This window comes from Paenarthrobacter ilicis (assembly GCF_016907545.1).
Lineage (GTDB): Bacteria > Actinomycetota > Actinomycetes > Actinomycetales > Micrococcaceae > Arthrobacter > Arthrobacter ilicis.
The window spans coordinates 1,603,544-1,834,229 of sequence record NZ_JAFBCD010000001.1 but is presented as its reverse complement, the minus strand read 5'-3'; the positions used below and the strand labels follow the sequence as shown (position 1 = coordinate 1,834,229).

Annotated in this window: 197 protein-coding genes, 8 tRNA genes, 1 pseudogene and 2 riboswitches (2 of these 208 cut by a window edge); of the genes and pseudogenes, 79 read left to right on the top strand and 127 right to left on the bottom strand. The window is 62.4% G+C overall.

The genetic code is table 11. From position 1 onward, the window contains the following. Together JOE60_RS08380 and JOE60_RS08375 are read right to left on the bottom strand one after the other, a co-directional pair. Positions 1 to 183, bottom strand: the 5' portion of a protein-coding gene (locus tag JOE60_RS08380) for an NtaA/DmoA family FMN-dependent monooxygenase (protein ID WP_167266977.1). It extends 1,233 nt beyond the left edge of the window; 183 of the gene's 1,416 nt are visible here — the first part of the coding sequence; it begins with the start codon at positions 181 to 183; its stop codon lies off the left edge, out of view. Positions 184 to 231: 48 nt separating this feature from the next. Then, positions 232 to 1,329, bottom strand: a complete 1,098-nt coding sequence (locus JOE60_RS08375) for an LLM class flavin-dependent oxidoreductase (protein ID WP_167266981.1) — start codon at positions 1,327 to 1,329, stop codon at positions 232 to 234. A 36-nt stretch (positions 1,330 to 1,365) separates the two neighbouring features. Further along, positions 1,366 to 1,475: riboswitch (SAM riboswitch) on the bottom strand. A gap of 222 nt (positions 1,476 to 1,697) precedes the next feature. Here JOE60_RS08375 and JOE60_RS08370 point away from each other — a divergent pair. Both JOE60_RS08370 and JOE60_RS08365 read left to right on the top strand, forming a co-directional pair. Next, positions 1,698 to 2,837, top strand: a complete 1,140-nt coding sequence (locus JOE60_RS08370) for an LLM class flavin-dependent oxidoreductase (protein ID WP_167266983.1) — start codon at positions 1,698 to 1,700, stop codon at positions 2,835 to 2,837. Between the two features lie 41 nt (positions 2,838 to 2,878). Continuing rightward, on the top strand, positions 2,879 to 3,331 hold the full coding sequence (locus tag JOE60_RS08365) for a rhodanese-like domain-containing protein (protein WP_167266986.1): 453 nt from the start codon (positions 2,879 to 2,881) through the stop codon (positions 3,329 to 3,331). On the opposite strand, the gene JOE60_RS08360 is transcribed toward JOE60_RS08365, so the two are convergent. Further along, positions 3,295 to 4,830, bottom strand: a complete 1,536-nt coding sequence (locus tag JOE60_RS08360) for an MFS transporter (RefSeq protein ID WP_167266988.1) — start codon at positions 4,828 to 4,830, stop codon at positions 3,295 to 3,297. The two genes, JOE60_RS08365 and JOE60_RS08360, sit on opposite strands and share 37 nt — an antisense overlap. 193 nt (positions 4,831 to 5,023) lie before the next feature. Here JOE60_RS08360 and JOE60_RS08355 point away from each other — a divergent pair, with 193 nt between their 5' ends. After that, positions 5,024 to 6,397, top strand: a complete 1,374-nt coding sequence (locus JOE60_RS08355; protein ID WP_167266991.1) for a PLP-dependent cysteine synthase family protein — start codon at positions 5,024 to 5,026, stop codon at positions 6,395 to 6,397. 450 nt (positions 6,398 to 6,847) lie between these two features. Here JOE60_RS08355 and JOE60_RS08350 read toward each other — a convergent pair whose 3' ends face one another. The 3 genes from JOE60_RS08350 to JOE60_RS08340 are packed head-to-tail and all read right to left on the bottom strand — an operon-like array spanning position 6,848 to position 9,792. Next, entirely contained in the window at positions 6,848 to 8,008 is a 1,161-nt protein-coding gene (locus tag JOE60_RS08350; RefSeq protein ID WP_167266993.1) for an LLM class flavin-dependent oxidoreductase, read from the bottom strand. A gap of 18 nt (positions 8,009 to 8,026) precedes the next feature. Further along, the gene (locus JOE60_RS08345) at positions 8,027 to 8,686 is read right to left on the bottom strand and encodes a methionine ABC transporter permease (RefSeq protein WP_011776065.1); all 660 of its coding nucleotides are present in this window, start codon (positions 8,684 to 8,686) and stop codon (positions 8,027 to 8,029) included. Positions 8,687 to 8,688: 2 nt separating this feature from the next. Continuing rightward, entirely contained in the window at positions 8,689 to 9,792 is a 1,104-nt protein-coding gene (locus tag JOE60_RS08340; protein ID WP_167266995.1) for an ATP-binding cassette domain-containing protein, read from the bottom strand. 220 nt (positions 9,793 to 10,012) lie between these two features. Here JOE60_RS08340 and JOE60_RS08335 point away from each other — a divergent pair, with 220 nt between their 5' ends. The 3 genes from JOE60_RS08335 to JOE60_RS08325 are packed head-to-tail and all read left to right on the top strand — an operon-like array spanning position 10,013 to position 12,786. Then, positions 10,013 to 10,897 (top strand): MetQ/NlpA family ABC transporter substrate-binding protein, encoded by an 885-nt coding sequence (locus JOE60_RS08335; RefSeq protein ID WP_167266997.1) that lies wholly within the window; start codon positions 10,013 to 10,015, stop codon positions 10,895 to 10,897. 3 nt (positions 10,898 to 10,900) lie between these two features. Further along, entirely contained in the window at positions 10,901 to 12,250 is a 1,350-nt protein-coding gene (locus JOE60_RS08330; protein ID WP_204814885.1) for an NtaA/DmoA family FMN-dependent monooxygenase, read from the top strand. Then, complete coding sequence (locus tag JOE60_RS08325) at positions 12,247 to 12,786, top strand: GNAT family N-acetyltransferase (RefSeq protein ID WP_167267000.1); 540 nt, start codon at positions 12,247 to 12,249, stop codon at positions 12,784 to 12,786. Before JOE60_RS08330 ends, JOE60_RS08325 begins: the two co-directional genes overlap by 4 nt. Here JOE60_RS08325 and JOE60_RS08320 read toward each other — a convergent pair. Together JOE60_RS08320 and JOE60_RS08315 are read right to left on the bottom strand one after the other, a co-directional pair. Continuing rightward, complete coding sequence (locus JOE60_RS08320) at positions 12,773 to 13,753, bottom strand: intradiol ring-cleavage dioxygenase (RefSeq protein ID WP_167267002.1); 981 nt, start codon at positions 13,751 to 13,753, stop codon at positions 12,773 to 12,775. The genes JOE60_RS08325 and JOE60_RS08320 overlap by 14 nt on opposite strands. A 126-nt stretch (positions 13,754 to 13,879) precedes the next feature. After that, positions 13,880 to 14,821, bottom strand: a complete 942-nt coding sequence (locus JOE60_RS08315) for a LysR family transcriptional regulator (protein WP_167267004.1) — start codon at positions 14,819 to 14,821, stop codon at positions 13,880 to 13,882. Between the two features lie 120 nt (positions 14,822 to 14,941). Between JOE60_RS08315 and JOE60_RS08310 the strand changes: the two genes are divergently transcribed. From JOE60_RS08310 to JOE60_RS08300, 3 genes are read left to right on the top strand one after another with little or no spacing between them, the layout of a single operon-like run. Next, entirely contained in the window at positions 14,942 to 15,934 is a 993-nt protein-coding gene (locus JOE60_RS08310; protein WP_167267006.1) for a DUF1852 domain-containing protein, read from the top strand. A gap of 20 nt (positions 15,935 to 15,954) precedes the next feature. Then, positions 15,955 to 17,001: a methionine synthase gene (locus JOE60_RS08305; RefSeq protein ID WP_167267008.1), complete on the top strand. Its 1,047-nt coding sequence runs from the start codon at positions 15,955 to 15,957 to the stop codon at positions 16,999 to 17,001. Between the two features lie 2 nt (positions 17,002 to 17,003). Next, positions 17,004 to 17,576, top strand: coding sequence for a flavin reductase family protein (locus JOE60_RS08300; RefSeq protein ID WP_167267010.1), 573 nt, complete (start codon positions 17,004 to 17,006; stop codon positions 17,574 to 17,576). Between the two features lie 1,606 nt (positions 17,577 to 19,182). On the opposite strand, the gene JOE60_RS08290 is transcribed toward JOE60_RS08300, so the two are convergent. Then, the gene (locus JOE60_RS08290) at positions 19,183 to 19,683 is read right to left on the bottom strand and encodes a hypothetical protein (protein WP_167267012.1); all 501 of its coding nucleotides are present in this window, start codon (positions 19,681 to 19,683) and stop codon (positions 19,183 to 19,185) included. Next, positions 19,680 to 20,396, bottom strand: coding sequence for a TetR/AcrR family transcriptional regulator C-terminal domain-containing protein (locus JOE60_RS08285; protein WP_167267014.1), 717 nt, complete (start codon positions 20,394 to 20,396; stop codon positions 19,680 to 19,682). Before JOE60_RS08285 ends, JOE60_RS08290 begins: the two co-directional genes overlap by 4 nt. A 109-nt stretch (positions 20,397 to 20,505) precedes the next feature. Here JOE60_RS08285 and JOE60_RS08280 point away from each other — a divergent pair, with 109 nt between their 5' ends. From JOE60_RS08280 to JOE60_RS08255, 6 genes are all read left to right on the top strand, one after another. Next, positions 20,506 to 23,031: a glycoside hydrolase family 2 TIM barrel-domain containing protein gene (locus JOE60_RS08280; protein WP_167267016.1), complete on the top strand. Its 2,526-nt coding sequence runs from the start codon at positions 20,506 to 20,508 to the stop codon at positions 23,029 to 23,031. A 51-nt stretch (positions 23,032 to 23,082) separates the two neighbouring features. Then, positions 23,083 to 24,363 (top strand): MFS transporter, encoded by a 1,281-nt coding sequence (locus tag JOE60_RS08275; RefSeq protein ID WP_167267018.1) that lies wholly within the window; start codon positions 23,083 to 23,085, stop codon positions 24,361 to 24,363. A gap of 32 nt (positions 24,364 to 24,395) precedes the next feature. Beyond that, the gene (locus JOE60_RS08270; protein ID WP_167267021.1) at positions 24,396 to 25,337 is read left to right on the top strand and encodes an alpha/beta hydrolase; all 942 of its coding nucleotides are present in this window, start codon (positions 24,396 to 24,398) and stop codon (positions 25,335 to 25,337) included. A 46-nt stretch (positions 25,338 to 25,383) separates the two neighbouring features. Then, entirely contained in the window at positions 25,384 to 27,396 is a 2,013-nt protein-coding gene (locus JOE60_RS08265) for a glycoside hydrolase family 3 protein (RefSeq protein WP_167267023.1), read from the top strand. A gap of 74 nt (positions 27,397 to 27,470) precedes the next feature. Continuing rightward, on the top strand, positions 27,471 to 29,891 hold the full coding sequence (locus JOE60_RS08260; protein WP_167267025.1) for a glycoside hydrolase family 3 N-terminal domain-containing protein: 2,421 nt from the start codon (positions 27,471 to 27,473) through the stop codon (positions 29,889 to 29,891). 144 nt (positions 29,892 to 30,035) lie between these two features. Then, positions 30,036 to 30,935: an SDR family NAD(P)-dependent oxidoreductase gene (locus JOE60_RS08255; protein ID WP_167267027.1), complete on the top strand. Its 900-nt coding sequence runs from the start codon at positions 30,036 to 30,038 to the stop codon at positions 30,933 to 30,935. A 489-nt stretch (positions 30,936 to 31,424) separates the two neighbouring features. Here JOE60_RS08255 and JOE60_RS08250 read toward each other — a convergent pair. Next, positions 31,425 to 32,569 (bottom strand): IS3 family transposase gene (locus tag JOE60_RS08250; RefSeq protein ID WP_204814883.1). Its coding sequence is split into 2 segments (ribosomal slippage): positions 31,425 to 32,293 and positions 32,293 to 32,569, totalling 1,146 coding nucleotides; the frame shifts between segments, so codons are not numbered across the junction. A gap of 1,025 nt (positions 32,570 to 33,594) precedes the next feature. On the opposite strand from JOE60_RS08250, the gene JOE60_RS18530 reads away from it, so the two are divergent. Further along, complete coding sequence (locus JOE60_RS18530) at positions 33,595 to 34,854, top strand: NYN domain-containing protein (RefSeq protein WP_167269701.1); 1,260 nt, start codon at positions 33,595 to 33,597, stop codon at positions 34,852 to 34,854. A gap of 489 nt (positions 34,855 to 35,343) precedes the next feature. On the opposite strand, the gene JOE60_RS08240 is transcribed toward JOE60_RS18530, so the two are convergent. The 5 genes from JOE60_RS08240 to JOE60_RS18585 all read right to left on the bottom strand — a co-directional run bounded on the left by JOE60_RS08240 (position 35,344) and on the right by JOE60_RS18585 (position 42,912). Continuing rightward, positions 35,344 to 36,051 (bottom strand): hypothetical protein, encoded by a 708-nt coding sequence (locus JOE60_RS08240; RefSeq protein WP_167269703.1) that lies wholly within the window; start codon positions 36,049 to 36,051, stop codon positions 35,344 to 35,346. Between the two features lie 440 nt (positions 36,052 to 36,491). Next, on the bottom strand, positions 36,492 to 38,264 hold the full coding sequence (locus JOE60_RS08235; protein ID WP_204814882.1) for a hypothetical protein: 1,773 nt from the start codon (positions 38,262 to 38,264) through the stop codon (positions 36,492 to 36,494). A 34-nt stretch (positions 38,265 to 38,298) separates the two neighbouring features. Continuing rightward, a complete protein-coding gene (locus JOE60_RS08230; protein WP_167269707.1) occupies positions 38,299 to 40,956 on the bottom strand; it encodes an ATP-binding protein in 2,658 nt (885 codons plus the stop codon). Then, positions 40,953 to 42,146, bottom strand: coding sequence for a site-specific DNA-methyltransferase (locus JOE60_RS08225; RefSeq protein ID WP_167269709.1), 1,194 nt, complete (start codon positions 42,144 to 42,146; stop codon positions 40,953 to 40,955). Before JOE60_RS08225 ends, JOE60_RS08230 begins: the two co-directional genes overlap by 4 nt. A 313-nt stretch (positions 42,147 to 42,459) precedes the next feature. Continuing rightward, positions 42,460 to 42,912: a DUF1643 domain-containing protein gene (locus JOE60_RS18585; protein WP_420851412.1), complete on the bottom strand. Its 453-nt coding sequence runs from the start codon at positions 42,910 to 42,912 to the stop codon at positions 42,460 to 42,462. A gap of 262 nt (positions 42,913 to 43,174) precedes the next feature. On the opposite strand from JOE60_RS18585, the gene JOE60_RS08215 reads away from it, so the two are divergent. Beyond that, on the top strand, positions 43,175 to 44,122 hold the full coding sequence (locus JOE60_RS08215) for an ATP-dependent DNA helicase (RefSeq protein ID WP_167269714.1): 948 nt from the start codon (positions 43,175 to 43,177) through the stop codon (positions 44,120 to 44,122). Positions 44,123 to 44,267: 145 nt separating this feature from the next. Beyond that, positions 44,268 to 45,412, top strand: a protein-coding gene (locus JOE60_RS08210; protein ID WP_204814880.1) for an IS3 family transposase whose coding sequence is annotated in 2 segments (ribosomal slippage) — positions 44,268 to 44,544 and positions 44,544 to 45,412 — 1,146 coding nt in all. Because the reading frame shifts where the segments join, the coding sequence is not laid out codon by codon here. 572 nt (positions 45,413 to 45,984) lie between these two features. Here the strand turns inward: JOE60_RS08210 and JOE60_RS08205 are convergent. After that, positions 45,985 to 46,884 carry a sigma factor gene (locus JOE60_RS08205; protein ID WP_167268882.1) on the bottom strand — a complete coding sequence of 300 codons (900 nt, stop codon included), beginning with the start codon at positions 46,882 to 46,884 and terminating at the stop codon, positions 45,985 to 45,987. 182 nt (positions 46,885 to 47,066) lie between these two features. Here JOE60_RS08205 and JOE60_RS08200 point away from each other — a divergent pair, with 182 nt between their 5' ends. After that, a complete protein-coding gene (locus JOE60_RS08200; RefSeq protein ID WP_167268884.1) occupies positions 47,067 to 47,390 on the top strand; it encodes an ArsR/SmtB family transcription factor in 324 nt (107 codons plus the stop codon). Here the strand turns inward: JOE60_RS08200 and JOE60_RS08195 are convergent. Next, positions 47,344 to 47,850 carry a hypothetical protein gene (locus JOE60_RS08195; RefSeq protein ID WP_204814878.1) on the bottom strand — a complete coding sequence of 169 codons (507 nt, stop codon included), beginning with the start codon at positions 47,848 to 47,850 and terminating at the stop codon, positions 47,344 to 47,346. The genes JOE60_RS08200 and JOE60_RS08195 overlap by 47 nt on opposite strands. Positions 47,851 to 48,032: 182 nt before the next feature. On the opposite strand from JOE60_RS08195, the pseudogene JOE60_RS18580 reads away from it, so the two are divergent. Next, positions 48,033 to 48,182, top strand: a pseudogene (locus JOE60_RS18580) (helix-turn-helix domain-containing protein); the annotation flags it as partial. A 103-nt stretch (positions 48,183 to 48,285) separates the two neighbouring features. Here JOE60_RS18580 and JOE60_RS08190 read toward each other — a convergent pair. From JOE60_RS08190 to JOE60_RS08165, 6 genes are all read right to left on the bottom strand, one after another. Continuing rightward, positions 48,286 to 49,182, bottom strand: a complete 897-nt coding sequence (locus JOE60_RS08190) for an alpha/beta fold hydrolase (protein WP_204814876.1) — start codon at positions 49,180 to 49,182, stop codon at positions 48,286 to 48,288. A 298-nt stretch (positions 49,183 to 49,480) separates the two neighbouring features. Further along, positions 49,481 to 49,939 carry a hypothetical protein gene (locus tag JOE60_RS08185; RefSeq protein WP_167268888.1) on the bottom strand — a complete coding sequence of 153 codons (459 nt, stop codon included), beginning with the start codon at positions 49,937 to 49,939 and terminating at the stop codon, positions 49,481 to 49,483. Next, positions 49,936 to 50,952 (bottom strand): hypothetical protein, encoded by a 1,017-nt coding sequence (locus JOE60_RS08180; RefSeq protein ID WP_167268889.1) that lies wholly within the window; start codon positions 50,950 to 50,952, stop codon positions 49,936 to 49,938. The genes JOE60_RS08185 and JOE60_RS08180 overlap by 4 nt, the downstream gene beginning before the upstream one ends. Continuing rightward, positions 50,949 to 51,440, bottom strand: coding sequence for a hypothetical protein (locus tag JOE60_RS08175; RefSeq protein WP_167268891.1), 492 nt, complete (start codon positions 51,438 to 51,440; stop codon positions 50,949 to 50,951). Before JOE60_RS08175 ends, JOE60_RS08180 begins: the two co-directional genes overlap by 4 nt. A gap of 226 nt (positions 51,441 to 51,666) precedes the next feature. Next, positions 51,667 to 52,161: a hypothetical protein gene (locus JOE60_RS08170; RefSeq protein WP_167268893.1), complete on the bottom strand. Its 495-nt coding sequence runs from the start codon at positions 52,159 to 52,161 to the stop codon at positions 51,667 to 51,669. After that, a complete protein-coding gene (locus JOE60_RS08165) occupies positions 52,148 to 53,185 on the bottom strand; it encodes a hypothetical protein (RefSeq protein ID WP_167268895.1) in 1,038 nt (345 codons plus the stop codon). Before JOE60_RS08165 ends, JOE60_RS08170 begins: the two co-directional genes overlap by 14 nt. A gap of 1,109 nt (positions 53,186 to 54,294) precedes the next feature. Between JOE60_RS08165 and JOE60_RS08160 the strand changes: the two genes are divergently transcribed. Together JOE60_RS08160 and JOE60_RS08155 are read left to right on the top strand one after the other, a co-directional pair. Then, entirely contained in the window at positions 54,295 to 55,278 is a 984-nt protein-coding gene (locus JOE60_RS08160; protein ID WP_167268897.1) for an HNH endonuclease, read from the top strand. A gap of 392 nt (positions 55,279 to 55,670) precedes the next feature. Continuing rightward, on the top strand, positions 55,671 to 56,807 hold the full coding sequence (locus JOE60_RS08155; RefSeq protein WP_204814875.1) for a hypothetical protein: 1,137 nt from the start codon (positions 55,671 to 55,673) through the stop codon (positions 56,805 to 56,807). A 1,105-nt stretch (positions 56,808 to 57,912) separates the two neighbouring features. Here JOE60_RS08155 and JOE60_RS08150 read toward each other — a convergent pair. Together JOE60_RS08150 and JOE60_RS08145 are read right to left on the bottom strand one after the other, a co-directional pair. Beyond that, positions 57,913 to 59,043, bottom strand: coding sequence for a tyrosine-type recombinase/integrase (locus tag JOE60_RS08150; protein WP_167268903.1), 1,131 nt, complete (start codon positions 59,041 to 59,043; stop codon positions 57,913 to 57,915). A gap of 87 nt (positions 59,044 to 59,130) precedes the next feature. Next, a tRNA-Leu gene (locus JOE60_RS08145) sits at positions 59,131 to 59,212 on the bottom strand. A gap of 200 nt (positions 59,213 to 59,412) precedes the next feature. Here JOE60_RS08145 and JOE60_RS08140 point away from each other — a divergent pair. Then, positions 59,413 to 60,018, top strand: coding sequence for an ANTAR domain-containing response regulator (locus JOE60_RS08140; RefSeq protein WP_141282080.1), 606 nt, complete (start codon positions 59,413 to 59,415; stop codon positions 60,016 to 60,018). A gap of 127 nt (positions 60,019 to 60,145) precedes the next feature. Here the strand turns inward: JOE60_RS08140 and pyk are convergent, their stop codons facing one another. From pyk to hisI, 11 genes are all read right to left on the bottom strand, one after another. Next, positions 60,146 to 61,636: a pyruvate kinase gene (gene pyk / locus JOE60_RS08135; RefSeq protein WP_167268905.1), complete on the bottom strand. Its 1,491-nt coding sequence runs from the start codon at positions 61,634 to 61,636 to the stop codon at positions 60,146 to 60,148. A gap of 54 nt (positions 61,637 to 61,690) precedes the next feature. Next, positions 61,691 to 63,148: a glutamate synthase subunit beta gene (locus tag JOE60_RS08130; RefSeq protein ID WP_167268907.1), complete on the bottom strand. Its 1,458-nt coding sequence runs from the start codon at positions 63,146 to 63,148 to the stop codon at positions 61,691 to 61,693. Continuing rightward, entirely contained in the window at positions 63,141 to 67,754 is a 4,614-nt protein-coding gene (gene gltB, locus JOE60_RS08125; protein ID WP_167268909.1) for a glutamate synthase large subunit, read from the bottom strand. Before gltB ends, JOE60_RS08130 begins: the two co-directional genes overlap by 8 nt. A 260-nt stretch (positions 67,755 to 68,014) precedes the next feature. Next, positions 68,015 to 69,169, bottom strand: a complete 1,155-nt coding sequence (lgt, locus tag JOE60_RS08120) for a prolipoprotein diacylglyceryl transferase (protein WP_167268911.1) — start codon at positions 69,167 to 69,169, stop codon at positions 68,015 to 68,017. A 21-nt stretch (positions 69,170 to 69,190) separates the two neighbouring features. Further along, the gene (gene trpA / locus JOE60_RS08115) at positions 69,191 to 70,003 is read right to left on the bottom strand and encodes a tryptophan synthase subunit alpha (protein ID WP_167268913.1); all 813 of its coding nucleotides are present in this window, start codon (positions 70,001 to 70,003) and stop codon (positions 69,191 to 69,193) included. Beyond that, positions 70,003 to 71,370, bottom strand: coding sequence for a tryptophan synthase subunit beta (trpB, locus tag JOE60_RS08110; RefSeq protein ID WP_167268915.1), 1,368 nt, complete (start codon positions 71,368 to 71,370; stop codon positions 70,003 to 70,005). The genes trpA and trpB overlap by 1 nt, the downstream gene beginning before the upstream one ends. A 114-nt stretch (positions 71,371 to 71,484) precedes the next feature. Beyond that, positions 71,485 to 72,303: an indole-3-glycerol phosphate synthase TrpC gene (gene trpC / locus JOE60_RS08105; RefSeq protein ID WP_204814874.1), complete on the bottom strand. Its 819-nt coding sequence runs from the start codon at positions 72,301 to 72,303 to the stop codon at positions 71,485 to 71,487. 2 nt (positions 72,304 to 72,305) lie between these two features. Beyond that, the gene (locus tag JOE60_RS08100) at positions 72,306 to 72,578 is read right to left on the bottom strand and encodes an HGxxPAAW family protein (protein ID WP_167268917.1); all 273 of its coding nucleotides are present in this window, start codon (positions 72,576 to 72,578) and stop codon (positions 72,306 to 72,308) included. 134 nt (positions 72,579 to 72,712) lie between these two features. Then, positions 72,713 to 73,318, bottom strand: a complete 606-nt coding sequence (locus tag JOE60_RS08095) for a Trp biosynthesis-associated membrane protein (protein ID WP_314326494.1) — start codon at positions 73,316 to 73,318, stop codon at positions 72,713 to 72,715. After that, on the bottom strand, positions 73,315 to 74,898 hold the full coding sequence (locus JOE60_RS08090; protein ID WP_167268919.1) for an anthranilate synthase component I: 1,584 nt from the start codon (positions 74,896 to 74,898) through the stop codon (positions 73,315 to 73,317). Before JOE60_RS08090 ends, JOE60_RS08095 begins: the two co-directional genes overlap by 4 nt. 86 nt (positions 74,899 to 74,984) lie before the next feature. Next, positions 74,985 to 75,401 carry a phosphoribosyl-AMP cyclohydrolase gene (gene hisI / locus JOE60_RS08085; protein ID WP_167268921.1) on the bottom strand — a complete coding sequence of 139 codons (417 nt, stop codon included), beginning with the start codon at positions 75,399 to 75,401 and terminating at the stop codon, positions 74,985 to 74,987. Positions 75,402 to 75,490: 89 nt separating this feature from the next. Between hisI and JOE60_RS08080 the strand changes: the two genes are divergently transcribed. Further along, the gene (locus JOE60_RS08080; RefSeq protein ID WP_167269090.1) at positions 75,491 to 76,135 is read left to right on the top strand and encodes a TIGR03085 family metal-binding protein; all 645 of its coding nucleotides are present in this window, start codon (positions 75,491 to 75,493) and stop codon (positions 76,133 to 76,135) included. Between the two features lie 40 nt (positions 76,136 to 76,175). Here the strand turns inward: JOE60_RS08080 and hisF are convergent, their stop codons facing one another. The 15 genes from hisF to JOE60_RS08005 all read right to left on the bottom strand — a co-directional run bounded on the left by hisF (position 76,176) and on the right by JOE60_RS08005 (position 87,941). Further along, a complete protein-coding gene (gene hisF, locus JOE60_RS08075; RefSeq protein ID WP_167268923.1) occupies positions 76,176 to 76,952 on the bottom strand; it encodes an imidazole glycerol phosphate synthase subunit HisF in 777 nt (258 codons plus the stop codon). Positions 76,953 to 77,010: 58 nt separating this feature from the next. Beyond that, the gene (hisG, locus tag JOE60_RS08070) at positions 77,011 to 77,871 is read right to left on the bottom strand and encodes an ATP phosphoribosyltransferase (protein WP_167268925.1); all 861 of its coding nucleotides are present in this window, start codon (positions 77,869 to 77,871) and stop codon (positions 77,011 to 77,013) included. A 73-nt stretch (positions 77,872 to 77,944) separates the two neighbouring features. Continuing rightward, a complete protein-coding gene (locus JOE60_RS08065; RefSeq protein ID WP_167268927.1) occupies positions 77,945 to 78,208 on the bottom strand; it encodes a phosphoribosyl-ATP diphosphatase in 264 nt (87 codons plus the stop codon). 119 nt (positions 78,209 to 78,327) lie between these two features. Next, on the bottom strand, positions 78,328 to 78,813 hold the full coding sequence (gene ribH / locus JOE60_RS08060) for a 6,7-dimethyl-8-ribityllumazine synthase (RefSeq protein WP_167268930.1): 486 nt from the start codon (positions 78,811 to 78,813) through the stop codon (positions 78,328 to 78,330). 17 nt (positions 78,814 to 78,830) lie between these two features. Continuing rightward, positions 78,831 to 79,535, bottom strand: coding sequence for a GTP cyclohydrolase II (gene ribA, locus JOE60_RS08055; protein WP_167268932.1), 705 nt, complete (start codon positions 79,533 to 79,535; stop codon positions 78,831 to 78,833). After that, positions 79,532 to 80,218, bottom strand: coding sequence for a 3,4-dihydroxy-2-butanone-4-phosphate synthase (gene ribB, locus JOE60_RS08050; RefSeq protein WP_167268934.1), 687 nt, complete (start codon positions 80,216 to 80,218; stop codon positions 79,532 to 79,534). Before ribB ends, ribA begins: the two co-directional genes overlap by 4 nt. Beyond that, positions 80,215 to 80,844: a riboflavin synthase gene (locus JOE60_RS08045; protein ID WP_167268936.1), complete on the bottom strand. Its 630-nt coding sequence runs from the start codon at positions 80,842 to 80,844 to the stop codon at positions 80,215 to 80,217. The genes ribB and JOE60_RS08045 overlap by 4 nt, the downstream gene beginning before the upstream one ends. Beyond that, complete coding sequence (gene ribD, locus JOE60_RS08040; RefSeq protein ID WP_204814993.1) at positions 80,844 to 81,935, bottom strand: bifunctional diaminohydroxyphosphoribosylaminopyrimidine deaminase/5-amino-6-(5-phosphoribosylamino)uracil reductase RibD; 1,092 nt, start codon at positions 81,933 to 81,935, stop codon at positions 80,844 to 80,846. Before ribD ends, JOE60_RS08045 begins: the two co-directional genes overlap by 1 nt. A gap of 53 nt (positions 81,936 to 81,988) precedes the next feature. Then, complete coding sequence (gene pnuC, locus JOE60_RS08035) at positions 81,989 to 82,681, bottom strand: nicotinamide riboside transporter PnuC (protein WP_167268940.1); 693 nt, start codon at positions 82,679 to 82,681, stop codon at positions 81,989 to 81,991. A 90-nt stretch (positions 82,682 to 82,771) separates the two neighbouring features. Beyond that, positions 82,772 to 82,925, bottom strand: a riboswitch (FMN riboswitch). Positions 82,926 to 83,002: 77 nt separating this feature from the next. Then, positions 83,003 to 83,674 carry a ribulose-phosphate 3-epimerase gene (rpe, locus tag JOE60_RS08030; RefSeq protein WP_167268942.1) on the bottom strand — a complete coding sequence of 224 codons (672 nt, stop codon included), beginning with the start codon at positions 83,672 to 83,674 and terminating at the stop codon, positions 83,003 to 83,005. Between the two features lie 77 nt (positions 83,675 to 83,751). Then, a complete protein-coding gene (locus JOE60_RS08025) occupies positions 83,752 to 85,290 on the bottom strand; it encodes an RsmB/NOP family class I SAM-dependent RNA methyltransferase (protein WP_167268944.1) in 1,539 nt (512 codons plus the stop codon). After that, the gene (fmt, locus tag JOE60_RS08020; RefSeq protein WP_167268946.1) at positions 85,287 to 86,207 is read right to left on the bottom strand and encodes a methionyl-tRNA formyltransferase; all 921 of its coding nucleotides are present in this window, start codon (positions 86,205 to 86,207) and stop codon (positions 85,287 to 85,289) included. Before fmt ends, JOE60_RS08025 begins: the two co-directional genes overlap by 4 nt. Beyond that, positions 86,204 to 86,776 carry a peptide deformylase gene (gene def / locus JOE60_RS08015; protein WP_167268948.1) on the bottom strand — a complete coding sequence of 191 codons (573 nt, stop codon included), beginning with the start codon at positions 86,774 to 86,776 and terminating at the stop codon, positions 86,204 to 86,206. The genes fmt and def overlap by 4 nt, the downstream gene beginning before the upstream one ends. Positions 86,777 to 86,846: 70 nt before the next feature. Continuing rightward, positions 86,847 to 87,728 carry a cytochrome gene (locus tag JOE60_RS08010; RefSeq protein WP_167268950.1) on the bottom strand — a complete coding sequence of 294 codons (882 nt, stop codon included), beginning with the start codon at positions 87,726 to 87,728 and terminating at the stop codon, positions 86,847 to 86,849. Between the two features lie 138 nt (positions 87,729 to 87,866). Then, a tRNA-Val gene (locus JOE60_RS08005) sits at positions 87,867 to 87,941 on the bottom strand. Positions 87,942 to 88,224: 283 nt separating this feature from the next. Here JOE60_RS08005 and JOE60_RS08000 point away from each other — a divergent pair. The 9 genes from JOE60_RS08000 (at position 88,225) to JOE60_RS07960 (ending at position 92,177) form a co-directional block, all read left to right on the top strand. Continuing rightward, a tRNA-Gly gene (locus tag JOE60_RS08000) sits at positions 88,225 to 88,297 on the top strand. A 46-nt stretch (positions 88,298 to 88,343) separates the two neighbouring features. Then, positions 88,344 to 88,414 (top strand) — tRNA-Cys (locus JOE60_RS07995). A 39-nt stretch (positions 88,415 to 88,453) separates the two neighbouring features. Further along, positions 88,454 to 88,528, top strand: a tRNA-Val gene (locus JOE60_RS07990). 57 nt (positions 88,529 to 88,585) lie between these two features. After that, positions 88,586 to 88,658 (top strand) — tRNA-Gly (locus JOE60_RS07985). A gap of 23 nt (positions 88,659 to 88,681) precedes the next feature. After that, positions 88,682 to 88,756: transfer RNA gene (locus JOE60_RS07980), tRNA-Val, on the top strand. Positions 88,757 to 88,813: 57 nt separating this feature from the next. After that, positions 88,814 to 88,889, top strand: a tRNA-Gly gene (locus JOE60_RS07975). A 177-nt stretch (positions 88,890 to 89,066) separates the two neighbouring features. After that, the gene (locus tag JOE60_RS07970; protein WP_167268952.1) at positions 89,067 to 90,521 is read left to right on the top strand and encodes an amino acid permease; all 1,455 of its coding nucleotides are present in this window, start codon (positions 89,067 to 89,069) and stop codon (positions 90,519 to 90,521) included. Positions 90,522 to 90,616: 95 nt separating this feature from the next. After that, positions 90,617 to 90,850: an antitoxin gene (locus JOE60_RS07965; RefSeq protein WP_167268954.1), complete on the top strand. Its 234-nt coding sequence runs from the start codon at positions 90,617 to 90,619 to the stop codon at positions 90,848 to 90,850. Positions 90,851 to 90,959: 109 nt separating this feature from the next. Then, a complete protein-coding gene (locus JOE60_RS07960) occupies positions 90,960 to 92,177 on the top strand; it encodes a benzoate/H(+) symporter BenE family transporter (protein ID WP_167268956.1) in 1,218 nt (405 codons plus the stop codon). A 2-nt stretch (positions 92,178 to 92,179) separates the two neighbouring features. Here JOE60_RS07960 and zapE read toward each other — a convergent pair whose 3' ends face one another. Further along, entirely contained in the window at positions 92,180 to 93,220 is a 1,041-nt protein-coding gene (gene zapE, locus JOE60_RS07955; RefSeq protein ID WP_167268958.1) for a cell division protein ZapE, read from the bottom strand. 213 nt (positions 93,221 to 93,433) lie between these two features. On the opposite strand from zapE, the gene JOE60_RS07950 reads away from it, so the two are divergent. From JOE60_RS07950 to ybaK, 3 genes are read left to right on the top strand one after another with little or no spacing between them, the layout of a single operon-like run. Beyond that, entirely contained in the window at positions 93,434 to 94,360 is a 927-nt protein-coding gene (locus JOE60_RS07950) for a sulfurtransferase (RefSeq protein WP_167268960.1), read from the top strand. Between the two features lie 48 nt (positions 94,361 to 94,408). Beyond that, the gene (locus tag JOE60_RS07945) at positions 94,409 to 94,873 is read left to right on the top strand and encodes a SufE family protein (RefSeq protein ID WP_167268962.1); all 465 of its coding nucleotides are present in this window, start codon (positions 94,409 to 94,411) and stop codon (positions 94,871 to 94,873) included. A 2-nt stretch (positions 94,874 to 94,875) separates the two neighbouring features. Then, entirely contained in the window at positions 94,876 to 95,373 is a 498-nt protein-coding gene (gene ybaK, locus JOE60_RS07940) for a Cys-tRNA(Pro) deacylase (RefSeq protein WP_167268964.1), read from the top strand. On the opposite strand, the gene JOE60_RS07935 is transcribed toward ybaK, so the two are convergent. Further along, positions 95,370 to 96,638 carry an alpha/beta hydrolase family protein gene (locus JOE60_RS07935; RefSeq protein ID WP_167268966.1) on the bottom strand — a complete coding sequence of 423 codons (1,269 nt, stop codon included), beginning with the start codon at positions 96,636 to 96,638 and terminating at the stop codon, positions 95,370 to 95,372. The two genes, ybaK and JOE60_RS07935, sit on opposite strands and share 4 nt — an antisense overlap. 123 nt (positions 96,639 to 96,761) lie before the next feature. Here JOE60_RS07935 and JOE60_RS07930 point away from each other — a divergent pair, with 123 nt between their 5' ends. The 9 genes from JOE60_RS07930 to JOE60_RS07890 all read left to right on the top strand — a co-directional run bounded on the left by JOE60_RS07930 (position 96,762) and on the right by JOE60_RS07890 (position 106,905). Next, positions 96,762 to 97,253, top strand: a complete 492-nt coding sequence (locus JOE60_RS07930) for a hypothetical protein (RefSeq protein ID WP_167268968.1) — start codon at positions 96,762 to 96,764, stop codon at positions 97,251 to 97,253. Positions 97,254 to 97,267: 14 nt separating this feature from the next. Next, a complete protein-coding gene (gene msrB / locus JOE60_RS07925; RefSeq protein ID WP_167268970.1) occupies positions 97,268 to 97,708 on the top strand; it encodes a peptide-methionine (R)-S-oxide reductase MsrB in 441 nt (146 codons plus the stop codon). Between the two features lie 233 nt (positions 97,709 to 97,941). After that, positions 97,942 to 99,309 (top strand): DUF6421 family protein, encoded by a 1,368-nt coding sequence (locus JOE60_RS07920; RefSeq protein WP_167268972.1) that lies wholly within the window; start codon positions 97,942 to 97,944, stop codon positions 99,307 to 99,309. Next, complete coding sequence (locus tag JOE60_RS07915; RefSeq protein ID WP_167268974.1) at positions 99,309 to 100,055, top strand: SDR family NAD(P)-dependent oxidoreductase; 747 nt, start codon at positions 99,309 to 99,311, stop codon at positions 100,053 to 100,055. Before JOE60_RS07920 ends, JOE60_RS07915 begins: the two co-directional genes overlap by 1 nt. Before the next feature lie 10 nt (positions 100,056 to 100,065). Continuing rightward, positions 100,066 to 101,175 (top strand): threonine aldolase family protein, encoded by a 1,110-nt coding sequence (locus tag JOE60_RS07910; RefSeq protein WP_336109541.1) that lies wholly within the window; start codon positions 100,066 to 100,068, stop codon positions 101,173 to 101,175. A 63-nt stretch (positions 101,176 to 101,238) separates the two neighbouring features. After that, positions 101,239 to 101,892: a DUF3000 domain-containing protein gene (locus JOE60_RS07905; RefSeq protein WP_167268978.1), complete on the top strand. Its 654-nt coding sequence runs from the start codon at positions 101,239 to 101,241 to the stop codon at positions 101,890 to 101,892. A gap of 68 nt (positions 101,893 to 101,960) precedes the next feature. Next, positions 101,961 to 103,310, top strand: a complete 1,350-nt coding sequence (locus JOE60_RS07900) for an HRDC domain-containing protein (RefSeq protein ID WP_167268980.1) — start codon at positions 101,961 to 101,963, stop codon at positions 103,308 to 103,310. Between the two features lie 191 nt (positions 103,311 to 103,501). Continuing rightward, on the top strand, positions 103,502 to 104,764 hold the full coding sequence (locus JOE60_RS07895) for a thiolase family protein (protein ID WP_167268982.1): 1,263 nt from the start codon (positions 103,502 to 103,504) through the stop codon (positions 104,762 to 104,764). Next, positions 104,761 to 106,905: a 3-hydroxyacyl-CoA dehydrogenase NAD-binding domain-containing protein gene (locus JOE60_RS07890; protein ID WP_167268984.1), complete on the top strand. Its 2,145-nt coding sequence runs from the start codon at positions 104,761 to 104,763 to the stop codon at positions 106,903 to 106,905. Before JOE60_RS07895 ends, JOE60_RS07890 begins: the two co-directional genes overlap by 4 nt. Before the next feature lie 161 nt (positions 106,906 to 107,066). Here JOE60_RS07890 and JOE60_RS07885 read toward each other — a convergent pair whose 3' ends face one another. From JOE60_RS07885 to JOE60_RS07850, 8 genes are all read right to left on the bottom strand, one after another. Continuing rightward, positions 107,067 to 108,044: an aldo/keto reductase gene (locus JOE60_RS07885; protein WP_167268986.1), complete on the bottom strand. Its 978-nt coding sequence runs from the start codon at positions 108,042 to 108,044 to the stop codon at positions 107,067 to 107,069. A 58-nt stretch (positions 108,045 to 108,102) separates the two neighbouring features. Continuing rightward, positions 108,103 to 108,327, bottom strand: a complete 225-nt coding sequence (locus JOE60_RS07880) for a helix-hairpin-helix domain-containing protein (protein ID WP_167268988.1) — start codon at positions 108,325 to 108,327, stop codon at positions 108,103 to 108,105. A gap of 33 nt (positions 108,328 to 108,360) precedes the next feature. Beyond that, the gene (locus JOE60_RS07875; RefSeq protein ID WP_167268990.1) at positions 108,361 to 108,921 is read right to left on the bottom strand and encodes a hypothetical protein; all 561 of its coding nucleotides are present in this window, start codon (positions 108,919 to 108,921) and stop codon (positions 108,361 to 108,363) included. Further along, positions 108,918 to 109,487 (bottom strand): DUF402 domain-containing protein, encoded by a 570-nt coding sequence (locus tag JOE60_RS07870; protein ID WP_167268992.1) that lies wholly within the window; start codon positions 109,485 to 109,487, stop codon positions 108,918 to 108,920. Before JOE60_RS07870 ends, JOE60_RS07875 begins: the two co-directional genes overlap by 4 nt. After that, positions 109,484 to 111,457 carry a 1-deoxy-D-xylulose-5-phosphate synthase gene (gene dxs / locus JOE60_RS07865; protein WP_167268994.1) on the bottom strand — a complete coding sequence of 658 codons (1,974 nt, stop codon included), beginning with the start codon at positions 111,455 to 111,457 and terminating at the stop codon, positions 109,484 to 109,486. The genes JOE60_RS07870 and dxs overlap by 4 nt, the downstream gene beginning before the upstream one ends. Before the next feature lie 185 nt (positions 111,458 to 111,642). Further along, positions 111,643 to 114,450, bottom strand: coding sequence for an aconitate hydratase (locus tag JOE60_RS07860; protein ID WP_167268996.1), 2,808 nt, complete (start codon positions 114,448 to 114,450; stop codon positions 111,643 to 111,645). A gap of 243 nt (positions 114,451 to 114,693) precedes the next feature. Next, positions 114,694 to 116,058, bottom strand: a complete 1,365-nt coding sequence (locus JOE60_RS07855; RefSeq protein WP_167268998.1) for a class I SAM-dependent RNA methyltransferase — start codon at positions 116,056 to 116,058, stop codon at positions 114,694 to 114,696. Continuing rightward, complete coding sequence (locus JOE60_RS07850) at positions 116,059 to 118,032, bottom strand: APC family permease (protein ID WP_167269000.1); 1,974 nt, start codon at positions 118,030 to 118,032, stop codon at positions 116,059 to 116,061. Between the two features lie 114 nt (positions 118,033 to 118,146). Between JOE60_RS07850 and JOE60_RS07845 the strand changes: the two genes are divergently transcribed. Both JOE60_RS07845 and JOE60_RS07840 read left to right on the top strand, forming a co-directional pair. Further along, positions 118,147 to 118,818 (top strand): potassium channel family protein, encoded by a 672-nt coding sequence (locus tag JOE60_RS07845; RefSeq protein ID WP_167269002.1) that lies wholly within the window; start codon positions 118,147 to 118,149, stop codon positions 118,816 to 118,818. Further along, positions 118,818 to 119,546 carry a potassium channel family protein gene (locus JOE60_RS07840; protein ID WP_167269004.1) on the top strand — a complete coding sequence of 243 codons (729 nt, stop codon included), beginning with the start codon at positions 118,818 to 118,820 and terminating at the stop codon, positions 119,544 to 119,546. Before JOE60_RS07845 ends, JOE60_RS07840 begins: the two co-directional genes overlap by 1 nt. Here the strand turns inward: JOE60_RS07840 and JOE60_RS07835 are convergent. The 4 genes from JOE60_RS07835 to dut all read right to left on the bottom strand — a co-directional run bounded on the left by JOE60_RS07835 (position 119,513) and on the right by dut (position 122,036). Then, positions 119,513 to 120,253 (bottom strand): DUF3159 domain-containing protein, encoded by a 741-nt coding sequence (locus JOE60_RS07835; RefSeq protein ID WP_167269006.1) that lies wholly within the window; start codon positions 120,251 to 120,253, stop codon positions 119,513 to 119,515. The genes JOE60_RS07840 and JOE60_RS07835 overlap by 34 nt on opposite strands. After that, positions 120,250 to 120,570, bottom strand: coding sequence for a hypothetical protein (locus JOE60_RS07830; protein ID WP_167269008.1), 321 nt, complete (start codon positions 120,568 to 120,570; stop codon positions 120,250 to 120,252). Before JOE60_RS07830 ends, JOE60_RS07835 begins: the two co-directional genes overlap by 4 nt. Before the next feature lie 40 nt (positions 120,571 to 120,610). Then, positions 120,611 to 121,354: a DUF3710 domain-containing protein gene (locus tag JOE60_RS07825; RefSeq protein WP_167269011.1), complete on the bottom strand. Its 744-nt coding sequence runs from the start codon at positions 121,352 to 121,354 to the stop codon at positions 120,611 to 120,613. Between the two features lie 82 nt (positions 121,355 to 121,436). Beyond that, on the bottom strand, positions 121,437 to 122,036 hold the full coding sequence (gene dut / locus JOE60_RS07820; RefSeq protein WP_167269013.1) for a dUTP diphosphatase: 600 nt from the start codon (positions 122,034 to 122,036) through the stop codon (positions 121,437 to 121,439). Here dut and JOE60_RS07815 point away from each other — a divergent pair. Beyond that, on the top strand, positions 122,035 to 122,529 hold the full coding sequence (locus tag JOE60_RS07815) for a DUF3093 domain-containing protein (RefSeq protein WP_167269015.1): 495 nt from the start codon (positions 122,035 to 122,037) through the stop codon (positions 122,527 to 122,529). The two genes, dut and JOE60_RS07815, sit on opposite strands and share 2 nt — an antisense overlap. A gap of 6 nt (positions 122,530 to 122,535) precedes the next feature. Here JOE60_RS07815 and JOE60_RS07810 read toward each other — a convergent pair whose 3' ends face one another. Then, entirely contained in the window at positions 122,536 to 122,841 is a 306-nt protein-coding gene (locus tag JOE60_RS07810) for a DUF4193 domain-containing protein (RefSeq protein ID WP_167269018.1), read from the bottom strand. A gap of 218 nt (positions 122,842 to 123,059) precedes the next feature. Between JOE60_RS07810 and sepH the strand changes: the two genes are divergently transcribed. Then, positions 123,060 to 124,403, top strand: a complete 1,344-nt coding sequence (gene sepH, locus JOE60_RS07805) for a septation protein SepH (RefSeq protein ID WP_204814872.1) — start codon at positions 123,060 to 123,062, stop codon at positions 124,401 to 124,403. Here sepH and JOE60_RS07800 read toward each other — a convergent pair. From JOE60_RS07800 to JOE60_RS07785, 4 genes are read right to left on the bottom strand one after another with little or no spacing between them, the layout of a single operon-like run. Further along, complete coding sequence (locus JOE60_RS07800; protein WP_167269023.1) at positions 124,400 to 125,086, bottom strand: thymidine kinase; 687 nt, start codon at positions 125,084 to 125,086, stop codon at positions 124,400 to 124,402. The genes sepH and JOE60_RS07800 overlap by 4 nt on opposite strands. Further along, on the bottom strand, positions 125,079 to 126,302 hold the full coding sequence (locus JOE60_RS07795; RefSeq protein ID WP_167269025.1) for an alkaline phosphatase family protein: 1,224 nt from the start codon (positions 126,300 to 126,302) through the stop codon (positions 125,079 to 125,081). Before JOE60_RS07795 ends, JOE60_RS07800 begins: the two co-directional genes overlap by 8 nt. Beyond that, on the bottom strand, positions 126,299 to 127,012 hold the full coding sequence (locus JOE60_RS07790; protein ID WP_167269027.1) for a DUF5998 family protein: 714 nt from the start codon (positions 127,010 to 127,012) through the stop codon (positions 126,299 to 126,301). Before JOE60_RS07790 ends, JOE60_RS07795 begins: the two co-directional genes overlap by 4 nt. A gap of 57 nt (positions 127,013 to 127,069) precedes the next feature. After that, complete coding sequence (locus JOE60_RS07785) at positions 127,070 to 129,757, bottom strand: bifunctional acetate--CoA ligase family protein/GNAT family N-acetyltransferase (RefSeq protein WP_167269029.1); 2,688 nt, start codon at positions 129,755 to 129,757, stop codon at positions 127,070 to 127,072. Positions 129,758 to 129,812: 55 nt separating this feature from the next. On the opposite strand from JOE60_RS07785, the gene JOE60_RS07780 reads away from it, so the two are divergent. Next, positions 129,813 to 132,329, top strand: a complete 2,517-nt coding sequence (locus tag JOE60_RS07780; RefSeq protein ID WP_167269032.1) for a DNA gyrase/topoisomerase IV subunit A — start codon at positions 129,813 to 129,815, stop codon at positions 132,327 to 132,329. Between the two features lie 15 nt (positions 132,330 to 132,344). Here JOE60_RS07780 and JOE60_RS07775 read toward each other — a convergent pair whose 3' ends face one another. Then, entirely contained in the window at positions 132,345 to 132,728 is a 384-nt protein-coding gene (locus tag JOE60_RS07775) for a VOC family protein (RefSeq protein ID WP_167269034.1), read from the bottom strand. A gap of 130 nt (positions 132,729 to 132,858) precedes the next feature. Here JOE60_RS07775 and JOE60_RS07770 point away from each other — a divergent pair, with 130 nt between their 5' ends. Further along, positions 132,859 to 133,377: a DinB family protein gene (locus JOE60_RS07770; protein WP_167269036.1), complete on the top strand. Its 519-nt coding sequence runs from the start codon at positions 132,859 to 132,861 to the stop codon at positions 133,375 to 133,377. On the opposite strand, the gene JOE60_RS07765 is transcribed toward JOE60_RS07770, so the two are convergent. The 4 genes from JOE60_RS07765 to JOE60_RS07750 are packed head-to-tail and all read right to left on the bottom strand — an operon-like array spanning position 133,374 to position 140,623. After that, the gene (locus JOE60_RS07765) at positions 133,374 to 134,381 is read right to left on the bottom strand and encodes a GNAT family N-acetyltransferase (protein ID WP_167269038.1); all 1,008 of its coding nucleotides are present in this window, start codon (positions 134,379 to 134,381) and stop codon (positions 133,374 to 133,376) included. The two genes, JOE60_RS07770 and JOE60_RS07765, sit on opposite strands and share 4 nt — an antisense overlap. Positions 134,382 to 134,390: 9 nt before the next feature. After that, positions 134,391 to 137,855 carry a thiol reductant ABC exporter subunit CydD gene (gene cydD, locus JOE60_RS07760; RefSeq protein WP_167269041.1) on the bottom strand — a complete coding sequence of 1,155 codons (3,465 nt, stop codon included), beginning with the start codon at positions 137,853 to 137,855 and terminating at the stop codon, positions 134,391 to 134,393. A gap of 60 nt (positions 137,856 to 137,915) precedes the next feature. After that, positions 137,916 to 139,007: a cytochrome d ubiquinol oxidase subunit II gene (gene cydB, locus JOE60_RS07755; RefSeq protein ID WP_167269092.1), complete on the bottom strand. Its 1,092-nt coding sequence runs from the start codon at positions 139,005 to 139,007 to the stop codon at positions 137,916 to 137,918. Between the two features lie 17 nt (positions 139,008 to 139,024). After that, complete coding sequence (locus tag JOE60_RS07750; protein WP_167269044.1) at positions 139,025 to 140,623, bottom strand: cytochrome ubiquinol oxidase subunit I; 1,599 nt, start codon at positions 140,621 to 140,623, stop codon at positions 139,025 to 139,027. Positions 140,624 to 140,904: 281 nt separating this feature from the next. On the opposite strand from JOE60_RS07750, the gene JOE60_RS07745 reads away from it, so the two are divergent. Together JOE60_RS07745 and JOE60_RS07740 are read left to right on the top strand one after the other, a co-directional pair. Further along, positions 140,905 to 141,291 carry a BlaI/MecI/CopY family transcriptional regulator gene (locus tag JOE60_RS07745; RefSeq protein ID WP_167269046.1) on the top strand — a complete coding sequence of 129 codons (387 nt, stop codon included), beginning with the start codon at positions 140,905 to 140,907 and terminating at the stop codon, positions 141,289 to 141,291. Between the two features lie 5 nt (positions 141,292 to 141,296). Next, entirely contained in the window at positions 141,297 to 142,283 is a 987-nt protein-coding gene (locus JOE60_RS07740; RefSeq protein WP_167269049.1) for a M56 family metallopeptidase, read from the top strand. Between the two features lie 16 nt (positions 142,284 to 142,299). On the opposite strand, the gene JOE60_RS07735 is transcribed toward JOE60_RS07740, so the two are convergent. Further along, the gene (locus JOE60_RS07735; protein WP_167269051.1) at positions 142,300 to 144,408 is read right to left on the bottom strand and encodes a DNA gyrase subunit B; all 2,109 of its coding nucleotides are present in this window, start codon (positions 144,406 to 144,408) and stop codon (positions 142,300 to 142,302) included. Positions 144,409 to 144,661: 253 nt separating this feature from the next. Between JOE60_RS07735 and JOE60_RS07730 the strand changes: the two genes are divergently transcribed. Continuing rightward, a complete protein-coding gene (locus JOE60_RS07730) occupies positions 144,662 to 144,883 on the top strand; it encodes a DUF7455 domain-containing protein (RefSeq protein ID WP_167269053.1) in 222 nt (73 codons plus the stop codon). A 171-nt stretch (positions 144,884 to 145,054) separates the two neighbouring features. Here JOE60_RS07730 and JOE60_RS07725 read toward each other — a convergent pair whose 3' ends face one another. The 4 genes from JOE60_RS07725 to JOE60_RS07710 form a co-directional block, all read right to left on the bottom strand. Continuing rightward, complete coding sequence (locus tag JOE60_RS07725; protein WP_167269056.1) at positions 145,055 to 146,365, bottom strand: RNA polymerase sigma factor; 1,311 nt, start codon at positions 146,363 to 146,365, stop codon at positions 145,055 to 145,057. Between the two features lie 242 nt (positions 146,366 to 146,607). Further along, complete coding sequence (locus tag JOE60_RS07720; protein ID WP_167269058.1) at positions 146,608 to 147,897, bottom strand: DUF4192 family protein; 1,290 nt, start codon at positions 147,895 to 147,897, stop codon at positions 146,608 to 146,610. A gap of 94 nt (positions 147,898 to 147,991) precedes the next feature. Then, positions 147,992 to 149,359, bottom strand: a complete 1,368-nt coding sequence (locus JOE60_RS07715; protein ID WP_167269061.1) for an MFS transporter — start codon at positions 149,357 to 149,359, stop codon at positions 147,992 to 147,994. Positions 149,360 to 149,394: 35 nt separating this feature from the next. Next, positions 149,395 to 150,333, bottom strand: a complete 939-nt coding sequence (locus JOE60_RS07710) for a proteasome assembly chaperone family protein (protein ID WP_167269063.1) — start codon at positions 150,331 to 150,333, stop codon at positions 149,395 to 149,397. A gap of 325 nt (positions 150,334 to 150,658) precedes the next feature. Here JOE60_RS07710 and JOE60_RS07705 point away from each other — a divergent pair, with 325 nt between their 5' ends. The 5 genes from JOE60_RS07705 to JOE60_RS07685 all read left to right on the top strand — a co-directional run bounded on the left by JOE60_RS07705 (position 150,659) and on the right by JOE60_RS07685 (position 156,756). Beyond that, entirely contained in the window at positions 150,659 to 152,182 is a 1,524-nt protein-coding gene (locus JOE60_RS07705) for a leucyl aminopeptidase (RefSeq protein WP_167269066.1), read from the top strand. Between the two features lie 292 nt (positions 152,183 to 152,474). Then, positions 152,475 to 153,860 (top strand): dihydrolipoyl dehydrogenase, encoded by a 1,386-nt coding sequence (gene lpdA / locus JOE60_RS07700; protein WP_167269068.1) that lies wholly within the window; start codon positions 152,475 to 152,477, stop codon positions 153,858 to 153,860. A gap of 113 nt (positions 153,861 to 153,973) precedes the next feature. Continuing rightward, on the top strand, positions 153,974 to 155,713 hold the full coding sequence (sucB, locus tag JOE60_RS07695) for a 2-oxoglutarate dehydrogenase, E2 component, dihydrolipoamide succinyltransferase (RefSeq protein ID WP_167269071.1): 1,740 nt from the start codon (positions 153,974 to 153,976) through the stop codon (positions 155,711 to 155,713). Positions 155,714 to 155,847: 134 nt separating this feature from the next. Beyond that, positions 155,848 to 156,201 (top strand): hypothetical protein, encoded by a 354-nt coding sequence (locus JOE60_RS07690; RefSeq protein WP_167269073.1) that lies wholly within the window; start codon positions 155,848 to 155,850, stop codon positions 156,199 to 156,201. Positions 156,202 to 156,327: 126 nt separating this feature from the next. Beyond that, positions 156,328 to 156,756, top strand: a complete 429-nt coding sequence (locus JOE60_RS07685; RefSeq protein ID WP_167269076.1) for an OsmC family protein — start codon at positions 156,328 to 156,330, stop codon at positions 156,754 to 156,756. A gap of 65 nt (positions 156,757 to 156,821) precedes the next feature. Here the strand turns inward: JOE60_RS07685 and JOE60_RS07680 are convergent, their stop codons facing one another. After that, complete coding sequence (locus tag JOE60_RS07680) at positions 156,822 to 160,325, bottom strand: S41 family peptidase (RefSeq protein WP_167269078.1); 3,504 nt, start codon at positions 160,323 to 160,325, stop codon at positions 156,822 to 156,824. An 85-nt stretch (positions 160,326 to 160,410) separates the two neighbouring features. Between JOE60_RS07680 and JOE60_RS07675 the strand changes: the two genes are divergently transcribed. Further along, positions 160,411 to 161,310: a TIGR01777 family oxidoreductase gene (locus JOE60_RS07675; protein WP_167269080.1), complete on the top strand. Its 900-nt coding sequence runs from the start codon at positions 160,411 to 160,413 to the stop codon at positions 161,308 to 161,310. Position 161,311: 1 nt separating this feature from the next. Here JOE60_RS07675 and JOE60_RS07670 read toward each other — a convergent pair whose 3' ends face one another. Further along, positions 161,312 to 162,970, bottom strand: a complete 1,659-nt coding sequence (locus JOE60_RS07670; protein WP_167269082.1) for a serine/threonine protein kinase — start codon at positions 162,968 to 162,970, stop codon at positions 161,312 to 161,314. 139 nt (positions 162,971 to 163,109) lie between these two features. Between JOE60_RS07670 and lipB the strand changes: the two genes are divergently transcribed. The 3 genes from lipB to JOE60_RS07655 all read left to right on the top strand — a co-directional run bounded on the left by lipB (position 163,110) and on the right by JOE60_RS07655 (position 165,657). Further along, entirely contained in the window at positions 163,110 to 163,778 is a 669-nt protein-coding gene (lipB, locus tag JOE60_RS07665) for a lipoyl(octanoyl) transferase LipB (protein ID WP_167269084.1), read from the top strand. Beyond that, positions 163,775 to 164,785, top strand: coding sequence for a lipoyl synthase (lipA, locus tag JOE60_RS07660; protein ID WP_204814870.1), 1,011 nt, complete (start codon positions 163,775 to 163,777; stop codon positions 164,783 to 164,785). The genes lipB and lipA overlap by 4 nt, the downstream gene beginning before the upstream one ends. Positions 164,786 to 164,895: 110 nt before the next feature. After that, positions 164,896 to 165,657, top strand: coding sequence for a DUF4191 domain-containing protein (locus JOE60_RS07655; RefSeq protein WP_167269462.1), 762 nt, complete (start codon positions 164,896 to 164,898; stop codon positions 165,655 to 165,657). 82 nt (positions 165,658 to 165,739) lie between these two features. Here JOE60_RS07655 and JOE60_RS07650 read toward each other — a convergent pair whose 3' ends face one another. Next, on the bottom strand, positions 165,740 to 166,177 hold the full coding sequence (locus tag JOE60_RS07650; RefSeq protein ID WP_167269460.1) for an RDD family protein: 438 nt from the start codon (positions 166,175 to 166,177) through the stop codon (positions 165,740 to 165,742). Between the two features lie 264 nt (positions 166,178 to 166,441). On the opposite strand from JOE60_RS07650, the gene glnA (JOE60_RS07645) reads away from it, so the two are divergent. Further along, positions 166,442 to 167,866 carry a type I glutamate--ammonia ligase gene (glnA, locus tag JOE60_RS07645; protein WP_167269458.1) on the top strand — a complete coding sequence of 475 codons (1,425 nt, stop codon included), beginning with the start codon at positions 166,442 to 166,444 and terminating at the stop codon, positions 167,864 to 167,866. 80 nt (positions 167,867 to 167,946) lie between these two features. Here glnA (JOE60_RS07645) and JOE60_RS07640 read toward each other — a convergent pair whose 3' ends face one another. The 4 genes from JOE60_RS07640 to glnA (JOE60_RS07625) form a co-directional block, all read right to left on the bottom strand. Beyond that, positions 167,947 to 168,297, bottom strand: coding sequence for a hypothetical protein (locus JOE60_RS07640; protein WP_167269456.1), 351 nt, complete (start codon positions 168,295 to 168,297; stop codon positions 167,947 to 167,949). Positions 168,298 to 168,614: 317 nt separating this feature from the next. Further along, positions 168,615 to 169,193: a GNAT family N-acetyltransferase gene (locus tag JOE60_RS07635; RefSeq protein ID WP_167269454.1), complete on the bottom strand. Its 579-nt coding sequence runs from the start codon at positions 169,191 to 169,193 to the stop codon at positions 168,615 to 168,617. A 16-nt stretch (positions 169,194 to 169,209) separates the two neighbouring features. Next, positions 169,210 to 172,221 (bottom strand): bifunctional [glutamine synthetase] adenylyltransferase/[glutamine synthetase]-adenylyl-L-tyrosine phosphorylase, encoded by a 3,012-nt coding sequence (locus JOE60_RS07630; RefSeq protein ID WP_167269453.1) that lies wholly within the window; start codon positions 172,219 to 172,221, stop codon positions 169,210 to 169,212. Between the two features lie 8 nt (positions 172,222 to 172,229). Then, positions 172,230 to 173,570: a type I glutamate--ammonia ligase gene (glnA, locus tag JOE60_RS07625; RefSeq protein ID WP_167269451.1), complete on the bottom strand. Its 1,341-nt coding sequence runs from the start codon at positions 173,568 to 173,570 to the stop codon at positions 172,230 to 172,232. Positions 173,571 to 173,759: 189 nt separating this feature from the next. Here glnA (JOE60_RS07625) and panB point away from each other — a divergent pair, with 189 nt between their 5' ends. Continuing rightward, positions 173,760 to 174,665 (top strand): 3-methyl-2-oxobutanoate hydroxymethyltransferase, encoded by a 906-nt coding sequence (gene panB / locus JOE60_RS07620; RefSeq protein WP_167269449.1) that lies wholly within the window; start codon positions 173,760 to 173,762, stop codon positions 174,663 to 174,665. Positions 174,666 to 174,690: 25 nt separating this feature from the next. On the opposite strand, the gene JOE60_RS07615 is transcribed toward panB, so the two are convergent. Next, positions 174,691 to 174,855, bottom strand: a complete 165-nt coding sequence (locus tag JOE60_RS07615) for an SPOR domain-containing protein (RefSeq protein WP_167269447.1) — start codon at positions 174,853 to 174,855, stop codon at positions 174,691 to 174,693. A gap of 100 nt (positions 174,856 to 174,955) precedes the next feature. On the opposite strand from JOE60_RS07615, the gene map reads away from it, so the two are divergent. From map to JOE60_RS07600, 3 genes are all read left to right on the top strand, one after another. After that, positions 174,956 to 175,834, top strand: coding sequence for a type I methionyl aminopeptidase (gene map, locus JOE60_RS07610; RefSeq protein WP_167269445.1), 879 nt, complete (start codon positions 174,956 to 174,958; stop codon positions 175,832 to 175,834). Positions 175,835 to 175,904: 70 nt separating this feature from the next. Beyond that, the gene (gene ppgK, locus JOE60_RS07605) at positions 175,905 to 176,708 is read left to right on the top strand and encodes a polyphosphate--glucose phosphotransferase (RefSeq protein WP_167269485.1); all 804 of its coding nucleotides are present in this window, start codon (positions 175,905 to 175,907) and stop codon (positions 176,706 to 176,708) included. Between the two features lie 55 nt (positions 176,709 to 176,763). Further along, on the top strand, positions 176,764 to 177,513 hold the full coding sequence (locus JOE60_RS07600) for an SDR family oxidoreductase (protein ID WP_167269443.1): 750 nt from the start codon (positions 176,764 to 176,766) through the stop codon (positions 177,511 to 177,513). A 76-nt stretch (positions 177,514 to 177,589) separates the two neighbouring features. Here the strand turns inward: JOE60_RS07600 and nrdR are convergent, their stop codons facing one another. The 3 genes from nrdR to JOE60_RS07585 form a co-directional block, all read right to left on the bottom strand. Continuing rightward, on the bottom strand, positions 177,590 to 178,093 hold the full coding sequence (nrdR, locus tag JOE60_RS07595) for a transcriptional regulator NrdR (RefSeq protein WP_167269441.1): 504 nt from the start codon (positions 178,091 to 178,093) through the stop codon (positions 177,590 to 177,592). A 166-nt stretch (positions 178,094 to 178,259) separates the two neighbouring features. After that, positions 178,260 to 179,621 (bottom strand): histidinol dehydrogenase, encoded by a 1,362-nt coding sequence (gene hisD / locus JOE60_RS07590; protein ID WP_167269439.1) that lies wholly within the window; start codon positions 179,619 to 179,621, stop codon positions 178,260 to 178,262. Between the two features lie 4 nt (positions 179,622 to 179,625). Beyond that, the gene (locus tag JOE60_RS07585) at positions 179,626 to 180,159 is read right to left on the bottom strand and encodes a hypothetical protein (RefSeq protein WP_167269437.1); all 534 of its coding nucleotides are present in this window, start codon (positions 180,157 to 180,159) and stop codon (positions 179,626 to 179,628) included. 160 nt (positions 180,160 to 180,319) lie between these two features. On the opposite strand from JOE60_RS07585, the gene JOE60_RS07580 reads away from it, so the two are divergent. After that, a complete protein-coding gene (locus JOE60_RS07580) occupies positions 180,320 to 180,778 on the top strand; it encodes a flavin reductase family protein (protein ID WP_167269483.1) in 459 nt (152 codons plus the stop codon). 28 nt (positions 180,779 to 180,806) lie between these two features. Here the strand turns inward: JOE60_RS07580 and dnaE are convergent, their stop codons facing one another. From dnaE to JOE60_RS18330, 24 genes are all read right to left on the bottom strand, one after another. Continuing rightward, complete coding sequence (dnaE, locus tag JOE60_RS07575; protein WP_167269436.1) at positions 180,807 to 184,364, bottom strand: DNA polymerase III subunit alpha; 3,558 nt, start codon at positions 184,362 to 184,364, stop codon at positions 180,807 to 180,809. A gap of 70 nt (positions 184,365 to 184,434) precedes the next feature. Next, complete coding sequence (locus tag JOE60_RS07570; RefSeq protein ID WP_167269481.1) at positions 184,435 to 185,349, bottom strand: RluA family pseudouridine synthase; 915 nt, start codon at positions 185,347 to 185,349, stop codon at positions 184,435 to 184,437. 4 nt (positions 185,350 to 185,353) lie between these two features. Next, the gene (lspA, locus tag JOE60_RS07565) at positions 185,354 to 185,938 is read right to left on the bottom strand and encodes a signal peptidase II (RefSeq protein ID WP_167269434.1); all 585 of its coding nucleotides are present in this window, start codon (positions 185,936 to 185,938) and stop codon (positions 185,354 to 185,356) included. Between the two features lie 98 nt (positions 185,939 to 186,036). Next, positions 186,037 to 186,735 carry a DivIVA domain-containing protein gene (locus JOE60_RS07560; protein WP_167269432.1) on the bottom strand — a complete coding sequence of 233 codons (699 nt, stop codon included), beginning with the start codon at positions 186,733 to 186,735 and terminating at the stop codon, positions 186,037 to 186,039. Between the two features lie 155 nt (positions 186,736 to 186,890). Then, positions 186,891 to 187,178, bottom strand: coding sequence for a YggT family protein (locus JOE60_RS07555; RefSeq protein ID WP_167269430.1), 288 nt, complete (start codon positions 187,176 to 187,178; stop codon positions 186,891 to 186,893). 106 nt (positions 187,179 to 187,284) lie between these two features. After that, a complete protein-coding gene (locus JOE60_RS07550; RefSeq protein WP_167269428.1) occupies positions 187,285 to 187,821 on the bottom strand; it encodes a cell division protein SepF in 537 nt (178 codons plus the stop codon). 85 nt (positions 187,822 to 187,906) lie between these two features. Beyond that, positions 187,907 to 188,635 (bottom strand): YggS family pyridoxal phosphate-dependent enzyme, encoded by a 729-nt coding sequence (locus tag JOE60_RS07545; protein ID WP_167269426.1) that lies wholly within the window; start codon positions 188,633 to 188,635, stop codon positions 187,907 to 187,909. Continuing rightward, positions 188,628 to 189,341 (bottom strand): laccase domain-containing protein, encoded by a 714-nt coding sequence (locus JOE60_RS07540; protein ID WP_167269424.1) that lies wholly within the window; start codon positions 189,339 to 189,341, stop codon positions 188,628 to 188,630. The genes JOE60_RS07545 and JOE60_RS07540 overlap by 8 nt, the downstream gene beginning before the upstream one ends. A 22-nt stretch (positions 189,342 to 189,363) precedes the next feature. Next, positions 189,364 to 190,584, bottom strand: a complete 1,221-nt coding sequence (ftsZ, locus tag JOE60_RS07535) for a cell division protein FtsZ (RefSeq protein ID WP_167269422.1) — start codon at positions 190,582 to 190,584, stop codon at positions 189,364 to 189,366. A 216-nt stretch (positions 190,585 to 190,800) separates the two neighbouring features. After that, entirely contained in the window at positions 190,801 to 191,748 is a 948-nt protein-coding gene (locus JOE60_RS07530; RefSeq protein WP_167269420.1) for a cell division protein FtsQ/DivIB, read from the bottom strand. Next, the gene (gene murC / locus JOE60_RS07525; RefSeq protein WP_167269417.1) at positions 191,741 to 193,111 is read right to left on the bottom strand and encodes a UDP-N-acetylmuramate--L-alanine ligase; all 1,371 of its coding nucleotides are present in this window, start codon (positions 193,109 to 193,111) and stop codon (positions 191,741 to 191,743) included. The genes JOE60_RS07530 and murC overlap by 8 nt, the downstream gene beginning before the upstream one ends. Further along, entirely contained in the window at positions 193,108 to 194,226 is a 1,119-nt protein-coding gene (gene murG / locus JOE60_RS07520) for an undecaprenyldiphospho-muramoylpentapeptide beta-N-acetylglucosaminyltransferase (RefSeq protein WP_167269415.1), read from the bottom strand. Before murG ends, murC begins: the two co-directional genes overlap by 4 nt. Before the next feature lie 6 nt (positions 194,227 to 194,232). Then, a complete protein-coding gene (gene ftsW, locus JOE60_RS07515) occupies positions 194,233 to 195,534 on the bottom strand; it encodes a putative lipid II flippase FtsW (protein ID WP_167269413.1) in 1,302 nt (433 codons plus the stop codon). 2 nt (positions 195,535 to 195,536) lie between these two features. Continuing rightward, complete coding sequence (gene murD / locus JOE60_RS07510) at positions 195,537 to 197,126, bottom strand: UDP-N-acetylmuramoyl-L-alanine--D-glutamate ligase (protein ID WP_167269411.1); 1,590 nt, start codon at positions 197,124 to 197,126, stop codon at positions 195,537 to 195,539. Beyond that, entirely contained in the window at positions 197,108 to 198,217 is a 1,110-nt protein-coding gene (mraY, locus tag JOE60_RS07505; RefSeq protein WP_167269409.1) for a phospho-N-acetylmuramoyl-pentapeptide-transferase, read from the bottom strand. The genes murD and mraY overlap by 19 nt, the downstream gene beginning before the upstream one ends. Then, a complete protein-coding gene (locus tag JOE60_RS07500; protein ID WP_167269406.1) occupies positions 198,214 to 199,704 on the bottom strand; it encodes a UDP-N-acetylmuramoyl-tripeptide--D-alanyl-D-alanine ligase in 1,491 nt (496 codons plus the stop codon). Before JOE60_RS07500 ends, mraY begins: the two co-directional genes overlap by 4 nt. Before the next feature lie 6 nt (positions 199,705 to 199,710). After that, a complete protein-coding gene (locus JOE60_RS07495; protein WP_167269404.1) occupies positions 199,711 to 201,339 on the bottom strand; it encodes a UDP-N-acetylmuramoyl-L-alanyl-D-glutamate--2,6-diaminopimelate ligase in 1,629 nt (542 codons plus the stop codon). 104 nt (positions 201,340 to 201,443) lie between these two features. After that, on the bottom strand, positions 201,444 to 203,240 hold the full coding sequence (locus JOE60_RS07490) for a peptidoglycan D,D-transpeptidase FtsI family protein (RefSeq protein ID WP_167269403.1): 1,797 nt from the start codon (positions 203,238 to 203,240) through the stop codon (positions 201,444 to 201,446). Positions 203,241 to 203,283: 43 nt separating this feature from the next. Further along, positions 203,284 to 203,940, bottom strand: a complete 657-nt coding sequence (gene ftsL / locus JOE60_RS07485; RefSeq protein WP_167269401.1) for a cell division protein FtsL — start codon at positions 203,938 to 203,940, stop codon at positions 203,284 to 203,286. After that, positions 203,937 to 204,935: a 16S rRNA (cytosine(1402)-N(4))-methyltransferase RsmH gene (gene rsmH / locus JOE60_RS07480; RefSeq protein WP_204814866.1), complete on the bottom strand. Its 999-nt coding sequence runs from the start codon at positions 204,933 to 204,935 to the stop codon at positions 203,937 to 203,939. The genes ftsL and rsmH overlap by 4 nt, the downstream gene beginning before the upstream one ends. Positions 204,936 to 205,096: 161 nt before the next feature. Next, positions 205,097 to 205,528 carry a division/cell wall cluster transcriptional repressor MraZ gene (gene mraZ, locus JOE60_RS07475; RefSeq protein WP_167269396.1) on the bottom strand — a complete coding sequence of 144 codons (432 nt, stop codon included), beginning with the start codon at positions 205,526 to 205,528 and terminating at the stop codon, positions 205,097 to 205,099. Positions 205,529 to 205,884: 356 nt separating this feature from the next. Further along, a complete protein-coding gene (locus JOE60_RS07470) occupies positions 205,885 to 206,253 on the bottom strand; it encodes a DUF3040 domain-containing protein (RefSeq protein ID WP_167269394.1) in 369 nt (122 codons plus the stop codon). Positions 206,254 to 206,491: 238 nt separating this feature from the next. Further along, positions 206,492 to 207,676 carry a DNA polymerase IV gene (dinB, locus tag JOE60_RS07465; protein WP_167269479.1) on the bottom strand — a complete coding sequence of 395 codons (1,185 nt, stop codon included), beginning with the start codon at positions 207,674 to 207,676 and terminating at the stop codon, positions 206,492 to 206,494. A 128-nt stretch (positions 207,677 to 207,804) separates the two neighbouring features. Next, on the bottom strand, positions 207,805 to 208,116 hold the full coding sequence (locus JOE60_RS18330) for a hypothetical protein (protein WP_239528839.1): 312 nt from the start codon (positions 208,114 to 208,116) through the stop codon (positions 207,805 to 207,807). Here JOE60_RS18330 and JOE60_RS18325 point away from each other — a divergent pair. Together JOE60_RS18325 and JOE60_RS07455 are read left to right on the top strand one after the other, a co-directional pair. Further along, positions 208,115 to 208,405 (top strand): hypothetical protein, encoded by a 291-nt coding sequence (locus JOE60_RS18325; RefSeq protein ID WP_239528838.1) that lies wholly within the window; start codon positions 208,115 to 208,117, stop codon positions 208,403 to 208,405. The genes JOE60_RS18330 and JOE60_RS18325 overlap by 2 nt on opposite strands. Continuing rightward, positions 208,402 to 209,496 (top strand): polyprenyl synthetase family protein, encoded by a 1,095-nt coding sequence (locus JOE60_RS07455; protein WP_167269389.1) that lies wholly within the window; start codon positions 208,402 to 208,404, stop codon positions 209,494 to 209,496. Before JOE60_RS18325 ends, JOE60_RS07455 begins: the two co-directional genes overlap by 4 nt. 97 nt (positions 209,497 to 209,593) lie before the next feature. On the opposite strand, the gene JOE60_RS07450 is transcribed toward JOE60_RS07455, so the two are convergent. Beyond that, positions 209,594 to 209,947 carry an Rv2175c family DNA-binding protein gene (locus tag JOE60_RS07450; RefSeq protein WP_167269387.1) on the bottom strand — a complete coding sequence of 118 codons (354 nt, stop codon included), beginning with the start codon at positions 209,945 to 209,947 and terminating at the stop codon, positions 209,594 to 209,596. Positions 209,948 to 210,196: 249 nt separating this feature from the next. Here JOE60_RS07450 and JOE60_RS07445 point away from each other — a divergent pair, with 249 nt between their 5' ends. Next, complete coding sequence (locus JOE60_RS07445; protein WP_167269386.1) at positions 210,197 to 211,546, top strand: lytic transglycosylase domain-containing protein; 1,350 nt, start codon at positions 210,197 to 210,199, stop codon at positions 211,544 to 211,546. 98 nt (positions 211,547 to 211,644) lie between these two features. Then, positions 211,645 to 213,741: a Stk1 family PASTA domain-containing Ser/Thr kinase gene (pknB, locus tag JOE60_RS07440; RefSeq protein WP_167269385.1), complete on the top strand. Its 2,097-nt coding sequence runs from the start codon at positions 211,645 to 211,647 to the stop codon at positions 213,739 to 213,741. Positions 213,742 to 213,815: 74 nt separating this feature from the next. Here the strand turns inward: pknB and JOE60_RS07435 are convergent, their stop codons facing one another. After that, a complete protein-coding gene (locus tag JOE60_RS07435) occupies positions 213,816 to 215,219 on the bottom strand; it encodes a class II 3-deoxy-7-phosphoheptulonate synthase (RefSeq protein WP_167269384.1) in 1,404 nt (467 codons plus the stop codon). A 67-nt stretch (positions 215,220 to 215,286) separates the two neighbouring features. After that, positions 215,287 to 215,988, bottom strand: coding sequence for a lysophospholipid acyltransferase family protein (locus JOE60_RS07430; RefSeq protein ID WP_314326281.1), 702 nt, complete (start codon positions 215,986 to 215,988; stop codon positions 215,287 to 215,289). Positions 215,989 to 216,098: 110 nt separating this feature from the next. Between JOE60_RS07430 and JOE60_RS07425 the strand changes: the two genes are divergently transcribed. Genes JOE60_RS07425 through JOE60_RS07415 form a run of 3 tightly spaced genes read left to right on the top strand, consistent with a single transcriptional unit; the run spans position 216,099 to position 218,210 of the window. Beyond that, positions 216,099 to 216,890 (top strand): alpha/beta hydrolase, encoded by a 792-nt coding sequence (locus JOE60_RS07425; protein ID WP_167269383.1) that lies wholly within the window; start codon positions 216,099 to 216,101, stop codon positions 216,888 to 216,890. Next, positions 216,887 to 217,690: an alpha/beta hydrolase gene (locus JOE60_RS07420; protein ID WP_167269382.1), complete on the top strand. Its 804-nt coding sequence runs from the start codon at positions 216,887 to 216,889 to the stop codon at positions 217,688 to 217,690. The genes JOE60_RS07425 and JOE60_RS07420 overlap by 4 nt, the downstream gene beginning before the upstream one ends. Beyond that, entirely contained in the window at positions 217,677 to 218,210 is a 534-nt protein-coding gene (locus tag JOE60_RS07415; RefSeq protein WP_167269381.1) for a hypothetical protein, read from the top strand. Before JOE60_RS07420 ends, JOE60_RS07415 begins: the two co-directional genes overlap by 14 nt. 30 nt (positions 218,211 to 218,240) lie before the next feature. On the opposite strand, the gene JOE60_RS07410 is transcribed toward JOE60_RS07415, so the two are convergent. Next, positions 218,241 to 219,299, bottom strand: a complete 1,059-nt coding sequence (locus tag JOE60_RS07410) for an ROK family protein (protein ID WP_167269379.1) — start codon at positions 219,297 to 219,299, stop codon at positions 218,241 to 218,243. A gap of 187 nt (positions 219,300 to 219,486) precedes the next feature. Between JOE60_RS07410 and JOE60_RS07405 the strand changes: the two genes are divergently transcribed. Then, on the top strand, positions 219,487 to 221,298 hold the full coding sequence (locus tag JOE60_RS07405) for an AMP-binding protein (protein WP_167269377.1): 1,812 nt from the start codon (positions 219,487 to 219,489) through the stop codon (positions 221,296 to 221,298). A 65-nt stretch (positions 221,299 to 221,363) separates the two neighbouring features. Here JOE60_RS07405 and JOE60_RS07400 read toward each other — a convergent pair whose 3' ends face one another. Further along, positions 221,364 to 224,759: a pyruvate carboxylase gene (locus tag JOE60_RS07400; RefSeq protein WP_167269375.1), complete on the bottom strand. Its 3,396-nt coding sequence runs from the start codon at positions 224,757 to 224,759 to the stop codon at positions 221,364 to 221,366. A 301-nt stretch (positions 224,760 to 225,060) separates the two neighbouring features. On the opposite strand from JOE60_RS07400, the gene JOE60_RS07395 reads away from it, so the two are divergent. After that, positions 225,061 to 225,858, top strand: coding sequence for an AAA family ATPase (locus JOE60_RS07395; RefSeq protein ID WP_167269372.1), 798 nt, complete (start codon positions 225,061 to 225,063; stop codon positions 225,856 to 225,858). Positions 225,859 to 225,918: 60 nt separating this feature from the next. Here the strand turns inward: JOE60_RS07395 and JOE60_RS07390 are convergent, their stop codons facing one another. The 6 genes from JOE60_RS07390 to JOE60_RS07365 form a co-directional block, all read right to left on the bottom strand. Further along, complete coding sequence (locus tag JOE60_RS07390; RefSeq protein ID WP_167269370.1) at positions 225,919 to 226,512, bottom strand: MerR family transcriptional regulator; 594 nt, start codon at positions 226,510 to 226,512, stop codon at positions 225,919 to 225,921. A gap of 235 nt (positions 226,513 to 226,747) precedes the next feature. Beyond that, positions 226,748 to 227,251, bottom strand: coding sequence for a bifunctional nuclease family protein (locus JOE60_RS07385; RefSeq protein ID WP_167269367.1), 504 nt, complete (start codon positions 227,249 to 227,251; stop codon positions 226,748 to 226,750). Next, on the bottom strand, positions 227,251 to 227,967 hold the full coding sequence (ftsR, locus tag JOE60_RS07380) for a transcriptional regulator FtsR (RefSeq protein ID WP_167269468.1): 717 nt from the start codon (positions 227,965 to 227,967) through the stop codon (positions 227,251 to 227,253). Before ftsR ends, JOE60_RS07385 begins: the two co-directional genes overlap by 1 nt. Positions 227,968 to 227,987: 20 nt before the next feature. Continuing rightward, complete coding sequence (locus tag JOE60_RS07375; RefSeq protein ID WP_167269364.1) at positions 227,988 to 228,464, bottom strand: FHA domain-containing protein; 477 nt, start codon at positions 228,462 to 228,464, stop codon at positions 227,988 to 227,990. 132 nt (positions 228,465 to 228,596) lie between these two features. Then, positions 228,597 to 228,983 (bottom strand): glycine cleavage system protein GcvH, encoded by a 387-nt coding sequence (gene gcvH, locus JOE60_RS07370; RefSeq protein WP_167269361.1) that lies wholly within the window; start codon positions 228,981 to 228,983, stop codon positions 228,597 to 228,599. Positions 228,984 to 229,083: 100 nt separating this feature from the next. Beyond that, entirely contained in the window at positions 229,084 to 230,292 is a 1,209-nt protein-coding gene (locus tag JOE60_RS07365; RefSeq protein WP_167269359.1) for an MFS transporter, read from the bottom strand. Positions 230,293 to 230,460: 168 nt separating this feature from the next. Here JOE60_RS07365 and JOE60_RS07360 point away from each other — a divergent pair, with 168 nt between their 5' ends. Continuing rightward, positions 230,461 to 230,686, top strand: partial view of a MarR family winged helix-turn-helix transcriptional regulator gene (locus JOE60_RS07360; RefSeq protein WP_167269466.1) — the 5' portion only. The gene runs 221 nt beyond the window's last position; 226 of the gene's 447 nt are visible here — the first part of the coding sequence; it begins with the start codon at positions 230,461 to 230,463; its stop codon lies off the right edge, out of view.

The following is a 230,686-nucleotide window of genomic DNA, read 5'->3' as shown; positions in this document are numbered from 1 at the left end:
CTCTCCGAGGAAGAAGGCGGAGAAGAGGCCGCGTTCAGCTGTCTGGGCGACCCGGCGGAATGATTCGAAGTCCGTTTGCGAGCCGCTTTGTGCGTCCTTCCATACGGTGGTGTGGTTGACGCCTTGGAAGAAGACACCGAATTGAATCTGGCCGTTGCCTGCGATGCGGTGATGGTTGGTCATGGTTCTGCTCTCTGAATGTGGCTCTTGGGAGTGTGGTCTGGGCGCAGCTCAGGCCGCGGCGAAGCGGTTCACGGGACGGGGAAGTCCGAAGCTTTCCCGCAACGTGCTTCCCGGGGCCGGCGCTACCACCAGCCCGGTGCGGCGCAGTGCGGGGAGCACCTTGTTGGCCAATTCGGGGAGGTCCACATCCAGGACCGCTGGTTTGAGGCGGACGCCGTCGGCTGCTGCGAACAGCGTGGTGAGCAGTTCCACCAGCCCTTCGGCGCTGCCCACGTAGCGGGCTCCGCCTGTCCATTCCTCGTACGAGTCCAGTTCGGCCAGACGGCCCGCGGCTGCCTGTCCACGGGAATCGAGGATGACGTCCAGCTCCACCAGGGTCCTCGGCGCACCCGCGGCAGCTGCTGCCTGGGCTGCTTGCGGGAGGGCGTCCGTGGTGGCTGCCGAGACCAAGGCAACGTCAGCTTCGACGGCGGGAATCAGCTCGGCGGGCGCGAACACCACTACCTGCCCTTGGAGTGGGCGCGGGATGATGGACGGTCCCTTGACGGAGAAGCGCTCACCCTCAAAGTCGGCGTAGTGCAGCTTGTCCCGGTCCACGTATCGGCCGGTGGCGACGTCACGGATCACGGCGTCGTCTTCCCAGGAGTCCCAGAGCCGGCGGCTGGCTTGGACCACATCTGCGGCTTCGCTGACTGCCTCGCCTTCCGGCAACTGACTACGGCCAACAGAACGGGCCTCGGCACGGAGGTTGTCCGCGTTGACCAGCCAACCCGCCCTCCCCAAGGAGGAGTAGTCCAGGCTGGCCAGCTGCGTGGCTACATGGAACGGCTCGGTGAAGAGCGTTCCGGCTTCGGGGACCAGGCCGATGGAGCGGGTGATGGGTGCCGCGAAAGCTGCCCGCTGGATCGCGTCGATCCGTCCGGCGATTCCAGTGGATTCGGTGTCCACCACGCGGGTGTCCTTGAAGGTTGCTACGTGGAAACCGGCGATGTCCGCTGCCTGGACAGTTTCACGGATCCGTTGGCCCCCCAAGAGCGCCTGCGGATCATGGTGGGCCTTGCGCCACGCAGCTGGGTGGGCGCCGCCGCCGTCGAGCTCCAACGCGATGACGCGGGAGCGGAATTCGGGTACAGGAGTGGAAGGCATGATTCTCTCTTTCAGAGGCCGCACAGCGGCCGGGACGACATTCACTTGCCGCAGATGCGGCCTGGTCTGTTTCCGGAGCACCCCGCCACGTAATGCCTGAGGGTTGCCGCAGCACGAGCCGGTCCTTGGCGTGCTGACTCTTGACCTGAACTTGAATCTAGGAGGCTGTCCAAGGAATGTACAAACCGCTGGACTTGCGGCGTCAAGGCGGGAAATACCACGTCAAAGGGCTGCTGGAATCGTCATTTTCGGGTTTTGGAAGGGTCGGTTGTGACGGCCCGTTTCGCCGGATTTCGCTGGATTTACTCCGGTTGAGCGGGGTGACGGATCGGCTTTGGCCTCTGCGCGGGGCTCCGTAGTGTCGTGCCATGCCGAAGCCTCCAGTTACTCCCCTGTCCGTCCTTGACCTGAGCCCGGTATCGGCCGGTCAGACTCCCGGCGATGCCCTGCGGAGCACCCTTGCCCTTGCCGCCGCTGCCGAGGCTTCCGGCTACTCGCGGTATTGGCTGGCCGAGCACCACCTCAACACCGGCGTTGCCGGGTCAGCCCCGCACATTCTGGCCGGGTTGGTTGCCTCCGCCACCAAGACCATCAGGGTGGGGACCGCTGCCACTCTGCTGGGGAACTACCGTCCCCTTCAGATTGCGGAGAGCATTGGAACACTGGCCGCCGTGTTCCCGGACCGCGTGGACTTGGGCTTTGGCCGCTCCGGCCCGCCCAAATCCCCCAGCGATCCGGCTCCGGGAGTGGTACCCGCTGACTCTTCGGAGCCCACCGATCGAGTGGTTGACGGACTGCTGATCCCCGCGCCGCGCCCCATCTTCGGCGCTGTCCTGCCCAGGAAGTTCCGGCTGCAGGGTGAACTGCTGGGCCGCTTCCCCGGGGACACGGACAACTTCGAGAACGACATCCAGGACATCATCGGATTTTTCACCGGCGAGTACAGGACCAAACACGGCGAGGAAGTCACGGCTACACCCGCCCTCGGCCAAGCGCCGCAGTTCTGGGTCCACGGCTCAACAGCCGGACCCAGTGCACGGTTGGCCGGCAAGTTGGGCCTCCCCTTCGGCGCGAACTACCACGTGGCACCGGCGGGGGTTCTGGACTCCATCGCCGAGTACAGGGCTCACTTCGAACCCTCCGCGGCTTTGCCGGAACCGCATGTGATCGTCTCTGCGGACGTGCTGGTGGCTCCGGACGAACGCCAGGCCCAGCGCCTGGCCCGCGGCTACGCCCAGTGGGTTTACGGGATCCGCAGCGGCCAGGGTGCCATCCCGTACCCGTCACCGGAGGATGCGCTGGAGCTTTTCTTGGACGCCGAAGCCGGGGAGCTCATCAAGGATCGCCTGGACACACGGTTCGTGGGTGACCCCCACCAGGTCAGCGAAGGACTCCGCACTTTGCAGCGGGCCACGGGTGCCCAGGAACTTCTCATCACCACCATTGCCCATGATCCCGCCGACCGGCAGAACTCCTACCAGCTGCTGGCCGAGGTATGGGGTCTCTAGCTTTTCCGATTTTCCAACCACCACCTATATAAGGGAGCACCATGTCCATCGAAACCACAGTCCGGGAACCCGTCCAGGACACCCAGCTGATCACCGCCGATGCCGCCGCCAAGCTCATCGAAGAAGGCGCCCTGCTGATCGATGTCCGCAGCGAAGGCGGCCGCGCCAGCACCGGCGCAGTCCCCGGCGCTGTGGTGGTGAACCGCGAGCACGTGGAGGAGGACTTCAGCCTTGAATCCGCCCACCGGCTGCCCCAGGTCACCGGCAAGGACCAGAAGATCGTGGTGTTCTGCGGCTCTGTAAACGGTTCACGACCCGTCGCGCAGAAGCTCCAGGTTCTCGGCTACGCCAACGCTGTCCACGTGGACGGCGGCTTCCCGGCCCTCCGCAACGCCGGCGTCCCCACCACCGGACCCACCGCACCGCCCGTCGAAACGGCACCGCCCGCCGCCACTACTCAGGCGTCCAACGAATCGGTGACTTCCGAACGCTGAGTACCTGCCGCCGTCGGGCCTTCCGGCGCCAGCACCACCGCCGTCGTCGCGGCTTCCCTCCCGGAAGTCACGACGACGGCACTCGTCTTTGTGCGGTCCCGCGCCTCGCGCAGCCAGTCGATTCCGCCGGCGAGCAAGGCGACACCCAGCAAGATGCAGCACATGACGATGCCTTGGTGGAAGGCGTTCTTGGAAGCTTGGCCGGTGGCCGCGCCCTGTGCTTGAAGGAACATTCCGGCTGCCGCGGCTGAGCAAAGCGCGGCAGCGAACCGCTGGCTGAGTTGGTAGAACCCTGCGGCCACTCCGGCGGCGCCCACGGGCGCATGGGCGAGGGTGAGTGTCTGGTTCGGTGCAACCACCAGGCCTGTTGCCACACCTTGGAGAAGCCCGACGGCGGCAACCGCAAGGGCCGCTTTTCCGCCGTCGAGCCCCTGCACAAAAAGGTCCTTGGCAATCAGGCAGGCCAGACTGCCGAGAAGCGCGTAGACGATCCCGGCCCGCCCGTACCGGGCCACGAAACGCCAACTGAAACTGGACGCCAGCAGCATGCCGGCGGCTTGCGGCGCAAGGATCGCTGCGGCAGCCAAGGGAGCCATCCCGGTTCCGGAGAGGAAATAGAAGGCGGTCACGGCCGCCATTCCGGCACCGACGCCAAACTGGCAGAGTGCCACCACTGTGCCCAGTGCGTAACCCTTGGATTTCGCCAGCGATGCACTGAGCAACGGGGTTCGGCCACGCCGGTGGTACAGGATCTCCCAGCCGGCGAAGGCGAGGAGCGCACCGGCACCGACAGCCAGCGACGTCACAGCAATGGTGCCGGCGCCGTAGATGGTGGGAATGAGTGATGCCACCACCACTCCGCCCAGCAGCAGCGCGCCCAAGATGTCGATGGACGGCTTGGCGTTTCCGGGGTGTTTGCCTGCCGGCCGCGGGATGAGCCGGAAAGCAAGTGGCACCAGGATCAGCACCAAGGGAACGTTCGCCAGGAACAGGATCCGCCATCCGATCGCGGGGTCGCCCAGTGAGAGGACGAGCCCCCCGATCAGTGGTCCGCATACTGCAGCGGAACCACCCGCGGCGGCGTAGGCGCCCAAGGCCTTCGCGCGGTCGTGTCCCTGATAGATGTCCTGCAGGAGTCCGAGAACCTGCGGATTCAGTGTGCCCGCGCCGAGTCCTTGGAGCAGCCTGGCAATGATGACCAGCGAGGGGTCGGTGGCCAGTCCACCCACCAGGCTGGATGCCCCGAAAACGGCAATACCGGCGATGAAAAGCGTGCGCCTCCCGACGATGTCGCCCAGCCTGCCGGCGGGAACCAATGCGACGCCGAACGCCAGCGAGTAGCTCGCCAGGATCCACTGCACGGACCCGGAGTCGGCGTGGAGGGAAGCTGACATCGCGGGAACGGCCAGGACGAACATGGACTGGTCCAGCAGCGTGATGAATCCGGCACCCAGGCAAAGCCAGAGGGCGGAACGTTTAGCGTGATTTCCGTGGCCCATGATTGTGGACTCTAGGCGGGTTGTCCCGGGGGCCGGGCATCGCGAGACACCCGGTTAAGGGGCGTTAATCCGGGTTACCGCAGGTGACTTGTTTATGACCCTTTGGTTCGTGTTCGCCGACGATGCAGTCACGGAACGACGCGGCGGGAAACGCTTTTTTATGGGGCGATGGCCACGTCCTAGCGTGGGCCGCATGACCGTGTATGAATCAGTCCTGGAGGCAATCGGCGGCACTCCCCTGCTTCGGCTGAAGCGCCTGGGCGAAGGTGTCCGGCCCCGTATTTACGCGAAACTCGAGTTCCAAAACATTGGCGGGAGCGTGAAGGACCGGGCAGCACTTTCCATGATCCGCGCCGCAGAACGGGCCGGTTTGTTAACGCCCGGCGGGACCGTGGTGGAAGGAACCAGCGGCAACACCGGCATCGGCCTGAGCTTGGTGGCCGCGCAACTGGGGTATCGCTCGGTGATCTTCGCTCCGGCGGCCACGGCTGCGGAAAAAATCCGCCTCTTGTATGCTTTCGGAGCCGAGGTCCATCTGGTGGCCGATTTCGTTCCGCGCTCCGATCCCGGCCACCTGGCCAATCGGGCCGCGGCCTTCGCTGCCTCCACTCCCGGGGCCTGGCTCGCGCTGCAGTACGACAACCCGGCCAACCCTGCGGCGCATTGGGAAGGTACCGGTCCGGAGATCTGGGCCGACACCGCGGGGTCGGTTACCCACTTTGTGGCCAGCGTCGGGGCCGGCGGAACCATCAGCGGAACCGGCCGGTATTTGAAGCAGGTCAGCGACGGACTAGTGCAGGTCATCGCCGCTGACCCCGAGCACTCGCGCTACGGCGGTGGCAACGGTTCGCTCAAATACACGGAGGGCGCCGGCCATCCCCTCCACCCTGCATCCACGGAGGACATCTGGCCCGAGGCGTTCGACACCGCGCTGGTGGACAAATACATCAGCGTCAGCGATCGCGACGCCATTTTCACCGCCCGCCGTGCAGCCCGCGAAGAAGGACTCCTCATCGGTGCCACCGGCGGGACCGCCCTGGCAGCAGCCCTGAACCTCGCCGAAACCTTGGACGAGGAGCACACCATCGTGGTGGTCCTGCCGGACTCAGGCCGGAACTACCTCTCCACCTACTTCGACGACCACTGGCTCACCTCGCTCGGCTTTCTGGAACCCACGACGCCGGAAGGAACCATCCGTTCGCTTCTCACCGCTGCGCCTGCCGGGGTCCATCTGGTGGCGAGTGGCCTGACTGCGGCGGAGGCCGTCGTCGAACTTCACTCCCGGGGAGTGGCGCCGAACGAGCCGGTGTTCCTTGTCCTGGACCGGGGCCAGAGCTTCGGGACGGTTCACCCCCGCGAAGTAGTGGGAGTGGTGACCCTTCGTTCACTGGCTGATGTTGAGCCTGCCTCGCCGGCGGTCACCGCTGGTATCCCGTACCGTACGGTTGCCGCGGGACTGCCAGCATCGGAGGCTGGAGCCGCCGCGCACCCAGAAACCGGTGCTGGTGCGACCCCGGAGGGCATCGCGGTTCTGGTGGACGGCCGAATCTCCGCCACCATCCCCTAACCCCGACGCTCTCTCACATCCCACACCAATCAACCAAACCCTCTCTCACATCCCACCCCCTTCAACCAAACCCTCTCTCACATCGAGAATGACGAAAGCATCGGGGGGACTGTTCGCTTATCGGTGGATCCGGCTGTCGACTGGGAATGCCGGGTGGCATGGCGACTGAAAGGAAGGCGGGACATGAGAGAGCGACCGCGGGAAGCACGCGGGACGTGAGAGAGCGACCGCGGGAAGCACGCGGGACGTGAGAGAGCGACCGCGGGAAGCACGAGGGACGTGAGAGAGCGACCGCGGGAAGCACGAGGGACGTGAGAGAGCGTTCACAGGAAGCACGAGGGACGTGAGAGAGCGACCGCGGGAAGCACGAGGGACGTGAGAGAGCGACCGCGGGAAGCACGAGGGACGTGAGAGAGCGACCGCGGGAAGCACGAGGGATGTGAGAGAGGGTCAGGAAGCGTCAGCCAGGACCCGTGCCCGGGCCGCGGCTTGGCCCGCCCGGAGTTCCTCGGCGGTGCGGCCCTGCTCGCGATGCGCCACCTCCTGCTTCAGCTGCGGAATGACGTGCTGGCCAAACTCCAGTGCATCCGGGACGAAGTCGTAACCGCGGAGGCCGAAAATCTCGAACCCGAGGTCGTGATAGTCCAGGATCGCCTGAGTGACGGTGTCGTAGGAGCCGACCAACGCCGTCGCGCTTCCTCCACCGCCACCCGCGGCTTTGGCGAGGGCCGTCCAGAGGGCGCGGTCGTGGAGGTCGCCACGTTCCGCGGCGGCCAGAAGCCGTTGGGTGCCGGCTGCTTCGGCCTTGACCGTGTAGTGACGCACAGGATCAATGACTTCACCAGCAGACCGTCGGGCCTCAAACGTTCCAAGGATGGCGTGCGCTTTCTCCCACGCGAGCTCATCAGTCGCTGCAACAATGGGCCGAAACGCGATCTGCCAGCGCAACGGCTCAGTCCGCCCAACAGCAGCAGCCCGCGCGAGGATCTGCTGTTGCTGCGACGCGGCGTCGGCCAGCGGCTCACCAAACAAGGCATAGATGTCCGCCTCGGCGGCGCCCACAGACCACGCAGCCTCGGAGGACCCGCCAAAGGAGATGCCCGGACGCTTGCCGGCAAAGGGCCCCACCCCCGATGCGAAATCCGAGAAGCGGTAGTGCTCGCTGTCCCAACTGAACGACTCCCCCGACCATGCCCGCCGAACGATCTGCATGTACTCCTGCGTCCGTCCATACCGCGCATCCTTCGCCAGGAAATCGCCCTCGCGGGCCTGGTCGGCTTGGCTTCCGCCGGTGATGAAGTGCACGGTCAGCCGACCTTGCGCGATGTGGTCCAGCGTCAGGAAGGACCGGGCGGCGAACGTCGGGTGGGAGACGTTGGGCCGGTGTGCCAATCGCAGCTGGATTCGCTCCGTGTTCGCAGCGACCCATGCCGCATGGACTGAGGGATCCTGCGTGGTGGAGTTGTAGGCAAAAAGTACGTGGTCCCAGTTGTTGTCCTCGTGGATCCGCGCAATCCTGGCGGCGTACGCAGGATCGAAGAAGGGCGTGGTGGCAGGGGACGTCTCCGTGGAGTCGTTGCCGGCACCCATGCCGAGGAATTCGATAGGCATAATAATTCTCCGAAAGACTTAGCGGCGAAGGATGCGCTGGGCCAGGAAGTTACCCAACAACTGCGCGGCCTGGACCATGACGATGATGATCAGGACTGTCACCAGGGTGACTTCCCAGTTGAACTGCTGGTAGCCGTACATGATGGCGAAGTTTCCCAGTCCGCCGCCGCCGATGTACCCGGCCATGGCGGACATGTCCACGATCGCGATGATCATGAACGTATAGCCTAGGATCAGCGGTGCCAGCGACTCGGGAATCACCACGGACCACAGGATGTGCAGCCGGCTGTCACCCATGGCCCGGGCGGCCTCCACCACACCGGGATCGGACGCCACCAGGTTTTGCTCCACTACCCGCCCAATCACCACACCGGCCATCAGCGCCATGGGCAGGATCGCGGCAGTAGTGCCAATAGTGGTGCCCATGATGATCAAGGTCAGCGGCGCAATGGCCGTGATGAAGATGATGAACGGGATGGGCCGGATGATGTTCACCAGGAAGTTCAGGAACGAGAAGACGGCCTTATTGGCGAACAGGTTTCCGGGCCTGGTGGCGTAGAGGGTGACGCCCAACGCCAGTCCGGCGATGCCGCTGAGCAGGACGGTGATGACCACCATGTAGATGGTCTGTTGGAAGGATTCGCCCAGGACGGGCAGGAGGGTTGTCCAGTCGGTCATGGCTATTCTCCTGCGTTCGCGGGGACGGGAAGGTGCGGAACGGCACTATCGGCGGGGGCCGCCGTCGGGAATTGACGTTCGACGGCGGCAACGTCACCTAGCTCGGCGAGCGCGGCGTCAATCGCGGCATCGCTGCCTGTGAGCTCGTACGTGAGTGTGCCCAGGATCTTATTCTGGATCTCAGTGACGCCCCCGAACACCACACTGGATCCCACGCCGTGGCGCTCAAACGTGGCCGCCACGAGAGGCGTGGGCGCTGCCTCGGAGATGCCAATGGAGACAAGCTGGCCCGGGTGCGCGGCGGCGAGCCGGCTGACGGTGTCCGATCCCGGAGTGCCGTGGACGGCCGTGGAGACGAAACGCTGGGTGGAGTCACTCTGGGGGTCGGCGAACACGGAGTAGGTGGGTCCGGCTTCCACTACCCGGCCGGATTCCATCATCACTACCGTGTCGCAGATTTCGCGGACCACGTGCATCTCGTGGGTGATCACCACAACGGTGGTGCCGAGTTCCTTGTTGATGCGCCGGAGCAGGCGGAGGACGTCTCGGGTGGTTTCGGGGTCCAGGGCGCTGGTGGCTTCGTCGGCGAGGAGGATGTCCGGGGCGTTTGCCAGCGCACGGGCAATGCCCACGCGTTGCTGCTGTCCGCCGGAGAGCCGGCGAGGGTAGGAGCCTGCCTTGTCCGCGATGCCCACGAACTCAAGAAGCTCCTCCACGCGCGGCTTGATCTTGTCCTTAGGCCAGCCGGCCACCTTCAACGGATACGCGACGTTTCCGAAGACGGTGCGGGACTTCAGGAGGTTGAATTGTTGGAAGATCATGCCGATGCCGGCACGGACTGTGCGCAACTGGCCTTCGGGGAGCGAGGAGATGTTCTGGCCCTTGACGAAAACCTGGCCCTCGGTGGGACGTTCCAGGCCGTTGAGCAGGCGGACCAGCGTGGATTTTCCGGCACCGGAATATCCCACAATGCCTACTACCGTGCCCTCTTCAATGTCCAAGGTGACGTCATTGACGGCCTTCACTGCTTCGGCGCGTTGGCCGCGCTTGCTTCCTTGGACCGGGAACAGCTTGCTGACTCCGCGCAGGGAAACGATCGCGCTCACCGGAGCCTCCTTTGGGGTTGTTTGAATGCCCATTCCAACAGCGCGGAAGCCAGCCCATCGAACCCAATGACCCCCTGTGACCTGCGGTTTCTTCCCTTGACGGTGCGCGTCGGAGTGTTGCGGAGGCATTCGATTCAGACCATCCACCGTGCCTAGCGTGGGCCGGGGGAACACCCTGAACCTTCCATTCGCATCAAGACCCTTTGTTCGGAGAAGCATCATGAAGAACCGCCTGTTAGTCGCCGCCGTCGGCCTGATCGCCGCCCTATCGCTCTCGGCATGCGGGGGTGCGTCAAGTGGTTCCACAGCCTCTGGCAACACCAAGGTGGTCATCGGCGTCGACGATGGTGCCGAGGAACACTGGACCATCCTGAAGAACAAGCTGAAGGATCAGGGCATTGATCTCGAGGTTAAGAATTTCACCGATGGCGCACAGATCAACACGGCAACCCAGCAGGGCCAGGTGGACATCAATCTGTTCCAGCACCTGAAGTACCTGTCGCAATTTAACGTCAACAGCAACGGCACCCTGGTTCCGGTGGGCGCCACGGCCGTTTACCCGCTGGCGCTGTACTCGGAGAAGTTCAAGTCCGTGGAGGAGCTGCCAGCCGACGCTGAGGTTGCCATCCCCAACAACCCCACCAACCAGGCCCGTGCACTGTTGAACCTGCAGACCGCCGGCTTGCTGCAGCTCAAGGATGGCGGCAACTCCCTGTCCACCCCGGCTGAGATCACCTCGAGCAAGATCAAGGTTGTCCCGGTGGACAGCAACCAGACGGTTAATGCGCTCAAAGGAACAACTGACGCTGCCGTAGTCAACAACACGCAGGCACAGAAGGGCGGCCTGGGCGACGAGAAGATCATCTTCAAGGAAGACCTGAACTCGGAATCCCTGGCACCCTACATCAACGGCTTCGTGGTGAAAGCGGACCGTAAGGACGATCCCACGTGGAAGAAGATCGTGGATGCGTACCACTCCCCCGAGGTTGAATCCTCAGTGACCAAGCTGAACGACGGCAACCTTCAGTTCAAGGCTGACTGGACAGCAGCCAAGCTGCAGGAAGTCCTCACTGCCGAAGAAGCAGCCATCAAGAAGAGCAAGTAGCACGTGAACCAGACACTTATCCGTGAGCGCCAGCAGATCCATTTCTTCGCCTACCTCGTGGGCACCGGCATCCACCTGGCTTCATGGCGACACGAGACAGCGTTCCCTCCGGCGAGCATCGACTTCGCCCACCAGGTACAGCTCGCCAAGACTGCCGAGAACGCTAAATTCGACGCGATCTTCCTGGGCGACTCCCTCGCGATCGACGAGACGTCCAATCCGGGCATCCTCAACAGGTTTGACCCCATAGGCTTGGTCACGGCCCTTGGCGCGGTCACCAGCAACATCGGCCTCATCGCCACGTCCTCCACGTCCTATGACGAGCCCTTCAACTTTGCCCGCGCTGCCCTCACGGCGGACCACATCAGCGGCGGCCGCGTTGGCTGGAACATCGTCACCACGCGGGACCTCACCAACAGCACGGCCGGCAACTTCAGCGCCGATGAGCACTTCGACCACAGCCTCCGCTACCGCCGCGCTGAAGAGTTCGTGGAGGTCACCCAAGGGCTCTGGAATTCCTGGGATAGGGACGCTTTCCTCTACAACAAAGCGCAAGGACGCTTCTTTGACCGGCGCAAACTCAGCCGGCTGGACTATCAGGGCCAATTCTTCAAGGTCGCCGGGCCGCTGAACATCGGTCCCTCCCCGCAGCACTCCCCCTTGCTGGCCCAGGCAGGAACATCCGTCCCCGGCCAGAAGCTGGGGGCCCGCTTCGCCAACGCCCTCTTCGCGAGCCACCCCGACGTTCCGCAAGCGCGGCAGTACCGGGAGTCCGTCCGGGCTCAGGCGAAGGCTTTCGGCCGGAATCCCGACGAACTCTACGTTTACCAGGCCATCTCCCCGGTTGTGGCGGACACCCGGGACGAAGCTCTGGAACGCATCCGGGAGCTGGACAGCCTCATCACCGATCAGCAGGTGCTGGATTTCCTGCAGGAATACTTCGCCGGCCAGTTGGACTTCACGGGGCTCGGAGCAGATGCCACCGTAGCCCAATCCGGCATTCCCACCATCACGCAGCCCAGGACGGATTTCCGTTCGGCCGGGGAGCAAATCCACGGCCGGGAGGATGAGGTCACGCTCAAGGACCTCTACTCGATCCTCACGGGCGACAAACGGAATCACGACTTCATCGGGACCCCGCACCATGTGGCCGACTCCTTGGCACGCTGGCACGCCGAAGGCGCCGCGGACGGCTTCAACCTCATGTTCTCCCTCCTGCCCCAGGACCTGGAACGCTTCGCGAGCGGCGTCATCCCTCTGCTTCAGGAACGCGGCCTGGCGCGCACTGAGTACACGGGCACCACCCTGAAATCGCACCTCGGACTTCATCCGCAGCCGAAAGGACAATCATGACCACGGAACAGATAGTCGCCACCGGCACCCACCTGATTCGCCACGCCCGCCCCGAGGAGTACGACGCCGTGGGGCGGCTGACGTACGAAGGCTTCGGCCATCACCTCCCCGGCGCGCGCCAGCCCGACGAACAGCGTCTGGAACTCTTGCTGGATGCCGCGGCCAGGGCCCGGGAAGGCGTGCTGCTGGTTGCCGAGGACGTGGAGACCGGACGCCTGGTGGGCACTGCCAGCCTTCTGCCGTTCGGCTCCTACCTCAGCAGGCAGGCGCAGGAAGGCGAAGTGGAGTTGAGGCTGTTGGCCGTGCTCCCGGAGGCGCGCCGAACGGGTCTTGGCCAAAAACTCCTGGACGAGTCCGCACGCCTTGCCGCAGGTCAAGGTGCCGAGCGCGTGGTGCTGGATACCGCCGTCGACAACGAAACATCCCAACGCCTCTACAGGCGGCTCGGTTACGTCAGACGACCCGAGCGGGAGAAACCGCGCCCAGCACCAAAGGTCCAACTGGTGGTCTACACCCTGGGCCTCACCGAGGGCTGACACTTCCCGGCCCACCACCGCCAGGCGGCATTCCCCCGCCGGGGGCACCGCCCGCGGCCGGAGTTGTCGATGTGTCCACCCCAACGGTGAGCGCCACGGCGTAGCCGGAAGCGGAGTCTCCGGTAACCTGCGCGAGCTGCAGGGCTCCCCCGTCATCGCCAAAGACGTTGTCGGAGGTCAAGCTCACTTGGGCAAGGTTCGAGCTGGAGCCCGCGTATCCGGACAGCGCATAGACCGTTTCGCTGATGTCCTGCGGCAGGGCTACCTGGGACGTTGCGATTGCCTTTGATGAATCGGTGATGTCACCCACAGCGGGGTACACCTCGAAGTGGATGTGCGGCCAACGTCCCGTGTAACAGGCCGGATAGATGGACGAGTAGGTGACTTTCCCGTCGGCGTCCGCCACCTGCACTCCGCGGAGGTAGGTTTCGTTCTGAATTCCCTGGGAGTACATCGAATAGCCTCCGGCAGCATCGCAATGCCACACGTAGACCGCAGCGTCTTTGAAGGGGACATTGCCGTTGGCCATATCGAGGACCGTCAGGGTGAGCGTCATCGGAACCCCGGACGCTGACGTCCCGCCGTCGATGCTGGAGCGGATGTCGCTCCTCACGATGCCCGACTGTTCAAGAACATCCGCGCCGTTGGAACCATCACCCGGGTAGGGGCCTGCGGTCTCGTCGGGGATCTCGGACAGGACCGTGCCGCTCGCCGTGGAAGTTGCGGTGGCACTTGCGGTGGCGCTCGGACTGGCAGCGCTGCCTGTTCCGCCGGGCGAGCACGCAACAAGGGCAGCCGCGCCCACTCCGGCTCCGAAAATTCCCAGGAGAGAACGTCGGCTTACCAGCGTTCCAATGTCGAAGGCAACGCCTTGATCCACCACTTCGTCGTCGAGGCGATGGAGCGCCCGCCCCTCATAGACGGGACCATTGGGTGTGTACTCAGGTTTAGGAATTCTGCTGCTCATGATGCCTCACATGACTGGGTTTTAGGACTGACTTAAGCCTGAACCACTGATCAAAGGTACCGCTGTGGCGAACCTGTGCGCTGCCTTTGAAGGCACGGAATTGCCCGGAGCATGCGGCTGGACCGCTCAGTCGAGAAGCGCCACGCCGAACTCAGCGACGACGGTCCGCAATTCCCCCAGGTAGCGCTGCGCCTGGTCGGTCAGCGGAATGGCGGCGTGACCAATCCAGCCGATTTCGATGCGTTCGTCTACGTCAAGCGGGATGGCGACGATCTCCGGGTCGAGCTGCCCGCTGATGATGCCGGTCGATATGGTGTAGCCGTGGAGCCCGATCATGAGGTTGAAGATCGTGGCACGGTCCGATACCCGGATCTCCTGCTTGCTGGACAAGGTGGAGAGAATCTCCTCGGCGAAGTAGAAAGAGTTGTTCGCCCCTTGATCGAAGGTCAGCCGCGGCAAGCCGGCGAGGTCGTCGAGGGTCGCCCGTTTTTTCGAGGCGAGCGGATTCCTCCTGGAAATGAAAATGTGCGGATCGGCGAGGAAAAGCGGATTGAAGGCGAGCCCTGATTCCCGGAGCAGCTTGTCGATGACCTTCCGGTTGAAATCGTTCCGGTAGAGGATCCCTATCTCGCTGCGGAGCGTCCGGACATCCTCAATGATGTCCCAGGTGCGGGACTCACGCAGTGAGAACTCGTATTCGGCCACATCAGTGGCCTTGACCATCCGGACGAAGGCGTCCACCGCGAACGAGTAGTGCTGCGTTGACACCCCGAGCAGACGTCGCCGCGGTGGCCTGCCAAGGTATCGCTGCTCGAGGAGGGCGAACTGCTCCACCACCTGCCTCGCGTAGCCAAGGAACTCCACCCCGTCGGCGGTGAGGGTGACTCCGCGGGCGGAGCGAACCAGAAGCGCGCGGCCAACCCGGGCCTCAAGGTCCTTCATCGCGGCGGACATTGTCGGCTGCGCCACGTAGAGAAGATCGGCGGCCGCGGAGATCGACCCCTCAGCTGCAACTTCTATGAAGTAACGGAGCTGCTGCAGGGTCAATCCGCTCGAAATCTGGGCCATAGGAAAAGTCTATATGAATGCATAGTAACCACTAGTTACTTGATACCCCTCGGAAGGCTGCACCATAGAGACATCACCTTCTGAAAGGCCGTCTCCGGCCCATCAACGGATTGGCAGCACATGGCAGACGACTTCACCTTCAGCATCACCACCACCCCCTTCAACGAGGACTACTCCCCCTCGGAAGGCTCCCGCATCACCACCAATTTCGCCAACCTGGCACGCGGCGAGCACCGCCAAGAGAACTTGCGCAACGCGTTGACCATGATTCGGCGCCGCTTCAATGATCTCGCAAGTTGGGACAACCCGGACAGAGACCGTTACACCCTCGAGCTTGAGATCGTTTCCGTGCAGATTGAGTTCACTGCCGAAGGTACGGATCAGCAGTTCCCCCTGTTTGAGGTTCTCGACATCCAGATCGTCGACCAGCTGAATGGGGTCCGCCACCACGGAATCGTCGGGAACAACTTCTCCTCCTACGTCCGTGACTTCGACTTCAGCGTCGTACTGCCAGCGGCGTCAGCAGCCTCAGGCAAGCCCACTGTTCCCGCGGACTTCGGCGATCTGCACGGCAAATTGTTCCAGCAATTCCTCGATTCCCCGGCATGCCAGGAACGCTTCCCGCAGCCGCCAGTGGTGTGCATCAGCGTCTCCACGAGCAAGACGTACCGGCGAACGGAGAACCGTCACCCAGTCCTGGGCGTCGAGTACCAGCAGGACGATTTCTCGCTGACGGACGCGTACTTCGCGAAGATGGGGCTGCAGGTTCGCTACTTCATGCCACGCGGCAGCGTAGCGCCGCTCGCCTTCTATTTCCGCGGCGACCTGCTCAACGACTACTCCAACCTGCAGCTCATCGGCACGATCAGCACCATGGAGACATTCCAGAAGATCTACCGCCCGGAGGTCTACAACGCGAACTCCGCCGCCGCCGTCGTCTATCAGCCGAGCCTGGGAGAGCAGGATTACTCGCGGACCCAGATCGATTACGACCGCGTCGAGCGCAGTCAGCTCGCGGTCATTCAGGCGAAGTACACGGAGGAACACTTCATCACGCCCCACAAGGATCTATTGGACCAGTGGACCGCCAAATACCCCGCCCTCGTCAACTGACCCACGGAGAAACGTCAATCATGAACACACTTTTGCCCACCACCGTTGTTGGAAGCCTGCCAAAACCATCGTGGCTCGCACAGCCGGAGACACTTTGGTCCCCGTGGAAGCTGGACGAAGATACGCTGATCGAGGGCAAGCAGGATGCGCTGCGCATTGCCATCCACGAGCAGAGCCGACGCGGTATCGACATCGTCAGCGACGGCGAACAAACCCGCCAGCACTTCGTCACCACCTTCATCGAGCACCTCAGCGGCGTCGACTTTGAACAGCGCAAGACCGTGCGCATCCGCGACCGCTACGACGCGAGCGTGCCGACCGTCGTCGGACCGGTGCGCCGCGAGCGGCCGGTATTCGTTGACGACGCGAAGTTCCTCCGCGCAACCACCGACAAGCCGATCAAGTGGACCCTCCCCGGCCCCATGACCATGGTGGACACTCTTTTCGATGACCACTACAAGAGCCGCGAGAAGCTGGCCTGGGAGTTCGCTGCGATCCTCAACCAAGAAGCGAAAGAGCTGGAGGCGGCCGGCGTGGACATCATCCAGTTCGACGAGCCCGCGTTCAATGTCTTCCTCGATGAAGTAAAGGACTGGGGTGTAGCTGCGCTTGAGAGGGCGGCAGAGGGACTGCGTGCCGAAACCGCCGTGCATATCTGTTACGGCTACGGGATCAAGGCGAACACTGACTGGAAGGCGACGCTCGGCTCACAGTGGCGGCAGTACGAGGAAACGTTCCCGCTGCTCCAGAACTCCAGCATCGACATTATTTCGCTGGAATCCCAGAACTCCCATGTGCCCATGGACCTCATCGAGCTCCTGCGCGGCAAGAAGGTCATGCTCGGGGCGATCGACGTGGCAAGCGAGACCATCGAAACCCCGGAGGAAGTGGCCGACACCCTCCGCAAGGCACTGCAGTTCGTTGATGCGGACAAGCTCATCCCCAGCTCCAACTGCGGTATGGCACCGTTCCCCCGCGATGTCGCCCTGGCCAAACTGAGTGCCCTCAGCGCAGGGACGCGAATCGTTCGCGAGGAACTCGAGCGCTCCACCCCCAAGGCGTCTTAGCGATGTTTCACGCCTATCCCACCGACACATGGCTTGGGACTCAGGAGAGAACCTTCCCACAGTCCCTCTCGGCCGACGAATTCAAGGCACTGTTTCGTGGCCACCCGGGCGGAGTCGCCGTCATCACGGCCGACGCCGGCGAAGGACCGGTGGCCCTGACGGTGTCGTCGGTGGTGTCAGTGAGTGCGGATCCGCCGCTGCTGATTTTCTCAGTCTCGGCACTTTCCTCAGCGTCCAAGGTGCTGTCGCGGGCCGAAACCGTTGTGGTGCACCTGCTGGACGCGCACGACGTCCATTTGGCGAAGTTTGGAGCGACCCCCGGCGCCGACCGCTTTGACCAGACGCACCGCTGGTCGGCCCTTGCAACCGGCGAAGCGGTTTATGACGATGCCCGCGCCTGGGTGCGCTGCGCCGTCATCAATCGCATGGAGGTGGGGACCTCCACCATCATCGCCGTTCACGCCCTGGAGTCCCGCGTGATGCGTGATGTTGGAGCAGGCGAACCCGGCGACGCTCTGGTCTACCACAACCGTTCATGGCATCGTCTGGGCGAGCATTCCAAGCTTGAAGGCTGAGCGCCGTACCGACAATGCGGCGCATATGGTTGAACGAGGCCGACGGCGGGAGGGTACCTCCCGCCGTCGTGCTCCGTTAAGGGGCATGCCGTGCCCGAAGTGGGACTCGAACGGGATTCCAGGCCTTGTCATTGCTGGGAAGTGGCGGAAACATGCGGAAACCGGGCCAGACCGGTAGGTGTACGAGACAGTCCGAAGCGGAAAGTGTGGACATTGTCCACACTCTCTTTTTGTACACGTGATCGACCTCGCTTCAACTTCTTGGAGCAAGGGAGGGCAATGTAGAACGCCGCTGTCAGCGCTGACGACACGCAATCCTCGGTTGCCGGATATGCCCTCGAGCGCTGGCCAAGACCCGTTCATCAGATTGCCTCCTTTCACACGTTCATAGCGGTTCGACCTAGGCTACGACATGACCTTCTCACCCCCTTTGAAACACTTCGGTAGAGATGCCAAACGGCTGCTCCTAGAAAATTGACTTGGAGAATGTGTGATCACAGCCCCTCAGCCCGTCCGGTCCGCCGCACCTGCTGGTCTCTTGAAGCAGCCTGGTCCAGTCGTTTGCCCTGGTGTCCCCCTGTGTCGGTGAAAGTTTCTGGCACAACTCTAAACGGTGCCCCGGAGGTCCTCGTAGGGCGCCAGACGGCGATCTCGGCCACTAGCGCCGCTGCCTCTTGGGGGCAACAACATGGGCCGCCTGCAGGAACTGGCGTGAGAAGCTGCCAAACCATGCGAAGGCTGGCGAGAACCTGTCCAGCACACGGCTTCGGAGCCGGCGTGGTTCATTCGCCTCTGCCCCGGTGCTGCCGATAACGGTCGACAGGCCCGGCAGGATGGCGATCTCCTCGGGCCGCCGGCCGAAAGTCGTTGCCGCGCCGTTGATGTACCGCCGGAATGCAAGGGCTTCGTAGAGTGTCTGGGCCGCGGTGAAGATGACCTCCGCGTGTTCGTCGGCGAGACGGATCCCTGCTTTTGGAGGCGCCCGCCTGGACTACCACCGGGCGTGGGGGACCCGGGCAGGCCATGGGACTCCGCTGTGCCGGCCCAGGCCGCCACGGCCTTCGCTGTCACCTCACGCGCACGGTATTAGCGGCCGGGTCGAAGTTGGCGGCGGCAGCGGCCCCCGCCGTCGTCACGACGTTCCAGCCGAACCGCCACGCTGACGGCGTCCAGTGACGCCAGCCTCGACGCGAGCTCGCCGGCGTCGTCATAGCTCGAGGAGAACGGCAGACGCTAAGACGCGGAGGACTCGAAGCTGGCAAGATCAATTTGTTGGACGGCGCCGCTCCTGGTTGCCTTCCTCATCAACCACACCGATGCCGACGCCGAGTACCCGGCAACAGGGCTCAACCTGCTCTCCGGCGAAGCCGTCAATGGGATTGCAACCGTTCCCGCCGGCAGCACCTACATCATTCAAACACCACAGAAGTGCAGATCAACGGGCACCCTCCAATAAACGGTGTGGGCCTGGTCGAACTCCTCGCGCGCAACTGGCTACGAGCATCCGTCTGCATCGCTAATTACGGACACAACAAAATAGGTCGACGTCGCGGGACTTACCCTCGTTTTGAGGACATCTTGCCGTCTGCCATGTTTATGGCCGGGGTCAATGCACGGCGAGTTCGATGGCGAGCACCCCCAGCCCGAGTGCGCCCATGATGGCAAGTACCAGTACCTTCTGCCACGGCTTGACCCGCAGTTTCCGCACGGCGAACAGTGTCACGACCACCAGCGTGCCAACGAGGATTAGCGCTATTAGCCTAAGTCCCGGCCCCACACCGACTACACCAAGGGCGCTGAGCCCGAGGACAATCATTGGGGCGACTATCACGGCCAGGGATCCGAAGCTCACGTACATGAGGTGGGCGAGTTCCGGCCGGGATGGCAGGGCGCCGTCCCGGATCATGTGCGCGATGAGGTCTGCCACGAAGACGGCGAGCAACGTGCCAAGCACAGTGAGGAGAAGTGTGAGCGCGGCGCCACCCACTGAGGCATGCTCGGCGTCCCTTTCGAAAGCGATTGTGACAGCCAGCGCCGTAAAGGTTATGTAAAGGCGTTCTTTCAGTGCCTCTGCCCGCTGATGTGCGTTCTGTCCCCGATGGCTCATCGCGCCGCATCCAGGCGGCGTTCCATCCCCGCGATGAAGATGTCTATTTCGAACTCGAACTGAGCCTGGATGTCCTGGGGTCCATTGATCTCCAGGGCAATAAGTCCCCGGAATGCTTCGTAGCCTCCCGTGTCCTCAGCGTTCTCGAGGAGCCGACGCACTTCAGGTCCCTGCGGGTGTTCGCCAAGCTGTTGCTCCATGATGATGTCCCGGCCCACAGCCATGGCGAAGTGGGTGACGAACGCAAGCCCCCTGCCTGCGGTGGGGAGGTCGAATCCGGCACGGATCATGTGCTGCAGGACCAGTTCAGCAGGTTCGAAGACAGCAAGATTGTCGCTGTTGAGCCGGAAGTAGTTACTGACCACGTTGGTGGAGACCATGCTGTCCCGCACTGTCACCGCCCAGGCCCGGATGGCCGTTTTCCAGTCAGCGTCGACGGTTCCCCCGGCGGCATCAAAGTATGCACCGAAACCCTCTGTGAAAGTTGATTCGAAGACGTCTGCGGCCAGGAGCCGGAGAAGTCCTTCTCGGTCCGTCACGTGGTAGTTGAGGGCCTTACGGTCCACGCCGAGCTCGTCGGCGACGGCCTGCATGGTCAGCGTCGCCGGGTCCATGGTGCGGGCAACCCTGAGGATCATGCCCTGATTGATGCGCAGCGGGCCTCCGCGTTTGCGTCCCTTCGAACTCGTGCTGTCCTGAGCCTGAATAGTCATGGCACCTTTCCCAAGAATTGGTCTTGACGTGATTCGGGTTACAGTCTAGCGTTTCCCCTACGGGAAACAAGTTTCCCGCCCGGGAAACTCAAAGATGAAGGTGAACCCGTTGATTAGAAATTCTTTCGACCGTGACTGGTACGTTCTGCGCGATGGCTCGGCGCCCGACGCTGTTGTGGGTCCTGTGACGGTCCCGCATGACGCCATGCTGTTCGAGCAGCGGGACCCCAACACACGCAATGTCGGCAATACGGGCTATTACCCAGGCGGCGTTTACCGCTACAGCAAATCGTTCGACGCACCCGAGGAGTGGCGCGATAAGACGGTCACCCTTGAGTTTGAGGGTGTCTATCACCGCTCCGAGGTCTTCGTGAACGGAATACTCGCCGGAGGGCGGCCATCGGGCTATGCCCTGTTCCACGTAGCTCTGGATGAGTTCCTCAACTACGGAACCGCGAACACGATCGAGGTCATCGCGCACAATGCTGATGAGCCCAATGGACGCTGGTACACCGGCAGCGGCATCTACCGTCCAGTCCACCTCCTGGTTGGCGAACAGACCCACATCGCACCGACAGGGCTGCGGATCTCCACCGCTGCCCTGGTCGGAACGACGGCCACGGTTCTTGCCACGACCACGGTCTTCAACCGCGAGGCCACCGCACGAACGCTGGAGGTTGTGACCGATCTCTTCGATCCGCAGGACGCTCTCGTGGCAACCTCCAGGAGCAGCCTGGCCGTCCCGGCCAACGGTTCAGCCACTGCCCGCCAGTACATGGAGCTCTCCAATGCAGCACTATGGTCTCCATCGACCCCCCAGCTGCATCGGGCAACGTCGCGCCTCGTCTCTGATGCGACCACAATCGACAGCGCCGGCGAAGACTTCGGGATCCGTATGGTCACCGCAGATGCCCGCCGGGGACTGCGGATCAACGGCACCCCGGTCAAACTCCGCGGAGCCGCAATCCATCACGACAACGGTGTGATCGGAGCTCATACTCTCGACGCTGCCGATGAGCGCAGGATCCGCATCCTGAAGGAAAGTGGCTTCAACGCCATCCGCAGCGCCCACAACGCCGCCTCGCGTTCACTCCTGCGGGCGTGTGACCGCCATGGTGTGCTGGTCATGGATGAACTCACGGACGCATGGTTCCGTCCCAAGGTCCTGAACGATTACAGCCAGAACTTTGTCGACTGGTGGGAGCGCGACCTCGAAGCCTTGGTCGCGAACGCGTTCAACCACCCCTCCGTGATCATGTACTCGATCGGGAACGAAATAGCAGAGACCGCAACACCGCGCGGTACTGAGATGAACCAACGCATTGCCGACCGCGCACGGGAACTGGACTCCACCCGCCTCATCACCAACGGCATCAACGGGTTCCTGAACCTCATCAGCCCACAGGACGAAGAGAAACTGGCACAAAAGGCCGCCGCGGCGCGTGAGAGCGGCGAGAACCCGAACAAGAACCTGATCGGAGTCCTGAACCTCATCATCGGCATCCTGGACCGCATGCTGGATCGGATCGTTCGGCTCCCCGCCGTCGACAAACGAACCCGGGATGCGTTCGGCGCCCTGGACGTCGCCGGATACAACTACATGACCGGCCGGTACGAGCTCGACGCGAAACTGCATCCCAACCGAGTGATCGTCGGCAGCGAAACCCGGGCCGCACACACCGTGAAAATCTGGAAGCAAATCGAGAACCTCACCCACGTAATCGGGGACTTCGCCTGGACAGGCTGGGACTACATCGGTGAAGCCGGGCTTGCCACCAAGCAATACGGCACCACCAAACGCTCCATCTACCACCCGTACCCTGCACTGCTTGCCGGTGAACCAGTCATTGACATCACCGGATTCAGGCAGACCCAGTCCTACCTCAATGAAATCGCCTGGCACCTGGCAACCGGCCCGCACATCGCGATCGAACCCGTCAACCACTCCGGCGAGAAGGTAGTCAAAACCGGATGGCGAGCGACGAACTCCATCCCCAGCTGGAGTTGGGAGGGCTGTGAGGGCCGCGAAGCAACTGTCGAGGTCTACGCCGACGCCGCCCTTATAGAGCTGCAACTGAACGGCAGGACCATCGAATCGGCGAAATCGGGCCGGGACGGTGACTACCTGACCAAATTCACCCTTCCATACCAGCCCGGCGAACTCACGGCCATCGCTTACGACGACGACGACACCGAAATCAAGCGCCACACGCTCCGCAGCGCCCGGGAAAGCCTTCGCCTCCAGGTACAACCGGAGACAACAACGCTGGTTGCAGACGGCCATGACCTCGCCTACGTTCCCATCGAACTGACCGACAACGACGGAATCGTGAGACCGCTGGCCGATCGCACCCTCGAAGTGACCGTCGAGGGCCCCGGCACACTGCTCGGCTTCGGAACCGGAGAGGCGATCACCACCGAAGGATTCGCCTCTTCCACCCACAGGACCTTCAACGGCCGTGCACTCGCCGTCATCCGCGCAGGACACGAACCCGGCGACATCACCGTCACAGTTACCGCCGCCGGCGTTGAACCCATGCAGGTACGGATCCACACACTCAGCCCCGAGGCTGAGGCATCAGCAGACACTCTTCACACAACCGCCTCACCCGCGCTGCCTACACCTACCCACTAAGCACGCACCGTGCAAGGCTCCTGCCATGCACGAAGAACAAAGGAGTTCCAAATGTCAGAGACCATCACCGTGGTGAACCCGCCGCGGATCAAGTCCCCACGAGGCTACGTCGGCTCGTTTGCGCTCTCGTCCTTCGGCATCTACGTGGCGTTGCTCGCCCCCGTCTACGGTGGCCTGTCCGTCAAAATCCAGGAAATGTCGGGCATCGACAGCGCACCAGCACTGCTGGGCCTGCTCACCGGCGCAGGTGCGCTTTTCTCCACCGTGGTGCAGCCCGTCGCCGGCCGGCTCTCAGACCGGACCACGTCCCGCTTCGGCATGCGACGACCGTTCATCCTCGCCGGGGGCATCGGTACAGCAATCTTCCTTGTTCTTAGCGGCCTTGCCCCGACTTATCCGCTGCTGCTGATCTCCTGGTGCCTGGTGCAACTGTGCGCCAACTTCGCTCTGGCCGCCCACCACACCACCCTTGCCGACCAAGTCCCCGAAGCTAAGCGTGGTGGCGTATCGGGCATCATCGGTGCCGTAACACCGGCCGCAATCCTGGGTGGCGCTCTCTTCCTGACCCTGCTGCCCACTACCTTCCTGCGCTTCACGGTTCCTGCAATCTTCGGCCTGATCACCATCATCGTCTTCGGCATCGTCCTCAAAGACAAAGTCCGCACCGATAAGCCCGCCACGAAGATGGACCTGAAACAGGTTCTCGGCTCCTACGTGTTCCACCCCCGGAAGTTCCCGGACTTCGGGTGGGCCTGGCTGAGCAAAGCGTTGGTGCTCCTCGGGTTCGGCGCAACCTCCACGTACATCACGTTGTTCCTCGGTGCCGAGTTCGGGATGGACACCGACGCCCAGCTGAAGTTCAACGCACTCGCCCAGGCAGCCAGCATCGGCACCCTGGTGGTCTTCAGCATCCTTGGCGGATACCTTTCGGACAAAGTCGGACGCCGGAAGCCCTTCGTCCTCGCCTCCGGTCTCGTTCTCGGCCTCGGCGTCATCCTCATCGCCATCTCACCGAACTTCGGCGCCTCCGGCCTCACCGTCCTGCTCATCGCCCAAGGCGTCATCGGCATGGGAGCCGGCACCTTCTTCGCCGTGGACCAGGCCCTGTGCATCTCCGTCCTGCCCCACCAGGACGAGATGGCCAAAGACCTCGGCATCCTGAACCTCGCCGGTACCCTGCCCGGTGTCCTGGCGCCGCTATTCGCCGGCGTCGTCTTCATCCCCCTCGGCAACGCCCTCTTCGGAGGCGGATACGGGCTCTGGTTCACCATCGCCGGCGTCACAGCCATCATCGGCGGCCTGCTGGTCCTCAAGATCAAGTCCGTCAAATAGTTCTAGTGCACACCAGAGAGAAAGGACGCATCATGCCACTCGACCCTTACTTCGCAAACAAGATGAAAGTTCTTGAAAAGTTCGCCTCCGTCGCCGACGCAATGTCCAACCCGGAGACGGCCAAGGAACTGGCCATGGCATTCAAAGACACCGAAACCACAGAGCCCCCCGCCGGTGAAGTCCAGGTCACCGTGGTCGATACGCGCGAAGGACCAGTAGGCGTGCGCCTCTACATGCCAAAGAACCTGGATCCCCGCACACCGGTATTCGTGTGGGTCCACGGCGGCGGGTTCGCCGGCGGAAGCATCGACATGCCCGAATCCGACACCGTAGCCCGGGAACTGGCATTCCTTCACGGAATCCCTGTCGTCACGGTCGACTACGCGCTCTCGAACGGCACCACCATCACCTACCCCGTCCCGCACCGGCAGGTCGCCGACGTCGTCAGGTGGGTCCGGGATCACCGTCGCTTGTGGGGCTCACCCGACCGCGCATACTGCCTTGGCGGCGCATCGGCGGGGGCCAACCTCGCCGTCGGCTCGGTACTCGAACTCCGCGAACAGAACGAGGAACTTCCTGCCGCGCTCCTGCTGGTGTACCCGATGGTCCACCGCCAACTGGTGATCTCGGAGACTCTGGAGACGGGCTTGTCCGAAGCCCTGGGTCTCACCCGAATGAACCAGGGACTGGTTGATCACATGTTCAGCCTCTACACGGCCGGACAGCAGGCTCCCTACGCTTCCGTGGATGGCCACGACCTCGCCGGATTCCCGAGAACTCTCACCCTCGTCTCCGAATACGATGACCTACGCCCTTCCGGGGAAGCATTCCACGCCGACCTGCTGGCCGCTTCAGTTGACGCCGAACTCTACTTAGCCGAAGGCATGCCCCATGGTCATTTGGACCGCACCCGGCTGGTTCCAGAGGTAGGGCAAACCGTCAAACGCATGGCTTCCTTCCTCACAAGCAACTAGCCCCTCAGCCCTCTTCCACCAACCCTGACCTCGAAACGGCAGCGACATGACAACCAACGCCTCAACCACGACGTTCCCATACCAGGACCCATCCCTGAGTATCGACCAGCGCATCGAAGACCTCCTTTCACGCATGTACCTGGAGGAAAAAGCTGCGCTGATGTTCCACCCAATTCTGCCGTTCGGTGATTTCGACGCCCCCGGCATCTTCGGCCTGCCGTCGGCCCGCGTCCTGCTGGAACGCCAGATCACGCACTTCAACATCCTTCAGGCCCCTTCAGCCCAGGAAATCGCCGAGTGGACCAACGCCGTGCAGACCATCGCACGAAACACGCGGTTGGGTATCCCGGTAACGTTCTCCACCGACCCGCGGCACGCTTTCAGCGACAACCCGGCGACATCACTGCTGGCGGGCCCCTTCTCGCAATGGCCCGAAATGCTCGGCTTCGGGGCCTTGGATGACCCTGAACTCGTGGAGAAGTTCGCGGACATAGTCCGTCGTGAGTATCTCGCGGTCGGTATCCGCACCGCCCTGCATCCGCAGGTGGACATCGCCACCGAACCGCGCTGGTCTCGTGCCAGCACCACATTTGGCGCCAGCGCCGACGTCGTCGGACGCCTGGGTGCCGCGTACGTGCGGGGATTGCAAGGCAGCAGCATTGGATCCGATTCGGTATCCGGCATGGCCAAACACTTCCCAGGCGGCGGACCACAAAAAGACGGCGAAGACCCACACTTCTCCTACGGACGCGAGCAGGTGTACCCGGGCGGGATGTTCGATTACCATCTGGAACCGTTCAGGAAACTCATTGCGGCCGGCGTCTCGCAAATGATGCCGTACTACGGCATGCCGGTAGGCACTGAATTCGAGGAGGTCGGGTTCAATTTCAACAAAGTGATCCTGACCGATATCCTCCGTGACCAGCTCGGGTTTGAAGGCATCATCTGCACCGACTGGGGCATCGTGTCCCGCCAGTTCTGGGGAGTCGAAGACCTCACCGAAGAGCAGCGGATGATCAAATCGATCGACGCCGGCGTGGATCAGTTCGGCGGGGAAACCGAACCCGCACGACTCGTAAACCTCGTCACGGCAGGCCACATCACCGAAGCCCGTCTCGACCAGTCCGTCCGCCGGCTGCTGCGCGAGAAGTTCCGCCTCGGCCTGTTCGACAACCCGTTCGTCGACGTCGACGCAGCCGAGGCCATCGTCGGATCCCCCCAAGCCCGCGCCGCGGGCATCGAAGCGCAAGCCCACGCCCAGACACTGCTCAAAAACAGTGCCGGCACCGCCCACCTCCCGCTAAGTACCGACCTGCGCGTCTACGCCGAGGGAATCGACCCGAAAGTACTGCGCAAATGGGTCACTGTCGTGGCAACACCGGAAGAAGCCGACGTCGCTGTCCTGCGGCTCGTGGCACCGTGGGAGGAACGCGGCGAACCAGGTGAGCTGGAAAACTTCTTCCACGCCGGGTCCCTCGACTTCCACGACGAGGAACTTCAACACATCCGCAGCGTCGCCTCCACGGTCCCCACCGTCGTTGATGTCTACCTCGACAGACCAGCCATCGTGGCGCCCTTCGTGAACGAGGTCGGCTCACTCATTGTGAACTTCGGTTCCCACGACGAAGCGTTCGTGAAGGTCCTCTTCGGCGAACTCGAACCGCTCGGAAAACTCCCGTTCGAACTTCCTTCCTCCATGGAAGCAGTCGAAGCCAACCAGGCCGATGTCCCCAACGACACCAGCAACCCCACCTATGCCTCCGGCTACGGGCTGCGGTACCTGAACTGGACACCGACCACACCTCCCAACCGGAAAGCGAACCCGGAGGATGAACCGGCCACAGGCCGTTGGGATCTGGACCGTTCCCCGATCGGCGAGATCCTGGACGACCCGGAAAGCAGCGACATCATCGCCCGACATGTACCCGAACTCGTGGGGAACCCCATGATTTCCATGGCCCGTTCAATGAGCCTGAACGCGCTCCTTGGCATGGCCGCATCCAAAGTCGACCCCACCGTCCTCGACGAGCTCCGGAACGAGCTCTCCGCCCTGAACTGACGCTTCACCCAGCACACTTTCGCCCTCTTCGCGGGGCGCTTCCAACCCACCACCAGAAACCCAAGGACACACTCATGGACACCACGTCTTTCCGCAACCCAGCCCTGCCACCCCACGAACGCGCCCAACTGCTGCTGGCAGAGATGACCATCGAAGAAAAGGCCCAGCAACTGACATGCATCATGCCCCAGGCCGTCCTCGGAGCCGAAGGCCTGCTGACCGATAACCTCGGGCCCGTGCTGGGACATGGCATCGGTCAGGTCGCACCGCTCACCTCCACGGGCGGCACCACACCGCAGCGCGTCGCCGACGAGGTCAACCTCATCCAGCGCCACCTCGTTGAGAACACCCGGCTGGGCGTCCCGGCCGTGTTCCACAACGAAGCCATCGCCGGAACCCAGGCACCCGGTCACGTCGTCTTCCCCACCGAAACCGGGGTCGCCGCGACCTGGAGCCCCGAACTGAGCCAAAAAATGGGCGAACTCGTCCGCCGCCAGATGCGCCGACTCGGCCTCACCCAAGCCCTTGGCCCTTCCCTCGACGTGTCCTTGGAACCGCGCTGGGGGCGAGTGCATGAAACCTTTGGCGAGGACCCGTACCTGGTCGCCGCGTTCGGAACGGCATACATTGGCGGGTTGCAGGGCGATGACCTGGCCGACGGTGTTGTAGCTACCGCCAAGCACTTCCTCGGCTATGGAGCCTCCGAAGGCGGCCTGAACTCCTCCAACGTCGAAGCCGGCTCGCGCCGCATCCGGGACGTCTTCGCGTACCCCTTTGAAGCAGCTATCCAACTCTCGAAGCTCCGCTCGGTCATGAACACCTACTCCGAAGTCAACGGCGTACCCGCAGTCATCTCCCACGAGCTACTCACGACATTCCTGCGCGGCACGCTGGAATTCGACGGCTACGTCTCTTCCGACTACATCTCCTTCCAGCACGCCGTCGACCGGGCACTGGCAGCCAAAGACGCAGCAGAAGCTGCCCGTCTCGGACTGGAAGCAGGCCTGGACCTTGAATTGCCGGCCCCCTGGTCCTATGGTCCGCTCCTGGCCACGGAAGTACGCAACGGCAACATCCCCGAAACCCTCGTCGACACCTCCGCCCTGCGACTGCTGACAGCGAAGTTCGAACTCGGACTCTTCGAACAGCCCTACGCCCAGGAAACAATCGACCTCGACGCCGTAGCCGCCGAAGGACGCGACATCGCCGAAGAAATGGCCGCCCGCAGCGTCACCCTCCTCAAAAACGATGGTCTTCTGCCCCTGAGCAGCACCAACACCCGCATCGCCGTCGTTGGACCCCACGCAAACGCGGCCGCGCTGCAATATCCCGCCTACTCCTACCCCGCAGCCCGCGCTGTTGGACTCTTCATGGCGCAGGGCGGATTCAACAACATGGTCGGCGTCGAGGACTACCTCCCCAGCGCTGACACCTCCGGCAACAAGCCGCTCCCACAAGAAGAATGGGTCCGCAAGGACTACAACGTGAGGGGATTGGCCGAGGAACTTTCAGCCCGGGGAGCATCGATCGTTACAGAACCGGGCACCGGCATTGCCGTTGACCTCGACGACGCCGCGTTCGATCGCGCCGTCGACGCCGCCCGGGAGGCCGACGTCGTCATTCTCGCCGTGGGTGGCGCCAGCGCCTGGTTCGTGGGCGACCGCACCGAAGGAGAGGCCAGCGACTCACTGAGCATTGAACTTCCGGAGGTCCAGCGCCGGCTGATCTCGGCAGTGACGGCACTGGGCAAACCCACCACCGTTGTCCTGGTCGCCGGCCGCCCGTACATCATGCCCGCTGACCTGCTCAAAGCCGATGCCATTGTCCACGCTTCCTTCAACGGTGTTGGCGGCATCTCAGCACTGGCGAAGGTCCTCACCGGTGAAGTGAACCCCAGCGGCAAGCTCCCCTACACCATCCCCCGGAACCAAGGACAGCTCCCGATCTTCCACCACCAGCGCAACGCCAGCGGATACCGCAGCCACACCCCCTTCGGAACTCATTACATCGACGGACCCGCCACCCCGCTGTTCCCGTTCGGATTCGGCCTCAGCTACACCAACTTTGAACTGGACGAACTGGCCATCACCCCCGAGACCATCAGCACCGATGAAGAGCTCACCATCGCAGCGATCATCCGCAACACCGGTGAGACCTCAGGCGCTCAGGTCGTCCAGCTCTACCTCGGCAACAAAACGGCAGGCATCACCCGGCCAGCCCAGGTCCTCGGAGGATTCGCGCGGGTGGAACTGGAACCAGGCGAGTCACAACGAATCACCTTCACCGTCTCGGCCAACCAACTGGGGCACTCAAACGCCCGCGGCGGCTTCTCCGTCGACCCCGGCACCACCAACGTCTTCATCGGCACAAACTCCGATGACCACGCGCTCACAGGCTCATTCGAGGTGACCGGCGAACGACGGGAACTCAGAAGCAGCGATCGCAGCTTCTTCTCCGACGTCACCGTCGAAACCCTGGTCAGCCACCACAACTAGCACCAGCACCATTCAGCCGACGCGGGGGCGCCCACAGCAGCATGAGGTGCGTCCCCGCCGTCCTACACCACCGCACAACAACATCCCACCGCAGTAGCAATCCGGCCGGCAAACGGCTCAACCAATATTTAGGAGAACCCCACCATGAGTAAGCGTCTGGAAGGCAAAGTAGCCATCGTGACCGGCGCCGGCAACGGCGTCGGCAAGGCGTGCGCCTTGTCCCTGGCAGCCCAAGGGGCCCGAGTCGTCGTCAATGACCTTGGTACCAGCGCCGCCGGCCAAGGCAAAAGTTCAGCCGCAGCAGACGCCACCGTCGAAGAGATCCGGGCAGCAGGCGGTGAAGCCGTCGCCAACTACGACTCGATCGCAGACCCACAGGGCTGCGCGAACCTTGTCGCCACAGCCGATGAAGCTTTCGGACAGGTCGACATCGTGCTTGCGATCGCTGGCGCCGTCATGAACGGGCAGATCGACATATCGGATGAACAGTACGACAAACTGATGGGCCTCTTCCTCGGCCAGAAGTTCTGGCTCGCCCGCGCCACCGTTCCCGGCATGATCTCACGCGGTTACGGCCGCTTCGTCTCCGTCGCATCCGAGGGCGCACGCGGCGGCGTGGGAAACCCAGTGTTCGCTGCGGCCATGGGCGGCACTGTATCGATGATGAAAGGACTCTCCACGGAACTCAAAGGCACCGGCGTCACCGCCAATACCTTCGCCCCCGGCGCCTCCACGCGCACCTACGAGCTAATGCTCCCCGAACTTGAGAAAGCCCACGCGGAAGGGCGTATGTCCGACGAGATGTTCGCTGCGGCCAAGAAGGGTCCCGGACCGGTGGAGCACGTACCGCCAATCGTGACCTGGCTCTGCACACCCGAAGCCGGCGACGTCACCGGTCAGGTGTTCCACACCGGCGGCGGCAAAGTCAGCATCTGGTCCGAGTACGAAGACCTCAACACCATCACTAAGGGCGACCCTTACGAGAACGACCCCTACACGCTTGACGAGCTCGACGTACTCGTACCCAGCAGCGTCCTGAAATAGGCAGCAGTGGGAGGTGCGGCAATTCTCTCTCGTACCTCCCACGATCGCGTGTGGGCGGAATTCCGTCCACGGTCCGAATCGGCCCGTAATCAAGGATCCCGAGACAGCCGACAGACGGCCATGCAAGGCCGCGAAGACGCCGAAGAACTCGAGGCCACGTGATGACGGTTTTCTTCCCCATTGCCTCATCTGAATTCGTCCCGGTCAAGGAAGACGTTGATTGATGTGTCCATGCCCTAGCCTGTGGCGCGAACACAAGTCAGACCTCGCGAAACCCAGCGTGACATCTAGGGGCATATCGGCAGACGGGTCGGCTTAAATCTACTCAGCCGAAGATCGCCTGAGCTGCCAATATTCCGGAGGATAGCTAGGAACTAGCACTCTGCGCCGGAAACGCTCGCGTGTTCATACGAAGCGTCGCGTCGCCAACGCCGACTAGACCATCCCGAAAGCACTTGGGACTGCCCCGGCTTTTGTTGACTCGGGGTCTTAGGCCGCAGTGAGCGCGGTCCGGTTGATTGTTTCATATTCGATGGGCGTGAGTTTTCCTAGCCGTCTTTGCCGTCGCCGGCGGTGGTAGGTCCTCTCGATCCAAGTCGTGATGGCCAGCCGGAGGTCCTGCCTGGTGAGCCACCGCTGACGGTCCAGTACGTTCTTCTGCAGCATCGAGAAGAACGATTCCATCGCGGCATTGTCCGCGCACGCCCCGACCCTGCCCATCGATCCGGTGAGCCCGTTGTGCCGGAGTGATTCGACGAATCGACGGGACCGGAACTGGGACCCTCGATCCGAGTGCACCACTGTCCCTGCCGGGCGGCGCGCCCGCACCGCGTTCTCCAAGGCGGCGACGGCAAGCGAGGACTTCATCCGCGAGTCCATCGAGTAGCCGACGATCCTTCCGGAGTAGACGTCCTTCACCGCGCAGAGGTAAAGCTTCCCCTCGGCAGTGGGGTGTTCGGTGATGTCCGTCAGCCACAGCTCGTTGGGGGCGGCGGCGGTGAAGTCCCGCTCCACCAGGTCGTCGTGGACCGGTGGCCCCGGCTTCCGGTTCAGGCCCCGCTTCTTCGAGAACACTGACCAGATGCCGTGGTCCCTGCACAGGCGCTGGACCCTGTTCTCACCCGCCTCGATGCCCTTCTCCGGGAGCTCATCGGCGATGAACCGGTACCCGAACGCAGGATCCTCGGCATGGATGTCCCGGGCGGCGTTGACCAGGTGCGCATCTACCCAGTCCCGTTCGGTCACCGGGCTGGCCCTCCACCGGTAATAGCCTTGCTTGCTGAATCCCAACACCCTGCAGGTCACCGCCACGGGAACACCGTCGGCGGCAAGATCCGTGACCAGCGGGTAGATCATTTTGGGTTTATGTCCCTGGCCAGATAGGCCGCGGCCCGGCGCAGAATCTCGTTCTCCTGCTCCAACAGGCGGTTCCGCTTCTTCAGCTCCCGCATTTCGGCCGACTCCGTCGCCGCCGGGCCGGCCCCGGATTCCTTACGGTCGGCGATGGCAATCCAGCGCTTGAGCGTCGTGACCGAAAGCCCGAAATCCTTCGCTATCTGCGCCAGCGGCGCCTCGCCCTTGCGGGCCACATCAATAACATCCTGGCGGAACTCCGCCCCATAAGCCGTGGGCATGGTCAACATCCTTCCACGAGCACAAGCTCGCTAGGTCAAGGAGTCAACAAAACCGGGGGCAGTCCCGCGGTTTGGCTCTACGAACAAGTTGACTCACTCGCCACGCTCGGAAAGCGCATGGGTGTGACGGCACATACGGTGCGGTCACGGCTAGTTGAAGCTGGCATCGAGATGCGAAGTTCATATGAGCATCTGCTGCCGCATGAGGCATAACTGCAGTAGATATTTAATGGAAGACAAGTGAAATGGATGGATCACGTTGAACCAACCGGCACACCAATGACGAAGGCCTCCCTGATCCGGCCGGTCCGAAGCGTGCCGTCTCATACATACGAGTATCCGCCCGCGAACAAGCGCAGCGAGATGGGCAGGTAGTGGGTTTAAGTATCCCGGCTGAACGCCAGGCCGCACGGCGCAAAGCCAACAATCTTGGGTCGTTCATGGTCACGGAATATGTAAAGCACAAACGGGGAGCAATAACAACCGGCCGGCGCATCAGACCATGCTTGCCTACATCAAGGTAACCCCAATATGCATATACGTAGGCCACCCGTCACCCACGCAAGGTGAGCATGGATGAACAGCAGATCAGGGAGGGGCTCGGCCCTACGAAAAAGTCGACTCGTTGGCCACAGTCGGAAGGCGCATTGGTAACGGCGCATACGGCGCGGTCACGACTGATCGAGGCTCGAATCGAGATGCGAAGCTCGTATGAACACTTATTCGAGACCCAAAGAACACTCAGATCCCCATCAGGGACAGTCACGTATGGTCGATGGTGGGTCACGAAGGTCCGGTTTCCGACGTCGAGTTCCTGCTGCGTATCGATATACAGGCAGTGCCGACACAGACGACAAGTTGAGTCGGGCCGCACGGCGTCGAGTATGGTCATAACACGTGGTCGTAAGGACTTTCCACCGGGAAATGGACATCCGAGCTGCCTGGGCACGCTGGTCAATTGAAGTGACTGCGCGATCTCTTCTGAACCAGGCTGCATCGAAGTGAGAAGGACGAAAGGACTATGAGTGGTGGTTCAGTTCAACCCGTTGGCGCTACAAATTGAGGCACACGTGACGAGCCTCGCCGAGCTTCGCTCGAAGGAGAGCGAACTAGTCGAACAGATTGCATGGTACGACGAATTCGATGCCGGTGTGATCCATAACCACATTGAGCACGAACAGACCACCGCCATGAACCGTGAGAAGCGCCTCAAAAACGTGGAAGCCTCTCTTGCCGAGGTTATGGTTCGCGTCGAGGCAATCCGCCCGGCAACTCGGGCCGGAAGGAATCCTCTGTACTGGTTCTCAGCGGCGCGCGCCGAAGCGCAGGGCGATCTGGAAGCCGGTCTTGCAAAGATCAAGCAGCTCAAGGCAGAAGGGACCAAGCTCGCTCGTGAACGAGAGGCAGCCCTTCAGCGCAGGGCTGATGCTCGTGAGTCGCTGGAGCGGTACTCCATGTTCAACCGTAAAAGCTTCGAGCGCACCCTCGCGGAATTGAGCACAGAGATACAGACTCGTAACGCCGTGATCGATCGGTTGAGTCCTCGCGCTGCAGCAATCGATGACGAGCTTAGGGCTCCTCTAAAGGAATACACAGTGATCCAAGATCGCATGAAGGAGCTTCAGGACGAGCGCGACCTAGCGGAGCGTTATGGGCAGGAGCTCGGCTGGGCAAGCAACTCATACGAACGGGCAAAGGTGCACGAGAAGTGCAAGAGCCACCTTGGCGAGGGGAGTCCCTCAAAAATCATCAGCAAAGTCGATCGGGAACTCAACATCAGACGACGCGACGCGGCGAAACTCGAGCGCCGTTTCCGCGACATAGCACGCCGAGGCTCACTCGATGTGCAGGCGCTGGTAATTGATGGAAGTAACTTATCCTACGAAGGCAGTAAGTTTTTGGGGCTTTTCGCGGTGCGAGCCCTATGCACACGGCTGGCATCGGAGTTCGAGGTGACGGTAGTGTTCGATGCATCAACACGCACAAAACTCGGCATTCCAACGGACGAGAAGCTGCGATCGCAGTTGCCCGGCGTGAATGTTCACGTAGTAGTTTCAGGCACAAGCGCCGACGAGACCATTCTCGATGTGGCTCAAGATCCGACGACATTCGTTGTGAGCAACGACCGCTTCGCCGACTTCCCCGATAAGGCCGTTGTCCGCGAGGACAGGATTATTCGGCACGAAATCATCAACGGCCGCGTGCTTGTGCGTGACCTGAAGATCGATATAGCGTACCGGCAGCATCAACCAGTGCCCAAATATTCGCAGGCCCTGAGCAGATGAGTATGAAGTGAACCCACTTCGCAAGGTCACCTGGTAGTACTTTGTTAGGTTCCTTGGCCGAGCACTTTGATCGGTTGCCTGATAAGCCGTAGTGTCATCGTCCTGTCTTTATCCGGCTGCGTTTCTGGTGTATGCGGGAAGCGCTGCCGATGCGCAGAAGTCCTTGAGGGTGTGGGTTCATCTACACGGCTCTAACTGATCGGGGCTAGGCTGCTCCCGAAAACGGGTTCGTGCACAAGAAGTAGAGCCTTACTGCGCCCCGACCTCGAGGAGGTCTGCTAGCGCGAGAGGTGCGGGGGGCGGATCGGGAGGATGATGCGGGGCGTTGTCACTCACGGCCCCAACGAACGACACCAAAGGGTCTTAGCTGATTTGCCGGCCCATAACGTGACCGGCTTCCCGCGTTGCCGGTACCGGCACCAGAAGGACTATCTAACAGGGCGCACATGAGTTGATGGGCTGCAGGCCAACCGTGCGCGTGCAGGAAATCTAGAGAGTCCAGGCAGAACCCGAGGGCATTAAGTCCGGAGGGTAAGCGCCGAAGGTCGTCAACACGATGTCACTCGTATCGTACAAACCCTTTAAACTTGTGGAGCTATTCAACATCAGGTCATAGCCACCCAAGCCCTTGGCTTGAGGCGCTTGCGTGGATGGAATGGCGCCATACCCGGTAACCCTGGTGTCGGTTGGCACTTCTGCCCATATGACGTGGGTTCGCTCCTCTTGAACATTTTGGGAGAAGAATCGCGCGAGTTCGTAAGCACCCTGGACATGAACTACCGCTAGACGGGCCCCGCCGCGGCGCATCACATCGAAATGCTTAGTCGGCAGACGACCATCCCACTCCTTCAACTTGGTGTTGTAGTCAGGCTTGAAGTAAGAGATCATCGCATGTTCTGCTACCGCGATAGCTGTCGCACTAGCCCTACCCTCTGCCCGTTGTCCGAATTCAGTAAACAGGAGGCCAGGGTCTCCCTGCGTATCGGCGTCATCGATGTGGTCGCCGAAAAGCGTCAAGGTCTCTTCTATTACGAGAGGCGTAACGAATATATCCCATTTAGAATGAGCGTGTTGCTCATAAATTCTTTGAATAGTCTTGTGAGAATCCAAACGCCTATTAACATCTTCCGCGCGGCCAACATACAGCACTTCGTGCTGGCACATAACTGAACTTCCACCAGAAAGGACGGTACTCAAGGCCCACACTTCGCCGTGTATAGCGCGCCCCTCAATATTCGCCTTAAAATAGGTCCCCGCCGCATCAGTAGTCAGTGAGTCTAGCGAAGCGGGCAACGGTATCCGATGGAGGTCATCAAGTGAGGCGCCGATCCTGACATGAAGTTCTCTAAGCCCGAAAGCGGACGTGCGGACACGCTCCAAAACCGTACGGGGCCTTCGTGAAACTATATATAGCTTCGACGGCCCCAATGCGCGTTGAAGTTCTTCGGTCGTAAACCGACGCTGATACGTATGAACCGCCGATGTACCAATAAGTACTGTCCCTGCCATCAGGCCAGAATAGCCTGTTTCACCGATCAAGTCCCTATACAGAACTCCTACGGAGAGACGCTGACTCCCCCAAAGAAGACCGCTGGTCTTGCTATCAAGCGATGCTTAATACGTTAATCATCCCGCCGTCATCTTCCATTGCTACTCTTAGCGGTGGCCGGGGTGTCCCGGAGCAGAACATTCGGAGTATCAGGACGAGCCTGATAATGGGAGTACTGCAACAACAGAGCCTTCGAACGCGACTCAACCAAGCGAGAAATTCGCCGAATACCGGTCGTTATCACGGAAGTGTTCTCATCAATATCAACAGAGATAGTGCCGTCTGTGAAACTTGAGCCAAGGGCGCGCTCATTGAGAGCGCACACGATTTTGTCGCGGTCCTTGAAGTCTTTCTTGGGCGGCAGAAGTTTTCTGAGAACCCGGACGTCTCTGACCTTCTCACTACGCCAAGAGTCGATCTTGTTCGGCATCGATTGCCAGCCGATCGGAAGTGCAGAGTAATCTCCATTGTATGAATTCTTGGACCGTAGTATCCCCCGCCCCTCAGCGTCAAAGACACAAGAGTCCAATACTTGCGGGGGAAGGTAGATCCGTTTAGCCAAATTGACAGCCCAGGAACGGTTGTCGCCGGACAGCATGGTGCCAATCGAGATCAGACGCTCACTATCGCCAGTAGTTGAATCCTCGGGGACCAGCCGGGCGAGGGTAAAACTGTCTGGAGAGTTAGCTCGCTTTCCCGAAGTTCTTACCATGAGGTCACATGGTTGCGCCAGCAAAATATAGTAAGTTGTCTCGTTCCCCCGTCCGGAAACCTCGTAGATGTCACCGACATCGGTTGGAACGTTGCACTCAGCGAGGTACTCCTGCGAATCAAAACACTCGTCGATTACGTGTGAGGCTGCACTTGGCGTCAGAGGGATCTGCGACGAGATCGGCTTGGTTGTAGCTTTACGGATGCGACCAAGAGCTTCGCTGGGGGAGCCAACTCTCAAATACCGTTCCGTTTGCTTTCGAAAATGATTTCTGGTCATCCTCAACAGCCCGTCGACTTCCAGTACACCCTCATCATGAGCACTGGCCGCGGAGGCCAGAATTGTGTAGAACCCAACGTCTCCCAGGTAGGCCTTTGCATCGTCAAAGGCGCTTTGAAGAGCTGTGACCACATGCGTCTTTACAGCTTGAAGACTTGTAATATGGAGAAAAACTTGCAGGCCAGCAATAAATGATTCAGGACTATTGGCCCGCCACTTACCGAGAACGGGCACGGCCTTACCGATCTCGTTTGTCAGCTCTTCCGATATTCCAATCTCCATAGCTTCGTCGGTGGCATCCTGGGTGAAGATGCCGGAGAAGACGCCCTGAAGGTTTCTCGCATAGAGCTTCCTAACCATATCGTCGCCACCTTTGTGACCCAGAGCGGCATTCGTAAGGTTCCGATCAAAGAAAATGAGCATCCCAGAACTACCGTCGCCGAGTAGCTCTTCGCTTGTCTCGAGCCACTCCGCGACGGTTAGAGGCTTGTGGGTGACCGTGGTCGGAAGTAGATGCAGGACAGATCGCAGGGCAGAGATACTGTGCCGGTCCGGCCCGTCCGTTTCGAGTTCTGCTCTGAGGGTGAACTTCTCTTCCTTGGACAAGCGACTCCAAATCGCTTGAAGCTGCTCGCGCAGTTCTTCATTTGCCAGCAACTCGCCGTCTATGTCCAAAAGATCATACTCATCGTGATCGCGGCCAAGTTCGTGGAGCTGCTCCCGAAGCGACGTGATATTTGCAAGGGCCTCAGCCAGTCGGCTGTCATCATCAGCGCCATCGAAGTCGTCATCGACAATGATGATTGTTTGAATCCCAAGCTGTTCCAACAACTGAGCGATGGCCGCTGACGCGGCGGTGGGATCGCCCACCGGCTCAGACGAGGCCCGTTCAACATTTACATCATCAACCAACGGTAAGTCCCCCTGCTACAGCTCGCAGATCTATGCGAAAACGAAAGCGATTTCCATACGTATTGCGCTCAAGATCGAGTGAAATCGATGCGCCGTCAGAGTCAAGAAGTTGCCGCACGACAAACAAACCCAATCCTCTGCCGAGACGGCCTGGTTTCCGTGTCACGAACGGATCAAAGATAAGTTCTTCGACCGAGGGATCTATGCCACGGCCGTTGTCATAGACAAGAACGAAGGGATCTTGGACTTCCACTGTGACGTGACCGTGGTCAACCACACCTGAGCGAACACTCTCCTTCATCCAGAATTCGCTGTTCAGCAGAAGGTTGTCGAGAACCTGCGAGAACTTTCCTCGACCGAGACGAGCCGAGAAATCAGACTTCACCGCAACCTCGCAGGACAGGTTTGAAGATGTCCAGCGATCATTGAAGTAGCTCGCTGAAGTCGAGACTAAATCGCTAAGACGAACCTGATCGCGCTGATCGCGGACGTAACGCAGGGATGAGTCAAGATGCGACACTTGCTTGGCCATGGAACGCGACGACGCCCGTACATGCTCTACATATTCGGCGACGCGCCTATCCTTGGTCTCGGCATCGTTGTATCTGGCTATCTGTACGCTTCGAGCGGTCAAGCGATCAGTGATATTCAGGACTTCATGCGCAACGGATTCCGCGGTGATCCCCAATGAGACCAGGTCCCAGACATCATTGACCTGTTGCTCCGCCTCTTCTAGCCTCCGAGCGAGCAAATCAATGATGCCGCGCCGGTCTTGCAGCTGCGCCGCAATGTCCTGGATTCGCACGAACTCACGTTCCATCCGCTCAACGGCAGCTGCGACTTGACTAACAGCTTTGTCATTGGCGTCACGAACCTCAGGAGGCATGAGAAGTACTTCAGAGAGGGCACCGCTGTTCTGCTGGAGAGAACGAACAGCCTCTTTGGCTCTACTAACAGTTCCTGTTGCCTCGGCCACGTTGTTGGAGACGACAGCCATCGAGTCGAACTGCCGGGACACTTCCCTGGCTAGCTCCCGCGGCGAGCTTGTTGTCGTCACATCCTGCTCACGACTGATCTTTTCACGGAGATAGTCGTTGTACCCGCGGCGGATGACCGACTGAAAGGACTCGGTTGTGCTCAACCACCGGGCAAGAAGCCGCTGAAAGTTCCTGTAGGCAGGGGTGTCCCGCATGTCTTCACGGTTTGAAGTCTCCTCCAGAGCCGCATTTCCTTCAGCGGTCAGGTTGATGTAACCCATCACGTTTTCGGGGCGAATTGTGTAGTAGGAAGTAGCCTTGGTCCATTGGGACGCTAGTTTGAGCCAGTCAGTTTTAAGCCTGATGCCAAAGCCGTTACGATACAGGCGAACACCGGAGACGGCATCTATCCACTTGGAGAAATCGGCACCAGAATCGAACACTTCGTTCCTCTTAGTGTGCCGTCTTTGAATTAAGTCAACACGGCCTTCAAATGGACCAGGATCCGCAATTGCATTCTTTTCATCCGAACTGTCGAGGAGTTCGACGCCCGCTTCAGAGGACAAGTAAACATCGGTCTCAAAAGTACAAAAGCGCTTATCATCGCCATGCCCGATCTGGAGATTCGCCGTCCTACGGGGCTCATTGGCAATCAGCCAGTCCAAAAAAGCAAAACCATTGTCCTGGGCAATAAATTCATTCCAAAGAGCAATTTTGTCCTGACCTTGGTCAGGGCGGAGGTAGGTGATGTTCATTCGTCCGCGAATTTTCAAGACACCGCGCTCGTAGTGGAGCGTGTACGTAACACCAGTACCATCGAGAACTGCGTCCGCTTGCCGGCGAAGATCAATCCCCCGGTTGTCTATTTTGAGTCTGATCTTGAATCCAAGATCATCACTGTAGGGAGAAATCATATCCGCCAGATCTCGTTGGAGCTCTGGATTCTCGCCATTCCATTGACTCGTGGAATTCAGTCCCCGGATTACAATCGTCGTCCCTTGCTTGGCTCCATCATCGATTTGAGCAACCGAAATCGGGACCCGGCTAAGGGCCTCGACAGCTTCAAAATCGTCCCAAAAAATCGATGTCACAAGCGTTAGCGGAGATTCTTTACGTCGTGTCCTGAGCTCCAAGACTTTGCCGAGTCGCTGTGCCCCAAGCCGGCCCAGCCCCTTATCGCCCAAGGGGGTCCGAGAATGCTTCTCAGTCTTCTCCCCTCGCTTCTTCATTTCACGCTTACGGCTGGCGGAGACGGTTAGCCATCCGCGCTCAATGTCTTCCATAGACATGCCCACACCGCGGTCCCGGACTTCCAATCTTCCGAGGATGGGCTCCCGTAACGTCTGGAGCTGCTGTTCAAGCTGTTCAATCTCGTCAGTGTCGTCCGCGTCGGAACCTAGCGCGGCAATCCGCTTCTCAAGCAAATTGCGCTCAATTAGAATCCGCTCGGCATCGTCCGCCTGGATCTCGACTCCGCTACGAAGATCAGTCCAAACTTTCGTGTCGATTCGGACTTCTACCCCTGCAGAGTCGGCGTCGTACGAATTCTTGATCAGCTCAGTGAGAGCCTGCACGTCATCCGTGATGAGATCTTCCCCCAGCTTGAAAACAACTGAGGGGTGGACCGTGAGAACAAAACTCCGCTCAAGTCCAAGCTTAGTGGTGGCACTCACGACACGGCCTTTTGCATTATCAAAATTTGCTCCGTGCCCATGGTCGCGCCGGTCCGGTTACGCACGGCCATTCTCTTTCGCTTAAGACGTCTTGTAACCGTCGTCACATGAGTGCTGCCATGCTTTTCTAAGGCCTCTTTAGTCAGGGCCACGAGGGGCATCTCGCTCCCATTTACGCGACGCTCTCCAAGAGTCCACAAACTGAACCCTCCAGGACGTAAGCGCTCCGATATTCGTCCAAGGGCCAGTGTGTAATCGTCCACGAAAGACACAACCTTTGACTCTAGATGGGGCATGTCAGAGATTTGGCTTAGCAGAGTAGCCATACTCGGGTATTCCCTCGGCAGATCCGCTGCGCGTTGAGCTCGATAGGCCCGGGATCCTCCGAGGCTTGCGGTGTCGAGTGCACTAGGAGTGGCAAACAGGCTTTTGTCTATATCTCCGACCAAGTCGGAACTGTCGATCCAGCAGAGCGGAAGATAGCTGTGCTGCCCATATGGAACCGTAGTGTGGTTGTCACCGTACGGCGGAGAGGTCATCACAATATCCACGGGAGAACTGGGGGCTGCTGCGTCGCTGGAAACGTCACCCCTTAGCAGTGTAGTAAAAGGCGTCCGATCGGCTTGGACGGAGCTGGAGAGCCGCAACCAATGCTCGCCGGCCCTCTTGGCGTTTGACCGCCCGACCGTTTCGAACATCTGGATTGCATTGGGTCGTCGTTGCTCCAACACTTCCTTGGCGTAGATATGAAGCTTGAACGTGGAGATCCTGGAATTGGAAACTAGGCGCACGGTCTCTGCCAGGCAGATCCAGAGAAAGCGACGCAGCTTCAAGTCCTTCTGCAGCATGATCGCAGCACGAAGGCGAGACAAGTCTAGAATCACCGCTTCAGTAAACCACTTCTTAATATGGAGGAAGTGATGGAGGGTGAACTCGGATTGTTCGTTTAAGTCCTTCAGGACGGAATCTAGGGCCATGGTGGCATCGTCGCCTGATGGTGGATTAGCTTTCACATCACACAGAAGGACAGCCATCGGGTTGATGTCAGTCCCATGAAAGGAGAGGCCCCTATAGCGAGCCTCCAGCATTACGGTTCCAGACCCCATAAAAGGGTCATAAACTGTCGCCAGGGAAGAGTCGGCCGCCATCAGATCATCAAGCAGGGCACCCTGGAGCTCAGGTACCATCATGGCAGGATACTGAAAGAGTCCATGGCCGCCGGATCGCGAAATAACGTCAGCGAAGTCCCAGTACTCGGCGTCCGACCCCGTATGTCCGGAAATAAGTTCCTTAAGCTTGGCCGCCGCTAGCAAAGGTCTGCTCGGTGTTATCGCGGTCAAAACTACCCCAATCCCCCGCCCTTGAGCGAGTACGACTTCTTCGATCGACCGCGTTTGCCATAACCAGTTCAATCCGTCCTCGGCGCTGTAAACCGCCTGGCAACCATGCTATCCGCTAGTGTGTGCCCAGCAGTGCAGGCCACGGCTTACGGGAGATCTCTTATCAACGACCTATCGGGGCCTGCATCTCCAAAGCGATCGCGAGGGCGTCCCCGAAGGGAACCCCTCGGTGGTGCGCATACGTGTGTCGCTGCCACCGGGATGGATGAAGTGGCCGTCCGGCGACAGTCCAAGTGGTGATACCCCGTCTGGATATTTCGCTGACCAACCAGTCAACCTGAGCCCGAAACAGCAGCCGAGCTGGGCCGGTTGGAACTTGACAACCATACGCCAGGAGGACGGCGTCTGCCTTTGTTAATGCCCTCTCAAGAATCACCTTCGCGGAATCCCAGCCCGGCGCGGTCGCACCCACCCGCGAGATTTCTCCGGTCCGATAAGTGGGGATCGAGAATAGGTTCACTACCTCAGCGGTGTCATACCCAAGGATAGATCGAGCTTGTTCAACTCGTGCCAGCGTCCTCAGCCCAGAGGTCTCCGCCGGTGGGTTCGACAGCACGCACAGGAGCCTCCCCGACTCAGATCCGTTGTTCCCGGGGGACCCACAGTTCTCAATATCGTTCTGCGGCACGCTGATATCGACTTCTTCTCCGTTCAAAGGCGGTGGTCGGTCGGGCTCCAGCACTTAGTGCACGGGGCTAACGCCACCGACTGTCCATGAACTCTGTACAAGTTTGAACTTATTACCCTACCGGGCCCGCCGCCCGGCAGTTTGCACCTTCGCCGCATCCGACAAGTCAAAACATCGCAGGTAAGGTTCCATGTTTACAATCGCCGATACAGCGGGAGTCGCAAACCCGATAGCACCTCTGGCGGCAGGTGATATTGGCGAGCGTCTCATTCTCGCGCCTCAGGCGATAAGCCCTCATGTCGAAGATGACCTGATACGTGCCAGAATCGCTGCCCTGAGTAGCCAGTACAACACCGTCGTACTAGTTCCGAGCAAGAAAGCCATGGATCGGTGGCCCACGGCTGACCGACGTGCGTTCGCTGCTTCAGCGGGCGGAGAAAATAATATTCAGGATGTCGTCAAGGAACTAAAATCTGGAAGCCACGTGGGCTTGGTATTGCTAGCCAACAAGTACGATGGAATTGATTTGCCGCAAGACGCGTGCCGGATTCTTGTGACAGATGGCTTGCCAGAGTCCTTCAGCGGCGAAGAAAGGCTCGGATCCCTACTCACCTCATACGAAGCCGGCGTCGACCTGATGCAGGTTCAACGTATTGAACAGGGAATGGCCAGAGGCGTTCACAGCAACGAGGACCACTGCGTGGTGATATTGCTTGGGCATCTCCTCGCCCAACTGACGGTGGACCCCCGGACGTTCGGCCTATTCAGCCCCGCCACCCAAGCCCAACTGCAGGCTTCTAAGGAGGTGGCAAACAGCTTGTCAAACCGTTCCCTGACCGAAATTCTGGACACAGCGCGGCAAGTACTGAACCGCGATCAGAGCTGGGTGACGTTTGCTAAGCGTGCCCTGAACGGAGTCGTAGAGCCGAGGCCAGTCTTGGATGCAGCCACTACTCGCCGCAAAGCGTTTGAAGCTGCCGTCTTTGGTGACTTGAAGACGTCGGTAGACCTCCTTCGAGAAGCCGCTCAAACTTGTGACGCCAAGACAAAGGGGTGGCTGCTCGAACAGACGGCCACATATCTCGATCAGACAAACCCAAGTCGCGCCCAGGACGTTTGGTCGAAGCTCGAAGATTAAATAATTACGTCGTCGTGCCCCTGGCGGGGATGGCCCATACCAAACTTAGATACATCGGGGCCCAGCCAGAACGCTCAGCGGGACTGCCCCCGGTTTTGTTGACTCCTTGACCTAGCGAGCTTGTGCTCGTGGAAGGATGTTGACCATGCCCACGGCTTATGGGGCGGAGTTCCGCCAGGATGTTATTGATGTGGCCCGCAAGGGCGAGGCGCCGCTGGCGCAGATAGCGAAGGATTTCGGGCTTTCGGTCACGACGCTCAAGCGCTGGATTGCCATCGCCGACCGTAAGGAATCCGGGGCCGGCCCGGCGGCGACGGAGTCGGCCGAAATGCGGGAGCTGAAGAAGCGGAACCGCCTGTTGGAGCAGGAGAACGAGATTCTGCGCCGGGCCGCGGCCTATCTGGCCAGGGACATAAACCCAAAATGATCTACCCGCTGGTCACGGATCTTGCCGCCGACGGTGTTCCCGTGGCGGTGACCTGCAGGGTGTTGGGATTCAGCAAGCAAGGCTATTACCGGTGGAAGGCGAACCCGGTGACCGAACGGGACTGGATCGATGCGCACCTCGTCAACGCCGCCCGGGACATTCACGCCGAGGATCCTGCGTTCGGGTACCGGTTCATCGCCGATGAGCTCCCGGAGAAGGGCATCGAGGCGGGTGAGAACAGGGTCCAGCGCTTATGCAGGGACCACGGCATCTGGTCAGTGTTCTCGAAGAAGCGGGGCCTGAACCGGAAGCCGGGGCCACCGGTCCACGACGACCTGGTGGAGCGGGACTTCACCGCCGCCGCCCCCAACGAGCTGTGGCTGACGGACATCACCGAACACCCCACTGCCGAGGGGAAGCTTTACCTCTGCGCGGTGAAGGACGTCTACTCCGGAAGGATCGTCGGCTACTCGATGGACTCGCGGATGAAGTCCTCGCTTGCCGTCGCCGCCTTGGAGAACGCGGTGCGGGCGCGCCGCCCGGCAGGGACAGTGGTGCACTCGGATCGAGGGTCCCAGTTCCGGTCCCGTCGATTCGTTGAATCACTCCGGCACAACGGGCTCACCGGATCGATGGGCAGGGTCGGGGCGTGCGCGGACAATGCCGCGATGGAATCGTTCTTCTCGATGCTGCAGAAGAACGTACTGGACCGTCAGCGGTGGCTCACCAGGCAGGACCTCCGGCTGGCCATCACGACTTGGATCGAAAGGACCTACCACCGCCGGCGACGGCAAAGACGGCTAGGAAAACTCACGCCCATCGAATATGAAACAATCAACCGGACCGCGCTCACAGCGGCCTAAGACCCCGAGTCAACAAAAGCCGGGGCAGTCCCTCATGGATTCGAACGTTGCTACCCTGTAGGCGCCTTGGCCCGCAAGCGAAGCGTAGGATCCCGCGTTTATGCCCGTTGCCTCGAACTCCTGGACCAACACGGCCAAAGGATTTGATCCGTCCGGGAGGACGAACCACCAACCTCGAATTCGAGCGTACACATCCGAATAGGACGAACTTCGGGTGTCCCAGCTATAAATGGCCACTGCAGCCGCGGAAGCAAGGGCACGATAATCGGCAGTGACAAGCGGAACGGCCGCAGGCACCTTAGAGAGTGGAGCTGACCTCGATGGCTTCGCCGTAGTAGTCGGGGAAGCGCTCGGTGGAGCCTTCCGGGTTTGAGACTCTGCCGATGGAATATTCGTCCCTTTCGCTGAAGGGGACTCCCGTGGTGCGACCAGAACGAGAATGAGAGCGCCTAGGATCGCCGCTAATGCCAGGCCAAACACCCACCGACGAGTAGGTCGCCCGCGCCTAATAGATTCCACCATGTTTGCCTCCCAGCGTGTTCATGGCTCCGCTCGCAAATGAGCAACATGACTCAAATAGCCGAATTCATTGAACTGCGAATGACTCTCCATGCCGTTTGGTACAGGCGACGGGCCGCGCCGATTTGAACTGCCACATATCGATCAGTCACTTTGTACTCCTCGGCAACAGCGGTGATGGCGACCTGCCTTTCGACGCCGTGATGTTCGGGGAGCACGATTGCTTCGGCCACTCCCCTCAGCAGCGGACTCGGTAGACAACCAACGGCGCAACGGCACAGGCTGGGCATGTCATGCACGATTACCGGGTCTACTTCCAACGCTTCGCTGATTGTCTTTGCAGTCTGCCGGACCGCCGTGACTGCATTCCAGCGGCGCCGGTCTTGCGGCGACGGAGGGGCGTGTCGTCGCGGCTCGGTAAGACTGCCCACCGCGAGGCGCCAAACCGGAGCCGACACAGCCGCCCGAGTGAGCCTAAGAACCATAAGGGCCCATTCTTGATCGATGAGCTCCTCGGCATCCCGGTAATCACGTGAGACGACCAGAGCCGTTAGCTGCTGAACATGCACCGGACTCTCACCGTTGCCCGGATCCAAAAGCAGCGGCAGCGTCTTGTGGCCGAGTTCCCTGCGGACGTGCGCTGCGCAGACATTCCCGGCGACGCCTTGCACCCACGCCTCGAAGGGAACTCCAGGGATCTGCCGGTAGTTACCGCGTGCCACCCCGTCCCAGACAGCCATCCTGATGTCTTGCATGACATCGTCCACATCGCACGAGCGGCCGATCCGAGCCAGGTGCGAGATGACGTAGCGACGCACACCTTCGACCGCTCCCATCATTTGGTCGACGGAAACTTTCAGGGTCGGTGTCACCGGATTCAGCAGCGAAATGTCCACCGTGGATGGGTTTGAGATCTCTTTTTCAGCGTTGCCCGCCGGGTGTTCCAGACTCATGGCTCTCACCGCTTTGACTAACGGATTCGAATATATCCAGCGCCACCAGATGTGGCGACTCAACGTGGCAGTGACGGCACCGACCACAACACAAGCTTCTAAAGAATATTGTCGAAGATAATTAAAGTATCGTCAAGATCCCAGTTCTTACTTTTTACATGTTGTTCAGCAAGAATGGAGCCATGCCACGTATCACGCAGCCTCACGACGACGCCTGGTCGCCTGACGTTGAAGACGCCGTGGCGACGTTCGGGAACCGCTCACGGAATGAGATCCTGAGGTTCCTGACGGCAAACGGTCCCGCATCCAGAGGTGACATTGTCGCTTCTGTCAGTGCCGGCGAGCCCAGCGTCGCCAAACACCTCATCGCCCTTGAACAGGTGGGCGCCATCGAGGTTGATGTGGAGGCCGGACGGCGCCACGGCCGCTCACCGCGCTACTCAGCGAATCCTGCCCGCATCAAGGAGTTGCTGGACGCTCATCTCCGCTACGTCTTGGAGGAGTAGCTGCGGCACGCTCGCCATTCGGGTGCAAGTTGATGTCTTTGTTTAGATACTCAGAGATTGCACGCAGCGTTTCCGGCGAGACGTCCCCGAGCGTCCTGGCGGCGAATGACTTCACCCGGGCTGCCCTCAGAGACTTCACGAACTCCAACTGCGAGTCGATCCGGCCGGGAACGTCGCCTTCGCCGCCGTTCAGCAAATATGAGGGATCGACGTGGAACATCTCGCAGATAGCCGCGAGCAGCTGCGGATCACTGACCAGGCGCCCTGTTCCATCCTTCATGTAGAACCACCTGGCCCTGGAGATCTTGACGCCTCGACTTCGGAGTCCGGATTCAATCTCCCTGAATGTGACGGGCGAACCTCTCTCGGCTACAACGACGTCGAGCAGCAGGTTCAGTCGGCGGGCGAGGGTCGCCTGTGGCGTCAACTCACCGTTGCGGCTAGCGTCTTTTGCCGGCATGCTCCACCTTTCGACCGCCTCGTTCGATGAGAAAAACTGCTGCGTTTCCCTCAGTATTCCGCGAGCGCCGAGGCTAGACAATCAGCTAGACGTTGAATCTTTTCCGCGATCTACATGAGGCGTATCCTGTTGCTGTAGACCCGTCTACAGCAAGCATCCCCTAAACCTGAGCCGTGGTTTTAATGTCGACATCCATCTTGATGAACCGAACACGGAGCCAGATCCTTCGCTTCCTTATCAGAAGTGGGCCATCGTCCCCTGTCGTCTTGGCGTCAGGACTACGGGCTTCCCGCGCGACGGTTCGACGTCATCTCCTCGTCCTTGAGTCGGCTGGTTACATTCAGGCTTTGGCCGACGAACGTTACTCCGCTCACGCCTCATTCGTCGAGTGTCAGCTCATTGACCTAGCGGCCCAGTACTCAGTGCAAATGACTCCTACGACTGCGCTCCCGCTTGTTCAGGACTATAACCAGCGAGCGGGAGACCGTAGAACCACTCCTCGACCGATTGCTCCCACTTTTCGGAGTCGACATTCCACTCCAGAGAGTGGCCCACAGATTCAAACTCCACCAATTTGACGAGGTCCGGCCGCAGACTGGCAGCCCTCTTTGATGCTTCGAAGGGCGTTGTGTCGTCCTTCTCTCCATGAAGTACGAGGACCGGTTTGTCCAGTTCAGCTGCTCGCGCCAGCCAGTCCAGGGAATCGAGACATATGGTTTCAGCAAGGCCGGTCACCCACCGGAGGGCCTTGGATCGAAGAATGGCAAAGCCCAGGTGCACAAGTGGCCGAGGAAGTCCGGCCGCCTTCGCGTTCGCTGCCAGGGTCCTTCGCCAGTCGAAGACCGGCGCGTCAAGAACCATCCCGGCTATTCGTGACGAACTCTGCGACAGGGCCGCCGCTTGAAGGGCTATGGCAGCGCCGAGTGACCACCCAAAAAGGACAATGCATTCCGCGCCATTAAAAATGGCGTAGTTGATGCCGGCCTCGACATCGCGCCACTCGGTCTGGCCAAGACTGTAGCGGCGATCGTACGACGGCGGTGCGTCGCCGTCGTTGCGGAACGAGACTACCAGCGACGTCAGTCCCAGACGCCTCGCGACGGGTATTCCACGAAGAGTTCCGGCCCTCTTGCCCCCCATTCCGTGGATGTGGATGGCCCAGACACCGGATGCATCGACACTGACCGGCGGACCGAACCTCCACGCGGGGGCGACACCATTCTCGACCGGAATCTCGACGTCTTGGTACGGAAGACCAAGTTGCTCCGGACTCGAATAAACGTACCCACTCCAGATACCTGCCTTGGCATGTTTGAGGTCGCCAGAGTCCACTCGCTCAACCACCCGGGTTACTGTGCTCCTGTCGGGGTAGGAGTCAACGACCGGTCCGAGACATGCGTGCCCTGCCCCCTGCTCAAACCAAAAACTGTATCGTCCCGGCGATCTCGTTTGTTCCGTAGCGGGAAGTTCGATTTTCAGAGATCCCTCTCCGTCAGTGTGCACGGCCCGAACGTCCAAATCCTCACGACGGCCGTATTTCGGCACAACAACCTGACGAGCGAAGTAGGCTGCTCCGGCTGCGCCTGCGAGCAAAGCCCCTGATGCAGCAAGAACTCCAACCCTTATGGCCCTACGACTGCTGGCTGTCGGCATCGTCCACCCCCTCGGCCCTCTTGCGTTCATCGATCACTTGGCGGAGCCGCACCAGGGTTTCCGGAGAAATCCCCTGCAACTGACGAGCAGCGAAGTTCCGCACACGTGACTCACGCAGGGTGCGAAGAAGTTCCAGCTGAGCGTCTACAAGCTTTGGTATTTCGCCGGCATCGTCCAAGAGGTAGTCTCGGTCCACTCCAAAGAACTCTGCAAGATTGCGAAGCAGCATGGGATCGGTCGCCAGTGAGCTATCCCCGCTGCGCATGTAGGCCCAGCGGGAGCGGGAAAGTGGCGTTCCACATTGACTCATATGCCGATTGATCTCGGGGTAGGTCAACGCCTCCGATCCCTTGGCCTCATAGAGGTCAAGAAGAAGATTGAGCTTTCGCGCCAATCTGGTCTGAGGGGTCTCGGAAGAACTGGCATCATCCGTCATGTCCCCCGCTCCCCCTTCCGTCGACTAACTGGAACTTGACGCACGGTCGGCCCCGCCAGGTAATTCTCTGCAGCGTTCAGAACATTGAGGTCATGGATGTCCAAGGAGCTGCCCAAACCGGGCTCGACTAACAGTGCGTCCTGTACTTCAACAAGCATCCTATGGAGTCTTTGGGCCGGGTCCTGGTCGCTGATCACTTCGGTGCCTCGCACGAGCCGAACGTTTTGCCGTTTCTTTGTTGTTTTTTCCCAGATTTTCGTGAGGTCGCTAACCAGCTCCGCCTCGGTCGCGGATTGCTTACGGCGAAGAATTCGACGCGCCAGGGGCGGGATGGCCAGACCCATGCATAGAAACGCCATGGCAGCAACGACAGCCGCATCATAAATGGGCGACACCAAACGCATAGCTTCCAGCTGCCCTTGAAGGTGCAGCACGTCCATGACCAGCACCAGGCTTACAAGCAGAACGGCAAGGGCACAGCCAATCCCGATGAAGGTAAACGATGCTCGGAAGTACGGGCTCAACATGTAGCCACGGAATCGGAAACACGTAACACCTGTAACGCCAACCACGTAGCCGATGTACAGAAACTGGATGAATGAGTAGAGGGCAGCAGACCACTGGTCACCGTGATCCACCATGAAACGAGTGGAACTGCTCTGGGTAACGATGGCACTGAAGCTGGCTACGAGACCCATGATCACCACAGCCAAGAGAATCATGCCGACAGTGTCTCGTGCCTCGACCTTCTCGTCCGGCGTCGCCGCCCGAATGATTGCTCTCGAAAGGAAGTAGATCCCCACGACCATAGAGACGTTGGCCACGAGGTCCACGAAGTTGCGACCACCAAGTACTGAGTCCGTGCCCACATAGATCTGATCGATGTTCAGCGTCAGGGCAACTGCAATCGTGATCGCGGCCGTCAACACACTGTGATCCCGCCGCCTACCAACCCCGGGCAGCAGACAGATGACGAGAAGCCAAATCAGGACCGCAGCCACAATCTGGATCATTCGAAAACCTTCTCGAACGATCTTGGTTCCCTGGCGCTGTTCCTGATTGCTGCTGCGAAGAGATCCGCGAGCGATTCTGCGGTAGCTTCCAAGTCATCAGTGAAGCTGCTCCGGGCAAGGACGCGTGAGACAAGTCCCGCGGGAAGGTTCGGAAACAGGACTTCTATGTAGTCGGCCGGCACGACCAGTTCGTCGTGCCTCAAGACCATGTGCCCCAGCTCGTGAAGGACGAACTGCTGCCGGTGAAGCCCAGAAGGGCTGACTGCGTGCAAGATAATTTCAACTTCGTCCGTGGACAGCCACAGGCCGCAAATCGAACCGCCGTTCAGAGCTCCGGCAGCTTCGATCTGTATGGGCCGATTCCGAACGCCTTCGACTACCTCGATCAGGCGTTCCAGGTTGAGGTGAGTAGGGAGTTCCAGTCCGTCGAAGGCTCTCGCGGCACGCTTCGCCGGCGATTGTCCTGCGGGATATGCGTTGTCTTTCATGGGCATCCCCAGTGATGCGTTCTCCGGTTTGTTGGGTGGCTCAACGCGATATGACTAGTTAACCACTCGAAACCCTCATGTCCATTGAACTCCCGCCCTCTGGACATGTCCAGAGGGCGGGCCTCCAGATCCGAAGGTTCCTTATGGAGAGCAGCGCGATGTCATCAAGCCCACGTCTGGGGTGTGTGTTGAAAAACGTCGCTTTACGCTGGAAAACCCCGCAGGCCTATTGACCAAGTTCTATGGAACTCGTGTAGAGCTTGAGTAAGGCTTCCACCACCATGAGAAGTTGATAGGTCAGAAGCGTGGCGCAAACGCCCGTGGCCCATGGAGCAAGATTCGGACCCGAGACTAGGGCCCCAAACGCAGACCAGGCAGTGCTTGCAACACCGACAAGCACCGTCCAGATCAAGTGGGTACCCATCTCGTCTACCAACGCTTTCCGCTGCAAATATCCAGCCGTCTGCTTGGCGCTGCTTATGTCAACGCGTCGCTCCCAAAACCTCATTGCCATCGTGAACGTCAGGCCAGTGATGATCGACGTGGCTGTAAGCACGGCGCCGACGGCGATGGTGCTCACGTTCAGCAAAAGCATCAACGCACCCGGCAAGAGCGAGGCCCCAAACAGTGCTATTTCCGGCCATCGCAGTGATTTCCAACTTACCGGGCGTGCTTTGATGAACTGCCCGCGGAATATCTCCGTGGGGTTAAGGACTGTCATAGTACGTCACCTCCCAAGGCGTGCTCTGCGAACCGTTCCAAGGCTTGAGATCCGCCGGCGTTGGTAGCTTTTGCCCCGCCTGGACATCAAATTGTCCTGCAATGTCCTCGAGGATATTTTGGCAAACCCCGATGAACTCTTCATCCGTAGGATAACTTGAGGCACCGACAAGATTCCCATTGACTGTCGCACCGTTGACCGGATACAGGAGTGCCGGACCCATGCTGCCTAGCCGGAAAGTCCGTGGTTTACCGTTCGCCATGGTCACCGAGAGCAAGGCGTCCCACCCCTTGGTGTCCAAAGGGGCTTTTATGCCGGCTTCGGCGCCCTCCTCCGACAAAATACCAAAGACTTTCTTGGAATCGATTTTGCCGCCGTCGTCTGTAATGAGGTCACCCACGCGCCGCTGTCCTCTGAAACCGACGTCGATACGAACCCGGGAGCCGTAGTCGAGGAGCCGGCCGCTGGGGTCTCTTCGCTTTGGCGCTTGAAAAACCACCTTGTTGTACGTGGCTGCTTCTAGCGCTTCGAGCGTGCTCAAAGCGGGGATGCTGAACGTCAACGACGAGAAGTTGTCCGTCAGGACCTGCAGCAAACACGCTCTTAGGAATGAAATCGCCCCGTACTTTCCGTGCCGCTCGGCAAAAACTATGGCGGTGTGGCCGTTAGGCGGAAAGAAGATGAAGTGCCTGAGCGGAACATACTCGACATCACCAACGGTTCGGGATACAACACCACTCGTCTGCCGCAGAGTGCTTTGCAGGCCCTTCCGTCCGGGCTCAACCACCAACAGATAGGCAAGCCCTTCCTTCGCCGATACAGAGGACAGCTGGAACTGCTTATTGGGATCAGCTCGGTCTTGATAGTCCGTCTTCCTTTGGACCATCGAGGCAAGGACGTTTCCCACCGCCGTACTGAGGCTGGCGCCTCCTCCGTCTATGTTGTCAAGAGGCTTGGCCACTGCCGGGTTGGTTCCCCGGATTTTCGTCTGGAAGATGTAGGGCGCGATTTGATAGCTGGTCATGTTGTTCTGTTCCCCATACACAACGCTCCCACGAGGAACGTCTTTTTTACCTTCGCCATTGGGCTTGTCCTGGCGCTGAGTCGAATACCACTTTAGGGCAAGGAAGCCTGCCCCGGCGGAATGCTAACTCGAGGTCGCAGCCGTTACCGCCCAGCGGATGATTTCTTCCATTCTTCAGGAACCGGGAGGAACACTGTCAGCGAAATTTCGCCCGGTACTCAGCCATGACGCGGCATACCGTTAGCTCATCATCCGACGTTTCGGTCTCCTGCACCGCCGGAAGATAACGCAGTGAGGGACATGTTAATACTCAGGTACCGCCACCAGTACGGTCCGGGCCGCAGGCGTGTCCCAAACTGCACCTATGTCACCTTCTAGCGGCGCTTGGGCTGCTGCTACTGCTTGGCTTTCAGAATGTGTGTCTCCAGCCCTCGGGAGCGCCGACGGACCTTGGTTCGGCGCCAGCGCGTTCCTTCGGCCCTTGAGCGGAGATTCGAATAGCCCCATGGGACCATTCCGAGTCTAGTCATTGCGAATAGGCCAATATTTCACAGGCCTCCGATACGACCGCAACCGACGCCGCTCCTCGTCATATTTGGCGGCGACATACATCCCTCGCGCGCACGCTCGCGCCATCTCCGGCACCATCCGGTGCGACCGATCACTACCGGTAAGGGGGGCGCGCTCCGGCATAAGCGTTGGCCGGATCCCTAACGCCGGCCCCACCCAGTCGGACAGCCCGTAAACTCGAGCCGCTGAACCTCCACGTCCTTAGCACGCCGCTAGCCGCTAGCCGCTAGCCGCTTTGCGCTGGCGAGAGATCAACGTAAGTCGATCGCCTTAACAAGTGAAACAGGGCAGTGGAATATGAAATTGTCGGGCCGTTCACGCATGATTCTTCTATGGCCCAAGTTCTGACCTCTCACGCCGCACTGCGGCAGCGTATCCTGGCGGTTCTCGCGTCCACGGAGACCGGTTCCCTTCCTCCTGACGAGGCTCTCGACAGGATGTATGCGCAATTTAGATGGACGGAGGACGATGAATTTCCGCAGCCTTCACGGATGTTGCCTCCACGATGGCGATACCGGGCCACCAAGGAACGGAACTTGATGGCAAACGACGGATTGATTGATCGTGTCGACGTCAAGGAGTGGAAGTTGACGCCCGAAGGCTGGACTTCTGCCCAGACGCAAGCACCGAAGGCGATATTCCGGCAACGGGAGTATGAGCGCCGCGAACAAATGTGGTCCGCCCTCTTGGCCAGTGGCGGCCCCAAGGATGTGACTCCAGACCTTCTTCGGGAGCTCAAGATTTACGGTAACCAGGCGGGCAACTGTGTTCCGAGCGCCGAGACCGGGACCCCGGGAACGCCGCAAGGAGTGGCTCTCTCGTTCCTCCACACGGTCAAGAACTATGAAGACGAACTGACCGAAACTGGGGTCATCTGCCACTACCCGACTACCGGGGCGAACGAACACGAGGACTCCGAAATCGAGGCTTTTAAAGAAGCATACGAAGCGGCGGTCCCCGTGTTCGTCATCGAGCCCGGCTCCAAGTCCACAACTCACACCGTACACCGCGGCTTCATCGAGGACATAGACGACGACAACCGACTTCTCCTGATCACCTTCACCAGCGCACAATTTCCTTGGCTAACGGAAAGAGACGAGACGACCAGTCAGTTCAACTTGACGGCCGACGAAGGTGACGCAACCTACAGTCGGGTGAAGAATAGGCCTAACCAGGTCCGTTTCGCCTTCGAGGTCTATAAGAGGTACGGCACCGGGTGCGCTGTGTGCGGTCTCAACGTCAAGGGTCTCCTGCAGGCCGCCCACCTGCTATCCAAAAAGCTTGGCGGGAGCGACGACGCGCGGAATGGCCTGCCGTTGTGCGCTAATCATCACCTCGCCTTTGACCGCGGCTACTGGTGTGTTGACTCAGATCTGAGACTTCATGCCAAGGCAGACGGGCCGGCGCTGGACGATTTGGCGATCGTCCGCTCTGACCTTTCACACCTACCCGAAAAGCCACACACTGACGCCCTGACCCGTGTCTGGAGGAACTGGCAGGCAGAGCAGGAAGCGGACTCCTAACCTTCCGTCATTGTGCTCTGAGCCAGTTGACTAAGCATCTAGCTGGCCTCACGTGGCCAAGGGAATAGAAGGCGGCAACTGCAAGCTCACAGCTAGCACGGGCTACCCCCACCGTGTCCCCTAACTCCGCTAGTGTCAGCGTAGCCTCGCCCTGGCTGTTCTCGGCTGAACGCCGGGCCACGACGAGGGCCCCAGGCGGTCCGTCTGTTCTTTCGTTGCTCCACCGTCCCCCGTCCTCGGGAAGAGGACACCGCTGGACTTATCCCGGCAAAGACTCCCCTGGCACGTCCAAGGACCGAGGCTCGCAGGCCGACCCGGTGATAGATCTGGTCCTCAAAACCTGTCGGCATTAGGCTTCTGACTTCAGAACGTCTTGGGGACAGGAGCATGCAATGGGAATGGGCCCCACCGCGTGGCGGAACTGGCGAGCTTCGTTGGCGGCGGATGGATTCGGATCGCCACAATCTGAAGCGGTGCTGTATTCGGATGCCTCCTTCAAGGGGGAGCACCTGGCCTTGGGGCCTTACGATGTCATCACGACCGGCGTCCAAAATGACCTAATGACGCCTGCGCTGGTTGTTCGCGCGGAATCCCTGATCGTCGATATGCCCAGGTTGGTGGATCCGACGACCCGCGAGCTCATCCCCGCAGATTCCACGGCCTACCACGGAGGGACTTCCCTGGACGAGATTGCTGCACTCATCTCCCTCAGTTGCGGAGTACGGTGCCGGGCTGGAGGAACCACTCGAGTGTGGGGTCTTCGTGAGGATCCATATGGGTCCCCCGTTTACTGGGACATGCATCCAGTCAGGCGTCCAGGCCCATCAGACCTGGAAATTCTTCCCCTCGTTCCAGCAAGAATTGTCACACTTGCAGACGAAAAAGAACTGCTTTTGAAGTTCCCAAGGATCGCGGCAGGATCAGCCGTCGCCTTGATCCGCGCCGCCCGCCTCTATTCAAACGCACTATGGTGGTCAAACGAGGACCCAAATTTCGCCTGGCTTCAGCTCGTCGGAGCCATCGAAGTCGCTGCAAACAGACGACGGGCACGTACCCCTAAGGGCCACGAAGCATTGCAAGCACTTGAAGAACGTGATTCAGGTTTGTGGGAAGCCCTGAGCGGAGCGGCTGACGACGTCAAGGAACGCGTCGCCGGCTACATGCTCCCAACCCTTCGAGTGGCGCGAAAATTCGAAGAGTTTGTCACGCAATTCCAGCCCGGTCCGCCCGAGGTACGCCCGAGCAAGTACGGCCAGATTGAGTGGGACGAGATGGTCTCCCACATGAGGATCATTTACGGACATCGCAACAAAGCGTTGCACGACGGCACGCCTTTTCCCAATCCGATGCTCCGGCCTCCAGATAGAGACGATCGGAACAATTTTTGCGAGCTACCCTTGGGCACGTCCGCCAGCTCCGGCAGCTCGTCCTGGATGGCCGACCAATATCCACTCACGCTTCAAACCTTCGAATACATCGTGCGTGAGTCCCTCAAAACGTGGTGGGCTGCGTTATCCGAATCAGCATAGGCCATGCCGCCCTTCCTTTGGACGTGGAACGGACGCGGTGGGACACACCTCCAGGCATGCAACTCGTAGCAAAAGGTCATCAACCCGTCCCGGAGGCTTTGCCAAAAGGCACGTCACGAATGCTCTACACGGCGCAACAGCCAAACAGGACCCGGGGCGGCATCCGGATGCCGTGCGGCCTCCTCGCCCCTGCCTCGGACAGGCCCCTGAAACTAGAGTGTAGACATGGGCGCTAACGCTCCCAACGCGCTGACGTCAAGGTCAAGCCGCACAGGCTCCAGACAACCGTCAATATGAAAATCTCTGACCGATTGGAAAGCACAGGGGAGGGTCTGGTGCTCCTTGGACAGCGCGTAACCCGCGAGACAAGTCCGTCTTTGCAGTGATTGCCATACCGACCTCGAATCGGTTCGGTCGGGAAAGAGGTCGGAAAACTCTTCTGTGCGCTGCGGGAGAAGAAAACTCCGTTTCTCTAACATCATCAAAGCTGAGGTAACAACGATTGCCCAGCAGGCATGCGCCTCTTCCGTCGTCGTCATATAAGCAGGTCGGCGCGCTCTTCCCCCGGCATGATATTGGGTTTAGTCCAGTCCTCGAATAGCTCAGCCGCGCCAACGACCTCCCCTGGCACAAGGCACGTGGGGATGGCGTCAACTCCCCCTTAGGGCTTGATCCGGGAAAGGTCCGGGCAAGCTCACCGCCCGGCGCGCGATTCCTGCGTAGACAATCTTTACACCCTCGCATTTTCGTCATGTTCCCCCGGCCAAGTACAAGGATGAACAGCCAAGATGTACCAACGATGGGCATGTGTGACATGGATTTGGAATTCTTCGAACCGGCCGAAGCTGCAGCCCTCATGCGATGCAGCGAGGGTTGGCTGCGTGACGGCGCTGCCTCGGGACGCTTCCCTCACGCCTGCTGGGGTAAGGGAAAGATCGTCTTTACGTCAGAGCACATCGCAGAGATCGCCCGGCTCAGCGAGATATTGCCTGGCGCTCACCCTACATCCAACGCCCGCGGGGGAAGTGACGCCAACGCACGGCTCATTGGGACGAGAGCCCGCAACCGCATGGCATCGTAAGACAAACCAAAAAAACTCAGCGCGTCACCGCATGAACGCCGACACCGAACGCTCCGTGGCATCCGCCCCAGCCTGCAACGCTTCCGGCATGAGATGCCCATAAACGCCCTCTGTGGTCCGAGTCGACGCATGCCCCAACCGACGCGAGATCGTGAAAATGGGGACCCCGTCCTGAATCAACCACGAAGCATGCGTGTGTCGAAGATCGTGAATTCGTGGATTCTTGTGCAGCCCGCGAGCCTGGGCTGCTTTCACCGCTGGCATCCAGTAGTGGTGCCAGAACAACTTGTGCACGATCCGCTCATTCTTCGGCGTCGTGAACAACAAGTCGCTGCTCGGACGCCCAGCCACCAAGGGAATCAGAAGCTCAACCAGCGCCGGGTTCAACCCGATGGTCCGCTTGCCGGCACCCGTCTTCGTTGGCCCTATGTAGAACTGGTTCTTCCCATCCCGCTTCCACGCCTTGTTGATCCGAGCCGTGGCCGGCTTTCCCAGCAGGTCGATGTCAGCAACGGTTAGAGCAGTCGCTTCGCCAAAGCGCGTCCCAGTCATGACCAGGAAGTTGGTGAAGTCCCGGTACCGATCCCCCATGCCGTCCATAATTAAACCGAACTCGGCATGGGTGAGGAACATCATCTCGTCCTCGGCCTTTTCGACGCTAGGCAGTTGCACCCCTCGGCAAGGATTGCGCGTGATGTACCCGAGCATCTCCGCCGTGTTCATCGACGCAGAGATTAGGCCGTGCACATTCTTGATCGTCTTGGGTGACCGCCCTTTGGCCATCATCGACTTCACCCAGTAGGCGATGAGTCGATAGTCCAGCTTGTCGACAGGAACGTGGCCGATGACCTTCTTCACGTGCAGATCAAGCATCGTCTGATAGGTCTTCACCGTGCCGCTCGACGGCCGGATCAGGAGGTCGATGTGTTCTTGGATAACCTCACCGACAGTCGGCACGCGCTTCTGATTAATGAGGATCGCATGCTGGGCGATTTCGAAGTTCTGACCATTGGCATCGAGCAGGCGTTTGAGCGTTTCAGCTTCGGATTCAGTGGCAACAGTAAGGCCCTGAGCCTTGCCCGTCTTGGGTTCCCGCCAGCGAACCATAAAGGACGAGGAACCGTCCTTTTTAGTGCATGTGGAGATGCTGGCCATGCATAAAACGCTACGCCGCTGTACACACTTTTAGGGGTTTTGTACACAGTCAGGGGCCATGTAGGCCCCTGACCTGCGACAACACAGTGCCCGAGGTGGGACTCGAACCCACACACCTTTCGATACTGCATTTTGAGTGCAGCGCGTCTGCCAATTCCGCCACTCGGGCGCGGATTACCGGGAAGTTCGCGGTTCACATTTCTGTGAGCAACGCGATCCGTTCCCAGCACGCGGAATTACTCTACATGCAGATAGGCTGTTTCAAAGAATCGGGCGCGCTGATGCAACAGCTGATGCAACAAGAACCAGCCATCAATGAGTCCACACTAAGATGGACATGAACCCGCCGAACCTTTTCAAGGAGATCCCGTGACCGAACAGACGGAGTCCACGTCCACCAGCCAGCCGGCCCGCCGCGTTGTCGTAGCCGAGGATGAGACGCTCATCCGCTTGGACATTATTGAGATCCTGAAGGGCGAAGGGTACGACGTCGTCGGCGAAGCCGACAATGGCGAGAAGGCAGTACAGCTGGCCGAGGAATTGAAGCCGGACCTGGTCCTCATGGACGTCAAGATGCCGGTCATGGATGGTATCTCGGCTGCTGAGAAGATCGTCAAGGCTCGCATTGCACCTGTTGTCCTTCTGACTGCTTTCAGCCAGAAGGAGCTGGTGGAGCGTGCACGCGACGCCGGTGCCATGGCTTACGTGGTGAAGCCCTTCTCCCCCGCGGACCTCATTCCCGCAATCGAGATTGCTTTGAGCCGCCACGAGGAAATCAAGGCGCTCGAGAACGAGGTTTCCGACCTCCAGGAGCAGTTCGCCACACGCAAGCTTGTAGAGCGCGCCAAGAGCCTTCTGACCACCAAGATGGGCCTGACGGAGCCGGAAGCTTTCCGCTGGATCCAGAAGACCTCCATGGACCGCCGCCTCAGCATGCGCGAGGTTGCCGAGACCATCATCAACCAGGTCAACTAACACAAAGCAACGCACGACGGCGGCCGCTCACCTCACACGAGGTGAGCGGCCGCCGTCGTAATCACCATCAACACAGAAAAGCGGGCCCCACCAGAAGGCGGGACCCGCTTTTTTACAACCAAACAGACTATGCCTTGGTCTTGGACTTCTTTTCAGGCCACGGGCCAACAGGCTCCTTGCGCGAAGAGTCCACGGTGGTGGTGTCGGCGAGGTCGCCTACCTTGTGGACCTTCAGCGAGTTGGTGGAACCGGCTTGTCCTGGAGGGGAACCGGCCGCGATGACAACCAGGTCGCCTTCTTGAACGAGCTCCATGTCCAGCAGGCTCCGGTCCACCTGGGCGGTCATCTCATCGGTGTGGCCCACCATGGGGACCAGCACCGGCTGAATGCCCCAGGTGAGGGCAAGCTGGTTCCAGACGTGCTCCACGGGAGTGAACGCGAACACCGGCTTGACCGGACGCAGGCGGGACAGACGGCGTGCCGAGTCACCGGACTGGGTGAAGGTACAGATGTACTTTGCGTCCAGCTGGTCGGCGATTTCGACGGCGGCACGGGTGATTGCGCCACCGCGGGTCTTGGGCTTGGTGCCCAGCGGGGGGACGCGCTCGAGGCCGTGAACCTCGGTGGACTCGATGATCCGGGCCATGACCTTCACGGTTTCGATCGGGTACTGGCCTACGGAGGTCTCACCGGACAGCATCACTGCGTCTGCGCCATCGAGCACGGCGTTGGCGCAGTCCGAAGCCTCGGCGCGGGTGGGACGGGGGTTGTCGATCATGGATTCCAGGACCTGGGTGGCCACGATGACCGGCTTGGCCCAGCGACGTGCCAGTTCAATGGCACGCTTCTGAACGATCGGCACCTCTTCGAGCGGCAGCTCAACGCCGAGGTCGCCACGGGCAACCATGATGGCGTCGAACGCGTCGATGATTTCGGAGAGCTGCTCCACAGCCTGCGGCTTTTCGATCTTGGCGATGACCGGCACGCGGCGGCCTGCCTCGTCCATGATCTCGTGCACGCGGGTGATGTCCGAAGCATCGCGCACAAACGAAAGAGCGATCATGTCGGCGCCACGCTTCAGGGCCCAACGGAGATCGTCTTCGTCTTTTTCGCTCAGTGCCGGCACGTTCACAGCAACGCCGGGCAGGTTGATGCCCTTGTTGTTGGAAACCTTGCCGCCAACGGTCACCACGGCAACAACCTTGACGTCGTCAACCTCAACGGCGCGCAAAGCTACCTTGCCGTCGTCGATCAACAGTGCGTCGCCCACGTTGACGTCTTCGGTGAGGCTCTTCAGCGTGGTGGAGCAGATGTCCTTGGTTCCGGGGACGTCTTCGGTGGTGATTGTGAAGGTATCGCCAACGGCCAGTTCGTGGGGACCATCAACAAAGCGGCCCAAACGGATCTTGGGACCCTGCAGGTCAGCCATGATGGCTACGGGCTTACCCAGCTGCGCGGCAGCTTTGCGGACGTTCTCGTAGGTGTTGTCGTGTACGGAGTAATCGCCGTGGCTCATGTTCATACGAGCAACGTCGACGCCGGCCTCCAGCACCGCCAGGGTGTTGTCAAAGCTGGAGATGGCCGGACCAAACGTTGCCACAATTTTCGCGCGTCTCATATACCTACCCTAAGTAGTTCGTGCTGATTGAGTAAAAGAAAATTCCTGTCGGCGCTATAAGACCGCAATCGCACGGTCGGTGGGGGCGACCGGTGCCGGGAGAATAGTGCTTCCCATCAGGAATTTGTCCACTGCGGCCGCGCAAGCACGGCCTTCTGCAATGGCCCACACAATCAGTGACTGGCCACGTCCGGCATCGCCGGCAACAAAAACACCTTCGGTGTTTGTCATGTAGTAGCCGTCGCGGGCAACGTTGCCCCGACTGTCGAACTCTGCGCTGACCTGCTCGGTGATTCCAGCCGGCTCAGCACCGGTAAAGCCAAGGCTCAGGAACACCAAGTCGGCAGGGATGACGCGTTCTGTACCGGCCTTGGGCAGGCGCTTGCCGTCCACGAACTCGGTTTCAGCAACTTTTACGCCGGTGAGTTTGCCGTTGTCGCCGACGAACTCGACGGTGGAAGCGAGGTAGGTACGTTCGCCGCCCTCTTCGTGCGCACTGGCCATTTCGAACAGGGTGGGGAACGTCGGCCACGGCTGGTGCGCGGCACGTTCCGACGGCGGCTGCTTGCCGATCGCCAGTGTGGTCACCGAGGCTGCCTGGTGGCGGTGGGCGGTGCCGATGCAGTCAGCACCGGTGTCGCCGCCGCCGAGGATGACAACGTGCTTGCCGCGTGCATCGATGTGGTTCTCGGGGGTCTCCCCCGCCACTGCACGGTTGGACGGAACGAGGTAGTCCATGGCGAAGTGAACGCCATCAAGGTCCCTGCCCGGGATGGGAAGATCGCGCGGCACGGTAGCGCCGGTAGCAACAACCACTGCGTCGTAACGGCGACGCAGTTGCTCCCAGGTGACGTCGGTTCCCACCGCCACACCGGTGCGGAACCGGGTGCCTTCGGCCTTCATCTGCTCCAGGCGGCGGTCAACCTGTTCCTTCTCCATTTTGAAGTCGGGGATGCCGTAGCGCAGCAGGCCACCAATTTTGTCGTCACGCTCGTACACGGCCACGGTGTGCCCAACACGGGTCAACTGCTGTGCCGCAGCAAGCCCGGCGGGACCGGACCCCACAACAGCAACGGTCTTGCCGGTCAGACGCGTGGGAGGCAACGGCTGAACCCAGTCGTTGTCGAACGCCTGGTCGATGATGGAAACTTCCACCTGCTTGATGGTCACTGCGGGCTGGTTGATCCCCAACACGCAGGACGCCTCACACGGTGCAGGGCACAGCCGTCCCGTGAACTCCGGGAAGTTGTTGGTGGCGTGGAGGCGCTCAATGGCCTCTTCACCCTTGTCCCGCCACACCAGGTCATTCCATTCAGGAATGAGGTTGCCCAACGGACACCCGTGGTGGCAGAACGGAACGCCGCAGTCCATGCAACGGCCGGCCTGGCTCTTCAGGACACCCTTTTCCTGCGCTTCATAGACTTCTTTCCAGTCCATGATGCGAACAGAAACAGGGCGTCGCGGCTGCGTCTCGCGCTGCCGGACCTTCATAAATCCGCGTGGATCAGCCACCGGTTACCTCCAGGATTCGTGACCAAACTTCTTCGCCATCGGGGTCGAGTCCCTCTGCAATGGCATCCAGCCGGGTCTGCAGTACTGCAGCGTAGTCGCGCGGCAATACCTTGGTGATGCGGGCCGCGGTGTCATCGAAGTTCTCGAGCAGACGGCCGGCCAATACGGATTCGGTTTCCTCGGCGTGCTTGGTCAGCAGCCCGTGGACAATGTCGCGGTCCTCGGCGTCGAGCTCCAGGAGCTGGAGTTCGCCGGAGTCCAGGGCCGCCTTGTTGACGCGTTCCTGCTGCAGGTCCAGCACATAAGCCGTACCACCAGACATGCCCGCGCCAAAGTTACGGCCCGTCCTGCCGATGATCAGCGTCTGACCGCCAGTCATGTACTCACACCCGTGATCGCCAATGCCTTCAACAACTGCCGTGGCACCGGAGTTTCGGACCAGGAAGCGTTCGCCCACCTGTCCCCGCAGGAACATCTCACCGCTGGTTGCCCCATAGCCAATGACGTTGCCGGCAATGACATTCCGCTCTGCCTGGAACACATTGGTGCGGTCCGGGCGGACAATGATCCGTCCGCCGGAAAGGCCCTTGCCCACATAGTCATTGGAATCACCGAACATACGCAGGGTGATACCGGCAGGCAGGAACGCTCCGAGCGACTGTCCCGCAGTGCCGTTGAGGGTCACATCGATGGTGTCCGTGGCCAGAACGTCCGTGCCGAAGGTCTTGGTGACCACGTGGCCCAGCATCGTTCCCACGGAACGGTCCGTGTTGATGACGTCCAGGGTGATCTTGACAGGCATGCGGTCGCTGAGTGCTTCCTGCGCCATGGTGATCAAGCGCTGGTCAAAGTGCTTGTCCAGCTCATGGTTCTGGCCGGTCATGTTGCGCAGCGGCACGTCGTCGTCGAATTCCAGTCCATGCAGGATGGGATCCAGGTCCAGCCCTTCGGCCTTCCAGTGGTTGATCGCTTCGCGGGTGTCCAGAACCTCGGCGTGGCCGATTGCTTCTTCCAGGGTGCGGAAGCCAAGTTCGGCCAGGATCTCGCGAACCTCTTCTGCAAGGAACTCGAAGAAATTGACCACGAACTCGGGCTTGCCGTTGAACCTTGAACGGAGCTCAGGGTTCTGGGTGGCAACACCCACAGGGCAGGTGTCCAGGTGGCAGACCCGCATCATGATGCAGCCTGAAACCACCAGGGGTGCGGTCGCGAAACCGTACTCCTCACCGCCCAGCAGGGCTGCGATCACAACGTCGCGGCCGGTCTTGAGCTGGCCGTCAACCTGAACCACCACACGGTCGCGGAGACCGTTGAGCATCAGGGTCTGCTGGGTCTCGGCCAAACCGAGTTCCCACGGCACACCCGCGTGCTTAAGCGAGTTCAGCGGCGAGGCGCCGGTACCGCCGTCGTGACCTGAAACAAGCACGACGTCGGCCTTCGCCTTGGTGACGCCGGACGCCACCGTGCCGATCCCGACTTCCGAAACGAGCTTCACGTGCACCCGGGCCGAAGGATTGGCGCGCTTGGCATCGTAGATGAGCTGCGCGAGGTCTTCGATCGAGTAGATGTCGTGGTGCGGGGGCGGGGAGATGAGCCCGACGCCAGGGGTGGAGTGACGGGTCCGGGCTACCCACGGGTAGACCTTCTGCGCCATCAGCTGGCCACCCTCGCCGGGCTTGGCGCCCTGGGCCATCTTGATCTGGATGTCCTCGGCGTTGGTCAGGTACAGGCTGGTCACACCGAAACGGCCGGATGCGATCTGCTTGATGGCGGAGCGACGCTCCGGATCCAGCAGACGGTCAACGTCCTCGCCACCTTCACCGGTGTTGGACTTGCCGCCCAGCCGGTTCATGGCAATTGCCAGGGTCTCGTGCGCTTCCTTGGAGATGGAACCGTAGCTCATGGCACCGGTGGAGAAGCGCTTGACGATGCTGGAGACCGGCTCCACTTCTTCCAACGGAACAGCCGGGCGCACACCGTCCTTGAACTTCAGGAGACCACGCAGGGTCATGAGGTTCTCGGACTGGTCGTCAATGCCCTTGGTGTAGGACTTGAAGATGTCGTAGCGGCGTTCGCGGGTGGCGTGCTGCAGGCGGAAGACCGTCTCCGGGTTGAAGAGGTGCGGTTCCCCGTCGCGGCGCCACTGGTATTCGCCACCACTGACCAGGGGCTGGTGCGGGTGCTCGATGCCACCTTCCGGGTAGGCCATCTGGTGCCGTGCCGAGACCTCGGCAGCGATGACGTCCAAACCGACGCCACCCAACTGGGAGTGGGTACCGGAGAAGAATTCGTCCACGAGTTCCTGCGAGAGTCCAAGCGCTTCAAAGGTCTGCGCGCCGGTGTAGGAAGCCACCGTCGAGATGCCCATCTTGGACATGATCTTCAGGACGCCCTTGCCCAGGCCCTTGATGAGGTTGTAAACGCCATCTTCCGCGGTGACGCCTGTGACGTCGCCGTTGGAGATCAGCTGTTCCACCGATTCCATGGCCAGGTATGGGTTCACGGCCGATGCGCCGTAGCCGATCAGTACCGCCACGTGGTGCGTCTCGCGGACGTCGCCGGCCTCAACCACCAGCGCGGTCTTAGTGCGGTTGGCGCTGCGGAGCAGGTGGTGGTGAACTGCGCTGACCAGAAGCAGCGAAGGAATCGGCGCCCACTGGGCATTCGAATCACGGTCTGACAACACAACGTACTGAACGCCACGGTTGATGGCGCCGGAAACCTGCTCGCAGATTTCTGTCAGGCGTGCACGCAGTGCGGCTTCCCCGCCCTCGGGACGGTACAGGCCGCGCACCTTCATGGCGATGCGGTCGCCGTCAGGGCTTTCAATGTTGGCGATCTTGGCTAGCTGGTCGTTGTTGATCACCGGGAACGGCAGCGAAATCTGCGGCTGGCGGACCTGCTTGCCGTCAAGGAGGTTTCCGTTGGGACCAATGGCGCACTTCAGTGACGTGACCAGTTCTTCGCGGATGGCATCCAGAGGCGGATTGGTCACCTGCGCAAAGGACTGCACGAAGTAGTCGAACAACAAGCGCGGGCGCTTGGAGAGTACCGCTACGGGAGTGTCCGAGCCCATGGCGCCCAAGGGTTCGGCCCCGGTACGGGACATGGGTCCCAGGAGGATCTTCAGCTCTTCGTTGGTGTAACCGAAGGTGCGCTGGCGGATATTCACTGACGCGGCCGTGTGGACCACGTGCTCACGCTCGGGAAGCTCATTGATGTCGATCAGGTTGTCCTTGAGCCAATCGGCCCAGGGATTGGCGCCGGCAATTTCAGCCTTGACCTCGGTGTCGTCAATGATGCGGCCGGCCTCAGTGTCCACCAGGAACATCTTGCCCGGAGCTACGCGACCCTTCTTGACCACGTTGGACGGCTCAACCTCAATGACACCAACTTCAGAAGCGAAGATGATCAGTCCGTCCTCGGTGATCCAGTACCGTCCCGGGCGCAGGCCGTTGCGGTCCAGGGTTGCACCCACCAGGCTGCCGTCCGTGAAGGACACCGCAGCAGGACCATCCCAGGGCTCCATGAGCAGGGAGTGGTACTCGTAGAAGGCACGGCGGGCCGGATCCATGGTGGCGTGGTTTTCCCAGGCCTCCGGGATCATCATCATGATGGAGTGCGTGATGGGGCGGCCGGACAACCACAGGAGCTCGGCGACTTCATCGAAGGATGCCGAATCCGAGGCACCCGGAGTACAGATGGGGTACAGCTCTTCCGGCACGGAACCCAGCAAGGGGCTTGCCAGTTGCGACTGGCGGGCACGCATCCAGTTCCGGTTTCCCTTGACCGTGTTGATCTCGCCGTTGTGGGCGATGGTGCGGAAAGGCTGCGCCAAAGGCCACGACGGGAACGTGTTGGTGGAGAAGCGTGAGTGGACGATCGCGAGCTTCGTCTTGAAGCGCTTGTCCGAGAGGTCCGGGTAGAACGGCTCCAGCTGGGCGGTGGTCAGCATGCCCTTGTACACAATGGTGCGCGAGGACAGCGACGGGAAGTAGACACCGAACTTGTTCTGGGCGCGCTTACGGATACGCCAGGCCCGGGAGTCCAGCTCATTGGGCTCCAGGGTTTCGCCAGTTGCCGAAGCGAAGAACGGCTGCGAGAAATACGGCATGCAGGCCCGGGCCATGGCGCCAACCAGGTCGGCAACCACCGGAACCTCACGCCACCCGAGGACTGTGAGGCCCTCATCTGCGGCGAGGGCTTCAATACCGGCTTTGGCATTGTCCGCTTCACGGGACTCAGCAGGCAGGAAGGCTGTGCCCACCACGTACTGGCCCGGCGCGGGCAGTTCAAATTCGGTGACTGCCCTGAAGAACTCGTCGGGAACCTGCATCAGCAGGCCTGCCCCGTCGCCGGTTCCTTCATCGGCACCAACGGCACCGCGGTGTTCGAGATTGCGGAGGGCGGTCAATGCCGCTTCCACGATGTCGTATCCCGGTTCCCCGCGGAGCGTGGCAATAATTGCCAGGCCGCAGGCGTCCTTCTCCTTATCAGGGTTGTAAAGACCCTGGGCCTCCGGGAGCGCGGCGAAGCGCTTGAACGGAGACATGGCACCCTGCGGTTCGATGTTTTCGGACCAACCGGGGTTATGAAGATGGGTCATGGGAGACGTCCTTCCTCGAGATCGTGCGTATGGAAGGGACAACGTTGGCCCCACCTTGCCCTACCCTGTGACGGGCATAACAAAGCGCTAGTACTTGGAATTGTAGGCCAGCCGATCCAGCGCAACGAACAGTTACGCAGACCTCTGGCCCCGGCTTGACCAGTGAACATCGGTATGCTGCGATCCGGTTTCCGGGGTGCCACGACGCTGTGGACTGGGCCCTACGAGCGGTGACTCTGTTGCCCCTTTACCGTTGGCGACTACTTGGTGTCGTCGACCTTCGGAGAGGATCCGGGGTTCTTCTCTGCGGCAGTAGCGGTAGCCGTTGATTCGGCCGCAGACCCAGGGTCCTTGGCCGTTGCGGCTGCTGCATCCTGCGGCTTTTTGATGTGGCCCGGATCGCTTTGGTTATCTGGGAGATTACCACGCACACCACTATCTGAGACAGATGCGTCCACATCATGACTGGTGACGCTCGTCACCGCGACGGGCTCTTTCGCGCCTTCTTCCTGCGGCTCCTTGCCCGGAAGATACGGGGAGTCCGGCACTGGGCGTCCCATCCGGCCCAGGACCACAAAAATGATCAGCGCCGCCACGAAGACAAAGATGCTGGTCCACACATTGAGCCTGGTGGTGATTCCGAAGAGCGAGATTTGCTCGGCGTCGTCGATCCGGAGCGCCTCAATCCACACGCGGCCCACGGTGTAGTACATGGCGTAGAGCCAGAACAGGCGGCCCCGGCGGAAATTGAACTTCCTGTCCAGGATCAGGAGGATCGCGACTCCCAGCAGGTTCCACAGCATTTCGTAGAGGAACGTGGGATGGAACAGCGTGCCGGCAGCCATATCCGGCGGGAAGTTGGCGTTGGCCGGGTCAATTTCCAGGCCCCAGGGCAGCGTGGTGGGAGCACCGAAAAGCTCCTGGTTGAACCAGTTGCCCAGCCGTCCTATTGCTTGTGCCAGCAACAGGCCCGGAGCTGCTGCGTCCAGGAAGGCCGTCAACTTCAGTCCAGCGCGCCGGCATCCGATCCAGGCGCCCACAGCGCCCAACACCACGGCGCCCCAAATTCCCAGGCCACCACGTTGGATTTGGGGAATCAGGGAAAGGTCCCCGGTGCCGTCAAAGCCGGGCCCGAAGTAAGCATCCGGGGAAGAGAACACGTGATAGAGGCGGCCGCCGATGATCCCGAAAGGGATGGCCCAGATGGCAATGTCCCAGAGACTACCTTCAGGAGCACCGCGCCGCTTCCAGCGGGAGGAGGTCAGCCACAGGCCAATGATGATGCCCGCCAGGATGCAGAGGGCATAGGCGTGGATACGCAGCGTCCCCCACGGCAGCGGAATGTCGAATCCGGACCATGACGGACTCGGAATACTCAAGGGGACCATTGCCGCTGCGTGGAGGACGTTCTGCATGCGAGTAGCTGTTTCCTTTTTCTAGGCGTCTGCAGCGGCGCGGCCCAAACCGGCGCTGAGCTTCTTGGTGAGTTGCCCGACGGCGTCCACGCCGCCGTCACGGAGAGCCGCTACCAGGGCGGTGCCCACAATAACGCCATCGGCGTAGGCGGCGATTTCCCGGACATGGTCGGGGTTGGAGACTCCGAGTCCCACGCACACACGTTCGGCACCCGCGGCATGGGCCTTGGCCACAACATCCTCAGCACTGCTGCTGACGGACTGCCGCGTGCCGGTCACACCCATGATGGACACTGCGTAGACAAAACCCCGGCTGGCCTTGACGGTCATGTGCAAGCGTTCCGGGGTGGAGGACGGCGCCACCAGGAAGACCCTGTCCAGCCCGTACTTGTCCGACGCTTCAAACCACTCCGCGGCCTCGTCCGGGACGAGGTCGGGCGTGATCAGTCCCGCTCCCCCGGCCTCAGCCAGGCGTCGGGCGAATTCGTCGACACCAAAACGCATCACGGGGTTCCAGTACGTCATCACCAGCACGGCAGCATCCGTGGCGGCTGTGATGCCAGAAACCACATCAAAGACGTTGGAGACCCTGAAGCCGTTGGCGATCGCTTCCGTGGTGGCTGCCTGGATCACAGGGCCGTCCATCACAGGATCCGAGTAGGGAATACCGATTTCAATCAGGTCGGCGCCGTTGCGTGCCAGGGCAATTCCGGCGTCGATGCTTTCCTGCACGGTAGGGTAGCCGGCGGGCAAGTAGCCCACAAGCGCCGCGCGGCCTTCGGATGCTGCCCGATCAATGGCGGCAGCGGACTTGCTGGCAAAGTTCTCAGTCATCAGTTGTGGCCCTCTCCAGCCGTCTCGGAAGCACGGTCCGAGGGTCCCTTTGGCTTGCGGGTGGACAAGGTGGTTCCCCGGACGTTGCCTTCGTCGTCCAACATGTTGAACCAGTCCGCCGCAGTTTCGACGTCCTTGTCACCGCGTCCGGACAGGTTCACAATGATGGTCACCTCGGAGGGATCGTCCTTGCCCTCGGTGAGCCGCTGGCCGATCTTGATGGCGCCGGCCAGGGCGTGGGACGACTCAATGGCCGGAATGATGCCCTCGGTGCGGCAGAGGAGGCTGAAAGCGTCCATTGCCTCGGTGTCAGTGATGGCCTCGTAGGTGACGCGGCCAATGTCCGCGAGGTAGGAGTGCTCCGGCCCCACGCTGGGGTAGTCCAGCCCTGCCGAAATGGAATGTGACTCAACGGTCTGGCCGTCCTCGTCCTGCATGAGGTAGGAACGGGCACCGTGCAGGACACCGGGACGGCCAAGGGAGATGGCTGCCGCGTGACGGCCCGTTTCCACGCCATCGCCGCCGGCCTCGAAACCGTAGATTTTCACGGACGCATCATCAAGGAAGGCGTGGAAGAGGCCGATAGCGTTGGAGCCACCACCGACGCAGGCGCAGATGGCATCCGGAAGTTTCCCGGTTTGATCCAGGATCTGCTCACGGGCTTCTTCGCCAATGACCTCGTGGAAGTAGCGCACCATGGCCGGGAACGGGTGCGCACCCGCGGCGGTACCCAGCAGGTAGTGGGTGTGTTCCACGTTGGAGACCCAGTCCCGGAGGGCGTCGTTGATGGCGTCCTTCAGGGTTTGCGATCCGTTGGTCACGGGGACAACGGTGGCGCCCAGGAGCTGCATGCGTGCCACGTTCAGCGCCTGCCGGCGGCAGTCCTCTGCCCCCATGTACACCACGCACTCCAGGCCCAGCAAAGCGGCAGCCGTTGCACTGGCTACGCCGTGCTGGCCCGCACCGGTCTCGGCAATGACGCGGGTCTTGCCCATGCGCTTGGCAAGCAATGCCTGGCCCAGGACGTTGTTGATCTTGTGGGACCCCGTGTGGTTGAGGTCCTCGCGCTTGAGGAACACGCGGGCGCCTGCCGCGTGCTGAGAAAAGCGCTTGGCCTCTGTCAGGAGCGACGGACGGCCCGAGTAGTTTTTGTTGAGGTCCTTCAGTTCAGCAATGAAGTCGGGATCAGCTTTCGCTTTGTCGAAGGTGTCCTGGACTTCATCCAGGGCCGCGATGAGGGACTCCGGCATCCAGCGTCCGCCGTAGCTGCCAAAGTAGGGCCCCGATGCGTTTCGCAACGAGGAGGTACCTTGCAGGAATGCGTCAGCCGCATTCTCTTCCGAGCCGGCTGTTGGCGCGTCGACCATCAGTCCCACCGTCCTCTTCCAGTTAGTTCATTGGGTAGTTCCACCTGCTGCAAGGCAGCCTCGGGCCTAAGCCCGGGCTGCCTGTAGCTACATGCCGATTTTCCAGTAACTGTTTCAGTTCCTGACGGCGATGGCCGCAGCTCCAGCTGCTTTGAATTCAGTAATACGTTCACGCGGCGTGGAGTCGCTAACCAGCGCCTCCCCCACCAGGATGGCGTTGGCGCCACCGGCCGCATAATGCGAAACGTCATCGGCACTGCGCACGCCCGATTCAGCCACAATCACAGCGTCAGCAGGGATCGAGCCCGCCAGTGTTCCGAAGATGGACCTGTCAACGTCCAACGTCTTCAGGTTCCGAACGTTGACGCCGATGATTTTGGCCTTGGCCGCAACGGCACGTTCGATCTCTTCTTCCGTGTGTGTCTCCACCAGTACATTCATGCCCAGCTCATGGCTCAGGGCGCTGAACTCTGCGAGCTCCGCGTCAGACAGCGCAGCCACGATCAGCAGGATGAGGTCGGCACCGTGTGCACGGGCTTCCCAGATCTGGTACTCGTCCACCGTGAAGTCCTTGCGCAACAAGGGGGTCTCGACGGCGGCACGGACGGCATCGAGGTCAGCCAAGGACCCGCCGAATCGGCGCTGTTCGGTCAGCACGCTGATCACGGAGGCACCGCCGTCGGCATACTGCGCGGCCAAGGACGCCGGATCCTCGATGGGCGCGAGGTCGCCCTTCGAGGGGCTGCGGCGCTTGATTTCGGCGATGACCTTGAGGTCGTTGCGCGGCGAGTCGTTGCCGCCAAGAGCCACCCACGCATCGCGGGCGGGCTTCTGTGCAGCAGCGCGGTCCTTCAGCTCTGCGATGGAAATCAGCCGACGGCGGGCCTCCATTTCCTCCTTGACGCCAACAATGATGTCATCAAGAACGGTCACGATTAGTGACCGTTGTTCTGCAGCTTGCTGCCACCGACTCCGTAGCCTGCACGGCGCATGATTCCACCAACGATGAGGCCGATAACCATCACAACAATGCCGCCGATGAAGATCGGGGTGCTGGCGATGACAAAGGCAATGGAGGAAATCAAAGCACCAGCGAGCATGACGAAAACGCAGGTCCAGGCAGCCGGGCTGTTGCCGTGACCAATGGCGTCAGCGTGGCTGGCCATCTTGGATTCTGCTTGGACTGCGGACGCTGTGGTTTTGCTCATGTTAAATCTCCTCAGGATGAATACTGCTTACATTCTGCCATTTATTGGCCACTCCCGGGACATCGCCCGGAGCCGTGGCGCATGCGTGTGCTTTTATTGCGGGCAAAGCCACCCGACGATGCGCTGGCACTGTTTTAGGTAGGGTCTTCGCCCCGCGACAGGCTGTCCCAACTGTCGATCTCGTCCACGGGTTCCTTGCTGTTCTGCCGGCCCCTGGCCCGGGCGTCGTACTTGGTCCGTGACGTCCAATACCGTCCGGCCAAGGGAAGCATCACGGCGCACACTGCCAGCAGCACGCCTGCCACCACGGCAAGGACGGGAAACGCAGTCGCAGCAACAGTTGCCTGGCCCCCGGAGACGCCTGTGGCCGCAGCGATTGCTCCCTGGGCAGCACCCAGCGGGTCCGCCAGTACCGTCACTGCGGCCAGCACAATTCCCAGGGCAGACAACGCGATGATGACCGCAGTCACCCATCGGGCAATCTTTCCGGCAATCGAAGCGGCCAGACCGCCCGCCAGTGCCACCAATGCCAAGGCCGTGACGGCTGTTGCTGCCTTGTTGCCCGGCACATGGAGATTGCTGTTGGAGGCCCCGTTGGGGTCCAGTTGCACCTCTATCCACGTCTGGGTGGTGGTGCCGAACACCACCAAGGCAAGGATGGTCATGGCCAGCACCAGGTTGGACTTGCGCGCCCATCGCGGTGTCGGGGTGGCTGACGAGACGGAAGGTTCCTGGCTCACAGTGCTGATGTCCCGCCGTCGAGCGTTTCCGTTTCCGGAAGGGAAGCTGCAGCGATGTTGTTCAGCGAACCGGCCATATGGACGGCCCGTAGTGGCGCTGCTGCCTTGTTGACAGTTTCCAAAGCCTCGGCGGGCTTGTGGGAATCGGCCACGATGCCGCCGCCGGCCTGGACGTAGGCCCGGCCTTCGCGGAGCAGGGCAGAACGGATGGCGATGGCCATGTCCATGTCCCCGGCGAAGTCCAGGTAGCCCACCACGCCGCCGTAGATCCCGCGACGGTGCGGTTCCAGCTCGTCCAGCAGGCGAAGGGCACGGGGCTTCGGCGCGCCGGACAAGGTGCCGGCGGGGAACGTCGCCTTCAGGACGTCGTACGCCTTGGCGTGGGGGGCGAGCTCCCCCACCACGGTGGACACCAGGTGCATGATGTGGCTGAAGCGTTCAACTTCCATGAACTGGGTGACATCAACGGTCCCCGCGACGCACACCTTGGAGAGGTCGTTGCGGGAAAGATCAACCAGCATCAGGTGTTCGGCGCGTTCCTTCGTGTCCGCCAGCAACTCAGTTGCCAAGGCCTTGTCCGCCTCCACGGTCCTGCCACGGGGCCGGGACCCGGCAATGGGGTGGGTGATGACCTCGTTGCCGGTGACCGTAACCAGGGCCTCGGGGGAAGAACCCACAATGGTGTACTCGCGGCCGTCTGCGTCCTCCAGGCTGAAGAGGTACATGTAGGGGCTCGGGTTGGTGTTCCGGAGCACCCGGTAGACGTCCAGGGGGTCGGCCGGGCATTCCATTTCGAAGCGGCGCGAAATGACCACCTGGAAAACTTCGCCGTCAACGATCGCTTCCTTGCCGCGATCGATCGCTTCGAGGTACTTGGACTCTTCCCAGCGTTCCTGAACGCTGGAGGCGAAATCCAGGGCGGCTGCTTCCATGACGGAGACGGGCTGCGCCACGGGCGTGCTGATCTGTCCCAGCATGCCCTTGACCCGGGCAACAGCGTCATGCCATGCGTCGTCCACGCGTTCGGAGCTGTCATCAAAGTTGATGGCGTTGGCGATCAACAGCACGGTGCCGTCCACATTGTCATGCACAGCCATGTCGGTGACCAGGTTCATGGCCATCTCCGGCAACTGCAGGTCGTCTTCCGGCGGAGACGTCAGTTTTTCCCAGTGCCGAACGGATTCCCAGCCAAGGAAACCCACCAGTCCGGAGGTGAAGGGCGGGAGTCCTTCAAAACGGTCGGTCTGGAGTGCGGCGATGGTGTCCCGGACGGCTTCCACGGGATTCCCGTCCACGGGCACGCCAACAGGAGGCTGGCCGATCCAGTGGGCCTGCCCGTCCTTGGTGGTGAGGGTAGCGCGGGACTTGGAGCCAATGAAGGAATAGCGGGACCAGGCCCCACCAACGGCTGCGGATTCCAGCAGGAACGTTCCCGGCTGGCCCTTGGCGAGCTTGCGGTAGAGGCCGATCGGCGTCTCGGCGTCAGCCAGGACCTTGAGTCGGACAGGGATAACACGGCTGTGGACGGCGAGTTCGCGGAACTCTTCCAGGCCCGGGCTGATGATTCCAAGGTCCTGCATGGCTATTGTTCTCCGCCTTTGGTCGGGTGTGACTGTACTTCAGAGGTGAAACAGGTCAGGGGGTCAAGCGGGGGGAAGGGCGGGGCCTAACCGCGCTGGCCGGTGACGACGTCGAAGTCGCGGCCATCAAAGCAGGTCCTGGTGCCGGTGTGGCACGCGGCGCCCACCTGGTCCACGCGAATTAAAAGAGCGTCGCCGTCGCAGTCGAGGGCAACGGACTTCACGAACTGGGCGTGGCCGGAGGTGTCGCCCTTGCGCCAATATTCCTGCCGGGACCGGGAGTAGAACGTCACCCGTCCCGTGGTCATGGTTCGGTGCAGTGCTTCGTCGTCCATCCAGCCGAGCATGAGGACCTCGTGGGTATCGTGCTGCTGGACAATTGCCGCAACCAAGCCAGCGGAGTCCCGCTTCAGGGTGCTGGCGATTTCAGCAGGCAAAGGCCCGCCGGGGTTGCTGGAAAGCTCCGCGGCGGGAGAAGGGCTGGGGGCGGACTGCTCTGACATCAGATCAAGTCTAGTGCCTCCGGCCCGGGCGGCATTCTGCGGCGGTTCCACTGCGCAAGAACGGCCTGATCGTGCTAGTTTCACAAGTGATGCATTTCGTCGATCCTTCCCGAGAAGTCCTGGCCGAGACCCTTCTGGCGGCCGGTCCTGACTCCCCCACGCTCTGCGAAGGGTGGCGCACACGGGACCTTGCCGCACATTTGTTTCTTCGCGAACGCAAGATCGCCGTGGGTTTGGGACTTTTGATCCCCAAATTGGCCAAGGCGTCCGAGCAAGCCACTGCCAAGCTCGCGGACAAACTGAAGAGTCCCGAGGCTTATGCGGATCTCATCAAGACCTTCCGCGCAGGCCCTCCGGCGTTGTCGCCCATGAAGATCAAGGCCTTGGATGAGACGTCCAACCTGATCGAATACTTTGTCCACACCGAGGACGTCCGCCGCGCCGGCGATCGCTGGGCGCCACGGGCCTTGGACGAGGCCTACTCGAACGCACTCTGGGACGACCTCATCAAGCGCGCCGCTTTCCTTTACCGCGGCGTGGACCTGGGAATCGTCCTGGTGAGGCCCACGGGTCCGCGGCACGTGGCCAAGCGGGCACCGGTATCGGTCGCTATTGTTGGCGAGCCGGGCGAGCTCCTGATGCATGCCCACGGACGCACCAGCCAGGCGCTGGTTACCTTCGAGGGCCAGCCGGACGCCGTCGCCCTCTTGCAGTCAGCGGACGTAGGGCTTTAGCCCCACGTCCGCCAGGGCGTGGTTGGTCGGAGAACCGGCCTCAGCGAACTTCGAAGCCGGCGCCGCGAATAGCGGCTTTGACCTGCGAGATCATGTCGTCCGGGCCGAAGTGGAACACCGACGCCGCCAAAACAGCGTCCGCCCCGGCTTGAACGGCCGGCGGAAAGTGCTCCGGAATACCCGCGCCACCGGAGGCAATAATCGGGATGTTCACAGCAGACCGCACCAAGCGGATGAGCTCGAGGTCGAACCCGTCCTTGGTGCCGTCGGCGTCGATCGAATTCAGCAGGATTTCACCCACGCCGCGGTCAGCGGCTTCCTTGGCCCAGGCGATCGCGTCGATCCCGGTTCCCGTGCGTCCACCGTGGGTGGTCACCTCAAAACCGGACGACGTCGGCTGGTCACCTTCGCGGGTTCGCCGTGCGTCCACCGAGAGAACCAGGACCTGGGAACCGAAGTGGCGGGTGATCTCGTCAATCACTTCGGGGCGCGCTACAGCGGCCGTGTTGATCGACGCCTTGTCCGCACCGAACCTGAGCAACTTGTCCACCTCGGCCACACCGCGGACGCCGCCGCCCACGGTGAGCGGGATGAAGACTTCCTCCGCGGTGCGTCGGACAACATCAAACGTGGTTTCCCGGTTGCCCGAGGACGCAGTGACATCCAGGAACGTCAGCTCATCGGCACCGCCGTTGTCATAACGGTGGGCCAGCTCCACGGGATCGCCTGCGTCGCGGAGGCCCTCAAAATTGACGCCCTTCACTACGCGCCCGGCGTCGACGTCCAGGCAGGGAATGACGCGTACAGCTACAGCCATGTGCTGCTCCTCTTTTATACAGGTCCGCTGTGGGCCTGGGCTCTGCTGGTGGTGCGGATCAGATACGGCAGGCGTGGATGCTGCTGACCAGGATGGCCCTGGCGCCCAAATCATAGAGTTCGTCCATGATCCGGTTGGTTTCCTTCTTGGGAACCATGGACCTCACGGCAACCCACTCGGAATCCCGCAGCGGGGACACAGTGGGTGATTCCAGGCCAGGAGTCAGCGCGGCTGCATCCTCCACCAGGTCCTTACGGATGTCGTAGTCCATCAGCACGTACTGGCGAGCCACCAGGACACCCTGCAGACGACGGATGAGGATGTCGATTTCCTTGGCTGTCCCGTTCGCGGCACCACCGGATCCCGAGCGCCGGATGAGGACGGCCTCGGACTTCAGGATGGGATCACCGAAGATCTCCATGCCGGCGGCCTTGAGCGTATTTCCGGTTTCCACGACGTCGGCGATGGCATCTGCCACACCCAGCCGGACGGATGACTCAACGGCTCCATCAAGGCGGACCACGGTGGCATTGACTCCACGCTCTGCCAGGTAGTCGCGGAGGAGACCGTCATAGCTGGTGGCCAGCCGCTTGCCTTCAAGCTGCTCGACGCCGCTGAAGTCACCTACGGGACCGGCGAAACGGAAGGTGGAGGGCGCGAACCCCAAGGGAAGCAGTTCCTCCGCTTCAACCTTGGCGTCAAGCAGGAGGTCCCTGCCGGTGATTCCTACGTCCAGTGTGCCTTGGCCGACGTACACGGCAATGTCACGGGGACGCAGGAAGAAGAACTCAATATCATTGTCAGGATCAACCATGACCAGTTCGCGGGAATCGCGGCGCTGGCGGTAGCCGGCCTCGGACAACATTGCCGAGGCGGCTTCGGACAGGGATCCCTTGTTGGGGACTGCTACACGGAGCATTGGAAGGACTTTCTTTAGGAAGGGATGTTCAGGCACATCGGCCACGCGTCAGGCTCCGCAGGGAGCGGCGTGGCTAGAGATGCTTGTAAACGTCCTCCAGGCTGAGGCCTTTGGCGAGCATGAGAACCTGCAGGTGGTACAGCAACTGGGAGATTTCCTCAGCAGCAGCCTCGTCCGATTCGTACTCGGCGGCCATCCATACTTCGGCGGCTTCTTCAACTACCTTTTTGCCGATGCCGTGGATCCCGGAGTCCAGTTCGGCGACCGTGCGCGAACCTGCCGGGCGGTTCGCTGCTTTCTCACTCAGTTCTGCGAACAGCGTCTCGAAATTCTTCACGCCCTCCAGACTACTTGCTTCGGGGCGGCCGCCGCTTGTTGGGGCGTTGCATGACGAAGGGGATGTGAGTGAAGACACACTCACATCCCCTTCGGTGCCTGGTTTGGCTGGTGCCAGGGTCAGCTGTATTGCTTCAGCAGGACAGCTGTTGTCAACGCTGCGGTCACTGCTTCGTGGCCCTTGTCTTCGCTGGAGCCGGGAAGTCCCGCGCGGTCCAGGCCCTGCTGTTCGGTATCGCAGGTGAGCACTCCGAAGCCAACCGGAACTCCGGTGCGGACGCTGACATCGGTGAGTCCCGACGTCGCCGCCTGGCAGACGTACTCAAAGTGCGGGGTCCCGCCACGGATGACGACGCCCAGGGCAACGACGGCGTCGAAGTGCGGAGCGACCCTGGCTGCCGCTACCGGGAGTTCGAAACTTCCCGGAACACGCAGCACCGTGGGGGCTTCAATGCCGGCCTCTTTGGCGGCACGCAGTGCGCCGTCAACCAGTCCGTCCATGATCTGGGTATGCCAGCTGGCGGCAACAATGGCCAGCTTAAGCCGTGAAGTTTCCTCGGGATCGAGGGTGGTGAGGTCTATGGTGGGCGCGCCGTGTCCGCTCATTGGGTCTGGAAATCCGTTCAGTCGTGGTTCTGGTCGAGAGTGCTGTTGCGGGAAGTTTTGCCGTTGCTGACCGGCTGTACATCAAGGGCCAGCAAGTGGTCCATGCGGTCTTTCTTGGTTTGCAGGTACCGCAGGTTCTGTTCGCGGGAAGGCACTTCCGTGGGCACCATCTCCACCACCGCCACACCGGCCTGGGCCAGGCGGTTCTGCTTATCCGGGTTGTTGCTGAGCAAACGGACCGAACTCAGGCCCATCTCGGCCAGGATCCGGCCAGCAGCAGTATAGGACCGTGCATCCACAGGCAGGCCAAGCTGTTCATTGGCTTCGACGGTGTCGAACCCGGCCTCCTGCAAGGCGTAGGCCTTGATCTTGTTGGCCAGTCCAATGCCGCGGCCCTCCTGCCCACGCAGGTACAGCAGGGTTCCACCCTCGGCATGAATGAGCTCCAATGCGAACGCGAGCTGTTCACCGCAATCGCAGCGGTAGGAACCAAAAACATCTCCCGTGAGGCACTCCGAGTGCAGGCGCACCAGCGGCGCCTTCCCATCTTTGGGCGGGTTGGGAGAGCTTACAGCCAGGTGCTCATGTCCCGTTTCATGATCCGTCCAGGCCTGGGCCACGAAGTCCCCAAAGGCCGTCGGCAGTTGCACGATGGGCCCGCCGCTTACCATGTGCGGAGCGGAGTCCGTGTGGTCTCCGCTGCGTGTTGTCGATGCGGTCATCGCTTCTCCTCGTCTGCCTGTGAAACATGTGCCGCCCCGGATCCTACCTTCTCAACATGGGTAACCAGGTCCTCAATGGAGATGAGGGGGCATCCATGCTCGGAAGCGAAATCCCGTAGGCTGTCCAAGCGCATCATTTCACCGTCGTCATGTACCAACTCGGCGATCACGCCCACCGGGGCAAGCCCGGCAAGACGACACAAGTCCACGGCAGCTTCCGTGTGTCCCGGACGTTCACGCACTCCTCCCTTAACGGCCCGCAACGGGAAAATATGCCCGGGCCGGGTGATTGATGCGGGAGAACTTCCCGGATCAGCAAGAATCCTTGCTGTCAGGGCCCTGTCGGTTGCAGAGATCCCGGTGCTGACGCCCACTGCTGCGTCGCAGGACACCGTGTACGCGGTCCCCTTGGCATCCTGGTTGATGGCCACCATGGGTGGCAGGATCAGGGCGTCCGCGCGCTCATTCTCCAACGGCACGCAGATGACGCCCGATGAATAGCGGATGGTCCAGCCCATGAGGGCCGGAGTGGCGAACTGGGCAGCGAAGATGATGTCACCTTCGTTCTCGCGGTCCTCTTTGTCCACCACGATCACGGCCTTGCCCGCTGCCATGGCCGCCACTGCCGCCTCGACCGAATCCAAGCCCTTGGACACGGCTCCGGGTTGTGCCGGGGCGCTCATCGCTGACCCTCCGGCCGCGGTGCGAAGGAAAGGAGGCGTTCGGTGTACTTGGCCAGGACATCCACCTCCAGGTTGACGTGTGCTCCAAGGGGCTTGGCTCCCAGCCCTGTTTCTTCCAGCGTGGTGGGAATCAGTCCCACCTCAAACCATGGCGCTGCGTCGATGGCATCGCTGACTGCGGTCACCGTCAAGGAGACACCGTCGACGGCGATCGAGCCCTTCTCTGCGATGTAGCGCGCCAGCCCGGCCGGGACGCCAAAGCGGAGGCGGTCCCAGTTGCCCTGGGCTTCGCGTTCCAGCAGTTCGCCCACGCCGTCCACATGTCCTTGGACCACGTGGCCGTCCAATCGTCCACCAGCGGGTACACAACGCTCCAGGTTCACCGTGTCCCCGGGTACCAGTTCGCCGATGGTGGTGCGGACCAGGGTCTCCCCCATGACGTCCACGCTGAAGTCCCGGCCATCAATGGCAGTCGCGGTAAGGCACACGCCGTTGACAGCAATGGATCCGCCCAAGGCCAGATCCTCCGTGGTGCTGGGAGCCTTCAGCCGCAGGGTGGCACTTTCATCGCCCTGGCGCTCGATGCCGAGCACTGTGCCCTGTTCGGCAACTATTCCTGTAAACATCAACGTCCTCCTGTGAAAGGTTCCGCTGCTTCATCGCGCGGCCTCGAATTTTGTGCTGTTGTATCGCTGGTTTTGGGGGCTGTGGACCTTCTGGGGCGAAGGTGGAGGCGAAGATCGCTGCCCATGCGCCGCACCGATCCCCCGCCGGCGTCATCCCACGCCCAGTGCTGGGCGTCTGCCAGGGTGCCGATACCGAGGTCATTGAGCGCGGGCGTCCCGGATCCCAGCAATGTGGGCGCCAGGTAAACGATCAGTTCATCCACCAGGCCCGCGGCCAGGAAGGTGCTCAGGATGCTGGATCCGCCTTCCACCATGACGTGCCGGACGCCGTGGTCAAATAATTGGCGCAAGGCGTCCGCAGGGTCCCGGGTGGGCAGGTGCACGAAGCGCCCATCCGTTCCGCGAACCGCAGCCTCCGGCGGCACCTCCCGCAGGCCCATGACTGCACGCAGCGGTTGCTTCGCGGAAAGTTCACCGTCCGGTGTCCTGGCGGTCAGCCTGGGATCGTCCACCAGAACGGTTCCGGTTCCCACCACGATTGCGTCGATGAGCGCCCGCAAGCCGTGGTTGTCGGCCAGCGATTCAGGACTGGAAATCCATTGGCTGCTGCCGTCCACCGCCGCAATGCGGCTGTCCAACGTCTGCGCGATGTGCAGAGTAACAAAGGGCCGTTTGGCGGCAACGGCGTCGAACCATTCCTGGTTCATGGCCAAGGCCTCCGCATGCGCCAGCCCGGAACGGACATCCACACCCGCGGCACGCATCGTGCGGGCACCGCCGGCTGCCGGATCATGGGGATCGTCGACGGCGTAAATCACCGAGGTGATGCCGGCGTCAATTATCGCTTGGGCACAGGGCCCTGTCCGGCCGACGTGGTTGCACGGCTCAAGGGTCACCACCATGGTGGTTCCGGCGGTATCAACGCCCTTGCGGCGCGCCTCCGCGATGGCATCCGCCTCCGCATGCGCGGTTCCGGCTCCGCGGTGATAGCCCTGGGCGAGCAAGCCACCGTCGGGTCCCACAATGACGGCACCCACCAAGGGGTTCGCTCCCCGGGGGCCGGCCAGCGCGGCGGCCAATGCCGCCTCCATGGCCGCTTTCTCCGCCTGGGTGTACGCCCCGGCGTCCAGGGAATCGACCGCGCTCAACGGAGCACACCCGTTGGTATCGAGGCGGGATCAGCCACCACGCGTTCGCGCTTCTCTGCCCGCCACCAGACGAAGAAACCGGTGAGGGTGAAGAAGCCGTAGAAGAGGTACATCACAGCACTGGCGTAGTACCCGGCGCTGAACAGGAGCGGGACGCCCACAATGTCCACGGCCACCCAGATGAGCCAGAACTCGGTCCATCCCCGGGCCATGCCGTAAGTGGCCAGGAGGGAACCCATGAAGGTCCATGCGTCGGCCCACACCGGCGGATAGGAACCCAGGGAGTCGAAGAGGGGCGTGAGGGCTGCGGTTCCTGCGATCATCGCCCCCACCAAGGAGAGGCGGACCTTGTTGCTGGCCCATCCGGGAACAACGGCGCGTCCCAGGCTGCTGGACTGCCGTCCCTGCCTCCACCGGTACCAGCCGTAAATGGCCACGGCAATGAACATGACTTGGCGTCCGGCCTGTCCCCACAAGGTTGCGGGTGCAGCGGCACCAAAGACATTTCCCAGGAAGACGGTCAGCAAGAGAATGTTGCCCACAATGCCGATTGGCCAGGCCCAGACTTTCCGGCGCATACCGCCGAGGGCGCTGAGCAACCCAAAGATGTTTCCAAGCACTTCGCGTAAGACAAGAGCAGATCCTCCAACGGGGATCTGAGCTTCGAAGAGCCATCGCAGTAAGTCCATGCCGTTCCTTCCCAGTAAGCCGCGATGACTCCGGGGGTGTACGACAGCGCAATGCCGGGCGTTCGCTGAAGGAACGCCCAAGGCATGACTGTACGTGCTTCTCCCATCCAGACTTTAACTGTCGGTACCGGAATTTCACCGATTCAACCGTTCGCCGCCGGCACCAATCTCTTGGTTTCCAGTGGCTTGCGGGTCGCGGACTATAACCGCCGGTTCGGACTTACACCGACCCCGGAGCACGTATGTGTTTTGTTATTGTGCCACAACTGCCGCGGGAGCCAAGCTATTCCCGACCCCCGCCGTAATATGTGGATGCCGCCGTCAGGACCGAGCGGACGCGGCCTGTCCCGCCTTCCGGAGACGGTCGATGGCAGCGGCCGGATCCTGGTGCCCGTAGACCGCTGAGCCAGCCACGAAGACGTTGGCGCCTGCCTCTGCGGCCCGGACGATGGTCTCCTCCGTGATGCCGCCGTCCACCTGGATGGCAACCCCCACGCCCGAACCCTCAATGGCCGCGCGCGCACGGCGGATCTTGGGCAGGGTGACGTCCAGGAACGCCTGTCCACCGAAACCGGGTTCCACTGTCATGATCAGCAGCATGTCCAGCTCGCTGAGCATGTCCAGGTACGGTTCCACAGGGGTGGCGGGACGCAACGCCATTCCAGCTTTGGAACCCCGCGCCCGCAATTCACGGGCCAGTTTGACCGGTGCCATGGCCGCTTCGACGTGGAATGTCACTGACGAGACGCCGGCGTCGGCGTAGGCCGGAGCCCAACGGTCGGCGTCGGCAATCATCAAATGGGCGTCCAGCGGAACCGGGCTGACAGCCTGGATTCGCTCCACCACCGGCAAGCCGAGTGTCAGGTTGGGCACAAAGTGGTTGTCCATGACATCAACATGCACGGCATCAGCGTTGCTGATGCGCTGCAACTCCGACTCAAGGTTGACGAAGTCAGCTGACAGGATGCTCGGATTGATACAGCACTGGGTCAAGGCAGGCCCTTCTGGTTGATGATGCACGGGAAATTCGCAACAGGAGGAGCCACTTGGCCACCTCGTGGGTCCGGCGGCTACGCCTTCTTGCGGATGACTGCCAGGAACATGGCGTCTGTTTGATGGACGTGCGGCCACAGCTGGGCCGTATTTTCGTGACCCGCCTTGAGGCTGCCAGTGAGGCTGACGCTGTCCAGGGCCAGCCCGGCGTCGAGCAGTTCCAAGTCCTCGCGCTTACCCACAACGTCACCCACAACAGCCGTTGTTTCCGCAGGGTGCGGTGAACAGGTCACATAGGCCACCACGCCACCCGGCTTGACGGCGTCGATGGCCGATTTCAGCAAGTCGCGCTGCAGCGGGCCGAGATCGCCGATGTCCTTGGGCGAGCGGCGCCACCGGGATTCCGGGCGGCGGCGCAAAGCTCCCAAACCACTGCAGGGAACATCCACCAACACGCGGTCAAAAGATTCGGGCTGTTCGGCGCCGACTTCGCGCCCGTCACCCGTCCGCACTGACCAAGCCTCGCCAGGAACGGCAGAGAGCGCCTGTTGAACCAACTTGGCACGGTGGGGTGCGGGTTCGTTCGCCAGGAGGGTGGCGCCGTCGCGGTGCGCCAGGGCCGCAAGGAGCGCTGCCTTGCCACCGGGGCCGGCACAAAGGTCCAGCCAACGCTCGCCGCCGGCAGTGGGACCGTCCACGGCCACTCCGGCCAAAGCGCGGGCCACCAGTTGGGAACCCACGTCCTGCACTCTGGTGGTGCCGCGGCGCACGGACTCGAAGCGTCCCAGGTCGCCTCCGGCGGAGAGCGCCGAGTCCTCCACCAGCTCGCCGGCGGTCGCTCCGTTGTCAAACGCCTCATCGAGGTTGCCCAGACCAGGCAACGCCACCAGGTTCACAATGGGAGCGGCATTGTCCGCTTCCAACAAGGCGTCGATCTCCGATTTTGGACGTCCATGGTTCACCAGCGACTGGCGAAGCGCCCGGACAATCCACTCCGGGTGGGCATGCCGCAAGGCCGCAATTTTGGTTTCGTCCGTTTCCTGGTCCAGCAGCAGGTCCAACCACTCCTCCATGGAGTGCGCGGTGACCTTCCGTAGCACGGCATTGATCAAGGCAGACGGTCCAGCCCCGATCACGGCCCGCGCCAGGCCAACAGTCTGGTCCAAGGCGGCATGGGCGGGAACGCGCATGGAGAGAAGCTGGTGGGCTCCAATCCTCAAGGCATCCAGTACCGCAGGATCCAGTTGCTCCAGGGGCCGGTCAACGCACCGGGCCAGGATGGCATCGTATGTGCCCTGGCCGCGCAACGCCCCGTAGCTCAACTCCGTGGCGAAACCTGCGTCGCGGCGGTCCAGGCGGTGCTCTCGGATCCTTGCAGGCAGGACCAGGTTGGCATAGGCGTCCTCGGATGCTACGGCGCGGAGAACCTCAAAGGCCACCAAGCGGGCGGGGTCTGCCCGGCGGGTGCGCTGGGCGGGGGCGCTGGTGGAGAAACCGCGCTGCGGCCCCCTGTTGCGCTCCCTGCCCTGGGCGTTCCTCCTGCTGTTGCTGTTTCCGGATTCACGGTTGCCACGGCCGCCGTTGCTGCTGGGGCCTTGCCGGCCGGACTCGCTCATTCGAATACCACTTTCTCAGGTGCTGCCAGGCCTCGGGCCCAATCGGCAGGCGACATCATTTTCTTGCCGGCGGGTTGAATCCTGCCCAGCTGCACAGCGTGGGATCCCGTCCCCACCAGCACGGACTTCGCCTCAACGCGAAGCGTGCCGGGAGCAAGATCCTTAACATCCGGCCGCAACGTCACAGGCTCAAGCTTGACCCGCTGGCCTTCAAGCATGGTCCAGGCACCGGGTTCAGGCGTTACGCCCCGCGCCCTGCGGTCCAGGGACAGGGCCGGTTGCTTCCAATCCAATTTGCCGTCCTCCAGCGTCAGCTTCGGCGCCAGGGTCACATCACCAACCTGGGGTTGTGCCACGGCTTGCCCTGCGCGGATTGCTGAGAGCGTTTGGCCAAGCAGCACAGCACCACTGTGCGAGAGCCGTTCCAAAAGATCCCCCGCAGTGTCGGTTGCCCGCACCGACTCGGTGAGGGTTCCGAAGACCGGCCCGGTATCAAGGCCTTCCTCGAGTTGGAAGGTGACAGCGCCGGTGACGTCGTCCCCGGCGATGATGGACCGCTGCACGGGCGCTGCACCACGCCAGGCAGGCAAAAGGGAGAAGTGCAGGTTTACCCAGCCGAAAGCGGGTACTCCCAGTGCGGCGCGCGGGACCAACCCCCCATAGGCCACGATCGCCGCAACATCCGGCGAAAACTCCGCAATGCGCGCGGTGGTGTCAGCATCCACTTTTGCCGCCCGGATCACATCGATTCCCAGTTCCCCGGCACGCATGGCCACTGGAGACGGTGTCATGACACGCTTGCGACCCAAGGGGGCGTCCGGGCGCGTAAGGACCGCCACGACGTCGAAGCCGGCGTCCACCAAGGCGTTCAGGGACGGAACAGCCACCGCAGGAGTGCCCGCGAAAAGGACCCTCACTCGGGCGCCCCGAAACTGCCGCCACCAAAGCTGGAACCCACGGAGGTTGCGCGCTTGGACGTGGTCTGTTCCGTAATCGACTGGTAGTTGGCGTTGCGGATGGCCCGGAGGGCTGCCTTGCGGTCATCGCCCTCCAGCCTGTCTGTGTAGAGGACGCCATCAAGGTGGTCGGTCTCGTGCTGGAAGCAGCGTGCCAGCATGCCCTCGGCCTCAACCGTCACCGGGTTTCCGTGCATGTCGACTCCCGTAGCCCGGGTGGTACGGAACCGGCGTACCGGGAAACCCAACCCGGGGATGGACAGGCATCCCTCGACCTCGTCCGGCTGGAAATCGTCGCTGTTCTCCAGCACCGGGTTGATGATGTGCCCTTCCACTCCCCCAATGCGGTAGGTAAAGACACGTTGGCTGACGCCCACCTGCGGGGCTGCAAGGCCTGCGCCTTCCACGTCCTCCATGGTTTCGGTCATGTCAGCAACAAGTTTGGCGAGCTCCGGACCGAAGTCGGTGACGGGGTCTGCCACGGTGCGCAGCACCGGATCCCCAATAATGCGGATACTCAAAATTGCCATGTGCTGTTTGTCCTCACGATCGTCAACCTTGGACCCGGGTGATAGGGAGCCCCAGCCAGTTTAGTGGAGGTCAGCGTGCTCCCGCTGTTTGCCGTCCTGCCGCAGGCGTCGCGAACACGGGCGGAGCTATGGGAAGCAGTGCCGGGCCGGCGGCCACGACGTCGGCTGACATCTCCCATACGCGGCGCAGGGCACAGAATTTCCACCAGTGATGTTTCAGGATTTCGGGGTTGGCGCGCTGGGGCCTGACTTCCGTCTCACCGACGGCCACTGCCAGCAACATGGGGTTGTCACCGTACTTCCAGGGCTCCCACGTTCCGGCCACCGGATCCACCAGGCTCTCCTCGGCCTTCATTCCGGCGGTCAGCTGCATCACTACTTTGTCGTCAAGTGCTTTGACGGTGCCGTCCCGGGTGGTGCCCTTGGTCTTGTAGTCAATGAGGCAGATCCTGCCATTGATGCGGGCCACCAGGTCCAGCGTTCCCGCGTAACCCACTGCTGAGTTCCACACTGTAATCTCCGGCGCCAGCGGCTCCACCTGGTATAGCTCCCACCACTCATCGAAACGGGAGGCAAATGCCTGCTCACCGTTTTCCGCCAACTCAGCCAGGCATTCCTCCACCCGGTGGGGCCGGCCCATGGCCCGCAGTGCCACTTGCTCGCAGTAGGTGTGGACCCTGTCCCCACGTGCCGCGGCCTTGTCCCGGTATTGCTCAGCTGCTTTGGATGCTTTGTTGACTGCCTGGCGGATTTTCGAGGGGCTGCCCACCAAGGAAGCGAGCTCAGGATCCGCCGCAAGGCTGCTGGCTCCCATGTAGCTGAACCATCCATCCAAACCGTGCGCTTGTTGGCCGATAACGGTGGTGATGGAAGGAACCGAATAGTGCTCCGTGGTGGAGCGGGCGTACATCCGGCCGTAGTCAGTAGCGTGGGCAAGCAGTGGTGCAGTCATATAAAGACTTTGTCACAGAGGGCCGACAGAATTCGCCTGGTCCGACAAACCCGGTCCAACAAATCCGGTGCAACAAACCCGGCGCAACAAACCCGGTGCAACAAAAGAGGCCCCCGGATAATCCGGGGGCCTCCTGGTTGGTGGGCGATACTGGGTTCGAACCAGTGACCTCTTCGGTGTGAACGAAGCGCGCTACCACTGCGCCAATCGCCCGGGTGCAAAGAAAACACTAACCGACGCCCCGCGTATTGCAAAACCCTCCACTCACGGCGACGGCACAGCCCCCTTACCCGGACATGGCTATGGTGACCGGCGTAAAGCACAATCGTGGAATTACAGTGATGAAATTCGCCAAGATCCGCGTAATGACGGGGATCCCGGAGGGCAGGCCAGCAAAAGCACGTGTGGGATTTGGACTTTGCTGGAACCTCCTATAGAGTTCTTACTCGTCGGAAAGCGACGGAATGCCTGTGCGGCTGCCCGTTGATGCGACACTGCGGACGTAGCTCAGCTGGTAGAGCACCACCTTGCCAAGGTGGATGTCGCGAGTTCGAATCTCGTCGTCCGCTCGCAAGGCACTGTCAAGGCAGGAATTCCACGGAATTCGGCCTACACGGTGGGTTGGCCGAGAGGCGAGGCAGCGGCCTGCAAAGCCGTATACACGGGTTCGAATCCCGTACCCACCTCGGTGAAAACCATGTCTTCCAGCGTCAAGCTGGTTGCATGGGCGATTGGCGCAGCGGTAGCGCGCTTCCCTGACACGGAAGAGGTCACTGGTTCGATCCCAGTATCGCCCACCAAAACAAGGCAACTTGTTTGTTGTTGATTGCCAGGCTGCAGCCTGGCAGGCAGCATGTGCGGACGTAGCTCAGCTGGTAGAGCACCACCTTGCCAAGGTGGATGTCGCGAGTTCGAATCTCGTCGTCCGCTCTCCTTTCAAAGGACCCGGAAACGGGCGATTGGCGCAGCGGTAGCGCGCTTCCCTGACACGGAAGAGGTCACTGGTTCGATCCCAGTATCGCCCACCAAAACAAGGCACCTTGTTTGTTGCTGATTGCCAGGCACCGGCCTGGCAGGCAGCATGTGCGGACGTAGCTCAGCTGGTAGAGCACCACCTTGCCAAGGTGGATGTCGCGAGTTCGAATCTCGTCGTCCGCTCCAGACGAAAAAGCAGCTCCTCGGAGCTGCTTTTTTTGTGCCCAACTCCTGCCACTTTCCAACACATCGGGTGAAGTAATCGATACCGCTCGGAATAAGTCGCTTTATCCAATGTGATTCGCCTCGCATAATGTACTGCGAGCTCATCACCGTTCCAGGCCAACCGGCAGGAGTACCCCCATGAATCAACAGACGGCTTCCAAGTCCGTCCTGAGGCGCAAGCCGATCGACGATATCGAGGAAGAAAGCAAACACAGTGGTCTCTTTAAGAGTCTTGGCCTCTGGCAACTGACAGCCATCGGCGTAGGCGGCATTATCGGCGTCGGCATCTTCTCCCTTGCGGGAGTGGTGGCGCACGGCGACGCCAGCAATCCCGGCGTCGGGCCGGCAGTACTGATTTCCTTCCTCGTCGCCGGCCTGGCCTCAGGCGCGGCCGCTTTGTCCTATGCGGAATTCGCCGGCATGATCCCCCGTGCGGGCTCTGCCTATACCTACGGCTATGTTGCCCTGGGTGAAATCATTGGCTGGTTCATCGGGTGGGATCTCCTGCTCGAGTACATCGCCATTGTCGCGGTGGTGGCTATCGGCATCTCCGGCTACTTCGATGCTTTCCTTTCCGGAATCGGCATCCATATGCCCACCTGGATGTCCTCCACCGTGGACGAGGGCAAGGGCGGCATCATCAACCTGCCTGCCATTCTGGTGTGCCTCCTGGTGACGTGGATCCTCAGCCGGGGCACCAAGGCATTTGGCCGATTCGAACTGGTGGCTGTGGCCATCAAGGTGGTGCTCATCCTGTTCATCATCGGGTTGGGGATCTTCTACATCAACACCGAAAACTACAACCCCTTCATGCCCAGCGGCTTCGGACCCGTCCTGGCAGGCGCAGCAACGGTGTTCTTCGCAGTGTTTGGCTATGACGCCATGAGCACCGCGGCAGAAGAGGCCAAAGACGGCAAGAAGCACATGCCCAAGGCCATCATCCTGTCCTTGATCATCGCCATGCTCTTGTACGTTGCCGCCACCCTGGTCCTGACGGGGATGCAGAACTACAAGGACATCGATCCCAAGGCCGGCTTCGCCTCCGCGTTCTCCGGAGTGGGCCTGCCCGTGATTGCCACCATCATCTCGGTCTTCGCTGTTCTCTCCATCCTCACCGTGATGCTGACCTTCCTCCTGGGCGTCACACGGGTGTGGTTCTCCATGAGCCGTGACGGCCTGCTTCCCGGCTGGTTCGCCAAGACGGACAGGAACGGAACACCTCAGCGTGTCACCTGGATCGCCGGCGTAGCCTCCGCGTTCCTGGCAGGGGTCTTCCCGATCAAGGAAGTTGCCGACCTCACCAACATCGGCATCCTTGCCGCGTTCGTGGTGGTGTGCATTTCCGTGATCGTGTTCCGCTACACCAAGCCCAACGCGCCGCGGACCTTCCGCCTGCCGCTCATGCCCGTCGTTCCGGCATTCGGCGTCCTGGCTTCGGCATTCCTGATGGTGCAGCTGCACTGGGAAACCTGGGTCAGGTTCGGTGTATGGCTCATCATCGGCCTGATCATCTACTTTGCCTACGGCCGCAAGAACTCCCTGATGAACCCGGACAGCCCGCGGCACACCCTGGAAAGTAAGCCCTTGGCGTAGTTTGTCCACAGGCCCTCCACCAAGCCTTGGCAGCTTCAATGACTGGTGTTAGGGTCAATCGCAGAGGAGCGAACTGGCTCCGCGATGGAAGGGAGGTGCCCGTGGGTTTAATTGACGACCTGAAGGGTAAAGCTCAGGGTCTCATTCAAGGCAACGAAGAAGCCATTAAGAATGGCATCGAAAAAGCCGGGGACTTCGTAGATGAAAAGACGGGCGGAAAGTACGCCGGTCACGTCGACAAAGTCCAGAATGCCGCTTCCGACTTCGTCGCCAAGCACGACGGTGAGCCTGGAACGGCTCCCGTCACGGATGAGCCGAAGCAGCCATAGCTGCCTGAGCCGCCGTACCAGTTACGTCAAGGGGGCACCGGTCCCGCCGCGAGGCGCCGCCGGTGCCCTTGGCGTTTAACCAGGCCTCTGGTCGGGTAATTTTGACCGTATGCCTTCCGCTTCATCGCCCACCACTGCACGCCAGGATCCGCAGAGGACCATTGGTCCGCAAGTGACGGCCGGAATTGTTACGGCCTTGGTGGGCTTCACGTCTTCCTTCGCCGTGGTGCTGGCCGGCCTCAAGGCCGTCGGAGCAAACCAGGCGCAAGCCTCCAGCGGTTTGCTGGCGCTCACCCTGACCTTTGGCCTGGGAATTCTCTGGCTTTCCTGGCGCTCACGGCTGCCCATCACCCTGGCCTGGTCCACGCCAGGCGCGGCGCTCCTGGCTTCTGCCGGGATGGTCGACGGCGGTTGGCCGGCCGCCGTCGGAGCCTTCCTGATGGTGGGGATCCTGATCGTCCTGACCGGCCTGCTCCCGGCGCTGGGCCGACTCATGGCATTGATTCCCACAGCGTTGGCCCAGGCAATGCTCGCCGGGGTCCTGCTCCCGCTCTGCCTGGCGCCTTTCAAGTCGCTGGGCACCGCACCGCTTTTCGTTGCACCCGTGGTCGCCTGCTGGATCCTCCTCATGAAGTTCGCGCCACGATGGTCCGTACCGGGATCCCTGGTGGTGGCACTGGGCGTCATCGGCATCCATCTGGCGATCAACGGCGTCGCGATTCCCTTGGATGGCCTGCTGCCGAAGCTGGAATGGACCACGCCGGCCTTCAGCCTGGAGGCGGCGGTGGGCCTGGCCCTGCCCCTGTTCATCGTCACCATGGCGTCGCAGAACATCCCCGGCGTGGCGGTCCTGAAGTCCTTCGGATTCACTGCACCGTGGCGCTCATCCATGGTGGTCACAGGAGCCGGAACCATGGCGGCTGCACCGTTCGGCGGCCACGCCATCAACCTGGCCGCACTGAGTGCAGCCCTGGCAGCCGGCGAAGAGGCCGGCAAGGATCACGGGCGCCGGTGGATCGCGGCCTTTATCTCAGGGTTTGCCTACCTGGTTCTTGCTGCGGCATCAGCCGCGCTGGTGACAGTTGTTGCCGCCGCTCCCCCGGGCCTGTTGGAGGCGGTTGCCGGCCTGGCCCTCCTGGGAACCCTGGCAGCGTCAATATCCTCGGCGCTGGCGGCCGTGGAGGAACGCATACCGTCCTGCATCACTTTCCTGCTGGCGGCCTCGGGGCTGAGCTTTGCTGGTGTGGGCGCTGCTTTCTGGGCGCTGGCTGCCGGCATCCTGGTCCGCTGGCTCCTGAAAACCAAGGAGCGTCCGCGGAAAGCCTGAGATCAGGCGGGTTCGTGGTTCTGCGCTTCCCGGGCCAGTGCCGTGAGGCGTGAAACAGCGCGGAAGTACTTCTTCATGTACCCGCCCGTCATCATCTCCTCCGTGAAGAGCTGATCGAAGGGGACGCCACTGGCGAGAATCGGCACATCTTTGTCGTAGAGCCTGTCGGCCAAGACGACGAAGCGCAGGGCAACTGCCTGCTCCGTGATGGTTTCGACGTCGCTCCACACCACGGCCTCCACACCGTCAAGGAGTTGCCGGTACCGGCTGGGGTGAACCGCGGCCAGGTGGTTGACGAGGGTCTTGAAGTCGTCCACAGCCACTGTCTTGCCGTGGAATTCTGCGTTCATGCGGCGCTTGAGTTCCTTGGTTTCCAGCGGCTCAGGGGCAGCAGGCAGGCCGCGGTGGCGGAAGTCCTCTCCGTCGATCCTCACAACATCGAACTGGTCCGCCAGGACCTGGATTTCGCGCTGGAAGTCCACCGCGGCAAAGCGGCCTTCGCCCAGGGAACCGGGCAGGGTGTTGGAGGTTGCGGCCAACTTCACGCCGGCGTCGGCCAGTTCCCGCATGAGGCGGGACATCAGGACCGTGTCGCCCGGATCGTCGAGTTCGAACTCATCAATGCACACCAGCTTGTAGCTGCTGAGGGCTTCCACCGTTTTACGGAAGGACAGGGCACCCACCAGGTTGGTGTACTCCACGAAGGTGCCAAATGCCTTGGGTCCGGGCGATCGGTGCCACAGCGAAGCCAAAAGGTGGGTCTTGCCCACACCGAATCCGCCGTCCAGGTAGATGCCGGCCCTGGCGGCAGGAGCCTTCTTGCCAAACAGTTTCTTGAAGAGACCTCCCCCATCGGCCGTCCCCACGCTGTCTGCGAAGGCGGACAGCAACTTGACGGCGTTGGCTTGGCTGGGCTGTGCCGGGTCCGGACGGTAGCTGTCGAACGACACCTCTCCGAATCGCGGAGAGGGGTAGAAACCCTTGAGGAGTTCTTCCACTGAGACTGCCGGCGTGCGGGCAGCCAGTTGTTCGATCTGTACCACTATGGTCCATTCCTTCGGTTTCGGGTCCCCAGCAAGAATACCGGCAACGGCGGCCACGGAACCGCCACGTGACCAGAGACATGTTTCACCATGTGACCGGTGGGGAAGCATTGGCCGCGGGCCGTGGTTAGTGTTGAAAGAAGCCGGGACACAAGGCAGGCGTTCCATACGCCCAGTGCCCGGCACCGTCCGTCGTCAGTGAAAGGCCAGCACATGTCCTACCCCGTTGAACAGAACGAAAAGTTTGCTGCATACGCAAACCCGGAACGACTCGTCTCCACAGAGTGGCTTGCTGCAGCTCTTGCAGACGGCGCCATTGCCGACGGCAAGCTGGTGCTGGTGGAGTCCGATGAGGATGTACTCCTCTACGAGACAGGACACATTCCGGGCGCGGTCAAGATCGACTGGCACACGGACCTTAACGATGAAGTGACCCGTGATTACGTGGACGGCGCCGCCTTCGCTGCGCTGGCCGCGTCCAAAGGCATCTCCCGCGACAGCACTGTGGTGATCTACGGGGACAAGTCCAACTGGTGGGCGGCCTATGCGCTGTGGGTCTTCACGCTTTTTGGCCACGAGGACGTCAGGTTGCTCGACGGCGGTCGTGACAAGTGGATCGCCGAAGGGCGCGAAGTGACCACCGACGTCCCGAAGCCTGCCGCTGGCGAATACCCGGAGGTGGAGCGGAACGATGCCCCCATCCGCGCCTTCAAGGAAGACGTTTTGGCGCACCTGGGCAATCCGCTGATCGACGTCCGTTCCCCCGAGGAATACTCCGGCCAGCGCACCCACATGCCCGCCTACCCCGAGGAAGGCGCCTTGCGGGGTGGCCACATTCCTACTGCGGCATCCGTTCCGTGGGCCAAGGCAGCTGCCGAGGACGGCACCTACCGCAGCCGCGAAGAACTTGAAGCCCTCTACCTTGATGGTGCGGGCCTGAACGCCGGCGACGACGTCGTTGCGTACTGCCGGATCGGTGAACGCTCCAGCCACACTTGGTTTGCCCTGAAGTACCTGCTGGGCTTCGACACCGTCCGCAACTACGACGGTTCCTGGACCGAGTGGGGCAACGCCGTTCGCGTGCCGATCGTCAAGGGTACCGAGCCGGGCACCGTTCCCACCCAGCTGGTCCGGAACTAGCTTCTCCGGGAAGGGCTGGCCGACTGCAGGCGCAGTAAGCTGGACATGATGACTACCAACACTTTGCCTACCGCCTTGGCGGAAATCGTGGACGACTTCCAGGCCCTGACCGAGCCGGACCGGCTCCAGCTGCTGCTCGAATTCTCCAGGGGTTTGCCTGAGCTTCCGGACCGGTTGAAGGACCACCCGGAATTGCTGGAGCAGGTAGTGGAATGCCAGTCGCCGTTGTTCCTGACCATCGAGTCGGAGAAGAACGACGGCGGTCCCGCCGCCACCGCTTACCGGCTGTACTTCAAGGCCCCGCAGGAAGCTCCCACTACCCGCGGCTTCGCTGGTGTCCTTCACGAAGGACTCGACGGGCTGACGGCAGAGGAAATCCTTGCGGTGCCGGACGATATGCCGGAGCTTTTGGGCCTCACCCGCGCCATCACTCCCCTCAGGATGCGGGGAATGACCGCCATGCTGGGCCGGATCAAGCGTAAGGTCGCTGCTGCCAGCCGATTGGAGCAGTAATCGTGGCGAAAAAAACCGCCTCGTTGGGAACGCCGGCCACGGCAGCTCTTACTGCCGCCGGCGTTCCCTTCACGGCGCACCCGTACCAGCACGATCCCGCGAACACCAATTTTGGGATGGAAGCCTCCCAGCTTCTGGGAATTGATCCAGCCCGGGTCTTCAAGACGCTCATGGTGGACATCGATGGCCACTTGGCTGTTGCCATCGTCCCTGTGTCCGGCAACCTGGACTTGAAAGCCGCTGCATCGGCGCTGGGTTCCAAGAAAGCAACCATGGCGGATCCGAAGGCTGCGGAACGGCGGACAGGCTACGTACTTGGAGGCATATCGCCGCTCGGCCAGCGGCAGCACTCCCCCACTGTCCTGGACGAATCCGCGATGTCCTTCGACACCATCCTGGTGTCCGGGGGCAGGCGGGGACTGGACATCGAAGTGGCCCCGGCTGACCTGCTGCGCCTGACCCAGGGACAGACCGCTGCGATCGGCACCGCCAAAGCCTAGCCTGCAGCGGGTGTTTCCAACGACGACTGACCCGGGTTCTTGCGTGGCGCGAGGAGCCTTTGCAGCCAAGACTCGACCGTCCGTTCCCATTTCTCCGGGTCAACGTTCCACTCCTTCGTGTGCCTGGCACCGTCAAAGGGCACGAAGGTCACCATCTCCGGATTCTTTTCTGCCAGGGTCGCGGACGGCCCGAAGGGTACGTAGTCGTCATCCACGCTGTGTATCAGCAGCGTGGGAGTGCGCAGCTCAACAGCCCGGGCTTCCCAGTCCATCGACTTCAAATCAACGGGTGCGGCCAAGCCGGTGAGCCGCCGCCCCAACGGGTGGGTCAGCATCAGTTGGCCGTAGCGTCCCACGGTGTAGGGAATGCGGTTCATCCTGGCATGGTGTGCCATTACATTCACCCAGTTGATGACCGGGGCGTCCAGTACCAGGCCCCTGATCAACAGCCGGTGCTCCGACAAATCTGCCGTTTGCAGGCTGATGGCGCCGCCCATGGACCAGCCAAACAGCACCACTTCTTTGGCTCCATGCGCTACGGCGTACTCGATGGCCGCCTCCACATCCCGCCACTCGGTGGACCCCAGCCCGTAGCGCCCATCAAGGGCCGATGGCGCCAAGCCATCGTTCCGGTAGGAAATCAACAGACTGTCCATTCCAAGCTTCCGCGCACTGGGAACTGCACGAAGTCCTTCCAGGCGGGTGGCTCCCCTGCCGTGGACCATGATGGCCCACACCGCTGAAGAAGCCCCTGCGTTGGCGCGGATGAGCCACGCAGGTGCCTTGCCGCCGTCGACCTCCAAGTCCACGTCCTCTGCCTCGAGACCCATGGCGGCCGGGTCCGGGAAGACGGCTCCACTCCACCAGGCCCGGCGGGCCTCGGACAGGTTGCCGCTGTAGACCTCTTCCACCTCGCGGAGGACTGTTTGTTCGGCGGGCGAGTAGGACACGATGCGTCCAATGCGCGCATGTCCCTTACCACCGGAGAAGAACAGGCTGAACACCCCGTTGATGGTGGAATCCGGCGTGGCTGCCAAGATGACCTGCAGCCCCGTTTCCGCGCGGATAACGGCCAGTACTTCCTGGTCCTCGTGCCGGGCTCCGGGCGTGATGACCCGGCGGGCAAAGTACACGGCGAGCGCAGAGGAACCGGCGGCCAGCATGCCCGCCAGGCTGCTTCCCGCGAGGAAGCCTCCAATGGCCCATTTGGTGCGGGGGCTCAGCGTGTTGTCCGGGGTTTTCTCTGGTGCGGTTCGCGATGCCATGGTTCCATTGTTGCCGTTCGGCGCCGCGGGGTGGTGCAGGCAGGGACCGCGCGGCGTGCGGGACGTACGGTCCGCGTCCGTGTTTGCCTGCGGACCGCGCGCTCCCGGGACTACGCTGTAGCCATGAGCGATCCCATAGTCATCCTGACTGAAGAGCCCCTTGGCCCAGACGACCGAGTCAACATCGACAGACTGCTTGATGGCGGTGATGCCCCGTTGGTTGTGTTGGTTCCTTCCAACACCGAGCGTCATCTCCTGGTCGATTTCCTGGAGAACCTGTCACTCCTTGATATTGCGAAGGCTTTCCGTGACTTGACCTCACAGACGCCGGATCCCGAGGTGGAGCGGGCCGAGGCTGCCCAGACATTGGAGGAATCCCTTGCTGCCCTGGACGGGTTGGGCGGGGGCGTGACCGGAGAGATCGTCGACGGCGGTGCCGTGGCCGGCTTGGTGGCCAAGGTCCGCTCGCTGGGCGCAGGGCAGGCCGTGGTGGTAACCCGGCCCCACGCCATTTCGGACACCTTCCACACCGACTGGGCCAACAAGGCCCAGGACCAGCTGGGACTGCCGGTTTTGCACTTGTACGCGGGTTCGGGATTTATCGGCGACTCGTAAGCGTTGCATAAGTCATGAACACTCCAGAAAACACCAGCAACACAACGTCGGTACCTGTGGAGAAGAGCGACGCCCAGTGGCGCGAAGAGTTGTCCCCCGAGGAATTCCGGGTCCTGCGCCAAGCGGGCACGGAGCGCCCCTACACGGGCGAGTACTGGGACACCCACACAGAAGGTGTTTACCAGTGCCGCGCCTGTGGTAGCCAGCTGTTCACCAGCCGCGAGAAGTTTGATTCCCACTGTGGCTGGCCTTCCTTCTGGGCGCCGTTGGCTGACGGAACTGTCCGTTACCTGCATGACCGCACCATGGGAATGGACCGTGTTGAAGTCCGTTGCGCCAACTGCGACTCACACCTTGGACATGTGTTCGAGGGTGAGGGCTATGACAACCCCACCGATCAGCGGTTCTGCATCAACTCCGTTTCCCTCCGCCTGGTCACCCCGGACCAGAGCTAGGACAGTGCCGGGCGGGCCCGAGGTCCGCCCGGCATCGCCCTTGGTCCACCCGGTCCCGCCCCTGGTCCCTTGAACGCGCGGCTCCCTTGAACGCGCGGCGCTGGATCTCAACGGCATCGCCCAGCCCCCAAGAACAAGAATTTCTTATCCTCAGCATCTTTTTGAATAAGTGATGCTTCTTGCTTGTTACGCTCAATCCAGATGCACACCACCTCCGGAAAGGGCAGAGCCACATGACTTCACTTGCCACCGCCACACACCAGATCGTCACCGCCGACGACGCGGACTGGACCTCCCTCAAAGCAGCCGCCACTGCACTCCAAGCCCACCAGGAACAGGACGGATCCATTGCCGATCCGGCCATTCATGCCGAAGCCGCCACACTCGTGGCTGCCATCACCGAAGCGATTGCCGCGCTGGCACCGCGCTTCCCCCACGATTCTGCATACCTGGACCTCCTGGTCCAGGATTTCGAGCGCTGGGTCTCCACCGGCTTCGGAGTTCCTGATTTCCTTGACTCCCTGTTGGCGTTCCAGCCCCAGGAGCAGCGGATCAATGGTCTCCAGCACTTGGTGGTGTTCCCCATGTACACCCAGAACGGCAGCACCAACAGGTACGTCGAGGCTGTCCTCATCGAGGTCATCTGGCCGGAGTTCATCGGCGGCCTGGAAGCGGGCGATTATTCCAACAAGCTGTTTGTTCCGATTCGGTTCATCGACTTCACCCCCGGCTATGACACCAACTCGGCCGTGCTGTTCCCCGAATCCGTGGCCGTCCGTGAAACCCCCACGTTCACGTGGGGCGCCATTTTCGCCGACCGCGAAGCTGCCCGTTTCCGCCGGGTCCTCAAGGCAGCCGCGGAGACCACCTCACTCCAGCTGCCGGAGGATGCCGCCCAGCTGATCGACCACCAGGACCTGACACAGCGAACCTTCGTGATGTGGGACCTGATCCACGACCGGACACACATGCGTGGAGATCTGCCCTTCGATCCATTCATGATCAAGCAGCGCATGCCCTTCTTCCTGTACTCCCTTGAAGAGCTCCGGTGCGACCTCACGGCGTTCCGGGAATCAGTCCGCATCGAAAAAGATGAGAACGCTGATCCGGATGCCCGGAAGCACGCCAAGCTGGTGCAGTACGCAGTGATCTTTGACCGCATCTTCCGCTTTGCCATCACCGGCAGCCGGGTCCGCAACTACGACGGCCTGGGCGGACAGTTGCTCTTCGCCTGGATGCACCAGAACCACGTCCTGCACTGGACGGACAGCAAGCTCTCCATTGACTGGGATAACGCTGCTGATGTAGTTGTGGAGCTCGGCGCCCGTATCGAGGAACTGTACTGGCGCTCCATTGACCGCCCGAAGGCTGCGCACTGGCTGGCAGCTTACGAACTCATCTCCAGCACCGTGACCCCCCACCCGGCATCCGTCTGGGCCAAGGGCCCCGAAGCCTTGCCGTTGGATGGCCCGCCGCGCGGACTCACCGACCAGGTGCTGGATGATGAGTTCCCGCTGTCCATGTTCTACGAAGCACTGGAGAAGAAGATGCGCCCCGTGATTGAGTCCACCACCGGCATCACTGGTTCGACGGCGGCCTGATGACCGCATTGACTGTCCTGGTCACGGGAGGCAGCAGCGCTTCGGGCGTTGCTGCCGCCCGTGCGCTGGCCACTGCCGGACACCGCGTCCTGACCGTTGGCTCCGATCCCGCCCGTATCCAGGCAGCAGCTGCCGAAGCGGGTGGGGGCGTGGAACCGATGGTCAGCGATCTCGCCAGCCTGGAATCCGTGCAGGAACTGGCACGCACCCTTGAGGACCGCGGCATTGGGGGCGTCGACGGGGTCATCCACCTCGTTGGCGGTTGGCGCGGCGCCAAGGGAATTGAGGACCAGTCCGACGACGACTGGCAGGCCATGGAACGCAGTGCTGTGACCACCCTCCGCAATGTGTCCCGCGTGTTCTACGGCCAGTTGGAGAAGTCACCCAACGGTCGCTTTGCCATGGTTTCCTCCACCACCGCTTCTGCTCCCACCGCCGCGACGGCCAGTTACGCTGCCGCGAAAAGCGCAGCTGAGGCGTGGACCCTGTCCATCGCCGACGGGTTCCGCCGCTCCGCGTCGAATGACAGCACGTCGACAGACAGCCAGTCGACAGACAGCCAGGAATCCAGCGCAGCCGTGATTTTGGTCGTCAAGGCCCTGGTGGATCCGGCCATGCGGCTCAAGAACCCGGAACGGCGCTTCCCCGGCTACACGGACGTCGAAGACCTGGCGAGTGCCGTCGTCGAACTCTTCACCCAACCCGCCGCCCAGCTCAACGGCCAGCGCATCCTGCTGGCCAAATAGACTTGAAAGCGTGAACCACAACGTGACAACCACAACAGAGACGGTCCACAGCGGCCGTGACGCCCAGCAGAGCCCTTTGCACGACCCCAACAAGCGGGGCTTCGCATCGGACAACTACTCCGGCGTCCATCCCGAAATCCTTGCGGCATTGGCCGCTGCCAACGGAGGCCACCAGGTCTCCTACGGCGAAGACGCTTACACCGCCCGGCTGCAGGAAGTCATGGAACAGCAGTTCGGTGCCGGCATCGAATGCTTCCCTGTCTTCAACGGCACCGGCGCCAACGTGCTGTCGCTGCAGTCCCTGCTGCCCCGATGGGGTGCTGTGATCTGCGCATCCACGGCGCACATCAACATGGACGAGAACGGCGCCCCGGAGCGCGTCGGCGGCATCAAGCTGCTCCAGGTACCCACCGACGACGGCAAGCTCACCCCGGAACTCATCGACAGGGAAGCCTGGGGCTGGGGCGATGAACACCGCGCACAGCCGCTGGCAGTGTCCATCACCCAGACAACTGAACTGGGCACCTGCTACACGCCGGAGGAAGTGCGGGCCATTGCGGACCACGCACATTCCAAGGGCATGAAGCTGCACATGGACGGGGCACGGCTGGCCAACGCCGCGGCACACCTGAACGTTCCCCTGCGGGAATTCACCCGCGATGCCGGTGTGGACATCCTCTCCTTCGGCGGGACCAAGAACGGCTTGATCTTCGGCGAAGTGGTGGTGGCCCTGAACCCCGAAGCTGCGGATGGCCTGAAGTTCCTGCGCAAAATGAACATGCAGTTGGCGTCGAAAATGCGCTTCATCTCGGCACAGTTCATCGCACTCCTGGAGGACGGGCTGTGGTTGCGCTCCGCCGCCCACGCCAACGCCATGGCAGCCCGGCTACGGACGGCAGTGGAAGCGATCGACGGCGTGGAGCCCACCCAAGCGACACAGTCCAACGGTGTCTTCGCCATCCTGCCCCCCGGCGTCGCCGACCGCCTGCGCGGGTCCTTCGCCTTCTACGATTGGGACGCTGCCCGCCGCGAAGTCCGCTGGATGTGCTCGTTCGACACCACCGAGGACGACATCGATGCGTTCGTTGCGGGCATCAAGAAGGAACTGCATACCGCATAACCCTTGTGTCGCGGGGCGGCGTGCCTGCACAGAAACGCCGCCCCGGACGCATAATCTGCGAAGGTGAACGCCCTCGCACAGGTTCCCGCGGATTTTCTCTTCGCCCTGGGAACCCTACGAAAAGCACAGTGCCGCAGCGAACTGCGGCTGGAGGAGATCCCCGCGCCGGCCCGCTTGGCCCCTTACGCCGTCGCCATGGGAGCCGAAGTCTTCAGCCCCACTGCCGCCACCCGCCAAGTGCCCGTCCACGGTCCGGCAGCCAAAGCGTTTGCCAAGAGCCACACCAGCCCGGCCGCCGATGACGACGACGAACTGGCCACCGGCCGTTTCATTCTGCTCCACGACCCCGACGGCTCGGCAGTGTGGGAAGGCGAGTTCCGGATAGTCACCTACATCAGGGCGCAACTCGATGCCGACATGGGCAACGACTCAATGCTGGGTTCCGTTGCCTGGACCTGGCTTGTGGACGCCTTGGAAGGCCACGCTGCGCCACACCGCGCAGCCGGAGGAACGGCCACCCGCATCCTTTCGGAAAGTTTTGGGACGCTGGCCGAGCGGCCCGACACCATCGACATTGAGCTGCGGGCATCATGGACACCCGCCAGCGCTGATGTGCAGGCGCACCTCGAAGCCTGGTCCGACATGGTCTGCACGTTTGCCGGACTCCCCCCTCTGCCGCCGGGCGTCACCGGCTTGCCCAACAGGAGGCTCAATTGACCATTTCCTGCCACCAGGCGCCCGCGAATGCGCCCTGCCTTGACCGGTATCGGTAAACTGAGGCAACCATGACCCCTGAAAATCCGGAAAACACCACGGCCGGCGATCCGGCTGCTGATCCCACCACCCACATCAAGGTAGATGGCTTCGACAGCCACGTCCCTGAGATCATTGAGCTTGATTCACCACGCGAAGGCGTACCCCCGGTGATCGACACGCCGGCTGGACTGGAACGCTGCGCGGCCGCCATTGCCGCCGGCACAGGGCCGGCAGGAGTTGACGCAGAACGCGCCTCCGGCTTCCGCTACGGACAACGGGCTTTCCTGGTGCAGATCCGCCGGGAAGGCGCAGGAACCTGGCTGATTGATCCCGAGCCCTTTGATGACCTGAAAATCATTGACGAATCCCTCCGTGGCGTCGAGTGGATCCTCCACGCCGCCACCCAGGACCTTCCCTGCTTGTCAGAGCTGGGCATGTGGCCGGACAAACTGTTCGACACCGAGCTGGCTGCCCGCTTGGCAGGCCTGCCGCGCGTTGGCCTCGCTGCCGTCATTGAACAACTCCTGGGCTTTGGCCTGGCCAAAGAGCATTCCGCCGCCGACTGGTCCACGCGCCCACTGCCCGAGCCCTGGCTCCGCTACGCCGCCCTGGACGTTGAGGTCCTGGCCGAACTTCGTGAAGAGCTCATCGAACTTCTGGAGGCGGACGGCAAACTCGACTTCGCGGAACAGGAATTCGCTGGCATCCTGGCAGCCGGAATCTCCCCTCCCCGGGTTGAGCCGTGGCGGAAGACGTCCGGCCTGCACCAGGTCAGGGACCGCCGGCAGTTGGCAGCGGTGCGGGAGCTATGGCAGGAACGCGATCAGCTGGCCCGTAAACGCGATGTTGCACCCGGCCGGCTCATCCCCGACTCGGCACTGGTGGCAGCAGCGAAGGCCATGCCCACCACGGTTCCCCAGTTGCTGGCCACCAAGGGGTTTCACGGCCGCTCAGCCCAACGCGAAGCGCCGCGCTGGCTGCGCTGCATCACGGCCGCACGCACCATCACGGACCTTCCACCCTTGCACCTGCCCACCAACGCCCCGCCGCCTCCACGGGTCTGGGCCGATCGTGACCCCGAGGCAGCAGCACGATTGTCCACCGCGCGGCCAGCCCTCCAGGCCAAGGCGGACGAACTCAACCTGCCCGTGGAAAACCTGCTCACACCGGACTACCTGCGGCGGGTCATGTGGCGCCCACCAGCCGAGGTAACGCTCGACAGCGTCAGCAACGAACTCCGGAGCCTGGGAGCCCGTGAATGGCAGATCGAGGTGGCGGCCCCCGTCCTCACCGAGGCTTGCCTGAACCCCCAGCCGCTTCCGCCCAAGGAGTCCAAAGCCAAAGAGGCTCCCTCCCAAGCGGTGCAGCAACAGTCTTGATGCCCTGCCGGAAGGTCATGGCCCGTTGCGCGAACCATTGTTCGCGTGGCGGGCCATTTGTTTCGCCCCCACATCCGTCGGCTTGACCGCCAAGCGGCCTTGCATGCTATGTTACCGATGAGTAACATAGCATCAAGGCACAACGGACACCCAGCGGGATCCGCCTCCATGTCTCAACGAGGAGTAATCACATGAGTCCATCACGCACCGCCCAGAGGACCGTCCGCGACGTCGTGTTCGTTGACGGCGTCCGCACCCCGTTCGGCAAGGCCGGCGAGAAGGGCATCTACGCAGGCACCCGTGCCGACGACCTCGTGGTGAAGTGCATCCGGGAATTGATGCGCCGCAACCCCTCACTGCCCGCAGAGCGCATCGACGAAGTCGCCATTGCCGCCACCACCCAAACCGGGGACCAAGGCCTGACCATCGGCCGCACGGCGGCCCTGTTGGCCGGACTCCCCCGCTCGGTACCCGGCTTCGCCATCGACCGCATGTGCGCAGGCGCCATGACAGCGGTCACGACGACGGCCAGCGGCATCGGTTTTGGCGCTTACGATGTGGTCATCGCCGGTGGTGTTGAACATATGGGCAACCACCCCATGGGCGCCGGAGCTGATCCGAACCCCCGCTTCATGTCGGAACGCCTGGTGGACCCCGCCGCCCTGAACATGGGCAACACGGCAGAAAACCTGCACGACCGCTTCCCGGCCATCACCAAAGAGCGCACGGATGCCTACGCTGCCGCCTCCCAGGCCAAGCTCGCCGCCGCCTACACCAAGGACCAAATCCAGGACGACCTCGTCCCGGTCGCAACCATGAAGCCCGGACAGGGCTGGATGCTGCACACCGCCGACGAGCCGCCCCGCCCGGGAACCACGGTGGAAGACCTGGCCGAATTGCGGACTCCGTTCCGTGCCCATGGCCGGGTCACCGCCGGCAACGCGGCAGGACTGAACGACGGCGCCACGGCAGCCGTGCTGGCATCGGCAGAAGCCGCCGGCGAACTTGGCCTGACGGTCAAGATGCGATTGGTCTCCTACGCCTTTGCCGGCGTCGAGCCTGAAGTCATGGGCATCGGCCCGGTTCCCGCGACGGAAAAGGCCCTCAAGAATGCCGGACTGGGCATCGAGGACATCGGACTGTTTGAAATCAACGAAGCCTTCGCGGTCCAAGTCCTCAGCTTCCTGGACCACTTCGGCATTTCCGACGACGACCCCCGGGTTAACCGCTACGGTGGCGCGATCGCCGTCGGGCATCCCCTGGCCTCGTCCGGTGTTCGCCTGATGAACCAGCTCGCCCGGCAGTTCGAGGAAGACCCGTCAGTCCGCTATGGCATCACCACCATGTGCATTGGGCTGGGTATGGGTGCCACGGTCATCTGGGAAAACCCCCACCACGCCGATTACGCATCCTCCACCGCCGACGACACCACCACCGAAGGAGCCGCAGCATGAGCGCCGACGATTTCCACAAGCTCGCCGCCCTTTTCCCCGATGAAGTGATCACCCACTCCTACGTGCAGGACATCCAGCTCCCGGGCGGCGCCGGAACGTTCGCGCTGATCACGTTGGACAACGGGCTGGACCACTCCAAGCCCACCACCCTGGGTCCCAACACGCTGGTTGAATTGGGCGGCGTCCTGAAGACACTCAAAGAGCGTGCAGCACGGGGCGAAATCGTGGGCGCAGGCGTCACCGGCAAGCCCTACTTCCTGGTAGCCGGCGCTGACCTGTCCGCGGTGAAAACCCTCAAAGAACGCGAGCATGGCCTGTGGATGGCGCAGCTGGGCCACGCCGTGTACGCCGACCTGGCGGACCTCGGCGTCCCCACCTTCGCCTTCATTAACGGACTGGCCCTGGGTGGTGGCCTGGAGATTGCGCTGCAGTCCACATACAGGACTGTTTCCACCGGAGCCGGGGCCCTTGCCCTCCCGGAAGCATTCATCGGCCTGGTGCCGGGCTGGGGCGGCGTCTACATCCTGCCGCGCCTGATCGGGCCCGAGAATGCGGTGAAGGTCATGATCGAGAACCCGCTCAGCAACAACCGCACCTTGAACGGCCCCCAAGCCTATGGGCTCGGCGTCGCTGACGCGATGTTCGAACCCGCCGACTTCGTGGAGCAGTCCCTTGCCTGGGCAGCCGACGTCATCACAGGGAAGGTTGTGCCGGAACGGTCCAACGCCGTGGACGCCACGGACCAGGCAACCGGTGAGCGTTGGGCGGCTGCCGTTGCTGCCGGACGTGCTTTTGTTGAGGCCAAGACCTCCAACGCCTCCCCTGCCCCGGCGAAAGTCCTGGACGTCATGGAAGCCAACAGGACCATGACCCAGGCAGAGTCTGCAGAACTCGAATGCCAGACACTTGCCGGATTGATGCAGACCGATGAGTTCCGCTCCACGGTCTACGCATTCCTGGACCTTGTGCAGAAGCGCTCCAAGCGTCCCGCTGGTGCCCCTGACAGAAAGCTGGCACGTCCGGTCACCAAGATCGGTGTGGTGGGCGCCGGCCTCATGGCCAGCCAATTGGCGCTGCTCTTCGCACGGCAACTCAAAGTTCCCGTGGTGATGACCGATATTGACCAGGCCCGGGTGGACAAGGGAGTTGCCTACGTCCACGCGGAAGTGGACAAGATGCTCGCCAAGAAGAAGATCAAGGCAGACGCCGCCAACAGAACCAAGGCGTTGGTCAGCGGCTCTGTTTCCAAGGAAGTCTTCGCCGATGCCGACTTCGTCATTGAAGCCGTGTTCGAGGAACTGCACATCAAGAAGCAGGTATTCGCCGAGGTTGAATCGATTGTCTCTCCTGACTGCATCCTGGCCACCAACACGTCCTCGTTGTCCGTCACCGCCATGGCTGAAGACCTGGAACACCCCGAACGCCTGGTGGGTTTCCACTTCTTCAACCCGGTTGCCGTCATGCCGCTTCTGGAAATCGTCCGGGCGCCCAAGACAGACGACGCCGTCCTGGCCACCGCCTTCGAACTGGCCAAGGGCTTGAAGAAGACAGCAGTTCTGGTCAAGGATGCTGCGGCCTTCGTGGTGAACCGCATCCTCCTGCGCCTCATGGGTGAAGTCATTGCAGCCTTCGACGAAGGAACGCCGGCCGAGGTGGCCGACTCCGCGTTGCGGCCCATGGGACTTCCCATGTCACCCTTCACCCTCAGCGCGATGGTGGGCCTTCCGGTTGCCCAACACGTCCAGGAGTCACTGCACGCGGCATTCGGAGACCGCTTCCCCGTCTCGCAGAACCTGCAGAAGCTCATTGACAACGGAGTGAAGTCGCTCTGGGTCCAGGGACCGGATGGAAAGCAGACCATCCCCGCAGAGACCTTGGCAGTGATGTCCTTCGGCGATACCCCCTCCACCCGCGAGGAAGTCCTTCGCAGGACACAGGACGCCCTGGCCGAAGAGATTGGCCTCATGCTGGAAGAGGGCGTTGTAGCGGGGCCGGAAGACATTGACCTCTGCGTCATCATGGGTGCGGGATGGCCGATGTTCCTGGGCGGCATCACGCCGTACCTGGACCGTGTTGGTGCTTCCGAGCGGGTCAACGGGAAGCGGTTCCTCGCCCCCGGCGTGGCATCCGCCCCGGCCTAAAACCCGTCGCTCTCTCATATCCCGACGCATAAACCGGAACGCTCTCTCATATCCCGACGCATAAACCGGAACGCTCTCTCACCTTGGTGAGAGAGCGTTCCGGTTTTAGGCCGATTATGTGAGAGAGGGACGCTTTGGAACCCGCGGGATGTGAGAGAGGGCTAGAAGAGGGCTACCTTCGGCGCGCGGGGGAAGATCTGGTCCAACTCGTCGCGGTCCTCCTGGGTAGGCACCCAGCAGACGGCTTCAGCATTCTGGCGGATCTGCTCGGGGCGGGTAGCTCCGGCGATGACACTGCCGACGCCGGGCTGTGCAGCCAACCATGAGAAGGCGAGCTGCAATTCGGTAATGCCGCGATCCTTGGCGAACTGCCCGAACCGTCCCAACTGATCCCAGTCAGCGTCGTCAACCAAGTTGGTACGGGTGTGGCTCAACCTGGAACCCTCAGGGGCCTGACCCGCCGAGTACTTCCCCGTCAGCAGTCCGTTGGCCAGGGGGAAGTACGGCAAAACTCCCATGGAGAAGGCGTTTGCCGCAGGAACCACTTCAAGTTCTGCGCGACGGTCCAGCAGGTTGTAGTGGTTCTGGGTGGAGATGAACCGGGCTCCGCCAACCTGACGGGCCACGTACTCAGCTTCCGCTATCTGCCAGCCGGCAAAGTTGGAGTGGCCCAAGTAGCGGACCTTGCCGCTGGTGACCAGATCATCCAAGGCCGCCAATGTCTCGTCAATGGGCGTGAGCGGGTCAGGAGTGTGGAACTGATAGAGGTCGATCCACTCTGTGTCCAGGCGGCGCAGGGAAGCCTCCACAGCTTTGATGATGTATTGGCGTGAGCCGCGGGCGCCGAAGTCGCGTCCATTGGCACCGCCCATATCCATACCGAACTTGGTTCCGATCACGACGTCGTCCCGCCGGCCTTTGAGGGCTTTGCCCAGCATGACCTCACTCAGGCCCGGCTCACGGCCGTAGACGTCGGCGACGTCGAAGAAGGTCACCCCCGCATCCACGGCGGCATGCACTACGGCGTCCGTGCCCTCCTGGGATTCGGTGGGCGTGTTGGCGCGGCCAAGGTTGTTGCACCCCAAACCAACAGCTGAGACAGTCAATCCGGAATGGCCAAGGCGTCGGTATTCAGTCATGGCTTCAGCCTATATGGCGGGCCCGGCCACTTAGTAACCCCGGGCAACAGAAAAAGGGCTACGGCTGGACACTCCCGTAGGCGATCCCTGATTCCTCCATGGCATCCTCGAGTTGGGCAATCGCCACAGGCCCCATGCCATGCAGTTTGGTGGCCTTCGCTCCGCCGAACTCGGCCAGCTGTTCCAAGGTCTCAATGCCCTCGTGAGCCAACGCGCGTCTGGCTGGCGCTGCCAGGCCTTTCGGCAGTGGCGTGTGACCGGGCCAGTTGCTTTTGGAAGCCATGGGAATGTCCCTTCCGAGTGCGATGGATGGTACTTAGAGGGTAAAGCCCACACCCTGCTTGGGCGAGTGCTTAATCTTAAAGGCCGCCGGATCGCTCTTGGGCGCCACAGCTACGGTGAGCTTGGTGTAGTCCAGGTCCTCGCCCCGCACGCAGATCTTGATGGCGTTCACGGCCTTGTTGACGTCGGGGCAGACGCAGAAGATGTTGAGGTGGTAGTTACCAATCTCTGATCCCTCAACGATGCCCAGGCCGCGCCACGCCAGCTCGCCGGTCAGTGCCGTCTTGGCTTTGCGTTCCAGGTGGCGGTCGCGCTCTGTACCGTCCTTGGTCTTCAAGGCCAACTGCGCCACCACCAGGAATTGTTCGGACTCCGGGATTTCCGCGTAGCCATCTTCCTCGCATTGCGCGGCAAAGGCGGCCATCAGACCGTCCACCGCGGAGGCATCCGCAACATCGGTTTCGTCCGTTTTGCTCTGGTGGCCTACAACGCCGTGGTTGATCACAAACTGGTGATCGTCGTCGTCGAACCACGCCTCGCGAAAGTGCAGGGTTCCCTCTTCGTCGCGCTTGTACATGCGGATGATGCCGCTCATGCCCGTCCCTTCCTGAACCATTCCGCGCTGGTACTTTCAGCACCCTTGACGTCGAATGGTGGTTTCATGTTCTCTACTGCTTCCACAAGTCCCGCGCATTCTGCACGAAGAACGTCCACCAGCTCCGGTGGGTAGGACATCGTGACCCTGTGGTCGTCGAACTCGTCCTCGTCGTCCACGAAAACGCCGCGGGCAGTGGATCGAATGACATCCAGATCCATGTCGATCATGTGGAACTCAGTGACATCCGGTTTGATGGGTTTCCACGAGTGGGCAATGGCCAGATCCACGTAGATCCTGAAGTCTCCCGGATAGGTATCGTCGTAGAAAGTCGCCACGTACTCCCCCGTCCGCGGCACCAGGAGGATTGCGTCGGAGGCAGTGTAGAACGCCGCCCCGGGGCGGGAGCAGAACTCCCCCGCGCCTTGGAAGATCCACCAACCGTGAATGTCCTCGCCGAGGTACCTGCCCGGAACAACCCAGTGCGCCGTGCCGTCCCACTTCCGGTTCCTTGACACAACAAGGTCACCGGGCTGGAGCGCGCCCGGCTCGCGAGCCGCACTCACAAGGTGGGCAGACTGCCGGTGGTGGGGTGCTCCTGACCAGGCAAGGGCCTGGCGAAAGGCACCTTGGTCCCCAAAACCTGGGCGACGACGTCGTGGGTGATCTGTTGCGCCGTCAGGCCCACACGCTCGAGGACCTGGCTGCGGGAACCATGCTGGAGGAATTCGACGGGAAGGCCAACCTCGTTCAGCGCAGTATCCACGCCTGCGGCACGCATCTCCTGGCGAATGCGTGAACCCACGCCGCCCGCCCTGACACCGTCTTCGATGCAGATGACCAGCCGGTGGCGGGCAGCCAGGGCAACAATGGATTTCCGGACGGGGAGGACCCACCGCGGATCCACCACCGTGGAACTGATGCCTTGGGCACCAAGGCGGGCGGCAACGTCCAAAGCGATCTCGGACATGGCTCCCACGCTGACAATCAGCACATCATTTTCGGTGGAACCCTCAGGCCTTCGCGCCAGGATGTCCACGCCGTCGTGAAGGCGCTCAATGGCCTCAATCTCGGATCCAACACTGCCCTTGGAGAAACGGACAACAGTGGGGGCATCATTGATGGCCACGGCCTCACGCAACTCCTCGCGGAGCCTGGTTGCGTCGCGGGGCGCCGCCAAGTGGAGCCCAGGCACAATCTGGACCATGGCCATGTCCCACATGCCGTGGTGGCTGGGACCATCCGGGCCGGTGACCCCGGCGCGGTCCAGCACGATGGTGACACCTGCTTTGTGCAGGGCAACGTCCATGAGCAACTGGTCGAAAGCGCGGTTCAGGAATGTGGCGTAGACGGCGACCACCGGGTGCAAGCCACCGAAGGCCATGCCGGCCGCTGAAGTCAGCGCGTGCTGCTCAGCAATCCCGACGTCGATGACCCGTTCCGGATGGCGTTCGGCAAATTTGTGCAGGCCCACGGGGATCAACATGGCACCCGTGACGCCCACGATGTCCGGGCGTTCATCCGCGATGTCCGCGATCTCCTCAGCGAATACGGAGGTCCAGGACCTTGCGCCGGGCATTTCCGTGGACTCGCCCGTTTCAGGGTCGATGATGCCCACGGCGTGGAACTGGTCGGCTTCGTTGGCCAGGGCGGGAGCGTATCCATGGCCCTTTTCCGTCATGGCGTGCACAATGACGGGGCCGCCGTAGGCCTTGGCTGTATTCAGCGCATTTTCCATGGCCTGCAGGTTGTGACCATCAACCGGCCCGATGTACTTCATGCCCAGATCTTCAAACATGCCCTGCGGCGCCCACCAGTCCTTAATGCCCTTCTTCATGGCATGGAGGCTCTTGTAGGTGAACTGTCCGGCGGGGCCACCGTTCTGCAGCTTCTTCTTCCACCAGTCCAGCATGCCCTCGTAGGCCGGAGCGGTGCGCAGGGAGTCGATGGTGGGACGCAACGATGCGAGGTAGTCCGCGAGGCCGCCGACGGTGGGGGCGTACGAACGACCGTTATCATTGACGACGATCACCACGCGCCGGCGCTTGTCTGCCGCAATGTTGTTGATGGCTTCCCAGGTCATGCCACCGGTGAGCGCACCGTCGCCCACCACGGCAACCACGAACCGGTCGCCTTCGCCCGTCAGCTGGCGGGCCCGAGAAATGCCGTCTGCCCACGACAATGAGGACGACGCGTGCGAGCTCTCCACGATGTCGTGCTCTGACTCTGCCCGCTCGGGGTAGCCGGAGAGGCCACCTTGCTGGCGGAGGGTGCTGAAGTCCTGGCGGCCTGTCAGGAGTTTGTGCACGTAGGACTGGTGCCCCGTGTCAAAAATGATGCTGTCCTTGGGGGACTCAAAAATCTTGTGGACGGCGAGGGTCAACTCCACAACGCCCAGGTTGGGGCCAAGGTGTCCACCCGTGGCGGCAACGTTGGTGATCAGGAATGCCCTGATCTCTGCGGCCAGCAGCTCCAGCTCATTGCTGGACAGTTTGGCCAGGTCCCGTGGATCCTTGACGGTTTCCAAAAGTCCCAACGGCCCTCCTTAGGGGTGAATGACGTGCTCGTTAACTTTAGCGCGTGCCGGTCTTCGATGCTGTGACCGCCGGGCCCACCAGCGAAAAGCAGGGTGGTGAACCGTGGAACGGCGACAGCCCCGGCTGGTCCTGGGACCGGCCGGGGCCGTCAATCATGGTTGGTCAGCTGCAAGCAGCTGATCAACTATGCGGAGATCTGACGCAGAACGTACTGCAGGATTCCACCGTTGCGGTAGTAGTCGGCTTCGCCCGGGGTGTCGATGCGCAGGACGGCATCGAACGACTTGGACGAGCCGTCTTCGCCCGTTGCCGTTACCTTGAGCGTCTTCGGCGTGGTGCCGTTGTTCAGCTCGGTAACGCCATCGACGGCGAACGTTTCCGTACCGGTGAGGCCCAGGGTTGCTGCGGACTCGCCTGCGGGGAACTGCAGGGGCAGGACACCCATGCCGATCAGGTTGGAGCGGTGGATACGCTCGTAGCTTTCGGCGACGACAGCCTTGACACCCAGGAGTGCCGTACCCTTGGCCGCCCAGTCACGGGATGAGCCGGAGCCGTATTCCTTGCCAGCCAGGACAACCAGCGGCGTGCCGGCGGCCTGGTAGTTCTGTGCGGCATCGTAGACGTAGGCCTGCGGAGCACCTTCCTGGCTGAAGTCGCGGGTGAAGCCACCTTCAACGCCGTCCAGAAGCTGGTTCTTGATACGGATGTTGGCGAAGGTACCGCGGATCATGACTTCGTGGTTGCCACGGCGTGAGCCGTAGGAGTTGAAGTCCTTGCGCTCCACACCGTTGGCCAGGAGGTACTGGCCGGCGGGGGTATCCGACTTGAACGAGCCGGCCGGGGAGATGTGGTCCGTGGTGACGGAGTCGCCCAGCTTCAACAGCACACGGGCGCCTTCGATGTTCTGTACGGGCTCCGGCTGGGCCTTCATGCCCTCGAAGTATGGGGGCTTCCGGACATAGGTGGAATCCTCTGCCCAGGCGAAAGTATCGCCGGCGGGGGTATCGAGCGCCTTCCAGCGATCGTCCCCATCAAAGACACCCTCGTATCCCTTGGCGAACATGCCTTCGTCGATGGAGGAGTCGATGACTTCCTGCACCTCGGTGGGGTTCGGCCAGATGTCCTTCAGGAAGACCTCGTTGCCCTCGGGGTCGGTGCCAAGGGCATCGGTGTCGAAGTCGAAGTCCATGGATCCGGCAAGTGCGTAGGCGATGACCAGCGGCGGGGACGCCAGGTAGTTCATCTTGACGTCCGGGTTGATGCGGCCTTCGAAGTTGCGGTTACCCGAAAGAACAGCCGTCACGGAGAGGTCGTTGGCCTGGATGGCCTCGGAGATTTCCGATTCCAGCGGGCCGGAGTTACCGATGCAGGTGGCGCAGCCGTAACCCACAATGTAGAAGCCAAGCTTCTCCAGGTAGGGAGTCAGTCCCGACTTGTCGTAGTACTCGGTGACAACCTTCGAACCAGGGGCCACGGAGGTCTTGACCCACGGCTTGGAGGTGAGGCCCTTGTCCACGGCGTTGCGTGCCAGCAGGGCGGCCGCAAGCATGACGGAAGGGTTGGAGGTGTTGGTGCAGGAGGTGATCGATGCGATCGACACTGCACCGTGGTCCAGTTCGAACTCGCGGCCATCGGCCGTTGTCACCTTGACGGGATCGGACGGACGTCCGTGCGCGCCGTTGGCAGCCGAAAGGACCCGGCTGGTTTCGGTGGTGTGCGAGTCTGCATGGGTGAAGGACGGTGCGTCCGACGCCGGGAAGGACTCGTCCAGGGATTCATCAACGCTGCCGTCTTCGATGGAGACGTAGTTGTGGATGTCCTTGCGGAACTGCTCCTTGGCATCGGTGAGCTCAATGCGGTCCTGGGGACGCTTGGGGCCGGAGATGGAAGGAACCACGGTGGACAGGTCCAGCTCGAGGAATTCAGAGAAGCGCAGTTCACGCGAAGGATCGTGCCACAGGCCCTGTTCCTTGGCGTAAGCCTCCACCAAAGCCACGTTGTCCTCGGAGCGGCCGGTGAGGCGCAGGTAGTCGAGCGTGACGTCGTCGATGGGGAACATGGCCGCCGTGGAACCGAATTCCGGGCTCATGTTGCCGATGGTGGCGCGGTTGGCGAGCGGCACAGCTGCAACGCCCTCGCCGTAGAACTCCACGAACTTTCCAACAACACCGTGCTTGCGGAGCATCTCGGTGATGGTCAGCACGACGTCCGTAGCGGTGGCGCCCGCAGGAATGCTGCCCTTGAGCTTGAAGCCAACAACGCGGGGAATCAGCATGGAAACGGGCTGGCCGAGCATTGCTGCCTCAGCCTCGATGCCGCCAACGCCCCAGCCCAGGATGCCCAGGCCGTTGACCATGGTGGTGTGCGAGTCGGTACCGACGCACGTGTCAGGGTAGGCGCGCAGAACGCCGTCGACCTCGCGGGTCATGACGGTGCGGGCCAAGTACTCGATGTTGACTTGGTGGACAATACCGGTTCCCGGGGGGACAACCTTGAAGTCGTTGAAGGCGGTCTGGCCCCAACGGAGGAACTGGTAACGCTCACCGTTGCGCTGGTATTCGATCTCCATGTTGCGCTCCAGTGCGCCGGAGTTGCCGAAAGCGTCGATCTGGACGGAGTGGTCGATGACCATTTCGGCCGGAGCCAGCGGGTTGACGCGCGTGGGGTCGCCGCCAAGTTCCTTCACAGCCTCACGCATGGTGGCGAGGTCAACAATGCAGGGAACGCCGGTGAAGTCCTGCATGATGACTCGGGCCGGAGTGAACTGGATTTCCGTATCGGGCTCCGCGTTGGGATCCCAACCGGCCAGGGCGCGGACGTGGTCTGCCGTTATATTGGCGCCATCCTCAGTCCGCAGGAGGTTTTCAAGCAATACCTTAAGGCTGAACGGAAGGCTGTCTGCGCCTTCTACGGAGTTCAACCGGAAAATTTCATAATCGGTGCCGGCTACATTCAGTACGCCTTTGGAACCGAAGCTGTCCACAGTGCTCATGGCAGGACTCCTCTCGCAACAGTTTCATCTTTGTCGCGTGGTTGGCCGCTAGCCAGTTAGGCGCACCTTACTTAGCCGGGCGGCACTTTCTCTTGGTCACCCCGGTCCGCGGTGCGGAACTGCGCGGGGCGGGACTACTAAAGCCATCGTAGTGGCATACCTGTCCATTGCGTGAGTGCAGCACCCCCGCAGGTGGAAACCCTCGGCCTTGCCCGCATCAAGCGGCGCGCAAGGCCTCCGGGGTCAGGTGGACGGCACGATCAGTGCCACAGTTTCCAGATGGTGGGTATGGGGGTACAAATCGAACGCCCGCAGCGATTTCAATTGCCAGCCGCCATTCTGGAAGTAACCCAGATCACGCGCAAATGAGGCGGGATCGCAGGACACATAAGCGATTGCACGGGGACCTGTTGCCATCAATTGCTTGACCACGGCCTTGCCTGCTCCCACACGGGGTGGGTCCAGGACCAGTGCATCGAAGGAACGCTCGCTCTGATGAAGCACCCTCTCCACGCGCCCCTGGACAATGTCCACCTGGGGTTGGCCGTGGAGATTCTTGCGGGCGTCACGGCTTGTTCCGGGCGAACCCTCCACCGACAGTACGGAGCCCGTTTCGCCCACAGCATCCGCCAGCGGCGCCGTGAAGAGTCCCGCTCCGGCGTACAGGTCCGCTACGGCCGCTCCCGGGTGCAGGTAACCCCCGTCAGCCAGGTATCCGCTGACGGCACTGACCAGGGTGTCCGGGGCGTCCTTGTGGATCTGCCAGAAACCCTCACCGGTGACCCGGTATTGGTGTCCCGCCGCAGTCTCCTGCACCCAGGTCCGTCCGCGGAGTTGCAGCACCTCACCCTTGGAGGGGTCGAAGCTGGCCACTGACACGTCGTGCGGCAGCTGGGAAACGATGCTGTGCAGCCTCTTGGGGCTGGTTCCCTCCAGCGGTGCGAGAAGTACCAACGGACGGGAGCCGTTTGCCGGTACCGCGACCTCAACACGAGCCAACCCGGACAGATCCAGGTCCCACAGCCTCAACTCGTTGATGCCCGGATGCGCCAACGGCATGTCCTTGACGGGCAGCACCACATCCGAGCGGTGCGCATGCATTCCCAAGCGTCCTTGGGGAGTGACCGCAAAGCCGGCACGGGTACGCCAGCCGAGTCCGTCGTCGGACTCCCCCACAGCTTCCACGCTGGTAGTGAGCTCGACGCCGGCAAGCCGCTTGAGTTGTTCGGCCAGCACCTCCGCTTTGAGTTCCCGCTGCCGGGGCAGGGAAATGTGCCCCAGCTCGGCGCCGCCCACGGGCGGACCGCCGCGGTGCCACGAGGACAGTGCATCGGCAGGTTTCCAGAAGTGCTTGACCCTGTCGGGTGAGGCCTCAAGGACCTCGACGACGTCGGCACGCCAGAAGCGCGACGAGTCGCCTGAGTCGGTCAAACGGATCCGGACTTTCTCGCCGGGGATGCCGTGCCGGACGAAGATGACCCGGCCTTCATGGCGGGCGACGAAGTGGCCGCCATGGGCGATGGGACCGACCTCCACCACGAGTTCCGAACCGGGGTCACCCTGGCCCTCGCTGGCGTGGGCATGGGGGGAATTGCTGTGGGAGGTCATTTAGGTATCCTGCAGTGCCTTTGCTTCTTCGGACGATTTCAGCTGCCAGGGAACGCTGGCGACCATGACTCCGGGTTCAAAGTGGAGCCTCGTCTTGATTCTGAGTGCGGTCTGGTTGTGAACCAGTTGTTCCCACCATTTACCCACAACATATTCCGGGATGTAGACAACGATCAGGTCCCGGGGAGAGTCGCGGCGCATGTTCTTGATGTAATCCATGATGGGCGTCACCGTCTCGCGGTACGGGCTGGCCAGCACCGTCAACGGGACGGGGATTTCCAGTTTCTCCCAATCACGGACGGTGTGTTCGGTCTCCTCCGAGTTGATGTCCACCGTGATCGCATCCAGGCGCGAGGGCCGGGAAGCCCGGGCGTAGGCCAAGGCCCTGAGGACGGGCTTGCGGACGTGGGAGACCAGGAGGACGGCGTGCACCCGGGTGGGCAGCGCCCTGGGGGACGAGTCCTCGTCCACTGCCAGTTCCTTGGCCACATTGTCGTAGTGGGCGCGGATGCTCCACATGATGAGGAACAGGATGAACATGGCCAACAGGGCGATCCACGCGCCTTGTTCGAACTTGGTGATCAACACGATGACCAGCACCAGTGCGGTCATGCCGAAACCCACCATGTTGATGGTGCGGGACTTGATCATCCGGCGGCGGACAGCTTTGTCGCGGGCCAGCTTCAGTTCACGCCCCCAGTGCCGGACCATGCCCAGCTGGCTGGCCGTGAACGAGATAAAGACACCCACAATGTACAGCTGGATCAATTTGGTGACATCGGCGTTGAAGGAAAGGATCAGCACCAACGCTCCCGCCGCCAAGGCAAGGACGCCGTTGCTGAACGCGAGACGGTCTCCGCGTGTCCGGAGTTGGCGGGGAAGATAGCCGTCCTGGGCCAGAATGGAGCCCAGGACGGGGAAGCCGTTGAATGCCGTGTTGGAGGCAAAAACAAGGATCACACCGGTGGCGGCCACCACGATGTAGAACGGAATGGAGCCTGCACCGAAAATGGTGTCGGCAATCTGGCTGATGGCAGGGTTCTGGATGTAGCCCTCGGGCAGCGGTTTGCCGTCAACCAGGAACTCCGTGGCAGGGTCAAGGACAATGTGGACCTTGGTGGCGTTGGCCAGGAAGAGAATTCCGGCCAGCATCGCGGCGGCAATGGCGCCCAGCAGCAGCAGGGTGGTGGCGGCGTTCTTGCTCTTGGGCTTCTGGAAATTGGGCACGCCGTTGCTGATGGCTTCCACGCCGGTCAGTGCCGCTGCGCCTGAGGAGAAAGCCCTGAGAAGCAGGAAAGCGCCGGCAAGCCCCACCAGGCCCTCATCAAAGCCGGACTGCGGCACGATCGTAAAGTTGGCGGATTGGGCCTCACCCAACTGCCCGGTGAAGAACTGGTAGATGCCCACTGCCGTCATGCCCAGGATGGACGCCATAAAGATGTAGGTGGGAACGGCGAAGACCGAGCCCGCTTCCTTGATCCCCCGAAGGTTCACCAAGGCCAGGATCACCACGCCAATGGTGGCTATGAGGGCCTGCTGTCCATGCAGCGAGGGGATGGCAGTGGTGACATAGGCTGCGGCGGAGGACATGGAGACTGCAACCGTGAGGACGTAGTCCACCAGGAGTGCCGAGGCCACCGTCAGGCCTGCGTACTTCCCCAGGTTGACGTTGGCAATTTCATAATCGCCGCCGCCGGAAGGATAGGCATGGACGTTCTGGCGGTAGGACGCCACAACCGTGAGCAAGACCACCATGACAGCCAAGCCCACCAAGGGCGAAAAGGCTACTGCACTCACCCCTGCAAGGGCCAACGTGAGCAGGATTTCATCGGGAGCATAGGCAACGGAAGACAGCGCGTCCGAGGCGAAGATGGGCAAAGCGATGCGCTTGGGCAACAGGGTATGGGCCAGGCGGTCGTTCCGGACCGGCCTTCCCACCAAAACCCGCTTCGCGGCATTCAGAATTGTCAGCACTCCGCAAAGCTACTCTGAATCCACAGGGATGTCATGACGGCGCTGGCCTGCGGTGCACCGCAGCGGCGGTAAAGTCATATCGTTCAGGTCGGACAACACAAATGAGGAGACACGGTGGCTCACTTCGTGATCATGGGTTGCGGGCGTGTTGGTGCAACCCTGGCGCACACATTGGAAGATGCCGGACATTCAGTGGCCATCATCGACCAGGATGAGCGGGCCTTCCGCCGCCTGCGCAACACCTTCTCCGGCCGCAAGGTCACCGGCGTCGGTTTCGACCGTGAAACCCTCAAGCAGGCCGGCGTGGAAGAGGCCTACGCTTTCGCTGCGGTTTCCAGCGGTGACAACTCCAACATCCTGGCCACACGCGTGGCCAGGGAGACGTTCCACGTGGGCCATGTTGTTGCCCGCATCTACGATCCCGGCCGCGCGGAAATCTACCAGCGCCTGGGCATTCCCACGGTGGCGGCCGTGCGGTGGAGCGCGGACCAGGTCCTCCGACGCATCCTTCCTGAGCAGCACCTGGCAGGCGACTACAGGGAGCCCTCCGGCCGGCTTGTCCTGGCCGAAGTTGATTTGCATGAGGCCTGGATCGGACACAGCATCTCCTCGATCGAAGCAGCCTCCGGGATCCGCATCGCTTTCCTCACCCGGTTCGGCGAAGGCCTGCTCCCCCAGACCGGTACGTCCTACCAGGAAGGCGACACCGTCCACGCGATGGTGAGCCTGGACAGAACCTCCGAGACCACCCGGATCCTCGCCAAAGCACCCGCCAAGGAGATGTAGTGAAAGTTGTGATTGTTGGCGCCGGCAGCGTCGGTTCGTCCATTGCCAGGGAACTCCTGGCCCACAAGCACCAGATCCTGCTGATCGACCTGAAACCGGAAGTCATCGGCCGGAGTGGCCTGCGGGGTGCCCGGTGGCTGGTTGGCGATGCCTGCGAACTCAGCACCCTGCAGGACGCCAAACTGGAGGACGCCGACGTCGTGGTGTCCGCTACCGGTGACGACAAAGTCAACCTGGTGGTGTCACTGCTGGCCAAAACCGAATTCGGCGTGGGCCGCACCGTTGGGCGCGTCAACAACCCCAAGAACGACTGGATGTTCAATGACTCCTGGGGCGTGGACGTTGCCGTCAACACCCCCCAGCTCATGACGGCGCTGGTGGAAGAAGCAGTGGAAATCGGTGATATTGTCCGGTTGCTGACGCTGCAGACCGGCGTAGCCTCCATCGTGGAGTTCACCGTCCCCCACGACTCCCATGTGATTGGAAGTACTGTGGGTGGCATCGAATGGCCCGAGGATTCGACGCTGGTGGCCATCCTCCGCGACCAAGCGCCCATCACCCCAACCCGTGATGATGTCCTGGACGGCGGGGATGAACTGTTCTTCGTCACCACAATTGCCGCGGAGGACGGCCTGAGGGCCTTGCTCTCGCCGTCCTCCGAGTACGGTGAGAACGCTTCAGGAGGAGCCGCGGATCAGCTGTCAGAGGACGACGGCTTCGACGGCTGAGTTGCCGGTTTGGTGACCAACCACGCCACCCACAGTCCCAGGATGTACAACGGAGCCCCCATCAGCAACCTGGTGGTGGCCAACGCGGTCAGCCCCTCTTCCCCCATGAAGTAGAGGGGTATCTGCACCGCCAGGCGCAAAGCGAGCACTGCCACCACAATCCAGGTTCCCAGTTGGTAGGCGCGAAGCCGCACTGGATCCTTGCGCCACTCAAGGCCCTCGTTGCGGACAAAGCCGAACAGGAGTCCGGCAATGGGCCACTTCAGGACGATTGAGAGCACCATGGCCACAATGTAGGCCCCGTTGGTGAAGAACCCAGGGACGTAGAAGTCCTCTGCCTTGCCCGTGGTGTTTGCCAGCCAGGCAGAAATTCCGACGCCGACCACACCTGCCAGGGCCTGCGTCAGGGGACGCCGCTGGATGAGCCTGGCGACGGTAAAGACTGCCGCCGACGCCAGGGCTGCCACAAGGGCCGGTGTCAGATCCTTGGTAACGGTAAAAGCAATGAGGAATACCAGCCCTGGGACAATGCTTTCGGCGACTCCTTGGACGCCGCCCGCGGACTTCAGCATGTCCACGTGCCCGGCGCTGTTGCGCTGGATACCCGCTTTCTCCGCATAGCCTGCGGCCAGCTCAGGGATTCCCGGGCCGGAGCCGGCGCTGGGCCTGCCGTTGTCCTGGGGTTCTGATCCATTGGCCGCGGTCATAGGTGCTCCTGACGGGAAAGAATTTCGTAACGCGGATTGAACATGGCGGGAAGTCCATCCACCTGCGTGACCATGCCGTTGAGTCGAAGCCGGACCCCGGCCTCGATGCCGGGAACACGGGTTCGTCCCAGCCAGATCACACGGAGCCGATCCATGGTTTTCCGGCCGCCCTTTGTGGAAGCCGCACTCTGGCCGCCGGGTTGCAGGACGTCCACCACCACGGCCGAGAAGAACGGCTGCTGGCTGGGCGGTTGGTGCGTCACCGATTCGATGAAGCCCGTGCAGGACGCCCTGCCGCGTGCCGGGAGGTCCCGCACGCCTTCCCCCTCACCTGGCAGGGGCGTGCGGTTGGACGGGTCAGCCAATCTGCGTGATCTCCGGACCCCGCTCAGGCTGCTCCATGGCCGGCGCCTCCTGGGGTGCGCTGCCCTGACCCGGTACGGCAGCGTCCTTGGGAAGGCGCAGCTGCAGGAGTTCGCGTGGAGGCATGGGGTTGTCCCCGCGCACCACCACAACCCGGCGGAACAGTTCTTCCAGGCTGGCTGCGGCCTCCCGTTCCAGGGCTGCCGCTCCCCCGAGGACTCCCCGGAGGAACCAGCGCGGACCATCGACGCCCATGAAGCGCGCTGCCCGGAATCCCTTGCTGCCGTCGGCCGCTTCCGCCGGCAGCTTGGCTACCAGTTCGGGACCGAAGGTTCCGGCGATCTCTTCGGTTTCTCCACCTTGGCTGACCACGGACTGGGTGATCTGCTCGCGGATCTCGTCCCACAAGCCTTCAGAACGCGGCGCCGCAAAAGCCTGGAGCTGCAGGCTGGAACCCTCCAGGTCCAGCGTGACGGCCACGACGCGCTGCGTGGCTTCTTCCACCTCAAGCCTGAGCTGCAGTCCCTCAGCAGGAGCAATGAGAAGTGCACCAAGATCGACGTACCCGTCCCGGTCTTCTACTTCGTCAATGTCCAAGGGACCCTTGTCAAGACGGAAGTCCCCGCGGACAGCACCGTCACCCGGCGCCTGGCTTTCGGCGGTGGCACCTGATTCTTCGGTGGTGCCGGAGGTCTCCGACTGTTCGTCCTTGGACTTCTTGCCGCGCCCAAAAAGCATGGGATTTTCTCCTTAGTAGTGGTCTATCCCCAAGTAAACCGCAACCGGGCCGAACACCTGCAATGCGGATGGCCCACCGGTCCTAGCGACCAGCCGGGGAATGCGGTTCACCGAAGCCACCGGTGGAACCAAAGCCACCGGCTCCGCGGACAGAATCGTCCAGGTTCTCAACGGGGACGAACCGTGCGTACTCCACGCGCTGGATCACCATTTGTGCAATTCTATCGCCGCGCTTGAGGGAAATGGCATGCTCTTGGTCAGTGTTCAAGAGCGTCACGGCAATCTCACCGCGGTAGCCTGCATCCACGGTTCCCGGGGCGTTGACAACCGTCAGCCCGTGCTTGGTGGCCAGTCCGGAACGGGGATGGATGAGTGCCACGAAGCCGTCAGGCAAGGCCATGGAGACGCCGGTAGGAACCAGCTTCCGCTCACCCGGAGCCAGGAAGACGTCCTGACGGGCCCGCAAGTCCGCACCGGCATCGCCCGGGTGCGCGTAGGAGGGTGCTTCCAGCCCGTCGTCGAGCATTTTCAGCTGGACAGCCAAGGTAGGGGCACCATATGCCGTGGTGGTAGCACTGCCAGCGGCATCTGCCGCGGCTGCTTCGGAATTGATTGCTGTGGTCTCGTTGCTCACAGTCCTCCATTCTACGGGGCACCCGATGGACCGATAAGCTGGGGCCATGCCTACGCCTGACCAGTCCTCCCCCGTGCCTGCCCGGAACTCTTCCTCCACCCCGGGGGTCCTGTACAGCGAAAAGCTGTGGCCATCAGTGTGGATCTGGATTGTTGTGGTGGGGCTTTCGAGCGCCGGACTGCTCATGTTCGGCCCCATCAGCGCCACGGCCGGAATCATCGCCGCCCTTGCCCTCTTGGCCATCATGACCACCATGTTGGTGCTGTCCACCCCCACGATCTCAGTCACTGAGGACTCGGTCCGGGTGGGCAGGGCCAGCATCGAGCGCAAATTCGTGGGCTCTGCAGAAGCTTTCAGGAAGGGCGAGGCCACCGCGGAGCGCGGGCCCCGCCTGAACGGACTGGCCTACATGTGCTTCCGCGGCTGGATCGACCCCGTGGTGAAGATTGAAATCACCGATCCGGCAGACCGCACGCCGTACTGGCTGGCCTCCTCCCGCCGGCCGGAGGAACTGGTGTCGGCGTTGACCAACGCCAAGTAAAGGGCTTCACTCCTGGCTTTCGCACTCCCGGCAGTACAAATGTCCTCCACGCTCGGCAGCCATCTGGGACCTGTGCTTGACCAGGAAACAGTTGAAGCACGTGAATTCATCCGCTTGGGGAGGCAGTACCTGGATCAGGAGCTCCTCGCCGGATAAGTCCGCTCCGGGCAATTCAAAGGCATCGGCCAGTTCGGCTTCATCGACGTCAACTGCCGGTGATTGCTTCCCGGGCTGCCGTGTCTTCAGCTCCTCAATGGAGTCCGCGCCGGCATCCTCTTCGGTTTTGCGGGGCGCATCGTAATCCTTAGCCATTGTGCAGCTCCCTCCTCCATAACTGTCAGGTCCCTGCCCGGTATCGGCCAGATTTTCCTCCCATGCCACGCGGTTGTCCAGAGGTATGCGCACCCGGCGAACCCACGATCACCAGACTTCAGGGGCAATATCACGGCACGCCCTTGCACCTAGTAGGAAAAGAGCGCAGCTGGTGGCAGAGTTTCGACTGTCAGTTATGCCATGTGGTGGAGGGTGTTATGCAGGATCTACGACTGGTAGGCGTCCACGACGATGGCGGACATCTGCTCCTGAGCGGCCCTGGTGGCGCCATGTTCCAGCTCCCCATCGACGAGGCCCTCCGGGCTGCAGCGAGCCGGACCCCTGCCCAAGTGGCGGCACGGGCGTCCAATACCCCCATTGTTATGTCCCCGCGGGACATCCAAGCCAGGATCCGCAGCGGCGCAACCGCTGCGGAAGTCGCTGAGTTGTCCGGGCTCCCCCTGGCCAACGTCCAGCGTTATGAAGGACCCGTCCTGGCTGAGCGCGAGTACGTGGTCCGCCAGGCGCGGGCCATCGAGGTGGCCTCACCCGCCGGTGGACAGGACATGTACCGATCAGCTTTTGGGGACGCTCCTGCCACTCTCGGCGACATGGTGGACCACCGTCTTTCCGCCCACGGCATCGATACCTCCACGGTGGAATGGGATTCCTGGCGCCGTCCGGACGGTTCGTGGACCGTCGTCGCGCGTTTCGAGGAAGCGCAAGGCACCCACGGCAGCATCGGCGAGGAACCACCCGCCATGTGGACTTTCAGCCCCCAACGCAAATCCCTTCAGAACGCCAACCGCTGGGCGCAGCAACTCAGCGAGCTGGAGCCTTTGGACGGACCGGTTCCGGCCCGCAGGCTGGCAGCGGTCTCCGACCGGCCTTTCGACATTGAGAGCGATGCCGAGTCCGCAGCACGGACTGCCGCCAAGGACTCGGACAGCCTGTTGGAAATGCTCCGCTCCCGCCGCGGGCAGCGGCTGGGCGTGGACGAGGACGCCGACGATGCCCTGGCTGTTTTATTGAGCAACGTCCCTGCTGCGCATCCGCGGCCCGGCGACGAGCAGGCTGCAGTAAGTGATGCAACCGAACCCGAGGAACAAGAAGCTGCACCAGCGGCCGAAGAAACGGGCCGGAAGGAACGTCACTCCATGTTGTCGAGGCTAAGCCTGGCGCCACGGCATCACGATGACGAACCTGACGATGCCCTGAAGCTTCATAACGGAGTCAGCACCGAAACCCGGGAAATCACAGTAGTGGCCAGTCCGCTGCGCCCGGTGACCTCGCTGGCAGGCCGTAAGCCTGCGGGCTTGGATGAGCTCCTGGGCGGCGGATCCACCCAAGCGTTGCCCACCGAAGCGGCGCCCACCGAGGACACGGCATCTGCGGGAGACGCAGGGGATGGATCGCCGTCCGACGACACCCCCACGTCCGGCGCAAAGGAAGCCCCGGCGTCAAAAGAAGGGGAAGCACCTGCCGAACGGCAGCCATCCAGGCCCAAGCGGTCCAGTATCCCCAGCTGGGATGAGATTGTGTTCGGAGCCCGGGGAGACTAGCTGGCCCCCGGCCACAAACAGGCGTCGATGTCGAAAGGCAACGGCTGGTCTGCGCCCGCTGCCATCACATTGGCACCATGCGCGGTGACCCTGCGCATATAGTGCCGGCGGCACAGCGTTTCATAGCCCACGGTTCCCGGATCAGCGGCGCCGGGCGCGACGTCCCCCACCATGACCTGTTCACCCTCCACCACCATGATGCCGTTGAGCGTGCGGGCGTTCTGGGTAGCCCTCCGGCCGCACCAGCACAATGCCTCAACCTGCAGCACCTGGACTTTGTCTGCCAGTTCAATGAGCCGCTGGGAGCCCGGGAACAACCTGGTCCGGAAGTCCGAGGTGATGCCGAACGCGAAGACATCCACGTCCATCTCATCCACCACGCGGGCCAGCTGTTCAACCTGTGGGGGCGTGTAGAACTGGGCTTCGTCGCAGATAAGGTAATCCACTCGGAGTCCACTGGTGCGCCGAACCACCACTTCTTCCCAAAAATCGGTGGTGTCCTCCACTTCCACGGCATCGGTCTGGAGGCCCAGCCTGCTGGAGATGGTGGAATCCCCTGCGCGGTCGTTGCAGCTGAACCGCAATCCCCCACGACCGCGGGCCCGGTGGTTGTAATCCATCTGCAGGGCAAGCGTGGACTTACCGCAGTCCATGGTGCCCGAAAAGAAAATCAGTTCAGCCACGCTTGCCCTTTTTGCCGGCGGCGGTGAAATGCAGGAAAGGCACCTCGCGCTCTGCCTTGGTCAGCGAGCCGTGCTGGCCCACCACTTCCAGGGACGTGGGGCGCACGCGGCGCGTGTCGTACAAAGCCAGCGTGTCCCGGGCGGCGATCATCACATCGCCTATCCGGGGCCGGACTTCAGTGCTGACGTCGCCAAACAACCCGGCGCTGATCGCCTGATCCCTGCTGAACGCCCAAATCCGTTCGCCAAAGCGCTTGCGCCAGGCAGCCAGCAGGGCCTCCGTGTGCCCGGCTGCGGCGTCGGGCTCCAGGTAGAGGTGCACCATGCGCGGCTCGCCCGCCGTATGCCGTACACCGGCCACCAGGGCCGCGTCAGCGGAGTAGTCAAGGCGCTGGGATTCGGGCACGTCCAGCATGCCATGGTCTCCCGTGAGCAGGATGGACGTTCCCTGCGGCAGTGTGGCGGCGAGCCTCTTGACCGTGGAATCGAGTTCTTCCAGCTGGTGTTCCCATCTGTCGGACTGGCAGCCGTACCGGTGGCCCGCCTTGTCCAACTCATTGACGTAGAAGTACATCAGGGTTTTGTTTCCCGCGGACATGGCCTCGGCGGCGGCGGCGGTGCGCGCGTGGAGGCTGTTTCCCCCAATGAAGCGGCCGCCGCGCAGAGCTGCCTGCGTCATGGGTGAATTCCCGAACTGGGGAAGGCTGACAGTCACAACATCAAGCTCTGAGGCCACTTGCTCGAACACGGTGGGATGGGGTTGCCACTGGGCGGGGTCAACCTGTGCGTCCCAGTTCCCCAAGAGGTTGACCACTTTGTCCTGCGCGGGATCCAGGACGTCGTAGCCCACCATGCCGTGTTGCCCGGCCGGCAGGCCCGTCCCCAGGCTGGCCAGTGATGCTGCCGTGGTGCTGGGGAAAGCCGCGTCAATCCACGTGGGGATGCTGCCCTGCCCCTGGGCCAGCACGGAGCGCAGGAACGGGGTGTGGGACGACTTCTGCTTGAGCAGGTTCCGGCCCAAGCCGTCGGCAAGCACAACACAAATACGCTGTGCCGGTGGCAGGCCAAGATGATTGGCGAAGCCCGGCAAGCCGAGGGCCGCGGCAGAGCTTGTGAAGACTTCCGCTATGGATTTACTGCCGTACAGCGGAGGCGACGGAAGCTCCGGCCCCTGTCCTGCCGCAGTGCCGGGGTGGTTGTCCGCAGGATCGCTCAACGCTGGTGACCGCGGCTCAGCCGGTTGCTGAATACGCCGGAACGGGGCCTGGGCGCGGGAATGGTGGCGTGTTGGACGGGCGCCGGGTTTCCCGTGTTGACCGCGCGGAGGGCACGGGCAAAAAGCTTGGCATCCTGAACAGCCTGGAGACCGTCGGCTTCGGCACTGATGCGCAGGACGATGTCTTCCTGGGCAATGGTGCCGGTGTACCCGTGATCGGCCTCGCACTGCGGATCACCGCAACTGGCGGGTCCCATGTCCAGCCGTTGGCCGCCGGACCAGGCTATGGACACAGTCATTTCCCGGACGGGATCGGACGACTTGTAGTTCTGCGGCTGGGAATACATGTAGCTGAGCACCACGGAGCGGATCTGGGAGACCGGCACGGACTCAGTGGACACCTGGGCCACGATTTGCTCGCCGGCCTCGTCCAACTGCTGGTCGTCAACATGCGTAATCACCAGCATGTCCTCGGTGAGCACCAGTACCGTGATGTGGCGCCGGACCTCGGCACGGTCAAAGTGGGTCTCCAGGTGGACCAGGTGGGAGAGGCACTCACGCCCGTCCAAAGCGTCGTCGACGACGTCTGCCACCATCCGCGGGTAGAAGGCGGCCTGTTGGAGTGCTTGTTCCAGGCTTTGGCCCTGCGCATTGTGGTTGTGCCCGGTGGTGGACGGACGGGATTGAGGCGTCGGAGACTGGGTGCTCATTCACCCATTTTCACAGATCGCCGGGTGACTTCCTAACTGTGGAGCACCGTGCTGTGACTAACCACGCATGGCCCGGCGGGCACTGTCGGTCCGTTGGGCCGCGTTGCCGATCCACACGTCCGCGCCCAGGATGATGGCCCCGGCGGGTCCTGCCAAAACAGGGTTGAACTCCACCAGCGCAATGCCCGGGTGGTCATCTTTGAGCTTGGCAAGCCGCGCCGCCACGTCCTCCAACGCTTCAATGTCCACAGCAGGCAACCCCTGGTAGCCAAAGAGCTTCCTGGAGGCCCTGGGCGATCGGATGAGGTCGTGCAGGTCAGCTGCCGAGAGCGGCGGAACCCGGTGCGCCCAGTCATCCAGGAGATTGACGGCGTCACCGGCCAGGCCGAAGGACACCACGGGTCCCAGCAGCGGATCTTCCATGGCCCGGAAGGTGCAGGCCTGTCCGACGGGGGCCATGGCTTGGACCTCAAGGGCGGGCGACCCGTAGGGCTCCAAAGCGCGCCGCATCTGTTCGATGTTCTGGCGCAGGGACGCCGGATCCTGGATATCCAGCCGGACTCCGCCCAGGTCCAGCCGGTGACGGAGGGCAGGATCGGTGGTCTTCAACACCACGGGCCACCCCACCGTTTCGGCGGCCTCTACAGCTTCCTCCGGCGTTCTGAAACCGATGGTGGGCACCACCTCGATGCCGTAGCCGGCCAACAAAGCTGCTGCAGCACCGGCGTCGAGCTTCCTGATTTTCTCTCCGGTGACACCGGCCAGCATGGCCGCCAATGCCTCATGGGTGGCCTCGGCATCGCAGCCGGCAGGCTCAACAAAGAGACCCTGATCGCGGTCCCGCCACTGGGCGTAACGCACCACCGCTGCGATGGCGGCCACGGCAGCTCCCACGTTGGAGTAGCAAGGAAGGAGGGCGCCGTTACGTGGCCCCACCATTCCTTCGGCATGGATGGCAGGGTCCAGGATGCCGGTGAAGACGGCCACTACGGGTTTGCCTGCCTCGGCAGCGCACTCTGCAAGGACTGCGGCGAGCGCCTCCACAGTGAGCCCACGGGCGGGCAGCAGCGCGGCGACCACTGCGTGCACGGCGTCGTCCGTCAGGCTTTGGCGGAGGCTGGCCTGAAAAGCGGGCAGGGCCAGGGACATGCCGGCGTCCAGGTCCACGTCGGTGACCACGCGCTTGATCTCCAATCCCAGGGCATTGGAGGTGTCGGTGACCACCCTGGCCAAGGCTACTGAGTTGGAATGGACCGCCACTCCGGGGCCCTTGGGCAGTTCCTGTGAGGAGACTATCTGGGCGATGTCCATGAGTTGCTCAATTGTTTCCACCCTGATCACGCCGGCTTGGCGCATCATGGCATCCACGGCGGCCCCTGGTGCCTGGGTGGTGCGGACTTCATGTCCTGGCGGGAGGGTCAGTCCGGTGACGTCGGACTTGGCAACAATGACCGGCTTGTTCCGGGACAGGCGGCGTGCCAGGCGGGAGAATTTGCGGGGATTGCCGATGGATTCCAGGTAGAGGCCCACTGCGGAGGTGTCGGCGTCGTCTTCCCAGTACTGCATGGCGTCGTTGCCGGAGACGTCGGCCCGGTTGCCGGCGGAGAGGAACGACGACAAGCCGAGGTGACGGCGGCTGGCGGCCGCGTAGACCGCCACCCCAACGGCGGCGGACTGGCTGAAAAGGCCGAGGCTCCCCCGCGGCGGCATGGTGGGTGCCATGGAGGCGTTGAGGGAAACGTCCGGGTGGGTGTTGAGGATTCCCAGCGATTCGGGTCCCACCACGCGCATGCCGTTGGCCCTGGCGCGACGCACCAGCTCGTGCTGGCGTGCCAAGCCTCGTTCGCCGTCGTCCGCGAACCCGGCAGTGGCCACCACCAGGCCTCTGACGCCGGCTGCGGCGCACTGATCCACTACCTTGGGGACTTCGTCGTAGGGCACGGCGATGATGGCCAGTTGGACGGGATCGGGGATATCCGAAAGCTTGGCGAAGGACATCATCCCGGCCAGTTCGAAGGCTTCCGGGTTGACGGCATGGACCGGCCCTTTGAATCCACCTTCAATGATGTGTTCCAGCAGCTGGGAGCCCACGGCTCCCCACTTCCTGCTGGCTCCGATAACGGCGATGGACGACGGCGACAAGAGGTCGCGGACGCTTCTTGCCTCGGCGCGGTGCTCACGTGACTCCATCACGGCACGGGATTTCTCGGTGGGGTCGATGTTGAACTCGACTGACACCACGCCATCGTCGAACTGGCGCTTGAGGTCGTAGCCCGCGTCGGCGAAGACCATCAGCATCTTGCGATTGTCCGGCAGGACTTCGGCCGTGAAACGCCGGATGCCGTTTTCGCGGGCCGCCACGGCCAGGTGTTCCAGGAGGATCGAGCCGATGCCCCGGCCCTGGTGGGCGTCGGAAATGTTGAAGGCCACTTCGGCTTCCGTGGGATCATCCAGCCGGTCATAGCGACCGATTCCCATGATCTCCCCACCGATGGTGATCACGAAGGCCACGCGATTGACGTGGTCCACCTCGGTGAACCGCCTCACTTCCTTGCCCGAGAGCCTGGGCTTGAAGGAGAAGAACCGCATGTAGATCGATGCCTGCGATTGACCGGCATGGAACGCCTGCAGGGCCTCTGCGTCCTGGGGTCTTATGGGGCGGAGGTGGGCTGTGCCGCCGTCGCGCAGCACGACATCGGCCTCCCAATATTCCGGATAAATGCCGACGCCGGACTGATCCACCATAGGCTTAGCCTAGCTAAAACATCCGCAGGACAACTTTCGAGGATTTACCGACCCCATGGCCCGCAGCCAATCTTCCGCACGCAAAGGCGAGCCCCTCGGCGATTTCACCGAGAACATCGTAGATATTGACGTCACTTCAGAGATGGAAGGCTCCTTCCTGGAGTACGCCTACTCAGTGATTTATTCGCGCGCCCTCCCTGACGCCCGTGATGGCTTGAAGCCCGTACAGCGCCGCATCCTTTACATGATGGCTGATATGGGCCTGCGGCCTGACCGTGGCCATGTCAAGAGTGCCCGCGTTGTGGGTGAGGTCATGGGTAAGCTGCACCCCCATGGCGATGCCGCCATCTACGACGCCATGGTCCGCATGGCCCAGGACTTCTCCCTCCGCCTGCCTCTGATTGACGGCCACGGCAACTTCGGTTCACTCGACGACGGTCCGGCAGCCCCGCGTTATACCGAGGCCCGCCTGGCAGCTGCTGCGTTGACCATGACGGACCACCTCGATGAAGACGTGGTGGACTTTGTCCCGAACTATGACAACCAGCTGACGCAGCCGGATGTCCTGCCCGCCGCGTTCCCCAACTTGCTGGTGAACGGGACCACCGGCATTGCCGTGGGCATGGCAACCAACATGGCCCCCCACAACCTGGTGGAGGTGATCGCTGCGGCCCGGCACCTGATTGCCAACCCGGACGCGACGCTGGAAGAGATCATGAGGTTCGTCCCCGGGCCGGATCTGCCCACCGGCGGCCGCATAGTGGGCCTGGACGGCATCCGGGATGCCTACGCAACGGGCCGTGGCTCCTTCAAGACCCGCGCCAAGGTTGAAGTGGAGCAGCTTTCGGCCCGACGCACCGGGCTGGTGGTGACCGAACTGCCCTACATGGTGGGTCCGGAGAAGGTGATCGAGAAGATCAAGGACGCCGTCAACGCCAAGAAGCTCACGGGCATCAGCGATGTGGTGGACCTGACCGACCGCAACCATGGCCTGCGTTTGGTCATTGAGCTGAAGAACGGGTTCAACCCCAACGCCGTCCTTCAGCAGCTGTACCGCTACTCGCCCATGGAAGATTCGTTCGGCATCAACAACGTCACCCTGGTGGACGGCCAGCCCCAGACCCTGGGGCTCCTGCAACTGCTCCAGGTGTACGTGGAGCACCGCCTCACAGTGGTGCGCCGCCGCACCGCCTTCCGCCTGGGCAAAAAGAAGGACCGCCTCCACCTGGTGGAGGGCCTGTTGATCGCGATCGTGGACATTGACGAGGTCATCCAGATCATTCGGTCCTCGGACGAAGCGTCCGCAGCACGTGAGCGCCTCATGTCCATCTACGACCTCACCGAGATCCAGGCAAACTACATCCTGGAGCTGCGCCTCCGTCAGCTGACCAAGTACTCCCGGCTTGAATTGGAGAAGGAGCAGGACGAGCTGCGCCGCGAGATTGAGGCCCTGGAAGCCATCCTGGCCTCCGATGAACTGCTGCGGGACCTGGTCTCCGGCGAGCTGGCGGTCATTGCCGAGAAGTACGGCACGCCGCGTCGCACCGTCCTGTTGGAGTCGGAGGCTGTTTCGCCAACAGTGGCGGCCGCCTTGGCTGCCTCGACCCCCGGGCCCAAGGGCAAGGCTGCTGCCCTGCCCCTGGAGATTCCGGACGATCCGTGCTGGGCGTTGCTCAGTGTCTCGGGACAGGTGGCCCGCACCTCGAACCAGGAGCCGCTTGCCGAGGCCGGCCCGCGCGCCAAGCACGATGTCTTCCGTTCCGTGGTGAAGACCACGGCCCGCGGCGAAATCGGCGCCGTGACGTCCCAGGGCCGGATGCTGCGGCTGCAGGTCATGGACATGCCGGCTCTACCCCCGGTTTCCGGCCTGCCGAACCTTGCAGGCGGCGTACCTGCCAAGGACTTCATCACGTTGCTCAAGGGCGAGGCGCTGGTGGCGTTTGTTCCCCTTGATTCCGTTCTGGCTGTTGGCACGGTGCAGGGCGTCGTGAAGCGCGTCCAACCGGATTACCCGTTGAACCGCGAAGATTGGGAAATCATCGCCCTAAAGGACAAGGATTCAGTCCTCGCTGTTGAACCGGCGCAGGCGGACGACGTCGACCTCGTCTTTGTGTCCAGGCAAGCCCAATTGCTTCGGTTCAGTGCGTCCTCCGTCCGTCCGCAGGGACGCACGGCAGGAGGCATGGCTGGCATCAAGCTTGCTGCCGGTGACGAGGTCATCCACTTCGGCGCCGTGCGCGCAGACGATCCCGCCGCCGTCGTGGTGACCATTGCCGGGACCGTGGGCGCCCTCCCGGGCACAGCCCCCGGAACCGCGAAGGTGACAGCGTTTGAAGAGTATCCCGTCAAAGGCCGCGCCACGGGTGGCGTACGTGCGCACCGCTTCCTTAAGGGCGAGGACACCCTGCTGATGGCATGGGCAGGGCATGGGCCTGCAAAGGCCTCGTCACTGGCAGGCGTGGCGCGGGCACTGCCCCATGAGCACGGCCGCCGTGATGGCTCGGGTGTTCCGTTGTCCCAGCCGGTGGAAGCAATCGGGCCAAGCATGGCGTGGAGCGACGTCGCCGGCTAAGACAACCTGGTTTGATCAGCCGTTCTGGTTGAGGCTCAGGATGTTTCCTTCGCTGTCCAGGAACCACGCTGCAGCGCTGCCATCGGGCATGGTGGCGACGCCGTTTTCTGTTGTCAGGCCGGGGAAATCGTAGTCTTCGAACGTCACGCCCTTGTCCCGCAGTTCGGCAACGGCGGCCGCGACGTCGGTGACCATCCACCCCATCTGCGTGTTTTTCGCCGAGCCTGCGTTCGGCGTCTGATAAATGAAGAATCCCGTCCCGTCACCGCACCTGTACTGGAGGTTGTCGTCGGCGTCGGGGTTCTCCGGTTCAAGTCCGAGTTTCTCGCTGTAGTAAGCGCGCGCCCGGGCAATGTCCTGTGCCGGTAAGACGGCACCAACCTGCTGATCTTTGAGCATCTCTTTCTCTTTTCCGGCTCTCCTCCCGGAACGAACTTTACTCCTGGGCCGGTGGCGAAGAAATCCAAAAATGACAGCCATTTTCGGGACGCCGGACTGTTCACGGGACGCCGCAGCTTAGACTGGCCGCATGCCAATCATTCCTGACGAAAAAGACTGGACCTGGGTGCTGACTGCTCCCTGTCCGGAGTGCCTTTTTGATCCCTCAACGGTGACCCCGGCCACCGTCCCAGGCATCGTGGTGAACATGCTGCCCCGGTGGCGTGCGGTCCTGCGTCGGGACGATGTTGATGTGCGGCCCGATGATCAAACGTGGTCCGGTCTTGAGTACGCGTGCCATGTCCGGGACGTTTTCAGCCTGTTCGACCAGCGGCTCAACCTGATGCTGACCGAGGACGACGCCAGGTTCGAGAACTGGGACCAGGACCAGGCCGCCATTGATGGCGGATACTCGGCAGCTGATCCCCGGACGGTAGCCGAAGAGCTCGAGACAGAGGGCAACGCCATCGCGGAGTCCTTTGCCCGGGTTCACGAGGAGGATTGGCCGCGGACGGGAACGCGCAGCAATGGATCCTCCTTCACGGTGCTGACGTTCTCGCGGTACTTCCTCCATGACGTGGTCCACCATTTGCACGATGTGGACGGCTAAAGCATCCTCTCCCACGTCATACTCCGGGTCACCGGGGCGTAACCCATTCCCAGATACAGCTCCAACGCTCCCGTGGGATTGGCCGAGTCCACATCCAGTGAAGCCACGTCCATACCGGCGGCCGCATACCGCTTCATGGCGTCCGCCAGGAGGGCTTGGGCTATTCCCCTGCCCCGGTAGTCCCGCCTCACACCCAAAAGTTCCGTATACCCCTCCTTGTATCCCCGCTCCCGGGCAGACGCAGGGTCATGGCTGGTCAACTGGTACCCGGCCACTTCCCCGGAACCGCTGTCCATGACCACTGCGCTGAGGTCGTGGCGGGCCGTGGGTTCCTCGACGGTGAAACGCCAGGATTCCTTGTCCCTGGGTTCACTGCCCCAGTGGTCGCGGAATGCGTCGTTGTGTGCCTGCCGCACGGGTTCGAACAGGCCCGGTTCGAGGGTCCGCAGTTTCAATCCGGGTGGCAGTACCGCTGCGGGCAGCTCCACGGTGAGTTGGCGGTGCATTTCGTTGAACCACCTCACAGCCGCGTAGCCGTGGCCTTTCAGCAGCGCAGCCTGGTGCTCGTGCTGCTCCTCCGTTTGGACCCGTAACCGCGGCGGTGCCTGCGTATGCCCTGCGGCGTTGTCCGCTGCGAAACGGCGGCGGGTCTGCCCTTCCTGCCAGAGCAGCACGGCGGAGCCTACGCCGCGCCGCTGCCATTGTGGATCCACGCACGCCATGCCTGTGGCTTTGTCCCCTTCAGGGTTCTTGGAAATGCGTCCGTACGCGCGCGCAACGCCATCCTGGTCCAGTCCCAGCAGCGTGTTGCTGTGGGCTGGGTTCTTGGTGGATTCCAGGACGTGGACAAGGTCACCCCGCTTTTCGTACCAGACAGGATGCTCGACGGCGGCGGTGCGGGCGATCAGGTCCGCCCAGTTGTCGAGGTCCTCCCCCGAAGCGGCCCGCCATTGCAGTCCGGTGGCGTTGGCGTCGGGCAGGTGCTGTGCGGATTCCTGGGACATGGCAACAGGCTACTGAGGTGCAGGGCGTCCCACCAGTTGCGACCCACCCCTGGACGACCCACCCCTGGACGACCCACCTTTGGACCACCCACCTTTGGAGCTGTCCAGCTGCGGAGCGGCAGTGAGGTGGAGCCTGGCGTCCGCGGGATCCATATCGTCGGGGTTGTGGGTCACCAGCACCACGGTGACGTCCCGGAGGCCACGGCGGAGGGTGGCCATCAGTTCGCGTGCGGCGCCCGCGTCCAAGTGTGCAGTGGGCTCGTCCAGCAGGAGCACCGAGGCACCGGTCAGGAGGGTGCGTGCCATGGCCAGCCGCTGGCGCTCTCCCCCACTGAGGCGGGAGCCGGCGGGACCGATCCTGGAGTCCAACCCGTCGGGCAAGGTGTGCACCAAGGCGTCCAGCCCGACGTCGGACAAAGCCTTCATCATGTCCGCTTCGCTGGGCTTTTCCTTCGCAGGCCTCCCCAACAGCAGGTTTGCCCGGATAGTGGAGTCGAAGAGGTGGGCTTCCTGGGGGCACCAGGCAGCCTTTCCGGTCAGGTGCACGGTCCCGGACTGCAATGGCAGGAAACCAAGCAGCACTGACAGCAACGTGGACTTGCCGGCCCCTGAGGGTCCCGTGACGCTGAGCCACCGTCCGGGCTCCGCTACGGCTGAGATACCGGAAAAGACCTCAGGCCCGCCAGGCCAAGCGGCAGCAGCGTCCTTTAGCTCAAGCCCGGCGGCGCCGGGCCTGTCCGGCAGGATGCGGATGCCGCCGTCGACCGTCTCCGGTTCCTCGTCCCCCGGAGGATCAAACGCACCGGATTCCGCGATCCGGGCCAGCACGGCTGCGAGCGCCGGCGCCTGACGAACGGCTGACACGGCACCGCCGAATGCTTCAACCAAGGCCAGCTGCATCAGCACAATGACCGCCGCCAGTTCCGGGGCCACCGTTCCGTCCATCACCGACGGTGCACTCAACATGCCTGCCCACAGGGCCCCCAGGGTGCATCCCAGGACGATGACTCCCTGTCCCAATCCTTCGGCCCAAGCCGATCTCTGGGCAGAGAGAGTTGCGGCGCGGTCCTTGGTGCGCAGCGTCTGGAGAACGGGTTCGCCGACTCCGTTGGCCGCGAGGTCCGCCCGCGCATCAAGGGCTGCGGCGACGCCGCGGAGCACCACCGAACGCATGCGCTGTTCGGCATTGGCGGCGTTGCGGTCCGCAACGACAGCCAGGAGCGGTGCGACCAGCAGACCGACCACCACGGTTGCCACGACGGCCGGAACAGCAGCAGGGAGCACCATGACGGTGGCCACCACGGCTGCACCGCCGACACCCACCGCAGTGAATACCGGCAGTGCCACCCTGGGAAGGAGGTCCCGGAGGGTGTCAACATCGTCCACGATGGAACCCAGGACGTTACCGCCCTGGAGGAGTCGTCGCAGGGAGAGGGCGCGCCTGCTCAGTGTGGCCCACAAGGCTCCGCGAAGCCGGGTCATGGCTGCAAAGACGGCGTCGTGGGTCAGGAGCCTTTCGCAGTAGCGCAGGACAGCCCGTCCAATGCCGAAGAACCGGACTCCGACTATTGCCCCCAGAAGGTAGAGGATGGGTGGCTGTTCGCTGGCGCGGATGATCAGCCAGCCCGAAAGCCCGGACAGGGCTACGGCGAAGAGGGCCGCGAGGACGCCGACCGCACCGGCAGCAGCGAACTTCCCCCGGACAGGGTTCAGGATGCGCAGGAGCCGGGCCAGGCTCACCGCCGATGACCGTCGACCCTGGGCGTTTCCAGCGAATTCTGCGATGTGGCGTGGCTGCGTGGCGGCCGGGCGGTCGGCGCTGGACAACCCGTCAACGCTGCTTGCAGGATCCACCGTGGGCGGGTGGGCAAGTGCAGGCGCAGCGGATCGTTTGCTTCCCACCTGTACCAGATGATCGGCCAATGCCCGGGTGGCGTGGTCGTGGGCAACCAGGACCACAGTGACCCTCCCCCGCAAACCCTGGATGGCCCCTCGCACCACGTCGGCTGAGTACCGGTCCAGGTGGGCTGTGGGCTCGTCGAGCAGCAGCAGCGTGGCGCCCGCTTCCACGCGTGCGAGTCCACGCGCCAATGCCACCCGCCGGAGTTCGCCGGGGCTGAGCTCGGCAGGGTGCTTGCCGGCCAAGTGCCCGGCGGAGACTTCTGACAGGACCCGCCGGGCAGCGTCGCTGATAGTCGCGTGCGGGCCTTCCAGCCCGTCCAAGTACAGTTCGACCTCTTCCTGCACGGAGTCCGCCGTCATCACAGGGTGCTGCGGCACCCAGGCCACCGCTGGAATTCCGGTGATGCTTCCCTGCACCGTGGTGCCGGACCCCGGGCCGATCAGCCCTGCCATCACTGCCAGGACCGTGCTCTTGCCGGAGCCGCTGTCCCCGTCCAGTGCGGTGACGCGCCCTGCCGGCGCAGTGAAGTTCATGGGCCCGACGGCGGCAGTGGACCTGCCTGCGTATGTGACCATGAGCCCGGTGACCACTGCGTCCGTTGGTCCACCGCCTGAACGCCCACTGACGCCGTGGTGCAGCGGGGTATCCAGGACCTCATTGGTGGTCTGCAGGGCATCCCGGCCGTCGTCACTGGCGTGATGGGCTGTACCGAGCTCCCGCAGGGGCAGGTAGCAGTCAGGGGCGAGGATCAGTGCCAGCAGGCCCGCTTCAAGGGCCATGTCACCGGCTACCAGGCGTACGCCGATGAAGACAGCCACCACCGCCACGGAGATGGTTGCTATGAGCTCCAAGGCCAGGGCAGACAAGAAGGCAGTCCGCAGGGTGCCCATGGTGCGGTGGCGGTATTGCTCGGAAATGTCTTCAAGGGCTGCACGTTGTTCGCTGGCCCGGCCCAGGCCCACCAAAACGGGAAGGCCTTTGGCCAGCTCCAGGATGTGGCCCGAAAGACGCCGCAGGGTGCTCTGCGCTTCCCGCACACTGTCCTCGGTATGGCGGCCGATCAGCACCATGAACAATGGAACCAACGGGACCGTCAGCACTATCACCACGGCACTGACCCAGTCAGCGAAGAGGATGCGCGCCCCCACCAGCAATGGCACCGTGACGCAGTTGACCAAGGCCGGGAGGTACTGCGTGCAATAGTCGTCCAGCGCATCCAGGCCGCGCGTGGCAAGGATCGCCAGCCCGCCGTCGTTCATCCCCTCAGCAGGCTTGCCGCCGTCCGCAAGGGAGTGCCGCAACAACCGTGCCCGCAACTCCTCCTTGACGCCCAACGCCGCACGGCGTGAAGCCACCCCCTGCGCCCACACCGTCAAGGAGCGCAGGACCGCTCCTGCTGCACCCCACACCAGTCCGTCGGCCCAGTCCCCGGACCCGGAAGCCAGGCCCGCCAGCATGCCGGCCACCGCCTGGGCCATCAACACCAGGGACAACGCCTTCAAGGCAGACAACACGCCAATACCGTAGAGAGCGGATCGCGTGGCCGGGCCGGAAGGAAACACTGGTTTCATCGGTAACTGGGCTCCTGGTGTGGGCTGGTGCGGGTACTCAGCGTGGCGGGTGGTGTGGGGCTAGTCAGTGTTCCCCGGACCCGCCGGATCCCGCCGGGCCGGGGCCTCCTTCGCCACCAACACCTTGGCGGCAATCGCCGGAAGGAAACCATGCGCTTCAGGTATGTGGGCAGCACTCACCCGGCGCCGGAACACCCAATAGGTCCACGACTGGTAGGCGATCACCAACGGAAGTCCCACGGCGGCAACAATGCTCATCAGGCCCAGCGTGTAATCGGAGGACGAGGCATTGGAAATGGTCAAGTTGAAGGCAGGATCAATGGTGGACGGAATAACCACCGGGAAAGCAGCACCAAAGATCGAAGCCGTGGCGCAGACAATGAACGCCCCCAAGGCACTGAACGCCCGGCCTTCAAACCCTGCACGGGCCAGCTGCCACGCAATCACCACGGCAATGATGCCCGCGGCCACCAGAGCCCAGGTCCACCATTTCCCACTCAGGAACTGCACCGACACCATCCAGCCCAGCATGGGCAGCACAGCCACCGGAACCAGGCGGACAAACCAGGCCCGGGCGCGGTGCCGCACCTCGCCGTCGGTCTTCAACGCCAGGAAGGCAAGCGCATGCACCAGCGCGAAGGCCACCACGCCGAGGCCACCCAACACCGCATAGCCACTGAACCAGGCCATGGGACCGCCCACGCGGTCACCATTGCCGTTGAGGGGCAGGCCGGTGGTGGTCAACGCCAACGCGGCACCGATCCCGAAGGCAGCACCGAAGGAACCCAGCGCAATGGCCCAATCCCACCGGTTCCGCCACCGCTCCGAGTCAACCTTCCCGCGGTACTCGAAAGCCACGGCACGGAAGATCAACGCCACCAAAACACACAACAGGGGCAGGTACAGCGCCGAAAACAGAGACGCGTACCAGAGCGGGAAAGCAGCAAAAGTTGCACCGGCCGCCGTGAGGAGCCACACCTCATTGCCGTCCCACACCGGGCCAATGGTGTTCAACAGAACCCGGCGGTCCGTGTTGTTGCGGGCGAACAGCTTCATCAGCATGCCCACGCCCAAGTCGAAGCCCTCCAGGAAAAGATAACCGGTCCACAACACGGCAATGGCAATGAACCAAATGGTTGGCAACAGTTCCATAGTCATTTCCCCTTTGGCTAGTAAGCGAAGGCCAGGACGTCGTCTCCGGACTTGCCCGGACCGCCGTCGTCATTGTTCTTGTGGTCCGGGTCCCCGTCCTTCCGGCTGTGGGCGAGCTCGGGCATCGCAGACGCCACTCCACCCCGGACGTACTTGACCAGCAATTTCACCTCGACCACCAGCAACACCGCATAGATCGCTGTGAGGACCACCAGGGACGTCATCAGTTCACCCGCACTGACCCCGGGAGACACCGCGGCGGCCGTGAACATAAACACCTGGTCAATACCGTTCATGTCCGGGTTCGGCGCCACCACAAAGGGCTGCCGCCCCATCTCCGTAAAGATCCACCCAGCCGCATTGGCCCCAAACGGTGCCAGAATTCCGAAGACCGCCAGGCGCATCATCCACTTGGACTCAGGAACAACTCCCTTGCGGGTCACCCACAAAGCCACGAGCGCCGCCATGGCAGCCAATCCGCCAAAGCCGATCATCATCCGGAATCCCCAGTAGGTCACTTCCATGACGGGTACGTACTGGATCTCCTGGCCGGCGCGCTCGCCGTAAAGGGGATTGTCCGGGAGGTGTGTGCCGTACTTTTCCTTGTACTCGCCGAGCAGGCTGTTGACGCCCTTGACCTCGGTGGTGAAATCGCCCTTTGCCAGGAAGGACAGGATGCCGGGGACTTCGATCACCGCAACAATATCGTCGCAGTTCTTGGCTCCGAGGTTGCCGACGCTCAGGACCGAGAAGCCCGTTCCGTCGTGGCAGGCGGCTTCAGCGGCAGCCATCTTCATGGGCTGCTGCTCAAACATGAGCTTGCCTTGGAGATCACCCGTTATGGCTGTTCCGGCGAAGGAAATCATGGCTACCACTGCGCCGATCCGCAGGGACTTCATCCAGACCGTGTAGTCAGACTTGTCACGGCCGGGGACAGCGGATTCACCCGGAATGATTTTTCCGTCCTTGCCCACTACGTCAATTCCGTCGTGGCGCCGACGCCACAGGTGGTACCAGGCGATGCCCAGAAGGAACGCTCCGGCCACAGCCAAAGCACCGAAGAGCGTGTGGGGCACGGCTACCAGCGCGGTGTTGTTGGTGAAGACTGCCCATGCGTCGGTCATGACCGGGCGGCCGTCCACCATCTCAACGCCCACGGGATGCTGCATCCAGGAGTTGGCCACAATGATGAAGTAGGCGGAGAAGACGGATCCGATCACCGCGATCCAGAGGCAGGCCAGGTGCACACCCCGCTTGAGTTGCTTCCACCCGAAGATCCACAACCCAAGGAACGTTGACTCCACAAAGAACGCCAACAGCGCTTCCAGAGCCAGCGGTGCGCCGAAGACATCCCCGACGAAGCGGCTGTACTCGCTCCACGCCATGCCGAACTGGAACTCCTGGACGATGCCCGTGGCCACGCCCATGATGAAGTTGATGAGGAACAGCTTTCCCCAGAACTTGGTCATGCGCAGGTACTCGGGCTTGCCCGTGCGGTACCAGATGGTCTGGATGATGGCCACCACCAAGCCCAGACCAATCGTCAGGGGCACCATCATGAAGTGATAAACGGTGGTGATGCCGAATTGCCAGCGTGCGATTTCCAAAGCGTCCATGGCTGTCCTTTGTGCGGTGGACTGAAGAGCTGAGACGATACTTCTACGTTTCGTAGAAAAGCTATCTTCTACACAGTGTAGAACAAATGCGGAGCGACTACCCCCATTCTTCAAGTGGCGTTACGCACGCACAAGTGCCCCTCAAGGGCCGCGGCGCGCCGATAGTTCTACCTGACGTAGAATGAAGAGCTGGAAAGCGGTAAATTAGTGAATGAATGTTGGATCGTCGCACCGGGCAGCAGAAGTGCTGTTGTTGGGATGCGGAAGGTAGGGATGTACTGATGGCAAGTCTTGGGGAACTCGAGCGGGCAGTCATGGATCTGCTCTGGGCGGGCCACGAAGCAGCAACTGCCAACACCCTGCGCGATCTTCTGGCGCAGGATTCAGCGGCCGGCGACGGCACGGCCGGCCATCAGGGCAAGGACCTGGCAGTAACCACCGTCCTTACCGTGTTGTCCCGGCTGGAAAAGAAGGGGCTCGTTGAACGTGAGCGCGGCACCCGCCCGCACCGTTACCAGGCCGTCTCAAGCCGGGCGGACCACACCGCCGAGCTCATGCATGAAGTCCTGGGCTCAGCCCCGGACCGCGAGGCCGTTTTGGCCCGGTTCATCGGCTCTGTCACTGAAAGCGAAGCCGCTACCCTGCGCAAGCTGCTCGGCTACAATTAGCCACTATGTTCTGGACCTCATACCTGCTTGCGGTCCTGGCAATCATTCTGGCGTGGCCTGTGCCTGTGCTGCTGTCGCGCGCGCAATGGCCTGCCCGGTCTCCCTTTACCGCCATGGTCCTCTGGCAGGCGATCGCACTTGCGGGTGGCCTCTCCATGATCGGCGCCATGCTGGTCTATGGCTTGGAACCCATTGGTGACAATCTCCTGGCCGGCCTCAGAAGCCTGGGCGGGATGGTCTTCAACAACGAACCCACCACCGCGCTGGGCTTCTGGCACCTCTTCGCCCTGTCGGCTGCTGCGCTCCTCACCGCACACCTGGTCTTCACCCTGCTGCTGACGTATTACAAAATTGAACGCCAGCGCCGGAGGCACCGCGAACTGCTGGCCCTCCTGGCCTCCCCGTCCGACGACGGCCCGGGAACCGTTGTCATCAACCATGACTCTCCGGTGGCCTACTGCCTCCCCGGTGGCGCCCGATCCGTGACCGTTCTCTCCGACGGACTCATGGCCGCTTTGGAACCGGCAGAGCTCAGGGCCGTGCTGATCCACGAAAATGCCCACCTTTCCCAGCGGCACGATCTTCTCCTGTGGGCCTTTGCCGCGTGGCGCCAAGCACTGCCCTGGTTTCCCACCACCCGCCTGGCCCAGACAGCCGTCAACTCGTTGATCGAGATGCTTGCCGATGATGTGGCCCTGCGGACGGAAAGCAAGGGGACGCTCATCAAGGCGATTGCCATTGTGTCCAGCGGGACAAGCCAGCCCGCAGCCGGAGCGAACACGCTCAATGCCGGCGGCGCAGTGGTGGAGGGCAACTCCGTGAGCGCCACTGGCGGTGCCGACTCGCCGCGGACCACCGCCTCACGCGTCAGCCGCTTGCTGTCGCCCCGCCCGCCCCTGACCAAGGCCCTGCGTATCACCGTCCTGGTGGCCTCAGCGCTGCTGCTGGCCGTTCCCACGGCTTTGCTGATTGTTCCGGGGCTACTGGGCTAAGGCAGTTCGTGGGACATCAGGCGTCGATGCGTTCCCGGTCCAGGGTCGCGGCCCCGGCGATGATGAACTCCTTGCGCGGTGCCACATCCGAACCCATCAACAGATCGAACACTTCCTCCGCGCGTTGAGCACTGTCAATGCCCACTTTCCGCAGCGTTCGGTGTCGGGGATCCATGGTGGTTTCGGCAAGCTGCTGGGCATCCATCTCGCCCAGGCCCTTGTAGCGCTGGATGGGCTCCTTGTAGCGCTTACCCTCCTTGGCCAGGTTGGCCAGGAGGACGTGAAGCTCGGCCTCCGAGTAGGTGTAGATCATCTCGTTGGCTTTCTGGCCGGGATTGATGACTTCAACCCGGTGCAGGGGCGGAACGGCTGCGAAAACGCGCCCTGCCTCCACCATGGGGCGCATGTAGCGGAAGAACAGGGTCAGCAGGAGGGTCCGGATGTGGGCGCCGTCCACATCCGCGTCCGTCATGAGGATGACTTTGCCGTACCGTGCGGCTTCGATGTCGAAGCTTCGCCCCGAGCCTGCCCCCACCACCTGGATGAGGGCCGCACACTCGGCGTTGGAGAGCATGTCCCCGACCGACGCCTTCTGGACATTCAGGATTTTTCCCCGGATGGGCAGCAGCGCCTGGAAGTCGGACGATCGCGCAAGCTTGGCCGTGCCCAGTGCGGAGTCACCCTCCACGATGAAAAGCTCGGACCGCGCTACATCATCCGTTCGGCAATCGGCCAGTTTGGTAGGCATCGACGAGGTTTCCAGGGCGTTTTTGCGGCGCTGGGTTTCCTTGTGGACACGGGCCGAGATCCGGGACTTCATCTCGCTGACCATTTTTTCCAGCAGGAGTGCGGACTGGGCTTTGTCATTCCGGTTGGCGGAATTCAACCGCGTTGTGATCTCTTTCTCCACAACTTTGGCCACGATGGCCCGTACCGCTGACGTGCCCAGGATTTCCTTGGTCTGGCCCTCGAACTGCGGCTCTGCCAAGCGGACGGTCAGCACGGCCGTGAGCCCGGCGAGGATATCGTCCTTTTCGATTTTGTCATTGCCCGCTTTCAGCTTGCGGGCGTTCGTTTCCACGGCCTTGCGGAAGGTCTTCAGGAGGGCCGCTTCAAAACCGGACTGGTGGGTTCCGCCCTTGGGCGTGGCAATGATGTTGACGAAGCTTCGCATGGTGGTTTCGTAGCCGATACCCCAGCGCAGGGCAATGTCTACCTCGCAATCGCGCTCCACCTCAGCGATCTGGCTGTGCCCGTTCTCATCCAGTACGGGCACTGTTTCCTTGAACTTGCCCGAGCCGTGGAGGCGCCACACGTCCGTCACGCCCGAGTCCGCGGCCAGGAACTCGACGAACTCCGAGATGCCGCCGTCGTGGTGGAACACTTCCTCATGCATGCCTGCTTCACCGGGCGTCCCGGCCAGCTTCCGTTCATCACGGACGGTAATCTTCAGGCCGGGCACCAGGAACGACGTCTGCCGCGCCCTCGCCACCAGATCGTCATAGGAGAAGCGTGCGTCAGGAGTGAAGATCTGGCGGTCGGCCCAGTAGCGCACGCGCGTGCCTGTGACGCCGCGTTTTGCCTTCCCGACCACATCCAGAACGGATTTTTCAACAAACGGCTCAAAGGTAGCGTTGGGTGTGGGCTTGGAGCCTGCATCCACAAAGCGGCCGGGTTCTCCGCGGCGGAAGGACATCTGGTAGGTCTTGCTTCCCCGGTCCACTTGGACGTCCAGCCGGCTCGACAAAGCGTTGACCACGGATGCGCCCACGCCGTGCAGGCCACCGGAAGCGGTATAGGAGCCGCCCCCGAACTTACCGCCGGCGTGGAGCTTGGTGAACACAACCTCGACGCCGGACAGGCCGGTTTTGGGCTCAACGTCCACCGGGATGCCGCGCCCGTCATCATGGATTTCCACCGAGTTGTCAGCATGGAGGATCACTTTGATGTCGTGGCCAAAGCCGGCCAGGGCCTCATCGACCGAGTTGTCGATGATTTCCCAGAGGCAGTGCATGAGGCCACGGGAGTCGGTGGAACCGATGTACATGCCGGGCCGCTTGCGAACGGCCTCAAGGCCCTCCAGAACGGACAAGTGCCGGGCGTTGTATTCAGAACTCGGTGCCACGTGGGGGTGTGCTCCTTCAAGGTATGGCTCATGGTGTTCCCAGGCATGCTGGGCATAGTGCATCGGCAAACTTCTGCCTCTACTAGGTTAGCCGGGGCTACCGACAGCCAAGGGTTGCCACTCCCTTGACCCCCGACGTGGGCGGCCACGTTACGTACATGTGATACGCGGACAGCGAAAGTGACCCATCCTTGCCATGGATCTGCGTCGAATGCTGGTTATATGGATGTACAGAACTACTAAGGAGGCCGACATGACAACAGCAGTTGCAGACCGCACGCTGAGCGCAGCTGACCGGTGCGATCGTTGCGGAGCCCAGGCATACGTCCGCGTTGTACTCGAGTCCTCCGGTGGTGAGCTGCTCTTCTGTGGCCACCACGCACGTGCAGTTGAAGCCACGCTTAGGCCGATGACTTCAGACTGGCACGATGAGACCGAGCGCCTCAACGAGAAGGCTCCCGTCCCCGTCGACTAAGGACAGGGCACGCCGGATATCCGGCGCATAAGAAGCGGACAAGGCTCCTCCCTCCGGGAGGGGCCTTGTTGCTTTTGCGGCAGCTTTTGCGGCCACACAGATCACGGCGATACCCCACTGAAAAGGCAGCCCACCTGATGGTGGACTGCCTTTTCACGGGTGCAGTACTTTTTAGTCCAAGTAGTCCCTGAGGACCTGGGACCGCGACGGGTGCCGCAGCTTGGACATGGTCTTGGATTCGATCTGCCGGATACGCTCGCGCGTGACACCGTAGACCTTGCCGATTTCGTCTAAAGTCTTGGGCTGTCCATCGGTCAGGCCAAAGCGCATGGCAACGACTCCGGCCTCCCTTTCGGAAAGGGTGTCCAGCACCGAGTGCAACTGCTCCTGCAGGAGCGTGAAGCTGACGGCGTCGGCCGGAACAACAGCTTCGGAGTCCTCGATCAGGTCGCCGAACTCCGAGTCGCCGTCCTCGCCCAAGGGTGTGTGCAGCGAGATGGGCTCGCGACCGTACTTCTGGACCTCAACAACCTTTTCAGGAGTCATGTCCAATTCAAGGGCGAGTTCCTCGGGCGTGGGTTCGCGGCCCAGGTCCTGAAGCATCTGGCGCTGCACGCGGGCAAGCTTGTTAATGACTTCAACCATGTGCACGGGGATGCGGATGGTTCGTGCCTGGTCAGCCATGGCGCGGGTAATCGCCTGGCGGATCCACCACGTTGCGTAGGTGGAGAACTTGAAGCCCTTGGTGTAATCGAACTTCTCAACAGCGCGGATGAGACCGAGGTTGCCTTCCTGGATCAGGTCTAGGAACAGCATGCCGCGTCCGGTGTAGCGCTTGGCCAAGGACACCACGAGGCGAAGGTTGGCCTCGAGGAGGTGGTTCTTGGCGCGCTTGCCGTCGTGAATGACGAATTCGAGTTCACGCTTCAGCTTTGGGTCCATGGAACCGTCGTCGGCGTTGATCTTTTCCTCGGCAAAGAGGCCGGCCTCAATGCGGAGAGCGAGGTCCACCTCCTGCTCGGCATTCAGCAGGGCGACCTTGCCGATTTGCTTCAAGTAGTCCTTGACGGGGTCTGCGGTAGCACCGGCAGACATGACCTGCTGGACCGGAGCGTCGTCATCGTCCGCATCGGAGTAGACGAACCCGGTACCCGAGGGAGCAGCCTTCTTGGGAGCGGCGGCACCGTCCTCGGCATCGTCGTCGGCTACCTCGACCTCTTCGGCCGCGGCTGGATCGAAATCTTCATCCTCGGCATTGGCGTCGTCTGCGTCGGCGCCTGAGGACTCGTTGGCGGCTTCAGCGGCGGCCTTGGCGCCGGGCTTGGGTCCACGCTTCTTCGGCGCCGGCTTGCCAGCGTCACCTTCTGATGCCTTGTTGGCAGCACGGGTTGCAGCGCGCTTGGCCGATGTCGCCGCTTTCTTTTCCTCAGCGGTCAATACGGCCTGGGCGGCGGGTTCCTTCTCGACGGAAGACGGAGTCACAGAAAACCTTTCTAGCGGCGGTCTGTGGAATCACCATACGGGCAACACCACTATGACCCTGTCAAGTCCGCGATCAATTTCAAATGCGATCGCCGCTTGCAGAGTCCTTTGGTAGAACTCGCAACGGCACTGAAATGTTCCCGTTTCCAGAAAAAGTCAGGCATTCGAACGCGGACCCAACCGGGTCTCGGCATCCATTGTCTCACGGTTTTGGAAAACCCACGCCTGAAATTGCCGGGCGACTATGCCGGAACTCCGCGATTCCCGCGCCAAGCGGAGTCCGGACGCAGGGCCCATTCGCAGATGATCCCCTGCCCAAGAACTCCATCCAGCAACTCTGCGAGCCGGTACCCGGGAGAAGCCACAGCAGCGCGCCTCAACTGCGCATGTGCCACGGAGCCGCTCCCCTTGCACCAGGAAATCCATCCCCGGAGGGTCAGGGAGGCTGCGGCCACGTCCCCCGCCTCGTCCTCCACGCACAAGCTCGTCAATACTTCCGCAAGTCCATTGAGGGATGCCCAGTCCGGTTTGTCGGGTCGCATGCCCAGCAAGACATCACCGTAGGTGTAAACGTCTGGACTGACGCCCGGACCGGCCACCGCCACGTTCCCATCTGCGTCGGCGTCCACGTCGGCGGGAAGCAGAGCCGGTGCCGGTAAGCCAAGGTCCGCCGGGTCGAAACCGGACCACGCGCCGTCGTCCTCAATAAACATGCCGAACGCGGTGGCACCGGACTTCGCGGACCCATGCCCTGCAGCAGCCATCACCACCACCGCGTCCCGCCAGGCCGTCACAGTGAGGGTAGCCCGCAGGAAGCCCATCAACCCAGCGTCCTCGGCCACCGCGGCATTGAGAGGTTTCCGTTGCCCGCGTTCCGTCAGGACAAATTTCCACACTCCGAGGACAGCGTCCAGGCATCCCTCGCTCCGCCCATGATCCAGCAGTTCAGCGGCGTACTTGGCCTGGGCCGCCGCAACCTTGGCGTCCAATGGGCCGGGGTTCCTGCACCACGCCGTTCCGGCGCTGGCAAGCGGTGACGGGCCAATGCTCCTCCCCCGGTAGACCATCTCTGCGCTCAGCCGGCTGTGTTTGATCCGATCCACTGAATGACCCGGCACAGGACAGCAGCCGGAATCCGTGCAGTAGGCGCTGCGCCAGTATTCAGAACCCACCAGCCAGGCATCCTTGACGGTCAAATCCACGCGGTCAAGGCAGTCCTGCAGCTCGCTCAGCAAGGGCACCATGGTGCGGACAACGCCGCCGTCCTCCCAGCCGGAGTCTGTGTATAACGCGAGCACGACACCGTCGGCTTCCTTGTCCGCCACCAAGTAGTTACGGATCTGTTCCGCGAATCCCTTGTGGCTCCGGCGCGAATGGTTGGACGGCAAATCCGTGCGCAGGGTGGCTCCCAGGACTTTTCCCTGCATGGTGATCGCCACCAGGCTGTCTTCAGGCCAATAGCCAAGCATGTGCGGAATGTAGCCCAGGATGTCTTCGGGCTGGTGGATGCTGAGAGTCTCCTTGGATGTCATGGTTACAGCCTGCGTGACCACTTGCAGGCGAAACAGTGGCCATCCGGCCTATGTGGAAAAGTGCTGGGTCTGCCGACACCCGAGGGGCACGTGACTATTCCTGCGGATCTCTCCTGGCCGCGACGCCTGACCGCGCGGTTCGCCGGCGTTCCATCCGCTCCCTGCGCTGCTTGGCCAAAGTGGCCATGAGCGGTGGAACATGGGTGCCTTGGGCGGCCATCTGACGCCGCACCTTCCGCCGGGTGATCAGGATAAGGACCGTGCCAAGACCCAGAAGGACAAACTGGACGCTCAAGGCAATCCGGAAGGAAGCGAGGCCGTACAGTTCCCCACCGGAGAAACCACTGGCGTTGAGAAGGTCAAGGACCAAGCCGATCAGGTAGATGGCGATCAGGGCAGCGATAAAGCCACCCACGTTGACGATCCCCGTTGCCGTTCCAATCCGCTGCGAGGGATTGAAGGTCCTGGCGAAATCGAAGCCAATCATGGAACCTGGGCCGCCGACGGCAAGGACCACCACCAGGATCACCAGCAGCCACAGCGGGGCCCTGTCGGGAAGAATCAGCACCGCAGCCCAGGCCAGCGCGGTTGCCAGGGTGATGAGGAGGACCATCGCCGAGCGCCGCATGGGATGCCTGGCGACGAACCGCCCGAACCCGGGCCCGGCAACGATCGCCGTTCCCACGAAAAGTGCCATCAGCGCCGAAACGGTGCCGGCATCCAACCCCTGCGCGGACAACAAAAAGGGATATCCCCACGTCATTGCGAAGAGGTTTCCGCTGAATTGGACAGTGAAATGGCTCCACAATCCCAGCCGTGTGCCCGGTTGTTTCCACGCACGGGACAAGGACACTCCCGTGGCCCGCAGGCCCTGCCCTGCCTCGCGGGGCGGATGCCCCGGGGGCGCGTCCCTCAGCAGGACCAGCACCAACACCACCGCCAGGACGGACATCGCCGCCAAGGTCAGGAAAGCCGGGGTCCATCCTGCGGAGTGGAGCAGCAGGGCGAATGGCACCACACTGAAGAGCTGGCCCAGCTGACCGCTCATACCCGTCAGTTGGGTGACCAGCGGCACCTTGGCTGGAGCGAACCACAGGGGCACCAGCCGGATCACGGAGATGAATGTCATGGCGTCTCCGGCACCTACCAGGACACGCCCCAAAACGCCTCCAGGGATACTTTCCGCGTACGCGAGCTGCAGCTGGCCAAGTCCCATCAGCACGGCGCCGCCTGCCACCATGGCCCGGGACCCGAACCGGTCTACCAGGACCCCCACCGGGATCTGCAGGCCGGCGTACACCAGGAGCTGCAGGACGGTGAAGAAGGAAATGGCTGCGGCGCTTGCGTCAAAACGCTCGGTCGCCTCAAGCCCCGCTACGCCGAACGAGGTTCTCTGCGCCACAGCCACCAGGTAGGCGAAGACACATATCGTCCAAATAAGCCAGGCGCGGGGAGCATTCACCCCACAATTATGCCCGCCCGCAGCACAAACCTGATTTATTGCGGCGAATCCTTGCGCGCCAAGTAGGCCTCAACGGCGGCCCCCAGATCGTCTGCGTTGGGCAGTTCGTCATTCTCATCGGCCAGCAAGGAGCGACGCACCACGCCCTCGGACTTTTCGTCATACCGGGTTTCGAGATTGGACACCACGGCCTGCACTTCTTCCGAAGCCTCGATCTGCTCGGCAATCTGACGGGCAACTTCCCGCCCTGCTTCCCGGAGGCGGTCGGTGGGCAGCATCAACGAGGTCGCAGCCCCCAGGTATTCCAGGCCGGCCACCGCAGCGGGTGGGTACTCCGCCTCGGCAAGGTAGTGCGGGACGTGGATGACGTAACCGGCCACGTTTCGCTCGGCTTCGGTGAGCCTGAGCTCCAGGATGTGGCCGATGGCTGCCGGGACATCAACGGTGGGCTTCCAGCTGGAGATCCCCTCAATCAGCTCGGGACGGGTGCCATGCACCGTGACGCCGACGGGGCGGGTGTGGGGCACGGGCATGGGGATGGAGTGGATCCACGTCACCAGATTGACGTCAAGCTTCTCCACGATCCCGACGACGGCACGGGAGAAGCGCTCCCACTGCAGGTCAGGCTCAAAACCCGCCAGGAGCAGAAAGGGCTGGCCCAGGCCATCGGTCAATTTGTAGAGGCCCAGTTTCGGTGCCTGGTAGTCCTGGAGGTGGTCCTCCACGAAACTGATGTGTGGCCTGCGGGAGCGGTAGTCCATGAGTTGGTCGGCGTCGAACATCGCCACTACCTCGACGTCGGGACCGTCCAGGAGTTCGGCATTGATTTGCCGCACCACGTGTCCGGCGTCGGCGAAACCCGTGAAGCCCATGACCAAGTCCAGACCCCGCAGCTCGGGGCTGTGGAAGGTCTCGATGTTGCTGGCATACAGCGACTCGGGGTCCAGGAGGGAACCGGATAACCGTTCAAACACGGCATATTCCTTTCACGAAACAAACGTCCAGCCGTAGGCCTGTCACAGGAACATCGTTGCGGTTCCTGTGCTGCTTCCGGATTCTTCTCAAGGAGTACAACGCCCGGTTGACGCCGCACATTCCAGCCCCCTGATGTGCCGCAGCTCTCATTTAATTGCCGTCCATTGCAGTGGAGAGACTACGATCAAAAAGGACAGGCGCCCTTGCAAGCGCCGCCATTCAGACCAAGACCGCCGTCCACAGTCGACGACGGGCGCTAAAACCGGGACGGCCGCCAAACATGCGGCTCCCACGCCAAGCAGAGAGAAATGAGGCATCATCCTCGTGGTCAAGACTACTGACATCAACCTGGGCATCATCGCCAAGGACCTGAAGAAGTCCCCCAGTGACGCACTTGTGGTGGGGGTGGCCAAGGGCGCGGACGGGCCTGTACTGCTGTCCAATCCACTGAGCGCCAAGGCCGCGGAATCCATCTCCGGATCGTTGAAGCAGTTGGGGATCACCGGCGCCGCGGACCAGGTCCACCGGCTGCCCGGCCTCCCGGAGACAGGGGCAGGCATTCTGGTTCTGGCCGGCGTGGGAGCATCGGCCGACGGCGGCAACCTCACCGAAGAGGCTCTGCGCCGCGCAGCGGGCTCAGCTGTGCGCCAGCTGGCCGGGCTCCAGTCAGTCACCTTGGCTTTCCCGGCCCAGAGCGTGGCCGATGTTGCCGCAATCGCCGAAGGGGCCGCGCTGGGAGCCTACTCCTACACCGAGCACCGCTCCAGCAAGGATGGCCTGAAGGCTCCGGTTGCGAAGGTCACCGTGTACTCGGACGTACCGGCTGCAGCGGCACAGCCTGCACTGGACCGCGCCGTAGTGCTGGCACGGGCAGTCAACGCCACCCGCACGCTCGTGAACCAGCCGCCCAGCCACCTCTACCCCGAGTCGTTCGCTGAATCCGCCAAGGAGCTCTCCAAGGGCCTGCCTGTCAAGGTGACCGTGTGGGATGAGAAGCGGCTGGACAAGGAAGGCTTCGGCGGCATCATGGGGGTGGGCAAGGGTTCAACCCGCCAGCCCCGCCTGGTCAAGGTGGAATACGCTCCCGCCAAGGCCACCAAGAAGATCGCCCTGGTGGGCAAGGGCATCACCTTTGACACCGGTGGCATTTCCATTAAGCCGGCCCTGGGCATGGGAGACATGAAGAGCGATATGGCGGGCGCCGCCGTCGTCCTTAACGCCGTGCTGGCCATCGCCTCGCTGGGCCTGCCCATCAAGGCGACCGCCTGGCTCTGCATTGCGGAGAACATGCCCTCCGGTGCGGCACAGCGGCCGGCGGACGTTCTCACCATCTTCGGCGGCAAAACCGTTGAGGTCCTTAATACGGATGCAGAAGGCAGGCTCGTCATGGCTGACGGCATCGTTGCAGCCAGCCAGGAAAAGCCCGACGCCATCATCGACGTCGCAACATTGACCGGCGCACAGCTGATCGCCCTGGGCCTGCGGACGGCCGGCGTCATGGGTTCGGACTCGGTGACTGCCGCCTTGAAGACCGCCGCCGACCGCGCCGGCGAACTCGTCTGGCCCATGCCCCTGCCTGAGGAACTTCGCCCCAGCCTGGACTCCCAGGTGGCAGACCTCGCCAACATCGGCGAACGCAACGGTGGCATGATGACCGCCGCGGTGTTCCTGCGCGAATTCGTAGGCAAGCAGGACAACGGGGAGCAAATCCCTTGGGCCCACGTCGACATCGCCGGGCCTTCGTTCAACAACGGCAGCCCCTACGGCTACACCCCCAAGCAGGGCACCGGATGCACCGTCCGCACCCTGGTTGCCTACGCCGAGGATCTCCTGGCCGTTTCAGCCTAGGGTTTCCGGCCCTCAAACCGGCGCGCGCGGTCCCCACGGATGAGTTCGTGGGGACCGCGCAACCCCGGAGTTATGCGGCGTGTAGGCCTGTGTCACAAGTGAACGTGAGTCTCGACACAAGCGCATCACAAACACCCGCAGAGGGTGGAGCATGGGTAGGTGGTTCGCTAAGGTGAACTCGGTAGTCACAAATGCAAGAGAACTTAGGTGCTGGCATAATCACGGCAGAACAAGTTCCAAAGACCAGATGGCACGCAGTCCCGTGCCATCGCTCACGCGAGGGAGCGTTTTAGTGGCCGATCAGGCAACTGCGCAAGAATTCGACATCCTGGTACTCGGTGGCGGCAGCGGCGGCTACGCCACTGCGTTGCGGGCCGTGCAGCTTGGGTTGACCGTTGGCCTGGTGGAGAAGGCCAAGCTGGGCGGAACCTGCCTGCACAACGGTTGCATTCCCACCAAGGCCCTCCTGCACTCGGCAGAATTGGCCGATCACGCACGCGATTCGGCCAAGTACGGCGTCAACGTCACGCTGGACGGCATCGACATGCCCGCCGTCAACGCGTACAAAGACGGCATCATTGCCGGCAAGTACAAGGGCCTCCAAGGACTCATCAAGTCCAAGAAGGGCATCACCGTCATCGAGGGTGAAGGCAAGCTCCAGGGCAACAACACCATCGTGGTGAACGGTACGTCCTACACCGGCAAGAACATTGTTCTGGCAACCGGCTCCTACTCGCGGTCGCTCCCGGGCCTCGAAATCGGTGGCAAGGTCATCACCTCGGACCAGGCCCTCACCATGGACTACATCCCCAAGAGCGCGATCGTCCTGGGCGGCGGCGTCATCGGCGTCGAATTCGCCTCGGTCTGGAAGTCCTTCGGCGTCGACGTCACCATCATTGAAGGCCTGCCCTCACTGGTTCCCAACGAGGACGCAGCAATCGTCAAGAACCTGGAGCGTGCGTTCAAGAAGCGCGGCATCAAGTTCACCACCGGCATCTTCTTCCAGGGCGTCGAACAGAACGACGACGGCGTCAAGGTCACCTTGGTGGACGGCCAGACCTTCGAAGCAGACCTCCTCCTTGTTGCCGTGGGCCGTGGCCCCGTGACCGCGAACCTTGGCTACGAAGAGGCCGGCCTCACCATCGACCGCGGCTTCGTGATCACCAACGAACGCCTCCACACCGGCGTTGGCAACATCTACGCTGTTGGCGACATCGTCCCCGGCGTCCAGCTCGCGCACCGCGGCTACCAGCAGGGTATCTTCGTGGCCGAGGAAATTGCCGGCCTGAACCCGGTGGTTGTCGAAGACATCAACATCCCCAAGGTCACGTACTGCGAGCCCGAGATCGCGACTGTCGGCTACACCGAGAAGGCAGCAAAGGCCAAGTTTGGTGACGACCAGATCCAGACCCAGGAATACAACCTTGCCGGCAACGGCAAGAGCTCCATTCTTGGCACAGGCGGCATCGTCAAGCTGGTCCGCCAGAAGGACGGCCCGGTTGTAGGCATCCACATGATCGGCTCCCGCATGGGAGAGCAGATCGGCGAGGCCCAGCTGATCGTGAACTGGGAAGCTTACCCGGAGGACGTGGCCCAGTTGGTCCACGCCCACCCCACCCAGAACGAAGCACTGGGCGAAGCCCACCTCGCCCTCGCGGGCAAGCCGCTCCACGGCTAAGTCTTTACCCAAGACAAACGGGTCGGGGGCACGCGGCGCCATATGCCGTGTGCACCCGATCCGGACCAGCAGCATTCATCCGCACAAAGATCAATAAGGAGAACGGGGACGACATGTCTGAATCCGTTAACTTGCCCGCCCTCGGTGAGAGTGTCACCGAAGGAACCGTCACCCGCTGGCTCAAGCAGGTTGGTGACCGGGTGGAGATCGACGAGCCGTTGCTCGAGGTTTCAACCGACAAAGTAGACACCGAAATCCCTTCTCCGATCTCTGGCGTCATCGAAGAAATCCTCGTTGCTGAAGACGAGACGGCCGAAGTCGGCGCCCCCTTGGTACGCATTGGCGACGGTTCCGGCTCGTCCGCTGCCGAAGCCGCACCTGCTGAGGAAGCACCTGCTGCTCCGGCAGCCGAGCCTGCCGCGGCTGCTGAGGAGGCACCTGCTGCTCCTGCAGCCGAGGAAGCCCCGGCCTCGGAGGCGCCCGCCGCTTCCGGTGGCGAGGGCCACGAAGTAACGCTCCCCGCCCTTGGCGAAAGTGTCACCGAGGGCACCGTCACCCGCTGGCTCAAGGCCGTGGGCGACACCGTGGAGGTGGACGAACCCCTGCTCGAGGTGTCCACCGACAAGGTCGACACTGAAATCCCGTCTCCGGTTGCCGGAACCCTGCAGGAAATCCGTGTCAGCGAGGACGAGACAGCCGAGGTGGGCTCAGTCCTTGCCGTCATCGGTTCCGGCGCCGCACCGGCTGCCGCTCCCGCACCCGCTGCAGCCCCCGCGGCTGCACCTGCACCTGCCGCAGCTCCCGCCCCTGCAGCCGCTCCGGCACCTGCACCTGCTGCAACCCCCGCTCCCGCAGCTGCTCCGGCACCCGCTGCCCCGGCACCTGCTGCCCCGGCTCCGGCCGCTGAGCAGTCATCCGAGTCCGGCTACGTCACCCCGTTGGTCCGCAAGCTGGCCAACCAGCACGGCGTGGACATCGCATCCGTGTCCGGTACCGGCGTTGGTGGCCGCATCCGCAAGCAGGACGTTCTGGCCGCAGCCGAGGCCAAGCAGGCAGCAGCTGCTCCTGCAGCCCAGGCTCCTGCCGCCGCCCCTGCAGCGAAGTCCGCAGCTCCTGTTGTGGCTTCGTCACTGCGCGGAACAACGGAGAAGGCTCCCCGCATCCGCCAGGTCATCGCCCGCCGCATGCGCGAGTCGCTCGAGGTCTCCACCCAGCTGACCCAGGTGCACGAGGTCGACATGACCAAGATCGCCAAACTCCGCTTGAAGGCCAAGAACTCCTTCCAGGCCCAGAACGGTGTCAAGCTCACCTTCCTGCCGTTTATTGCCAAGGCCGTTGCCGAGGCCCTCAAGCAGCACCCCAAGCTGAACGCTGCCTACGATGAGTCCAAGCAGGAAATCACCTACCACAACGCCGAACACCTGGCGATTGCCGTGGACACGGACAAGGGCCTTCTGGTTCCGGTCATCTCCGACGCCGGAAATCTCAACCTCGCTGGCTTGGCCAGCAAGATCGCTGACGTTGCAGGCCGCACCCGCGACGGAAAGATCGGCCCTGATGAGCTGTCCGGCGGAACGTTCAGCATCACCAACATTGGTTCGGTTGGGGCGCTGTTCGACACCCCGATCATCAACCAGCCGCAGGTGGGAATCCTGGGGACGGGCGCAATCGTCAAGCGTGCAGTTGTTGTTGCTGACGAAAACGGTGACGATTCGATTGCCATCCGCTCCATGATGTACCTCTCCCTGACGTACGATCACCGCTTGGTGGACGGCGCCGACGCGGGCCGCTTCCTCCAGACCTTGAAGGCACGCCTTGAAGAGGGCGCATTTGAGGCAGACCTGGGTCTCTAAGACCCAGTAACGGGGTAACCCAAACAGAACCATCAAGGCAGGTTGCCGGAGAAATCCGGCAACCTGCCTTTTCGTTGCCTACTCCGCGCGTGCCTTTGCTACGGCACGTAGAACGGAATGGATAAGCTGGGCCCATGAGTATTCTTTTCAGCATTCTGGTGTTCTTGCACATCGTCGGCGCAGCCATGATTGTGGGCTACTGGATCGCCACCCTCAAGGAACCCACCGTCCACCCGCGGCAACGCGATGGTGCCTTCCTGCAGCTCCTCACGGGCATTGCCATGATGGGACTTTTCCCGCTGCTTCCGGATGCCGATCCCAATTACTTCAAGCTTGGTATCAAGTTCGCCATTGGCGTCGCTGTCGCCGTCCTCGCGGTCATCGGATCACGCAAGGTCAAGAACGGCGAACCCGTTTCCACCGGCCTGGCACACGGCGTCGGCGGTTTGGCCCTGATCAACATCGCGATCGCAACCCTCTGGAACTAGAACCCGGGGTCACAATCCACTGACAGCGGACAAGCCGTGCAGTCCTGTGGCCTTATCCATAGGATTGAACACGGTGGCACCCGGTGACACCGGGATGCCAACGATCAACGACACCAAGGAGTGGACATGGCAGCAGTACGCACCGCACACACCGTATGGAACGGCAACCTGATTGAAGGCGCCGGCAACACGACGCTGGACAGTTCAGGGCTGGGCACGTTCGACGTCACCTGGAAGGCCCGCACGGAGCAGTCCGGCGGGAAAACCAGCCCTGAAGAACTCATTGCTGCGGCCCACTCGGCGTGCTTTTCCATGGCGTTCAGCCACGCCCTGGCCGGCGAGGGCTTCACGGCCGAAGAAGTGAACACCAAAGCCGATGTCACCTTCGTGCCCGGCACCGGAATCACCGGCAGCCACCTCACCATGACGGCCAAAGTACCCGGACTTTCCGAGGAAGACTTCCGTCGCATCTCGGAGGACGCCAAGACAGGCTGCCCGGTGTCCGGTGCGTTGGCGAGCATCGAGATCACCCTGGATGCCACCCTCGCGTCCTGACCCCCAGCAGTACAACGTAAAGAGCCCCGCTCTCCCCTTGGGAGATGCGGGGCTCTTTTGCTTTTCTAACCCTTGTTCGGGCGGGCAGGCAGCGGGGACGGCTTGAGCTTGCGGTAGCCCTCCCTCAGTGGCGGCCGGTCCGTCGGAAGCTCCTGGACCATCTCTTTGAGGGCGCCTATACCGTACTCGAGTTGGGGGTCCATCCCTGCGGCATAGGCGTGCGGGGGGAACAATACTTCGATGTCCGGTTCCACTCCCCTGTTCTCCACATCCCAGCCGATGCCGCCGCCGAACCACGTGGCGTAGCGCGGCTGGGTGACGCCCGTACCGTCTGCCAAGGCGAAGCGGTTGTCGATGCCCACAACCCCGCCCCAAGTGCGGGTGCCGATCACCGGGCCGATGCCGCGGAGCTTGGACACCTGCGTGATGATGTCTCCGTCCGAACCTGCAAACTCATCGGCGAGGATCACAACAGGACCACGTGGGGCGTGGTCCGGGTAGGTGCGCGGCTTCTCGCCACGAGGCATGCTCCACCCGGTGACCTTGCGTCCGATCAGCTCGGCAACCAGTTGGGATGTGTGCCCGCCACGGTTCCTGCGGACGTCAACAATAAGGCCATCCAAAGCCGTCTCTGTGTCCAGGTCGCGGTGCAACTGTGCCCAGCCGTTGGCCATCATGTCCGGGACATGCAGGTAGCCGAACTTGCCTCCGGACGCCTCACGGACTGTCCGCCGGTTTGCTTGGACCCACTCCTGGTAGCGGAGCCTCTCCTCGTCCCGGACAGGCACCACTGCTACCCGCCGGGTCACACCGGCCGCAGCGCCATGGCCTTCGCCGTTGAGCAGCGTCAGTTCGACCGTCCTGCCGGCCGCTCCCACCAACTGCATGGCCGGGGTAACGGCAGTGGAAAGCTCGACGCCGTCAATCGCCAGGAGGAGGTCGCCCACCTTGGCGTCAGCTCCGGGACGCGTCAACGGCGATGTGGCCAACGGGTCCGAGGACTCGCCGGCAAGGATCTTCGTGATCTCCCAGCCGGAGCCCCCAAGGAGGAACTCCGCGCCGAGGCGTCCCTGGCCGTTGCGTCCCGGTTCGCCAATCGCAGCAGGGCGGACGTACGCGTGCGAGGTACCCAGCTCGCCGTGGATCTCCCACAGCAGATCGACGAGGTCGTCATGGGAACCGAGCCGTTCCACCAAGGGGCGGTAGCGGTGGTGGACTGACTCCCAGTCCTGGCCGGCCATGTCCGGTGTCCAGAAGAAGTCCCGTTGCAGGCGCCATGCTTCATCGAAGGCCTGGCCCCAGGCGGCTACCGGATCGAGGATGACGCGAACCCGATTCAGTTCCACCTTCACCAGGTCACCGGAGTCATCGTCAACTTTGCGGTCCGCCGGTACCGAGGTGACCTGCTTGTCCAGTACGTAGACAACACGGCTCAGGTCGCCTGAAACCCGGTAGCTGTCCACGGCCTTCACCAGCGTGGTGGTCTTGCGCTTGGCGAGGTCATAGCTCACCAAGGACGGGGCGGTCTTCTTATCCTGCGGCGTTCCACGCCCCTCACCCGTGACCCCGGTCAACTCCGTATCGAGCCACAACAGCGCCCCGTCAGAGACATCGAGGTGGGAGTAGTTGCCCTGTGGAACGGGAACCGTGATGACGCGGTGCGCCAAACCGTCCTGGTCCACCCGCACCGCGGGTGCCTGGCCGTCGTCGTCTGCCGTGCCGCTGGTGGTCTCCGGTTCATCATCCAGGGAGTCGATGGACGGTCCGAACGGGGACGGTGTATCAGCTGCCAAGGCAACCAGGTAAGGCTTGATGGGGCTGGGGAAGGACAGATCAAACGAGTGGCCGTCATATACCGGATCAAAGCTCCGGTTTGAAAGGAAAGCAAGGAATTTGCCGTCCGGAGTGAACCGGGGGGATTCGTCGCAGAAACGGCCGTCCGTCACATCGATGATGCCGGACTCCTTGGCTGCCGGTCGGGCAATCCTGAGTTTGCTTCGCGAGCCGAACGCGGTCACCGGCTCCGACCATGCCAACCACTGCGAGTCCGGGGACCACGACATTTGGTCAATACTGCCTTCGCCAACGCTGACCAGGTGGGTCAACGACCCGTCGAGGGAATCAATGACAAGCACGTCGCCGAAGGAGGTTCCGACGGCCAGCCAGCGGCCATCGGGGCTGGCTTCCATGGCCCTGGGCCGGGAAGGCGCCGGAAAATCAACGCGACGTTCGTCAGTTTCCGCAGGAGCTGCATCGTTTGGCCCGACGCCGGCACCGCTGGCCGTGTCAGCTGAGGGCTGACCCCCAGCCGCAGGCGTCGAGGCAGCTGCCGGCGCTGTTCCGCCGCCGTGCCCGGCAGCGGGTGCCTTCCCTGCAATGTTGGACGCTGACACCGGCTTCGGAAGTGCGTCGTCCACTGCTACGGCGGCAGGGGCCTCGACGACGGTCTCCGGCACCTCCGCTGCGGGTGACGTGCGCGCGGCAATCCGCTTGATGTAAAGAGCCTCGACACCGTCGTGGTCAGCTATGTAGGCAATCCGTCCGCCTGTCAGCGGACGCGGAAGCCTCGCGCGGACGCCCGGCGTCGCCTCGACCACCCGGGAGGGGCCATCCTTGTGGCGAAGCCAATGAATGGTTCCGTGCGACTCCACAGCACTGGCGGTTCCGGTGAGGTTGGGAATGACGTCACCCAGATGGGCCGCGACCTTCAACGGCGAAGGCCGGCGGGAGGGCGATGCCGACCCCAGCGTGACCTCCACCTTCCTGGCCACCGCATCAGGTTCCAGGCTGTCAAGGATCCACAATTCGCCTGCGGACTCAAAGATGACCCTGTGGCCATCAGTGCTGGCGTGGCGGACGTAGAAATCTTCATGATCGGTGTGGCGCCGGAGATCGGAACCATCGGGCCGGATGGAGTACAGGTTCCCGTACCCCTCGTGATCCGAAAGGAAAGCAATCCGTCCCTGGATCCACAGGGGGTCCGTCAGGTTTCCCTCAACATGGGGGATGAGCCGTTCAAACTCGCCATTACCGTCGGCGTCGATCCACAATTTACCGGCTGTCCCGCCCCGGTACCGCTTCCACCATGCCGGCTCCCTCGAAAGGACGCTCGACAGGACCACCGGCTTCTCGTCGCCCACCTCAGGGCCGAAAGCGACTCCTTCCACGGGCCCGAACGGCAGTTCCACTGCCGTTCCACCGGTGATCGGCAAACTGTAAGCGTGGGTGTGGCGGCTCTCGGCTTGCTGGAAAGCGCTGGTCACCAGGATGTCTCCGGCCGGGGTGAACCCCTTGACCTTAGTGGTGCTGTGGCCGAAGTAACTCAGCTGCTTGTATCCCCCACCATCTACCCGCGCAGTCACCACCTCCGGTGATGTACCGACGATGACAGTCCACACCAGCGATGTGCCGTCCGGAGCGAACCGGGGATTGCGGGCTGGAAGCTGCTGGGAAGAAACCCGCCAGGCGCGTCCACCGGAAAGTGGCGCAACCCAAATGTCATCTTCGGCCACGAAGGTGACCAAGTCGCCGTGCACATGCGGAAAACGGAGGTAGCTGGAGGAGGTCATTGTTCGATCATAGTCATCGGGTCCTTCCCGTCCTTGACACGAGGCGGCGTTTCCATCGGACGCATGCCTCATGGTGAGATGTGTCATGAGAATCGTGATGTCCGGAGCGTCGGGAATGATTGGCACGGCGCTGTCCGAGTATGTGTCCGGCCAAGGCCACGAAGTAGTGCAACTGGTGCGCAGACCCGCCAAGAACGCCGGGGAATGGTCTTGGGATCCGGCCGCCGGGAGCCTGGACGAGAAGGTCCTGGAGGGCGCAGACGCGGTGGTTAACCTTTCCGGGGCCGGCATCGGGGACCGGCCGTGGACACGCCGGAGAATCGAGGTCCTCAAAGAGTCCCGGTTCCAACCCACCAACACCCTGACGGCAGCCATGCGCAGGCTGGAGCAACCGCCGTCGGTCTTCGTCAGCCAGTCGGCCTCTGGCTACTACGGCACGTCCAGCAGCGGGATCCTGACCGAGAATTCCAACGCCGGGGGCGGCATCCTGGGACCGCTCTGCGTGGAATGGGAACGCGCGGCCCGCGAAGCACCTTCATCAGTCCGCGTCGTAACGCCCAGAACCGGCGTGGTCCTCAGCAAGTCCGGCGGCGCGCTGGGGCCCCTGCTCCCCCTCCTCAAAGCGGGACTCGGCGGTCCTTTCGGGAATGGACGCCAGTACTGGCCATGGATCACCTTGGCCGACGAAGCGGCGGCGCTGGCATTCCTCCTCACTGCCGACATTGAAGGTGCCGTCAACGTGTGCGCTCCGGAAAGTGCAGACGTCAACACCATTGTGGCCGCCCTTGCACAGGCCTACCGCCGCCCGGCCCTGCTCCGGGTTCCGGCACCTGCGCTGAAACTGGTCCTGGGCAAGCTGGCGGATGAGCTGGTCTTGTCCAACCAGAGAATGTCTCCTGACCGCCTGATCAAAGCCGGCTACGAATGGCTGCATCCGTCACTCGATGACGCCATGCGGTGGCTGACTTCTGACAGCGGTCACTGACTCACCCCACGGGTTCCAGAATCTCGAAGACGCGCCACAGTCCGTCCTTCCACACGAGGTGCAACAGCAAGTGCTGGGGCGCGGCCTCCGCCTGCGTGCTGACCGGTTTGCCTGATTGTTCGCGTTCCTCGTAACCGGAAGTGATGGCAGTTGCCTCGATCATGGCGTGATCCGGCTGCCCGGCGGTGCCGGCTTTCAATGAGGTCAAGGTGGTTTTCAGGCCGGCCAGGACAGTGCCGGATTGACGCAGGCTTTTTTCGATCCCGTCATCGGTTGCCTCAGCAGGCGACCCCGGAACGTTGACCAAGGACAACCACTGCAGCTGCCCCTCGCTCAAAGCCGCGTCTCGGACGGCCGACAACGCCTGCAGGGCTACCAGGGGATCATGCGAGGTCAGGTTGCCTGCCAAGACGTCAGGAAGCTTCGCAGTGAGGACAGTTCCCGCAACCCCGCCGTGCTCCCGGTCATCACCCTGCCTCGCTACCGCATGGGTAGCAGGGCCGGGCAGAAAGCCACCCAACAGAGCAGATGCGGAAAGCGCAGCAACAACCACTGTTGCCGCCACTGCCAGCGGCTTCAGCGCACCCTGGCGCAGCCAGACAGGGCGCAGCTGTAGGGGGCGCAGCCAAACGGGGCGCAGCCAGACGGGGCGCAGCCAGACGGGGCGCAGCCGCAGGGGGCGCAGCCAGACGGGGCGCAGCCAAACGGGGCGCAGCCGTAGGGGGCGCAGCCATAGCGTGGACCTGGCCTTGTTCCGGCCCAAAGCCTGCCGCCTGGTCAGGAGTTCCGGAATAACCGATGGATGAACGGTTCCCGCCAGGTCCAGGACTTCAGGAGCCTTGCTGCGGAAGACGGCGTGGGCGAACTCCCTGGCTGTGGGCCGCTCATGCGGATCCTGGTCCAAAGCCGCCTCCAGCGCCGCAGCCAATGCCGGAGGCGTGTCCGGTGCCATCAGCGTCAACGGCGGACGGTTCTTCAACTGCTGCGGCGCCTGGCCTGTGAGGCAATACCACCCCAAGGCCCCCAAGGAATAGACATCGCGATGGGGCCGCAACTCAACAGCGCTTTCCAGGTGTCCTCGTTCCGCGAAGGACGGGTCGACGAATCCCTCCGTTCCCACGTCCTCGCTTAACGCTGAATCCCCCACCCGCATCGCGTTGCCAAAATCCGACAGCAACGGCATGCCGGCAGCCGTCAGCAGGACGTTGCCCGGTGAAACATCCCCGTGAACAGCGCCCTGGGAGTGGAGGTAGTCCAAAGCCCTTGCAATGGCGGTCAATACCGTGACAGTTTCTCCGGTGCCGAGTCTTTGCCGTCCGGCGACCAGCGTGGCCAACGATCCCCCTGCCGCATACTCCATCGCTGTTCCTACGCAGCCGCCGCTTTCCCCAAGAGACACAGTTCCGTGAACCCGCAGCAGGTGCTCGTGGCGAAGCCGGGTCAGCATCTCCACTTCGCGCGAGACAGCCTGCTCCGTCGAAGACGCACTGCCTGTCGGGGCGGCCCCGTCACCACTCTTGGGGCATTTCACCGCCAAGCGCATACCGTCCGATTCCCGCCGCACAAGCCATACCGTGGACGTTGCGCCGGCCCCCAGAAACCGCACTGTGCGATGTCCGGCAATGCGAGGTGCCGCTACTGTCAGGTCCAGTGTTTCCATGGATAAGGTCTACCGGATCGGGCGATTTCGTGCAGAAGTTATCCACAGGCTCGATGGATGCGGCATTCCGGCCCCGATGCGACTGAGAGGTTCACCACAAAACCCCGGCCTCCCCGCCACGGGGTCTAAGCTTGAACCCATGACTCTTGAGTTTTCACAACTGGGTCTTGCCCCGGACTTCGTTGATTACATGCAGGGCTGGGACCTGCAGCGCGAGATCCACAACAAAGTTGTTGCGGGTGAGCAAAACAGCACCGTCCTGCTTTTGGAGCACGCTGCGGTCTATACGGCCGGCAAGCTCACGGAGGATCACGAGCGGCCGTTCGACGGAACACCCGTTGTTCCCGTGGACCGCGGGGGAAAGTTGACCTGGCACGGCCCGGGCCAACTGATCGCCTACCCCATCCTGAAACTCAAGAACCGCTCCGGCATCCGCGACTATGTGGAACGCCTGGAAGCCATGATGATTGCGGTCATGAAGGATTACGGCATCAACGCCGTCACCGTGAAAGGCCGAGCGGGCGTGTGGATCACAGCCGACGACAAAGGCCCCGACCGCAAAATTGCGGCCATCGGCATTCGTGTCCTTGACGGCGTCACCATGCACGGAGTGGCCATCAACTGCAGCAACGATCTTGCACCGTACCAACAGATCATCGCCTGCGGGATTACCGACGCCAGCGTCACCACCATGTCGTTGGAAACCGGCCGGACCATCAATCCGGCGGATATCGTAGACCGGTTTGTGGAGGAATTCCGCCTCCACGAAGAAGCACTTGTTTCCATCCCCGAAGGAGCTCTCCAGTGACTCTTGCACCTGAAGGCCGTAAGTTGCTGCGTGTTGAGCAGCGTAACGCGGCGGTACCTGTTGAGCGGAAGCCTGAGTGGATCAAGGCGAAGGTCCAGATGGGGCCTGAGTTTGTTCAGCTCAAGAACTTGGTGAAGAAGGAAGGCCTGCACACGGTGTGTGAGGAGGCCGGGTGCCCGAACATTTTTGAGTGTTGGGAAGATAAGGAAGCGACGTTCCTGATCGGCGGGTCCGAGTGCACCCGGCGCTGTGATTTCTGTCAGATCGATACCGGGAAGCCTTCGCCGGTGGACAGGTTCGAGCCCACGAAGGTGGCCCGCAGTGTCCAGGCGATGCAGTTGCGGTACGCCACGGTCACCGGGGTGGCCCGGGATGATCTGGAAGATGAGGGCGTGTGGTTGTACGCCGAAACGGTCCGGAAGATCCACGAGTTGAACCCGGGCACCGGGGTGGAGTTGTTGATCCCTGACTTTTCCGGCAAGCCTGAGCACATCGCGGCGATCTGCGAGTCCAAGCCTGAGGTGTTCGCGCATAACGTGGAGACCGTGCCGAGGATTTTCAAGCGGATCCGGCCGGCGTTCCGGTACGAGCGGTCCTTGGATGTCATCACCCAGGGCAGGGATTTGGGGATGGTCACCAAGTCCAACCTGATCCTGGGCATGGGTGAGACCCGTGAGGAGATCTCCGAGGCGTTGCGGGATCTGCACGGGGCCGGGTGTGACCTGATCACGATCACCCAGTACCTGCGCCCGTCCGAGCGGCACCTGCCCGTGGACCGGTGGGTCAAACCCCAGGAATTCGTGGACCTCCAGCACGAGGCCGAGGAGATCGGCTTCCTGGGCGTCATGTCCGGGCCGTTGGTGCGTTCCTCGTACCGGGCCGGGCGGTTGTGGGCCACCGCGATGCGGAAAAAGGGCTGGGACATCCCCGAAGCCCTGGCCCACATCGAATCCTCCGGCACCACCCGCCAGGAAGCCTCCACCATCCTCGCCGCCGCCCACCACTAAAACCAACCAACAGCCGGGTACCACTGAAGTTCTTTCAAGCGGTACCCGGCTTTTGCGTGCGTAAAGTAACGTCAGGCGTCCGGACGGACATCCCGTAGAATTAAGGCACTATGGCGAAATCCCCTGATTCAAGCACATCGACCCCCTCGGCCGACGCTCCCAAGCGTGGGCTGTTCCGGCGCAAGCCCAAGGAAGCCAAGGCCAAGAAGCCGAGCCAGCTGAAGCAGATCGCTGAGGTCTTCAAGATGACCCGGCGGAATGATCCCCAGGTTGTCTGGATCATGCTCCTGGCATTCCTTGCTGTTGTAGCCGTTGCGTTCCTGATCGGCTACCTGCTGGAGAACTGGGTCACGGGCCTGATCATCGGCATTCCCCTGGGCCTGCTTGCTGCGGTGTTCATCCTTTCCCGTCGCGCGGAGAAAGCTGCCTTCGCGCAGATTGAGAACCAGCCTGGCGCCTCTGGTGCCGCCTTGGGCACTCTCCGTCGCGGTTGGATCACACAGGATCAGCCGGTGGCCGTCAACCCCCGCACCCAGGACGCCGTCTTCATGGCCATTGGACGCCCCGGCGTCATCCTTGTCAGCGAAGGCCCCAAGCACCGGGTGAAGCCGTTGCTTGACTCTGAACGCAAGCGGCTGGGCAGGATCCTTCCCAACGTGACCATCCACGTGATCGAGTCCGGTCGCGGCGAGGGTCAGGTTCCCCTGAACCAGATCGCCAAGAACATGGGCAAAATGAAGAAGGAACTCACCAAGGGCGAGGTCAACGCTGTCAGTAAGCGGATCAACTCCCTTGGGAACCGTTTGCCCATCCCCAAGGGCATTGACCCTTACAAGGCACGCCCGGACCGCAAGGCTGCCCGCGGACGCTGAACATGTTCGACAAAAAAGCGCGTCTTCCCTTTCCGGGAAGACGCGCTTTTCTCGTCTTATCTTCAGCTTGGGAGGCCCTGGGCTACATCCTGATGAGGATAGTGTTCATGGCCTTGTCATGAAGGCCGCGCTGGTCCGGGTCGAAGATCACGGCAGGGATGACCAAGCACACCAGCAGCGTCCGGACTACGGCTGCCAGGGGGCCAGCGGGTCCTCCGCCCAGACGGACCACGTGGATCCCGGCAACCCGGTGCCCGATGCTGTAACCCAGTGTTCCGATCAACAAAATCTGCTCCACGGCAAAGATGGCCAGCGTTGCCCATTGGTTGCCGCCGAACGCGAAGTTGCTGATGGCCAACGCTATGGCCCAGTCAATCGCTATCCCCAGAATCCTGCGCCCTGCACGGGCAATTGAGCCGGGCCCGGATTCCGGCAGGCCGAGCCTCTCACCGGGGTACTTCGAGATACCGGACGTGTCGGGGCCGCTCAGCCAGGAGCCAATGTCTTTACGATCTACCACTGTTAAAGCTTAACCTGCGCGGATCCGGGTTTCGCCCACTGGACCCACGTGGACCCGGCACCCACCATCCGACTAGCGTTAACACAACAGACGATTCTGTAACCTGCCGGAAACAATACTGACACCCCCGGGAAATCCCATCTCCCTATGGTGATAGGAGTTGCCAGCCACCATGGCCAGGGGATCTTTTGTGTCACCGGTCCTGTGTAGAGACTGCATCAGCGGCCTCCCGGGCCTGTTACTTGATATGCATAAGGAGCATAGATGTTCAAGACTGCGGACGAAGTCCTCAAGTTCATCAAAGACGAAGATGTCAAGTTCGTCGATATCCGCTTCACCGACCTCCCCGGTGTCCAGCAGCACTTCAACGTGCCTGCAAAGAGCGTGGACCTCGACTTCTTCGTCCACGGCCAGCTCTTCGACGGCTCGTCCATCCGCGGCTTCCAGGGCATCGCTGAATCCGACATGCAGCTCATCCCTGACGTGACTTCCGCGTTTGTGGATACTTTCCGCATCGAGAAGACGCTCGCACTGAACTTCTCCATCGTGAACCCCCGGACGGGCGACCCCTACCACCGCGATCCCCGCGGCGTGGCAGAGAAGGCCGAAGCGTACCTCGCCTCCACGGGTATCGCCGACACCGCGTTCTTCGCTCCCGAAGCCGAGTTCTTTGTCTTCGACAACATCCAGTACGAGTCCTCCCCGCAGGGCAGCTTCTACAAGATCGACTCTGAAGAAGCCCACTGGAACACCGGCCGCAAGGAAGAAGGCGGAAACCTCGGGTACAAGACCCCCGTCAAGGGCGGTTACTTCCCGGTCTCCCCCACCGACAAGCAGGCGGACCTCCGCGACGCCATGTGCATCGAACTGGACAAGGCCGGCCTTGAAGTTGAGCGCTCCCACCACGAAGTTGGATCCGCCGGCCAGGCTGAGATCAACTACAAGTTCACCACGCTGACAGCGGCTGCAGATGACCTGCAGAAGTTCAAGTACATCATCAAGAACACCGCAGATGCCTGGGGCAAGTCCGTTACCTTCATGCCCAAGCCTGTCTTTGGAGACAACGGCTCGGGCATGCACTGCCACCAGTCACTCTGGAGCAACGGCGATCCCCTGTTCTACGACGAGAAGGGCTACGCGGGTCTTTCCGACATGGCTCGCTGGTACATCGGCGGCCTGTTGAAGCACTCCTCGGCTGTTCTGGCTTTCACCAACCCGACGGTTAACTCCTACCGCCGCCTGGTGAAGGGCTTCGAAGCTCCCGTGAACATGGTGTACTCGCAGGGCAACCGCTCCGCCGGTATCCGTATCCCGATCACGGGCACCAACCCCAAGGCCAAGCGCATTGAGTTCCGCGCACCTGACCCCTCCTCCAACCCGTACCTGGCATTCGCTGCCCAGCTGATGGCCGGCATCGACGGCATCCGCAACCGCATTGAACCCCCGGCTCCCATCGACAAGGACCTCTACGAGCTCCCGGCCGAGGAAGCAAAGGACATCCCCAAGGCTCCGGGCACCCTGGAGGAAGCACTTGAGGCACTGCGCGAGGACAACGAGTTCCTGCAGGCCGGCGGTGTCTTCACCCAGGACCTGATCGATACTTGGATCGACTACAAGTACGAGAACGAGATCAAGCCGCTGTCCCTGCGCCCGAACCCCTACGAGTTCGAGCTCTACTACGGCGTCTAGCATTTACGTGCACTCGCTGTAACCAGCAAAAAGGCCAGCGTCAGTCCGGAAGGATTGGCGCTGGCCTTTGCTTTAACGGCTTATTCGGACTTGCCCTGATCCCGGTCCTTGATGTTCCTGGTGATCTCGTCAAGCTTGTCCTTGACGAACGAGGCTGCCTCTGAGAGGCCCTTCTCGGCGCTGCCGAGCGGGTCCAGCTGAAGGTACACGTGCTTGTCTACCGGGAGGTCGTACTCGTCCTTGAGGTGGGTACCACCCGCCACGCCGGACAGGGACAGGTACACCAGTGCTTCTGTCCGGGCAATGCCCGCGATGGTCCCGAAGACTACCGTGAAGTCGTTGGGCTGGAAGCTCACGCTTTGCCCAACGTGTCGGCGGTCCAAATCCCCGGCCGCTACAGCCCTCTCTGCCGGGCTTCCGTTGTATTCCATTACTTCCCCTAACGTCCGAGAACAGTGACAGGAGAAGTCTATAAGGATACTTATCTTTTAGGCATACCGGCTCGATGCAGAGGATTTCCCGCAGCGTCAATGCGCGGTGGTGGGCGACTTCCCGGGTTCGTCCGGTGCTGCGCAGTCCGGGCAGAACACTTGCCCGGTTTCTTCGCCGCAGCATTGGCAGCGGTGGACCAGGGCTGCTGATTCAATCACGTAGGCCGTCATACGGACCATGCTGCCTGCCTGCCATACCCGAGGACACGAGTAGTGTGTACTCGTTTTTTCGGAACTTCACCTGGCCGACTACTTGGTTACTGCGGTGTCCTCGGCCGGAAAAGCTTCACCATCGTCCTTTGCGGTCCCGCGCTTCCGCCCAGGTACTGCCCGGCGTCAGTAAAGCCGGCTTTGGCGTAAGCCGCCAGGCCCGCTGGATTGCGTTCGTTGACGGACAGTACGACGCCGGACTGGTCACCACCCAGCCGTACCGTCAGTTTGCGGGCTTCGTCGACGGCGGCCGCCGCGGCCAAGGTGCCGAGGCCACGGCCCTGGCTTCCCGAATCAATGAGGAAGCCCCTGAGCAGCCACAGTGCGTCATCATCAGCCCACCCGGCAAGACCCGCCGCACCGGTTTGCAGGGTCAGCACGCCTACGGCAGCACCGCCTGATTCCATAACGTACGGCCAGCGGGCTTCTTCTTCCAGGCCCACCAGCATCATGCGGAGGGGATCGCCCACGAAGGTGCGCTGGCCTTCGGTGACCGCCAGGGCGGCCACCGCCCCCAGCTGGATGTCGCGGGAGTCGTCGTCGAGCATCTTCAGGGGAACCAGCCAGATATCTCCACCCCACAGTGGGTTTGATACCTCCCGCGCGGGAGGAACGTCAGCGGCCATGGGGGTCTGGTTCCCGCTAATGTCCGTAGAACTCCTTTTCAAAAACCGCGCGGGCCCTTCGGCTCAACCGCAAGTAGTCTTCTTCAAACTGCCCCGCTTTACCGGGCGGGTACCCGCACCAGCGTGCGGCCGCCTCGAGGTCCTTGCGGGATGACGGCAGGAGGTCCGAAGCCCGCCCGGTAACAATCACGTTGGCGGAGCGGATGCGGCTCGCCAGACGCCAGGCCTGCTTCAGGAGCGCAGCGTCCTCACCGTCCAGAAGGTGGAGTTCCACCGCTGAGTCCAGGGCAGCCATGGTGGAGGTGGTCCGCAGCCCGGGATGCTTGCCGGCATGCTGCAACTGGAGCAACTGCACCAGCCACTCGACGTCGCTGAGACCACCGCGCCCCAATTTCACATGGCGTGCCGGGTCAGCTCCGCGGGGCAAACGCTCCGACTCCACACGGGCTTTGATGCGCCGGATTTCCCGGACGTCCTGCTCCGGGAGCTCGTTGGGGTATCTCACTGTGTCGATGAGTTTCACGAAGTCCTCGGCCAAGGCATCGGATCCTGCCATGGGCTTGGCACGCAGCAGCGCTTGGGCTTCCCATATCAGCGACCATCGCCGGTAATACTCTGCGTAGGAGTCCAAGGAACGGACCATGGCGCCGTTCTTCCCCTCAGGACGCAGGTCGGCGTCCACCATCAGGACGCGTTCGGCCATAATGGCCGGCTTGAGCGGTTGGGTCAGCAGGCTGGACACCTTCGCTACGATCGTTGCTGCTTGCTCCTGCGCTTCCGCGTCGCTGAAGCCGGGGCGCGCACGGTGCACGTAGATCACGTCAGCATCGGAGCCGTAACCGATCTCGCGGCCCCCTTGCCTGCCCATTGCCACCACCAATACGTCGGTCTTAAGTGGTCCGGCGGCCATGATCACGGACTCGGCAACATGAAGGGCGCCCAGGACGGCTGCCCTGTCAGTCTCAGCCAAGGCAACTCCCACGGCGTCCTGGTCCAGGAGCCCGGCACTGTCCGCGATGGCTGTCCGCAGGATCTCCCGGCGGCGGATGAGCCTGATCAGCCTCATGGCACTTTCCGGATCCGGATGACGGGAGAGCTTGGACGTGATCTCCTGCCATTGGGCATCGAAGCGGACAGGAACCAGTTCCTTGTCGCTGCCCAGCCACGCCACGGATTCCGGTGAAACTTCCAGCAGATCCGATATCAGCCTGGAATTGGACAGCACGTGGCACAAGCGCTCGGCCGCGGCCTGGGAATCCCGCAGGAGGCCCAAATACCAGTGGGTGGTGCCCAAGGCTTCACTGACCCGGCGGAAGGCGAGCAGACCGGCGTCGGGATCCACGCCCTCAGCCAACCACCCGAGGAGGATGGGCAGCAACTGCCGCTGCAACGCCGCCCGCCTGCTCACACCGGCCGTCAGGGCCTCGATGTGCCGCATTGCTCCCTGTGGATCCAGGTAGCCCAACGCAGCCAGCCGACCCTGGGCTGCTTCCGGAGTCAGCTTGGCATCCTCTGTGCTCAGCTTCGCGGCAGTGTTCAGCAGCGGGCGGTAGAAAATCCGCTCATGCAATTCCCGGACGGACTTCTTGGTCTTCTGCCACGTACCCATCAATTGTTCGGGGTTGGGACGTTCCGACGAAAAAGGCCCCAGGACGGCCTTGGCAAGGAAGCGCTGGGCGTCTTCTGCAACCGGCATCAGGTGGGTGCGACGCAGTTGGAACAACTGGATCCGGTGTTCCAGGAGACGGAGGTACCGGTAGGCGTTATCGAAAGCCGCGGCATCGGTCCTGCCAATGTATCCCCCGGCGGACAGGGCCGCTATGGCAGAGGTCGTGTCCCTGCACCGCAGCGTTTCATCCGATTTGCCGTGCACCAGCTGCAGCAATTGAACGGTGAACTCAACGTCCCTGAGCCCTCCCCTGCCGAGCTTGATCTGCCGGTGCTCCTCAGCGGCGGGAATGTAGTCGGTGACCCTGCGGCGCATTGCCTGGACAGACTCCACAAAGCCGTCCCGGCCGGCCGATGCCCAGACGAGTGGCTTGACAGCTTCCTCATACCGGTGGCCCAGGTCCGCGTCTCCGGCAATGGTCCGGGCCTTGAGCAGCGCCTGGAACTCCCAGCTCTGCGCCCACCGTGCGTAGTAGCTCAGGTGGGAGGCCAAGGTACGCACCAATGGGCCTGATTTGCCTTCGGGCCGGAGGTTGGCGTCCACTTCCCACAGGCCGGGTTCCGGCGCGGAGGAGGAAATGGCACGTGAGATCCCCGAGGCCAGCGCCGTTCCTATGGTGGCGGCTTTGGCATCGTCGAGGTGTTCCGACTCAATGACGTAGATGACGTCGACGTCGGATATGTAGTTCAGCTCGCGCGCTCCGCATTTGCCCATACCGATAACCGCCAGGCCGACGTCGGCAACCTCTTCGGCGCCGAACTGGCCAGCGGCTTCGGCCCTGGATACGGCCAAGGCCGCCTCCACAGCGGCACCTGCCAGGTCGGCAAGCTCAGCCCCCACCGCAGGCATGTAGTCCTGGGGCGAGGCTGCGCAGAGGTCACGGATGGCGAGCTCGGTGAGGCCACGGCGATATGCGGACCGCAGCGCCGCGTAAGCGGGAGCGCCGGTGACTCCAGCGACAGGCCTGGGAGCCTTGGGGTCCGCTTTCACTGACCGCAGGAGGGCAGACCGCAGGTCCTCGCTGGAAACGGGCAGGGGCTCGGGGCTCACCCGGACATCAAAGACATCAAGGTGCTCGGGCCGGCGCATGAGGAACTCCCCCAAGGCTTCCGAGGCGCCCAGCAGCCGGTACAAGGGCTCGCTGGTGTCTTGATCAGCCGCGGCGAGCTTCCGAAGTCCCGGGTTCTTCTCGATCAGCCGAACCAGGGACTGCAATGCCGTATCCGGGCTGGCTGCCATGGACAGCCCGGCGAAAAGCGCATCCTGGTCCATGCCGTCCAGCTCAGGAGCCGCAAGGAACCTCTCGCCCTTCTCAAGGTCACTGAACCCGGCTGAGATGAGCCGACGTGCAAGGCTCACAGCCCCGCCTACAGAATGCCGAGGTTGCGCTGCAATTCGTACGGAGTGACCTGAAGACGGTAGTCCTGCCACTCTGCACGCTTGTTGCGCAGGAAGTGCTCAAAAACCTGCTCGCCAAGGATCTCTGCAACCAGTTCCGATTCCTCCATGGCCCGGATGGCGTCGTGAAGGCTGGCGGGCAGGGGCGCGTGGCCCATGGCCCGGCGCTCAGCGGTGGTCAGTGACCAAACATCGTCTTCTGCCGCGGCGGGCAGTTCGTAGCCTTCTTCAATTCCCTTGAGTCCAGCGCCCAAAAGTACTGCATAGGCCAGGTACGGATTGGTGGCGGAGTCGATGCCCCGGTACTCGATGCGGGCGGATTGCCCCTTGCCGGGCTTGTACAGGGGAACCCTGACAAGCGCTGAACGGTTGTTGTGGCCCCAACTCAGGTAGCTCGGCGCCTCGCCGCCACCCCAGAGCCGCTTGTAGGAGTTCACGAACTGGTTCGTCACAGCCGTGAACTCGGGAGCGTGCTTGAGGATACCGGCAATGAACTGACGGGCCGTCTTGGAGAGCTGGAACTCGGCTCCGGCCTCGAAGAAGGCGTTGGTGTCCCCTTCAAACAGGGAGAAGTGGGTGTGCATGCCCGAGCCCGGGTGGTCCGTGAAGGGCTTGGGCATGAAGGTGGCGTACGTTCCCTGCTGCAGGGCCACCTCCTTGATGACCGTGCGGAAGGTCATGATGTTGTCCGCCGTCTGGAGGGCGTCAGCGTACCGGAGGTCAATCTCGTTCTGGCCGGGGCCGGCCTCGTGGTGGCTGAACTCCACGGAGATGCCCACCGACTCAAGCATGGTCACCGCCGTGCGCCGGAAGTCCTGGGCCACACCGCCCGGAACATGGTCAAAGTACCCGCCTTCATCTACCGGCAGCGGCGCTCCGTCGGGGCCAAGATCCTTGGACTTGAGGAGGTAGAACTCAATCTCGGGGTGGGTGTAGCAGGTGAATCCCATATCAGCGGCCTTGGCGAGAGTGCGCTTGAGGACGTTGCGGGGATCCGCTGCGGAGGGCTCGCCGTCGGGCGTCAGGACGTCGCAGAACATGCGCGAGGTCTGCTCGGTCTCGCCGCGCCACGGCAGGATCTGGAACGTGGAGGGGTCCGGCTGCGCCAGCATGTCGGACTCGAATACCCTCGCCAGGCCCTCAATCGCGGAGCCGTCGAAGCCGAGGCCTTCCTCGAAAGCGCCTTCGACTTCAGCCGGCGCAAGCGCCACGGATTTAAGGGAACCCACGACGTCGGTGAACCACAAGCGTACGAAGCGCACGTCACGCTCTTCGATTGTCCGCAGAACGAACTCTTGCTGGCGGTCCATAGGGCCTCTTCTCCACGTGGTGTCCATGCCGCCGGCTCACAGGAATGAAGCCGCGGCAACTCAGCCTTCACTCTACTAAGAGTTCACCGCTAATGCCGCAGCCGTCCGTGCGCGTAACACAGCGTTTACATAAGGTGATGCCCGCCACCGTCGCTGGCAGGTCCCTCCGGCACGGCTTAGGCTCTACTCATGGCCCCGAGCAACCTTCCCGAACCAGGCACGCCCACAGAAGTTTCCGCACCCTATGGAACGGGGCCGGCCTCCGCTGCCACTCCGACTGCTCCCGCAGCAGCCAAGCCCGGGGCAAGGATCAGGATCCACCACCTCCAACAGGCCAAGGACAACGGCACGCACTTCGCCATGTTGACGGCCTATGAGCAGTACACGGCAGAGATCTTTGACCAGGCCGGCATTGAAGTACTGCTGGTGGGTGACTCCGCATCCAACAATGTGTTCGGCAACGAAACCAGCCTGCCCGTGACGGTGGATGAGCTCCTTCCCCTGTGCCGTGCTGTGGCGAAGTCCGCCAGGCGCGCCCTCATCGTTGCCGACCTCCCTTTCGGCAGCTACGAGGTGTCCAAGGAGCAGGCTGTCGCAACCGGCGTCAGGTTCCTCAAGGAGGGCTTGGCGCATGCCGTCAAGATCGAAGGCACCGCCTATTACGCGGAAACCGTGAAAGCCATGGTTCAAGCCGGCATTCCCGTCATGGCCCACATCGGCTTCACCCCGCAGAGCGAGCACTCATTGGGCGGCTATCGCGTCCAGGGCCGCGGAGATGACGCCCAGCGGCTGGTGGATGATGCCGTGGCCCTGCAGGATGCGGGAGCCTTCAGCGTGCTCATGGAAATGGTGCCGGCAGAAACCGCGGCCACCGTGGATGCCGCTCTGCGGGTACCCACAGTGGGAATCGGCGCAGGAAAGAACACCACAGGACAGGTTCTCGTATGGCAGGACATGGCCGGTCTGCGTGGCGGCAAAATGGCAAAGTTCGTCAAGCAGTACGCTGACCTGAGGACCACCTTGGCGGATGCTGCCGCGGAATTCGGAGAGGATGTCCGGTCCGGGCAGTTCCCCGGCCCGGAACACTCCTTCTAGCCGTCCAGCCTAGTCCCGGCCCGGGTCAGTCCTCGTCCTGCGAATCCCACGCCTCGTTGCGCGCCTTGACCTTCTCCAAGGCATGCTCCGCCTCTTGCCTGGTCTTGTAGGGGCCAATCAATTGGCTCCAATCAGACATGGCGTCCTCTTCAATCTCGTGGGTTTTTACGTTGTACCAGTACTCCGTCATGGTGACTCCTTGGTGCATCCCGGGCGTAACGTTTGCAGGTGAGGCAAGCACTCCCGCGCTTTGTTACTTACGTCTCTTGCGTGCCTTATATGATCAATCTATGCCTTCTCTTGCTTCGACCGCACCCATCGGCGCCCTGACCCCGGGAACCGTCAGTCCTGAACGGCCCGTGCCGGCCTCAATCCCCCGGCCGGAGTACGTGGGACGGAAAGGACCGGCCAAGTTCACCGGCTCGGAGGTGAAGTCCGCAGAGACCATTGAGAAGATCAGGATCGCAGGCAAGATCGCCGCCCAGGCAATCGTTGAAGTCGGAAAGCACCTGGAGCCGGGGGTCACCACTGACCACCTGGACAAGATCGGCCACGAGTTCCTCCTGGACCACAACGCTTACCCGTCGACGCTGGGTTACCGCGGCTTTCCCAAGTCCTTGTGTTCATCACTCAATGAGGTCATCTGCCACGGCATTCCGGACTCCACCGTGGTGCAGGACGGAGACATCCTGAACATCGACATCACGGCCTTCATCAACGGGGTCCACGGAGATACCAACTACACCTTCCTTGTTGGCGACGTTGATGAAGAATCCCGCCTTCTGGTGGAGCGCACGCGGGAGTCGCTCAACCGGGCCATCAAGGCCGTGGCTCCGGGCCGCGAAATCAACGTCATTGGCCGCGCCATCCAGTCCTACGCCAAACGCTTTGGCTACGGAGTGGTGCGGGACTTCACCGGCCACGGCGTGGGTGAGGCCTTCCACACCGGCCTGATCATCCCGCACTACGACGCAGCCCCGGCGTACAACACCGTGATCGAAACCGGAATGGTGTTTACCATCGAACCCATGTTGACCCTGGGCACCATCGAGTGGGACATGTGGCCCGATGATTGGACTGTTGTCACCAAGGACCACAAGCGCACCGCCCAGTTCGAACACACCCTGCTGGTCACGGAGACCGGCGCGGAAATCCTGACCCTTCCCTGAACTCCCTGAAGGTTCCGCAGCCCGGGAAGCTGCACCATGCCCATTCCCTCCTGCCATGATCGGAAATGCAGTGTCCAAAAAGGATGAGAAGCACCACAAGAACCCGCCGCTGATCGGTATCGATATTGGAGGTACCGGCATCAAGGGCGGCATCGTCGACCTGAAGAAGGGGAAGCTGATCGGCGACCGCTTCCGCGTCCCGACTCCCCAGCCCGCTACCCCGGAAGCTGTGGCGGATGTTGTGGCCCAGATCGTGGAAGAGCTTTCCAGCCGCCCCGATGCTCCTGCAGCCGACGCGCCCGTTGGAGTGACGTTCCCGGGCATCATCCAGCACGGCGTCGTGAACTCTGCGGCCAACGTGGACAAATCCTGGCTCAACACTGACATTGACAGCACCTTCACCAAACGTCTGGGACGTCCGGTGGAGGTCATCAACGACGCCGATGCTGCCGGCTTGGCTGAGGCCCGATACGGCGCCGGCGAGGACGTGGCGGGCACCGTACTGGTGATTACCCTGGGAACGGGAATCGGGTCCGCCTTCATCTTCAATGGACAGCTGGTGCCCAACGCCGAGCTGGGCCACCTGGAGATCGACGGCTTCGACGCGGAAACCAAGGCCTCGGCCGTGGCCCGCGAACGTGACGGCTTGAGCTGGGGCGAGTACGCAGTCCTCCTCAACCGCTACCTCCAGCACGTCGAATTCCTGTTTTCCCCGGAGCTCTTCATTATTGGCGGCGGAATTTCCAAGCGGTCCGACGAGTACTTCCCGCACCTTGACCTCCGTACCAAGATCGTCACGGCCAAGTTGAAGAACGACGCCGGCATTGTGGGCGCTGCCCTTGAAGTGGCGCTGCACCACAAGCTCGCCAAATGATTCAAGCACGCCACGTGGTCCCTGTCGGGCAAAAGTTCACCACCTGCCCGGCTCCATGAAACCCGCAACGGCGATCGTTACGGGTGCCAGCCGCGGCATCGGGGCGGCAGTCGCCAAGGCTGCCGCCCGTTCCGGCTATGCGGTGGTAGTCAACTACTCCGCGGACGTTGACGGCGCCCGCGCCGTCGTGGCTGACATCGTCGACGGCGGCGGGTTGGCAATTGCTGTAGCAGCAGACGTCAGCCGGCCGTCCGACGTCGTTCGCCTATTCGACGAAGCCGAAAACCTGGGTACCATCACCGCGGTGGTCAACAACGCCGCCATCACTGGAAACCTGATGGGTGATTTGGTGGACGTTCCACCGGAAACCGTTCAACGCGTGGTGGACGTCAATGTCAGCGGCATGATCCACCTGTGCCAGGAGGCGGTCCGGCGGCTCTCGACGTCCACGGGCGGCCCCGGGGGCAACATCGTTAATATCTCCTCCACAGCAACCAAGGCCGGCTCACCGGGAACCTGGGTGCACTATGCGGCCACCAAGGGCGCCGTGGACGTACTGACCGTTGGCTTGGCCGCCGAGGTCGCCAAACAGGGCATCAGGGTTAACGCCGTGGCCCCCGGCAGCACCAACACCGGGCTCCATGCGGCAGCGGGCATGCCGGACCGGGTGGAACGTTTGAACGCCACGATTCCCATGGGCAGGGGCGCCGAGCCGGAAGAAGTAGCTGCGGCGGTCGTGTGGCTGATGTCCGGCGAAGCCGGCTACATTACGGGGGCAATCCTGCCGGTCTCCGGCGGACGCTGAGAGCACCGGACGCTGAGGTCAGCAGACGTGGTGCCGGTGGTGGCTGCGGCTTCCCCTCCGCTGCCACCACCGGAGTCTAGAGTTGGCTTTTCTCGGTGCCCTTGGGCTCCCGGCTTGCAGCCTTGGCATGCTGTTCGTGCTCATGCCTGAGCAATGAAATGGCCGATTCGAAGTCTTCCAACGATTCGAAGGCCTGGTAGACGCTGGCGAACCGCAGGTACGCAACTTCATCGAGCTTCCGCAGCGGGCCCAGAATGGCCAGGCCAACCTCATGGGCGTCGATCTCGGCAGCACCCGAGGAGCGGATGTTCTCCTCGACCTCCTGGGCCAGCATGGCGAGATCGTCCTCGGTCACCGGCCGTCCCTGGCAAGCCTTCCGGACGCCGCTGATGACCTTTATACGGCTGAAGGGCTCGCCTACTCCCGAACGCTTGATGACCGACAGGCTGGTGGTTTCCACCGTCGTGAAGCGTCGCCCGCACTCGGGGCACTGCCTGCGCCTGCGGATGGATGTTCCGTCATCAGCCATGCGGCTGTCGACAACACGGGAGTCAGGATTCCGGCAGAACGGACAATACACGCTGGGCCTCCCCTACAGCTCCGGCACATGAGCAGCCGGCAAGCCGCCGGATACGCAAAAGTGCCGGAAGATAACTTCCGGCACCAGTTTACGTTCGATCTACAGGGAATGACAACCGTGTAACTACTACATGTAGTGGCCGCTACCCGCATATGTAGTGGTTCCCCTAGGAGAAACGGATCCTCACGGCGTCACCATGGCCCGGAAGATCCTCCGCGCCGGACAAGCTCACAATGTGCGCACTGACCTGCTCCAGCGCAGCACGGTTGTAATTGATGACTTGTACTGCCCTCAGGAACGTGGTCACATTCAGGCCGGAGGAGAAGGCTGCCGTGCCGCTGGTAGGCAGAACATGGTTGGAACCCGCGCAGTAATCGCCAAGGCTTACCGGGCTGTAGTCACCCACAAAGATTGCTCCCGCGTTCCGGATCCGCGCAGCAACAGCTGCTGCGTCCGCCGTCATGATTTCCAAGTGCTCGGCCGCGTAGGCGTTGCACACCGCAATCCCCTGCTCCACATCATCCACCAGCACCACGCCGGACTGCGGGCCGGACAGTGCTTCAATGACCCGGGCGCTGTGCTTGGTGGCAGCGGCCTGCTGCGCGAGTTCAAGAACGACGGCGTCAGCCAAGGCCGCTGAGTCGGTCACCAGAACGGACGCCGCTTTGGGATCATGCTCCGCCTGGCTGATGAGGTCGGCAGCTACGAGTGCGGGCTGCGCCGTGGCATCGGCCAGAATCGCTATCTCGGTGGTGCCCGCTTCCGAATCGATGCCCACCACGCCCTTGACCAGCCTCTTGGCCGTGGCAACGAAGATGTTGCCCGGACCAGTCACTACGTCAACAGGCTCTATGGACAACTCGTTGCCGTTTGCTGGAACACCGTAGGCGAAGGACACGATCGCCTGCGCACCGCCAATGGCGTAGACCTCATCGATGCCCAGCAATTGGGCAGCAGCAAGGATGGTGGGGTGCGGCAAACCGCCGAATTCCTTCTGCGGAGGTGACGCCAGCGCAATCGACTCAACTCCGGCAGCAACCGCCGGAACAACGTTCATGATCACGGACGACGCCAGGGGGGCCAGCCCGCCAGGAACATACAGGCCAACCCGGCCCACGGGAATCCAGTTCTGGCTCACCACGGCGCCATCTGCCAGCGTGGTGTCCACATTTGATGGCCTCTGCTGCTCAGCGAACGTGCGCGCCCGGCTGATCGATTCCTCCAGGGCGGCACGCACCTGGGGATCCAGCTCTTCCAGGGCCTGCGCCATGGCATCGGCCGGTACACGGGGATGCGACTGCTCCACTCCGTCAAACAGCTTGGCGAACTCCGCGAGGGCAGCAAAGCCCCGGCTCCGCACAGCTGTGATGATGTCCAGTACTTTGGCCTCGGCATCAGCCATGGTTTGGTGCCGGGCACGGGGAACAGCAGCCCTCAGCTCCGCCAGGGAAAGCGTGCGTCCACGGAAATCCATGGTTCGGAAGTCAAGGGCAGCGGCGGGGGCGGACGTGTCCGAAGAAGTGCTCACCACGCTATTTTACGGGCTTCTTGGAGAGGACTCCGAACAGTGACAAAACCAGCGTGATGAACGCGAGGGCACCGGGCCACAACAGCAGGACCGCGTAGGAGCGGAGGGTAAACCCGTAATCGGGTCCCAGAACAGGATCAGGCGCCGGGCCCCATACCTGCCCCAGCAGAAGCCCCACCAACCAGGCCACCACGCCGCCCGCGGCTGCGCCAACAAGGGCGAACGTCAGACGACGGACCGCATCCGCTCCTTTGAGTTTGCCGTCAAGGACAAGGCCGGTGGCACAGCCGGCAACCAGCGTCAGCGCCGCCAGCGTCAAGTCGCGCGGCAGCCAGGTGTCGGTGGTGGACGGTTGTGAAAGCGCCGGGTTGCCGGAGAGCAGATTAAGTCCGCCCGGCGCCAGAACCCACCAAAGGATGCCCACCACAACGCCGGAAACGGCCGGAAGCACGAGCCACAGGACGCCACCTGACCGCCGCGTTGGGGAGGCCGGAGCCCGTTGCGGTTCAATGGGAAGGCTCACGCTGGGCTGGGTCATGCAACCCACATTAACAAAGGTTCACGCAAGCACTGTAAAAGACCGGCCCCAGGGGCCGGAGGAATACCCTGAGAGAAGTACGCACCATTCCAGTCCAGGAGAGAGCACCGTGAGCGAACAGTCACAATTCCAGGAGACGTTCCAGGAGACGTTCCGGGAAATGTTCCGCAGGCATGCCGCGGGCGTAGCCATCATCACGGCAAACCTGAACGGAAAGCCTTTTGGTTTCACCGCCACCTCCGTGGCGTCCCTGTCAGCGGAGCCGCCCCGGTTCACCTTCAACATGGCACGCAGCTCCAGCTCCTGGCCTGCGGTGGCCAACGCCGAATACATCGGCGTCCACATGCTGGGGTTGGAGAACCAGGCCCTCGCCAACCGCTTTGCCCGGACCCGGGACCGCTTTGAAGGCGACCATTGGGAACCGGGCCCTCACGAGGTCCCCATCCTCAAGGACGTAAGCGGATGGCTGGTGGGCAAAATCCAGATGCGGCTCTCGTTCGAGAACAACGCCGTCGTGGTGGTGGAGGTAGTGGACGGGCACGTCGGAGGCGACGGCACTCCCCTGCTGTACCACGGCGGCGCCTACAGCAGGCCCGCCCCTTTGGACTACGAGATCTAAGGGACGCGCTCCAGGGCCGACACCCCGGCTACACGTCCAGGCAGGCCGGGCCCAGCAGTACTTTCAGGTCTCCGAACAGGGACGGACTCGGGTTCACGCGCATGTGAACCGGCAGGCCCATGACCTCAACCTTGGTATCCCCCATCAGCTTGAGGCGGACCTCGGAGTTGCCGCGGTGGGTCCGCAAAACGTCCCGGAGGTCAGTAACCACAGCTTCGGTGGCTTTGAACGTGGGAATGCTGATCACCACCGGACCGTTGACACTCTCGCTGAGGTCAGGGACGGAGAGTTCCATGCAGTTCAGGGTCACGGCGCCGTCGTCACGGCGCTGAAGCCGTCCCTTGACCACCACGATCAAGTCCTCGGCCAGGACCGAAGCGATGGGTCCATAGACCTGGCCAAAGAACATGACCTCCATGGAACCGCCGAGGTCTTCGATTTCCGCACGCGCATAGGCGTTGCCGCTCGCTTTGGCGATCCTGCGGCTCAGTGAAGTGATCATGCCGGCAATGGTGACAATGGCGCCGTCGTGCGGTCCGTCCTCGGCAATGATGGACGTGATGGACATTTCGGCGTGCTGGCTCAGCACTCCCTCAAGCCCCTGGAGAGGGTGATCGGAGACGTAGAGGCCCAGCATGTCGCGCTCGAAGGACAACTTGTCCTTCTTCTCCCACTCGGGCAGATCAGGGATCTCCGTGGTCAGTGATGCTTCAGGTTCCTGGTCCTCGAATCCCGCGAAGAGGTCGAACTGCCCAATCGCCTCATTTCGCTTCAGGGTGATGACCGAGTCGATCGCTTCTTCGTGGATCATCGCCAGGGCGCGCCGGTGGTGTCCCAGGGAGTCGAATGCACCGGCTTTGATCAGGGATTCAATGGTTCTCTTGTTGCACACAACGGCGGGAACCTTGAGCAGGAAATCCTTGAACGAGTTGTACTTGCCCTCGGATGTCCGGGCCGCAACCATGGCATCCACCACGTTCACACCCACGTTGCGGATGGCGCCCATGCCGAAGCGGATGTCCGTTCCCACAGGCGTGAAGTTCAACGAGGATTCGTTGACGTCCGGCGGCAGGACAGTGATGCCCATGCGTCGGCATTCGTTGAGGTAGATGGCGGACTTGTCCTTGTCATCGCCCACGGAGGTCAGGAGGGCGGCCATGTACTCCGGCGCATAGTGCGCCTTCAGGTAAGCCGTCCAGTAGGAGATCACGCCATAGGCTGCCGAGTGCGCTTTGTTGAAGGCGTAGTCGGAGAACGGCAGGAGGATGTCCCAGAGGGTCTTGACGGCCGCCATGGAGTAGCCGTTGTCCTGCATGCCTTGGGAGAAGCCGGCAAACTGCTTGTCCAGCTCCGACTTCTTCTTCTTGCCCATGGCCCGGCGAAGAATATCTGCCTGGCCGAGGGAATACCCCGCCAGCTTCTGCGCCACAGCCATAACCTGCTCCTGGTACACAATCAGGCCGAAGGTCCCACCAAGGATTTCCCGCAAAGGCTCTTCCAGTTCCGGGTGGATGGGGATGACTTCCTGGATCCCGTTCTTGCGCAGGGCGTAGTCCGTGTGGGCGTTGGCACCCATGGGGCCAGGGCGGTAGAGCGCCAGCACGGCGGAAATGTCTTCGAAGTTGTCAGGCTTCATGAGCTTCAGGAGCGACCGCATGGGACCGCCATCGAGCTGGAAGACGCCCAGGGTGTCACCGCGCGCCAGAAGTTCGTAGGACGGAGCGTCGTCGAGCTCCAGGTTTTCCAGGTCAAGATCAACGCCGCGGTTCATCTTGATGTTCTCCAGGGCGTCCGAAATGATCGTCAGGTTTCGGAGGCCCAGGAAGTCCATCTTGATCAGGCCCAAGCCTTCGGACGTCGGGTAATCGAACTGGGTGATCACCTGGCCGTCCTGGAATCGGCGCATGATGGGAATGACGTCGATGATGGGGTCCGAGGACATGATGACGCCGGCCGCGTGCACACCCCATTGGCGCTTCAGGCCCTCGATGCCCAGGGCTGTCTCAAAGACTTTGGCGGCCTCGGGATCGGTGGCAATCAGCTGGCGGAAGTCCCCGGCCTCGCTGTAGCGCTTGGAATCCGGATTCTGGATGTCGGCCAACGGAATATCCTTGGCCATCACCGCCGGAGGAAGGGCCTTGGTGAGAGTCTCGCCCATACTGAACGGGTAGCCCAGCACACGCGAGGAATCCTTGAGAGCCTGCTTGGTCTTGATGGTTCCATAGGTGACGATCATCGCCACGCGTTCATCGCCGTACTTCTTGGTGACGTAATCGATCACCTCGGAACGGCGGCGATCATCGAAGTCGACGTCGAAGTCAGGCATGGAAACACGGTCCGGGTTCAGGAACCGCTCAAAGATCAGGCCGTGCTGCAGGGGGTCAAGGTCGGTAATGCGCATGGCGTAGGCCACCATGGAGCCTGCACCGGAACCACGGCCCGGACCCACGCGGATCCCGTTGTTCTTGGCCCAGTTGATGAAGTCGGCAACCACCAGGAAGTACCCGGGGAAGCCCATGGACGTAATGACGCCCAGCTCGTAGTCCGCCTGGGCGCGCACCTTGTCCGGGATACCTTGGGGGTAGCGGTATTGCAGTCCCGTATCCACTTCCTTGACCAGCCAGGACGTCTCGTCTTCCCCCGGCGGGCAGGGGAAGCGGGGCATGTAGTTGGCGCCGGTGTTGAAGGAAACATCGCAGCGCTCGGCAATCAGCAGCGTATTGTCGCAAGCTTCGGGATGGTCGCGGAAGAGTTCCCGCATCTCCCGCGGAGACTTCAGGTAGTACCCGCTGCCTGAGAACGCGAAGCGCGAGCCGCCGTTGTCATAGGTAGGCTCAAGCAGGGTGGATCCGGACTGGATGGCCAGCAGGGCCTCGTGCGCCTTGGCGTCATGCTCGTGGGTGTAGTGGAGATCGTTGGTGGCCACCAGCGGGAGGTTGAGCTCCTTGCCCAGGCGCAGGAGGTCACCGGTGACGCGACGTTCGATGTCCAGGCCGTGGTCCATCAGTTCAAGGAAGTAGTTCTCTGCCCCAAAAATGTCGCGGAACTCTGCTGCAGCCTCCACAGCCTCGCGGTAGAGGCCAAGCCTGAGCTTGGTCTGGACCTCACCGGAAGGGCAGCCAGTGGTGGCAATGAGGCCCTCGGAGTAGGTATTGAGCAACTCGCGGTCCAAGCGCGGCCACTTGCCGAAGACCGAATCGAGGGAAGCGATGGAGGACGCACGGAACAGGTTGCGCATGCCCACGTTGTTGTAGCTCAACAAGGTCATGTGCGTGTAGGAGCCACCGCCGGAAACATCGTCCTTGCGCTGGCTTTCGTCCCCCCAGCGCACGCGTTCCTTGTCGCCACGCGCAGTTCCGGGCGTGACATAGGCCTCCACCCCGATGATGGGCTTGATGCCCTTGTCGGTGGCCTTTCGCCAGAAATCGAACGCACCGAAGAGGTATCCGTGGTCCGTGGTGGCCAGTGCCGGCATTCCCAGCCGTTCGGTTTCGTCGAACAGCTCACCGAGCCTGGCGGCTCCATCCAGCATGGAGTACTCGGTATGGGTGTGCAGGTGGACAAACGAATCATTGCTGGAAGTCACCCGGATAGTCTACCCGCCCGGCCCTCCCCACCGGATGCCACGTACCTGCCGGGCAGAAGGTCTGAAAGTCCTAGGCAGAGCCGGAAGCCAGGACGTCCAAGGCGTATTGAAGATCGGCCGGGTAGTCACTGGAAACTTCCACCCACTCCCCCGTGCTGGGGTGGGCGAACCCCAATTGCCTGGCATGCAGCCATTGCCTGGTCAGTCCCAAAGTGGCAGCAAGCCGCGGGTCAGCGCCATAGGTCAGGTCGCCCGCACAGGGATGGCGCAGGGCTGAGAAGTGGACACGGATCTGGTGGGTCCGTCCGGTCTCCAGGTGCACTTCCACCAGCGTCGCTTTTCCAAACGCTTCAAGGACCTCATAGTGGGTTACTGACGGCCGGCCGTCCTCAATGACGGCAAACCTCCAGTCATGCCCCGGGTGGCGTCCGATGGGTGCGTCAATGGTGCCTTCAAGCGGATCGGGCAGCCCCTGCACCACAGCGTGGTACATCTTCTCCACGGTCCGTTCCTTGAACGCGCGCTTCAGCACTGTATAGGCGTGTTCGGTCTTGGCCACCACCATTACCCCGGAGGTACCAACGTCCAGGCGGTGGACAATGCCGGCACGTTCAGGAGCGCCCGAGGTGGAAATCCGGTAACCGGCGCCGGCCAGCCCGCCAACCACCGTGGGACCCACCCAGCCCGGGGAGGGATGGGCAGCTACGCCAACAGGTTTGTCGATGACCACAAAGTCGTCATCGTCCAGCAGGATTTTCAGGCCTTCCACAACTTCCTCCACCACTTCCAACGGGTCACGACGCTCCGGGACCGTCACATTCAACACCGCTCCCGCTGTGAGCTTCGCTGACTTTCCCAGCCGGGCTCCGTCCACTGTGACGTTGCCCTCTGCGATCAGCAAGGCCGCTGCAGAACGGGAAATATCCATCAACTGAGCCAACCCGGCATCGGCCCTGACACCGCTCAGTGACTGCGGGACTTCCATTGCCTCACTCACCGGACGAACCTGCTGATTCGGCGGACTTGGGAGCCGCGACGTGCCGCTTGCCATCCATCCCGATACCCCGCAAGGTCAGCAGGCAGATGATGACGACGCCCGAGACGACGGCGGAATCGGCGATATTGAAGATCGCAAAATTGGGGAGCTGGATGAAATCCACCACATGTCCCATGGCAAACGACGGATCGCGGAACAGCCGGTCCGTCAGGTTTCCCAGCGCACCACCCAGGAGCAAGCCCAAGGACAGTCCCCACCACCGCGAACCGAGTCGACGCAGCTGGAAGAGGATGGCGATGGACACCACTGCCATCACGATGGTGAAAATCCAGGTGACGTTCTCCCCGATCGAAAAGGCGGCACCGGAATTCCGGATGAAATACCAGTGGAGCAAAGGCGGCAGGACCGGAATCCTCTCACCTTCAACCATGGTGCTGGTGACCCAGAGTTTGGTGAGCTGATCGAAGGCATAGGCAAAGACCGCGAAGCCGGCGAACAGCCAGAGTGCGGCAGGGCGGCGCTTTGCGCGGTTTACAGACTCACGCTGCGGGGCGTCGTTGGGAAAGTCGTCGGTCATAATGCTTTCTTCGGGAAGCGTGGCGGCCAGCTGTCAGGGCGTTAACAGCAAAAGCCGGTGGCCGAGGAGTCCTCAGCCACCGGCTTTCAGAATACTTGCTAAACGTCAGCGGTTGCTTCGCCCACCTCAGGGGCAGCGACAGAACCACGGGCGTCAAGGTCGCGCAGCTGGCCTTCGATGTAGGCCTTCAGGCGTGAGCGGTAGTCGCGCTCGAAGCCGCGGAGCTGCTCCACCTTGCGCTCCAGGACTGAACGCTGCTGCTCCAGGGCACCAAGAATCTTGCGGGACTTCTCCTGGGCATCGTTCACGAGGCTGGAAGCCTCGATCTGTGCCTCTGCAATGATCTTTTCCTTCTGCTGTGCACCGTCAGCAACGTGCTTGTCGTGCATCTGCTGTGCCATGGCAAGCAGGCCTGCAGCCGACTCTGCCGAAGCAGTGTGGGAGTTGGATGCCGCAGGAGCCTTGGGAGCTGAAGCTGCTGCTGCAGCCTGCTCTGCTTCCTTCTTCTTGGCCGCCTCGGCGGCCTTGGCCTCAGCTTCCGCCTTTGCCTCGGCTTCCTTGTCAACCTTGACCGGAGCGGGAACCTTCTCAACCACGGGGGCTGCAGCTGCTGCAGCGGGAACAGCCGAACCGGACTCGCCAAGCTTCTTGCGAAGCTCATCGTTTTCCTGGTTCAAGCGGCGGAGTTCCACCACGATCTCGTCGAGGAAGTCATCTACCTCGTCCTGGTCGTAGCCTTCGCGGAACTTGGTCGGCTGAAAGCGCTTGTTGACAACGTCTTCTGGCGTCAAAGCCATCTGGTCACCTCGTTGGTCTAGTTAGTCAGTAGGCCTTCCGGCCGTTCAAAACTACGGTACCTAAATAACATCTTGTTCCTCCAATTCAACACCATCGTGTTGAATTGGCGAATTTGCGGCCTGTGAACCATCGGTGGCCCAGGTTCCGCTGGCAGTTATGCCAAGCCGGCAGCCACGTTCATGGCAATACTGACGGCAATAATCAGGATCAGAAAGCCCAGATCCAGTGAAATTCCCCCGAGTTGAAGCGGAGGTATGAGCCTGCGGAGCCCCTTCAACGGCGGGTCCGTCACGGAGTAGACCAGATGGGCTGTAACCAACGCCACACCCCTCGGACGCCATTGGCGAGCGAACATCTGCACCCATTCGAAAACGAGGCGGACGATCAGGGCAATGAAGAACACCAACAACACTATGTAGATAAGGCCGAAAACAATGCCCACGAGTTAGCTCAGATCTCCCACTTGTTCCGGAATGTCAATCGGTCCCTACTATTGCAACACAGATGCCAGGCAGGTGAACCCGCCTGGCATCTGTCGAAATAATCTGTCAGCTTTGGTTGAAGAAGCTGGCCTGCGTCTCGCTGGCCTTCTTGTCATCGCCGATGACTTCAACGTAAGACGGAGACAGCAGAAACACCTTGTTGGTGACCCGCTCTATGCTGCCGTGAAGCCCAAACACCAGGCCGGCGGAGAAATCAACCAGACGCTTGGCGTCAGCTTCCCCCATATCGGTGACGTTCATGATCACGGGAATACCGTCCCTGAAACTTTCACCGATGACCTTCGCGTCATTGTAGGAGCGGGGATGAACCGTGGTGATCTGCCTCAAGCCAGAGGCGTCTTCGCGGCTGGACGCCGCACGCTTAATCGGTGTCACAGGTGCGCGGTATTCCTCTTCGGCTTCAACGGTGGGCATTTCACGGACAACTTCCCGGACGGGAGCGGGCGCGCGGCGCTCCTCCCGATCCTGTGCCTGGGGGCGTTCTTCGTCGGTGTGCGAGGCAACCGCCTGCTCAGATTCGTAGTGTTCATCGCCGTCGGCGAGCCCAAGATAGATCATTGTCTTGCGCAGAGCGCCAGCCATGGTGCACTCCTATCGTTTCTGCAGTAGGCGGGCCGCCATGACTTGACACATCGGAACGCCGGCCCGTCATTCCAATACTTTGACGCTACCCCACGGCCGGGCGCGATCCGAGAATATCGGAGCCAATTCTCAGGTGTGTCGCCCCGGACTTTATGGCCGCTTCCAAGTCCTGGCTCATGCCGGCGGAAATGGCCACAGCCTCAGGGTGGATCGCCACGAGCGTGGAGGAGATGCCAGCCAGGAGCTCGAACGCCGCCCCGGGGTCGCTGCCCAACGGCGCCACCGCCATCAGCCCCTTGAGTTGGAGGCCCGCCGTCGCAGCGATCCGGTCCGCAAGAGCCTCGACGTCGGAGGGGGCCGCCCCGCCGCGGTGCGTACCGGCGTCGTGGTCCAAACTGACCTGGATAAAGCAGTCCAGGTCTTCCCTGCCCGTGGTTTCCTGCTCACGGGCCATGGCTTTCCCCAGGGCATCCGCCAAAGGAACGCGGTCCACAGACTGGACCGAGGAGGCGTACTTGACCACCGATTTGGCCTTGTTGCTTTGCAGCTGGCCGATGAAATGCCACTGGAGGTCCAGATCAACCAGTTCACCGGCTTTGGCTGCCGCTTCCTGGTCACGGTTCTCGCCTACGTTCCTGATGCCCAATGCCGCCAGACGACGGACGTCAGCGGCAGGGTGGAATTTGGTGACCACGATGAGTTCAGGGGGGCTGGTCCGGCCCGCTGCTGCAGTTGCCGCTTCGATCCGCCGACCCACCACTTTGAGCCGTTCCGACAAATGGGACGAGCGTTCGTCCTGCCCGTTATTACTCATGCGTCCACACCAAACCTGCAAATCGACCTGTCCGTGGATCCCTTCGGTAGGAGAAAAGATCCTTGTTCTCGAGAGTACATTCGCCCGAATACAGCACGGGCACCTCCAGCTCGGCCAGCTGGGACCGGACTCCCGCGGGCAAATCAAGGGAGGCAGTCCCCCAGGAGGTTGTTGACCGTGCCGCGGGGACTACCGCCGCTACGTCGTCCCGCAATTGTTCGGGAACCTCGTAGCAGGAGCCACAAATGGATGGTCCCAGCCAGGCTTTGATGTCCAGAGCACCGCGGCCGCGCAGTGCTGCAACAGTCGCGGGGACAATCCGCGAGGCCACCCCGGGCCGTCCTGCATGGGCCACTCCCGTAATGGGTTGGCCGTCGGTGTCTGCTCCCACGAACACGATGGGCACACAGTCCGCCACCATCACGGCCAAGGGCTGGGGCGCCCCTTGGAGGTGGGTGGCTGCGGAGACCATGGCGTCCACCGTAGGTCCTGGTCCGTAGCTGGCGATGAACTCCACAGCGTTGCCGTGGACCTGGTTCATATATTGGAAGGACCTCCCGCCCAGCCCGGCAGTGCGGTCCAAGTGATCGCGGCGTTCAGCCACTGCCCGGGGGTCATCCCCCACGTGGAGAGCCAGATTCCCGGCGCCTGTATCCGTAAAGGCTACAGAAACGCCGGGAACTACCTCGTTATGCCAGCAGAACACCAGCAATGACTCCTGAGGCTGTTTACTTCAGGAAGTCGGGGACGTCCAGGTCATCTGAGCGGCTTCCGGAAAGGTCCGGCTCCACAACGGCGGGAAGATCGACGTCGAATCCCGAGTCGGCGGGCAAAGCGGACGGGCGCTGCTGTCCCCAGTTACTCAGGCCTGCAGAACCGATACCGGCCGTGGCGTGCTGCGGGGCAGCAGCACTGGAAGGCGCGGAGCTCGGAGCGGCAGGACGCTCGGACGGTACAGGGTTCTGGGCCGGCCGTGACTGGTCCATGGACGGCGAGGTTGCCTTGACGTCGTCGAATCCGGCAGCGATCACAGTCACGCGGGCCTCGTCACCCAAGGCATCATCAATGACTGCACCGAAGATGATATTGGCCTCGGGGTGGGCAACTTCCTGAACCAGGCGTGCGGCCTCGTTGATCTCGAACAGACCGAGGTCGGAGCCGCCCTGGATGGAGAGCAGAACGCCGTGTGCGCCATCGATGGAGGCTTCCAGCAGAGGCGAAGCAATAGCCAGCTCTGCTGCCTTGACTGCGCGGTCTTCGCCGCGGGCCGAGCCAATACCCATGAGGGCCGAGCCTGCACCCTGCATGACCGACTTCACGTCGGCGAAGTCCAGGTTGATCAAACCCGGGGTGGTGATCAGGTCGGTAATGCCCTGAACGCCGGACAGCAGCACCTGGTCCGCCGAACGGAAGGCATCAAGAACGGAGACGTTGCGATCGCTGATGGAGAGAAGGCGATCGTTGGGGATCACGATCAGCGTGTCAACTTCGTCACGCAGGGCGTCGATTCCAGCTTCGGCGGAGCCTGCGCGACGGCGGCCTTCGAAGGTGAAGGGGCGGGTTACCACACCGATGGTCAGGGCACCCAGAGAACGGGCAATGCGGGCAACAACGGGTGCGCCACCCGTACCGGTGCCACCGCCTTCGCCTGCGGTCACAAAGACCATGTCGGCGCCGCGAAGAACCTCTTCGATCTCATCGGCGTGATCCTCGGCGGCCTGCTTTCCGACCTCAGGGTTCGCTCCTGCACCCAAGCCGCGGGTGAGTTCGCGTCCGACGTCGAGCTTCACGTCGGCGTCACTCATCAGCAGCGCCTGCGCGTCCGTGTTGATGGCGATGAACTCGACGCCCCGAAGGCCGACCTCGATCATCCTGTTGACTGCGTTCACGCCACCGCCGCCGATGCCGACGACCTTGATGACGGCCAAGTAATTCTGCGGTGCTGCCACGTTTCGTGCCCCTTGCTTGTGTCCTATAGCGAAACTGATCGAGTCCAACTTGAATACTTGGACCTTAACCCTCTAGTTGAAGGTTATAGTTATGTCAAGTAACTCTAACTGCGACGGTATTTCCTCTGGTTCGCACATGCAATGACCGCTTGCGCGTGTCGCTTGAATGTCCCGAATTAAGGCCACCGACAGCCCGGGTTACTAAATTTCAATGCCCTACTTGGTGAATGGATGGCGTGGAACGCTGACGTCGTAGACGCGCACCGGAACCTTCGGATCCTCGGGCATCTTCAACAATGCCTCGAGCGCCTTGGCCTTCAGTTCCTTCTCCTCGGCATTGCCCCAGACTACCGTCTTTCCATCCACAAGCTTCAGTTCCACCGCGTCCGGAGATGCTGCAGATGCCGTGGACATCCTGGCCAGGACATCCGCCGGCAGGGTGTCCAGTACGGCAGTGATCGCGGCAAACAGGTCCGGGTTGTTGGCCCCTGACCCCGTATCGATCAACGGCAGCGCCACTGTGGTGAGGTCCTTGGTGGCTCCCAACTGGACACCGTCGACGTCCACCATCACAAACGTGTCGCCCTGCTTCAGCAACGCAACCGGAACACGCTCGGTCACATGGACCAACAGTTCCGACGGCGGCCGCGCCTCCATGGTTGCCGACTTCACCTGGACCAGGGGCTTCAGGAGCTCGTTGATCTCCTGCTCGCTGACCTGCGGAAGGGGCTTCCCCTGGAGGCTGGACAGCGCCTTCTGCACGGCGTCGGGGGCCAGCAGCTTGGTGCCGTCCACTGAAATCGTCTTCACGGCCAGCACGGGCGAAAAGACCGCTCCTGCGATGATGGCCGCTACCAGTCCCGTCACAACCAGCAGGGTCCACAGGACCACGCGCCGTTGGCGTTTACGCTTCGGTTCGGGAAAAGCGATGACATTGCCGGAAGCAGCTGCTCCACCGGCCTTGGAAGGTGTGGAAGACGTGGAAGGCTTCGAAGCCTTGGTCTGCCCACCGGTCGTCGCCGGCTTTGAAGGCTGCCGCTCCCCTGTTTCCAACGGACGCTCGGCGCTGATGACGGCGTCCGTATCCTTGGGCCGCGATGGGTCCGGGGATTGGGAAGCAGGAGCAGTCCCGGTCCGCAAAGTGGGTTTCCGGGTGCTAGGCACTCAGAGCCTCCACGATCAATGGACCATAGGCCGTCACGTCTCCTGCACCTACTGTCAGGATGACGTCTCCGTCCCCGGCAACGTCCACAAGCCCGCGAACAGCGTCCCCGGGGGCCACCAAAGCTCCGGCAGTAAGGTGGTCCGCGATCAGGGAACTGCTGACACCCGGGATCGGATCCTCACGGGCCGGGTAGATGTCCAGCACCAGCGACGTGTCGGCAGCATTCAGGGCTTCGGCAAATTCAGCGGCGAATTCCCGCGTGCGCGAGAAAAGATGCGGCTGGAAAAGGACGTGGACCTTGTGTTCACCGGCCACGGAGCGGGCGGCGGACAGTGCAGCACGGACCTCGGTGGGGTGATGGGCATAGTCGTCGTATACCCGGACGCCCCTTCCCTGGCCCTTGAGTTCGAATCGGCGGGATGCCCCGGTGAAGTGTCCCAGGGCCGACGCTGCGGCCTGGGGGTCCACGCCGAGTTCAAGAGCGACGGCGAAGGCAGCCGCTGCGTTCAAGGCATTGTGCCGCCCGGGCACTTGGAGTTCCAGGATGAACGTTTCGTCGCCAACCGACACCGCAACGTCACCCGGACCGCCGTCGTGCAGCAGCACGTCCGCACCCGGCGCCGTTCCGTACGTGCGCACCTTGGTGTGTCCGTTCTCGGCGGTCCTTTGGGCCAGGGCGAATGCGCCGGGGTCATCGGCGCATGCCAGCAGCACGCCATCGGCGGGCAGGAGGGCCGCAAAGTTGTCGAAGGAGGCAAAGACAGCCTCAGGGGTCCCGTAGTGGTCCAGGTGATCGGCTTCCACATTGGTCACCACGGCAACCAGAGGCCGGTAGTTCAGGAAGGAGCCATCGGATTCGTCGGCTTCCGCAACGAAGATGTCGGAGTCTCCATGGGCGGCGTTGACGCCGAGCGACGGCACATTGGCCCCGATGGCGTAGGTGGGATCCAGGCCCGATTCCTTGAGCAGGACGGCCACCATGGACGTGGTGGTGGATTTCCCGTGGGTACCCGCCACGGTCACCACCCTGTGGTTGGCCATGGTGGCAGCAAGGGCTTCAGAGCGGTGCAGCACGGAAAGGCCCGCAGCACGTGCTGCGGCCAGTTCCGGATTGTCGTCGCGAATGGCTGAGCCCGCAACAACTGTTTGCGCGTCGCCAAGATTAGCGGGTCCATAACCCACGGCGATGCGGGCGCCCGCTGCAGCAAGGTCATGCATCACAGGCAGGTCCTTGGCGTCGCTTCCGCTGACGGGCACTCCGCGGGCCACCATGATCCGCGCTACTGCGGACATGCCTACTCCCCCGATGCCAATGAAGTGGACACGGCCCAGGGAGTCCAAGGTGCCATTGCTTGAGGTCATGCTGATACCGCTTCCAGGACAAGATCAACCATGCGCTGATCGGCGTTTCTGATACCCAGGGCCTCGGCCCGGCGGGCCATGTCGTCGAGCCGCGAACCATTCAACAACAGTGGAATCAGTCCGTCCTCGATCCAGGCCGGGGTGAGGTCTTTGTCTTCCACCATGAGGGCGCCACCGGCGTCCACCAAGGGCGCCGCGTTCAGGGCTTGCTCGCCGTTGCCGATGGGCAGCGGAACGAACACGGCGGGTACGCCGACTGCGGCGACTTCGCTGACGGTTCCGGCGCCGGCGCGGGCGAGGAGAAGGTCAGCTGCGGCGTACACGTTCTCCATGCCGTCCACGTACTCCACCTGCCGGTACCCGTCGGCCACCAGCAACCCGCCGTCGTCGGAGAGCACCGGCTTACCGGTGCCGGTGATGTGCAGGGTCTGGATGCCCGCTGCGGCCAACGCCGGCAACGACGCCGCGATGGAACGGTTGATGCTCAGGGCCCCGGAAGAACCGCCGGTCACGATGAGTGTGGGCAGTTGGGGATCCAGCCCCAAAGACGTTTTGGCCTCCAGCGCCTGTGCCGGCCGGTCCAGTTCCGAGATGGCCCTGCGCATGGGCATCCCCACATGGCGGGCGCCGCGGATCCGGGTGCCGGCAAAGGCGACCCCCACCCGTTCGGTGAAGCGTGCACCTACCCGATTGGCCAGCCCTGCTTTCATATTGGCCTCGTGGATGACCATGGGAATCCGGAGCTTGCGCGCGGCAAGGTACATCGGTGTACACACGTAGCCGCCAACACCTACCAGGACATCCGCGCGGGCTTCCTCGAGGATGCGCGAGGCTTGCTTCACCGCTGCTGCCAACCGGCCGGGAAGCTTGAAAAGATCCGCCGAGGGCCGCCGCGGAAAGGGCACCCTGTCAATGGTGGAGAGTTCGTAGCCGGCAGCCGGCACCAGCCGGGTCTCCATGCCCGACGGCGTTCCCACCGTCATGATGGACGCGTCGGGACGCCTTTCCCTCAAGGCATCGGCGATCGCCAGGAGCGGGCTGACGTGACCGGCCGTTCCGCCACCGGCGAGGACCACCGACAACGGTTTGCGGGCAGGGGTTGATTCAGAAGTCATCAGGAACTAGGTACGCTTTCGTGCGGGTTTGGGAGATCGTCGCGGCAGGAATCCAGGCCGTTGCTGTGGAGGCAGCTGGCCCCTGGCCAGGGACAGAACCACGCCCACACCGCACAGTGACATTACCAGCGCCGAGCCACCGTAGGAGATGAAGGGCAGGGGAACACCCACCACGGGCAGCAGCTGGGTGACAACGGCCATGTTCATGCTCGCCTGGCCAAGGAGCCACACCATGATGCCGCCGGCCAGAGTCCGCTGGAAGGGATCTGTCTGCCGGACCACCACACGGAAGATGGCGATGCCGAGGATGGCGAAGAGTGCCAGCACCACGATGGTGCCCACCAGCCCCAGCTCCTCACCGATGATGGCAAAGATGAAGTCGTTGTGGGCTTCAGGAAGCCAGTTGTACTTCTGCCGGCTTTGTCCCAGTCCCAGCCCTGTCCAGCTTCCCTGCGCCAGGCCGTACATGCCGTTGGTGGACTGGAAGTCGAAGTCGAATTGCTCAGTGCATTGAGCTGAGGGATTGCCCAGCCACGAGGTGATCCTGCAGATGCGGTTGGCGCTGCTGACGGTAGCCGCAACAGCGCCGACAGTGGCGATGGTCCCGGCGATGGCGAGCATCTTGCCGGGCACGCCTGCGAAGTAGAGTCCTGCGGCCGCGATGGCAGCAATCACGATCACAGTACCGAGGTCGTTGCCCAGCATGACCAGGCCAATGACCAGGCCTGCGCCCGGCACAACGGGGATGATGACGTGCTTCCAGCTGTGCAGCAGCTTCTGCTTGCGCGCAAGAACAGCGGCGATCCAAACGCACAGAACCAGCTTGGCCATTTCCGAGGGCTGGAGCGTTACGCCGCCAATATCCACCCAGTTTTTGTTGCCATTGACGCTGTTGCCCATGACCTGCACCAGTGCCAGAAGAACTACCACAACGCCAAATGCCCACCAGGACAGGCGCTTCATCCAGTTCACGTTGGTGCGCGAAATGACGTACATGGCTGCGGCGCCCATCAAACCGAACACGGCCTGCTTGAGGGCGTCGGCATAGGGTGACTTGCCCGCGGCGATGGCCTCAACACTGGAGGCGGAAAGAACCATCATGATGCCGATGGCCGTCAGCGCCAGTGAGCAACCAAGAATGAGGTAATAGGTGGAACTGTTGGGGGCTTTGTCCTTGCCCTCCAGGCTCTCCCAAAAGCGCCGCCAGTGCCGGCGAAGGCCGGACGGCTTCTTTTCCCCGGCCTTGCTTGCTCCGGGCTTTCCGCCCCGCGGCGCTTTGCCGAGGGTGCGGGTGGGCGTGCTGACCAATGTTACTCCTCGGTGGTCGATGCCTGCCCTTCCACAAGCTCGCGAACTGCCTGGACGAAAGCGTCGCCACGGTGAGCGTAGGAAGAGAACTGATCCATGGACGCAGCTGCCGGGGCCATGAGAACGGTGTCACCAGGAGCAGCTGCTTGAGCTGCCGCGGCAACGGCCTGGGCCATGACAGCCTCACCATGGATTGGCGAAGAGGCGCCACCGGCAGCGGTATCCACCTCTTCAGTGTGGCCCTTGGTCTGGCTGATCACGGGGACATCCGCTGCGTGTCGCTGGAGCGAGCCTTCCAGGGCCTCAGTGTCGGTGCCGATCAGCACCACGGCCTTGAGACGCTTGGCGTGCTCTTTGACGAGGTCGTCGTAGTTGACGCCCTTGGACAGTCCACCCGCTATCCAGACAACCCGCTGGAACGCGGACAGTGCCGCAGACGCGGCGTGGGGGTTGGTGGCCTTGGAATCGTTGATCCACAACACGTCATGGTGCTTGGCAACCAGCTGGATCCGGTGGGCTCCAGGGAGGAAGGCAGCCAGTCCCTGCTTCACAGCCGCGGGCTCAACGCCGTAGGCACGGACCAGGGCCGCTGCGGCCAAGGCGTTCGCAACCATGTGGCGCGGCGCCACCGGACCCAGATCCGTCATGGATGCGAGTTCGGCGGCAGAGTCCTTGCGTTCGGCAATGAAGGCGCGATCCACCAACAACCCGTCAACGACGCCCACCATGCTGATGGCCGGCGTGTTGGTGGTGAAGGCGATGGCCCTGCAGCCTTCGATGACGTCCGCATCTTCCACCATGCGTTCGGTCTCGATTTGCTCGGCGTTGTAGACGGCGGCTTTTTGGGTATTCCGGTACACCTTGGCTTTGTCTGCAAGGTAGGACTCGTAGGAGCCGTGCCAATCCACGTGGTCTTCGGCCACATTGAGGCAGACACTGGCCACCGGAGACAGCGAGTGGCTCCAGTGCAGTTGGAAGCTGGACAGCTCCACTGCGAAGGCATCGTAATCCACCGGGTCCCTGAGGGCGTCCAGGATGGGAGTCCCCACGTTGCCCACGGCGATTGCTTTCAAGCCCGCGGCCTGCAGCATGGATTCGGTCATACCCACGGTAGTGGTCTTGCCGTTGGTGCCGGTGATGGCCAGCCAGTCCGCGGTCTTGTGGCCGGCACGGATCCGGAGGCGCCACGCCAACTCGACGTCGCCCCATACGGCGATGTGCTTCCGGGCTGCGGCGGCCAGCAATGCCTGGTCGGGGCGCCATCCAGGGGACGTCACCACCAGTTCGGGCAGCTTGCCATCGATCAGGGGAAGGTCCTTGACGGCGTCCTCCCCCAACAGCACGTCAACGGCTCCGACGATCCGAAGGGTGTCCGCCTGGGCCTCAGCCCTTGGCGTGGTGGCGGCATCCACCACCACCACCTTGGCTCCGAGCTCAATCAACGTATCCGCGGCCGAGAAACCGGAAACACCGATTCCGGTGACCACTACGCGCAGACCGCTCCAGTCGGCATCCCAGCTGGTGAGTCCACTGAGTCTGGCATCAACAGCAGGATCATTCCCGTGGCTTACGTTCACAGCAGTACCACCCATTCAGCGTAGAAAATACCCAGCCCGGCGGCCACGAACAGCCCGGCCAAAATCCAGAACCGGACAACTACCGTGACTTCCGCCCAGCCCTTCAACTCGAAGTGGTGTTGCAGCGGTGCCATCTTGAAGACCCGTTTGCCTCCGCTGAGTTTGAAGAAGCCCACTTGAATGATGACGGAGAGGGTGATGAGGACGAACAGGCCTCCGATGAAGGCCAGCAACAGTTCGGTCCGGGAAAGGATGGCGAACGCGGCGACTGCGCCACCGATAGCCAGGGAACCCGTGTCCCCCATGAAAATCTTTGCCGGTGACGTGTTCCACCACAGGAAACCCACCAAGGCGGCGCTGAGGATGGCCGCCAGTAGTGCAAGGTCCATGGGGTCGCGTACCTGGTAGCAGCCGCTGCCGGCCTCCTTGGGCGATCCACAGGCCTGGTTGTTCTGCCAGATTCCCATGATGGTGTAGGCACCGAAAACCATGATGGAGGCTCCCGCCGCCAGGCCATCCAGGCCGTCGGTGAGGTTCACTCCGTTGGTGGCAGCAGTGATGATCAGGTTGGACCAGAGCACAAACAGGATGGCACCCACCACCGTGCCGCCAAAGGCGAGGTCCAGCCACGGGATGTCCCTGACCAGGGAGATTTGCGTGGAGGCAGGGCGCAGGCCGTCCTCGTTGGGGAACTGCAGCACCAGAATGGCGAAGATGATGCCCACAGCGGCCTGCAAAATGAGCTTTGCCCGTGCGTTCAGTCCAAGGCTGCGCTTGTTGGAAATCTTGATGTAGTCATCCAGGAACCCAACAAAGCCCATGCCCACCATGAGGAACAGCAGCAGGAGTCCGGAGGCGGAAGGGCCCGGGGAGCGCGGATTCATCATCCACATCACCAGGTGGGTAGCGAAGTAGCTGATGAGCACAGCCGCCACCACCACGGTCCCGCCCATGGTGGGAGTGCCACGTTTGGTGTGGTGGGAGGTGGGGCCGTCATCGCGGATGAACTGCCCGTAACTCTTGGCCACCAGGAACTTGATAAACAGCGGTGTCCCTATCAGGGCAACCAGAAGGGCGACGCCGGCGCCGATCAAAAGTGCAATCACAGCAGCTCGTTCCCTTCGCTTGCGACAGTGTCAGCCGCGTTGTCTCCGGTGGGCTCGGCCCGTGGAGGTAATGCTATCCGATCCCCCAAATGCCGCAGCCCTACTCCGTTGGAGGACTTGAACAGCACCAAATCTCCGGGTTCGAGCTCATTGCTCAGCAGTTCGTAGGCTTCCTCCACCGTCTCGGTAAAGGAGCATTCGTCACCCCAGGATCCCTCCTGGATGGCGGAGACATACAGCGCCCGGGCTTCCCGCCCCACCACCACCAAACGGGAAATGTTCAGGCGCACCACCTGGGTTCCCACGGCGGTGTGCTCGCGGATGGAGTCTTCACCGAGCTCCAGCATGGCGCCCAGGACAGCCCAGGTACGCCGGCCCTGTCCCAGGTCGGCAAGGGTGCGGAGGGCCGCCCGCATGGATTCAGGGTTGGCGTTGTAAGCGTCGTTGATGATGGTGACGCCGTCTTCGCGTTCCGTCCGCTCCATCCGCCATCGGCTGGCAGCCGACTGGGAGCTGAGGGAGGCAGCAATGTCGGCGGCCGGGATTCCTGCGGCGAACGCAGCAGAGGCTGCAGCCAACAAGTTGGTCACGTGGTGGCCACCGATCAAGCGGCTCCGGACGGGAACGGAAGGTCCGCCGTCGGGAAGAACCAGGTCAAACCACGGGAAGCCGTCGGGGCTGACGGTGACGTTGCGGGCCTCCACTTCCTCGGTGGTGGCAGGTGCTGCGGTGAAGCCCAGGACTTTGGCCTTGGTGCGGGTCCGCATGGCGGCAACCCGTCCGTCGTCGAGGTTGATCACGGCGGTGCCCTGCTCACTGAGGGCCTCCACCATCTCGCCCTTGGCTTTGGCGATGTTCTCCACGCCGCCGAATTCGCCTGCGTGGGCAGTGCCGACCACCAGGACGACGCCAATGTCGGGTTTGACCATGTCGGCCAAGTACTTGATGTGGCCAATCCCCGTGGCACCCATTTCGATCACCAGGAAGCGAGTGTCGGTATCGGCCAGGAAAACGGTCAGCGGCACGCCGACTTCGCCGTTGTAGGATCCCTGCGGCGACACCGTGGGACCGGCAGCGGACAGCACACCGGCAAGGAGGTCCTTGGTGGTGGTTTTGCCGGCGGACCCGGTAATGCCGATCACCGTGAATTCCTCGCCACGTTCAGTTCGTGCAGCCCGGATACGCCGGATGGCCTCTGCCGCCAGCGCGCCCATGGCCAGGACAGCATCCTCCACCACGACGGCGGGATACGGAGTACCGTCCGGACCGGCGACGTCGCGTTCGGCCAGCACCAGAACGGCACCCAGTCCGAAAGCGGCGTCCACGAAGTCGTGCCCGTCAGCGTGCTCTCCTGGCTTTGCCACGTAGAGGGAGCCGGGGGTTGCTTCCCTGGAATCAGTGACGACGGAGCTGGGCACGATGTCCGTAGCTCCGGTCAATCGGCCATGGGTGATGTCGGCGATTTCCGCCGCAGTAAATGCAATCATCTCGGTTTAGGACTCTATCCGCTGGTCTGATGAAACGCTGAATCCCTTGGATGTCAAGGCGGCCCGGAGCTCCACTCTGTCGTCCAAGGCCAGATTCACGCCCTTCACCTCCTGCCACACCTCGTGGCCCCTCCCGGCCACCAGGATGGTGTCCTTGGCCGTAGCCAGGTCAACGGCCAGGCGAATGGCGGCTTCCCGCGGATGAGACTCGATGATCCGGGTTTCAAGCCCCTCGGTATCGCGGGCTTCTTCGGCACCGCGCATCACGTCCGCCCGGATTGCTGCTGCGTCCTCATCGTGGGGGTCGTCATCGCTGATGATCACCACATCTGCCAGGCGGGCGGCAATGGCCCCCATGGTGGGACGTTTTCCCTGGTCACGCTGGCCCGTTGCGCCAAAGACCACAATGACCCGGGAGCCCTCCCGGGGTGACCTGACTGCTTCCAATGCCCGCGCCAAGGCGTCGGGGTTGTGGGCAAAATCAACCACGGCGGCCGGTTCCGTGGACACCAGCTGCATGCGGCCGGGAACCGAAACGGTAAAGGGGTCGTGGGCGTCCAGTGCGGACTGGAGCGTCTCAACGTCCGTTCCCGATGCCAGGACCATGAGGGTGGCCAGCGCCGCATTGGCCACGTTGAAGTCGCCGGGCAGGCCGGTGTGTACCCGGAGCGTCCTGCCATCTGCATGCCGGAGTTCAAAACTCGAACCGAGTCCGGCCGGCGCTACCGACGCCACGTGCCAATCCGCGTCGGCGTGACGGGTGGCCAGGGTGGTCACAGGGATGTCGGCGGTGCCGGCAAGTGTGCGGCCCCAGTCGTCATCAACGGTGACAACAGCCTGCCGCGCCCGTCCGGCGGTGAAAAGTTCTGCTTTGGTGCGGAAGTACTCGTCCATGCTGCCATGCAGGTCCAGGTGGTCCTGGGTCAGGTTGGTGAACCCGGCGACATCGAACATGACGCCATCCACGCGGTGGAACGAGATGGCGTGGGAGGACACCTCCATGGAGGCCGCTTCCAGCCCGCGCTCACGCATCAGGCCAAGGAGAGCGTGGACGTCCGCGGATTCCGGCGTGGTCAGCGTGCTCGGGATGGGCTCGCCGCCAGCGACAATCTCAATGGTGCCAATCAGGCCAGGGGTTTTATCCAGGGCCCGCAGCAGGGAATTCACGAAGTAGGTGGTGGTGGTTTTACCGTTGGTGCCCGTCACGCCGAAAAGCGTTGGGAAGGCGGAGTCAGCCGGCTGGCTGCGGTAAATCAACGCCGCCAGGCGTCCGACGACGGTCCTCGGCTCGTCGACCACCAGTACAGGAACGGGCTGCTCGCCTGAAAGTGCAAGCTGGCGCGCGCCGTCGTCGTCAGTCACTACCGCCACCGCACCGGCGTCCACGGCCTGCGGAACGAAGTCCGCTCCGTGGCGGGTGGCACCGGGGAGGGCCATGTAGAGGTCGCCCGGCTGGACGGTTTTTGAGTTGAGCGTTATTCCCGTCACTCCGGCGCCATTGCCGGTATCAGTGGCATTGATTCCCAAGGCGTCCATGATGGTGGACAGCGGCACCGTGGTCACCGAAGCCGGCCTGAAGCCGGTGCCATTGCCTGGGGTGGTGGCATGGTTTGCTGCCTGATGGTGCTCTGACACGTGGTTCTCCGTTGTTGCTCATGGAACTGCCGGCAAGGGGGGCCGGCGGCGCCCGGGCCTTTAGTGGTGGATCGGGGGGTGACTGAAACAGACGCCCGTAAAGCTTACTTGACGAACTGCGGCAGCCGCGCGGGGGTACCTGTTGACGGCGGCACGTTGTAGGTCCGGAGCACCTGCGACATCACGGACCTGAAGACCGGACCGTTGGTGATCCCGTAGATGCTTCCCTTGGGGCGCTGGAGGACAACTTCAACAATGAACCGGGGATCTTCCATAGGCGCCATGCCCACCATTGAAGCGGTGTAACCGTCGAATCCCGGCAGTCCGTCTTCCCGGGGAGCCTGGGATGTTCCGGTCTTGGCGCCCACCCGGTAACCGTCGATGGCGGCGTCCTTGATCTGGCCCTCCGTAACGGCACTCTCAAGAATGTCCTGCACCTGTTCGGCGGTTTCCTTGGAGACCACCTGGCGGGAGTCCTTGGCCGGGACCTTCTCTTCCTTGCCGTCCGGGGAAATGTAGCTGTCGATCAAGCGTGGCTGCAGCATCACACCGTTGTTGGCGATGCTTTGGTAGGCGCGGACCGTCTGGAGAGTGGATTGCGACACACCCTGGCCAAACAGCACTGTGTACTGCTGGCGGTCGTCCCACTGCTCGGGCTTGGCGAGGATGCCGGTGGCTTCAGCGGGAAGGCCAATGTCCGTTTGCTCGCCCACGCCGAACTTCTTCAGCCAGTCGTAGCGCTGCTCCTTGGTCAGGCGGCTCCCTGCCATGACGGTTCCCGTGTTCATGGACCACCCCAGAATGCCGGCCAGCGTCCGTTCCTCGGTGCCGTGCTCAAAGGCGTCGGTGAAGGTTTGCCCATCAATGGTGTAGGACGGCGGGATGGTGAAGTGGTCCAGGGGGCTGGACTTTCCTTCCTGAATGACAGCCGCTGCCGTGATCATCTTTTCGACCGAACCCGGCTCGTAGGCTGCTGTCACACTCCGGACCCCGCGGTCCTTCGCATCGACTTTTCCGGGGTCGTTGGGATCCGGCGCGTTGGTGTCGGCCAACGCCACCAGGTTTCCGGTCTTGGCGTCCATGACGATGATGACGCCCCACTCGGCACTCAGCTTGTCCACCTGGCTTTGAATGGCCTGCTGCGCAAAGTATTGGACATCAGTGTTGAGGGTTAGCTTGACGTCGCTGCCGTCCACGGCGGGAGTCAGTTCATCAGTAGCCACTGGAATCCTGAGGCCGTCCGCTCCAATTTCGAACACACGCTTGCCCTCGGTACCGCGCAGCACCTGGTCCTGGGTCTGTTCTATTCCGGCCTGGCCCGTTACTCCATCCTGGAGGAAGCCCACCACCCCACCGGCGATGCTGCCGTTGGGGTAGACGCGTTTGCTGACGCCCTCGGCAGAGATTCCCGGGATGATGAGTTTGGAGATGCGGTCTTCCAGCTCGGGTTTTACGTCCTTGGCAACCACTGCATATTTTTTGTCGCCGGTCACGGCCTCGCGGACCTTTGCTTCGTCGGCCCCCAGCAGTCCGGCCAACTCGGCTATGCCCTGGTCACGGGTAATGACCTCAAGCTCTTCAGTCTTTTCGTTGTAACGCTTGAAGGAAGCTGCGCCCGTGTTCTGGACCTGGTCCACCACCACGTTGTAACGGATAACGCTGCTTGCCAGCACGGTCCCGTTGGCGTCCACGATCTTGCCGCGCTCAGCCGGCAGGATCTGCGGTGTCAAACGGCTTGCCAGTGCGGCTTCAGCCATGCCGCCGACGTCCAGACCCTGCACCATGAAGAGCTTTCCGCCCACCACCAGCAGCAGGGTCAGCATGATGCCGAGGCCTACACGCAGGCGCTTTCGTGCCGCCGGCGTCTTCGTTTTTTTCGATGTGCCGGGGTGTGGAGCCACGATACTTCCCTTGCTGCTGGCCTTGGATCAATGAACGGATGGACTACTGTCCTGGCGTCTTCTGTTGCGGGGCCGGAACTGTTCCCCCATGGAGCTCGGCCTGCGGTGCGGCGGCTGCGGGAGCTGACGCGGCCGGAGCCGCGGGAGCCGCCGGGGTTGCCGGCTTGAGGTTCTCCAACGGGTCCTTGGTAGTCACGGAAGGAACGACGTCGAGCATGCCGGCTACCGCTGGCGGAGCGAGCTGCGCCGAAGGCGCATCACCCTTCACCGCTGGAGTGGCCTTGCCGGTGACTGTCATGGTGTTCACATCGATCTGCCCCTTGACTGTGGACGCTACCATCCCCAATTCTGCAGCCTTGGCAGCCAGATTCTGCGGAGCTTCGTAGTTCTGCTTCCGCTGTGTCAGATCCTGGTTCTCCTTGTTCAAGGTGGCAGCTTCCGCCTTGAGCTGCACCAACCTGTACTGGGCGGTTGAGACGGAAATGTTCAGGACCAACACCGTCAGAAGCGCAGCTGCCATGGCCACAAAGCACAACACCACAAAGGGTGTCCGGCGCCGTCCCGGAGCGCTGCGGACCACCGAAAGCGGTGTGCGTGCCTTGCGGGTGCCTTCACTGCCGGGCTTGCCTGCGGGGACCGCCAGTTTCCGGGCCGTGTTTCCCACCACGGAGGGCGATGTCTTCGCTGCGGCGTTGCTCATGCGACTCTCCTTGGTTTGATACGCTCCACTGCCCTGAGCCGGGCAGATGCCGCACGGGGATTTTCAGCGATTTCCGCCGGTGTGGGAACTTCCGTTCCCTTGGTGATGGTCTTTAATTCCGGTTTGTGTTCCTCGAGCTCAACGGGGAAGCCCAGGGGTGCCGAGGATTTGGATCCGGATTGGAACACTGACTTGACGATCTTGTCTTCCAGCGAGTGGTAGGACATGACAACGATGCGTCCGCCCATTCCCGTGGCCGCAACGGCCGCGGGAACTGCGCGTTCCAGGACGTCGAGTTCCTCGTTGACTTCGATCCTCAAAGCCTGGAAGGTCCGCTTTGCCGGGTGGCCACCGCTCTTGGCAGCGGCCGCTGGAACAACACTGCGGATCTGCTCAACCAGTTCACCTGTTGTGGCAAACGGCTTCTCCGCACGGGCATTGACAATCCTGTTGGCTATCCGGCCGGCGAATTTCTCCTCGCCCCATTTGCGGATGATACGGACCAGTTCGTCTTCGCCGTAGTTGTTGACCACGTCCGCCGCGGTCTGGCCACGGCTGGTATCCATCCGCATGTCCAAGGGAGCGTCATAGGAGTAGGCGAAACCCCGTTCGCGTTCATCCAGTTGCAGGGAGGACACTCCCAGGTCCATGAGGATGCCGTGGACTTCCGGAATGCCGAGGTCAGCCAGGACATCTTCGATTTCGTCATAGACCGCGTGGACCAGGTCCGTGCGCTGCGAGAAAGGCTCAAGGCGGGCGCCGGCAAGGGACAATGCTTCCTCGTCACGGTCAATGCCCACCAGGTGAAGATCGGGAAAGCGCTGCAGCATGGCTTCGGAGTGTCCACCCATGCCCAAGGTTGCGTCGATGGCCACCGGGGTGACACCCCGGGACCTGGCAGCTTCAAAGCCAGGGGCAAGCAGGTTGATGCAGCGGTCTTTCAGGACGGGCACGTGGCGCTCCGATGTGGGCTTTGCCGCGTCCTGCTCTTCCACGCTGCCTCCTCTTTCCTGGTACTTGCTGATTCTTGAACCGGATCCCCATCCGCGCCTATCGTTCCGCCGGCCTGGCCCAGGGGAAGTTGAGCCAGGAAGACTGTTCGATGGGCGGCTGGAGATCCCATTCAAGAAGCGGTTTCAATGCTCCCTCCGACCGGTCAGAAGAACCCGGGCAGATTTTCGTCGTCCGTTTCCGAGAAGGTTGCCTCCTTCTCAGTGAGGTATTCCTCCCAAGCCGTGGCGTCCCAGATCTCCGCGCGGGTTCCGGCGCCAATGACTGCCAGCTCCCTGCCCAGGCCTGCGTACGTCCGGAGCGCCTGCGGAATAGTCACGCGCCCCTGCTTGTCAGGTACCTCGTCCGAGGCCCCAGACAGAAAAACCCGGATGTAGTCACGTGCCTGCTTGGAGGACAACGGCGCCTCCCGCATCGACTCGTGAATGCGCTCGAATTCCTTCTGGCTGAAGACGTAGATGCAGCGTTCCTGGCCCCTTGTGAGAACCAGCCCCTCTGCCAGTTCCTCGCGGAACTTGGCTGGAAGGATGATGCGGCCCTTTTCATCGAGACGTGGAGAGTGAGTGCCCAGAAACAACTGGCCCCACCGCCCCTCACTCAAGGTGCCCGCACATGCCCAACACTGCCACTACCCTCTTATGTGCTCCACTTTACTCCACAATGCACCACAGTCAACGCACTTTGGCCGTTTCTCCACCACTTTGAGAATTCATGCCCCCTGTTTTTCCAGCGGATCCAGGCGGCTGGGCGCGCGGTGGATGAAAGTGGAGGCGCGGGGGCTGGCTCAAAACACAGTTAAGTACCCTTAAATGCAGAAAGACCCGCTGTTGCGGGTCTCTCTGTCTGCGTGCTGGCTAAGGAGTCCTCAAGCGACAATCCATCGGGCCTTCCCCGGCGATGGTCTCGGCTCCGGAATCCGGGGGCCTCGCGCCATCAGGGTTGGTCGCGTCGACGTTCGTCCCATCGCTCTTCCAAGCTGTTCATGAACGAGCTCTTGGGCTTGGACCTGGATGGCTTGCCTTTTCCGGCCTTGCTGAACGATGCACCGCGCAGGGTGGCAAAGTAGACGCCGGCGCCCATCACCACGAACCCCAGGACACCTATGGGTATGGCTTGGATGGATACGCCCACCAAGAGCAAAAGGATCCCCGCAATGGCTCCGAGGACACCTATGATCACATGCCGCGTCGACCAGCTGCGTATGGGATCCGAGCCCATGGAGTTGGCGAACTTCGGATCGTCCTCATGAAGTTGCTTCTCCAGTTGCTCAAGCAGCTTCTGTTCGTGCTCCGAGAGGGGCATCGCGACCTCCTTTAGTCAGCCAGCGTCTGGGCATAACGCGTCCTGTGCGTCTGTTTCCAAAACGATCGGACCCGGAAAATCGTTCCCGCTGATTCCTGCCAGCTTCTGCAGGAGAACCGCGGCCGACTGTTCAGGAAACAGTTTGTCCAGACGATCTAAATCTCTGTAATAAATAGGATAGTTTGTCCGGCGCCGATCTGAAAGACACACTGCGGGCCAACGGTGCCCCCTCCAGGGTTCAGGTCCGTTCCGGCGGCTTGCCCGGCTCCAAAAGCCTGGCAGGGAGAAGCGTTTTGGAGCCAAAACGCTCGGAGACCCTGTCCAAGGCCTGCTCGGCGGACCGCCAGTTGTCGTCCCGTCGGTCAAGGCTCAATTGCATGGACGTTTGACCCGCCGGTTCCAATTGTTCGGCCCGGACGCCCACCAAGCGGACGGCCAGGGTCCTCGTCCCCAGCGAGTCCAGCAACTGCACTGCGACCTGGTAGATCAGCTGGGCACTGTCCACCGGGGTTTGAAGGGTCCTGCTCCTGGAGACCGTGGAGAAATCCGAGGTCCGGATTTTCAGCGCAACTGTTCGGGCCAGCATGCCGGAGCTGCGCAGGCGGGCCGCTGTTCGATGCGACAGGCGCAGCAGTTCGCGGTGCAGGAGGGCGTTGTCCGCAGTGTCCACCGAGAAGGTCTCCTCGGCACCAATGCTTTTCTCCAGCCTGGTGGGAGTCACCGGCCGCGGGTCCACCCCCATGGAAAGGCGGTGGACGTGTTCCCCGCTGGCGCCAAGGACCTTCTTCAGCGACGCCACAGGAGTCGCCGCCACATCCGCCACGGTCCGGATTCCCAGCCGGGCCAGGACCTCCCCGGTTTTGCCTCCAACTCCCCACAATGCGTTAACAGGGAGGCTGTGGAGATACGGGATGGTCTTGTCCGCATCGATCTGGAGTATTCCGTCCGGCTTGCATCGGGTTGAGGCGATCTTGGCGACGAACTTTGTCCCCGCGATGCCCACGGACGCTGTAATGCCCAGTTCGGACTGAACACGACGACGGATGAGGTGCCCGATGTCCAGGGGTGGACCCAGCCGCCGGATCGCTCCCCCGACGTCCAGGAATGCTTCGTCAACGCTGAGGGGCTCCACAAGGTCGGTGATGGAGGCGAAGATGTTCATCAACTGTCCGGACACTTCGTAGTACAGGGCATGCCGGGGCTCGATGACCACGGCTGTCGGGCACCGCCGCATGGCAATTGACATGGGCATGGCAGACTTCACGCCCGTGGCCCTGGCTTCGTAGGAAGCGGAGAGGACCACCGACCTTTCCGCTGGGAAACCGACGATCACCGGTTTGCCGCGAAGCTCCGGCCGGCTCCGAAGCTCGACAGAGACAAAGAAGGCGTCCATGTCCACGTGGAGGATGCTGGTTCGCCGCATTTCCCGCAGCGCCTCTGGAGCACTGCGGGCCGGCTTTTGGCCCGTGCTGCCGGGGCCACGGGATCCTTCCTCAATCACATCGGCAATACTATGCCCGGCCACTGACTAAACTGGAGGCACAATCCGGCTCAGCCCCAGGAAGGGTACCCTGTGAAGCTTTTTGGAACTCCCCGATCGCGGGGGTTTGCCCTGCTTGCAGTCAGCGTTGCCGTGGCCGCCTCAGCATGCACCCCCGCACCGGACACCAGTGCCGGGTCATCGCCCAGCGGCTCCCCGTCTGCCGGCACCACCTCGAGCGCCAGCGCCCCGACGTCGGCGTCATCAGCTTCGGCAACGGCAACTCCCGCACCCACCAATGGCTCGGCCGCCCCCGTGCCAGGCTCGACTGCAACGGTCAACGCGCTGGTCCCCGGATTCCCCCAGCAGCTGATTCCGGTCATGCCAAATACTTCTGTGCGTTCCAGCAGCGTGGATAAGAAGGACGCCCTGACCAACGTCGCCTTGGTGGGAACTGTCAAGGCCGCTCCCAAGGGAGTCCTTGACTATTACAAGGCCTCCCTCGAAGCCCAGGGCTTCAAGCTCGTCCCGGGTCCGGAAGCGGTGGGCAACGTCACGTCCTTGGACTTCATCCGGGGAGATGGTGAAACCGTCAACATCTCCATCCGCCAGAAAGAAGGTGTTTCCACCTTCACCATCGGAGCCAACGTGGCGGCCGGGTCGGTCAAGTGACGGCTTCGGCTCACACAGCAGCGGAACAAGCCGGATTCGTCAGTGCCGTCGCGGACAAACTCACGGTTTTCCTGGCCGGCCAGCAGGACGTTATGGCCTCGGTCTCCCCGGACGCCGCTCCTCTGGTCGGTTCCATTTCCCAGCTGGTTTCCGGGGGCAAGCGACTCCGGGCCCTCCTCTGCTACTGGGGTTGGCGGGGTGCGGGTGGACGTGCGGACGACCCGGTCATCGTCACAGCGGGCTGCGCCTTGGAACTGTTCCAGGCGGCGGCCCTGATCCATGACGACATCATTGACCGGTCTGACACACGCAGGGGCGGTCCGAGCGTCCACAAGAGATTCAGTCAGCTCCACCAAGCCAATGCCTGGGCCCTGGACAGCTCACACTTCGGTGATGCCGCCGCAATCCTGACCGGAGACCTCTGCCTGTCTTACAGCGAGGAGTCCTTCACGGACGTGGGGCCACGGGCAGCAGCTGGAACCACGGCGCGGAGCATCTTCAACACCATGCGGGCGGAGGTCATGGCCGGCCAGTACCTGGACATCCTCGAGGAAGTGGCCGGACCAGTCCGGGACCGCGAAGGATCGGTGGACCGGGCGAAGTCCATCATCAGGTACAAATCGGCGAAGTACTCCAGCGAGCACCCACTTGCTCTGGGCGGTGCGCTGGCCGGCGCCTCTCCGCAGCTTCTAAAGGCCTACTCGGAATTCGCGCTCCCCTTGGGCGAGGCGTTCCAGATGCGCGACGACGTCCTGGGCGTCTTCGGCGACCCGGTGACTACAGGGAAGCCTGCCGGCGATGATCTCCGGGAAGGAAAGCGGACCGTCCTGGTGGGTTTCGCGATCAACCAGGCTCCGGCAGCCGAGGCAGACTACCTTGACAGGACGTTGGGCAACCCGGCGCTGGACGAAGAAGAGGTGGAACGGATCAGGGACATCATGGTCACGTGCGGTGCCTTGGAAGCCACGGAACAACTGATCGCCGAGCTCAGCACCCAGGCCTTCGACGCCTTGGACCGGCTTCCCCTGGAGGAACTGCCTAAATTGGCCCTGGGTCAATTGGCTGAAGCGGCTGTCAGCCGCGCGGCCTGAAAGACTCGGCTAACGGCCCCAGCAGGCTTAAACGCGTTCGACGGCGGTGGGACCCGCCGTCGAACGCGTTTAAGGGTGTATTCCGGAGGGAGCCGACTTACCAGGCCAGCGACTGTGCGCGTCGCCTGATTTCGGTTTTCCGTCCTTCACGCAGGGCATCAATGGGGCGGCCGCGGAGCGATTCGTCCGGGGTGAACAGCCAAACGATCAACTCTTCGTCGGTATAACCGGCGTCGCTGAGCACAGCGGCCGTTCCTTTCAGGCTGTCGACCACCTGGCCGTCCTGAAGAAAGAGCGCCGGGATGGAACGAATGTTCCGTTCCCCTCTCTTGATGGCCACCAGAGCGCGCTCATCCAAAAGCCCGTGGACTTTGGTGATGGAAACATCCAGCATTTCGGCGACATCCGGCAGGGGCAGCCACTCTGTAACAAGGCTTTCTACATTACTCACGCAACAAGGTTGCCACGTCGCCCCGCTTTGCGCCTAGCCGACGGCCGAATTAGACGCCCACAGCTGTCCGAATAGGGGAATCTCTCCATTTCAGGGCCCTTTTGCCCCAAATGCGCCCGAATTGTTGTGCCCATGGAATAAGTGTGAGAGATTCACACTGATCACTCTTGCACCATTGATAACAGCAGCAACTTTGTTAACACGGACAACATCGGATCATCACTCCGCTGTTGAGATGAGGACAACTTCATGACGACGCCCCGCCCGCCGAAACGAACCATGAGCATGCCGGTCATCGCGGCAACCACGGCCGCGATTCCTGCTGTGGTTTTGTCCTCGTTGGCCTTGGCGCAGCCCTCCGTGGCCACGCCGGCACCCCAACCGCGCAAAATTCCGGCAACCCTTGCTGCTGCCATGAAAGCCCAGGCCGTCACGGCGGGCACGGTGATTCCTGCCCAGGCGGTGGCCGCCACCCTTCCAGCAGCGCTTCGGCCCATGGCCCCCACCGTGCCGGACAGCTACACGATTGTCCGCGGTGACACCATCAGCGCCATCGCACGCCGGTTCAATCTGGACACCGCAGCAGTACTTGACCTGAACAAGCTCACGGCCACCACCCTGATCTACCCGGGCCAGACCATCAAGCTCAAGGGTTCCGCCGCAGCAACGCCGGCCCAGCCGTCCGCTCCTGCGGCTCCCGCTGCACCGGCACCGGCCAATGCGACTGTCCACACCGTTGTCCCCGGAGACACCCTGGGCGCCATCGCAGCCAAGTACGGCGTTCCGCTGTCCAGCGTCTTCAGTTGGAACAACCTCAACGGCAATTCCATCATCTACCCCGGGCAAAAGATCAAGGTCAGTGGCGGCCAGGCAACCCCCGCGCCTGCACCGGCAGCTCCCGCTCCTGCCACACCGGCTCCGGTCAGCGGCGGTGCTTCCTACACCATCAAGGCCGGCGACACCCTCAGCTCGATCGCTTCACGCCACGGTGTTTCCCTGGCGGCACTGATGAGCGCCAACAATGTATCGGCAACCACGGTCATCTACCCCGGCCAGAAGCTCACCATCCCCGGTGCGGGCTCCAGCTTGGAACCCGCAGGCGGAACCACCCCGTTGGTCCCCAGCAGCTTCCTCGGGTTCACCTATCCCCCGGCCGTGGTCAACTCTGCCAACCAGAACAAGGCACTCCTCAACGCCTCACCGGTGCCCAGCCGCGCCGAAATGAAGGCCATCGTGGCTGACACGGCCCGGCGGCTGGGAGTCAGTCCTTCCCTCGCGTTGGCTTTTGCCGAGCAGGAGTCAGGCTTTGATCAGCGGGCTGTCTCGCCGGCAAACGCCATCGGAACCATGCAGGTCATTCCTTCCTCCGGCCAGTGGGCATCGGACTTGGTGGGACGGAAGCTGAACCTGCTGGATCCCTACGACAACGCCACGGCCGGTGTCGCCATCATCCGCACCCTCATCGCCACCAGCAAGGACCTGGACACCGCCATTGCGGGCTACTACCAGGGCCAGTACTCAGTGAGCAAGTACGGCATGTACGAGGACACCAAGCGCTACGTTGCATCCATCAAGGCGCGCCAGCGTACCTTCGGCTAGCCGTAACCACGCAGGCGGCAGCTCCTGCAAGCGCCTCGGAAGGGGTCCGGATTCCCAGGGAATTCGGGCCCCTTCCCCGTCTCGTTTAGGATCGTAAGGTGCAAGAACCAACGCAGGACCACCTCATTGGGACCACTGTTGACAGACGCTACCTGGTCAGGTCGCGCGTGGCCAAGGGCGGAATGTCCACTGTTTACCTGGCAACGGACCAGCGCCTGGAGCGCGACGTTGCCCTCAAAGTCCTGCACCCGCACCTGGCCAACGATCCCACTTTCCTGCAGCGCCTGAGCAGGGAAGCAAAAGCCGCAGCCAGCCTCTCCCACCCCCACATTGTGGGGGTGCTGGACCAGGGCGAAGACGGACATATCGCCTACCTGGTGATGGAGTACGTCAAGGGCCATACCCTTCGCGACGTCATGACCGATCAGGGGGCACTGCAACCACGGCTCGCCCTTGCCCTTATTGATCCGGTCATTGAGGGCCTGTCCGCTGCGCACAAATCAGGACTCATCCACCGGGACATCAAACCCGAGAACGTCCTCCTGGCCGACGACGGACGCATCAAGGTGGGTGACTTCGGGTTGGCCCGCGCCATCTCCGCGAACACCAGCACCGGCGCCCTGATCGGAACTGTTGCCTACCTGGCCCCTGAACTTGTCCTGGGCCAGGCCGCCGATGCGCGGAGCGACATCTACTCAGCCGGCATCATGCTGTACGAGATGCTGACGGGAACGCAGCCCTACGCCGGCGAGACACCCATCCAAGTGGCCTACCAGCACGTGAATTCAGCGGTGGGGCGCCCCTCGGACGTTGCCGCCGGGCTGGCGGAGGACCTGGATGAGCTGGTCCAGTGGTGCACTGCGGCAGATCCGGAGAACAGGCCGGTGGACGGCACGGCATTGCTGGCAGAGCTGAGGCACATCCGCACGACGCTCACGGACGAGCAACTGGACCTCCGCCAGCCCTCGGACCAGCCACCGGCAGCCCCTGCCTACGCCCCCGGCACAGCGGTGATCCCGCAAACCGGGGAAAGCCCCACCGAAGCCATCGCATCAGCGGTCTCCCCCACCGAATTCATATCCTCCCAACGCCATCCCACCACCGTTATACCCGCGGGCACCCCGGGTTTCAGCAACCCGGCCGGCGGCCTGGTTCCCTCCATGGACCGGGACATCGGCGAGCGGGACCTTAACCAGCGCAGCATGAAGCCCGCAGGCAAGCGTGAGCTCAAGAGACTGGAACGCCAGCAAACCAAGGACCGCGCAAAGGCCGCTGCCACCCCGGTCCGGCAGCTCCGCGAAGGCAACCCCCGCAGGCGCGGCATCATCTGGGCGGTAGTCATTGTCATCATCGCCCTGCTCGCTGCCGCCGGCGGTTGGTTCTTCGGATTGGGCCCCGGCTCTCCAGGGACCATTCCGGACATCAAGAACAAGACCGTGGCCGAGGCCCAGCAACTCCTCAGGACTGCCGGTTTCCAGTCCGAACCACGCGACGTCTTCGACGACGACATTCCACCGGGGTTCGCCGTGGGAACCGAACCGGAATCCGGCGTCAGCGTCCGGAAGTTCCAGTCCATCACCATCTTCGTTTCCAAGGGGGCCCAGCTCTTTGCCCTCCCGGCACTCACCGGAGGAACGCTGGCGGAGGCGAAAAACTCGTTGAACGCCGCGCAGATGGCCCTCGGCAACGTTACGGAGGCCTTCGACGAAAAGGCTCCCGCCGGCGTCGTGCTCGCCCAGGATCCTGCAGCCGGGAAGGAAGTCCGGCACGGCACTCCCGTTGCCCTGTCCGTGTCCAAGGGACCCCAGCCCATCCAGGTCCCTGACGTGCGTAAGATGCCGAAGGATGCCGCCGTCAAAGCGCTCCAGGACGCCGGGTTGAAGGCCGCCATCGCCCCGGACACCGTGAATGACAAGGACGTTGCCAAAGGATCGATCGTGTCCCAGGCGCCCGCCAATGGAACGCTCTTCCGCGGTGACACCGTGACCCTCACCGTGTCCGAGGGGCCCAAACTGGTGAAGGTCCCCAGCTTCGTGGGCAAGCAGGCCAAGGATGCCAAAAAGCAACTCGAGGCTTTGGGCTTCGAGGTAAAACTCAACGAGATACTGGGCGGATTCTTCGGGACTGTCCGGGATCAGAATCCCGTGAACGTCGAGGTTCCCGAGGGCACGCTGGTGACGCTGACCGTGGTCTGAAAGACCTCTCAATCCACGCAAAAAGGCGCGGCCGGAAGATTCCGGCCGCGCCTTTTGTCCCAAGGGGTATTGCTTTACCTCTTGGAGAGGGCACCCGCTACCAGGAACGCCATCTCCAGGGACTGCATGTGGTTCAGCCGCGGATCGCACACGGACTCGTACCGGTCAAGGAACGCATCCTGGTCGATCGGATCCGCGCCACCCAGGCACTCGGCGACGTCGTCGCCGGTCATTTCCACGTGAAGGCCGCCGGGAACGGTACCCAGGGAGTGGTGGACTTCGAAGAAGCCCCGGACTTCATCAATGACGTCGTCGAAGTTGCGGGTCTTGTACCCGTTGGGAGAAGTCACCGTGTTGCCGTGCATGGGGTCGGTGACCCACAGGACCTGGGCACCGGATGCCGTGACACGCTCGACGACGGCGGGCAGCTTCTCGCGGATGTTCTTGGCACCCATGCGGGTGATGAACGTCAGGCGACCCGGCTCGCGGTTGGGATCCAGCTTGTCGATGAGCCGCAGTGCGTCGTCGCCGCTGGTACCCGGGCCCAGCTTGACGCCGATAGGGTTGCGAACACGCGACAGGAAGTCGACGTGGGCGTGGTCCAGTTCACGGGTCCGCTCGCCGATCCATAGGAAGTGGGAGGACGTGTCGTAAGGCAGGCCTGTGCGGGAATCGATGCGGGTCAGCGCACGCTCGTAGTCCAGCAACAGGGCTTCGTGGCTGGCGAAGAACTCAACGCGCTTCAGTGCCTCGAAGTCGGCCCCACAGGAATCCATGAACTTGATGGCACGGTCAATGTCGCGTGCCAGGGATTCGTAGCGGGCGTGGGCCGGGTTCTCGGTGAAGCCCTTGTTCCACTGGTGAACCAACCGGAGGTCGGCGAATCCACCCTGGGTGAAGGCACGGATGAGGTTCAACGTGGAAGCGGAGGTGTGGTACGCCTTGAGCATGCGTCCGGCATCGTGCGCACGTGACTCAGGGGTGAATTCATAGCCGTTCACGATGTCGCCACGGTAAGCGGGGAGCGTCACGCCGTCGCGCGTCTCGTCATTGGAAGAACGCGGCTTGGCGAATTGCCCTGCCATGCGGCCCATCTTGATGACGGGCATGGCGGCACCATAGGTAAGGACGACTGCCATCTGGAGGATGGTCTTGACGCGGGCGCTGATCTTGTCAGCCGTGGCGGCCTCGAAGGTCTCAGCGCAGTCGCCTCCCTGCAGGAGGAAGGCTTTGCCCTGCGCGGCCGCAGCGAGGCGCTCCCGGAGCACGTCCACTTCGCCGGCGAAAACCAAAGGCGGCACAGCGGAGAGTTCCTTGACCGAGGCCTGGAAAACGTCGGCGTCGGACCATGTGGGCTGCTGTGAGATGGGCAGGTCCCGCCAGGCGTCGAGCCCGGGGTAATTGGCCGCTCCGCTTTGGGCGGGCGTGGCAAGGGAATCTGCTGGCGAAGTCGCGGTGTTCGTGGTTAGGTCAGTCACCCTTCAAAGAGTAGTATCCTGCGGCGCTCGTGGAGGACTGAAGGCGTAACCCGCACTGCTCTGTCCGTCACAGTTTCTCCGGGGATTCCTTTCCAGCCAATTGGGCTTTCACCACGGCGGCATACTCGTCCACGTATTCCTGGCCGGAGAGCCGCATCAGCTCGTTCATGATGCGGTCCGTCACGGTCCTCTGGACAGCCCGGTCCTCCTCCATGCCGTAGTACTCGCTGAAATCCAGCGGCTGCCCGATAATGATCCCGATCCTGCGGATGCTGGGGAGTCTTTTGCCGATCGGCTGGACCTTTTCCGTGCCGATCATGGCCACTGGCACCACCGGCACCCGGGTTTGCAACGCCAACTTGGCCACGCCAACCTTGCCCCGGTACAACCGCGCGTCTGGGCTCCGTGTGCCCTCCGGGTAGATTCCCAGCAACCCGCCGGAACCCAGGACATCTTTCCCGGCTTTAAGGGACATCTCCGAAGCCGCTCCACCGGAACGGTCCATGGGCAACTGGTTGCTCAAGCGGAAGAACAGCGCAGTCAGACGGCCTTTGAGGCCTTTGCCTGTGAAGTATTCAGATTTGGCCAGGAAGATGACCGGCCGGTGGACAGTCAGCGGCAGGAAGATCGAATCGGAGAAGGAAAGGTGGTTGGACGCCAGGATGGCGGCGCCCTCTGCCGGGACGTTGTCCAGGCCTTTGACCCATGGACGGAACAGGAGTTTAAGGATGGGACCCAGAAAGATCCTCTTCATGACCCAATAGAACACGGTTGTCCCCTTACGGCCGACGGTTGGCATGCACTCCGGCAGCCCAGCCGGCGTTCGAATGCAACCCTACTCCAGTGTGAATTCTCCGGAAGAGTGACACGATGGGACGTATGACGGAACCACTTTCCCCAGCGGCGCCGGTCGCTTTCCACTACCCCGGACATGGGGACAACGCGTCCATTGGTGTCGCCATCTGCCACGGTTTCACCGGGAGCCCCCTCAGCGTGATGCCGTGGGCTGAGTATCTGGCAGGGCAGGGCTTCGCAGTGACCGTGCCGCTCCTTCCCGGGCATGGGACCAGCTGGCGTGACCTCGCCACAACGCGCTGGCAGGACTGGTACAAGTCGTTCGAGGAGAGCTACCTGACGTTGAGTGCCACCACGGAAAAGTGCTTTGTGGCCGGACTGTCCATGGGCGGGGCTGTTGCCCTCCGCGTGGCCGCGCTGCACGATGTCCCGGGCCTGGTACTCGTCAATCCGGGCCTGAGCTTCTATGACCGCCGCGTCCGGTACGTCGGTGCGCTCAAGTACGTCATGCGCACCACTACCCCGATCGAGGAGGACACTCCCACGCCGGTTGTGGCCACAGAGGACGGAGACTACTCCAAGACGCCGCTGCAGGCGGTCCACGAACTGAAGAAGCTCTTCCGGCGGGCCGCCCAGGGACTTCCGCAGGTAGAGGCGCCCGCATTGGTGTTCAAGTCGTCCAAGGATGGCGTCATCCCGCCCAGCTCGCTGGCCACCATTGAGCAACGCATTGCTTCATCCCGCCTGAAAGTGGTGACCCTTCCGCGCAGCGGCCACGTTGCCACCTTGGACGTGGACGCCACTACAATTTTCGAGGAATCGGCCCGCTTTTTCCGTCAGCACGCCGGCGACAGAGTAGCCTCGGAGTCATCATGAAAATCCTTCCGGACTCTTCACCTTTCCTCAGCGGCTGGAGCGGTACTGGACCGCGTATTGGCGTGGTAATGTCCCATGGCTTTACCGGCAGCCCGCACAGCGTCAGGCCCTGGGCACAGCACTTGGCAGCAGCTGGATATGCGGTGCGATTGCCGCTCCTGCCGGGACACGGAACCACGTGGCAGGACATGGCCAGGCGCTCGTGGCGCGAATGGCACCGGGCCGTTGACGAGGCCTACCTGGAATTGGCAGCAGAATGCGATTACGTGTTTGCGGCCGGTTTGTCCATGGGCGGAACCCTCGCCCTGCGGATCGCGGCCACGCGCCCTGTGGCCGGCACAGTCGTGGTGAACCCCGGAATGGTCTTGGACGATCCCCGGGCGGTCCTGGTGGCAGCTCTCAAGTACGTGGTGAAGACCACCCCGGGCGTGGCCAATGACATCCTCAAACCGGACCAGGATGAAGGCGCCTACGCCCGCACCCCGGTGGCAGCGGCACACCAGCTCAAGAAGATGTACCGGGACACGGCCGCCCTGCTCCCCCGGATCACAGCTCCGGTCCATGTCTACCGCTCGACGGTTGACAACGTGGTGTCCAACGCGAGCCTCGAATTCCTCCGGTCCCGGGTCCAGGCGCCGGTGGAGGTCAGCTACTTGCACAACAGCCACCACGTGGCCACCCTGGACAACGACGCACCGGAGATTTTCGCGGGCACCGTCGACTTCATCCACCGGACCATGGCAGCAGTGGCCGGACCGGGAGCTTCCGCCGACAAGGACACCGTCAATGAACAGGCCTGATTCCAATTCCGCTGACCAAAGCGCCAACAACGACGACGACGCCGTCTGGCTGGATTTGGTAGCCCGCCTGGAGTCCACGCAAACAACCACGGAAGGCCCGGGGCCCGGCGGTTCGGCCCCTGCGAAGTCATTCCGGGATTTTGATCCGCTCGGCTTGTCCACACCTGCTGTGGAGCAGTCGCCTGATCCTTCCATGGGACCTGGGCGTTCCCTCACACCGGCCGGCTCCGCTGACGGGGAACGTCCGCTGGGCCCCCGCGACTACGAAGCTCCCGAAGACGACGAATCCTTTGTGCCGGAGGAACCCCCCAGCCTGGCCGGAACCGAGCCGATGATCATGCTGGCGTGGGTGGGTGCCGTGGGAGGGCCCATCGCGCTTCTTTTCACCGCCATGTTCTGGCGTTCTGCTCCCCTGCTGGCGGTCCTGGGCATCGTTGCAGCGTTCGTCGTCGCCGTGGTGTACCTCATCATGCGGCTTCCGCAGGAGAAAAACGAGGACGACGACGGCGCCCGCATCTAAGTGCGACGGCACGCCTTGACGGGCGAAGCCCTAGCCGTGCGCGCGGCCACTGACCCGTGACAGGTCAGCTGCCCCGATGAGGCCCGCCCGCGGGCCGAGTGCGGCAAGTTCGATTCTGGCCATGGGCCGGAATCCCCTGCCGGTCAGGTTCTTTGCGAACGACTCACGGGCCGGGCCGGCCAGGAGCTCGCCGGCGTCGCACAGGCCTCCACCAATCACGAACATTCCGGGGTCCAGGGCTGCGGCGAGGTTGGCGAGGCCAAGGCCCAGCCACTCGCCTTGGTCAGCCAGCAACTCGCGGGAGGTAGCGTCACCGGCAAGGGCCAGTGCCGTGATAGTGGCTCCGGTCAAGGTGTCAGCCGAACCGCCGGCCCGTTCCAGCAAGGCCCGACCCTCGGGCGAATTGGTCCTGACGAGTTGGCGCGCTTCCCGGCCCAGGGCATTTCCTGATGCGTACTGCTCCCAGCACCCGCGGTTACCGCACTCGCATCGGTGTCCACCCGGGAAAATGATCTGGTGGCCAAACTCGCCGGCCACTCCGTAGCGGCCCCGTTCCACCTTTCCGTCCATCACCATGGCGCCACCGATCCCGGTACCCAGGGTGACGCACACCAGCCGGGTCTCGCCCTGGCCAGCGCCGAAACGCCATTCCGCCCACGCCGCAGCATCGGCATCGTTGGTCAACAACACAGGACGCCTCAGCAATTTCTGGAGGCTCTCGCGCAGAGGTTCGTTGCGCCATGCCAGATGGGGGCTGAACAGGACCGTTCCGCCGTCGAGGTCCATCCACCCTGCCGCCCCGATTCCCACGGAGGCGATCCGGTGCCCGGCGCTTAACTCCTCCACGAGTTCAACGATGGTGTGCTCCACGGCCCGGGGGTCGGCGCCGGGAGTGGAACGCCGTGCTTCAGCCAGCACCCGGCCCTCGGCATCCACCACTCCGGCGGCCACCTTGGTTCCACCGATATCGATGCCGATGGCCAGGCCACGCCGGCCCAAGTGGCTGCGGCGGGCGCCCCAGGGAACGTCCTTCCAAGCAGGGGCGTGCGGCCGGGGGCGGAGACGGTGGCTGGAACTGATCGGGGGCATCCCCTCATCTTATTCTCCAGCCCGCTCCGGGCAGCCAACGGCCTGCTTGAAAAGGCCCCGAGTTGCTTGAAATGACGGGGAATCCGTAAAGTTACTCGCCAGTAGGTGAATTAGAACACACCTCCGCGAGCGGGCATACTAGAGTGGAACCAGCCCCTCGTGGCCCGTGCATATCAAAGGAGCTACCGTGCGTGAAATCAGTGTTCCTCCCCTCGTGAGCATCGCCCCGGACACCAACGTCACGGACTTCGTGACGCGGGCGGCAGAGAAGCCATCCAACCCTGCGTTGTTTTCCACGCTGGACAGCAGCGGCAACTGGCAGGACATCCGTGCAACGGACTTCCTGGCGGACGTGCAGAGCCTCGCGAAAGGCCTCATTGCGTCCGGCGTGGGCTTGGGCGACCGGGTGGGCATCATGTCCCGGACACGCTACGAATGGTCCTTGGTGGATTTCGCCATCTGGTTTGCCGGAGCTGTGTCGGTGCCCATCTACGAGACGTCCTCGCCATCGCAGGTGGCGTGGAACCTTGGCGATTCGGGAGCGGTGGCGGCTTTTGGCGAATCAGCGCACCACGAGAACATCATCCGCCAAGCCGTGGCAGCGGAGGACATCGCTTCCGTGGCCAACGTCTGGCAGCTTGAAGGTGCCGGCCTTGACGCCCTGCGCTCCGCAGGAGCAGGAGTTCCGGACGAGGAACTGGAAAGCCGCCGCTCCGCCGCAGGCTTGGCGGACCTTGCCACCATCATTTACACCTCAGGCACCACCGGCCGGCCCAAGGGCTGCGAATTGACGCACGGCAACTTTGTGGAACTCTCCGAGAACGCACGGGCCTCCCTTCCGGAGATCATCAATGAGTCCGGCAAGACCATCATGTTCCTGCCGCTGGCCCACGTCTTTGCACGCTTCATCTCCGTACTGGCCGTGGCGGGCGGTGTCACCGTGGCTCACACCCCGGACATCAAGAATCTGCTGGCCGACCTTCAGAGCTACCAGCCCACGTTTATCCTGGCTGTACCCCGCGTCTTCGAAAAGGTTTACAACTCCGCACTGACCAAGGCAGAGGACGGTGGCAAGGGCGCCATCTTCCACCGGGCAGCGGATACCGCAATCGCCTACTCCAGGGCCCGCCAGGACGGTTCGGTCGGGTTTGGCCTGAAGATCAAACACGCCGTGTTCGACAAACTGGTCTACTCCAAGCTCCGTGCCGCCATGGGTGGCCACGTGGCCCATGCAGTGTCCGGCGGCGGCCCGCTGGGAGAACGCCTGGGACACTTCTTCCAAGGTATCGGCCTCCAGATTCTGGAAGGTTACGGCCTGACGGAAACCACGGCGCCGATCTCGGTCAATACCCCCTCCATGATCCGGATCGGGACAGTGGGCGCTCCGCTTCCCGGCAACTCGGTCAAGATCGCGGACGACGGCGAGATTCTCACCAAGGGCGTCTGCGTCATGCGGGGTTACTTCAACCGCCCCGACCTCACGGCAGAGACGTTTGCCGACGGCTGGTTCCGCACCGGCGATATCGGTGAGTTGGACAGCAACGGCTTCCTTAAAATTACCGGTCGCAAGAAGGAAATCATTGTTACAGCGGGCGGCAAGAACGTGGTTCCGGCACTGTTGGAGGACCAGATCCGCGCGGATGCACTGGTCTCCCAGGTCCTGGTGGTGGGAGACAACCGTCCCTTCATCGGGGCTCTGGTGACCCTGGATGAGGAAGCCCTGCCCGGCTGGTTGGAACGGCACGGACTTCCCGCGTCCACAAGCCTCAACGACGCCGCAGACCACGCAGTGGTGAAGGCAGCGGTCCAGGAACTGGTCAGCAAAGCCAACCAATCCGTTTCCCAGGCCGAGGCCATCAAATCCTTCAGGATTGTTCCAGCTGACTTCACGGAAGCCTCCGGCCACCTCACTCCATCGCTGAAGGTCAAGCGTGCGCAGGTCATGAAGGACTTCGACGCCGTGATTGAGGAAATGTACTTGGCACCCCGCGCCTCCTGACCTGCAGCACAGAAAAGACCCCGTCCGGTAGATTTCCGGACGGGGTCTTTTCAGGTGGTGGTGGGTTAGCCGATCACCAGCAGCAGGTCGCCGCCCTGGACCTGCTCCACCGAGGAGATGGCGAGGCGGGAAACGGTGCCCGCCACCGGCGTCGTGATGGAAGCTTCCATCTTCATGGCCTCAATGGTGGCAACGGTGTCGCCCGCATTGACGATGTCCCCGGCCTTGACCGTGACGGTCACCGCACCGGCAAACGGTGCTGCAACCTGGCCGGGCTCTGCGGGATCCGCCTTCTCTGCGGCCTTCACGTTGCTGACCACGGAACGGTCGCGGACAACCACGGGACGTGACTGGCCGTTGAGGGTACACATGACGGTTCGCATGCCCTTCTCATCGGCCTCGGACACGGCCTCCAGCTGGGCGATAAGGCGTACACCCTTCTCCAGCTCGATCACGTGCTCTTCACCGTGCTGGAAACCGTAGAGGTAGTCACGGGTGTCCAGCACCGAGATGTTGCCGTAGGTGTCAACGCTCTTCAGGAAGTCCTTGGTGGGACCGGCGAAGAGCAACCGGTTCAGCGTGTGCTGGCGGGTCTTCGAATCACCCTTGAGGGCGGCACTGTCCTCGGCGCTGATCTCCACGTCGCGTACCTTGACGCTGCGACCCTGGAGGGCCTTGGTGCGGAAGGGTTCCGGCCATCCTCCGGGAGGATTTCCGAGTTCGCCGGACAGGAAGCCGATCACGGAGTCCGGGATGTCGTAGTTCTGCGGATTCTCGTTGAAGTCCGCGGGATCTGCGTTCAGTCCCACCAGGTGCAGTGCCAGGTCGCCCACCACCTTCGAGGACGGTGTCACCTTGACCAGCCGGCCGAGGATCCGGTCGGCTGCTGTGTACATATCCTCAATGGCTTCGAACTGCTCCCCCAGGCCAAGGGCAATCGCCTGCTGGCGGAGGTTGGACAGCTGGCCACCGGGAATTTCGTGCTGGTAGACACGGCCCGTGGGACCCGGCAATCCGGACTCGAAGGGAGCGTAGACCCTGCGGACTGCTTCCCAGTAGGGCTCCATGGCGCCGACGTTGCCCAGGCTCAAGCCGGTGTCCCGGGGAGTGTTGGCCAAGGCCGCAACCAGCGCCGAAGCGGCCGGCTGGCTGGTGGTTCCTGCCAACGACGCTGCAGCAACGTCAACGGCGTCGACTCCGGCATCGACGGCGGCAAGCAGCGTTGCGAGCTGGCCACCGGCGGTGTCGTGCGTGTGCAGGTGAACCGGAAGGTCGAAGCGATCACGGAGCGCAGTGACCAACTTGGCGGCAGCAGCAGGACGCAGCAGGCCTGCCATGTCCTTGATGGCCAGGATGTGGGCGCCGGCGTCCACGATCTTTTGGGCCAGGTCCAGGTAGTAGTCCAGCGTGTACAGGTCCTCGTTGGGATCAAGGAGGTTGCCCGTGTAGCACAGTGCCACTTCAGCAACTGCCGTGCCGGTGGCCCGCACAGCCCTGATGGCCGGTGCCATCTGGTCCACATCGTTGAGGGCGTCGAAGATACGGAAGATATCGATGCCTGTTGCCGCGGCTTCGTTCACGAAAGCTTCGGTGACCTCTTCGGGGTAGGGCGTGTAACCCACCGTGTTGCGCCCGCGGAGAAGCATTTGGATACAGGTGTTGGGCAGGGCCTGGCGCAAGGCTGCCAACCGGTCCCACGGATCTTCGCCAAGGAACCGAAGCGCGACGTCGTAGGTGGCGCCACCCCAGGCTTCCACTGAGAGCAGTTCCGGCATCAAGGCCGTCACTGCCGGGCCGGCCGCAACCAGGTCGCGGGTGCGGACACGGGTGGCCAGCAGCGACTGGTGCGCGTCCCTGAAGGTGGTGTCCGTGACTGCCACGGCCTGCTGTTCACGCAGTGCCTTCGCGAAGCCTTCCGGTCCCAGTTCCTGCAGCTTCTGGCGCGAGCCGGACGTGGGAACCGGTCCTTCAATGGCCGGGAGTTTGCTGGCGGGATCGGTGTGGACCTTCAGTTCGCCGTTCGGCTTGTTGACCGTGACGTCCGCGAGCCAGGTGAGGAGCTTGGTTCCACGGTCTGCGGAGATGTGGGACTTCAGCAGTTCGGGGCGCTTGTCGATGAAGTCGGTAGCCACGTTGCCGGCATTGAAGTCCGGGTCAGCCAGGACTGCCTGGAGGAAGGGGATGTTGGTGGACACGCCACGGATACGGAACTCGGCCAGGCCACGGCGGGCGCGGGCCACAGCAGCCGGGTAATCCCGTCCGCGGCAGGTCAGCTTGACCAGCATTGAGTCGAAGTGCGGGCTGATCTCCGCGCCCGAGTAGACCGTACCGCCGTCGAGCCTCACACCAGCGCCGCCTGCTGAGCGGTAGCCGGTGATCCTGCCGACATCGGGACGGAAGCCGTTGGCCGGGTCCTCCGTGGTGATGCGGCACTGGAGGGCCGCGCCCTTAATGGAGACCGTTTCCTGGCTGAGGCCAAGGTCGGCCAGTGTCTGGCCCGAGGCAATGCGCATCTGAGCCTGCACCAGGTCAACGTCCGTGATTTCCTCGGTGACAGTGTGCTCCACCTGGATACGGGGGTTCATTTCGATGAAGACGTGCTGTCCGGCACGCTCCCCCTCGGTGTCCACCAGGAACTCGACCGTTCCTGCGTTGACGTAGTTCAGGGCCTTGGCGAAAGCCACAGCATCCCTGTACAGGGCCTGGCGGATGTTTTCGTCCAGGTTGGGTGCCGGAGCGATCTCCACCACCTTCTGGTGACGGCGCTGAAGGGAACAATCGCGCTCGAACAGGTGCATCACGTTGCCCTCGGCGTCCGCAAGGATCTGCACTTCAATGTGCCGGGGACGCAAGACAGCCTGTTCCAGGAACATGGTGGGATCGCCAAAGGCTGCGTCGGCTTCGCGCATGGCAGCCTGCAGGGCATCAGGCAGGGCTTCACGTGTCTCCACGCGACGCATGCCACGTCCACCACCGCCGGCCACGGCCTTGGCGAAGATCGGGAAGCCGATCTCATCCGCCGCGGCGATCAGTTCATCAAGGTCCTTGGAGGGCTTGCTGGACTTCAGGACCGGGACGCCGGCTTTGCGGGCGGCCTCAAGTGCTGCCACCTTGTTGCCGGCAAGCTCCAGGACTTCCGCAGGCGGTCCCACGAAGGTGATGCCTGCAGCCTTGGCTGCACGGGCAAGGTCAGGGTTCTCGGACAGGAAACCGTAACCGGGGTAAATGGCGTCAGCGCCGGCTTCTTTGGCGACACGGACAACCTCCTCAACGTCAAGGTAGGCGCGGACGGGGTGACCCGTCTCGCCGATCAAATAGGCTTCGTCGGCCTTCTGACGGTGGATCGAGTTGCGATCCTCGTGCGGGAAGACGGCAACTGTCTTGGCGCCCAGTTCATAACCAGCGCGAAACGCCCTGATCGCGATCTCGCCGCGATTGGCCACCAGAATTTTCGAAAACATACTTCTCCTGCATCATTGCGGGTGGATCGGTCGGTGGTCACAGTGTGTAGTGCCGCCAGCATCAAACACAAATCTTTGTGGCAACCATCACAAAGGGTTCGTCATGTGGGCTGTATATGCGTGCGCGCGAACACCCTGCGTGCTGGAACCGGCGGCTTGGGATTCCGCGGGCGCGTAGAAAGCGGGAATCGACGGCGTTGCACCATATGATGTTGAGGGGGCTTCGGCAAGCCCCGGCTCCGGCGCTTCCGGAGCCGAATCAGCGCGATACGGCAACCGGCGTTAGGTTTTGGTTTTTCAAGTGCAAGTAGTCAGCATCAGCAGCCTCAAAGGTGGAGTGGGAAAGACGTCCGTGACCACCGGCCTGGCGTCAGCGGCCCTCGCAGCCGGAATCCCCACCCTTGTAGTGGACCTGGATCCGCACGCCGACGCCACCACGGCCCTTGGCGTACAGCCGGGATCCCAATTGGACATCGGCCGGATGTTGAAGTCACCGCGCAGGGCCCGGATCCAGGAGAACGTGGCTGGAAGCAGTTGGGTCTCCAACGGTTCCGGCGGCGGAACCTTGGATGTGGCCGTTGGATCCGCCTACACGGGAATCTACGATCGCCCGGACCTGGGCCGTCGCGACCTCCGCCGCCTGTCCACCGTGCTGGCAGGTGCCACTGGTTACGAACTGGTCCTTGTTGACTGCCCGCCGTCATTGAACGGACTGACCCGCATGGCGTGGAGCGCCAGTGACCGTGTTGTCCTGGTGGCAGAACCCGGCCTGTTCTCCGTTGCCGGAACAGAGCGCACCATGAGGGCAATCCAGCTCTTCCGTCAGGAGTTCGCCCCGCAACTGGCTCCCGCGGGCATCGTGGCCAACAGGGTCCGCACGGGCTCGGTGGAGCATACCTTCCGCCTCGCGGAGATGGAGTCGATGTTCGGGGAACTGCTGCTGACACCGCATATCCCGGAGCAAGCCAACTGGCAACAGATCCAGGGCGCCGCCCACGCGGTTCACCACTGGCCGGGCGACTCTGCAAAGAACTCCGCCAAGCTTTTCGATGACCTTCTCCAGAACATGCTGAACAGAAAGGCCAGCCGGGTCAATTGACCAGACAGAAAGAAAGAGCCTCTTCCCGCTGGGAAGAGGCTCTTTGTTTTGCCGGATTTTTCAGCTGATACGGCGGGCTACGCGCCGCTTGCTCAATTCGTCGTCGGGAAAGGACTGCTCAGCGGCGTGCTCGCTTGGAAGTGCGGCGAGGCTTCCCTCAACTTCCCGCCATACACGTCCCACGGCGATGCCGAAGACGCCTTGCCCGCCCTGGACCAAATCAATGACTTCATCCGCGGAAGTACATTCGTAAACGCTCGCACCATCACTCATCAGGGTGATCTGGGCGAGGTCTTCAACGCCCCGTTCCCGCAAATGCTCAACGGCGGTGCGGATCTGCTGGAGGGACACGCCGGTGTCCAGGAGCCTCTTGACCACTTTGAGGACCAGGATGTCACGGAAGCCATAGAGTCGCTGGGAGCCGGAGCCTGCGGCACCGCGGACGGCGGGCTCCACCAAGCCGGTGCGGGCCCAATAGTCGAGTTGGCGGTACGTGATCCCTGCGGCCTTGCACGCAGTGGGGCCGCGGTATCCCGCGTCCTCGTCCAGTACCGGAAGGTCCTCCGTGAAGAGCAGACCCTGGGCGCCGGATGCGGGCGCAGCAATGCCGGCAGAGGGCTGCTTCAGCTCGCCTGCTTCGCCTTTCGGACTCACGTGACCTCCTTGTTCTCAGTTCCCTTGGGGACGGTGCACACATTGGGTCAACGTCGACATGCAGCGCTGACATTCCCACAAGGCGGCACTTTCCAGTGTGACTTGCGCAAGCAGTGTGTGCAACGGGAACTCGATATCTTCGACGTTAGGCCCGCGGAGGGTCCAGGTCAAAGACCTTGGCCCCGAAAAGAGGTCGTGTCGAAACTTTCACCTTCGACTTCAGCCTTAAGGTGCGTCAGCCTTCGAAATCCTCGGGCTCAACATCGTCCAGGAACTCGCGGAAACGGCGCATCTCGCGCTCCTCGTCCACGGGAGCGGGCTGCTCGGATTCTTCACCGTCGTCGTGTTCGGTGATACGCACTCCGGCTTCCTCCATGACAGAGTCCGCACACCAGATCCGGCACTTCGCCCGCAGCGCCAGCGCCAGCGCGTCCGAAGCGCGCGAACTGACCACGGTGCCGTCGTCGAACTGCAACTGGCCGTAGAAAATATTGTCCTCAACGGCAACGATGTTGACGCTGATGATGGAATGCCCCAGGGACTCCACAATGTCCACCAGGAGATCGTGCGTCATGGGCCGCGGCGGGACGACACCCTGCTGGGCCAAAGCGATGGCACTGGCCTCAGGTGTTCCGATCCAGATGGGAACGTGCCGCTCCCCGTTGATCTCCCGCAGCAGCACCAGTGGCTGGTTCGAGGGAAGCTCAATACGGACACCAACAATCTCGACCTCGATCATCAGCCGTCCATCCGCGAAATATGGCCGTGGACCAGCGCCCTGTGCAGGGTGAGGCAGAGATCGCTGATTTCCCGCGCGGCTTCGGCGGCCCTGGCCTGGGAGGCGGCATCCCGCCGGGACGCCAACGGCGCCACAGCCCGTTCCACCAGGCCGAATTCGCGCTCGGCGGCGGCTTGGAACGGGCGGAGATGCCGGGGTTCAAGGCCATGGTCTTCCAACTGGACACAGGCACGGGCCACCTGCAGGGCGTGCTCGTCGAACCTGCCGCCGCTGTGGCTGATCAACCCAAAGCTGAGGAGGGACTGCAGAAGGGTCACGCTGGCACCAGACTCAGCGCGCAGTTGCTCCTCCGTCAGGGCGCGCGCCCTGCCTTGGACATCTGCCGCCATCTCCGCGGAAACCACCCGGGGAGACACCGTGACGCCGGGCGGGAGGTTGTCCGGCCGCTCACCGCGGTCAATGGCATCGAGGTAGTCCTTGATGACCTTCAGGGGCAGGTACTGGTCCCTCTGCAGGGCCAGCACAAAGCGCAGGCGCTCGACGTCGTTATCCCCGTACTGCCGGTACCCGGCAGGTGTCCGTTTGGGGTTGATCAGGCCCTTTTCTTCAAGGAACCGGATTTTGGACGCTGACATCCCCGGGAAGTCGTCGCTCAATTGGGCGAGGACTTCCCCGATGTTCAGGACCTGCGGTCCACGGCGTTCCGGCTGGGCAATAGCCACAGGCGAGTTCCCCGTCAGACCTGGCCTGTTGCGCGGACAGGGCTCAAGTAGTAGGTCAAGCGGAATTTACCGATTTGGACCTCGTTGCCGCTCTTGAGATGGACGCGGTCAACGCGGTCGTGGTTGACGTAGGTCCCGTTGAGGCTCCCCATGTCCACCAATTCGAAACCGGCTTCCGAGCGGAGGAACTGCACGTGCTTGCGCGAAACCGTGACGTCATCCAGGAAGATATCCGCATCAGGATGACGGCCGGCCGTGGTGGTGTCCGCATCCAGCAGGAACCTGGCACCTGCGTTGGGACCACTGTGCGCAATCAGCAAGGCAGAGTTCGGGGGCAACGCATCCACGGAGGCGCGCTCATCAGGGCCCAACTGCGGAGCCGTGCTCGGCTCATCCCACGTTGGCGTGATGCTGATTGAGGTGGTCTCCGATGTCGGTTGTTCCTCCGCGCCGTTACCGACATTGGCTTGATTCTGTTCGCCGCCAACCATGGAAATTCCTCCTCATCCGCCGGCAGTCCACAACCTGCCGGCACTTCCGCATCCCGGTACCGCCGGGCAAATCGGTCCCTGGCCCGCCGCGCCCCTCCCCTGGTGGGAAACAGCCTGGCGGGCCAGATAACTTTAGCCTACCTGTTGTTCGTACTCGCTTGCACTGAGCAGGGACTCCACGGCGTCGGCTTCGGCGAGCTTGACCTCAATAAGCCAGCCCTCGCCGTAAGGATCCGAGTTGATGAGCGCCGGATCCGTATCCAACGCGTCATTACGGTTGGTCACCTCTCCGGCCACCGGCGCGTAAATGTCACTGACGCTCTTGGTCGATTCCACCTCGCCAACCACCTGGCCACCAGTCACTTTGGTTCCGGGTTCCGGCATCTGCGCATACACCACATCGCCCAAGGCGTCCTGGGCAAAGTCGGTGATGCCAATACGGACTACGCCATCGGCGTCAGGTGCTGACACCCATTCGTGCTCAGCGGTGTAGGAAAAATCTGCTGGAATATTGCTCACGGGTGGCCTTTCATCGGGACAGCAACGAACCTCGACGGCGGCCTGAAGTGCCAGCCACCGGTGAAAGTATAGGCACACTCCCCGCAGTTTTTGCCCCGGTTCAGGCGACCGTCACCCCGCTGTGCGCCCGCCCGGCGTCGGCGGCTTCCTCCTCGGCCGGCGTGTGGCGGCGCTTCGCCGCCCAGGCCGCAGCCACCATGACCACCAAAGCCGCTGCCGTGATTCCCGCGCCTGCCCAAATGGGTGAGGTGTATCCCAGGCCCGCGCTGATGGTGACGCCACCCAGCCAGGCCCCCAGGGCGTTGCCGAGGTTGAAGGCGCCGATATTGGCTCCGGACGCGAGCGTTGGCGCAGTGGAAGCGAAGTGCATCACGCGCATTTGCAGTCCCGGAACAGTCGCGAAGCCGAACCCGCCCATCAACGCGAGGGAGAAGAGAGTGGCGATGCTGCTGCCCGCAGTGAGGGCGAAGAAGACCAGAACCACAGTCAGCCCGGCAAGGATGACAACCAGTGAGGCATCCAGCGCTTTGTCCGCAGCCTTGCCGCCCAGGACGTTGCCGACGAAGAGTCCTGCGCCAAAGAGAATCAGCAGCCAGGGAACCGCACCGGAATCGAATCCGGAGACTTCAGTGAGGGTGAAGGCGATGTACGTGAAGGCGCCGAACATGCCGCCGAACCCCAGAATGGTGACGATGACGGACAACCACACTTGTCCTGAGGCGAAGGCACTGAGTTCGTGGCGGAGGCCCCGCGTTGCTTCGGTGGTGGCCTTGGGAACCATCAGGGCGATACCCACCAGTGCAAGGACGCCAATGGCGGTGATGGCCCAGAAGGTGGAGCGCCAACCGAAATGCTGGCCAAGCAGGGTTCCGAAGGGTACTCCCAGGACGTTGGCTGCCGTGAGCCCGGTGAACATGATGGCGATGGCGCCCGCCTTCTTGTGGGCAGGAACAAGACTCGAGGCAACCACGGATCCAATGCCGAAGAATGCGCCATGGCAAAGGGCAGCCACGATGCGGCCCACCAGCATCGCAGTGTAGGTGTCCGCAATGGCCGACAGGAAGTTGCCGGCGATGAAGAGAACCAGCAGCCCCATGAGGACGGGCTTGCGGGGCAGCCTGGTGACGGCCGCCGTCACCAGCAGCGCTCCGACGGTCACGCTGAGGGCATAGCCGGAGATGAACCAGCCTGCCGAGGCTTCGCTGACTTGGAAGTCTGTGGCTACTTCCGGCAGCAGGCCCATGATCACGAATTCAGTCAATCCGATGCCGAATCCGCCGAGGGCCAGGGCAATCAACCCTGCGGGCATACGATGCTCCTTTGTTGATGGTCCCCGGAAAGTGGAAGTGCGTCGTCGAGGACACTAGAATAATAGTTGCAGACGCTTTATATATAGTTGCACACGCTAGATACTTGCGCAAGCAAGTACTTTCAGGTGCAGCTGAAGCACCCCTATCAAGGCAGGAGCACAGCAGGCATGGGCATCAAGGACGACGCCGTAGAAGTCCGGGCGCAAGGGTGGCGAACCCTGGCGGCCCTCCACGGCAGCATCGAGGCAGAGCTGGAAAAAGCCCTCCAGTCCGCCAGTGAGCTGTCCGTCGTGGAATACACGGTGCTGGACGCCCTCAGCCGGCAGGACGGCTGGCATATGCGCATGCAGCAGCTGGCCCGCGCCACGGCACTGTCCAGCAGCGCCACCACCC

Bases quoted from the DNA above. Each gene is read 5' to 3' on its own strand.
- JOE60_RS07745 (WP_167269046.1), top strand. From the start codon at position 140,905: ATGGCAAGTCTTGGGGAACTCGAGCGGGCAGTCATGGATCTGCTCTGG.
- JOE60_RS08375 (WP_167266981.1), bottom strand. From the start codon at position 1,329: ATGCCTTCCACTCCTGTACCCGAATTCCGCTCCCGCGTCATCGCGTTG.
- JOE60_RS07400 (WP_167269375.1), bottom strand. From the start codon at position 224,759: ATGTTTTCGAAAATTCTGGTGGCCAATCGCGGCGAGATCGCGATCAGG.
- JOE60_RS08010 (WP_167268950.1), bottom strand. From the start codon at position 87,728: ATGACTGCACCACTGCTTGCCCACGCTACTGACTACGGCCGGATGTAC.
- JOE60_RS07410 (WP_167269379.1), bottom strand. From the start codon at position 219,299: ATGCCCCCGATCAGTTCCAGCCACCGTCTCCGCCCCCGGCCGCACGCC.
- JOE60_RS08165 (WP_167268895.1), bottom strand. From the start codon at position 53,185: ATGACCAGCTATCAAATCGCGCCCTACATCTTCCAGACGAAAATCCGG.
- JOE60_RS18325 (WP_239528838.1), top strand. From the start codon at position 208,115: ATGCCAAATACTTCTGTGCGTTCCAGCAGCGTGGATAAGAAGGACGCC.
- cydD (WP_167269041.1), bottom strand. From the start codon at position 137,855: ATGAAACCAGTGTTTCCTTCCGGCCCGGCCACGCGATCCGCTCTCTAC.
- JOE60_RS07675 (WP_167269080.1), top strand. From the start codon at position 160,411: ATGAGAATCGTGATGTCCGGAGCGTCGGGAATGATTGGCACGGCGCTG.
- dut (WP_167269013.1), bottom strand. From the start codon at position 122,036: ATGGCCCCAGCTTATCGGTCCATCGGGTGCCCCGTAGAATGGAGGACT.
- JOE60_RS07640 (WP_167269456.1), bottom strand. From the start codon at position 168,297: ATGGAATACAACGGAAGCCCGGCAGAGAGGGCTGTAGCGGCCGGGGAT.
- JOE60_RS07900 (WP_167268980.1), top strand. From the start codon at position 101,961: ATGACCCCTGAAAATCCGGAAAACACCACGGCCGGCGATCCGGCTGCT.
- JOE60_RS07750 (WP_167269044.1), bottom strand. From the start codon at position 140,623: ATGGACGCTTTGGAAATCGCACGCTGGCAATTCGGCATCACCACCGTT.
- JOE60_RS07600 (WP_167269443.1), top strand. From the start codon at position 176,764: ATGAAACCCGCAACGGCGATCGTTACGGGTGCCAGCCGCGGCATCGGG.
- ribH (WP_167268930.1), bottom strand. From the start codon at position 78,813: ATGAGCGGACACGGCGCGCCCACCATAGACCTCACCACCCTCGATCCC.
- JOE60_RS07780 (WP_167269032.1), top strand. From the start codon at position 129,813: ATGGCCCGCAGCCAATCTTCCGCACGCAAAGGCGAGCCCCTCGGCGAT.
- JOE60_RS07785 (WP_167269029.1), bottom strand. From the start codon at position 129,757: ATGGTGGATCAGTCCGGCGTCGGCATTTATCCGGAATATTGGGAGGCC.
- JOE60_RS07930 (WP_167268968.1), top strand. From the start codon at position 96,762: ATGAGCGATCCCATAGTCATCCTGACTGAAGAGCCCCTTGGCCCAGAC.
- JOE60_RS08370 (WP_167266983.1), top strand. From the start codon at position 1,698: ATGCCGAAGCCTCCAGTTACTCCCCTGTCCGTCCTTGACCTGAGCCCG.
- hisI (WP_167268921.1), bottom strand. From the start codon at position 75,401: ATGTCAGAGCAGTCCGCCCCCAGCCCTTCTCCCGCCGCGGAGCTTTCC.
- JOE60_RS07500 (WP_167269406.1), bottom strand. From the start codon at position 199,704: ATGATTGCATTTACTGCGGCGGAAATCGCCGACATCACCCATGGCCGA.
- JOE60_RS08260 (WP_167267025.1), top strand. From the start codon at position 27,471: ATGGACACCACGTCTTTCCGCAACCCAGCCCTGCCACCCCACGAACGC.
- JOE60_RS07585 (WP_167269437.1), bottom strand. From the start codon at position 180,159: ATGACCCAGCCCAGCGTGAGCCTTCCCATTGAACCGCAACGGGCTCCG.
- lspA (WP_167269434.1), bottom strand. From the start codon at position 185,938: ATGACCGACGACTTTCCCAACGACGCCCCGCAGCGTGAGTCTGTAAAC.
- dinB (WP_167269479.1), bottom strand. From the start codon at position 207,676: ATGCGGCGAACCAGCATCCTCCACGTGGACATGGACGCCTTCTTTGTC.
- JOE60_RS07815 (WP_167269015.1), top strand. From the start codon at position 122,035: ATGCCTACGCCTGACCAGTCCTCCCCCGTGCCTGCCCGGAACTCTTCC.
- JOE60_RS07885 (WP_167268986.1), bottom strand. From the start codon at position 108,044: ATGACTGAATACCGACGCCTTGGCCATTCCGGATTGACTGTCTCAGCT.
- JOE60_RS07855 (WP_167268998.1), bottom strand. From the start codon at position 116,058: ATGACCTCCCACAGCAATTCCCCCCATGCCCACGCCAGCGAGGGCCAG.
- JOE60_RS18330 (WP_239528839.1), bottom strand. From the start codon at position 208,116: ATGACCGGAATCAGCTGCTGGGGGAATCCGGGGACCAGCGCGTTGACC.
- JOE60_RS08080 (WP_167269090.1), top strand. From the start codon at position 75,491: ATGCATTTCGTCGATCCTTCCCGAGAAGTCCTGGCCGAGACCCTTCTG.
- JOE60_RS07770 (WP_167269036.1), top strand. From the start codon at position 132,859: ATGCCAATCATTCCTGACGAAAAAGACTGGACCTGGGTGCTGACTGCT.
- JOE60_RS07720 (WP_167269058.1), bottom strand. From the start codon at position 147,897: ATGACATCCAAGGAGACTCTCAGCATCCACCAGCCCGAAGACATCCTG.
- JOE60_RS08045 (WP_167268936.1), bottom strand. From the start codon at position 80,844: ATGTTTACAGGAATAGTTGCCGAACAGGGCACAGTGCTCGGCATCGAG.
- map (WP_167269445.1), top strand. From the start codon at position 174,956: ATGCCTTCTCTTGCTTCGACCGCACCCATCGGCGCCCTGACCCCGGGA.
- JOE60_RS07365 (WP_167269359.1), bottom strand. From the start codon at position 230,292: ATGCCCGCAGGGTTGATTGCCCTGGCCCTCGGCGGATTCGGCATCGGA.
- JOE60_RS07690 (WP_167269073.1), top strand. From the start codon at position 155,848: ATGAGTATTCTTTTCAGCATTCTGGTGTTCTTGCACATCGTCGGCGCA.
- def (WP_167268948.1), bottom strand. From the start codon at position 86,776: ATGGCAATTTTGAGTATCCGCATTATTGGGGATCCGGTGCTGCGCACC.
- JOE60_RS07935 (WP_167268966.1), bottom strand. From the start codon at position 96,638: ATGGCATCGCGAACCGCACCAGAGAAAACCCCGGACAACACGCTGAGC.
- JOE60_RS07375 (WP_167269364.1), bottom strand. From the start codon at position 228,464: ATGGTTGGCGGCGAACAGAATCAAGCCAATGTCGGTAACGGCGCGGAG.
- lgt (WP_167268911.1), bottom strand. From the start codon at position 69,169: ATGCAGAACGTCCTCCACGCAGCGGCAATGGTCCCCTTGAGTATTCCG.
- JOE60_RS07545 (WP_167269426.1), bottom strand. From the start codon at position 188,635: ATGAGTAATAACGGGCAGGACGAACGCTCGTCCCATTTGTCGGAACGG.
- JOE60_RS07890 (WP_167268984.1), top strand. From the start codon at position 104,761: ATGAGCGCCGACGATTTCCACAAGCTCGCCGCCCTTTTCCCCGATGAA.
- JOE60_RS08265 (WP_167267023.1), top strand. From the start codon at position 25,384: ATGACAACCAACGCCTCAACCACGACGTTCCCATACCAGGACCCATCC.
- JOE60_RS08365 (WP_167266986.1), top strand. From the start codon at position 2,879: ATGTCCATCGAAACCACAGTCCGGGAACCCGTCCAGGACACCCAGCTG.
- JOE60_RS07960 (WP_167268956.1), top strand. From the start codon at position 90,960: ATGCCTTCCGCTTCATCGCCCACCACTGCACGCCAGGATCCGCAGAGG.
- JOE60_RS07775 (WP_167269034.1), bottom strand. From the start codon at position 132,728: ATGCTCAAAGATCAGCAGGTTGGTGCCGTCTTACCGGCACAGGACATT.
- JOE60_RS08185 (WP_167268888.1), bottom strand. From the start codon at position 49,939: ATGACGGATGATGCCAGTTCTTCCGAGACCCCTCAGACCAGATTGGCG.
- pyk (WP_167268905.1), bottom strand. From the start codon at position 61,636: ATGAGACGCGCGAAAATTGTGGCAACGTTTGGTCCGGCCATCTCCAGC.
- murG (WP_167269415.1), bottom strand. From the start codon at position 194,226: ATGACTTCTGAATCAACCCCTGCCCGCAAACCGTTGTCGGTGGTCCTC.
- JOE60_RS07615 (WP_167269447.1), bottom strand. From the start codon at position 174,855: ATGACGGAGTACTGGTACAACGTAAAAACCCACGAGATTGAAGAGGAC.
- JOE60_RS08195 (WP_204814878.1), bottom strand. From the start codon at position 47,850: ATGCCGGCAAAAGACGCTAGCCGCAACGGTGAGTTGACGCCACAGGCG.
- panB (WP_167269449.1), top strand. From the start codon at position 173,760: ATGGCCCCGAGCAACCTTCCCGAACCAGGCACGCCCACAGAAGTTTCC.
- JOE60_RS08100 (WP_167268917.1), bottom strand. From the start codon at position 72,578: ATGAGCAAAACCACAGCGTCCGCAGTCCAAGCAGAATCCAAGATGGCC.
- JOE60_RS07385 (WP_167269367.1), bottom strand. From the start codon at position 227,251: ATGATCGAGGTCGAGATTGTTGGTGTCCGTATTGAGCTTCCCTCGAAC.
- JOE60_RS07970 (WP_167268952.1), top strand. From the start codon at position 89,067: ATGAATCAACAGACGGCTTCCAAGTCCGTCCTGAGGCGCAAGCCGATC.
- JOE60_RS07670 (WP_167269082.1), bottom strand. From the start codon at position 162,970: ATGGAAACACTGGACCTGACAGTAGCGGCACCTCGCATTGCCGGACAT.
- JOE60_RS08215 (WP_167269714.1), top strand. From the start codon at position 43,175: ATGTTTACAATCGCCGATACAGCGGGAGTCGCAAACCCGATAGCACCT.
- JOE60_RS07425 (WP_167269383.1), top strand. From the start codon at position 216,099: ATGACGGAACCACTTTCCCCAGCGGCGCCGGTCGCTTTCCACTACCCC.
- sepH (WP_204814872.1), top strand. From the start codon at position 123,060: ATGCAGGATCTACGACTGGTAGGCGTCCACGACGATGGCGGACATCTG.
- murD (WP_167269411.1), bottom strand. From the start codon at position 197,126: ATGGGTGGTACTGCTGTGAACGTAAGCCACGGGAATGATCCTGCTGTT.
- JOE60_RS08175 (WP_167268891.1), bottom strand. From the start codon at position 51,440: ATGAAAGACAACGCATATCCCGCAGGACAATCGCCGGCGAAGCGTGCC.
- JOE60_RS08200 (WP_167268884.1), top strand. From the start codon at position 47,067: ATGCCACGTATCACGCAGCCTCACGACGACGCCTGGTCGCCTGACGTT.
- JOE60_RS08305 (WP_167267008.1), top strand. From the start codon at position 15,955: ATGAACACACTTTTGCCCACCACCGTTGTTGGAAGCCTGCCAAAACCA.
- JOE60_RS08350 (WP_167266993.1), bottom strand. From the start codon at position 8,008: ATGCCTATCGAATTCCTCGGCATGGGTGCCGGCAACGACTCCACGGAG.
- JOE60_RS07810 (WP_167269018.1), bottom strand. From the start codon at position 122,841: ATGGCTAAGGATTACGATGCGCCCCGCAAAACCGAAGAGGATGCCGGC.
- JOE60_RS08270 (WP_167267021.1), top strand. From the start codon at position 24,396: ATGCCACTCGACCCTTACTTCGCAAACAAGATGAAAGTTCTTGAAAAG.
- sucB (WP_167269071.1), top strand. From the start codon at position 153,974: ATGTCTGAATCCGTTAACTTGCCCGCCCTCGGTGAGAGTGTCACCGAA.
- JOE60_RS07740 (WP_167269049.1), top strand. From the start codon at position 141,297: ATGTTCTGGACCTCATACCTGCTTGCGGTCCTGGCAATCATTCTGGCG.
- msrB (WP_167268970.1), top strand. From the start codon at position 97,268: ATGAACACTCCAGAAAACACCAGCAACACAACGTCGGTACCTGTGGAG.
- JOE60_RS07420 (WP_167269382.1), top strand. From the start codon at position 216,887: ATGAAAATCCTTCCGGACTCTTCACCTTTCCTCAGCGGCTGGAGCGGT.
- JOE60_RS07685 (WP_167269076.1), top strand. From the start codon at position 156,328: ATGGCAGCAGTACGCACCGCACACACCGTATGGAACGGCAACCTGATT.
- JOE60_RS07835 (WP_167269006.1), bottom strand. From the start codon at position 120,253: ATGACCGCGGCCAATGGATCAGAACCCCAGGACAACGGCAGGCCCAGC.
- JOE60_RS07570 (WP_167269481.1), bottom strand. From the start codon at position 185,349: ATGGAAGTCCCGCAGTCACTGAGCGGTGTCAGGGCCGATGCCGGGTTG.
- trpA (WP_167268913.1), bottom strand. From the start codon at position 70,003: ATGACTGAGAACTTTGCCAGCAAGTCCGCTGCCGCCATTGATCGGGCA.
- gltB (WP_167268909.1), bottom strand. From the start codon at position 67,754: ATGACCCATCTTCATAACCCCGGTTGGTCCGAAAACATCGAACCGCAG.
- ribD (WP_204814993.1), bottom strand. From the start codon at position 81,935: ATGGAGGCGGCATTGGCCGCCGCGCTGGCCGGCCCCCGGGGAGCGAAC.
- JOE60_RS07945 (WP_167268962.1), top strand. From the start codon at position 94,409: ATGACTACCAACACTTTGCCTACCGCCTTGGCGGAAATCGTGGACGAC.
- JOE60_RS08355 (WP_167266991.1), top strand. From the start codon at position 5,024: ATGACCGTGTATGAATCAGTCCTGGAGGCAATCGGCGGCACTCCCCTG.
- JOE60_RS07915 (WP_167268974.1), top strand. From the start codon at position 99,309: ATGACCGCATTGACTGTCCTGGTCACGGGAGGCAGCAGCGCTTCGGGC.
- JOE60_RS07415 (WP_167269381.1), top strand. From the start codon at position 217,677: ATGAACAGGCCTGATTCCAATTCCGCTGACCAAAGCGCCAACAACGAC.
- JOE60_RS08345 (WP_011776065.1), bottom strand. From the start codon at position 8,686: ATGACCGACTGGACAACCCTCCTGCCCGTCCTGGGCGAATCCTTCCAA.
- hisF (WP_167268923.1), bottom strand. From the start codon at position 76,952: ATGGCTGTAGCTGTACGCGTCATTCCCTGCCTGGACGTCGACGCCGGG.
- JOE60_RS08290 (WP_167267012.1), bottom strand. From the start codon at position 19,683: ATGAGCCATCGGGGACAGAACGCACATCAGCGGGCAGAGGCACTGAAA.
- JOE60_RS07790 (WP_167269027.1), bottom strand. From the start codon at position 127,012: ATGAGCACCCAGTCTCCGACGCCTCAATCCCGTCCGTCCACCACCGGG.
- JOE60_RS08090 (WP_167268919.1), bottom strand. From the start codon at position 74,898: ATGCAGGACCTTGGAATCATCAGCCCGGGCCTGGAAGAGTTCCGCGAA.
- JOE60_RS07950 (WP_167268960.1), top strand. From the start codon at position 93,434: ATGTCCTACCCCGTTGAACAGAACGAAAAGTTTGCTGCATACGCAAAC.
- cydB (WP_167269092.1), bottom strand. From the start codon at position 139,007: ATGGAACTGTTGCCAACCATTTGGTTCATTGCCATTGCCGTGTTGTGG.
- JOE60_RS08325 (WP_167267000.1), top strand. From the start codon at position 12,247: ATGACCACGGAACAGATAGTCGCCACCGGCACCCACCTGATTCGCCAC.
- JOE60_RS08160 (WP_167268897.1), top strand. From the start codon at position 54,295: ATGGCAAACGACGGATTGATTGATCGTGTCGACGTCAAGGAGTGGAAG.
- JOE60_RS08300 (WP_167267010.1), top strand. From the start codon at position 17,004: ATGTTTCACGCCTATCCCACCGACACATGGCTTGGGACTCAGGAGAGA.
- JOE60_RS08335 (WP_167266997.1), top strand. From the start codon at position 10,013: ATGAAGAACCGCCTGTTAGTCGCCGCCGTCGGCCTGATCGCCGCCCTA.
- JOE60_RS07655 (WP_167269462.1), top strand. From the start codon at position 164,896: ATGGCGAAATCCCCTGATTCAAGCACATCGACCCCCTCGGCCGACGCT.
- JOE60_RS08150 (WP_167268903.1), bottom strand. From the start codon at position 59,043: ATGGCCAGCATCTCCACATGCACTAAAAAGGACGGTTCCTCGTCCTTT.
- lipB (WP_167269084.1), top strand. From the start codon at position 163,110: ATGACTCTTGAGTTTTCACAACTGGGTCTTGCCCCGGACTTCGTTGAT.
- JOE60_RS07920 (WP_167268972.1), top strand. From the start codon at position 97,942: ATGACTTCACTTGCCACCGCCACACACCAGATCGTCACCGCCGACGAC.
- JOE60_RS07550 (WP_167269428.1), bottom strand. From the start codon at position 187,821: ATGGCTGGCGCTCTGCGCAAGACAATGATCTATCTTGGGCTCGCCGAC.
- hisG (WP_167268925.1), bottom strand. From the start codon at position 77,871: ATGCTCCGTGTAGCAGTCCCCAACAAGGGATCCCTGTCCGAAGCCGCC.
- glnA (WP_167269458.1), top strand. From the start codon at position 166,442: ATGTTCAAGACTGCGGACGAAGTCCTCAAGTTCATCAAAGACGAAGAT.
- JOE60_RS07730 (WP_167269053.1), top strand. From the start codon at position 144,662: ATGACAACAGCAGTTGCAGACCGCACGCTGAGCGCAGCTGACCGGTGC.
- JOE60_RS07875 (WP_167268990.1), bottom strand. From the start codon at position 108,921: ATGAGCGGCATCATCCGCATGTACAAGCGCGACGAAGAGGGAACCCTG.
- JOE60_RS08225 (WP_167269709.1), bottom strand. From the start codon at position 42,146: ATGATGGTACCTGAGCTCCAGGGTGCCCTGCTTGATGATCTGATGGCG.
- JOE60_RS07895 (WP_167268982.1), top strand. From the start codon at position 103,502: ATGAGTCCATCACGCACCGCCCAGAGGACCGTCCGCGACGTCGTGTTC.
- JOE60_RS08170 (WP_167268893.1), bottom strand. From the start codon at position 52,161: ATGACAGTCCTTAACCCCACGGAGATATTCCGCGGGCAGTTCATCAAA.
- JOE60_RS07445 (WP_167269386.1), top strand. From the start codon at position 210,197: ATGACGACGCCCCGCCCGCCGAAACGAACCATGAGCATGCCGGTCATC.
- JOE60_RS07635 (WP_167269454.1), bottom strand. From the start codon at position 169,193: ATGGCCGCTGACGTTCCTCCCGCGCGGGAGGTATCAAACCCACTGTGG.
- JOE60_RS08310 (WP_167267006.1), top strand. From the start codon at position 14,942: ATGGCAGACGACTTCACCTTCAGCATCACCACCACCCCCTTCAACGAG.
- JOE60_RS07580 (WP_167269483.1), top strand. From the start codon at position 180,320: ATGTTCCGCAGGCATGCCGCGGGCGTAGCCATCATCACGGCAAACCTG.
- JOE60_RS08255 (WP_167267027.1), top strand. From the start codon at position 30,036: ATGAGTAAGCGTCTGGAAGGCAAAGTAGCCATCGTGACCGGCGCCGGC.
- JOE60_RS08025 (WP_167268944.1), bottom strand. From the start codon at position 85,290: ATGAGCGAGTCCGGCCGGCAAGGCCCCAGCAGCAACGGCGGCCGTGGC.
- ribB (WP_167268934.1), bottom strand. From the start codon at position 80,218: ATGAGCGCCCCGGCACAACCCGGAGCCGTGTCCAAGGGCTTGGATTCG.
- JOE60_RS07860 (WP_167268996.1), bottom strand. From the start codon at position 114,450: ATGAGCACTGTGGACAGCTTCGGTTCCAAAGGCGTACTGAATGTAGCC.
- JOE60_RS08155 (WP_204814875.1), top strand. From the start codon at position 55,671: ATGGGAATGGGCCCCACCGCGTGGCGGAACTGGCGAGCTTCGTTGGCG.
- ribA (WP_167268932.1), bottom strand. From the start codon at position 79,535: ATGACCGCATCGACAACACGCAGCGGAGACCACACGGACTCCGCTCCG.
- JOE60_RS07560 (WP_167269432.1), bottom strand. From the start codon at position 186,735: ATGGCTTTGACGCCAGAAGACGTTGTCAACAAGCGCTTTCAGCCGACC.
- JOE60_RS08320 (WP_167267002.1), bottom strand. From the start codon at position 13,753: ATGAGCAGCAGAATTCCTAAACCTGAGTACACACCCAATGGTCCCGTC.
- JOE60_RS07765 (WP_167269038.1), bottom strand. From the start codon at position 134,381: ATGTCCCAGGAATCCGCACAGCACCTGCCCGACGCCAACGCCACCGGA.
- JOE60_RS07680 (WP_167269078.1), bottom strand. From the start codon at position 160,325: ATGACCTCCTCCAGCTACCTCCGTTTTCCGCATGTGCACGGCGACTTG.
- JOE60_RS08275 (WP_167267018.1), top strand. From the start codon at position 23,083: ATGTCAGAGACCATCACCGTGGTGAACCCGCCGCGGATCAAGTCCCCA.
- JOE60_RS08315 (WP_167267004.1), bottom strand. From the start codon at position 14,821: ATGGCCCAGATTTCGAGCGGATTGACCCTGCAGCAGCTCCGTTACTTC.
- glnA (WP_167269451.1), bottom strand. From the start codon at position 173,570: ATGGACCGCCAGCAAGAGTTCGTTCTGCGGACAATCGAAGAGCGTGAC.
- ftsL (WP_167269401.1), bottom strand. From the start codon at position 203,940: ATGAGCAACGCCGCAGCGAAGACATCGCCCTCCGTGGTGGGAAACACG.
- JOE60_RS08360 (WP_167266988.1), bottom strand. From the start codon at position 4,830: ATGGGCCACGGAAATCACGCTAAACGTTCCGCCCTCTGGCTTTGCCTG.
- JOE60_RS07470 (WP_167269394.1), bottom strand. From the start codon at position 206,253: ATGCCCCTCTCGGAGCACGAACAGAAGCTGCTTGAGCAACTGGAGAAG.
- JOE60_RS08205 (WP_167268882.1), bottom strand. From the start codon at position 46,884: ATGAGTCTGGAACACCCGGCGGGCAACGCTGAAAAAGAGATCTCAAAC.
- pnuC (WP_167268940.1), bottom strand. From the start codon at position 82,681: ATGGACTTACTGCGATGGCTCTTCGAAGCTCAGATCCCCGTTGGAGGA.
- JOE60_RS08285 (WP_167267014.1), bottom strand. From the start codon at position 20,396: ATGACTATTCAGGCTCAGGACAGCACGAGTTCGAAGGGACGCAAACGC.
- JOE60_RS08180 (WP_167268889.1), bottom strand. From the start codon at position 50,952: ATGATCCAGATTGTGGCTGCGGTCCTGATTTGGCTTCTCGTCATCTGT.
- JOE60_RS07880 (WP_167268988.1), bottom strand. From the start codon at position 108,327: ATGGCTTCCAAAAGCAACTGGCCCGGTCACACGCCACTGCCGAAAGGC.
- murC (WP_167269417.1), bottom strand. From the start codon at position 193,111: ATGACCTCAAGCAATGGCACCTTGGACTCCCTGGGCCGTGTCCACTTC.
- JOE60_RS07825 (WP_167269011.1), bottom strand. From the start codon at position 121,354: ATGCTTTTTGGGCGCGGCAAGAAGTCCAAGGACGAACAGTCGGAGACC.
- trpB (WP_167268915.1), bottom strand. From the start codon at position 71,370: ATGGTCGACGCGCCAACAGCCGGCTCGGAAGAGAATGCGGCTGACGCA.